This is a genomic window from Synechococcus sp. LA31 (assembly GCF_018502385.1).
Lineage (GTDB): Bacteria > Cyanobacteriota > Cyanobacteriia > PCC-6307 > Cyanobiaceae > Vulcanococcus.
Map to the genome: position 1 here is coordinate 2018446 of NZ_CP075523.1, position 223068 is coordinate 2241513.

General features: G+C 64.6%; 220 protein-coding genes, 2 tRNA genes, 3 pseudogenes and 1 riboswitch (2 of these 226 cut by a window edge). Of the genes and pseudogenes, 108 read left to right on the forward strand and 117 right to left on the reverse strand.

Annotation, left to right across the window (positions count from 1 at the left end):
- Window positions 1-143 carry the 3' end of a transketolase gene (gene tkt / locus KJJ24_RS11030; protein ID WP_214338717.1) on the forward strand. It extends 1873 nt beyond the left edge of the window, so 143 of the gene's 2016 nt are visible here — the last part of the coding sequence; its start codon lies off the left edge, out of view; its stop codon occupies window positions 141-143.
- Window positions 144-204: 61 nt separating this feature from the next.
- Window positions 205-702: an ureidoglycolate lyase gene (locus KJJ24_RS11035; RefSeq protein WP_214338719.1), complete on the forward strand. Its 498-nt coding sequence runs from the start codon at window positions 205-207 to the stop codon at window positions 700-702.
- Here the strand turns inward: KJJ24_RS11035 and thiC are convergent.
- From thiC to ruvB, 6 genes are all read right to left on the reverse strand, one after another.
- Complete coding sequence (gene thiC / locus KJJ24_RS11040; protein WP_214338721.1) at window positions 692-2074, reverse strand: phosphomethylpyrimidine synthase ThiC; 1383 nt, start codon at window positions 2072-2074, stop codon at window positions 692-694. The genes KJJ24_RS11035 and thiC overlap by 11 nt on opposite strands.
- Before the next feature lie 58 nt (window positions 2075-2132).
- A riboswitch (TPP riboswitch) is annotated at window positions 2133-2227 on the reverse strand.
- A gap of 38 nt (window positions 2228-2265) precedes the next feature.
- Window positions 2266-2856 carry a HEAT repeat domain-containing protein gene (locus KJJ24_RS11045; RefSeq protein WP_214338723.1) on the reverse strand — a complete coding sequence of 197 codons (591 nt, stop codon included), beginning with the start codon at window positions 2854-2856 and terminating at the stop codon, window positions 2266-2268.
- A 28-nt stretch (window positions 2857-2884) separates the two neighbouring features.
- Entirely contained in the window at window positions 2885-3109 is a 225-nt protein-coding gene (locus KJJ24_RS11050; RefSeq protein WP_214338724.1) for a DUF3188 domain-containing protein, read from the reverse strand.
- Window positions 3109-4302 carry an amidohydrolase gene (locus KJJ24_RS11055; RefSeq protein ID WP_214338726.1) on the reverse strand — a complete coding sequence of 398 codons (1194 nt, stop codon included), beginning with the start codon at window positions 4300-4302 and terminating at the stop codon, window positions 3109-3111. Before KJJ24_RS11055 ends, KJJ24_RS11050 begins: the two co-directional genes overlap by 1 nt.
- On the reverse strand, window positions 4299-5069 hold the full coding sequence (locus KJJ24_RS11060; protein WP_214338728.1) for a tetratricopeptide repeat protein: 771 nt from the start codon (window positions 5067-5069) through the stop codon (window positions 4299-4301). Before KJJ24_RS11060 ends, KJJ24_RS11055 begins: the two co-directional genes overlap by 4 nt.
- The gene (ruvB, locus tag KJJ24_RS11065; protein WP_214338731.1) at window positions 5066-6166 is read right to left on the reverse strand and encodes a Holliday junction branch migration DNA helicase RuvB; all 1101 of its coding nucleotides are present in this window, start codon (window positions 6164-6166) and stop codon (window positions 5066-5068) included. Before ruvB ends, KJJ24_RS11060 begins: the two co-directional genes overlap by 4 nt.
- Window positions 6167-6234: 68 nt before the next feature.
- On the opposite strand from ruvB, the gene smpB reads away from it, so the two are divergent.
- Window positions 6235-6732 carry an SsrA-binding protein SmpB gene (smpB, locus tag KJJ24_RS11070; RefSeq protein WP_214338733.1) on the forward strand — a complete coding sequence of 166 codons (498 nt, stop codon included), beginning with the start codon at window positions 6235-6237 and terminating at the stop codon, window positions 6730-6732.
- Here the strand turns inward: smpB and KJJ24_RS11075 are convergent.
- Both KJJ24_RS11075 and KJJ24_RS11080 read right to left on the reverse strand, forming a co-directional pair.
- Window positions 6726-8594 carry a phosphotransferase gene (locus tag KJJ24_RS11075; protein ID WP_214338735.1) on the reverse strand — a complete coding sequence of 623 codons (1869 nt, stop codon included), beginning with the start codon at window positions 8592-8594 and terminating at the stop codon, window positions 6726-6728. The two genes, smpB and KJJ24_RS11075, sit on opposite strands and share 7 nt — an antisense overlap.
- Window positions 8595-8606: 12 nt before the next feature.
- Window positions 8607-9608, reverse strand: a complete 1002-nt coding sequence (locus KJJ24_RS11080) for a cysteine synthase A (protein WP_214338736.1) — start codon at window positions 9606-9608, stop codon at window positions 8607-8609.
- Window positions 9609-9692: 84 nt separating this feature from the next.
- Between KJJ24_RS11080 and egtB the strand changes: the two genes are divergently transcribed.
- From egtB to KJJ24_RS11105, 5 genes are read left to right on the forward strand one after another with little or no spacing between them, the layout of a single operon-like run.
- A complete protein-coding gene (gene egtB, locus KJJ24_RS11085; RefSeq protein WP_214338737.1) occupies window positions 9693-10916 on the forward strand; it encodes an ergothioneine biosynthesis protein EgtB in 1224 nt (407 codons plus the stop codon).
- Window positions 10913-11899 (forward strand): L-histidine N(alpha)-methyltransferase, encoded by a 987-nt coding sequence (gene egtD, locus KJJ24_RS11090; RefSeq protein ID WP_214338738.1) that lies wholly within the window; start codon window positions 10913-10915, stop codon window positions 11897-11899. The genes egtB and egtD overlap by 4 nt, the downstream gene beginning before the upstream one ends.
- 18 nt (window positions 11900-11917) lie before the next feature.
- Window positions 11918-12157, forward strand: coding sequence for a hercynine metabolism small protein (locus tag KJJ24_RS11095; RefSeq protein WP_214338739.1), 240 nt, complete (start codon window positions 11918-11920; stop codon window positions 12155-12157).
- Window positions 12154-12615 (forward strand): hercynine metabolism protein, encoded by a 462-nt coding sequence (locus KJJ24_RS11100; protein ID WP_214338740.1) that lies wholly within the window; start codon window positions 12154-12156, stop codon window positions 12613-12615. The genes KJJ24_RS11095 and KJJ24_RS11100 overlap by 4 nt, the downstream gene beginning before the upstream one ends.
- Before the next feature lie 46 nt (window positions 12616-12661).
- Window positions 12662-12835: a hypothetical protein gene (locus tag KJJ24_RS11105; RefSeq protein WP_250544654.1), complete on the forward strand. Its 174-nt coding sequence runs from the start codon at window positions 12662-12664 to the stop codon at window positions 12833-12835.
- Window positions 12836-12845: 10 nt separating this feature from the next.
- Here the strand turns inward: KJJ24_RS11105 and KJJ24_RS11110 are convergent, their stop codons facing one another.
- From KJJ24_RS11110 to KJJ24_RS11140, 7 genes are all read right to left on the reverse strand, one after another.
- Complete coding sequence (locus tag KJJ24_RS11110; RefSeq protein WP_010312387.1) at window positions 12846-13109, reverse strand: hypothetical protein; 264 nt, start codon at window positions 13107-13109, stop codon at window positions 12846-12848.
- A 45-nt stretch (window positions 13110-13154) separates the two neighbouring features.
- Complete coding sequence (lysS, locus tag KJJ24_RS11115) at window positions 13155-14675, reverse strand: lysine--tRNA ligase (RefSeq protein WP_214338741.1); 1521 nt, start codon at window positions 14673-14675, stop codon at window positions 13155-13157.
- Between the two features lie 38 nt (window positions 14676-14713).
- Window positions 14714-15520, reverse strand: a complete 807-nt coding sequence (rpaB, locus tag KJJ24_RS11120; protein ID WP_256437217.1) for a response regulator transcription factor RpaB — start codon at window positions 15518-15520, stop codon at window positions 14714-14716.
- Between the two features lie 119 nt (window positions 15521-15639).
- Window positions 15640-17022, reverse strand: coding sequence for a sugar ABC transporter substrate-binding protein (locus KJJ24_RS11125; RefSeq protein WP_214338743.1), 1383 nt, complete (start codon window positions 17020-17022; stop codon window positions 15640-15642).
- 4 nt (window positions 17023-17026) lie between these two features.
- Complete coding sequence (locus KJJ24_RS11130; RefSeq protein ID WP_214338745.1) at window positions 17027-17530, reverse strand: rod shape-determining protein MreD; 504 nt, start codon at window positions 17528-17530, stop codon at window positions 17027-17029.
- A gap of 2 nt (window positions 17531-17532) precedes the next feature.
- Window positions 17533-18270: a rod shape-determining protein MreC gene (gene mreC / locus KJJ24_RS11135; RefSeq protein ID WP_214338747.1), complete on the reverse strand. Its 738-nt coding sequence runs from the start codon at window positions 18268-18270 to the stop codon at window positions 17533-17535.
- Between the two features lie 5 nt (window positions 18271-18275).
- Window positions 18276-19322 carry a rod shape-determining protein gene (locus tag KJJ24_RS11140; RefSeq protein WP_214338749.1) on the reverse strand — a complete coding sequence of 349 codons (1047 nt, stop codon included), beginning with the start codon at window positions 19320-19322 and terminating at the stop codon, window positions 18276-18278.
- Between the two features lie 136 nt (window positions 19323-19458).
- On the opposite strand from KJJ24_RS11140, the gene KJJ24_RS11145 reads away from it, so the two are divergent.
- Window positions 19459-19851 carry a single-stranded DNA-binding protein gene (locus KJJ24_RS11145; protein ID WP_214338751.1) on the forward strand — a complete coding sequence of 131 codons (393 nt, stop codon included), beginning with the start codon at window positions 19459-19461 and terminating at the stop codon, window positions 19849-19851.
- A gap of 88 nt (window positions 19852-19939) precedes the next feature.
- On the opposite strand, the gene KJJ24_RS11150 is transcribed toward KJJ24_RS11145, so the two are convergent.
- Window positions 19940-20599, reverse strand: a complete 660-nt coding sequence (locus KJJ24_RS11150; protein ID WP_214338753.1) for a DedA family protein — start codon at window positions 20597-20599, stop codon at window positions 19940-19942.
- A 72-nt stretch (window positions 20600-20671) separates the two neighbouring features.
- A complete protein-coding gene (gene ahcY / locus KJJ24_RS11155) occupies window positions 20672-22099 on the reverse strand; it encodes an adenosylhomocysteinase (protein WP_214338755.1) in 1428 nt (475 codons plus the stop codon).
- A gap of 155 nt (window positions 22100-22254) precedes the next feature.
- Between ahcY and tsaE the strand changes: the two genes are divergently transcribed.
- Window positions 22255-22707, forward strand: a complete 453-nt coding sequence (tsaE, locus tag KJJ24_RS11160) for a tRNA (adenosine(37)-N6)-threonylcarbamoyltransferase complex ATPase subunit type 1 TsaE (RefSeq protein WP_214338757.1) — start codon at window positions 22255-22257, stop codon at window positions 22705-22707.
- A gap of 77 nt (window positions 22708-22784) precedes the next feature.
- Here tsaE and KJJ24_RS11165 read toward each other — a convergent pair whose 3' ends face one another.
- Window positions 22785-23789: a carbohydrate kinase gene (locus KJJ24_RS11165; RefSeq protein ID WP_214338759.1), complete on the reverse strand. Its 1005-nt coding sequence runs from the start codon at window positions 23787-23789 to the stop codon at window positions 22785-22787.
- A 13-nt stretch (window positions 23790-23802) separates the two neighbouring features.
- Window positions 23803-24969 carry an A/G-specific adenine glycosylase gene (mutY, locus tag KJJ24_RS11170; protein ID WP_371811726.1) on the reverse strand — a complete coding sequence of 389 codons (1167 nt, stop codon included), beginning with the start codon at window positions 24967-24969 and terminating at the stop codon, window positions 23803-23805.
- A gap of 92 nt (window positions 24970-25061) precedes the next feature.
- Here mutY and KJJ24_RS11175 point away from each other — a divergent pair, with 92 nt between their 5' ends.
- Together KJJ24_RS11175 and KJJ24_RS11180 are read left to right on the forward strand one after the other, a co-directional pair.
- Window positions 25062-26033: a substrate-binding domain-containing protein gene (locus tag KJJ24_RS11175; protein ID WP_214338761.1), complete on the forward strand. Its 972-nt coding sequence runs from the start codon at window positions 25062-25064 to the stop codon at window positions 26031-26033.
- A gap of 16 nt (window positions 26034-26049) precedes the next feature.
- Window positions 26050-28257 (forward strand): cation:dicarboxylate symporter family transporter, encoded by a 2208-nt coding sequence (locus tag KJJ24_RS11180; protein WP_214338763.1) that lies wholly within the window; start codon window positions 26050-26052, stop codon window positions 28255-28257.
- Window positions 28258-28276: 19 nt separating this feature from the next.
- Here KJJ24_RS11180 and KJJ24_RS11185 read toward each other — a convergent pair whose 3' ends face one another.
- Both KJJ24_RS11185 and mgtE read right to left on the reverse strand, forming a co-directional pair.
- Window positions 28277-29266 (reverse strand): RpoD/SigA family RNA polymerase sigma factor, encoded by a 990-nt coding sequence (locus tag KJJ24_RS11185; protein ID WP_214338765.1) that lies wholly within the window; start codon window positions 29264-29266, stop codon window positions 28277-28279.
- Between the two features lie 98 nt (window positions 29267-29364).
- Window positions 29365-30774 carry a magnesium transporter gene (gene mgtE / locus KJJ24_RS11190; protein WP_214338766.1) on the reverse strand — a complete coding sequence of 470 codons (1410 nt, stop codon included), beginning with the start codon at window positions 30772-30774 and terminating at the stop codon, window positions 29365-29367.
- Between the two features lie 71 nt (window positions 30775-30845).
- On the opposite strand from mgtE, the gene KJJ24_RS11195 reads away from it, so the two are divergent.
- Window positions 30846-31316, forward strand: coding sequence for a glutathione peroxidase (locus KJJ24_RS11195; protein ID WP_214338767.1), 471 nt, complete (start codon window positions 30846-30848; stop codon window positions 31314-31316).
- Here KJJ24_RS11195 and KJJ24_RS11200 read toward each other — a convergent pair whose 3' ends face one another.
- From KJJ24_RS11200 to gyrB, 5 genes are read right to left on the reverse strand one after another with little or no spacing between them, the layout of a single operon-like run.
- Window positions 31317-31733 carry a CrcB family protein gene (locus tag KJJ24_RS11200; RefSeq protein ID WP_214338768.1) on the reverse strand — a complete coding sequence of 139 codons (417 nt, stop codon included), beginning with the start codon at window positions 31731-31733 and terminating at the stop codon, window positions 31317-31319.
- The gene (locus KJJ24_RS11205; protein ID WP_250545022.1) at window positions 31726-32088 is read right to left on the reverse strand and encodes a CrcB family protein; all 363 of its coding nucleotides are present in this window, start codon (window positions 32086-32088) and stop codon (window positions 31726-31728) included. Before KJJ24_RS11205 ends, KJJ24_RS11200 begins: the two co-directional genes overlap by 8 nt.
- Window positions 32089-32116: 28 nt before the next feature.
- Window positions 32117-33799, reverse strand: a complete 1683-nt coding sequence (locus KJJ24_RS11210) for a glycosyltransferase family 4 protein (protein WP_214338770.1) — start codon at window positions 33797-33799, stop codon at window positions 32117-32119.
- On the reverse strand, window positions 33799-34137 hold the full coding sequence (locus tag KJJ24_RS11215; protein ID WP_214338771.1) for an SH3 domain-containing protein: 339 nt from the start codon (window positions 34135-34137) through the stop codon (window positions 33799-33801). The genes KJJ24_RS11210 and KJJ24_RS11215 overlap by 1 nt, the downstream gene beginning before the upstream one ends.
- A complete protein-coding gene (gene gyrB, locus KJJ24_RS11220) occupies window positions 34137-36098 on the reverse strand; it encodes a DNA topoisomerase (ATP-hydrolyzing) subunit B (protein ID WP_214338772.1) in 1962 nt (653 codons plus the stop codon). Before gyrB ends, KJJ24_RS11215 begins: the two co-directional genes overlap by 1 nt.
- A 186-nt stretch (window positions 36099-36284) precedes the next feature.
- Here gyrB and miaA point away from each other — a divergent pair, with 186 nt between their 5' ends.
- From miaA to KJJ24_RS11240, 4 genes are all read left to right on the forward strand, one after another.
- Complete coding sequence (gene miaA, locus KJJ24_RS11225) at window positions 36285-37208, forward strand: tRNA (adenosine(37)-N6)-dimethylallyltransferase MiaA (RefSeq protein WP_214338774.1); 924 nt, start codon at window positions 36285-36287, stop codon at window positions 37206-37208.
- Window positions 37209-37253: 45 nt separating this feature from the next.
- Window positions 37254-37904: a translation initiation factor IF-3 gene (gene infC / locus KJJ24_RS11230; protein WP_214338776.1), complete on the forward strand. Its 651-nt coding sequence runs from the start codon at window positions 37254-37256 to the stop codon at window positions 37902-37904.
- A 65-nt stretch (window positions 37905-37969) separates the two neighbouring features.
- Window positions 37970-38218 (forward strand): type II toxin-antitoxin system Phd/YefM family antitoxin, encoded by a 249-nt coding sequence (locus tag KJJ24_RS11235; protein WP_214338778.1) that lies wholly within the window; start codon window positions 37970-37972, stop codon window positions 38216-38218.
- The gene (locus tag KJJ24_RS11240) at window positions 38215-38631 is read left to right on the forward strand and encodes a type II toxin-antitoxin system VapC family toxin (RefSeq protein ID WP_214338780.1); all 417 of its coding nucleotides are present in this window, start codon (window positions 38215-38217) and stop codon (window positions 38629-38631) included. Before KJJ24_RS11235 ends, KJJ24_RS11240 begins: the two co-directional genes overlap by 4 nt.
- A gap of 5 nt (window positions 38632-38636) precedes the next feature.
- On the opposite strand, the gene KJJ24_RS11245 is transcribed toward KJJ24_RS11240, so the two are convergent.
- Window positions 38637-39374, reverse strand: coding sequence for a dienelactone hydrolase family protein (locus KJJ24_RS11245; RefSeq protein ID WP_214338782.1), 738 nt, complete (start codon window positions 39372-39374; stop codon window positions 38637-38639).
- Window positions 39375-39459: 85 nt separating this feature from the next.
- Here KJJ24_RS11245 and KJJ24_RS11250 point away from each other — a divergent pair, with 85 nt between their 5' ends.
- Entirely contained in the window at window positions 39460-40449 is a 990-nt protein-coding gene (locus tag KJJ24_RS11250) for a GntR family transcriptional regulator (RefSeq protein WP_214338784.1), read from the forward strand.
- Between the two features lie 16 nt (window positions 40450-40465).
- Here the strand turns inward: KJJ24_RS11250 and KJJ24_RS11255 are convergent, their stop codons facing one another.
- Entirely contained in the window at window positions 40466-40867 is a 402-nt protein-coding gene (locus tag KJJ24_RS11255) for a type II toxin-antitoxin system VapC family toxin (protein WP_214338786.1), read from the reverse strand.
- Window positions 40864-41127 carry an antitoxin gene (locus tag KJJ24_RS11260; RefSeq protein ID WP_250544664.1) on the reverse strand — a complete coding sequence of 88 codons (264 nt, stop codon included), beginning with the start codon at window positions 41125-41127 and terminating at the stop codon, window positions 40864-40866. The genes KJJ24_RS11255 and KJJ24_RS11260 overlap by 4 nt, the downstream gene beginning before the upstream one ends.
- 55 nt (window positions 41128-41182) lie before the next feature.
- Between KJJ24_RS11260 and cysE the strand changes: the two genes are divergently transcribed.
- The 3 genes from cysE to KJJ24_RS11275 are packed head-to-tail and all read left to right on the forward strand — an operon-like array spanning window position 41183 to window position 44083.
- Window positions 41183-41935 (forward strand): serine O-acetyltransferase, encoded by a 753-nt coding sequence (gene cysE / locus KJJ24_RS11265; protein ID WP_214338788.1) that lies wholly within the window; start codon window positions 41183-41185, stop codon window positions 41933-41935.
- Window positions 41932-42750, forward strand: a complete 819-nt coding sequence (locus tag KJJ24_RS11270; RefSeq protein ID WP_214338790.1) for an ABC transporter permease — start codon at window positions 41932-41934, stop codon at window positions 42748-42750. Before cysE ends, KJJ24_RS11270 begins: the two co-directional genes overlap by 4 nt.
- A gap of 7 nt (window positions 42751-42757) precedes the next feature.
- Entirely contained in the window at window positions 42758-44083 is a 1326-nt protein-coding gene (locus tag KJJ24_RS11275) for an ABC transporter ATP-binding protein (RefSeq protein ID WP_214338792.1), read from the forward strand.
- Here KJJ24_RS11275 and secA read toward each other — a convergent pair.
- From secA to KJJ24_RS11290, 3 genes are read right to left on the reverse strand one after another with little or no spacing between them, the layout of a single operon-like run.
- Entirely contained in the window at window positions 44046-46916 is a 2871-nt protein-coding gene (gene secA / locus KJJ24_RS11280) for a preprotein translocase subunit SecA (protein WP_214338794.1), read from the reverse strand. The two genes, KJJ24_RS11275 and secA, sit on opposite strands and share 38 nt — an antisense overlap.
- 30 nt (window positions 46917-46946) lie before the next feature.
- Complete coding sequence (locus KJJ24_RS11285) at window positions 46947-48092, reverse strand: ATP-binding protein (RefSeq protein ID WP_214338795.1); 1146 nt, start codon at window positions 48090-48092, stop codon at window positions 46947-46949.
- Between the two features lie 39 nt (window positions 48093-48131).
- Window positions 48132-48275: a hypothetical protein gene (locus KJJ24_RS11290; protein WP_214338796.1), complete on the reverse strand. Its 144-nt coding sequence runs from the start codon at window positions 48273-48275 to the stop codon at window positions 48132-48134.
- A gap of 49 nt (window positions 48276-48324) precedes the next feature.
- On the opposite strand from KJJ24_RS11290, the gene KJJ24_RS11295 reads away from it, so the two are divergent.
- The 3 genes from KJJ24_RS11295 to KJJ24_RS11305 are packed head-to-tail and all read left to right on the forward strand — an operon-like array spanning window position 48325 to window position 49399.
- Window positions 48325-48573: a type II toxin-antitoxin system VapB family antitoxin gene (locus tag KJJ24_RS11295; protein ID WP_250544666.1), complete on the forward strand. Its 249-nt coding sequence runs from the start codon at window positions 48325-48327 to the stop codon at window positions 48571-48573.
- On the forward strand, window positions 48573-48962 hold the full coding sequence (locus tag KJJ24_RS11300; RefSeq protein ID WP_214338798.1) for a type II toxin-antitoxin system VapC family toxin: 390 nt from the start codon (window positions 48573-48575) through the stop codon (window positions 48960-48962). Before KJJ24_RS11295 ends, KJJ24_RS11300 begins: the two co-directional genes overlap by 1 nt.
- Window positions 48959-49399 (forward strand): GNAT family N-acetyltransferase, encoded by a 441-nt coding sequence (locus KJJ24_RS11305; protein ID WP_214338799.1) that lies wholly within the window; start codon window positions 48959-48961, stop codon window positions 49397-49399. The genes KJJ24_RS11300 and KJJ24_RS11305 overlap by 4 nt, the downstream gene beginning before the upstream one ends.
- 134 nt (window positions 49400-49533) lie before the next feature.
- Here the strand turns inward: KJJ24_RS11305 and KJJ24_RS11310 are convergent, their stop codons facing one another.
- Both KJJ24_RS11310 and KJJ24_RS11315 read right to left on the reverse strand, forming a co-directional pair.
- The gene (locus tag KJJ24_RS11310) at window positions 49534-50070 is read right to left on the reverse strand and encodes a DUF3368 domain-containing protein (RefSeq protein WP_214338800.1); all 537 of its coding nucleotides are present in this window, start codon (window positions 50068-50070) and stop codon (window positions 49534-49536) included.
- Window positions 50071-50082: 12 nt separating this feature from the next.
- Window positions 50083-50433 carry a UPF0175 family protein gene (locus KJJ24_RS11315; RefSeq protein WP_214338801.1) on the reverse strand — a complete coding sequence of 117 codons (351 nt, stop codon included), beginning with the start codon at window positions 50431-50433 and terminating at the stop codon, window positions 50083-50085.
- 75 nt (window positions 50434-50508) lie between these two features.
- On the opposite strand from KJJ24_RS11315, the gene KJJ24_RS11320 reads away from it, so the two are divergent.
- A complete protein-coding gene (locus KJJ24_RS11320; RefSeq protein WP_214338803.1) occupies window positions 50509-50730 on the forward strand; it encodes a hypothetical protein in 222 nt (73 codons plus the stop codon).
- Window positions 50731-50895: 165 nt separating this feature from the next.
- A complete protein-coding gene (locus KJJ24_RS11325; RefSeq protein WP_250544668.1) occupies window positions 50896-52029 on the forward strand; it encodes an ATP-binding protein in 1134 nt (377 codons plus the stop codon).
- Between the two features lie 5 nt (window positions 52030-52034).
- On the opposite strand, the gene KJJ24_RS11330 is transcribed toward KJJ24_RS11325, so the two are convergent.
- Window positions 52035-52289, reverse strand: a complete 255-nt coding sequence (locus KJJ24_RS11330) for a type II toxin-antitoxin system RelE/ParE family toxin (protein ID WP_214338807.1) — start codon at window positions 52287-52289, stop codon at window positions 52035-52037.
- Entirely contained in the window at window positions 52267-52524 is a 258-nt protein-coding gene (locus tag KJJ24_RS11335) for a ribbon-helix-helix protein, CopG family (RefSeq protein ID WP_250544686.1), read from the reverse strand. Before KJJ24_RS11335 ends, KJJ24_RS11330 begins: the two co-directional genes overlap by 23 nt.
- A gap of 63 nt (window positions 52525-52587) precedes the next feature.
- On the opposite strand from KJJ24_RS11335, the gene KJJ24_RS11340 reads away from it, so the two are divergent.
- Window positions 52588-53808 (forward strand): glycosyltransferase, encoded by a 1221-nt coding sequence (locus KJJ24_RS11340; protein ID WP_214338809.1) that lies wholly within the window; start codon window positions 52588-52590, stop codon window positions 53806-53808.
- Here KJJ24_RS11340 and KJJ24_RS11345 read toward each other — a convergent pair.
- A tRNA-Gly gene (locus KJJ24_RS11345) sits at window positions 53800-53871 on the reverse strand. The genes KJJ24_RS11340 and KJJ24_RS11345 overlap by 9 nt on opposite strands.
- Window positions 53872-53965: 94 nt before the next feature.
- Between KJJ24_RS11345 and KJJ24_RS11350 the strand changes: the two genes are divergently transcribed.
- The 4 genes from KJJ24_RS11350 (at window position 53966) to KJJ24_RS15090 (ending at window position 60086) form a co-directional block, all read left to right on the forward strand.
- On the forward strand, window positions 53966-54706 hold the full coding sequence (locus KJJ24_RS11350) for a peptidylprolyl isomerase (RefSeq protein WP_214338811.1): 741 nt from the start codon (window positions 53966-53968) through the stop codon (window positions 54704-54706).
- Window positions 54703-57657, forward strand: a complete 2955-nt coding sequence (locus KJJ24_RS11355; RefSeq protein WP_214338813.1) for an ABC transporter transmembrane domain-containing protein — start codon at window positions 54703-54705, stop codon at window positions 57655-57657. The genes KJJ24_RS11350 and KJJ24_RS11355 overlap by 4 nt, the downstream gene beginning before the upstream one ends.
- 25 nt (window positions 57658-57682) lie before the next feature.
- Window positions 57683-58822: an HlyD family secretion protein gene (locus KJJ24_RS11360; RefSeq protein WP_371811727.1), complete on the forward strand. Its 1140-nt coding sequence runs from the start codon at window positions 57683-57685 to the stop codon at window positions 58820-58822.
- Between the two features lie 133 nt (window positions 58823-58955).
- A complete protein-coding gene (locus tag KJJ24_RS15090; protein ID WP_305803595.1) occupies window positions 58956-60086 on the forward strand; it encodes a calcium-binding protein in 1131 nt (376 codons plus the stop codon).
- Window positions 60087-60496: 410 nt separating this feature from the next.
- On the opposite strand, the gene KJJ24_RS11370 is transcribed toward KJJ24_RS15090, so the two are convergent.
- The 4 genes and pseudogenes from KJJ24_RS11370 to KJJ24_RS11385 all read right to left on the reverse strand — a co-directional run bounded on the left by KJJ24_RS11370 (window position 60497) and on the right by KJJ24_RS11385 (window position 63534).
- Window positions 60497-62053 (reverse strand): transposase, encoded by a 1557-nt coding sequence (locus KJJ24_RS11370; RefSeq protein WP_250544688.1) that lies wholly within the window; start codon window positions 62051-62053, stop codon window positions 60497-60499.
- Window positions 62054-62245: 192 nt separating this feature from the next.
- Window positions 62246-62634: pseudogene (locus tag KJJ24_RS11375) on the reverse strand (transposase); the annotation flags it as partial.
- Window positions 62635-62806: 172 nt separating this feature from the next.
- Window positions 62807-63178 (reverse strand): XRE family transcriptional regulator, encoded by a 372-nt coding sequence (locus KJJ24_RS11380; protein ID WP_214338816.1) that lies wholly within the window; start codon window positions 63176-63178, stop codon window positions 62807-62809.
- Window positions 63175-63534 (reverse strand): type II toxin-antitoxin system RelE/ParE family toxin, encoded by a 360-nt coding sequence (locus KJJ24_RS11385; protein ID WP_214338817.1) that lies wholly within the window; start codon window positions 63532-63534, stop codon window positions 63175-63177. The genes KJJ24_RS11380 and KJJ24_RS11385 overlap by 4 nt, the downstream gene beginning before the upstream one ends.
- A gap of 178 nt (window positions 63535-63712) precedes the next feature.
- On the opposite strand from KJJ24_RS11385, the gene KJJ24_RS11390 reads away from it, so the two are divergent.
- From KJJ24_RS11390 to KJJ24_RS11450, 13 genes and pseudogenes are all read left to right on the forward strand, one after another.
- Window positions 63713-64315 carry a hypothetical protein gene (locus KJJ24_RS11390; protein ID WP_214338818.1) on the forward strand — a complete coding sequence of 201 codons (603 nt, stop codon included), beginning with the start codon at window positions 63713-63715 and terminating at the stop codon, window positions 64313-64315.
- A 244-nt stretch (window positions 64316-64559) separates the two neighbouring features.
- Complete coding sequence (locus tag KJJ24_RS11395; RefSeq protein ID WP_214338819.1) at window positions 64560-64757, forward strand: hypothetical protein; 198 nt, start codon at window positions 64560-64562, stop codon at window positions 64755-64757.
- Window positions 64754-65506 (forward strand): sulfotransferase domain-containing protein, encoded by a 753-nt coding sequence (locus KJJ24_RS11400; RefSeq protein ID WP_214338821.1) that lies wholly within the window; start codon window positions 64754-64756, stop codon window positions 65504-65506. The genes KJJ24_RS11395 and KJJ24_RS11400 overlap by 4 nt, the downstream gene beginning before the upstream one ends.
- A 93-nt stretch (window positions 65507-65599) precedes the next feature.
- A pseudogene (locus tag KJJ24_RS15155) lies at window positions 65600-65877 on the forward strand (type II toxin-antitoxin system Phd/YefM family antitoxin).
- A pseudogene (locus KJJ24_RS11410) lies at window positions 65864-66132 on the forward strand (Txe/YoeB family addiction module toxin). The pseudogenes KJJ24_RS15155 and KJJ24_RS11410 overlap by 14 nt, the downstream one beginning before the upstream one ends.
- 101 nt (window positions 66133-66233) lie before the next feature.
- Window positions 66234-66467, forward strand: a complete 234-nt coding sequence (locus KJJ24_RS11415) for a type II toxin-antitoxin system Phd/YefM family antitoxin (RefSeq protein WP_214338823.1) — start codon at window positions 66234-66236, stop codon at window positions 66465-66467.
- A 70-nt stretch (window positions 66468-66537) separates the two neighbouring features.
- A complete protein-coding gene (locus tag KJJ24_RS11420) occupies window positions 66538-66756 on the forward strand; it encodes a hypothetical protein (protein WP_214338825.1) in 219 nt (72 codons plus the stop codon).
- Entirely contained in the window at window positions 66756-67121 is a 366-nt protein-coding gene (locus KJJ24_RS11425) for a type II toxin-antitoxin system PemK/MazF family toxin (protein WP_214338827.1), read from the forward strand. Before KJJ24_RS11420 ends, KJJ24_RS11425 begins: the two co-directional genes overlap by 1 nt.
- 34 nt (window positions 67122-67155) lie before the next feature.
- On the forward strand, window positions 67156-67326 hold the full coding sequence (locus tag KJJ24_RS11430; RefSeq protein WP_214338829.1) for a type II toxin-antitoxin system VapB family antitoxin: 171 nt from the start codon (window positions 67156-67158) through the stop codon (window positions 67324-67326).
- 36 nt (window positions 67327-67362) lie between these two features.
- Window positions 67363-69984 carry a glycosyltransferase gene (locus tag KJJ24_RS11435; protein ID WP_214338831.1) on the forward strand — a complete coding sequence of 874 codons (2622 nt, stop codon included), beginning with the start codon at window positions 67363-67365 and terminating at the stop codon, window positions 69982-69984.
- A 26-nt stretch (window positions 69985-70010) separates the two neighbouring features.
- Entirely contained in the window at window positions 70011-70250 is a 240-nt protein-coding gene (locus KJJ24_RS11440) for a hypothetical protein (RefSeq protein WP_214338833.1), read from the forward strand.
- Window positions 70247-70681 (forward strand): TA system VapC family ribonuclease toxin, encoded by a 435-nt coding sequence (locus KJJ24_RS11445; RefSeq protein ID WP_214338835.1) that lies wholly within the window; start codon window positions 70247-70249, stop codon window positions 70679-70681. The genes KJJ24_RS11440 and KJJ24_RS11445 overlap by 4 nt, the downstream gene beginning before the upstream one ends.
- 93 nt (window positions 70682-70774) lie before the next feature.
- The gene (locus KJJ24_RS11450; RefSeq protein WP_214338837.1) at window positions 70775-71935 is read left to right on the forward strand and encodes a DUF4172 domain-containing protein; all 1161 of its coding nucleotides are present in this window, start codon (window positions 70775-70777) and stop codon (window positions 71933-71935) included.
- 25 nt (window positions 71936-71960) lie between these two features.
- Here the strand turns inward: KJJ24_RS11450 and KJJ24_RS11455 are convergent, their stop codons facing one another.
- The 4 genes from KJJ24_RS11455 to rfbB form a co-directional block, all read right to left on the reverse strand.
- A complete protein-coding gene (locus KJJ24_RS11455; protein WP_250544694.1) occupies window positions 71961-73661 on the reverse strand; it encodes a glycosyltransferase in 1701 nt (566 codons plus the stop codon).
- A 185-nt stretch (window positions 73662-73846) separates the two neighbouring features.
- Entirely contained in the window at window positions 73847-74809 is a 963-nt protein-coding gene (locus KJJ24_RS11460) for a glycosyltransferase family 2 protein (protein ID WP_214338841.1), read from the reverse strand.
- Window positions 74788-76050 (reverse strand): glycosyltransferase family 2 protein, encoded by a 1263-nt coding sequence (locus tag KJJ24_RS15000; RefSeq protein WP_250544696.1) that lies wholly within the window; start codon window positions 76048-76050, stop codon window positions 74788-74790. The genes KJJ24_RS11460 and KJJ24_RS15000 overlap by 22 nt, the downstream gene beginning before the upstream one ends.
- Window positions 76047-77135, reverse strand: coding sequence for a dTDP-glucose 4,6-dehydratase (rfbB, locus tag KJJ24_RS11470; protein WP_214338843.1), 1089 nt, complete (start codon window positions 77133-77135; stop codon window positions 76047-76049). Before rfbB ends, KJJ24_RS15000 begins: the two co-directional genes overlap by 4 nt.
- A gap of 93 nt (window positions 77136-77228) precedes the next feature.
- On the opposite strand from rfbB, the gene KJJ24_RS11475 reads away from it, so the two are divergent.
- Genes KJJ24_RS11475 through KJJ24_RS11515 form a run of 9 tightly spaced genes read left to right on the forward strand, consistent with a single transcriptional unit; the run spans window position 77229 to window position 87405 of the window.
- A complete protein-coding gene (locus tag KJJ24_RS11475; RefSeq protein WP_214338845.1) occupies window positions 77229-78476 on the forward strand; it encodes a glycosyltransferase in 1248 nt (415 codons plus the stop codon).
- A 4-nt stretch (window positions 78477-78480) separates the two neighbouring features.
- Window positions 78481-80130, forward strand: a complete 1650-nt coding sequence (locus KJJ24_RS11480; protein WP_214338847.1) for a hypothetical protein — start codon at window positions 78481-78483, stop codon at window positions 80128-80130.
- Window positions 80123-81058 (forward strand): decaprenyl-phosphate phosphoribosyltransferase, encoded by a 936-nt coding sequence (locus KJJ24_RS11485; RefSeq protein WP_214338849.1) that lies wholly within the window; start codon window positions 80123-80125, stop codon window positions 81056-81058. Before KJJ24_RS11480 ends, KJJ24_RS11485 begins: the two co-directional genes overlap by 8 nt.
- Window positions 81055-81780, forward strand: a complete 726-nt coding sequence (locus KJJ24_RS11490) for an SDR family NAD(P)-dependent oxidoreductase (RefSeq protein ID WP_214338851.1) — start codon at window positions 81055-81057, stop codon at window positions 81778-81780. The genes KJJ24_RS11485 and KJJ24_RS11490 overlap by 4 nt, the downstream gene beginning before the upstream one ends.
- 4 nt (window positions 81781-81784) lie before the next feature.
- Window positions 81785-83152, forward strand: coding sequence for an FAD-binding oxidoreductase (locus KJJ24_RS11495; RefSeq protein ID WP_214338853.1), 1368 nt, complete (start codon window positions 81785-81787; stop codon window positions 83150-83152).
- Window positions 83152-84090, forward strand: a complete 939-nt coding sequence (locus tag KJJ24_RS11500) for an NAD(P)-dependent oxidoreductase (RefSeq protein ID WP_214338855.1) — start codon at window positions 83152-83154, stop codon at window positions 84088-84090. The genes KJJ24_RS11495 and KJJ24_RS11500 overlap by 1 nt, the downstream gene beginning before the upstream one ends.
- A complete protein-coding gene (locus KJJ24_RS11505; protein WP_214338857.1) occupies window positions 84090-85400 on the forward strand; it encodes an NAD(P)/FAD-dependent oxidoreductase in 1311 nt (436 codons plus the stop codon). Before KJJ24_RS11500 ends, KJJ24_RS11505 begins: the two co-directional genes overlap by 1 nt.
- Entirely contained in the window at window positions 85397-85831 is a 435-nt protein-coding gene (locus KJJ24_RS11510) for a GtrA family protein (RefSeq protein WP_214338858.1), read from the forward strand. Before KJJ24_RS11505 ends, KJJ24_RS11510 begins: the two co-directional genes overlap by 4 nt.
- Complete coding sequence (locus KJJ24_RS11515; protein ID WP_214338861.1) at window positions 85831-87405, forward strand: HAD-IB family hydrolase; 1575 nt, start codon at window positions 85831-85833, stop codon at window positions 87403-87405. Before KJJ24_RS11510 ends, KJJ24_RS11515 begins: the two co-directional genes overlap by 1 nt.
- Here KJJ24_RS11515 and KJJ24_RS11520 read toward each other — a convergent pair.
- Genes KJJ24_RS11520 through rfbA form a run of 4 tightly spaced genes read right to left on the reverse strand, consistent with a single transcriptional unit; the run spans window position 87386 to window position 91086 of the window.
- Window positions 87386-88711 carry a sugar transferase gene (locus KJJ24_RS11520; protein WP_214338862.1) on the reverse strand — a complete coding sequence of 442 codons (1326 nt, stop codon included), beginning with the start codon at window positions 88709-88711 and terminating at the stop codon, window positions 87386-87388. The two genes, KJJ24_RS11515 and KJJ24_RS11520, sit on opposite strands and share 20 nt — an antisense overlap.
- Window positions 88698-89597, reverse strand: coding sequence for a dTDP-4-dehydrorhamnose reductase (rfbD, locus tag KJJ24_RS11525; RefSeq protein ID WP_214343609.1), 900 nt, complete (start codon window positions 89595-89597; stop codon window positions 88698-88700). The genes KJJ24_RS11520 and rfbD overlap by 14 nt, the downstream gene beginning before the upstream one ends.
- A 14-nt stretch (window positions 89598-89611) precedes the next feature.
- Window positions 89612-90217, reverse strand: coding sequence for a dTDP-4-dehydrorhamnose 3,5-epimerase (rfbC, locus tag KJJ24_RS11530; RefSeq protein ID WP_214338864.1), 606 nt, complete (start codon window positions 90215-90217; stop codon window positions 89612-89614).
- Window positions 90217-91086 (reverse strand): glucose-1-phosphate thymidylyltransferase RfbA, encoded by an 870-nt coding sequence (rfbA, locus tag KJJ24_RS11535; protein WP_214338866.1) that lies wholly within the window; start codon window positions 91084-91086, stop codon window positions 90217-90219. Before rfbA ends, rfbC begins: the two co-directional genes overlap by 1 nt.
- A gap of 29 nt (window positions 91087-91115) precedes the next feature.
- Between rfbA and KJJ24_RS11540 the strand changes: the two genes are divergently transcribed.
- Complete coding sequence (locus tag KJJ24_RS11540; RefSeq protein WP_250544705.1) at window positions 91116-91577, forward strand: clan AA aspartic protease; 462 nt, start codon at window positions 91116-91118, stop codon at window positions 91575-91577.
- 1 nt (window position 91578) lies between these two features.
- Here KJJ24_RS11540 and ribH read toward each other — a convergent pair whose 3' ends face one another.
- Window positions 91579-92058: a 6,7-dimethyl-8-ribityllumazine synthase gene (gene ribH / locus KJJ24_RS11545; protein ID WP_214338868.1), complete on the reverse strand. Its 480-nt coding sequence runs from the start codon at window positions 92056-92058 to the stop codon at window positions 91579-91581.
- A gap of 50 nt (window positions 92059-92108) precedes the next feature.
- Window positions 92109-92297: a photosystem II reaction center protein PsbZ gene (gene psbZ, locus KJJ24_RS11550; protein WP_214343613.1), complete on the reverse strand. Its 189-nt coding sequence runs from the start codon at window positions 92295-92297 to the stop codon at window positions 92109-92111.
- Window positions 92298-92422: 125 nt separating this feature from the next.
- On the opposite strand from psbZ, the gene mutS reads away from it, so the two are divergent.
- On the forward strand, window positions 92423-95164 hold the full coding sequence (mutS, locus tag KJJ24_RS11555; protein ID WP_214338870.1) for a DNA mismatch repair protein MutS: 2742 nt from the start codon (window positions 92423-92425) through the stop codon (window positions 95162-95164).
- On the opposite strand, the gene KJJ24_RS11560 is transcribed toward mutS, so the two are convergent.
- The 3 genes from KJJ24_RS11560 to KJJ24_RS11570 are packed head-to-tail and all read right to left on the reverse strand — an operon-like array spanning window position 95165 to window position 98220.
- Window positions 95165-95557, reverse strand: coding sequence for a DUF6165 family protein (locus KJJ24_RS11560; protein WP_214338872.1), 393 nt, complete (start codon window positions 95555-95557; stop codon window positions 95165-95167).
- On the reverse strand, window positions 95557-97545 hold the full coding sequence (locus KJJ24_RS11565) for a tetratricopeptide repeat protein (RefSeq protein ID WP_214338874.1): 1989 nt from the start codon (window positions 97543-97545) through the stop codon (window positions 95557-95559). The genes KJJ24_RS11560 and KJJ24_RS11565 overlap by 1 nt, the downstream gene beginning before the upstream one ends.
- Before the next feature lie 27 nt (window positions 97546-97572).
- On the reverse strand, window positions 97573-98220 hold the full coding sequence (locus KJJ24_RS11570) for a precorrin-8X methylmutase (protein WP_250544708.1): 648 nt from the start codon (window positions 98218-98220) through the stop codon (window positions 97573-97575).
- A 122-nt stretch (window positions 98221-98342) separates the two neighbouring features.
- Between KJJ24_RS11570 and KJJ24_RS11575 the strand changes: the two genes are divergently transcribed.
- Genes KJJ24_RS11575 through KJJ24_RS11590 form a run of 4 tightly spaced genes read left to right on the forward strand, consistent with a single transcriptional unit; the run spans window position 98343 to window position 102894 of the window.
- Entirely contained in the window at window positions 98343-99086 is a 744-nt protein-coding gene (locus KJJ24_RS11575) for a type II toxin-antitoxin system Phd/YefM family antitoxin (protein WP_214338875.1), read from the forward strand.
- 20 nt (window positions 99087-99106) lie between these two features.
- Window positions 99107-100108: a DNA polymerase III subunit delta gene (holA, locus tag KJJ24_RS11580; protein ID WP_214338877.1), complete on the forward strand. Its 1002-nt coding sequence runs from the start codon at window positions 99107-99109 to the stop codon at window positions 100106-100108.
- A gap of 48 nt (window positions 100109-100156) precedes the next feature.
- Window positions 100157-102010: an aspartate kinase gene (locus KJJ24_RS11585; RefSeq protein WP_214338879.1), complete on the forward strand. Its 1854-nt coding sequence runs from the start codon at window positions 100157-100159 to the stop codon at window positions 102008-102010.
- Complete coding sequence (locus KJJ24_RS11590) at window positions 102010-102894, forward strand: hypothetical protein (protein ID WP_214338881.1); 885 nt, start codon at window positions 102010-102012, stop codon at window positions 102892-102894. The genes KJJ24_RS11585 and KJJ24_RS11590 overlap by 1 nt, the downstream gene beginning before the upstream one ends.
- Window positions 102895-102928: 34 nt before the next feature.
- Here KJJ24_RS11590 and purF read toward each other — a convergent pair whose 3' ends face one another.
- The 8 genes from purF to KJJ24_RS11630 all read right to left on the reverse strand — a co-directional run bounded on the left by purF (window position 102929) and on the right by KJJ24_RS11630 (window position 114278).
- Window positions 102929-104491 carry an amidophosphoribosyltransferase gene (purF, locus tag KJJ24_RS11595; protein WP_250545023.1) on the reverse strand — a complete coding sequence of 521 codons (1563 nt, stop codon included), beginning with the start codon at window positions 104489-104491 and terminating at the stop codon, window positions 102929-102931.
- Between the two features lie 46 nt (window positions 104492-104537).
- Window positions 104538-106907, reverse strand: a complete 2370-nt coding sequence (purL, locus tag KJJ24_RS11600) for a phosphoribosylformylglycinamidine synthase subunit PurL (protein ID WP_214338883.1) — start codon at window positions 106905-106907, stop codon at window positions 104538-104540.
- A 38-nt stretch (window positions 106908-106945) separates the two neighbouring features.
- Complete coding sequence (locus KJJ24_RS11605) at window positions 106946-108157, reverse strand: hypothetical protein (RefSeq protein ID WP_250544710.1); 1212 nt, start codon at window positions 108155-108157, stop codon at window positions 106946-106948.
- A 45-nt stretch (window positions 108158-108202) separates the two neighbouring features.
- Complete coding sequence (locus tag KJJ24_RS11610; RefSeq protein WP_214338885.1) at window positions 108203-108958, reverse strand: RNA methyltransferase; 756 nt, start codon at window positions 108956-108958, stop codon at window positions 108203-108205.
- The gene (gene dnaN, locus KJJ24_RS11615) at window positions 108955-110085 is read right to left on the reverse strand and encodes a DNA polymerase III subunit beta (protein WP_214338887.1); all 1131 of its coding nucleotides are present in this window, start codon (window positions 110083-110085) and stop codon (window positions 108955-108957) included. Before dnaN ends, KJJ24_RS11610 begins: the two co-directional genes overlap by 4 nt.
- A gap of 452 nt (window positions 110086-110537) precedes the next feature.
- On the reverse strand, window positions 110538-111596 hold the full coding sequence (gene thrC, locus KJJ24_RS11620) for a threonine synthase (RefSeq protein WP_214343621.1): 1059 nt from the start codon (window positions 111594-111596) through the stop codon (window positions 110538-110540).
- Window positions 111597-111659: 63 nt separating this feature from the next.
- Window positions 111660-112250: an alpha/beta hydrolase gene (locus KJJ24_RS11625; protein ID WP_214338889.1), complete on the reverse strand. Its 591-nt coding sequence runs from the start codon at window positions 112248-112250 to the stop codon at window positions 111660-111662.
- 27 nt (window positions 112251-112277) lie between these two features.
- Window positions 112278-114278 (reverse strand): AarF/ABC1/UbiB kinase family protein, encoded by a 2001-nt coding sequence (locus KJJ24_RS11630; protein WP_250544712.1) that lies wholly within the window; start codon window positions 114276-114278, stop codon window positions 112278-112280.
- A gap of 107 nt (window positions 114279-114385) precedes the next feature.
- Here KJJ24_RS11630 and recN point away from each other — a divergent pair, with 107 nt between their 5' ends.
- Window positions 114386-116059 carry a DNA repair protein RecN gene (recN, locus tag KJJ24_RS11635; protein WP_214338891.1) on the forward strand — a complete coding sequence of 558 codons (1674 nt, stop codon included), beginning with the start codon at window positions 114386-114388 and terminating at the stop codon, window positions 116057-116059.
- Between the two features lie 46 nt (window positions 116060-116105).
- On the forward strand, window positions 116106-119072 hold the full coding sequence (gene uvrA, locus KJJ24_RS11640; RefSeq protein WP_214338893.1) for an excinuclease ABC subunit UvrA: 2967 nt from the start codon (window positions 116106-116108) through the stop codon (window positions 119070-119072).
- A gap of 74 nt (window positions 119073-119146) precedes the next feature.
- Here uvrA and KJJ24_RS11645 read toward each other — a convergent pair whose 3' ends face one another.
- Genes KJJ24_RS11645 through queG form a run of 3 tightly spaced genes read right to left on the reverse strand, consistent with a single transcriptional unit; the run spans window position 119147 to window position 123557 of the window.
- Window positions 119147-121651 carry a DNA topoisomerase (ATP-hydrolyzing) subunit A gene (locus tag KJJ24_RS11645; protein WP_214338895.1) on the reverse strand — a complete coding sequence of 835 codons (2505 nt, stop codon included), beginning with the start codon at window positions 121649-121651 and terminating at the stop codon, window positions 119147-119149.
- A 53-nt stretch (window positions 121652-121704) separates the two neighbouring features.
- Entirely contained in the window at window positions 121705-122592 is an 888-nt protein-coding gene (locus tag KJJ24_RS11650) for a tetratricopeptide repeat protein (protein WP_214338897.1), read from the reverse strand.
- 26 nt (window positions 122593-122618) lie between these two features.
- Window positions 122619-123557, reverse strand: coding sequence for a tRNA epoxyqueuosine(34) reductase QueG (gene queG, locus KJJ24_RS11655; RefSeq protein WP_250544719.1), 939 nt, complete (start codon window positions 123555-123557; stop codon window positions 122619-122621).
- 35 nt (window positions 123558-123592) lie between these two features.
- On the opposite strand from queG, the gene KJJ24_RS11660 reads away from it, so the two are divergent.
- The 7 genes from KJJ24_RS11660 (at window position 123593) to KJJ24_RS11690 (ending at window position 130645) form a co-directional block, all read left to right on the forward strand.
- Entirely contained in the window at window positions 123593-124243 is a 651-nt protein-coding gene (locus tag KJJ24_RS11660; protein ID WP_250544721.1) for an HpsJ family protein, read from the forward strand.
- Between the two features lie 56 nt (window positions 124244-124299).
- Window positions 124300-125049: a DUF502 domain-containing protein gene (locus tag KJJ24_RS11665; protein WP_214338900.1), complete on the forward strand. Its 750-nt coding sequence runs from the start codon at window positions 124300-124302 to the stop codon at window positions 125047-125049.
- Complete coding sequence (nusB, locus tag KJJ24_RS11670; RefSeq protein WP_214338902.1) at window positions 125049-125675, forward strand: transcription antitermination factor NusB; 627 nt, start codon at window positions 125049-125051, stop codon at window positions 125673-125675. The genes KJJ24_RS11665 and nusB overlap by 1 nt, the downstream gene beginning before the upstream one ends.
- Before the next feature lie 14 nt (window positions 125676-125689).
- Window positions 125690-127189: a signal recognition particle-docking protein FtsY gene (gene ftsY, locus KJJ24_RS11675; protein WP_214338903.1), complete on the forward strand. Its 1500-nt coding sequence runs from the start codon at window positions 125690-125692 to the stop codon at window positions 127187-127189.
- Between the two features lie 35 nt (window positions 127190-127224).
- Window positions 127225-128640, forward strand: a complete 1416-nt coding sequence (locus KJJ24_RS11680; protein WP_371811728.1) for a PP2C family protein-serine/threonine phosphatase — start codon at window positions 127225-127227, stop codon at window positions 128638-128640.
- A gap of 27 nt (window positions 128641-128667) precedes the next feature.
- The gene (gene argH / locus KJJ24_RS11685) at window positions 128668-130068 is read left to right on the forward strand and encodes an argininosuccinate lyase (RefSeq protein ID WP_214338905.1); all 1401 of its coding nucleotides are present in this window, start codon (window positions 128668-128670) and stop codon (window positions 130066-130068) included.
- 82 nt (window positions 130069-130150) lie between these two features.
- Entirely contained in the window at window positions 130151-130645 is a 495-nt protein-coding gene (locus tag KJJ24_RS11690) for an RNA-binding protein (protein ID WP_214338907.1), read from the forward strand.
- Between the two features lie 40 nt (window positions 130646-130685).
- On the opposite strand, the gene dusA is transcribed toward KJJ24_RS11690, so the two are convergent.
- Entirely contained in the window at window positions 130686-131684 is a 999-nt protein-coding gene (gene dusA / locus KJJ24_RS11695) for a tRNA dihydrouridine(20/20a) synthase DusA (protein WP_214338909.1), read from the reverse strand.
- A 25-nt stretch (window positions 131685-131709) separates the two neighbouring features.
- Here dusA and KJJ24_RS11700 point away from each other — a divergent pair, with 25 nt between their 5' ends.
- A complete protein-coding gene (locus KJJ24_RS11700) occupies window positions 131710-133020 on the forward strand; it encodes an NAD(P)/FAD-dependent oxidoreductase (protein ID WP_214338910.1) in 1311 nt (436 codons plus the stop codon).
- Window positions 133021-133031: 11 nt separating this feature from the next.
- On the opposite strand, the gene KJJ24_RS11705 is transcribed toward KJJ24_RS11700, so the two are convergent.
- From KJJ24_RS11705 to KJJ24_RS11715, 3 genes are all read right to left on the reverse strand, one after another.
- Complete coding sequence (locus KJJ24_RS11705; protein WP_214338912.1) at window positions 133032-134279, reverse strand: type II secretion system F family protein; 1248 nt, start codon at window positions 134277-134279, stop codon at window positions 133032-133034.
- Window positions 134280-134293: 14 nt separating this feature from the next.
- A complete protein-coding gene (locus tag KJJ24_RS11710; RefSeq protein ID WP_214338914.1) occupies window positions 134294-135376 on the reverse strand; it encodes a type IV pilus twitching motility protein PilT in 1083 nt (360 codons plus the stop codon).
- Between the two features lie 82 nt (window positions 135377-135458).
- Window positions 135459-137306, reverse strand: coding sequence for a GspE/PulE family protein (locus KJJ24_RS11715; RefSeq protein ID WP_214338916.1), 1848 nt, complete (start codon window positions 137304-137306; stop codon window positions 135459-135461).
- An 80-nt stretch (window positions 137307-137386) separates the two neighbouring features.
- On the opposite strand from KJJ24_RS11715, the gene grpE reads away from it, so the two are divergent.
- From grpE to rsgA, 4 genes are read left to right on the forward strand one after another with little or no spacing between them, the layout of a single operon-like run.
- A complete protein-coding gene (grpE, locus tag KJJ24_RS11720) occupies window positions 137387-138067 on the forward strand; it encodes a nucleotide exchange factor GrpE (RefSeq protein WP_214338918.1) in 681 nt (226 codons plus the stop codon).
- 3 nt (window positions 138068-138070) lie between these two features.
- The gene (dnaJ, locus tag KJJ24_RS11725; RefSeq protein ID WP_214338920.1) at window positions 138071-139198 is read left to right on the forward strand and encodes a molecular chaperone DnaJ; all 1128 of its coding nucleotides are present in this window, start codon (window positions 138071-138073) and stop codon (window positions 139196-139198) included.
- A 7-nt stretch (window positions 139199-139205) separates the two neighbouring features.
- A complete protein-coding gene (locus KJJ24_RS11730; protein ID WP_214338922.1) occupies window positions 139206-139451 on the forward strand; it encodes a sulfurtransferase TusA family protein in 246 nt (81 codons plus the stop codon).
- A complete protein-coding gene (gene rsgA / locus KJJ24_RS11735; protein ID WP_250544737.1) occupies window positions 139444-140454 on the forward strand; it encodes a ribosome small subunit-dependent GTPase A in 1011 nt (336 codons plus the stop codon). The genes KJJ24_RS11730 and rsgA overlap by 8 nt, the downstream gene beginning before the upstream one ends.
- Window positions 140455-140468: 14 nt before the next feature.
- Here the strand turns inward: rsgA and KJJ24_RS11740 are convergent, their stop codons facing one another.
- Genes KJJ24_RS11740 through murC form a run of 3 tightly spaced genes read right to left on the reverse strand, consistent with a single transcriptional unit; the run spans window position 140469 to window position 143134 of the window.
- Complete coding sequence (locus KJJ24_RS11740) at window positions 140469-140807, reverse strand: YbaB/EbfC family nucleoid-associated protein (protein WP_214338924.1); 339 nt, start codon at window positions 140805-140807, stop codon at window positions 140469-140471.
- Window positions 140808-140837: 30 nt separating this feature from the next.
- Window positions 140838-141755, reverse strand: a complete 918-nt coding sequence (gene murB / locus KJJ24_RS11745) for a UDP-N-acetylmuramate dehydrogenase (RefSeq protein WP_214338926.1) — start codon at window positions 141753-141755, stop codon at window positions 140838-140840.
- Window positions 141752-143134, reverse strand: a complete 1383-nt coding sequence (gene murC, locus KJJ24_RS11750; RefSeq protein ID WP_371811806.1) for a UDP-N-acetylmuramate--L-alanine ligase — start codon at window positions 143132-143134, stop codon at window positions 141752-141754. Before murC ends, murB begins: the two co-directional genes overlap by 4 nt.
- 240 nt (window positions 143135-143374) lie before the next feature.
- Between murC and gap the strand changes: the two genes are divergently transcribed.
- Entirely contained in the window at window positions 143375-144397 is a 1023-nt protein-coding gene (gene gap / locus KJJ24_RS11755) for a type I glyceraldehyde-3-phosphate dehydrogenase (protein ID WP_214338928.1), read from the forward strand.
- 43 nt (window positions 144398-144440) lie between these two features.
- On the opposite strand, the gene thiL is transcribed toward gap, so the two are convergent.
- Both thiL and KJJ24_RS11765 read right to left on the reverse strand, forming a co-directional pair.
- Window positions 144441-145436 carry a thiamine-phosphate kinase gene (gene thiL, locus KJJ24_RS11760; RefSeq protein ID WP_214338930.1) on the reverse strand — a complete coding sequence of 332 codons (996 nt, stop codon included), beginning with the start codon at window positions 145434-145436 and terminating at the stop codon, window positions 144441-144443.
- A gap of 4 nt (window positions 145437-145440) precedes the next feature.
- Complete coding sequence (locus tag KJJ24_RS11765; RefSeq protein WP_214338932.1) at window positions 145441-146514, reverse strand: peptidylprolyl isomerase; 1074 nt, start codon at window positions 146512-146514, stop codon at window positions 145441-145443.
- A gap of 67 nt (window positions 146515-146581) precedes the next feature.
- Here KJJ24_RS11765 and efp point away from each other — a divergent pair, with 67 nt between their 5' ends.
- Window positions 146582-147142: an elongation factor P gene (gene efp, locus KJJ24_RS11770; protein WP_214338933.1), complete on the forward strand. Its 561-nt coding sequence runs from the start codon at window positions 146582-146584 to the stop codon at window positions 147140-147142.
- 5 nt (window positions 147143-147147) lie between these two features.
- Window positions 147148-147621 carry an acetyl-CoA carboxylase biotin carboxyl carrier protein gene (gene accB, locus KJJ24_RS11775; protein WP_214338935.1) on the forward strand — a complete coding sequence of 158 codons (474 nt, stop codon included), beginning with the start codon at window positions 147148-147150 and terminating at the stop codon, window positions 147619-147621.
- Here the strand turns inward: accB and pdxA are convergent.
- Window positions 147618-148646 (reverse strand): 4-hydroxythreonine-4-phosphate dehydrogenase PdxA, encoded by a 1029-nt coding sequence (gene pdxA / locus KJJ24_RS11780; protein ID WP_214338937.1) that lies wholly within the window; start codon window positions 148644-148646, stop codon window positions 147618-147620. The two genes, accB and pdxA, sit on opposite strands and share 4 nt — an antisense overlap.
- Between pdxA and KJJ24_RS11785 the strand changes: the two genes are divergently transcribed.
- Window positions 148645-148806: a hypothetical protein gene (locus KJJ24_RS11785; protein ID WP_214338939.1), complete on the forward strand. Its 162-nt coding sequence runs from the start codon at window positions 148645-148647 to the stop codon at window positions 148804-148806. The genes pdxA and KJJ24_RS11785 overlap by 2 nt on opposite strands.
- On the opposite strand, the gene KJJ24_RS11790 is transcribed toward KJJ24_RS11785, so the two are convergent.
- Entirely contained in the window at window positions 148803-149711 is a 909-nt protein-coding gene (locus KJJ24_RS11790; protein ID WP_214338940.1) for an SDR family oxidoreductase, read from the reverse strand. The genes KJJ24_RS11785 and KJJ24_RS11790 overlap by 4 nt on opposite strands.
- Before the next feature lie 32 nt (window positions 149712-149743).
- Between KJJ24_RS11790 and KJJ24_RS11795 the strand changes: the two genes are divergently transcribed.
- Window positions 149744-149953, forward strand: coding sequence for a hypothetical protein (locus KJJ24_RS11795; protein WP_214343791.1), 210 nt, complete (start codon window positions 149744-149746; stop codon window positions 149951-149953).
- Between the two features lie 10 nt (window positions 149954-149963).
- On the opposite strand, the gene KJJ24_RS11800 is transcribed toward KJJ24_RS11795, so the two are convergent.
- The gene (locus KJJ24_RS11800; RefSeq protein WP_214338942.1) at window positions 149964-150338 is read right to left on the reverse strand and encodes an HNH endonuclease; all 375 of its coding nucleotides are present in this window, start codon (window positions 150336-150338) and stop codon (window positions 149964-149966) included.
- Window positions 150339-150546: 208 nt separating this feature from the next.
- On the opposite strand from KJJ24_RS11800, the gene KJJ24_RS11805 reads away from it, so the two are divergent.
- Window positions 150547-152100: a DEAD/DEAH box helicase gene (locus KJJ24_RS11805; RefSeq protein ID WP_214338944.1), complete on the forward strand. Its 1554-nt coding sequence runs from the start codon at window positions 150547-150549 to the stop codon at window positions 152098-152100.
- On the opposite strand, the gene KJJ24_RS11810 is transcribed toward KJJ24_RS11805, so the two are convergent.
- The 3 genes from KJJ24_RS11810 to KJJ24_RS11820 form a co-directional block, all read right to left on the reverse strand.
- Entirely contained in the window at window positions 152048-152422 is a 375-nt protein-coding gene (locus KJJ24_RS11810) for a hypothetical protein (RefSeq protein WP_214338946.1), read from the reverse strand. The two genes, KJJ24_RS11805 and KJJ24_RS11810, sit on opposite strands and share 53 nt — an antisense overlap.
- A 34-nt stretch (window positions 152423-152456) precedes the next feature.
- On the reverse strand, window positions 152457-152873 hold the full coding sequence (locus KJJ24_RS11815; RefSeq protein ID WP_250544739.1) for a DUF6554 family protein: 417 nt from the start codon (window positions 152871-152873) through the stop codon (window positions 152457-152459).
- Window positions 152874-152940: 67 nt separating this feature from the next.
- Window positions 152941-153465, reverse strand: a complete 525-nt coding sequence (locus KJJ24_RS11820; RefSeq protein WP_214338947.1) for an AbrB family transcriptional regulator — start codon at window positions 153463-153465, stop codon at window positions 152941-152943.
- A 57-nt stretch (window positions 153466-153522) separates the two neighbouring features.
- Here KJJ24_RS11820 and KJJ24_RS11825 point away from each other — a divergent pair, with 57 nt between their 5' ends.
- On the forward strand, window positions 153523-153807 hold the full coding sequence (locus KJJ24_RS11825; protein ID WP_371811729.1) for a hypothetical protein: 285 nt from the start codon (window positions 153523-153525) through the stop codon (window positions 153805-153807).
- A 43-nt stretch (window positions 153808-153850) separates the two neighbouring features.
- Window positions 153851-154075: a hypothetical protein gene (locus KJJ24_RS11830; protein WP_214338949.1), complete on the forward strand. Its 225-nt coding sequence runs from the start codon at window positions 153851-153853 to the stop codon at window positions 154073-154075.
- Window positions 154076-154410: 335 nt separating this feature from the next.
- On the opposite strand, the gene KJJ24_RS11835 is transcribed toward KJJ24_RS11830, so the two are convergent.
- The 3 genes from KJJ24_RS11835 to KJJ24_RS11845 form a co-directional block, all read right to left on the reverse strand.
- Window positions 154411-154482: transfer RNA gene (locus KJJ24_RS11835), tRNA-Gly, on the reverse strand.
- An 87-nt stretch (window positions 154483-154569) separates the two neighbouring features.
- The gene (locus KJJ24_RS11840) at window positions 154570-155031 is read right to left on the reverse strand and encodes a hypothetical protein (RefSeq protein ID WP_214338951.1); all 462 of its coding nucleotides are present in this window, start codon (window positions 155029-155031) and stop codon (window positions 154570-154572) included.
- Window positions 155032-155102: 71 nt separating this feature from the next.
- Window positions 155103-156254: an alanine--glyoxylate aminotransferase family protein gene (locus KJJ24_RS11845; RefSeq protein ID WP_214338952.1), complete on the reverse strand. Its 1152-nt coding sequence runs from the start codon at window positions 156252-156254 to the stop codon at window positions 155103-155105.
- 101 nt (window positions 156255-156355) lie between these two features.
- Between KJJ24_RS11845 and cbiD the strand changes: the two genes are divergently transcribed.
- The 5 genes from cbiD to mrdA all read left to right on the forward strand — a co-directional run bounded on the left by cbiD (window position 156356) and on the right by mrdA (window position 162017).
- A complete protein-coding gene (gene cbiD, locus KJJ24_RS11850; protein ID WP_214338954.1) occupies window positions 156356-157486 on the forward strand; it encodes a cobalt-precorrin-5B (C(1))-methyltransferase CbiD in 1131 nt (376 codons plus the stop codon).
- A gap of 34 nt (window positions 157487-157520) precedes the next feature.
- The gene (gene guaA, locus KJJ24_RS11855; protein WP_214338956.1) at window positions 157521-159116 is read left to right on the forward strand and encodes a glutamine-hydrolyzing GMP synthase; all 1596 of its coding nucleotides are present in this window, start codon (window positions 157521-157523) and stop codon (window positions 159114-159116) included.
- 61 nt (window positions 159117-159177) lie between these two features.
- On the forward strand, window positions 159178-159789 hold the full coding sequence (locus KJJ24_RS11860; RefSeq protein ID WP_214338958.1) for a hypothetical protein: 612 nt from the start codon (window positions 159178-159180) through the stop codon (window positions 159787-159789).
- A gap of 57 nt (window positions 159790-159846) precedes the next feature.
- On the forward strand, window positions 159847-160221 hold the full coding sequence (locus KJJ24_RS11865) for a hypothetical protein (protein WP_214338960.1): 375 nt from the start codon (window positions 159847-159849) through the stop codon (window positions 160219-160221).
- Between the two features lie 5 nt (window positions 160222-160226).
- Window positions 160227-162017 carry a penicillin-binding protein 2 gene (mrdA, locus tag KJJ24_RS11870; RefSeq protein WP_214338961.1) on the forward strand — a complete coding sequence of 597 codons (1791 nt, stop codon included), beginning with the start codon at window positions 160227-160229 and terminating at the stop codon, window positions 162015-162017.
- On the opposite strand, the gene KJJ24_RS11875 is transcribed toward mrdA, so the two are convergent.
- The 4 genes from KJJ24_RS11875 to KJJ24_RS11890 form a co-directional block, all read right to left on the reverse strand.
- On the reverse strand, window positions 161999-163147 hold the full coding sequence (locus KJJ24_RS11875; protein ID WP_214338963.1) for a glycosyltransferase family 1 protein: 1149 nt from the start codon (window positions 163145-163147) through the stop codon (window positions 161999-162001). The two genes, mrdA and KJJ24_RS11875, sit on opposite strands and share 19 nt — an antisense overlap.
- A gap of 20 nt (window positions 163148-163167) precedes the next feature.
- The gene (locus KJJ24_RS11880; RefSeq protein WP_214338965.1) at window positions 163168-164361 is read right to left on the reverse strand and encodes an NAD-dependent epimerase/dehydratase family protein; all 1194 of its coding nucleotides are present in this window, start codon (window positions 164359-164361) and stop codon (window positions 163168-163170) included.
- A gap of 68 nt (window positions 164362-164429) precedes the next feature.
- Window positions 164430-164597, reverse strand: coding sequence for a photosystem II assembly protein Psb34 (gene psb34 / locus KJJ24_RS11885; protein WP_214338967.1), 168 nt, complete (start codon window positions 164595-164597; stop codon window positions 164430-164432).
- A gap of 70 nt (window positions 164598-164667) precedes the next feature.
- A complete protein-coding gene (locus KJJ24_RS11890) occupies window positions 164668-165501 on the reverse strand; it encodes a thiazole synthase (RefSeq protein ID WP_214338969.1) in 834 nt (277 codons plus the stop codon).
- Between the two features lie 74 nt (window positions 165502-165575).
- Here KJJ24_RS11890 and KJJ24_RS11895 point away from each other — a divergent pair, with 74 nt between their 5' ends.
- Window positions 165576-166100, forward strand: coding sequence for a hypothetical protein (locus KJJ24_RS11895; protein WP_371811731.1), 525 nt, complete (start codon window positions 165576-165578; stop codon window positions 166098-166100).
- A 12-nt stretch (window positions 166101-166112) separates the two neighbouring features.
- Here KJJ24_RS11895 and KJJ24_RS11900 read toward each other — a convergent pair whose 3' ends face one another.
- The 3 genes from KJJ24_RS11900 to rpmI are packed head-to-tail and all read right to left on the reverse strand — an operon-like array spanning window position 166113 to window position 167260.
- Window positions 166113-166634, reverse strand: a complete 522-nt coding sequence (locus KJJ24_RS11900) for a tetratricopeptide repeat protein (protein WP_214338971.1) — start codon at window positions 166632-166634, stop codon at window positions 166113-166115.
- 35 nt (window positions 166635-166669) lie between these two features.
- Complete coding sequence (rplT, locus tag KJJ24_RS11905; protein ID WP_214338972.1) at window positions 166670-167017, reverse strand: 50S ribosomal protein L20; 348 nt, start codon at window positions 167015-167017, stop codon at window positions 166670-166672.
- 45 nt (window positions 167018-167062) lie between these two features.
- Window positions 167063-167260, reverse strand: a complete 198-nt coding sequence (rpmI, locus tag KJJ24_RS11910; RefSeq protein ID WP_010312717.1) for a 50S ribosomal protein L35 — start codon at window positions 167258-167260, stop codon at window positions 167063-167065.
- A gap of 93 nt (window positions 167261-167353) precedes the next feature.
- Here rpmI and KJJ24_RS11915 point away from each other — a divergent pair, with 93 nt between their 5' ends.
- Window positions 167354-168871 carry a SpoIID/LytB domain-containing protein gene (locus tag KJJ24_RS11915; protein ID WP_214338974.1) on the forward strand — a complete coding sequence of 506 codons (1518 nt, stop codon included), beginning with the start codon at window positions 167354-167356 and terminating at the stop codon, window positions 168869-168871.
- Window positions 168872-168895: 24 nt separating this feature from the next.
- A complete protein-coding gene (locus tag KJJ24_RS11920; RefSeq protein WP_214338975.1) occupies window positions 168896-170245 on the forward strand; it encodes a glycosyltransferase family 2 protein in 1350 nt (449 codons plus the stop codon).
- 22 nt (window positions 170246-170267) lie between these two features.
- Here the strand turns inward: KJJ24_RS11920 and KJJ24_RS11925 are convergent, their stop codons facing one another.
- From KJJ24_RS11925 to tig, 5 genes are all read right to left on the reverse strand, one after another.
- Complete coding sequence (locus KJJ24_RS11925) at window positions 170268-172055, reverse strand: DNA polymerase III subunit gamma/tau (protein WP_214338976.1); 1788 nt, start codon at window positions 172053-172055, stop codon at window positions 170268-170270.
- Between the two features lie 9 nt (window positions 172056-172064).
- Window positions 172065-172736 carry a lecithin retinol acyltransferase family protein gene (locus tag KJJ24_RS11930; protein ID WP_214338977.1) on the reverse strand — a complete coding sequence of 224 codons (672 nt, stop codon included), beginning with the start codon at window positions 172734-172736 and terminating at the stop codon, window positions 172065-172067.
- Between the two features lie 35 nt (window positions 172737-172771).
- Entirely contained in the window at window positions 172772-174124 is a 1353-nt protein-coding gene (clpX, locus tag KJJ24_RS11935; RefSeq protein WP_214338978.1) for an ATP-dependent protease ATP-binding subunit ClpX, read from the reverse strand.
- 103 nt (window positions 174125-174227) lie between these two features.
- Window positions 174228-174908, reverse strand: a complete 681-nt coding sequence (gene clpP, locus KJJ24_RS11940) for an ATP-dependent Clp endopeptidase proteolytic subunit ClpP (RefSeq protein WP_214338979.1) — start codon at window positions 174906-174908, stop codon at window positions 174228-174230.
- Window positions 174909-174946: 38 nt separating this feature from the next.
- Window positions 174947-176365, reverse strand: a complete 1419-nt coding sequence (gene tig, locus KJJ24_RS11945; protein WP_214338980.1) for a trigger factor — start codon at window positions 176363-176365, stop codon at window positions 174947-174949.
- 232 nt (window positions 176366-176597) lie between these two features.
- On the opposite strand from tig, the gene KJJ24_RS11950 reads away from it, so the two are divergent.
- The 3 genes from KJJ24_RS11950 to KJJ24_RS11960 all read left to right on the forward strand — a co-directional run bounded on the left by KJJ24_RS11950 (window position 176598) and on the right by KJJ24_RS11960 (window position 180671).
- A complete protein-coding gene (locus KJJ24_RS11950; RefSeq protein ID WP_214338982.1) occupies window positions 176598-177674 on the forward strand; it encodes an aspartate-semialdehyde dehydrogenase in 1077 nt (358 codons plus the stop codon).
- A 17-nt stretch (window positions 177675-177691) separates the two neighbouring features.
- Window positions 177692-178597, forward strand: coding sequence for a 4-hydroxy-tetrahydrodipicolinate synthase (gene dapA / locus KJJ24_RS11955; protein WP_371811808.1), 906 nt, complete (start codon window positions 177692-177694; stop codon window positions 178595-178597).
- 85 nt (window positions 178598-178682) lie between these two features.
- Window positions 178683-180671 (forward strand): ribonuclease J, encoded by a 1989-nt coding sequence (locus tag KJJ24_RS11960; RefSeq protein WP_214338986.1) that lies wholly within the window; start codon window positions 178683-178685, stop codon window positions 180669-180671.
- 21 nt (window positions 180672-180692) lie between these two features.
- Here the strand turns inward: KJJ24_RS11960 and KJJ24_RS11965 are convergent, their stop codons facing one another.
- Together KJJ24_RS11965 and tilS are read right to left on the reverse strand one after the other, a co-directional pair.
- Window positions 180693-182120, reverse strand: coding sequence for a hypothetical protein (locus KJJ24_RS11965; protein ID WP_214338988.1), 1428 nt, complete (start codon window positions 182118-182120; stop codon window positions 180693-180695).
- 23 nt (window positions 182121-182143) lie between these two features.
- Entirely contained in the window at window positions 182144-183139 is a 996-nt protein-coding gene (gene tilS / locus KJJ24_RS11970; protein ID WP_250544745.1) for a tRNA lysidine(34) synthetase TilS, read from the reverse strand.
- A 40-nt stretch (window positions 183140-183179) separates the two neighbouring features.
- On the opposite strand from tilS, the gene KJJ24_RS11975 reads away from it, so the two are divergent.
- From KJJ24_RS11975 to KJJ24_RS11985, 3 genes are all read left to right on the forward strand, one after another.
- Window positions 183180-183935 (forward strand): DUF561 domain-containing protein, encoded by a 756-nt coding sequence (locus tag KJJ24_RS11975; RefSeq protein WP_214338990.1) that lies wholly within the window; start codon window positions 183180-183182, stop codon window positions 183933-183935.
- A 179-nt stretch (window positions 183936-184114) separates the two neighbouring features.
- Window positions 184115-186124, forward strand: a complete 2010-nt coding sequence (gene uvrB / locus KJJ24_RS11980) for an excinuclease ABC subunit UvrB (RefSeq protein WP_214338992.1) — start codon at window positions 184115-184117, stop codon at window positions 186122-186124.
- 113 nt (window positions 186125-186237) lie between these two features.
- The gene (locus tag KJJ24_RS11985; protein WP_214338994.1) at window positions 186238-188358 is read left to right on the forward strand and encodes an HAD family hydrolase; all 2121 of its coding nucleotides are present in this window, start codon (window positions 186238-186240) and stop codon (window positions 188356-188358) included.
- A 12-nt stretch (window positions 188359-188370) separates the two neighbouring features.
- Here KJJ24_RS11985 and KJJ24_RS11990 read toward each other — a convergent pair whose 3' ends face one another.
- Together KJJ24_RS11990 and purT are read right to left on the reverse strand one after the other, a co-directional pair.
- The gene (locus KJJ24_RS11990) at window positions 188371-189396 is read right to left on the reverse strand and encodes an LCP family protein (protein WP_214338996.1); all 1026 of its coding nucleotides are present in this window, start codon (window positions 189394-189396) and stop codon (window positions 188371-188373) included.
- 77 nt (window positions 189397-189473) lie between these two features.
- Window positions 189474-190664: a formate-dependent phosphoribosylglycinamide formyltransferase gene (gene purT / locus KJJ24_RS11995; protein WP_214338997.1), complete on the reverse strand. Its 1191-nt coding sequence runs from the start codon at window positions 190662-190664 to the stop codon at window positions 189474-189476.
- A gap of 50 nt (window positions 190665-190714) precedes the next feature.
- Here purT and KJJ24_RS12000 point away from each other — a divergent pair, with 50 nt between their 5' ends.
- A complete protein-coding gene (locus tag KJJ24_RS12000) occupies window positions 190715-190885 on the forward strand; it encodes a cytochrome B6 (protein ID WP_214338999.1) in 171 nt (56 codons plus the stop codon).
- 12 nt (window positions 190886-190897) lie between these two features.
- Here the strand turns inward: KJJ24_RS12000 and KJJ24_RS12005 are convergent, their stop codons facing one another.
- The 3 genes from KJJ24_RS12005 to KJJ24_RS12015 are packed head-to-tail and all read right to left on the reverse strand — an operon-like array spanning window position 190898 to window position 192523.
- Window positions 190898-191140, reverse strand: coding sequence for a hypothetical protein (locus KJJ24_RS12005; RefSeq protein WP_214339001.1), 243 nt, complete (start codon window positions 191138-191140; stop codon window positions 190898-190900).
- The gene (mraY, locus tag KJJ24_RS12010; protein WP_214339003.1) at window positions 191140-192204 is read right to left on the reverse strand and encodes a phospho-N-acetylmuramoyl-pentapeptide-transferase; all 1065 of its coding nucleotides are present in this window, start codon (window positions 192202-192204) and stop codon (window positions 191140-191142) included. The genes KJJ24_RS12005 and mraY overlap by 1 nt, the downstream gene beginning before the upstream one ends.
- A gap of 43 nt (window positions 192205-192247) precedes the next feature.
- The gene (locus KJJ24_RS12015; protein ID WP_214339005.1) at window positions 192248-192523 is read right to left on the reverse strand and encodes a DUF3134 domain-containing protein; all 276 of its coding nucleotides are present in this window, start codon (window positions 192521-192523) and stop codon (window positions 192248-192250) included.
- A gap of 154 nt (window positions 192524-192677) precedes the next feature.
- Here KJJ24_RS12015 and KJJ24_RS12020 point away from each other — a divergent pair, with 154 nt between their 5' ends.
- Together KJJ24_RS12020 and KJJ24_RS12025 are read left to right on the forward strand one after the other, a co-directional pair.
- On the forward strand, window positions 192678-192899 hold the full coding sequence (locus KJJ24_RS12020) for a hypothetical protein (protein WP_250544747.1): 222 nt from the start codon (window positions 192678-192680) through the stop codon (window positions 192897-192899).
- Window positions 192899-194098 carry an argininosuccinate synthase gene (locus KJJ24_RS12025; protein ID WP_214339007.1) on the forward strand — a complete coding sequence of 400 codons (1200 nt, stop codon included), beginning with the start codon at window positions 192899-192901 and terminating at the stop codon, window positions 194096-194098. Before KJJ24_RS12020 ends, KJJ24_RS12025 begins: the two co-directional genes overlap by 1 nt.
- 18 nt (window positions 194099-194116) lie before the next feature.
- Here the strand turns inward: KJJ24_RS12025 and KJJ24_RS12030 are convergent, their stop codons facing one another.
- The 4 genes from KJJ24_RS12030 to KJJ24_RS12045 all read right to left on the reverse strand — a co-directional run bounded on the left by KJJ24_RS12030 (window position 194117) and on the right by KJJ24_RS12045 (window position 196492).
- Entirely contained in the window at window positions 194117-194497 is a 381-nt protein-coding gene (locus tag KJJ24_RS12030) for a hypothetical protein (RefSeq protein WP_214339010.1), read from the reverse strand.
- Window positions 194498-194617: 120 nt separating this feature from the next.
- Complete coding sequence (gene rpsF / locus KJJ24_RS12035) at window positions 194618-194986, reverse strand: 30S ribosomal protein S6 (protein ID WP_214339012.1); 369 nt, start codon at window positions 194984-194986, stop codon at window positions 194618-194620.
- An 89-nt stretch (window positions 194987-195075) separates the two neighbouring features.
- Complete coding sequence (locus KJJ24_RS12040; RefSeq protein WP_214339013.1) at window positions 195076-195537, reverse strand: Tic20 family protein; 462 nt, start codon at window positions 195535-195537, stop codon at window positions 195076-195078.
- 25 nt (window positions 195538-195562) lie between these two features.
- Window positions 195563-196492 (reverse strand): shikimate dehydrogenase, encoded by a 930-nt coding sequence (locus KJJ24_RS12045; RefSeq protein ID WP_214339014.1) that lies wholly within the window; start codon window positions 196490-196492, stop codon window positions 195563-195565.
- A 53-nt stretch (window positions 196493-196545) separates the two neighbouring features.
- Between KJJ24_RS12045 and dnaK the strand changes: the two genes are divergently transcribed.
- Both dnaK and KJJ24_RS12055 read left to right on the forward strand, forming a co-directional pair.
- Window positions 196546-198447, forward strand: coding sequence for a molecular chaperone DnaK (gene dnaK, locus KJJ24_RS12050; protein ID WP_214339015.1), 1902 nt, complete (start codon window positions 196546-196548; stop codon window positions 198445-198447).
- 158 nt (window positions 198448-198605) lie between these two features.
- Entirely contained in the window at window positions 198606-200252 is a 1647-nt protein-coding gene (locus KJJ24_RS12055) for an iron uptake porin (RefSeq protein ID WP_250544757.1), read from the forward strand.
- A gap of 86 nt (window positions 200253-200338) precedes the next feature.
- Here the strand turns inward: KJJ24_RS12055 and pstS are convergent, their stop codons facing one another.
- The 3 genes from pstS to psbQ form a co-directional block, all read right to left on the reverse strand.
- Complete coding sequence (gene pstS / locus KJJ24_RS12060; RefSeq protein ID WP_214339016.1) at window positions 200339-201337, reverse strand: phosphate ABC transporter substrate-binding protein PstS; 999 nt, start codon at window positions 201335-201337, stop codon at window positions 200339-200341.
- A gap of 75 nt (window positions 201338-201412) precedes the next feature.
- Window positions 201413-202474 carry an FAD-binding oxidoreductase gene (locus KJJ24_RS12065; protein WP_214339018.1) on the reverse strand — a complete coding sequence of 354 codons (1062 nt, stop codon included), beginning with the start codon at window positions 202472-202474 and terminating at the stop codon, window positions 201413-201415.
- An 80-nt stretch (window positions 202475-202554) separates the two neighbouring features.
- Window positions 202555-203046, reverse strand: a complete 492-nt coding sequence (gene psbQ, locus KJJ24_RS12070) for a photosystem II protein PsbQ (protein ID WP_250544769.1) — start codon at window positions 203044-203046, stop codon at window positions 202555-202557.
- 145 nt (window positions 203047-203191) lie between these two features.
- Between psbQ and purU the strand changes: the two genes are divergently transcribed.
- Entirely contained in the window at window positions 203192-204064 is an 873-nt protein-coding gene (gene purU, locus KJJ24_RS12075; protein ID WP_214339023.1) for a formyltetrahydrofolate deformylase, read from the forward strand.
- Entirely contained in the window at window positions 204061-205386 is a 1326-nt protein-coding gene (locus KJJ24_RS12080; protein WP_250544771.1) for an O-antigen ligase, read from the forward strand. The genes purU and KJJ24_RS12080 overlap by 4 nt, the downstream gene beginning before the upstream one ends.
- On the opposite strand, the gene KJJ24_RS12085 is transcribed toward KJJ24_RS12080, so the two are convergent.
- Window positions 205358-206908 (reverse strand): radical SAM protein, encoded by a 1551-nt coding sequence (locus tag KJJ24_RS12085; RefSeq protein ID WP_214343645.1) that lies wholly within the window; start codon window positions 206906-206908, stop codon window positions 205358-205360. The two genes, KJJ24_RS12080 and KJJ24_RS12085, sit on opposite strands and share 29 nt — an antisense overlap.
- Before the next feature lie 104 nt (window positions 206909-207012).
- Window positions 207013-208734 carry a hypothetical protein gene (locus KJJ24_RS12090; RefSeq protein WP_214339026.1) on the reverse strand — a complete coding sequence of 574 codons (1722 nt, stop codon included), beginning with the start codon at window positions 208732-208734 and terminating at the stop codon, window positions 207013-207015.
- A gap of 379 nt (window positions 208735-209113) precedes the next feature.
- On the opposite strand from KJJ24_RS12090, the gene KJJ24_RS12095 reads away from it, so the two are divergent.
- The gene (locus KJJ24_RS12095; protein WP_214339030.1) at window positions 209114-210067 is read left to right on the forward strand and encodes a hypothetical protein; all 954 of its coding nucleotides are present in this window, start codon (window positions 209114-209116) and stop codon (window positions 210065-210067) included.
- A 15-nt stretch (window positions 210068-210082) separates the two neighbouring features.
- On the opposite strand, the gene KJJ24_RS12100 is transcribed toward KJJ24_RS12095, so the two are convergent.
- Both KJJ24_RS12100 and acnB read right to left on the reverse strand, forming a co-directional pair.
- Window positions 210083-211456 (reverse strand): ClC family H(+)/Cl(-) exchange transporter, encoded by a 1374-nt coding sequence (locus KJJ24_RS12100; protein ID WP_214339033.1) that lies wholly within the window; start codon window positions 211454-211456, stop codon window positions 210083-210085.
- A 7-nt stretch (window positions 211457-211463) separates the two neighbouring features.
- Window positions 211464-214079 carry a bifunctional aconitate hydratase 2/2-methylisocitrate dehydratase gene (gene acnB / locus KJJ24_RS12105; protein WP_214339035.1) on the reverse strand — a complete coding sequence of 872 codons (2616 nt, stop codon included), beginning with the start codon at window positions 214077-214079 and terminating at the stop codon, window positions 211464-211466.
- A gap of 140 nt (window positions 214080-214219) precedes the next feature.
- Here acnB and KJJ24_RS12110 point away from each other — a divergent pair, with 140 nt between their 5' ends.
- On the forward strand, window positions 214220-215287 hold the full coding sequence (locus KJJ24_RS12110) for a 3-deoxy-7-phosphoheptulonate synthase (protein ID WP_214339037.1): 1068 nt from the start codon (window positions 214220-214222) through the stop codon (window positions 215285-215287).
- A 140-nt stretch (window positions 215288-215427) separates the two neighbouring features.
- Window positions 215428-215760: a hypothetical protein gene (locus KJJ24_RS12115; RefSeq protein WP_214339039.1), complete on the forward strand. Its 333-nt coding sequence runs from the start codon at window positions 215428-215430 to the stop codon at window positions 215758-215760.
- A gap of 9 nt (window positions 215761-215769) precedes the next feature.
- Here KJJ24_RS12115 and KJJ24_RS12120 read toward each other — a convergent pair whose 3' ends face one another.
- From KJJ24_RS12120 to KJJ24_RS12135, 4 genes are all read right to left on the reverse strand, one after another.
- Window positions 215770-216447 (reverse strand): diacylglycerol/polyprenol kinase family protein, encoded by a 678-nt coding sequence (locus KJJ24_RS12120; protein ID WP_214339041.1) that lies wholly within the window; start codon window positions 216445-216447, stop codon window positions 215770-215772.
- Between the two features lie 11 nt (window positions 216448-216458).
- Entirely contained in the window at window positions 216459-217391 is a 933-nt protein-coding gene (locus KJJ24_RS12125; protein WP_250545027.1) for an RpoD/SigA family RNA polymerase sigma factor, read from the reverse strand.
- A 233-nt stretch (window positions 217392-217624) separates the two neighbouring features.
- The gene (gene ppk1 / locus KJJ24_RS12130) at window positions 217625-219763 is read right to left on the reverse strand and encodes a polyphosphate kinase 1 (RefSeq protein WP_214339044.1); all 2139 of its coding nucleotides are present in this window, start codon (window positions 219761-219763) and stop codon (window positions 217625-217627) included.
- A 35-nt stretch (window positions 219764-219798) separates the two neighbouring features.
- Complete coding sequence (locus KJJ24_RS12135) at window positions 219799-221055, reverse strand: MFS transporter (RefSeq protein ID WP_214339046.1); 1257 nt, start codon at window positions 221053-221055, stop codon at window positions 219799-219801.
- Between the two features lie 69 nt (window positions 221056-221124).
- On the opposite strand from KJJ24_RS12135, the gene KJJ24_RS12140 reads away from it, so the two are divergent.
- The 3 genes in view from KJJ24_RS12140 to KJJ24_RS12150 are tightly spaced (at most 14 nt apart) and all read left to right on the forward strand, a layout consistent with a single transcriptional unit that may run on beyond the window.
- A complete protein-coding gene (locus KJJ24_RS12140) occupies window positions 221125-221364 on the forward strand; it encodes a hypothetical protein (RefSeq protein WP_214339049.1) in 240 nt (79 codons plus the stop codon).
- 14 nt (window positions 221365-221378) lie between these two features.
- Window positions 221379-221876, forward strand: coding sequence for a cyclic pyranopterin monophosphate synthase MoaC (moaC, locus tag KJJ24_RS12145; RefSeq protein ID WP_214343656.1), 498 nt, complete (start codon window positions 221379-221381; stop codon window positions 221874-221876).
- A protein-coding gene (locus tag KJJ24_RS12150; RefSeq protein WP_214339052.1) for a molybdopterin molybdotransferase MoeA crosses the window boundary here: on the forward strand, window positions 221851-223068 show its 5' portion. Its footprint extends 36 nt past the window's final position; only the first 1218 of its 1254 coding nucleotides appear in the window; the start codon lies at window positions 221851-221853; the stop codon falls past the right edge of the window. Before moaC ends, KJJ24_RS12150 begins: the two co-directional genes overlap by 26 nt.

The following is a 223068-nucleotide window of genomic DNA, read 5'->3' on the forward strand; positions in this document are numbered from 1 at the left end:
TCGGCTGGCACAAGTTCACCGGCTTCGACGGCGACAGCGTGTCGATCGACCGCTTCGGCGCCTCCGCCCCCGGCCCGCTGCTGCTTGAGAAGTTCGGCTTCACCGTGGACAACGTGGTGGCCAAGGCCAAGGCCCTGGGCTGATCACCCGGCGCGCAGCATCCTGTGGCCCCGACTGAGTCGGGGCTTTTTTCTTGCCAATGCGTTGGAGTCCAGGGCCGTGATTCAGTTAGCAGCCACCCCACTGAGCAGCGAGGCGTTTGCACCTTTCGGACAGGTGATCTGGCCCGAGCCCGACGCACTCGACTGGCAACTTGGCGATGCCGAACTGGATTTAAACCAAGGCCTGCCTCGGCTCTATCTGATGCGGCTAGCGGCAAAGCCACTGCGGGTGCAGGAGCTTGCCGCCCACCGTCAGGTGACCCAGTGCCTGGGCGTGATGGAGCCCTACCCATGGCAGATCGCCGTGGCGCCGGCCAGTCATTCAGCCGAGCAGCCAATCGATGCCACAACAGAGGTGCGAGCCTTCACGGTGCCGCCGCGCTGCATCCTCAAACTGCACCGTGGCACCTGGCATGCAGGCCCCCTGTTTGAAAGCCCAGCAGAGCTGGTGTTTTGCAATTTGGAACTGCGCAACACCAACTCCACAGACCGATTCACCCTGCCGTTGCTCCCTGGGCAGGAAGCTGAGATCAGCCCGTAACCACAGCCGCCTTCTGCTGCTCGGCCAGCACCTGCTCGAGGCCTTCCAGATCTTTGTCAGTGATCTTGGTCTGCATCGGGCAGTGCTTGGGGCCACACATCGAGCAAAACTCAGCCTGCTTGTAGATGTCAGCTGGCAGCGTTTCGTCGTGATACTCGCGGGCCCGCTCTGGATCTAAGGACAGCTCAAACTGCTTGTTCCAGTCGAAGGCGTAGCGGGCGCGGCTCAGCTCGTCGTCGCGGTCGCGGGCGCCGGGACGATGACGGGCAATATCAGCGGCGTGGGCTGCGATCTTGTAGGCAATGAGGCCCTCGCGCACGTCTTCGGCATTGGGCAAGCCGAGGTGCTCCTTCGGGGTGACGTAGCACAGCATCGCGGTGCCATGCCAACCGGCCATCGCCGCACCGATGGCAGAGGTGATGTGGTCGTAGCCAGGGGCGATGTCGGTCACGAGGGGGCCGAGCACATAGAAGGGAGCCTCGTTGCACTCCTCCATCTGCTTCTTCACGTTGAACTCGATCTGGTCCAACGGCACATGTCCAGGGCCTTCCACCATCACCTGCACGTCGTGCTTCCAGGCACGGCGAGTGAGTTCACCCAGGGTCTTGAGCTCGGCCAACTGCGCCGCATCAGAGGCGTCGTGCTGGCAACCAGGCCGCAGCGAGTCACCCAGGGAGAAGGTGCAGTCGTAGCGCTTGAAGATCTCGCAGATGTCGTCGAAGCGCGTGAACAGAGGGTTCTGCTTGTGGTGGTACAGCATCCACTGCGCCAGGATGCCGCCGCCACGGCTCACGATGCCGGTGAGGCGGCCCTTCACCTTGGGCAGGTGCTCAATCAGCAAGCCAGCGTGGATGGTTTGGTAATCAACCCCCTGCTGGCAATGCTTTTCGATGATGTGCAGGAAGTCGTCTTCTGAGAGGCGCTCGATTGAGCCGTGCACGCTCTCGAGGGCCTGATAGACAGGCACCGTGCCGATGGGCACTGGCGACGCATTGATGATCGCCGTGCGCACCTCATCGAGGTTCACACCACCGGTGGAGAGATCCATCACGGTGTCGGCGCCGTACTTCACCGCCAACTGCAGCTTCTTCACCTCCTCGGAGGCATCAGAGGCGTTGGGAGATGCGCCGATGTTGGCGTTCACCTTGCACTTGGAGGCGATACCGATCGCCATCGGCTCCAGGTTGGGGTGGTTGATATTGGCCGGGATGATCATGCGACCCCGCGCCACCTCCTCCATCACCAGTGATTCAGGCAGGTTCTCCCGCTTGGCCACAAAGGCCATCTCCTCAGTGACCACGCCTTGGCGGGCGTAGTGCATCTGAGACACATTGGCTTGGCCTTTGCGCTTCTCGATCCAGGCGCTACGCATAACGGGCTACGGCGAAAGTGAAGAAGCCGGCAAAACCGGCAACAACGGGGCGCAGCCTGAGGTTCTCTTCTCACTTCCCTGCGCCGGCATGACCCGGATCAGGTTCGGAGGGTGTGATCTCAGCCCCAAGCAGGGGCACCCCTAGTGACACTCGAAACCTAGCAAGGCCGTCATCCAGCCGGCCGCAGCGCCTAGGCCTGCAGACCATTCAGGGCGGCACCCACCACCCGGTGATCGCTGTCGTGTTGGAGCTGAGCCAGCAAGGCCCGCGCCTCCGCCACCTCAGACGCCTCGGGCGCACCCTCCCGAGCGAGGCGGCCCAGGACCTCCGTACCGCCCACCCGCACCGTGCCATCGGCATCGGCCACCGCCAGCCGGCCAATCTCCAGCAACTGATCGGCCGCCATCTCAGGGTGCTCCGCCACGGCGGAGAGCACGCTGCAGCGCAGCAACCATTCGTGTTCCCGCTGAAAAGCCTCCAGCAACAGGGGCCAGGCGCGCTGCAGGCCGTGGCTCACCAGGGCGTTGGCGGCTTCCGCCCGCACAGCCACCTCAGGGTCGTGGCGAAGGGTGTGAACCAAGGGCTCCCAGCCGGCGGGGGTGGGCTTATGGCCGAGGCCAGAGCAGCTGAGCTGGCGCAGCAGCATGTCGCTCTGCTGCAGCCCAAGCAGCAGCAGCGGTTCCGCCTGCTCTGGAGTGGCCTCCACCAGGCTGGCCAGGGCGGGACGAGCGCGGCCTGGGTTGTCGGAGGCAATGGCCTCCCGCAGTGCATCGAAGTTCATGCCGTCTCGCTGTGGGGCTCAGTCTGGGTCAGCACTCACCGCGGTTGTCTCGAAGGGCTTCGAGCAGCGCCCGCCGCCGCCGCCGCCAACTCCAGGCGCTCTGCAGCAGCAAGGCCACGCCAATCACCAAAGCAGGCACCGCCTGCAGCCGATCCGACCCCTGCCGTAGCGCCACCCCCGCCAGGCCAAGCAGGATCAAGAGCGGCGTGGCTAGCGCCAGCAAGTCACGGCTGAAGCGCGAACGGTTCGCCATCAGGCCTGGGTTTCGATCCAGCGCAACAGGCTGGCGCTGAGCACTTCCACGCCCACGGCCAGACAGGCTTCATCCGGGCGGAAACTGCTGCTGTGGAGCGGCGTGCAGCCCTCAGGGCCCGCCACCCCCAGGCGAAACATGGTGCCCCGGGTGCCCTGCTGCAGCTCGGCGAAATCTTCTGCACCGAGGGAGGGCTGCTCCAGCCACTGCACCTGGTTGCGCCCCAGCAGATCGCTGGCAGCGTCGGCCACCAGCTGGGTGAGCTCGGGATCGTTGTGAACCGGTGGGGAGATACAGCGGTAGCGCACCCGGGCCTCGCCGCCGTAACCGGTGCAGATCGCCTGCACGGTTTCCTCGATCCAACCGGGCAGCTGGGCATGCAGCTCCAGATCCAGGCAGCGCACCGTGCCCAGCAGGCGCACGTGGTCGGCGATCACATTGAACGCTTTGCCCCCCTCGATCCGCCCAAAGCTCACCACCACCGGATGCAGGGCATCGAGGCGGCGGCTGATCGCCTCCTGCAGGCCGCTCACCACCCGGGCCGCGATCCAGATCGCATCGGTGCTTTGGTGGGGCCGGGCGCCGTGCCCGCCCTCGCCGAGCACCTCCACCTCGAGCTCCCCGGCCGCCGCCGTGAGGCTGCCGCTGCGCACGCCAATGCTGCCCGCCGCCAGGCTCGGGAACACGTGCACACCGAAGAGGGCGTCGACGCCCTCCATGGCCCCATCGGCCAGCATCCAGGCCGCCCCCTGGGCGGTTTCCTCTGCCGGCTGGAACAACAGCCGCACCTGGGCGCTCAGCTGCTCGGCCAGCGGTGCCAGCATCCGCGCCACACCAAGCCCCACCGTGGTGTGGATGTCGTGGCCGCAGGCATGCATCAGACCCTGATGCACCGAAGCGAAGGGCACACCGCTGCGCTCCTCCACGGGAAGGGCGTCCATATCCACCCGCAACGCAACCCGTGGCGTGGGTTGGCCCGCGGGGGTATGGGACGGGCCCAGCTCGGCCACAACGCCGGTGCGACCCACCCCTTCCTGCACCCGCCAACCGAGGCTGCGCAGTTCACCCGCCACCAGAGCGGCGGTTTGATGTTCGTTGCCACTCAGTTCGGGATGGGCATGCAGATGGCGGCGAATCGCCACCAACTCCGGCAGCTGCTCCGCCACAGCGGCCTTGAGCTGCGCTGCCTTCATCCGTTATCCAGAGCCAAGAAATCGCTGAGAGCCTGCACTGGCTCCGGAGGCCAGCGTCGTATCTCCAGCAACCATTCTGGCTGGCGGTAGCGCGGATCGAGCCCCGAAGCCGAAGCCCAGTGGCTTTCCGCTTCACCCCGAGCCCCTTGCCGCCAAAGCAGTGCTGTAAGGCCAGCACGCGCATCGGCAAACAACGGGTAGCGGCGGATCACGCGGCGCAGCTCTGTTTCGGCCTGGTCCAGCTCCCCGAGCTGAAACGCCGCAAGAGCTGCACTGGAGCGGGCCATGGCAAACCCCGGGCGGGCATCGGCGGCCTCCACGAAGCTGAGCCGGGCCGCGGGCCAGTCGCCCCGGGAGCCCTGCACATTGCCCAGGTTGTAAAGAGCGGAGGCATCGGGAGGATCACCGGCGGCCGCATCGGCCTCCAGGATCCAGCGGTAATCGGCTTCAGCCGCATCCCAGCGCTTGAGGGCCTCTTCGGCGGTGCCGCGATTGAGATGGGGATCGGGGCTGACGGGATCCAGCTCCATGGCCTGGGTTTGATCGGCGATCGCCGCTTCGGCATCACCCAGGGCCAGCCGCACGTTGCCGCGATTGCTCCACGCCGCCGCATCAGCTGGTGCCAGCTCGATCACCTGATCCCACAGGGGCAGGGCCCGGGCGAAATCACCCGCACGGCTGGCGCTGAGCGCCTGATCAAACAGTTGCGGCAACGCGGCCGAGACAGCCAGCTGCAGGCTGAGGATCAAGCCAAGGAGAGTGCTCATGCAGCCGCTGGTTCGGGATGGGCCTGCAGGTGGGCCAGGCCGGCTTCGGTGATCACGCGACCGCGGGGGGTGCGCTGCAGCAGGCCCTGCTGCAACAGAAAGGGCTCCACCACGGCCTCGAGGGTGGCGGGATCTTCGCCAAGGCCTGCGGCAAGGGTGTCGAGCCCCACCGGACCGCCGCCATAGCCGTGCTGGAGCAGATGCAACAGGCGGCGATCACTGGCATCCAGGCCACGGCCATCCACCCGGTGCAGGCTCAGCGCTTCCTCCACCAGGTCAGCCCCCACGCTGCCGTGGCCGCCGACGGCCGCCACATCCCGCACCCGCCGCAGCAAGCGATTGGCGATGCGGGGGGTGCCGCGGCAGCGGCGCGCCACTTCCAAAGCTGCAGCGCTGTCGAGATCGATCTGGAGCAAACCGGCGGCCCGCGACACGATCGCCTGCAGGTCGTCGATCCCGTAGAACTCCAGCCGCTGGATCAAGCCGAAGCGATCCCGCAAGGGCGAGCTGAGCGAGCCGGCGCGGGTGGTGGCACCCACCAAGGTGAACGGCGCAACCGGCAGGCTGCGGGTGCGGGCCGTGGTGCCTTTGCCCACGGTGAGATCGAGCCGGAAATCTTCCATCGCTGGATAGAGGATTTCCTCGGCCACGCGGTTGAGCCGGTGGATCTCATCGATGAACAGCAGCTCGCGCGGCTCCAAATTCACCAGCAGGCCCACGATGTCGCGCGGACGCTCCAGGGCGGGTGCGCTGGTGATGCGACAGCGCACACCCAGCTCTTCGGCCAACACCAGAGCCATGGTGGTTTTGCCCAGGCCTGGCGGGCCATAAAGCAGCACGTGATCGAGCGCTTCCTCGCGTGCGCGGGTGGCTTCCACCGCAATGCCCAACACTTGCTTGAGCTCCCGCTGGCCGATGTAATCGGCCAGCCGCCGCGGCCGCAGTGAGTCTTCCCGCTGGATCGGAGCCTCTGGTGCGTGGGCCGGAGCCACGGCTGCCCGCTCCTCGCCAGCCGCGGCCGCGGGATCCACCAGGCGCCGGGGCTGCCGCGGCCCGCGAGCGGCGGCGGAGCCTGATCCGGAAGACACGATCGCCATCGCTCGAGGGTACCGGCGCTGGCGACGGCGCGGGAGATCCCTAGGGTCGGGGCAGTGATGGATCCGTTATGGCCAAGGGCGGGGGCAAAAAGAATGCCAAGGCCCTGCGGGATGCCGCCAACAAGCTGCTGGCCGACAACCGCTTCGCGCGCCATCAATACGAGATTCTCGAAACCTTGGAGTGCGGCATCGAGCTTGTGGGCACGGAGGTGAAATCGATCCGATCGGGCCAGGTGAATCTGCGCGATGGCTTCTGCCTGATCCGCAACGGCCAGATGCAGCTGCACAACGTGCACATCTCACCCCACAGCCACGCCGGCGCCTACTTCAACCACGAGCCGCTGCGGGTGCGTCAGCTGCTGGCCCACCGCCGCGAGATCGACAAGCTGCGCGTGGCCCTCGATCAGAAAGGCCTCACCTTGATTCCGCTCAACCTGCACCTCAAGGGTTCCTGGATCAAGGCCACCATCGGCCTGGGCAAAGGCCGCAAGCTGCACGACAAACGCCAGGAAGAGCGCCGTAAGCAAGACATCAAAGACGCCAAAGCCGCCATCGCCCGCTACTGAGGGGCAGCAGGAGCGGAACTCTCACCCGCTGACGGCAGCGCTGGCAGAGGTGCCAGCTGCGGTGGGTCCGCGCGCAGCGACAGGGTGATCAAGGCCGACGCCAAACCCTCGTTGGTGACCAGGAGCTGCACCGGGGAACGCTTGACCGCGCCGATGGTTGCCACCCGCAGGGGCCCGCGGGGTTCCAGCACTGCGCCATCAGCGCTGAACAGGCTCATCTGCATCAGGGGCGAACCATTCACCCCCAGCACCAGGCGGCTCTCCGCCGGCAAGCGAATCGGAAACAGGCGCGCGCCACCCGCCGGCACCGCGGCCGACACCACGCGGGTTTCACCCAGCTGGGCCTGGATCGCCTCGATGCGCACGTTGGCCAGGCCCTGCTCTGCGGCGGCATACCAGAGCTGACGGAAGGGTTCGGGTGGGATTTCACCGCTGGAGCGGCCTGGCAGCAGGTTTTGAGCACTGCCCGACACCAGCTGCTCCACCACCGAGCCACTCAGGCCCTGGGCCACCAGATCTCCCTGGCGGCGGCGCCAATCGCCAGCGGTGAAGCGGCCCAGGCGGGTGCGCAGCTCCAGCGGCAGCTGCTCCACCCGGCTCAGCCAATCCTGCGCCAGCTCATTCCACACCTTGCGCAGGGGAGCGTCATCAAGGCTGTCGCTGGGCAGGCGGCCGCCCCGCTCCGGGTATTGGGCCAAGAGGCTGGCATCCACCAGCTTGAGAAACCAGCCGCGATCGATCTGCAGGGCCCGCAGACGATTGAGCAACTGCTGGCGCTGATTCACCTCCGCCGGCGGCAGGCTGCTGGGCAGCTGCACGGTTGGCCCTGCGGTGGGGCTGCTCACCCGGCCGCGGCTCAACAACACCCAACCCAGCCCGGTGCCCAGCACCGCTGACACCACCAGGGCGATCACCACCGGCCACAGCCGGCCTTCGGCAGCTTCCTCCTTCAACGCCTGGCGGGAGCGCGGCAAGGGCGGCTGAGCAGGGGCAGCCACCAGCGGCAAGGCCGGGCTTGGCTGGGGGGGCGGCACCAGCACCACGGTGCGATCAGCCCGGGCCACCGGACCGGTGCTCTCGGGCATGGGCAACTGCTGCAAAGCCTGGAGGGCAGCCGATGCCGAAGGGAAGCGCGCGTCGGCATCGACAGTGAGCAGGCGTTCGAACACCGCCTTGAGGTCTGGCTCCTGATCGAGAGCGACGGGCCAGCGCCACTTCAGGCTGGCTGGATCGAGCAGCTGGGCCGGCTCATCACCGCTGAGCAGCACCAACGCCACCACCGCCAGGCTGTAGAGATCCATCCAGGTGGCGGGCGCCTCGCCGCGGCCTCGCTCCGGCGGTGCATAGCCGGGGGTCACGCCTGCGGGGCCGAAATCGAGCAGCACCGGCAGGCCGTCGCGGTCGCGGCGGAGCAGGTTGGCGGGGCTCAGATCGCCATGGCAAAGCCCCTGGCTATGCAGCACCGCCAAAGCCGGCAACAACTGGCGCAGCAACAGCAACACCTCGCCGGCACCAAACACCAGCTGGCGCTCGCGCCTCCCCTGCAGCAGCTCCGCGTAACTGCTGCCCTCCTGCCACTCGCGAGGCAGCCACAGGTCGCCGTCTTGAGCGATCAGCTCGCCGAAGCGGGGCACCTGGGGATGCAACACCCCCTGCAAGCGCGGCCAGAGGGCGCGGAACTCAGCCAGCAACGCCTCTTGATCCGCCGAAATGCGCCGCAGCGCCACCGGCCCATCACCGGCCAGCTGATCACTGGCGCGCCAGAGTTCGCTCTGCTCAGCCCTGGAGAGCTGCCGCTCCAAGCGGTAGCGGCCGGCAATCAGCTGGGCATGTGGTTGATCCGTGGCGGCAGGCAGGTCCAACGCCGAAGCAACTCAGGCTGAGCGCACAGGTTGCTGCAATCCCTTGCTGCTCAGCCACGCAGCGTCATAGAGCCGTGACCGGTAGCGATCGCCGCTGTCGCACAGCACCGTCACGATCGTGTGCCCAGGACCCAGGCGACGGGCGGTTTCCACAGCGGCGGCCACATTGATGCCCACCGAGCCACCCAGAAACAGCCCCTCCTGCCAAAGCAGGTTGTAGATCGTGGCGAGAGCGTCTTGGTCGTGGATGCGCACCGCATCGTCGATGGGGGCACCCTCGAGATTGGCGGTCACGCGGCTATTGCCGATGCCCTCGGTGATCGAGTTGCCCTCACTGGCCAGCTGGCCACTGGTGGCCCAGCTGTAGAGGGCGCTGCCGTTGGGATCGGCCAGCACGCAGCGCACTCCAGGGTTCTGCTCTTTGAGGTAGAGCGCCACGCCGGCATAGGTGCCGCCGGTGCCGGTGGCCGCCACCCAGGCATCCACCCGGCCGCCGGTTTGTTGCCAGATCTCGGGGCCGGTGCTGTTGAAGTGGGCGCGGCGGTTGGCCAGGTTGTCGAACTGATTGGCCCACACGGCGCCAGGGGTTTCCTCAGCGATGCGGCCAGAGAGGCGCACGTAGTTGTTGGGGTCGCGGTAGGGAACCGCCGGCACGGTGCGCACGTCAGCCCCGAGGCTGCGCAACAGGCCGATCTTCTCGGCCGACTGGGTTTCGGGGATCACGATCAAGGCCCGGTAACCGCGGGCATTGCACAGGTGGGTAAGACCGATGCCGGTGTTGCCAGCGGTGCCCTCCACCACCGTGCCGCCGGGCTTGAGCAGGCCTTGCTCTTCCGCTTCCTGAAGGATTCCAAGGGCAGCGCGGTCTTTCACCGAGCCACCGGGATTCATGAATTCGGCCTTGCCGAGAATCTCGCAGCCGGTGGCCTCACTGAGGGCATGGAGCCGGATCAGCGGCGTGTTGCCAACGGCCCCCACAAAGCCGGAGGTGATTCCCGGAGCTCTGGCCGCCATGCGCTCGCCACCACGCGTTTTGCAGTGGCGCGATCGTAGGGGGCTTGCTGCCACCCCTAGGGTCTCGAGAGACGCCCCCAGCTCATGGCGCCCTGCGCAGCCCCAGCCCTGCTCACCCGGCTGCGCCAGATCCGCCAGGCCAGTGAAGCGCTGATTGAGGGTCTCGAGCCGGAAGACCTCTGCCTGCAGGGCATGGCCGATGCCAGCCCCGCCAAATGGCACCTGGGGCACACCAGCTGGTTTTTCGAGGAGTTTCTGCTGGGCCAGCGGCCCGGCTACGAGCCGGCCGAGAGCCGCTGGCGTTATTTGTTCAACAGCTATTACGAAGCCGTGGGGGAGCGGCACCCACGGCCGCAACGGGGTCTGCTGACGCGCCCCCCGATCGCCGAAGTGCTCGCCTGGCGTCAGCGGGTCACCGCTGCCCTTGAGCAAGAGCTGGAGCACCTCGATCCCACCCTGGTGGAGCTGGGCCTCCAGCACGAGCAACAGCACCAGGAGCTGTTGCTGATGGACCTACTCGATGGCTTCAGCCGCAATCCGCTCGAGCCGGCGGCCTACCCGGCCGGTGCTGGAGCCGTGCAGCCGGAGGCGACCTACGAGCGCAGCGCCGCAGCGGCCCCGGCCAGCCCGAGCTGGATGGAGGTTGCGGGAGGGCTGGTGGAGATCGGCCATCCGGGTGGCACAGGCGGCCCCGACGGGTTGCAGGGCTCCTTTCATTTCGATAACGAGGCGCCACGCCATCGGATCTGGCTTGAGCCCTACGCCATCGCCAACCAACTGGTGAGCAACGCAGAGTTTGCCGATTTCATCGCCGATGGCGGCTACAGCCGCCCGGAGCTGTGGATGAGCGAAGGCTGGGCCGTGGTGCAGCAGCGGGGCTGGCAGGCTCCGCGTTACTGGCGGGGCGCGTGGGAGTTCACGCTGGCGGGGCGGCGGCCGCGCCAACCGCAAGCGCCGGTGCGCCATCTGAGCTGGTTTGAAGCCGATGCCTATGCCCGCTGGGCCGGGGCGCGGCTACCCAGCGAAGCGGAATGGGAGCTGGCGGCCGCCGGCGGTGCGCTGCCCCAGGCCAACGGCTGCCTGTGGCAGTGGACCGGCAGCCCATACCGCCCCTACCCGGGCTTTGCACCGGCGGCGGGAGCGGTGGGGGAATACAACGGCAAGTTCATGACCTCGCAATTCGTGCTCCGCGGCAGCTGCTTCCTCACGCCAACCGGCCACGAGCGGCTCACCTATCGCAACTTCTATCCACCGGCGAGCCGCTGGATGGCCAGTGGCGTGAGGCTGGTGCGCGAGGTGCAGCGATGAGGGGTGGCGCCGCAACCGGGGTGGCACGGGCGGTGGAGCTGCTCGATCTGCATCCCGCCCCGGCGGACATGCGCCAGCTGGTGATCGAGGGCCTCAGCCGCACCCCCAAGCAATTGCCGGCTTGGTTTCTCTACGACGCCGAAGGTTCCCGCCTGTTTGACCTGATCTGCCAGCAGCCGGAATACACACTCACCGCCACCGAAACCAGCCTGCTTGAGCGGGAGGCCACCGCCATCGCCGCGGCCCTCGGCAGCGGCACGCTGGTGGAATTCGGCGCCGGCAGTGCCCGCAAGGTGGCACCGCTGCTGCAAGCCCTTAGCCAGCCGGCCTACGTGGCGCTGGATATCAGCGCTGACCATCTCGAGCCGGCCTGCGCGCGGCTGCAGCAGCAGTTTCCGAAGGTGCCGATCCTGGGTGTGTGCTGCGACTACAGCCAGCTGGAGCAGCTGCCGGAGCATCCCCTGCTGAGCGGCAAGGCCCATCTGGGCTTCTTCCCTGGCAGCTCCCTGGGCAACTTCAACCCGGAGGCCGCCAGGGCGCTGCTGCGCCAATTCCACAAACTCCTCGGGCCCGGCAGCACACTGCTCATCGGCATCGACCAGCCCAAGACCCGCGAGCGCCTGGAGGCGGCTTACAACGATGCCGCTGGGGTGTCGGCAGCCTTTGCGCTCAACCTGCTCACGCGGCTCAACCGCGATCTAGCCGGCAGCTTTGAGGAAACCGCGTTCCGCTACCAAGCCGTGTGGAAGCCGGAGCACAGCCATATCGAGATGGCGCTGGTGAGCCAGAAGCAGCAGCAGGTGAAGCTGGCCGGCCAGGTGTGGACCTTTGCCGAGGGGGAAACGCTGATCACCGAAACCAGCGCGAAATACAGCCCTGAGGCCTTCCTGGAACTGGCGGCATCCGCCGGTTGGCGGGGTAAACGGCGCTGGAGCGATCCGGCCGGTGATCTATCGCTGCATCTGCTGGTGCAGGCAGACTGAACGCAGCGGGGAGCGAGCATGTCGAGGGAAGAGCAGCGCCGGGCCGTGCGCGAGCTGCGCGAGACCCTGATCGCCCAGCTGGAGGAGCTCTATGGCGCCGCCTTCGAGAACCTGGCCAGCCAGAACCTGGGCGAAGGCGGCATCGCCCGGCTCACCCAGCTGCTGCTGCGCTCCCGCGAAGCCGCGATCACCCCACTGCAGGAGGAGATCGAAGCGCCGCTGATCACCAAGGCCCCCGAGCAACCCGAGGCCCGATGAGCTCAGCGGCCGACTGGCTGGAGCAACTGGAGGCCCGGCTGGAGCAACAGCTGGATGCTTTCCTGCAAGCGAATCCTGCCCAAGAAGCGCTCTTGCAGGAACAAGAACGCCGGGAGCGCCGCCAACGCCAGCGCCAGCTCCTGCAGCAAGCCGAAGCACTTCGGAGCACCCTGCTGCGGCTTGCTGCAGACATTCGCCAGTGGCGCGACCGCGCCCAGCGAGCGCGCGCCGCCGGCGCCCTCGATCTGGCCGGGCGGGCCGATCAGCAGGTGAATCAACTGATGGAGCGCGGCCGCCAGCAGTGGCAGGCCCTAGAGCAACTGGGCCAACAGGTGCAGAGCAACACAAACGCCCGGCCGAGCAGCACAGCCAACGAGCCCCTTGATCAGGCCTGGGCCCGCTTTGAACTCGACCAGGAACTGGAACAGCTGCGCCGCCAACAAAACCAGCGCCACTGATCGGTGCGATCCATGGGATTTCTGCTCTCCAAGCTGCGGGGGCCTGGTGATTCCGGTGGCGTGCGACTACCAGCTCCCCAACCGCAGCCGCTACGGCCGGCCCACCGCAGGATCGGTGCTGTTGGGCTTGGCCCCCAACGCCCAAGCGCTGCATCTGAGCAGCCTTGCGCTGAAAGAGCACCTGGGGCTGGCGCTTTACCGGCTCAAGGGCTGGTCGTAAACGCTTGGGCTTACTGCTTGGGGGCGGGGGGCACCAAGCTCACACCCTCGGGCGGCGGGGTGGGATCGGGATCGGCGATCAGCATGTGCTGAAGCACGATCTCGGGGCGCTCGCTATCGCGCCAGCGGATGCGGTAGGCGGGCATTTTGGTGCCACGACTGGTGGTTTGCTCCACCGGCTCCATCACCCAACCGCGGCGGGAGCGGCCCTGGGGGTTGCGCTTCACCACCGCATCAGCGTGCTTGAAGCGGAAACCGACGCGCTCGCCACTCATGGGATCCCGTGCCCCCCTGCGGGGGAGATTGCCTATCAGGGTTGATTATCCCATTGCGGGTGTCGCGGGGCCGCTGCGGGCTTCCGGCCGCAGCAGCGGAAAGGCGATCACATCGCGGATCGAGGCGCTGTCGGTGAGCAGCATCACCAGCCGGTCGATGCCGATTCCCAGGCCACCGGTGGGGGGCATACCCACCTCAAGGGCCTGGATGAAATCCTCATCCACCTGCTGGGCTTCGTCGTCGCCGGCGGCCTTGCGGGCCATCTGAGCCTCCAGGCGCTGGCGCTGATCCACCGGATCGATCAGCTCGCTGAAGGCATTGGCGGTTTCGCGGCCCACGATGAACAGCTCAAAACGCTCCACCAGGCCGGGCTTGCTGCGGTGGGCCCGGGCCAGGGGCGAATTCTCCACCGGGTAATCGATCACAAAGGTGGGCTGGATCAGATCGGTTTCCACCGTTTGCTCGAAGGCCTCCACCAACAAACGGCCCACGGAATCGGCCAAGGCTGGCGTCGCCAATCCCTTGGCTTCCATCGCCGCAGCCGCCTCGGCGCGGGAGCTGAAGCCGCTGAAATCGAGCCCGGTGGCCTCTTGCACCAGTTCGTGCATGGTCACCCGCCGCCAGGGGGGCGTGAGATCGATCTCGGTGCCCTGATAGCTGATCACCGTGCTGCCGCACACCTGCTGGCACACGTGAGCAATCAGCTGCTCCGTGAGATCCATCATGTCGTTGTAGTCGGCATAGGCCTGGTACACCTCAATCGAGGTGAACTCCGGGTTGTGGCGGGTGCTGATGCCCTCGTTGCGGAAGATCCGGCCCAGCTCATACACCCGCTCGAACCCACCCACCACCAGCCGCTTGAGGTGCAGCTCGGTGGCGATGCGCAGGGTGAGCGGCAGATCGAGTGCGTTGTGGTGGGTTTCAAACGGCCGGGCATCGGCACCACCAGGCACGCTCTGCAGCACCGGCGTTTCGATCTCCAGGAAGCCCCGCTCATCCAGCCAGCGGCGGATTGCACTCACCGCCAGCGCCCGGCGCCGGAAGGTTTCGCGGGTGTCGGGCGACACGATCAGATCGAGGTAGCGCTGCCGGTAACGCTTCTCCACATCGGCCAGGCCATGCCACTTATCGGGCAGCGGCTGCAGGCTCTTGCTGAGCATCTGCCAACCCTGCACCTTCACGGAGAGCTCACCGCGATCGGTGCGGCGCAGCGTGCCCTGCACGCCGATCAGATCGCCTGCATCCACCAAGGAGGTGATGTGAGCGAAGGCCTCGGGGTCTTCCGGCATCGAGGCCGCGAGCGTGGCCTTTTCGATAAAGAGCTGGATCGGGCCAGTTTCATCGGCGAGGGTGAAGAAGGCAAGCTTGCCCATCACGCGGCGGGTCATCACCCGGCCGGCCACGGCGACAGCAACGTCGCGCTCCTGGCCGTTGGCCAGATCGGCGTGGGCTTCCTGCAGGTCTGCGGTGCGGTGGCTGGGCTCAAACCGCAGCGCATAGGGCCCCTGGCCCAGCTCAGCTAGGGCCTTGCCTTTCTCGAGGCGGGTCTCGCGCAGCTCAGACAAGGGACCGGATCAGCTCAGTTGCCGGCCATCCTGCAGGATCAGCCGGCCGCAGCCATGCCGGCCTCGCCCACACGCTGGGAGGCGTAGCCGGTGCCGCGCACCGTGAGGATCAACTCAGGGTTACGGGGATCGGGCTCAAGCTTGCCCCGCAGACGGGCCACGTACACATCCACAACCCGCAGATCGGCAGCGCGCCGCGGCGGATAGCCCCAGAGCTGCTCAAGGATCTCTGCGCGGGGAACCACCCGGCCTGGCTCGCGGAACAGCAGCTCAAGCAGGCTGAATTCGGTGTAGGTGAGGCCGATGCGCTCACCGTCGCGGGTGACCTGGCGGCGGTTGGTGTCGACCACCAGATCGCCCAGGCGCAGCACGCCCTGACCAGGAACAACATCACGGGGCTCGGCGCTGGCGGAGCCGCGGCCCACACGGCGCAGGATCGTGGCGATGCGGGCTTCGAGCTCTTTAGGGCTGAAGGGTTTGGGCAGGTAGTCGTCGGCGCCGAGATCGAGGCCGGCTACGCGCTCAGCGATGGCGTCGAGGGCCGACAGGAAAATGATCGGCACGCAGGATTCAGCCCGCAGCCGGCGGCACACCGCAAAACCATCGAGCTTGGGCAGCATCACGTCGAGCACGACGAGATCGGGCTGCTCCTGATGAAAAAGGGTAAGAGCTTCTTCGCCGTCTTCGGCGCACACCACTCGATAGCCGGCTAGCTGCAGACGCATCACCAGCACGCGGCGCACCGCCGGCTCGTCGTCTACCACCAACAAGGTGGCCCTGTGCTCACCGTTGCCTGACGCGGCCCCGGACGCATCACCGTGCTGGTGCTGGTCGCCGAGGGCCATACGCACAACAGGTGATGAAGAAGCGCAACGATACAGCTCAGGATGAACCGAACGCGCCCCAAACCCTCTGGGAACAGGGCCAATAGCCCAAGTCTTAAGGATTTCTTCCGGCGGAGGAATTAACGGCTGGCCTGCCCAGCAAAGCGCCCCACGGCATAGGCATTCCACTGCCGCTCCGCCTCCGCCAGGGCTGCATCGCTACTGATCTGGCCGAGCATGGCCCGCTGCAGCTGGGTGTAGATGATGGCCTGCAGGCGCTTCACGCCAGGGCTGGCGGGCACCAGCACGCGGGCCTGAGCCAGGGTGTCGGCCGAAAGCAAGCGCGCCTGCTGCACCAGCGCTTCAGGCTGAGTGGCTGGCTGCTCCGCCTCCAGATTGCGGCGCAGCTGCTGCAGGGCACCGCTGGAGGAGGGCAGCACCCGCGCCTGCTCGGCGAAGCGTTGCTGATTGGCGGCGTTGGTGAGAAACAGGGCGAAGTTGGCCGCCTGCTCAGCCACCTGGCTCTGGCGGGGGATCGCCAAGGTCATCACCGCCACGTTGGCGTCGCCACCGGCACCGGTGATCGGCGGATAGGGGCGGGTAGCCGCCGCGATCTGGGGGGCGTTGGTTTGGATGCTGCGCAGGAATTCGGCACCGCTGCCCACCTGGGCCAGCTCACCGCTTTGATACAGCTCGATAGCGCGGCGGTAACCCTGGCTCACCACCTCCCGGGGCAGCAGGCCGCGGCGGTACAGGTCGGTCCAAAACGCAAAGGCACGGCGGCCGGCAGGGCTGTTGAAAGCGGCGCGCTGCTGGGGGCCAAGCAGGGTCACCCCCATCTGCACCAGGCTTTCGAGCAGCTCGGCCGAGTCGTCGGGCACCACCGTGACGAACAGGGCATAGCGGCCGGTGCGGCGCCGCACCGCCTCGGCGTAGGCGGGCACCTCGGCCCAGGTGCGCGGCGGAGCGCTGTAGCCGGCCTGCTGCAGCAGGCCCGTGTTGGCCAGGGTGATGCGGGCGGTGAGATACCAGGGAATGGCGAACTGCTCGGGCTGTCCATCAGGCCCGGCACTGCGACCCGCCTGCCAGATCAGCGGCAGATAGCCCTGGGGCGCCCCGGCAGGCAATACCCCGTCCAACGGCAAGAGGCCGCCTTTGCTGGCCAGGTTGGCCGCGAACAGCGGATTGAGGTTCACCACATCGGGCGCGGTGCGGGCGAACACCGCCGCCAGCAGCTTGCGCTCCACCGAGCCCCAAGGGATATCGGTCCACACCACCCGATAGCCGGGGTTTTGCTGCTCCCAGGCGGCGATCACACCCTGGATGTTGGTGTTGAACTTGGGCGCCAGATCCAGGGTCCAGAACTGAATCGTGCGGGCAGCACCCGGCTGCGGGCCAGGGTGACGGCAAGCGCCGATGCCCACGGCTGCGATGACGCCAGCGGCGGTGGCAGCCAGGCGGCGCAGCAACAAACGGCGACGCAGGGGTTTTGGGGTTGGTGAGGCATTGATCGGATCAGCCATGGCCTCAACTCCTCAGATCCGCAATCCGGCGCCAGCGCAGCAGCAGCAGCGAGCAGAGCACCGGTGCCAGCAGCCCGGTGATCAGGCTCTGGGCCACCAAGGTGTGCAAGCCCGCCGCCGCCAGCGGCAGCTGGCCGCTCCAGAACAACTGCAGCAGCACACTCGCACCCAGCAACAGCGAACCGATCAGCGCCAGCAAGCCCAGGTTGTAGCTGCGCTCGATCGGCACACCGCGGCGGCCGATGCGCCCCCACCACCAGCCGAGCAACATCAACACCGGCGCCTCACTGGCCTGACCCAGGTGCAAGCCATCGAGCACCAAACCCAAGGCCAGGCCGGCTATCGCACCGGAGGCGGGGCCATCCACCAAGGCCCATGGCAGCAGCCAGAGCACGGCCCAACTGGGGGGCACACCGGTGAGCTTCAACAATGCCGGGGAGGCCAGGGTGAGCAGCGGCACCACCAGGCCTGTAGCCCCGCACCAGCGCTGGCGGTGCAATACGCCCATGGTTAACGGGTCACCACCTGCACCCAATCCACCGCATCCACCGGCGCACTGAGTTGCACCGCCGCATCCGGCGCTGGTGCCAGCTGCTCATTCACGCTCTGCAGCACCCCCACCAGCAGATTGGGCGGCACCAGGGTGCTGGCCGGGGAGGTGGTGATCACATCGCCGGGGCGCACACCGGTGTCTTTCTCCAGAAATTGCAGCCGCGGCCGTGCTGTGCCCTGCCCCACCAACAGGCCATGGCGCTGCACCCGAGCCACCCACACCCCAAGGCGGCTGCCGCTATCGGTGAGCAGCTGCACGCGAGCGGTGCTGGGGGTCACGCTGCTCACGCGCCCGATCAGACCGCCGGGTGCGAGCACCGGATCGCCGGCCTTGATGCCATCGAGGCTGCCCTTCCCCAGCTCCAGCTGCTGCCACCAGCCACCGGGTTCCCGCGAGATCACTGGCGCCGACACCAGGGCACCGCCGCCGCGGTCGAGCTCGAGCATGCCGCGCAGGCGCTGGTTATCGCGCTGCAACTGCTGCAGGCCAGCCTGATTCTGGAGCTGCTGAGCCGATCGCAACCATTCCGATTGGGCTGAACCCGGCCAGAAGGGGCGAGTGAGCAGCGCATAGGCATCCACAAAACCGGCCCCCTTGCTCAGACGCACGCCCACCAGGGCCAGCAACAGCAGCAACCAGGGCCAGGCCTCGGCCACCTTGCGCAAACCGGGGACGCGCAGGATGCGGCCGGGCATAGGAATCAGGCGGTGACGCGGCTGAAGTCGGGCGTATCAAGCACGCGCTCGAGCCGTTTGTAGTCCTCCAGCACCATGCCGCAACCGTTGACCACGCAGAGCAGCGGATCTTCAGCCACATGCACCAGGATCCCGGTCTCGTGGCTGATCAGATCACTGATCCCGCGCACCAAGGCGCCACCACCGGCGAGCATGATGCCGCGATCCACGATGTCGGCGGCCAGCTCGGGCGGAGTGCGCTCGAGGGTGCGCTTCACCGCCTCCACGATCACGTTGAGCGGTTCGGCCATCGCCTCACGCACGTCGCCGGCGCGCACGTTGATGGTGCGCGGCAGCCCGGAGAGCAGGTGCAGGCCGCGCACATCCATCGAGGTTTCATCGTGCACCTCATCGGGGAAGGCGGAGCCGATGCGGATCTTGATCTCCTCAGCCGTGCGCTCACCCACCACCAGGTTGTGCACCTTTTTCAGATACACGCTGATGGCATCGCTGAGTTCATCGCCGGCGACGCGCACGGACTCGCTCAGCACGGTGCCGCCCAACGACAGCACGGCCACCTCAGTGGTGCCGCCGCCGATATCCACGATCATCGTGCCCACCGGCTCGGTGACGGGAAGGCCAGCGCCGATGGCGGCCGCCACGGGCTCATCGATCAGGTGCACGGTGCGGGCACCAGCGAGACCAGCCTCACGCACGGCGCGGCGCTCCACGCCGGTCACACCGCTGGGAATGCCGATCACCAACCGTGGCGCCACGATGCCGCGGCCTTCGTTGCCCTTCTGGATGAAGGTTTTGATCATCTGCTCGGCGGCGTCGAAGTCGGCGATCACGCCATCGCGCAGAGGACGAACGGCGCGGATGTTGCCGGGGGTGCGGCCGAGCATCAGCTTGGCTTCATCACCCACAGCCAGGGGCACGCCACGCTCCAGATCGATGGCCACCACTGAGGGCTCCTGCAGCACGATGCCTTTACCCGACATGTACATCAGGGTGTTGGCGGTTCCCAGATCGATGCCGATGTCGCGGGAGAGCTGGAAACGTTTGAAGAACACTGAGGGGCCGCCTAGCGGCGCGAATCATAGGTGGAGTGGGCCGATGGAACATCCGGGCCAAAGGGTGGAACTCTCCCTATGAAGCAGGCCCTCAGCGGACTGCATCATTAACCCAACGCATCACCAGGAGAACGCCATGGGCGTCAACTCGATCACCCTCGTCGGCCGGGCCGGTCGCGACCCCGAAGTTCGCTACTTCGAATCGGGAAGCATGGTGGCCAACCTCACCATGGCCGTGAACCGCCGCTCCAATAACGACGAACCCGACTGGTTCAACCTCGAGATCTGGGGCAAACAAGCCCAGGTGGCTGCCGACTATGTACGCAAGGGCTCTCTGCTCGGCATCATCGGCAGCTTCAAACTCGACCGCTGGACCGACCGCACCAGCGGCGAAGAGCGCAGCAAGCCGGTGATCCGCGTCGACCGCCTCGAGCTCCTCGGCTCCAAGCGCGACGCAGAGGCAGGTGGCGGTTACGGCGGCGGCGGTGGTTTCGGCGGTGAACCCACGGAAGAGGAAGTGCCCTTCTGAAGTCGTGGTCGGGAGATGGGGATCAGGCTGATGTTCCGAAGGGGAGGATCCTGATCCCCATCTCCTGGGCAAGTTGAACGGAGTGGACTTAGTGGCTGGTGTTGCGCTTGTTCCAGATGCGCAGGCCAAGCCAGATGGCGGCGGAGGCGACGGCGATCACCAGGAGAACCTTGATCACCTTGGCGACGGGGTCGATCCAGAGTTCAACGTTGGTGTAGCCCTCACCGAGGGCCATGCCGGCCAGGGTGAGCAGCAGGGTCCAGATCAAGCTGCCGGCAGTAGTCCAGATCAGGAAGGGAGTGAGCGGCATCAGTTCGATGCCGGCGGGCACCGAGATCAGGGTGCGAATGCCCGGCACGAGGCGGCCCCAGAACACCAGGGCCGTGCCGTAGCGGTTGAACCAGGTGCGGCTGCGATGAAATTCCTGCGCGCTGATGCCGATCCAGCGGCCATGGCGCTCCAGCCACTGCTCGATCCGCTCCTCGTTGATCAAGCGGCCGATGCCGTACCAGGGCAGGGCTCCGAGCACCGTGCCCAGCAAACCGGCGATCACCACTGGGATCAGCGCCAACTGCCCCTGGTGCACATAAAAACCCCCCAGAGGCATGATCAGCTCTGAGGGGATCGGCGGGAACAGGTTCTCGAGGAACATCGCCGCAAAGATGGCGCCGTAGCCCATCCAGGGATTGGCTTCCACCGCCGCACCGATCAATTGCGGCAGCTGCTGCACCAACTCAGCGAGTCCCATCCGGCCTGTTCGTGTTGTGGGTGATTGTGCGGCATCCCGGATCCGGTGATCCGGGATGCCGTGGCCGCTGGATCAGTAGCGGTAGTGGTCGAGCTTGTAGGGGCCTTCCACGGGAACGTTGATGTAGGCAGCCTGCTCGGCGGTGAGCTCGGTGAGTTTGGCGCCGATCTTCTCGAGGTGGAGGCGAGCCACCATCTCATCGAGGTGCTTGGGCAGCACGTACACCTCTTTGGCGTACTGATCACCTTTGGTGAACAGCTCGATCTGCGCCAGCACCTGGTTGGTGAAGGAGTTGCTCATCACGAAGCTGGGGTGGCCGGTGGCACAGCCCAGATTCACCAGACGGCCTTCAGCCAGCAGGATGATCTTGTTGCCCGAGGGCAGCACGATGTGATCCACCTGGGGCTTGATGTTGTCCCAGCTGTACTGCTTCAGCGACGCCACATCGATCTCATTGTCGAAGTGGCCGATGTTGCACACGATCGCCTGATCCTTCATTTGGATCAGGTGCTCATGGCGGATCACCTGGAAGTTGCCGGTGGCGGTCACGAAGATGTCCACATCGCGCACAACGTCTTCCAGACGCACCACGCGGTAGCCCTCCATCGCCGCCTGCAGGGCGCAGATCGGGTCGACCTCAGCGATCATCACCGTGGCGCCGAGGCCGCGCAGCGACTGGGCCGAACCCTTGCCCACATCGCCGTAGCCAAGCACCAGGGCAACCTTGCCGGCCACCATCACATCGGTGGCGCGCTTGATGCTGTCGACCAGCGATTCGCGGCAGCCGTAGAGGTTGTCGAACTTGCTCTTCGTGACCGAATCGTTGACGTTGATCGCCGGGAAGGGCAGCTCACCGCTCTTCTGCAGCTGATACAGACGGGCCACGCCGGTGGTGGTTTCTTCCGTGACGCCCTGGATCTGGGCCTTGATACGGGAGTAGAAGCCAGGCTGCGCCGCCAGCTTCTGGCGGATGCTGTTGAAGAGCGCGGTTTCCTCTTCATTGGAGGGGTTATCGAGCACCGAGAGATCGCTCTCGGCCTTGGTGCCCAACATCACCAGGCCGGTGGCATCGCCGCCGTCGTCGAGGATCATGTTTGGGCTGCCACCATCGCCCCACTCGAGAATGCGGTGGGTGAAGGCCCAGTACTCATCGAGAGTTTCGCCCTTGTAGGCGAACACGGGAATGCCGGCGGCAGCAATGGCCGCAGCAGCGTGATCCTGGGTGGAGAAGATGTTGCAGCTGGCCCAGCGCACTTCAGCGCCGAGGGCCACCAGGGTTTCGATCAGAACGGCGGTCTGAATCGTCATGTGCAGGGAACCCGCGATGCGAGCACCCTTGAGGGGCTGTTCAGCGCCGAACTTCTCGCGCAGGGCCATCAGGCCAGGCATCTCGGTTTCAGCGATCGCCATCTCCTTGCGGCCGAAGTCGGCCAGGCCGAGATCGGCGATCACGTAGGTGCTGGTGCTCTGCAGCACAGGCGCAGTGGGGGTTGCCACCATGAAAGGGAATGCGAGTTGTGTGGAACGAAAAAAGCGGTTGATCGAAGCGCAAACCACGCAGCTCAGCGAGCTCGGGCCAGGCCAGGAGATCAATCGCGTTGGAATATCTGCGGAGACGCCGAGGCTTCGGGCTCGCTTCAAGCCAATCTACCGGGATGGAATCGCGCAACGTGCTGCTGGCTGATGCCGCCGCCACCCAGGCCCTGGGCAGGGAGCTGGCGCAGCAATGGCTGTCTCTACCGCCCGGCCCGCGGCCAATCCTGCTGCTGCAGGGAGATCTCGGGGCGGGCAAAACCTGTTTAACGCAAGGCCTCGCCGCCGGACTGGGCATCGATGAGCCGATCACCAGCCCCACCTTCGCCCTCGCCCAGCACTACACAGGCAGCGCAGCGGCGCTGGTGCATCTCGATCTCTACCGGCTTGAGCACCCTGCCGCCGCCGATGAACTGTTTGCCCAGGAGGAGGAAGAGGCCCTGGCCCTCCAAGCCCTGATGGCGGTGGAGTGGGCCGAGCGGCTCAGCTTCGTGCCGAGCGGTGCCTGGCAGATTGCCCTTGAGCTGCTGCAGCCGGATAAACCGGAGGCGGGCCGGCGGGCTTGGCTTGGCTGAGCTGTCCAACTCGAGATATCCATGGATATCCGTTGTTGGACAGCTCAGCCAAGCACCCCTCAAGCCAACACAACCCCTCAGACGCTCGCAGCCAAAAACGCCTCCACCTGCGCATCGGTGGGTTGGGGGTCAATCGCGCCCGCCCCGCCGCACACCAGGGCGCCGCAAGCGCTGGCAAAACGCACGGCTTCGGCGCTACCCGCCTCCAGCAACTGCGGGTGAGAGCAGAGCTGATGCAGCAAACCAGCCAGGAAGGCATCGCCGGCGCCGGTGCTGTCCACCACGGGCACGGAGTAGGCGGGCATCACGCCGCTGCTGGCTCCAAAACACCAAGCCACCTGCGCGCCACCATCGGTAACCACCACCGCCGGTTGCTGCGGCAGTGACGCCCGGATCACAGCCGGATCGCTGCTGCCAAACAGCCACTGGGCCTCTTCCGCCGCCAGCTTGATCAGGGCAGCCCGCTGCAGCAGGGGACGCATCAGCGCCACCGCTGCATCCGGCGGGCCAGCGGCAGCGGCCGCAGCAGGGTCCCAGAAGGTGGGCCGCCAGTTCACATCCAGGGCTATCGGCACCTCCGCAGCAGCCACCAGCCGCACAGCCGCCTCAAGCGCTGATGCCGATGCCGGCGAGGCGAGGGGGATGGTTCCCACCTGCAGCCAACGGGCCTCCGCCAGAAGGGGCTGCAGAGCAGCGTCGACTGCGGTGGCATCGAGGGCCTGATCGGCAAATCTTTCGCCGCGATCACCGGCAAAACCGCCGAAGCTGCGGTCGCCGGTGGCATCGCGGCGCACCAGCACGATGCGGGTTGGCCGGCTGGCGTCGCGCTGGAGCCCGCTGAGGTGAACGCCGCGCTCGGCCAGCAGCCGGCTGAAGGCATCACCGATGGGATCGCAGCCAAGGCGGCCCACAAAAGCTGCTGGCGTGCCAAGCCGGGCCAGGGCGCAGGCCACGTTGGCGGGGGCGCCACCCAGGCGGTCATCGCACTGATCAGGGGGAGCTGTGGTGGGGTCACCGCCGAGGGGTCCAAGCCGATCCACCAGGGCTTCCCCAAGACAGATCACCTGCGGCGCAGCAGCCATGGCTCAGGCGGCCTCAGGCCGCAGCGGCACTGCTTTCAGCTTGCAAACGCTCGAGCAAGGCGGCAATGATCCGCGCATTTGCTGCAGGAAAGGGGTAATCGCCAAGCTCAGTGGGCTCCACCCAGCGCACCTGCTGGCTGGCCAGCGGCTGGGGCTCACCGCTGATCCAGCGGCAGAGGTGCACCACAAAGCGCAGGCGCTTGTGGCTGTAGGCGTGCTCCAGGGTGATCAGCTCCTCACCCACTTGGGCCTCAATCGCCAGCTCCTCCTGCAGTTCACGGGTGATGGTGGCTTCAATCGGCTCGCCGGGCTCCTGCTTACCGCCGGGGAATTCCCACAGTCCGCCCAGCAGCCCCTCGTTGAGGCGCTGATCGATCAGCACCTGGCCGGCGTCGTTGCGCACCACCCCCACACCAATCACCTGAAAAGGCAGCTCGCGGGGGGCATCCGTCACGGGATAGGCAGCGGGGTCGCCGGCAGCGTAGGCAGCGCAGTGGACCTGCCAAGGGCACTGCTCGCAGCGGGGATGGCGCGGGGTACAAACAGTCGCCCCCAGGTCCATGAGGGCCTGGTTGAAATCGCGCGGGCGTTCAGGATCCAGCAACGCTTCACTGAGGGCCCAGAAGAGCTTGAGCTCCCGTGCCGGAGGCCGCTCGCAAGCCATCAGCCGTGCCAGCACCCGTTTCACGTTGCCATCGAGGATGGCGAAGGGCTGATTGAAGGCTGAAGACAGGATGCTGCCGGCGGTGCTCCGGCCGATTCCCGGCAATGCCAGCCAGCTCGCTTGATCCTGGGGCCAAGCTGCTTCGATCTGCGTTTGCATCTGCCGAGCACCGGCCAACAAACGCCGGGCGCGTGCGTAGTAGCCCAGGCCCTGCCAGAGCAGAAGAACGTCGTGCTCTTCAGCAGCGGCCAACGCCGCCAGCTTGGGAAAAGCCTCCATCCAGCGCAGCCAGTAAGGGAGCACCACCTGCAACTGGGTTTGCTGGAGCATCACCTCGGCCACCCAGATGGGGTAGGGATCGAGCTGCTCCCGGGGCTCCGGCCGGCGGTGATCTGAGAGCAGCTTCCAGGGAATGGAATGGCGGCCATGGGTCTGCCACCAACGCAGTAGCAGTTGGCGCAGCTCGGGGGCGCGAGCGCTGAGTTTGCTCAGGTCTGCCAGCAGCAACCTCGCCACCTGTCAGAAGGTCACGAAGGGATGCAAGCCCGATCCCTCATCTCCAAGGTGAGGGGCCAGCTCAAGCGGCTGCGGTGTTGCCGCCAGGATCCATGCGCCTGTTGCCTGCCAGCCTTCATGCCCTGATCATCAGCGGCTCCATCCTCATCGGTGCAGGGAAGGGTGAGGCAGCAACGCCGGGGCTGCGGTTTGTGGTGATTCCCAAAGTCACCCATCCCTGGTTTGAGGCCGTGCATGGTGGCGCCAAGGCGGCTGCCCAGATGATCCAGGGGCAAACCAACACCCCTGTGGTGATCGATTACCGGCCGCCGGCCAAAGCAGAGGCCGAGCTGCAGGCGGCCATGCTCCAAGCAGCCATCCGCTCGAAACCCACCGGGATCACGATCGACCTACTGGATGCAACCAGGCTCAAACCTCTGCTGGAGCAGGCCGAGCGCGAGGGCATCCCCATCACCGTGTTCGACTCAGAACCGCCAGCAGATCTCCCGATCACCAGCATCGGCGCCAACTTCTGCCAACAGGCCCAGATCACAGCGCAACGCCTGGCCAACTTGCTGGGCGGCCAGGGCGAGGTGGCGATCATGCGGGGCGTGCCGACGGCTCCCAACCACGCCATCCGGGCGGAGTGTCACCGCAAGCTGTTCGCGAACTATCCCGGCATCAAGGTGGTGGCCAGCCCTGCGGACAACGACAACGTTGAAACCGCCCAACAACTGGCCTTGGCAACGATGCAACAGCACCCGCAACTGAAGGGATGGGTGGTGAGCGACGCAGGCGGCGGGATCGGCGTGGGTCGCGCAATCCAGGCCCTAGGCAAACAAGGCAGTGTTCAGGTGGTGGCCCTCGATGACCTGCCTGAACTGCTGAACCTGATCCAAGGTGGTGTTGTGGATTCCACGGCAGCCAGCAGGCCCATCTCTCAGGGGTATTGGTCGGTGCTGACGCTCTGGCAGCAGAGCCTTGGAGCACCACCGATCCAACGGATCGATACGGGAATCTCTGTGCTCGGAGTGACACCGGAGAGTGCTGGCAATCCAAACCGCACGCAGCATCCTGAGGGCTGAACCTGACCAGGAGCGGATGCGAAGGCTGTTGCGCATGCTGCTGGCACCCCTGCGCCTGTTCCTGCGGCAATCGCTGGCGGTGCAGGTGCTGGAGGGCCTGGTGGCGGGGCTGGTGCTGGGCTTCTGGCTGCCCGCCGCGGTGGTGCAGAGCCTGAGGCCTGTGGGCGACGGCTTTCTGCGGCTGTTTCAGATGCCGGTGCTGCCCTTTCTGAGCTTGTCGTTGATCGCCGGTGTGGGTCGGCTGGAACTCCACCAGGCGGGACGCCTGCTCAGCCGATCGGCACTGGTGCTGTTGTTGCTGTGGGGCCTGGCCCTGGTGGCGGTGCTGCTGCTGCCCCTGGGCTTCCCGGCCTGGCAGGACGCCAGCCTGTTCCGGCCCAGCCTGCTGGAGCCGCCCAAGCCGCTGAATCTGCTCGAGCTGTTCATCCCCGTGAACCCCTTCGAGGCCTTCGCCACCGCCCAGATCCCAGCGGTGGTGCTGTTCTCGCTCTGCCTGGGCATGGCACTGATCAGCGTGCCGGCCCGCGAGGGGTTGATCGCGGGGCTCGATCGGCTCAGCGCGGCTCTGCTGAAGATCTCGGCTGTGGTGGCGCAGTTCACGCCACTGGGGGTGTTTGCGATCCTGGCCGGAGCGGCCTCCTCCCTCTCGCCGGCGGAGGTGCCGAGGCTGGGGATCTACCTGGTGCTGCAGGGCGGTTTGGTGCTGCTCCTGGCGCTGGTGGTGCTGCCGCTGCTGATCAGCGCGATCACGCCGATCTCGATACGCCAGCTGCTGCGATGCTTCCGCACGCCACTGATCATTGCCTTCGCCACAGCCAATTTATTTGTGGTGCTGCCACTGCTGGTGGAGCGCGGCAAGGAACTGATCGTGCAGGCCCGCGCCGAACGCCAGGGCGTGCGCTGCGATCAGGAGCAGGCCATGGCAGCCATCCGGCGGGATGTGGAGCTGCCGGTGGAGGTGCTAACGCCGCTGGCCCTGGTTTTCCCGGACATGGGGCGGCTGCTATCGCTCGGCTTCGTGCCCTTCGCCGGCTGGCTGAGCGGCAACCCGCTGCCACCCTCAGGCCTACCTGAATTCCTGATCACCGGACTGGCCAGCACCTTCCTGGAAGGCGTAATGGCCATGACCTTCCTGCTCAACCGCCTGGGGATGCCGGCCGACCTGGTGCAGCTGTACGTGGCGATGGATCAACTGGCGGTGGCACGGCTGGGCACGCTGCTGGCCTGCATGAGCGTGATCAGCCTGGTGTTGCTGTCCACCTGGCTGAGCCTGGAATCGCCGCGCACCTGCCTGCGGCGCCTGCTCAGGCCCGGGCTGGCTCTACTCAGCCTGCCCCTGTTCGTGGGAGGGGCACGGCTGAGCTTTGATCGCCTGCCAACCCCTGGCAACCCCCTGCGGCAGCAGCTGGAATCCCAGCGCTTCGCCCGGGCCAAGGGCGCGGCCACCCTGCTGGATGCAGCGGCCCCAGCACTGCCCCAGGCCGGTCGCTGGGCCGCCATCCGCCAACGGGGAACCATCCGCTACTGCACCCAGCTTCACGACTACCCAATGGCGTTTGTGAACCAGCGCAGAGCGCTGGTGGGCGCTGATGTGGAGCTGGGTTTGCTGTTCGCAGAACAGATGGGCCTCGAGGCGCGATTTCTGCCGGTGACCAACAGCCAGGACCCGGAATACGGCGTCTCCAGCGCTGATCGAGCCCTGATGGAGCAGCGCTGCGACATGACCATCGCTCTGCGCGCCCCAGCTCCGGAGCGAGGCGCAGATCTGCAGTTCAGCGATCTGCAGGAGGTGTTCGGCGTATCGCTGCTGCTGCACAGCGAACGACTGCGCGATCAACGCAGCTGGCAGGACCTGCGGCAGCAGGAAGGCCTGCGCCTGGGCCTGCCCACCACGTCTCCCTTCCTGCTGCAGTGGGCCCGGCAGCTGTTGCCCAGAGCCACGCTGTATCCACAGCAGCCTCTCGAGGCCCTGGTTCAGAGCCTGCGGCGGGGTGAGGTGGATGCGGTGCTGCTCTCGGCCCAGAAGGGTTCAGCTTGGACGGTGCTGGAGCCGGATCTGAGCCTGCTGGTGCCCCAACCGGCCCTCAGCCTGCCGGCTGCACGCGCTTTCCCACAGAAGGGCGAAAGCCTGCGGCACGTGTGGGAACTGTGGATGCAGTACGCCCGGGCCGACGGCCTGCGGGATCAGGTGTTCCGCCACTGGGTGGAGGGGCTGGCCAACTGAGGTGGCTGGCCGGAACCCGCTACACCGCCACGTAAGCCTGCACGTTCTCGCTGAGGCGGCGCAGGCCGGCAAGGCCGTCGCGCTCGAGGTTGCGCACGCGGTCGCGACTCATGCCGAGGATGCGGCCGATGCCGGTAAGGCTCATCGGTTCATCAGGTTCGGGCACATCAGCGCAGGGAATGCCATAGCGCATCTTGAGCACGCGGCACTGCAGGTCTGGGAGCTGCTCGAGCAGATCGCGCATATCGCTGCGCAGGCACTCGCCATCCACCAGCTCCTCGGGCTGGGTGCCATTGGCCGCCAGCAGATCGAGCAGTTCGGTGTCGTCGCCATCGCCCACCTTGGTTTCCAGGCTCACCGGTTGGCGGGCGCGGCAAAGCAGATCCTTCACCTCCTCCTCCGGCAACTCCACAAATTCCGCCAGCTCGGTGACGGTGGGGGTGCGGCCCAGCTCCTGGCTCAGCTCACGCTGGCCCTTCTTGAGCTTGTTCAGCGTTTCGGTGATGTGGATCGGCAGGCGGATCGTGCGGCTCTTCTCCGCGATCGCACGGGTGATGCCCTGGCGGATCCACCAGTAGGCATAGGTGGAGAACTTGTAGCCGCGGGTGGGGTCGAACTTCTCCACGCCCCGCACCAATCCAATGGTGCCCTCCTGGATCAAATCCAGGAGTTCCATATTCCGCTTGGTGTATTTTTTCGCCACGCTCACCACCAGGCGCAGGTTGGCCGCCACCATTCGCTCCTTGGCCCGCTGGCCGCTGCGCAGGCGTTTCTTCAGCTGCTGGGGGGTGAGCTGGGCAGCTTTGGCGAGCTGGGTGTGATCGGGCTTGGCGCCGCCGGCGCGCATCTCGAGCTCCTGCTCGAGCTCTTCTAAGGCCACCAGCTCCTGCACCTGGCGGCCAAGGGTGATCTCCTGCTCATGGGAGAGCAGCGGTACGCGACCGATATCGCGCAGGTAGGAGCGCACCAGATCGGTGCTCAGCCCCGAGGCATCAACAGCAACGACCACGGCAAGGCCTGTGAACTGATGTAAAGCCTACCTGAAGAAGTGTGAAGCGTCTCTCAGAAAGCTCGCGAATCTCGCGGGAGCACCCCAGGGCAGCAGCGTCAGCCCCCTGAGCGGCTCAGCAACCAGCTGGCGGTTTGCAGGTAGATGAACACGCCGGCCACATCGGTGGCGGTGGCAATGAACGGGGCCGACATCAAGGCCGGATCCAGCCCCAGGCGGTTAAACAGCAGCGGCAGTGCCGCACCGGCGGTGGCCGCCAGGGTGGTGATCGCCACCAGGCTGATGCCAGCCGCGGTGGCCACCAGCCAGTTGCCGCCGCTCACATAGCCCGACCAGGGCACCACCACCAGCATCATCAACAGCCCCAGCAACGCCCCGGCAATGGCCTCACGGCCGATTGCTTTCACCGGCCCCAGGCTCTGGATGCGCTGGGTGCTGAGGCCGCGGATCACCACCGTGGAGCTCTGGGCACCCACGTTGCCGCCGGTGCCAATCAACAGCGGAATGAAGGCCGCGAGCACCACCACCTGTTTGAGCACCCCATCCATCGAGGCGATTACCGCGGCGGTGCCGCTGTTGGCCAGGAGCAGCACCAACAGCCACACCACCCGCCGGCGGGCCACGCTGAACAGATTGCTCTGGAAGTAGTCGTCTTCATCGCCGGCCTGCACGGCGCCAGCGGCGTAGAGATCGCGGGTGGCCTCCTGCTGGATCACGTCGATCACGTCGTCCACGGTCACGATCCCCACCAGCCGCTGCTCGCGGTCCACCACCGGCACGGCCAGAAAGTCGTAGCGCTGGATCACGCGGGCCACTTCTTCTTGGTCGGTATCGGTGCCCACGCTCACCACCTCGCGGGTCATCACATCGCCCACCCGCTCCTCCGGATCAGCCACCACCAGATCCCGCAGCGAAAGGATGCCGGTGAGGTGGCGCGAAGCGTCGGTGACGTAAAGGGCGTAGATCGTTTCGGTGTCGCGGGCGCGGCGGCGCACGATCGCCAGCGCCTGGGCCACGCTGTGGAATTCCTTGAGGTCGATGAACTCGGTGGTCATCAACCGGCCGGCGGTTTCAGGCTCGTAGCCGAGCAGCTGAGCGGTCACACGCCGCTCCGCCGGGCTCAGCTCTGCCAACAGGCGCCGCACCACCTTGGCCGGCAGTTCATCAAACAGATCCACCCGGTCATCGGGCGACATCTCCTCCACCAGCTCGAGCACCTCACTGGAGCGCAACCGCTCCAGCAGCGACTGCTGCACGCTGGCCTCGAGATATTCGTAAACCTCAATCGCTTCGTTTTTGGGCAGCAGGCGAAAGGCCAGGGCCTGCAGGGTGCGGGGCAGCCCGCCGATCGCCTCGGCGATATCCACTTCTTGCACGGGCTGCAGGAGCAGCTTCACGCCGTCGTAATTGCCGGCCTCCAGCAGGCCCTTGAGCTGCTGGGTGAGCAGCTCAGCCAGAGCGGCCCCGTTGGCAGCTGAACCTGCGGCTGCTGCAGACGCCTCGCTCATCGCCCCAGGGCTGCTGCACACCGAGTGTATGGGCTGAAGTGGCTAAGGTCCGGCCTTCTCCTAGAAGTGCGATGGCCATCAACGTGAACGAAGTGGTGGTGAGCACCGCCGCCGGCGAGCAGCAAAAGCTGAGCGCGCTGGATGGCCAGGTGCGCCTGATCGTGAACGTGGCCAGCCGCTGCGGCTTCACCCGCCAATACGCCGGTCTGCAGGCTCTGCAGGAGGCCTACGGCGCCCAGGGCTTCTCGGTGCTGGCCTTCCCCTGCAACGACTTCGGCGCCCAGGAGCCCGGCTCGGTGGAGGAGATCAAGCAGTTCTGCTCCACCACCTACGGCGTGAACTTCCCGATCTACGGCAAGGTGGCCATCAGCGCCGCTCCGTTCGACACGCTGGTGCAAAGCGAGCCCGCCGGCCCGGTGGCCTGGAACTTCGAGAAATTTCTCGTGGGCAAAGACGGCACGGTGGTGGCTCGTTTCAAGAGCGGCGTGGAGCCTGACTCGGCTGAGCTGAAAGGCGCCATCGAAGCCGCACTGGCGGCCTGATCAGCCGGTTTCGCGGCCAAACACCAGCCGGCTGAGGCCAAGGCCGGCGGCGGCGCAGAGCACACCAAGCACCAGGCTGGCGGCAATCAGCGCCAGCCCCCAAACGGGGCGGCCAGCCTGGATCAATGCAGCCACATCAAGCATCCAACTGCTGAAGGTGGTGAGGCAGCCGCAAAAGCCAATGCCCAGAAGCAGCAGCAGGCTGGTGCGGCGGGGAATCGGGCCCAGCAGAAAGCCCAGCAGAAACGAACCCACCAGATTCACCAGCAGGTTGGCGCCAGCGCTGCCGCCCAGGTAAGGGCCCAGCTGCACGCCGCTCTGCCAGCGCAGCAAAGCCCCGGGCACCGCGCCGATGCCCACCAAGGCAAGCTCGCGCAGCTCAAAGCGCAGGCGCCGCTCTGGAAGCCGATCAGCCACCGATCACCATCCCGGCCGCCACCGCCAGCAACCCCGCCGCCACCGATCCCCCCATCAACAAGAGGGTCTGGCGGCGCAAGCCACCCATCCAGGCCTGCAGCAGCTCCACGCTGAAGGTGGAGAAGGTGCTGAGGCTGCCCAGAAAGCCTGTGGCCAGAAGCAGGGCGATCCGATCATGCGGGCCGCAGCGGCTAGCCAAGGCAGCGATCAAGCCCAAGGCAAAGCAGGCGCTGATATTCACGCCAAACGTGGCCCAGTGCTTGCGAGGCACGAGCGGCTCGAAATGGTTCACCAAGCGAAAGCGAAGCCAGGCGCCAGGGATGGCGCCAATCGCCACCAGCAACACATCGCGCAACCCGTAGAAGCCTGGTTCCACGAAAGAATCAACCAGGGGGAGTGAACTTGGCGAGCACTGCCAGCAAACGCAAGGCCTGGTTCCTGCTGCAACCCTGAGAGCAGAGACGCTCAAGAGAAATGGGCTCGCCTGCATCAACCAAGCGCCTCAAGGTCGATAGCTGGCCTGCAGACAAACGCTCAAGCAACCACTGATTCATCGTGCTGGAGAGATGAGCAGCAAGCTCTTCCGTTGGCTGGATCGATTGATCGGCAAACGCACTGAAGCCAGACGTGGCGTAGTGATCAAACAACGAGCCATAGCCAGGCAAACCAGACGGCAACGGCTGCCAAGCCGAAGCCTGCTTGAGGGCGGCCTCAGCCCGCCGCTGCTCCAAGCGCAACCACAAGTGGCGGTAAGCAGCGGAAACAGCACTTGCTGAATAGCGATCCTTTAGGCGCTCCAGCGAAGCATGTGCCATGGAGCGGCATCGATTCTGATCATGGAAGAGAGCCGAAAAGGCACGAACATAAGCGCTGTGATCAACAACAACACCCATGCTGCGCACCCCAATCATCGCATCGTAATCAAGGGTTCCCAAGGAGAATTGAGCATCGATATCATCAGCACCATCAACATCACACAACACATCCTGCGTTGGGATCAGAAAACCATTCTCGCCATCCGCCACAAGATCACGGTAGCCATTCCAATCGCTCACCACCAAGGGAAGCTCCGCAGCCATCGCCTCAAGCAGCGAAAGGCCAAATGTTTCCTGAAGATTGTCAGCCGGCGAGGTGAAAACATCAGCCGCAGCGAGAACCTGCCACTTCTGTTCATCGGTAGCAGGTTCGAGGCCACCCACCAGCCTGAAACAAAGATGCGGGAATCGCACACGTAGCTCGTCGTAAGCAGCGGCGATCCACTGATTAAAAATATGCCCACACTCGATCAGCACAATGTCTCGATCAGGGTGATCCAGAGCAAGCTGCTCAAGCGCGCGATAAAGACTAATTGGATGGCACTTGCTGTGAAAGCTCAGCCGACCCACAAAGGCAACCACAAAAGCATCAGGGCTGATTTGCAGAGCAGCTCTGGCGTGACGGCGTCGTTGATCTCGCGGTAGACCTGGCTGATAGGGCTGATCGGCACTGACCACCAAAGGAATAATGGGCAGCTCCGGCAACTGCAACACATCATCACTCGGCCGTGAAGCTCCGAGCCGGCGAGCCATGGTTTCCAAACGATGCTCAAGGGCTTTAGCCACCACATCACGGCCCGCTCGCGACGTGCACACAACGGCATCCCATGGATAAAGGGGTGCCAGCGGAATGTTGGCGATGCCACCAAGAGCACCCTCGGAGCAAACGGTATGGATCACACCCGTGAGCGAAAAAGCCCAAGGTGCAACGTCATTGCGAAGAGGCGTCCATCGACTGATGATCGGATCGGGCACATACAACGCTCCGACCTCTGAAAGCAGGTCTGGGGTGGCCTGATCACACACCCGAACCATCGCCCCTGGCGGGGTCACACCCGCCAGTAGCTGGCTTACAGACTCCACTGCCTTGTCGCCTGGGGAAACAACCGTGAGCATTTCCTCCTTCAGGAGCGCTCCCGCGAAGGACTGTGCAAGCTGAGCACCGGCAACACGTCGACCCAGAACCTGCTGACTCGACACGTCGTAGGCGTCTTTTGGCAAGAAGAGAGCCGCGGGGAAATGCGATGCCATCAGGAATGCCGCACCCAACCCTTCAGCGGCTTCAGCATCAACAGATCGGACGCCACCCTCACCTGCAACCAGCGTTCACCCATGGCATCAGCCCAGCTGCGCAACACCTCCACGGGCTCACCCACCGGCAACGACCGCAACAACGGCGCCTCAGACGCTGGCGCGCCACTCATCGCCAGAGCGAGGGGAAGGATCAGCGGCTCCCCAGCGGAACGCTTACGCACTTCCGGCACACGACGCTCTGCGCCTCCAGCCGGAAGTGCGACAGGTGCAAAGAGAGCAAATGCCAGAACAGCCCCCCAGCTCCAGGCCGGGGTGGCAACACCACGCTGATCCATCAGATATCCAGCTGCGCCAGATCGAGCTCGGCGCTATGGGTTTCGATGAATTCGCGGCGGGGGGCCACCTTGTCGCCCATCAGGATCGTGAAGATGCGATCGGCTTCGGCAGCGTCTGCGATCTCAACCCGCTTCATCATGCGGGTGGAGGGATCCATGGTGGTTTCCCACAGCTGCTTGGGCATCATTTCGCCCAAACCCTTGAAGCGCTGGATCGTGTAATTCGCCTTCTCGCCGAAGCCTTCGATCGTGGTTTTGAGATCGGCTTCGTTGTAGCAATACGTGTGATTCTTGCCGCGCTCCACCTTGTAGAGCGGCGGACAGGCGATATAGATGTAGCCGCCTTCCACCAGCGACTTCTGGTAGCGGTAGAAGAAGGTGAGCAGCAGGGTGCGGATGTGGGCGCCATCCACATCGGCATCGGTCATGATCACGATGCGGTGGTAGCGAAGGTTTTTTTCATCGAACTCTTCACCCTTGATGCCCAAGCCCAAGGCCGTGATCAACGCCTGGATCTCGGTATTTTTGTAGATCTTGGCGTCGTCAGTTTTCTCGATGTTGAGAATCTTGCCGCGCAGGGGCAGGATTGCCTGGAAGCGCCGGTCGCGGCCCTGCTTGGCCGAGCCACCTGCAGAATCGCCCTCCACGATATAGATCTCGGATTCACCCGGATCACGGGTTGAGCAGTCGGCGAGCTTGCCGGGCAGGGTGGAGCTCTCCAGCACGCTCTTGCGGCGCACCAGTTCGCGAGCGCGGCGGGCAGCCTCGGCGGCATTAAAGGCCTGGATGGCCTTCTCGAGGATCAGATCGATCACCGAGGGATTGAATTCCAGATATTCACCGAGGGCCTCGCCCACCAGCGAATCCACGATGCCGCGCACCTCGGTGTTGCCGAGCTTGGTTTTGGTTTGGCCCTCAAATTCCGGCTCCGGCACCTTCACCGAAAGCACGGCCGTGAGGCCTTCGCGGATGTTTTCACCGGCGAGGTTGCCATCGGCTTCCTTGCGCTTGCCACGCTTCTTGGCAAAGGCGTTGAGGGTGCGGGTGAGAACGGTCTTCAAACCCTCGATGTGCGTGCCACCATCCACGGTGCGGATGTTGTTGGCGAAGCCGAAGATGTTGTCGGAGTAGGCATCCACGCACCACTGCAGCGCAGCCTCCACCTGAACACCATCTTTTTCGGAGTTCACATAGATGATGTCGGGATGAAGGGCATCCTTCTCCGCATTCATGTAGGCAACGTATTCCTTGATGCCGCCTTCGTAGAGGTAAATTTCCTCATGAGCGGCCCCATCGGCATCGCGAGCCGCCGGGCGTTCATCGCGGAACACGATCTTCACGCCACCGTTGAGGTAGGCGAGTTCGCGTAGACGAGCCGAGAGGGTGTGGTAATCGAAGTCGATCCCACCGGTGAAGATCTGAATATCGGGCTTGAAGCACACTGAAGTGCCGGTGCGGCTGGGATCGGCCGACGCTGTTGAGGCCAAGGTGCCGATCGGAGCACCGCGCTCAAAGCGCTGCTTGTGCTCCTGGCCCTGGCGGTGAACGGTGACTTCCACCCATTCAGACAGGGCGTTCACCACCGACACGCCCACGCCGTGCAGGCCGCCCGACACCTTGTATCCACCGGCGCCGAACTTGCCGCCGGCGTGCAGCACGGTGAGCACCGTTTCCAGGGCGCTCTTGCCGGTGCGGGGGTGCACGTCGGTGGGGATGCCGCGGCCGTTATCGGACACGGCGCAGCTGCCGTCCTCATTGAGGACGACCAAAATCGAGTTGCAATGGCCGGCGAGGGCTTCGTCGACCGAGTTATCCACCACCTCGTACACCAGGTGGTGCAAACCGCGCGGCCCGGTGGTGCCGATGTACATGCCCGGGCGCTTACGCACCGGCTCCAGGCCTTCCAGCACCTGGATTTGCTCGGCGCCGTAGGCGGCCTGAACTTTGGTGGCTTCGCTCATGGGTTCCGGCGGGGGCACGCTCTGCTGCCGCAGAAGCCCGTTGGCAAGCGCGGCAAGGGCGATAAAGGCGCGCAAAGGCCGTGCCTGAAGGCCCAATCTACCACCGATGCAATAGAGAAGCTCCTGGCGGCCCCTCAGCGCGCTTTTCAGCAAGGGGTGCATGGGGGCGCCCGGCAGAGTGCCCCGATGAACCATCCACCAAGCCCTGGCCCCAAGGGCGAGCAGCCCCTGGTGATCGCGTTACTGGGGCCCACCGCCAGTGGCAAAACAGCCCTTGGCATCGCGCTGGCCCAGGCGCTGGATCTGGCGGTGCTGTCGGTGGATTCGCGCCAGCTCTACCAAGAGATGAACATCGGCACCGCCAAGCCCACACCCGCCCAGCGGGCAGCGGTGCGCCATGAACTGCTGGATCTGCGCAGGCCCGATCAACCGATCAACCTGCAGGAATTCCGCGCGGACGCGGAGCGGGCGATCGCGGCGGAACACGCGCGGCGGGGCATCGCCCTGCTGGTGGGCGGCAGTGGCCTCTACCTCAAAGCAATCACCCAGGGGATGAGCCCTCCAGCGGTGCCGCCGCAGCCCCAGCTGCGGGCACAGCTCGAGGCCCTGGGCCAACCGCTCTGTCACCAGCTGCTGCTGAGCGCCGACCCCACGGCCGGCGCCCGGATCATGACGAACGACGCCGTGCGCACCCAGCGAGCCCTGGAGGTGATCTACGCCACAGGACTGCCGTTAAGCAGCCAGCAGGGTGCTGCCCCACCGCCCTGGCGGGTGCTGGAACTGGGCCTCAATCCACCCGATCTCAAACAACGCATCAGCCAGCGCAGCGCCCAGCTGTTTGCCGATGGTCTGGTGGAGGAAACCCGCGGCCTGGTCGAGCGCTACGGCGCCGAATGCCCCCTGCTCAACACGATCGGCTACGGCGAAGCCAAGGCAGTGCTGCGGGGCGAGCTGCAAGAGGGGGAGGCCATCGCCCTCACCACCAAGCGCACGCAGCAGTTCGCCAAGCGCCAGCGCACCTGGTTCCGCCGCCAACATGAACCCTTGTGGCTGGATGGGGGCGATCCGCTGCAGCAAGCGTTGCAAGCGATCGAGCGCGTCCTAGGGTGAAGGGTGAACAGACACTGTTTTCTCTTCGTCCTCTCGCCCGCCTGAATGCCACCCCGTCCTCGTTTTGACCGCCGAGCTCCCGTACGGGAGCTCCCCAACATCAACGACCGCATCAGTTACCCCCAGCTCCGGGTGGTGGATGCCGACGGCGGTCAGCTGGGGGTGATCACGCGGGAGGCGGCCCTCGAGGTGGCCAAAGACCGCGAGCTCGACCTGGTGCTGGTGAGCGAGAAGGCTGATCCGCCGGTGTGCCGGATCATGGACTACGGCAAGTTCAAGTTTGAGCAGGAAAAGAAGGCCAAGGAGGCCAAGAAGAAGTCTCACCAAACCGAAGTGAAGGAGGTGAAGATGCGCTACAAGATCGATCAGCACGATTACGACGTGCGGATCGGTCAGGCCTCTCGCTTCCTTAAAGCCGGCGACAAGGTGAAGTGCACCGTGATCTTCCGCGGCCGCGAGATCCAGCACACCGCCTTGGCTGAGCAACTGCTCAGGCGCATGGCCAAGGATCTCGAAGAAAAGGCTGAGATCCAGCAAGACCCCAAGCGCGAGGGCCGCAACATGATCATGTTCCTCACGCCGCGCAAAACCCCGCTGTCCAAGGAAAAGGAAGCGGAAGCCGCCGCCAGCAAAGCCGTGCGCACCATCGAAACCCCGCGCCAGCAGGCCGCTGCAGCCGCTGCCAGCGAGGGCTGAGCCCAAACTCACAGCCTTAGTCCAATAGCGGACTAAGATTGTTGGGCTGCTGCTGCTGCTCAATCATGCGCACGGTGAATGTGCACGAGGCGAAGACGCACTTCTCTCGCCTGATTGATGCAGCCCATGCCGGCGAAACCATCGTGGTGGCGAAAGGCGGCAAACCCTGGGCTCGCCTTGTTCCGCTGGCCACCCCGACGCCGCTGAGGCAGCCAGGTGTTTTAGCTGGTGTTTTGCAGCTGCCCGCGCCAGAAATGCTGCTGGAACCGCTGCCTGACGCAGAGCTGGCTGCCTTCGACAACCCGTTGCCGTGAGGGCAGGGACTTCAACGGATAGGCCCCTCCGGCTGCTCCTTGATACCCATGCGCTGCTCTGGTGGCTGGCTGAGCCAGCTCGACTGTCAGCCAAAGCGCATGCAGCCATTGGGGAGCCCAACAACCAGGTGTTCGTGAGTGCAGCATCAGCCTGGGAACTCGCCACCAAGGTGCGCCTGGGAAAGCTCGCGATCGCCGCGACACTGCTTTCAGATCTGACGGAGGTTCTGGCGCACCAGGGATTTGAACTGCTGCCGGTTCAGTTCAAGCATGGCCTGATTGCAGGCGGATACGAACAGCCCCATCGCGACCCCTTTGATCGCTTGCTGGCTGCGCAGGCTCAATTGGAAGGCCTCACCCTCGTGAGCCTTGACCCTGCCTTGAACGATTTTCCCTGCCAGCTGCTTTGGTGATGCAATCAGAGCGCTTCGTCAAACAGCTGCAACATGGCCCCCCAGCCTGCGGCTGATGCTTGGGGATGGAAATCGCTCCGGGCTTCGCACATGTAGCCGTGGCCGGCACCCGGGGCCATCACGAAACGATGGCGGCGGCCAGGCACAGCAGCGAGGGCCTGCTGGATAGCGCTGAGCTCCTCGGGAGGCATCAGGGGATCCTGATCACCGCAAAAGCACCACAACCTGCCAGGGATCTGCGGCACATCCGCCAGGGTGGGGGCACCACCGCCGGGCCGATCGGTCGACACGCGGGCCCCATAAAAATCGCAACTGGCGGCGATCACCGGCAGGGTGGCAGCCAGCATTGCCAGGTGGCCGCCAAAGCAGAAACCCACGCAGCCCAGGGGCTTGTGGGCTAATCCGTCGGCGCTGTGGTGCTGCTGCATCCAAGCAGCAGCGGCAGCCACATCGGCGCGGAGCTGCTCGGCCTTCACCTGATCGCGATGCTCGCGGCCCAGGGCGAGACCGGCTTCGTTGTAGCCGGCCTCCAGCTGCGGGGCGGTGCGCCAGAAGGTGCTGATGGCGAGGGCCGCATACCCCTGCTCCGCCAGACGATCCGCCACGCTGCGCACCCAGCCGTTCACGCCGAACACCTCTGGCAGCACCAGCACCGCCGCCCGCGGCGCTTCCGGCCGGGCCCACCACGCCGGCATGGCGCCCTCGGGGGTGATCACCTCAGTCCAGGTCGCCTGAATCGTCATCTCGGGCAGGGGGTATGCCGGGATTGCAATTGTCACCGGCGCCAAAGCTCCGTAAGGTGTCCCCGCAGCGTTGTGCCAATCCGGTTTGCGGTTCCACATTCAGCAGGACAGCGACATCCCGGCATCGAGCCAGCTGTACAACCAGATCTGCTTCGCAATCGCCGCGCGCCACTTTCCGCCGGGGCATCGATTACCGAGCACGCGCCAGCTGGCGATGCAAACCGGCCTGCACCGCAACACGATCAGCAAGGTGTATCGGCAGCTGGAGAACGATGGCGTTGTCGAAGCCATGGCGGGCTCCGGCATCTATGTGCGCGACCAGCAGAATCCGCGCGACATCAAGCCGGCTCCCGGCCCCCGCAGCCGCCACCTGCCGGACATCGACCGCGAGGTACGCCAAAGCGTGGACGGGCTGCTCAACGCTGGCTGCACCCTGCAGCAGGCGCGCGATTTGTTCACCCGCGAGATCGACTGGCGGCTGCGCTGCGGCGCCCGAGTGCTGGTGAGCACCCCCCGCGAAGACATCGGCGCCTCGATGCTGATCGCCGAAGAGCTCACGCCCCATCTGGATGTGCCGGTTGAGGTGGTGCCGATGGAGGAGCTGGAATGCATCCTCGAGAGCTCCAGCAACGGCACGGTGGTCACCAGCCGCTACTTCCTGCAGCCGGTGGAAGAGATCGCCCGCCGCCACAGCGTGCGCGCCGTGCCGGTCGACCTCAACGATTTCCGCCACGAGCTCGATCTGCTGAAAGACCTCAAGGCCGGCAGCTGCGTGGGCCTGGTGAGCATCAGCCCCGGCATCCTGCGCGCCGCCGAGGTGATCCTGCACAGCATGCGCGGCAATGAACTGCTGTTGATGACCGCCACCCCCGATGTGAGCAGCCGCCTGCTGGCACTACTGCGGGCATCAAGCCACGTGCTTTGCGATCGCCCCAGCCTGCCGCTGGTGGAGCAAAACCTGCGCCAGAACCGCGCCCAGCTGATGCGCCTGCCTCAGGTGCACTGCGCCCAGAGCTACCTGGGCAGCGCCACCATCGATCTGCTGCGCAAGGAAATCGGCCTGCTGGCGGCCTAAAGCCGAACACCCCGCTTCATTCGAGCTGCCATTCCTCCACCGCAACACCCGGGATGCGGTGGAACTCCCGAGCGTGATTGGTGATCACCACGCTGTCTTCCGCGAGGGCGTGGGCCGCGATCATCAGATCCAGATTGCCAACAGGAGTGCCCGCAGCTTCCAGCTGAGCCCGAGTGCGGGCGTAGTGGTGCGTAGCCGCCATGGGCCAATCGAGGAGTTCAAAGCCCGAAAGCCAAGCTTCCACAGCCGCTTGAAACCGGGTGGAGCCCAATTTCTCAGCTCCGAAGCGCAGCTCAGCAGCCACGATGGCTGATAGCCAGAGCTGCCCACGATCCAGCTGGCGGAAGCGCTCCACCATCTGCAGCGGGCGCCGACGAAGCACATAGCTGCAGATGGTGGTATCGAGGGTGCGCCTCACGACCAGTCGCGCTCCTGAGGCAACTGATCGCCGCGATCCTCGAGAAACTGATCAGGCAGAGCAGGATGTTCGGCATAGAAGCGCTGGAGCCAGTCGGCCAGCCCCTCGGCGGGGTCGACACAGGGCTGCACCCACAAGCCATCGCCCATGGGCTCAATCTCCACATCAGACCCACGCAGCCGCAACCTGGCCGGCAACCGCAGGGCCTGACTGCGGCCGCTCATGAACAATCGGGCACGCACCACACGCAGCAACGTCATATCGCATTGTCATACTACTTTTGCCTGCGGCCGCGCCACACGCCAGACTCTGCCGATGCTCAACGCCCTGCGCGCCGACCTGGCGATCATCAAGGAGCGCGACCCGGCGGCTCGTGGGGTGCTGGAGATCCTGTGCTGCTACCCCGGCCTGCACGCCCTCACCTTGCATCGCTTCAGCCATCGCCTCTGGCGGTTGCGCTGGCCGCTCACCCCGCTGGTGGCACGCCTGCTCAGCCAAGTGGGCCGCTGGCTCACGGGCATCGAAATTCATCCGGGCGCCCAGATCGGCCGGGGCGTGTTCATCGACCACGGCATGGGCGTAGTGATCGGTGAAACGGCCGTGATCGGCAATCAATGCCTGCTGTATCAAGGGGTGACCCTCGGGGGCACCGGCAAGGCCCACGGCAAGCGCCACCCCACCCTGGAGCCCAACGTGGTGGTGGGCGCCGGCGCCAAGGTGCTGGGCGCCATCCAGGTGGGCGCCAACACACGCATCGGCGCCGGCTCGGTGGTGCTGCGCGATGTGGCACCCGACAGCACCGTGGTGGGCATCCCCGGCCGCGTGGTGCACCAGAGCGGCGTGCGCATCGACCCCCTGGCCCACTCGGCGCTGCCGGATACCGAAGCACGGGTGATCCGCAACCTGATGGAGCGCATCGATCAGCTGGAGGGGGAGCTGGCCCGCACCCAGGCCTGCCTGCGGGAGCTGGCGGCAGGGCGGCCGCTTCGCGAAGCCTGCCGCGGGGAAGCTCAGAACCTCAAGGATCGTGAGATTCTTGAATTCCTGGGAGATGAGCAGCGCCAATGAAGACCTTGGGTCTGGCGCCGTCGTTTTTAAGAACCCTTCAGCAGCAGCGCACGCTGCTATGGCGGCTCACGCAACGAGAAGTGGCCGGGCGATACCGCGGCTCCGTGCTGGGTTGGGGCTGGAGCCTGCTCAACCCCCTGATGATGTTGGGGGTGTACACGTTTGTGTTCTCCACGGTCTTCAAAGCCCGCTGGCCGGATCTGCAGCAGGCCGGCTCGCTGGGGTTTGCGATCAACCTGTTTGCCGGGCTGATCGTGTTCAACCTGTTTGCCGAATGCGTGGGCAAGGCTCCCACCCTGGTGCTCAGCCAGCCGAGCTACGTCACCAAGGTGGTGTTTCCGCTGGAGGTGCTCAGTGCCGTGGCCGTGGGAGCAGCCGCTTTTCATGCGTGTACCAGCCTGGTGGTGTTAGCGGGATTCCAACTGATCGCCACGGGAGGGATTCCGCCCACGGCCCTGTGGCTGCCGGTGGTGTGGCTGCCACTGGGATTGGGCTGCCTGGCCCTGTGCTGGGTGTTATCGGCGCTGGGGGTGTACCTACGCGATCTGCCGCAACTGGTGAGCGTGGGGCTGAGTGTGCTGATGTTTTTAAGTGCTGTGTTTTATCCGATCTCAGCCCTGCCGGAGCGTTGGCAACCCGTGCTGCTCACGAATCCACTGGTGTTGGTGATCGAGCAGACGCGCCGCGTGCTGGTGCGAGGCGAGCACCCGGCGGCGGCGTATGTGCTGCTGGGCATTCCCGCGGCTGTGCTGGGCTGCGAGCTGGGGTTCCGTCTGTTTCAGAAAGCCCGGCGGGGCTTTGCCGATGTGATCTGAGTACAACATGACCACCGCAATCGCCATCCACGCCAGCAATCTGGGTAAGTGCTACCGGATCTTTGAGTCGCCCAGAGCGCGCCTGGCCCAGGGGATCTGGGGCGAGCGGCGGCAGCTCTTTCAGGAAAAGTGGGCCCTACGCGGGGTGAGCTTTGAGCTGCCCGCAGGCCAAACCCTCGGTGTCGTAGGGCGCAACGGCTCGGGCAAAAGCACCCTGCTGCAATTGCTCTGCGGCACGCTCACGCCCACGGAAGGGGCAGTGCATTGCCAGGGCCGCGTGGCCGGCCTGCTGGAGCTTGGCAGCGGCTTCAATCCGGAATTCAGCGGTATCGAAAATGTGTTTCTCAACGCCTCACTGCTGGGCCTCAATCAACGGCAAACGGAATCAAAGCTCGATGCAATCTTGGCCTTTGCCGACATCGGCGAGTATGTGCACCAGCCGGTGAAAACCTATTCCAGTGGCATGGCTCTACGGCTGGCCTTTGCTGTGCAAGCCAACATCGACCCCGACATCCTGATTGTGGATGAAGCACTGGCAGTGGGTGATGAACTGTTCCAGAAAAAGTGCTACGCCCGCCTGAGCCAACTGAAGGCCTCCGGCACCTCGATCCTGCTGGTGACCCACAGCTGCGCCCAGATCATTCAGCACTGCGATCAGGCGCTGCTGCTGCACAAAGGAAGGCCGCAATTAATGGGCAAACCATCCCTGGTAACCACCACCTATCAGCAGCTGGCCAATGCTCCGGATGCGGAATGGGCTGCGGTGATCGAACGCAAACGGGCGCTGCAACACACCGAGGTCACAGCCGAACCACAAACCCAAGCGATCGACACCAGCCTGGTGCCGAAAAGCCGTGAGATCTACGCCAGCCAGGGCGTGGAGATCAAGAGCATCAGCATCGAATCGCCCGACGGCCAGCCGCTCAACCAGATCCCCTTTCGAGCTGCCTTCCAGCTGCGCTTCCGCTATGAGGCCGCTGCAGATTTAACCGCCAGGGCTCTGCGCTGCGGCTGCCACATCGCCAGCACCCAGGGGCTGCGGGTCACCGGGCAGGCATTTCCCCTCGAAGGCGATCGCTTCATGGCTGAACCGAGCCAAAGCTGGGAGCTGTTGTTCAGCTTTGGGCCCGGACTGCTACCGGGGGTGTATTTCGTAGGCGGCGGCGTGTGGCCGGCGGAGCAGCCGGGCCAATTCCTGCACCGGGTGGTGGATTACACCGCTTTTCGCGTGCTGGCCAGCCCAGAGAGCACTCCGGCTGGCTTGTGCGATTTGAGTGCCGGCCCAGCAGAGCTGATCAGGCCGCCTGAGGCGCCGCAGCCGGCTGGAACATGAACATCGAATAGATCACGTTGCGGCGCATCTGGGTCATCATCTCGAGGAACATGTCATAGCCCTCATTCTTGTATTCAATCAAAGGATCTTTCTGGCCATAGCCGCGTAGACCCACCGATTCACGCAAGGCATCCATCGCCTGCAGGTGTTCACGCCAGAGGGTATCGATCTGCTGGAGGATGAAGAAGCGCTCGGCTTCGCGCATCAGGCCCGGGCGTTGCTGCTCGATCTGGCCTTCTTTGATGTCGTAAGCATTGCGCAGCTGCTCCTGCAGGAAGGCCTTGAGCTCTTCCACCGAGAGGCCGAGCAGCTGATCAGGCTTGAGATCTTCCAGCAGATACACAAATTCCTGCACCTTGCTCACCAGGCGATCGAGATCCCACTCCTCGGGGGGAAGGTCGGGGTTCACGTAGGCCTCCACGATGTCGGTCATGGTGCGCTCGCCGTAGCCCACCACCTGTTGCTTGAGCTCGCGGCCCTCCAGCACGCGCCGGCGCTCGGCATACACGGCTTTGCGCTGGTTGCTCATCACCTCGTCGTACTCGAACACCTGCTTGCGGATGTCGTAGTAATACGTTTCCACCTTCTTCTGAGCACCCTCGAGCGAGCGGGTGAGCATGCCGGATTCGATCGGCATGTCTTCCTCCACCCGGAAGGCATTCATCAGACCGGCCACGCGGTCGCCGCCGAAGATGCGCAGCAGGTTGTCTTCCAGCGACAGGAAAAAGCGGGTGGAGCCGGGGTCGCCCTGGCGGCCGGCGCGGCCACGCAGCTGGTTATCTACGCGGCGGGATTCATGGCGCTCGGTGCCGATCACGTGCAGGCCGCCGGCCTCGCGCACCTGCTCGTCTTCGGTGCCGGTGACCGCTTCGTATTCGCCCTTTACACGGCTGATCAAGGAGCGCAGGGCCTGAACCTGTGGGTCATCGGTGGGGGCTTTCTCGGCCGCCTGAGCGATGCGGTCTTCCAGCTCGAGCACGGTGAGTTGGCGATCACCCCAGGCCTTCACCAGATCGTGGGCCAGCTCCGAGAGCGAGTGCTCGGTGGCATCGCTGAGGGCGCAGGGGTAAAGGGCTCCAATGGCGCGGGCCTCGGAAGGCGCCTTAGCGGCAGCAGCCCCGGCTTCGGCTCCGAAACCAGGTGCGGCCTCGGGGGCGCGCTGCAGGGGCACCGGCGGCTTGTGACCCTCTTCAGGGCGCACCAAACGGGGCAGCAGCACCTCACGCAGCTTGAGGCGAGCCATGTAGTCGGCGTTGCCGCCCAGGATGATGTCGGTGCCGCGGCCGGCCATGTTGGTGGCGATCGTGACGGCACCAGCACGGCCGGCCTGGGCCACGATCTCGGCCTCACGCTCCACGTTTTCCGGCTTGGCGTTGAGCAGGTTGTGGGGGATCTCTTGTTCCGCCAAAAGAGCGCTCAGCAACTCCGATTTCTCCACGCTGGTGGTGCCCACCAGCACTGGGCGCCCGGTTTTGTGCACCTCGGCGGTTTCCAGGGCCACGGCGCGCCACTTGGCCGTTTCGTTTTTGTACACCTGATCGGTCCAATCCGCCCGGGAGCGAATCCGGTTGGTGGGCACGATGGTCACTTCGAGCTTGTAGGTCTTCTCGAATTCCACCTCTTCGGTTTTGGCGGTGCCGGTCATGCCGGCCAGGCGCGGGTAGAGCAGGAAGAAGTTTTGGTAGGTGATCGAGGCGAGGGTTTGCGTTTCGGGCTGGATCGGCAGGCCCTCTTTGGCCTCGATCGCCTGGTGCTGGCCATCACTCCAGCGGCGACCAGGCATCACGCGGCCGGTGAACTCATCCACGATCACGGCATCGGCGCCGCGCACGATGTAGTTCACGTCTTTGACGAAGAGCTCCTTCGCCTTGAGTGCGTTGTTGATGTAATGGGCCCAGGGATCGGCGGGATCGAAGAGATCGCTCACGCCCAGCAGCTGCTCCGCCTTGGCGTAGCCCTCGTCGGTGAGGGTGCAGTTGCGCTGCTTCTCATCCACTTCGTAATCGCCTTCAGGATCGATGCCGTCTTTACCCAGTTCGGCAGCGCGAACGAGGGCGGCGGCCACCTCAGCGGCTTTTTGGTATTTCTCCTGGGGGCGCTCCACCTGGCCGGAGATGATCAGCGGCGTGCGGGCTTCATCGATCAGGATTGAGTCGACTTCGTCGATCACGCAGTAGTGGAAGTCGCGCTGCACCACCTCGGCGATGTCGGACGCCATGTTGTCGCGCAGATAATCGAACCCGAGCTCTGAGTTGGTGGCGTAGGTGATGTCGCAGCCGTAGTTGAGGCGGCGGGTGGCGGGATCCATGTCTTGCTGGATCAGACCCACCGAGAGGCCGAGGAAGCGGTGCACCTGGCCCATCCACTCCGCGTCGCGGCGGGCGAGGTAGTCGTTCACGGTGACCACGTGCACACCGCGGCCGGTGAGGGCGTTGAGGTAGGCGGGCAGGGTGGCCACGAGGGTTTTGCCCTCACCGGTTTTCATCTCGGCGATCTGGCCGTCGTGCAGCACCATGCCGCCCATCAGCTGCACATCGAAGTGGCGCATGCCCAGCACGCGCTTACCCGCTTCGCGCACCACGGCGAAGGCCTGAGGCAGCAGCTCATCGAGCAGTTTTCGCTCACGCTCGAGCGTGGCCTCGATGCTCAGGCCACGGTTTTGGCATTCGAGCTGCAGGGCGGCGAGCTTGCCGCGAAATTCGGTGGTGAGATCGCGCAGCTCCTCATCGGAGAGAGGCGCCACCTCCTCCTCCAGCAGATTGATATCAGACACGATCGGCTGATAGCGCTTCAGCTTGCGGGCATTGGGATCACCCAGCAGCAGCTTGAGCATGGAATCGGGCCGATATGCGCTGGGGGCAGCCTACTGAGAGCAGGCGGGGAGGCCCTGGGCGGGATTCACGCCTGCAGCAACCATTCGAGCGCCGAGCTCCAGATCACAGTGTCCGGCCATTCGCCGGCGGGTGGCGGCATCACGGAGATCGGCACACACCTGAATCAGCTCGCGCCGGCCATCGGCAAAGCGAGCGTGGAAATCCACCTCGAAGCCATCGGCCGTGCGCAAATACCCCACCTCAGCGCCCCGTCGCAACAACTCCAGCAGCACCACCGTTTCGAGCGCATGAGCGAGATTGCTGCGCCCATCCAGCTCATAGAGGGGCAAGAGGCCCGGATCAATCGGGACAACCTTGCGGGGCAGGGTCATGCGGCGGCGTAGGGAGCCGCCCACCACCGAGAGGGTGCGAATCAGGAAGGCACTCTCAAGATGATCCACCAGCTCGGCCAGGTGTTCGCGGCTGATCGCCACACCCTGGTTTTTGAGAGCGCCGTGCAGGCGGTTGAGGCTGAAGCCACCGCCGCCGTGGCTGAGCAGCTGCCGCACCAGCCATTGCAACGCCAGGGGCTGGCGCACGGCATGGCGCTCGATCACATCGCGCAGCACGGTGCTGTCCACATAACTACTCAGCAACAGCCGCCGGCTGCGCTCATCGAGCTGCTGCAGCTCCGGAAAACCACCACGCTGCAGGTAGAGCTCCAGCTGATGGGACAACTGAGAGCGCTCGGCACTGCTCCAGCGATCACTGGGCTGCTCGGGCTCCAGGCCCATGTGGCGCAGACTCTCGCGAAAACTGAAGGGGAACACCACCGCCTCCACGGCACGGCCGCGCAGGCTGCTGGCGATCTCGCTGGAGAGCATCTCGGCTGAGGAACCGCTCACCACCACGTCGATGGGTTCACTGTCCATCACACGGCGCACGAAGCCCTCCCATCCGGGAATGCGCTGGATCTCATCGAGAAAGAGGCAGCCCCGCTGAGTGCCGCTGCGCAGCTCGGGCTGGAGCTGAAACAAGGTTTCCAGCAGCTGGTCCAACAGCTCCACCCCTGGGGAATGGGCCAGCAGGCGTTCATCCTCGAGCGACACCAGCGGCAGCCAGGCCCGCTCCGCGGCGGCCGCCACGCGCTCACCCAGCTCCTGCCAGAGCAGCGACGTTTTACCGCTGCGGCGCATACCGATCACCGCAAGGGTTTTGCCGGGGATCCTGGGGATCTAGATGTCGCGGCGCGTGAGCCGGGGCAGTGGCTGCTGCACGCCATCCAACAGCTTCTGGCGCAGCAACTGCTGGAGAGCGACCGGAATCTTGTCGCCACTGCCGACAAGTTGACCAACCCCTGAACGCCTGGCCGCTTTCATCAGCGAGGGTAGATTAATAACAATCTTCTACCCAGGCAGTGCCATGGGCATGAACATCAAGGACCCGCAGGTGCACGCCATGGCCAAGGAGCTGGCGGCCCGCCGTGGCACAAGCGTCACCGACGCAGTGCGCCAAGCGCTCAGGGTGGAACTGGAGCGGAGCCACACAGCTGACGCCGCCAGGCAGGAGGAACTTCAGGCCCTGTTGGTTCGCTTCCGCCAACTCCACTGGCCGGAAGGCGTGAGCAGCAAGGAAGCACAGGACGCTCTCTATGACGACCAGGGGCTGCCGGCGTGATGGTGGTGGACACCTCCGCTCTGGTGGCCATCCTCAAAGTGGAACCGGATGCGAGCACGCTCCTGAGCTGCCTGGGCAACAGCGGTGCCAATCGCATCGCCACCGCAACGCTGCTGGAAGCGCAGATGGTGGTGATCAGCCAGCTGGGAGAGGCGGGAGTCCCGGAACTGGAGCTCCTGCTGAACCGGGCGCCAATCCAGGTGGTGCCGTTCAACGCCGACCACATGCGCTGGGCGCTGCACGGTTGGCGCCACTACGGCAAGGGACGGCACCAGGCGGCGCTCAACATGGGGGACTGCATCAGCTACGGGCTAGCCAAGGCGATGGATGCGCCGCTGCTGTTCAAGGGCGAGGATTTCCAACACACCGATGTGAAGGTGCCCGCTTGAGCGCCGCGCCCATTCAGCTGATCCGCCACCGCCGCGGCGCCTGGCGCCTGCGCCGCGCCCCGGGCCAGCTGCGCCAGCTCCAGCACCTTCTTGATGCGCATAGCTTTTGGGCCAACGGCCGCTCGCGGCGCGAACTGAGCCGGATGCTGGCCGGTAGCCAGGCGGTGGTGAGCGCCTGGCAGGCCTCACACCTCGTGGGGTTTGGCCGCGCCACAAGCGATGGCGTGTTCCGCGCCGTGCTCTGGGATGTGGTGGTGGCTGGCGAGCACCAAGGTCGCGGCCTTGGCCGGCGAATCGTGGAGGCGCTGCTGCAGGAGCCGGCCCTTCAGGGGGTGGAACGGGTGTATCTGATGACCACTAACAGCTCCGGCTTCTACGAACAGCTGGGCTTCACGGCCGTGGACAGCCAGCGGCTGATGCTGCGCCAGGGCCGCTAGAGCAGTTGCCGTGGCTGGCCCAGCCAGCCACGGCGGCCTCATGGATGTCTTCAAGGCTTGCCTTGCGTTCCGAACGACCTGCCAGCACACCAAAAACAGCCTTGATGCTTTCAGTGGCCGGCTCGAGATCGAGCTCAAGGCGTCCCATGTGTCTCGCCAACCTGCCGCAACACCGCTGCAATTAATCCATCTCCAAGGTAGTAACCCTGCTCACGCAAAGCCAGCAAAAGCGGCCCACAGGCACGAACGAGACCTTGCTCCTTGGCCAGCACGAGCACGGCAGCCGTTCCGATCACAGCCAACCCTTGGCACCGGGCCTCCGCCCGACCGCAGCGGTCATCGATCACGAGCAGAACCTCATCTCCAGAGGCGCGCCGCTGAAGGGCCGTGCCGATAGCACTGGCCTCTCCAGCATCAACACCAGGATTGAGCGGAGCCCAGGGAAGGGTGCAAGGCCCGGCTACGCGCAGCCAGCCCTGATCACAGGCCTCCTGCAGCAGCACCGTGCCAGGAAGAGATGGCACAGTACCGCTCACTACTTCAGTGAGACCCAGCTCAGCAGCAATCACCTCGGTGATCCACACAGTGGTGAAGAGATCACGCAGCAGCTGCAACCTCTCAATGCGGGCCAGGCCGATCAATGGGCCGGCATCCGCCAGTACAACGCGCATCGCCGGGCTGGATCAGGCTCCCTGCCCGAGCCAGCGGCGGGCCTGAGCGAGTTCATCATCCAGGTCGGCATCGCTGGCATCCGCCACAGGGATCCGGAGCGAGGCCAGTATCTCCAGGAACCGCGGTAGCGGCATCCCGGCGATGCGCGCCGCTGAACCCACGGATAGGGAGCCGGCCTGAAACAGCGACAACGCCAGACCCGATCGCACCGCGGCTGTATCCGGCAAGCCCAGGCGATCCAAAGCCACCACGAGCGCAGTGGGCTCCTGATGACTGGTGACCACAGCCATCGCATCCGCCTCAGCGGCTCGGAGCACCGTGGATGGATTGCTCTTGAGCTGGCGAACCGAAAAGGCCTGCATACTGTTCCTACGCCCTGTGGCCATCATGCCCCAGAGAACCAGTTCCGGCTGAACGGACGCACGCAGAAGGAAGCCGTGCGAAGGCTGTACATCCACCACATCCCTGACGCAGTGGCCGAGCAGCTGGAACACCTAGCTCAACGCGCAGGAGTGTCGCTGAGCACATTCGCGTTGCGGGAACTCACCGAGGCAGCAAAGCGAGCCGATCACGCCAGCCTCCTATCCAGCCTGGCTCCACAGCCCATCCAACGCAGCACGATCCTCGAAGCACTGGACGCCTGTCGCGGCGAGCGTTAGGCGTCGCGACAGCGGGCTTGGTGGCCTGCAAACGCAACAAACAACTCCATCCATAGCTTCCGCACAGTCCGTACAGAAGCCCGAACAGCGCCGCACCAATCACCGCAACCACGCCGACGCGAGCAAAATGGCGATTGAAACTCCATTTCGGCAGCAAAAATGGCGGTGGTTGGGCGATTTCTGCAGCCGCCGGCCGGCAGTTTCTTTCTGTTCGGCCCACGCGGCACGGGCAAATCCACATGGCTGCAGGAGCGGTTTCCCAATGCACTAAGGCTGGATCTACTGGCTCCGGAGGTGCTGCGGGCCTATCAGGCCAGGCCGGAACGCTTGCGGGAACGAATCGCCGCGGAGGAGCCCGGCCTCACCACCGTGGTGATCGACGAGGTGCAGAAGGCGCCCCAGCTGCTGGATGTGGTTCACAGCCTGGTGGAGGAGCGGCCCGAGCTTCGCTTCGTGCTCACGGGCTCGAGCGCCCGCAAGCTGCGGCATGGAGCCGCGAATCTGCTGGGCGGGCGGCTGGTGGCCGCCCACATGCCGCCCTTTATGGCCGCGGAATTGGGCGACGGCTTCAGCCTGGAGCGGGCGCTGCAGATCGGCCTGGTGCCATTGGTGTGGGAAGCGCCTGATCCCCAAGCCACGCTGGCGGCCTACGCCGCGCTCTATCTCCAGGAGGAGGTGCAGGCGGAAGCCCTGGTGCGCCAGATCGGCGATTTCAGCCGCTTCCTAGAGGTGATCAGCTTCTCGCAGGGCAGCCTGCTGAACCTGGCCAGCCTGGCCCGAGAGGCTGAGATCCCGCGCAAACGGGCCGAGAGCTATCTGGGAATCCTGGAGGATCTGCTGCTGGGCTTCCGCCTGCCCGTGTTTCAGCGCCGAGCTCAGCGGCAACTGGTGCAGCACCAAAAGTTCTTCTTCTTTGATGCGGGGGTGTTCCGTTCATTGCGGCCGCGGGGCCCCTTGGATGCGCCAGAAGAGATCGAGGGGCTTGCGCTGGAAAGCCTGGTGGCGCAGCACCTACGGGCGCTCTGTCAGTTGCGCGCCAATGGCACACAACTCAGCTTCTGGCGCACCCGCGCAGGCCTGGAGGTGGACTTTGTGGTGTACGGCCCAAACCTCTTCCAGGCGATTGAGGTGAAGCGCTCAGCCCGGGTGACCTCAGCAGACCTGAAGGGCCTCAAAGCCTTCCAGGCGGACTATCCGGAAGCGCAGTGCCTGCTGCTTTCTTTCTGCCCGGAGCCGCTGCTGATCGATGGCATCCGCTGCGAACCGCTGGAGGGCTGGCTGCGTCAGCTACGCCCTTGATCCATTCAGCGGTAAACCTCCTTGCGGTGCCCAACACGCACCACAAGAACCACCAGCTCCTGCTGCTGCCACTCGTACACGATCCGATAGCGACCTACGCGCAGGCGACGCAGTCCCTCGAATTCGCCCTTGAGCGCTGAACCAGCGGCCGGAACCTCGCAAAGCTTGTCGATCGCGGCCACGAGGCGGAGGCGGTCGGCCCTGGGCAGCGCTGCCAGCGCCTTAGCGGCACTGCGTTTAATCCGCAGCGAGCAGCGCATCGCGCACCTCAGCCCAATCAAGAACAGGATCAGCGGGATCCCTCAGGGCAGCGGCGCCCGCCCGGAGATCTTCGATGTCATCGAGGTAGTACTCGATGGCCTGGCGAATCACGTCGGCTCGGCATCGATTCAGCTGCTGCGCGGCAGCATCAAGTTCAGCCGTGAGGTCATCGGGCAATCGGGCCGTTACCTGAGCCATCAACACCTCCCGACATTCGAGCGAAGTCAACGCCATCAGTGTAGCGGCCAAAGGCTCCGCTCAACCTCTGCCAACCTGCCCCCCAGCAGGCAGGCACGCGTGAACATCCTGTTCATCCACGGCAACTATCCGGCGCAGTTTCAGAGCCTGGCGCGGCTCACCGGGGCGGATGCGCGGCATCGGGTGGTGTTTCTCACGGCGCGGGCCGATGCGGCCAGTGATCCGATTCCGGGGGTGGAGCTGCGCACCTATCAGCGGGCCCGGGATCCGCGGCCGGAAACCCATCACTACCTGCACGCCACCGAAGAAACGGTGCTCAACGGCCAGGCGGTGCTGCGGGGTGTGGATGCGCTGCTGCAGGAGGGCTTCCGGCCTGATCTGGTGATCCTGCATGCCGGCAACGGCCTGGGCCTATTCATCAAGGATCTGCTGCCCGACGCGAAGCTGATCGGGCTGTTCGAGTGGTGGTTCACGCCGGCCACCAGCCGCTGGCTGTTTGCCGAGTTCCCGCTCGACACGCAGCTCAAGAGCCAACTGCGCAACCTGGTGATCCAACAGGAGCTGCTGCTCTGCGATGCGGCGGTGGTGCCCACGGCCTGGCAGGCCGCCCAGTTTCCAGCTGTGTGGCAGCCGAAGCTGCGGGTGGTGTTCGACGGCATCAACACCGCGTTCTTCCAGCCACCGCCGCCGGATCTGAGCCGCAGCCTGGAGCTAGACCGCGAAGAAGGCGGCCCCCCTGTGCGGATCGAGCCTGAGCACAGGTTGCTCAGCTACGCCACCCGCGGCATGGAGCCGGTGAGGGGATTCCCCCAGTTCATGGCGGCTCTGCCAAAGCTGCTGGCATCAGATCCGCAGCTCCAGGTGGTGATCGCCGGCCGCGATCGCTGCGCCTACAGCTACCCGGCGCCGCGCCCCGATGGCAGCTGGAAACAGCACTGCCTGGAGCAGCTGGGTACGTTCCCTGGCCGCGAACGAATCCACTTCACCGGCCTGCTCACCTACGCCCAATACCGCCAGCTGCTCTGGCGCACCGATGCTCACTGCTCCTTCAGCCGGCCCTACGTGTTGAGCTGGAGCCTGTTTGAAGCCCTGGCCTGCACCACGCCACTGGTGGTTAGTGACACGCCTGCGATCCGCACTGCCGTGGCCAAAGCACAGGCTATTTGGGTGGATCTGGATGATCCAGCCTCGATTCAGGCAGGGATCAAAACCCGCCTGAACAACACCGAACGGCACCAAGAACAGCAGCTCAACCAAGACTTCTCACTGGATGCAGCCGTGAAAGGCTGGAATCAAGTGATCAATGAACTAAGCGGATGAAGAGATTCGAACTCTCGACCCTCTCCTTGGCAAGGAGATGCTCTACCACTGAGCTACATCCGCAGGGCCGCCTTGGGCGACCCCGGAATCATGCACTACGGCGGGTCCCCCGGTCAACGCGCGGAGAAAACCCAAACGACTCCATACATTGGGCTACATGCAAACGCCTTCTGCCGAAACGCTGCAGCCCGAAGCACTGGCCCTGCTGCGCCGCCACAACCTGCTTGCGCCCCTGATTCGCGCTGAGGTGGTGGCCGGGGCCGTGGGCGCCATCCAGCTGGAGCCGCAGCAAACCGAAGAGCTGCTGCAAAACCACTGCGAGCGCCAGGGACTGGAAAACGAGGCTGAGCTGTCTGCCTATCTGCAGCAGCTCCAACTGAGCCAGGCCGATCTGCTTTGGCAGCTGGAGCTGCCGCTGCGGGTGCAACACCATTGCCAACACCACTTCCACCACAAGGCCGAGGCCCGCTTCCTGGCACGCAAAGAGCAGCTGGATCGGGTGGTGTACAGCCTGCTGCGGGTGAAAGATCCCTTCCTGGCCCGCGAGCTTTACCTGCAGATCGCCGGCGGCGAAGCGAATTTCGCCGATTTGGCCGCCGAATTTGCCGAAGGGCCCGAACGGGGCACCAAAGGGATCGTGGGGCCCGTGCCGCTCACCCAAGCCCACCCGGCCCTGGCAGAGCGGCTGCGCACCACCACCGCCGGCCAGCTGATGGAACCCTTCCAGATCGCCGATTGGTGGCTGGTGACACGGCTGGAGCGCTACGAGCCGGCCCGTTTCAACGAGGCCATTGCCGAACAAATGGCCCAGGAACTGTTTCAGGAGTGGGTGCAAGAACAAGTGACCGCTAAGTTGGCCCGACTGCCGCACCACCTGAGCGACACCTCACCTGCATGACCGCTGCTCCCCAGATCAACCTGCTGCGGCATCCGGCCTTTGAACAGCTCTCTGAGCAGGGCCAGCGCCGTTTAGCGGAAACGGCTGAGCCAGTGAGCTTTGGGGTGGGGCAAACCCTCTGCCTGGGCAATCTGATTCCCCACCGCGTGCTGGTGGTTGAGGCGGGCAAGGCTCGCCTGCTCGGCCGGCACCACGGGCAGCTCTCCACCCTGGCGGCCTTCGGCCCGGGCTCTGTGGTGGGCCTGGCCTCACTGCTGCGGGCAGCGCCCTGCGAGGACGTGAGCGCCTCCTCGCAGGTGCAGGCCACAGCCATCCCCGATCACGTGATCGTGGAGCTCTATGAGAAGGAGCAAAGCTTCCGCGCTTGGTGCCAAAGCACGCTTTTCCCGGCTGAGCTGGCGGCATTGATCGAGCTGCTGCTGGATCGCACCGAGCGAGCCCCCTATGGCCTGCTGGATGTGCTGCGCCATGCGGCCTCTCAAGCCACCCTGGTGACCCCCAGCCAAGAAGCCCTGGGCAAGCTTGCCCCTGGCATTGAGCTGTTCGTAGCCAGCGCTAATGGCGAAGGCGCGGCCCTGGGGGATCAACTCGGCGATGAAAGCGCCCTACCCGCTGCCAACGGCCCTTTCCCGCTGCGGCTAATCGCCCTGCCCGCAGCCCTGATGGCCGAGCTGCGCCAGGGCCGCCGCCCACAGGAGGAATCTGAAGACGGCACTAACGAAGCCAGTGAACAGATGGCGAGCCCATCTGCCTTGGCCGAACTGCAGCCCACCAGTCTGCTGTTAGGCAAAACCAGCCTGCGCGAGCAGCTGAAACTCCAGAGCGGCCAAGGCCCACTGGAAGAAACCATGGCCTGCTTCCAGATGCTGGCCCAGGTGATGGAGCTTCCGTTCCGCCGCGACGCAATCGAGAAAACGATCCGCGATGCGCTGCGGCGGGGGCAACAACCCAGCCTGCCGCTGCTTGGCCAGCTGGCAGCGGGCATGGGCCTGCATGTGGTGGGCGCCCGCACAGAACCCGCGAATTGCACCCGCCTGGCCACGCCCTGCCTGATGCCCTGGGCGGATGGCTTCGGTGTGGTGGTGAGCAGCAACGCTGCTGGCCTGGTGATGGCCCACCCACGCCTAGGCTGGCTGGAGCTCAAGCCCGCAGAGGTGGCAGAAGCCTGCGGCGAGGAAGCCTTGGAGCTGATCCTGGTGGATCGCACCAATGCCACGCCTGAGCAGAAGTTCAACTTCACCTGGTTTTGGCCTGCGCTGAAGCGCTACCGCTCCACGCTGCTGCAGGTGCTGCTGGCCTCCTTTGTGGTGCAGCTGTTCACCCTGGCCAACCCACTCCTGATCCAGGTGATCATCGACAAGGTGATCTCCCAACGCAGCCTCGACACCCTGCAGGTGCTGGGCATCGGCCTCGTGGTGGTGACCCTGTTTGAAGGGGTGCTCGGCAGCCTACGCACCTTCCTGTTTGCTGACACCACCAACCGGATCGACCTGCGCCTGGGCGCCGAGGTGATCGATCACCTGCTGCGGCTGCCGGTGGGTTATTTCGATCGCCGCCCAGTGGGCGAACTGGGCACGCGGATCGCGGAGCTGGAGAAGATCCGCAACTTCCTCACGGGCCAAGCGCTCACCACGATCCTTGATGCCGCCTTCTCGGTGATCTACATCGTGGTGATGGCGCTCTACAGCTGGGTGCTCACGATCGTGGCCCTGATCGTGGTGCCGATCCAAGTGGGGCTCACCCTGGTGGGTGCACCGCTGTTCCGCCGCCAGTTCCGCCAGGCGGCGGAAGAAAACGCCAGCACCCAGGCCCACCTAGTGGAAGTGCTCACCGGCATCCAAACGGTGAAGGCCCAGAACGTGGAGATGGTGAGCCGCTGGAAGTGGCAGGAGCGCTACTCGCGCTACATCGCCCGCACCTTCGAGAAAACAGTCACGGGCACGGCCCTGAACGAAACCGGCCAGGTGCTGCAGAAGCTCTCACAGCTGATGGTGCTCTGGGTGGGGGCCACGTTGGTGCTGAAGGGCGAACTCACCCTGGGCCAGCTGATCGCGTTCCGCATCATCTCGGGCTACGTGACCCAGCCGTTGCTGCGCCTCTCCAATATCTGGCAAAACATCCAGGAGCTACGTGTGAGCTTCGAGCGCCTGGCTGATGTGGTGGATACACCCGAGGAGTCCAGCGCTGCAGACAAGGCCAAGATCCCTCTACCGCCGCTCAAGGGCGAAGTGCAATTCGACGACCTGCAGTTCCGCTTTCAGGCAGGATCTCCTCAGGTGCTGAAAAACATCAACCTCACCATTCCTGCTGGCACTTTTGTTGGCGTGGTGGGGCAAAGCGGCAGCGGCAAGAGCACGCTGATGAAACTGCTCCCCCGTCTCTATTCACCCGAGCAGGGCCGCATCCTGATCGACGGGTATGACATCGACAAAGTGGAGCTGTATTCACTGCGGCGCCAGATCGGCATTGTTCCCCAGGAGCCGCTGCTGTTTTCAGGAAGCGTGAGCGACAACATTGCCCTCACCGATCCCAATGCCACCAGCGAAGCGATCGTGCGAGCCGCAACGATCTCCTGCGCCCATGAATTCATCATGGGCTTACCCTCGGGCTACAGCTCCCAGCTCGGAGAAAGAGGAGCCAGCCTTTCAGGCGGCCAACGCCAACGCCTGGCTATCGCTCGCACCCTGCTAGCCAACCCACAACTGCTGGTGATGGACGAAGCCACCAGTGCTCTCGACTACGACACAGAGCGCCGTGTTTGCCAGAACCTGCGCGAATCGCTCACCGGCTGCACCGTATTCTTCGTGACCCACCGGCTCTCCACCGTGCGCAACGCCGATCTGATCGTGATGCTGCACCAGGGGGCAATCGTGGAAACAGGCACCCACAGCCAACTGATGGATCGGCAGGGTCGCTACTTCGCCCTATACCGCCAGCAGGAGGCCGTTTGAAATGGGGCTAAAAACTCCAGGGCAGTTGTTCCGCCAAGCTCAGCATTCGCTCGAACAACGGGTGAAAGCCGGTGCCGAAGAAGGCGAGGTGTTGCAGCAATCCCCCGTGTGGATGCGAGCCACCACCTGGGGCTTGATGGGCACCGCCGCCTTTGGCATCGGCTGGCTGGCAATCGCGCAGACAGAGGAGATCGTGGTGGCGCCGGGGAAGCTGGAACCCCTGGGCGGCGTGCGCGAGATCCAGATCCCGATCAATGGCGTCGTGAAAACCCTCGATGTGAAAGAAGGCGAACAGGTGAAGAAAGGCCAGATATTGCTCACCTTGGATCCTGAAGCCAGCAGCCAGCGGCAAAAAAGCGTGAGTCAGTCACTCCAACTCACCCAGGAACAATTACGGCTCAAGCAGGAGGAACTGAAGCAGTATCTGCAGCTGAACACCACAGAACAGGCCAAACTGCAACGCAACCTGCAACTCAACGAAGAAATTCTCGAGCGCTATGCACGCCTCGAAGCTCAGGGCGCGAGCGCCGAACTACAATTACTGGAGCAGCGCAACCGCGTTGAAGAGATCCGCGGGCAGCTCGAACAAACACAGGTAGATCGGCTACGCCAAGTGGCCGTGCTTGATCAGGCAACCCAGCAGTTGCGCAGCCAGCTTGCCCAGCTACGTGGAGACCTGAGCGAACAAAACATGAACATCCGCTATCAGACGGTGACCTCCCCGGTGGATGGCGTGGTGTTCGAACTCAAACCCCAGGGCGCAGGCTTCGTGAACCGTGACAGCATGCCGGTGTTGAAGGTGGTGCCATTCGACAAGCTGGAGGCTCGCGTGGAAATCCAGAGCTCTGATATCGGCTTTGTGCACGTGGGCCAGGCCGCCGATCTCTCGATCGACTCATTTCCAGCCACTGATTTCGGCGTGCTTGAGGGCACGGTGCGCCGCGTGGGCTCCGACGCCCTGCCCCCCGACCAGCAAAAGCAGACGTACCGCTACCCGGCGGATATCCGCCTGACCAACCAGCAGCTCAAACTCAGGGATGGGAACCTCCTCCCACTGCAGGTGGGCATGAGCCTGACCGCCAACATCAAGCTAAGGAAAGTGAGCTATCTTCAGCTGCTGCTAGGCAGCTTCAAAGACAAAGCCGACTCGCTACGCCAGATCTGAAGCATGTCAGCCAATGCCGACACAGCCAAAAGCCTGTGACTGCAAAGGCTCTGGCACAACAGAAAGGCCCGAGTGATTGACCTATCCCTCTGCTAAACGATAAGATAGGTAGGAGTCTTCACAAACCGAGACCTTGGCTTTCACGACCACCACCGGTGCAGGCGGCACCTCTCTGATCGGCACCTCTGGTGTCGATGCAGTATCCCTTGATGGAAATGCTTTTCCCCTCTTCATCGGGGCTCAAGCATCCAATGATGTGATTACTCTCACGGGTAATAGCTCCAATATCACGGCCGAACTCGGAAAGGGAGCTGACACCTTCAACTCGGCAGCTTTTTCTACTGGCACCGTTCAAGGCGGTTACGGAAACGACTTCGTCACCTTCACCGGCTCAATCTCCGGCGGCCTTTACCAAGGGAATGAAGGCGATGATTCGATTACCCTTCTAGCGGTAAGCAATAACGCGAAGATCAACGCCAATGCAGGAAACGATACAGTCAATGTCAATGGGAATTTGACCTCTTCCCAAGTATTGGGAGGTCAAGGCAATGACACTCTTGACATTGGCGACGTAGCCATTACCGGAGGCGCCAAAATCAATGGCAACAAAGGCAATGACACCATTGATCTCGCCGACCTCACGACAGCAACCAAAGATATGGCTTCTTCCACCATTTTTGGTGGAGCAGGCAACGATAACTTCATCGCTCCTGGCGGCGGAGCTGATGTAATTCTCAGTGGCGACAACGGCAACGACACTGTGCGAGGTGCCGCTGGTTCCGATACTCTTTACGGTGGCGAAGGCAATGACTTGATCATCGGTGGTGATGGTGGAAACGTCCTCTCAGGTGGATCAGGGTCTGACATCTTCAATAACAGCTTCGACACCGCCACAGGCCTTTCTGGAACGGCAGCCACCATCACCGTTGCAACTGGTGAACTCGGCTATGTGACCGACTTCTCATCTTCTGATGACAAAGTCTCCTTCACAGGCTCTACATGGGGCAACAACACCACCGTTTACACCACCGCAGGTGCCGGTGCTTGGTCTGCAGCATTTGTTGTTGGTCGGGTCTATGCCATCACAGGAACACTGAGCAGCGACAACGCAACCTTTACTGTTGGTTCCACAGTCAATGCCGGCGCAGACACTCTTCTGGCCAAGGCAGTTAGCACTACCAGCCTTCAAGGTGTTGAAGAAGGTGTTGTCCTTCGAGGAGTTAATTCAAGCGTAATCGGTTCCGGCAGCCTTGCAGTTGCTTGATCTACTCAACTGACACTCTTTGACCTTATGCCCCTCTCCGAGGGGCTTTTTTATTATGTTTTGATCACTCTCAAGATGAGTTGACTTTGAAAGGCACTGACACAGTTGGCATAGCTCACCTTGATGGCCCAGATCAACCGAGACACGGCAGATAGCCACTGATTTTCCGGACTCTATAATCTCGTTTAGATCTTGTCTGATCTGGTGGATGGAGTGAGAGATGCTGGAGAAATATATATCGGCTTTCTTGTTGGTGATTGCCTGCTCATCCGAGGGACTTAGTTCAACTAGACCGCAAATAACCTCTCCATCATAGGAGTGGTGAATATCGATGATCTTTCCGGCCGTTTTCAGCATTCTTGCGTGTCCGACGACAATCAGGTTGAGGGGCGCTTTGCATCAATCAATTGTTACCGTCTTTGATTGACGCCTGGTAACACACCTTCTTCTGTCCAGGGTTTGGTTTCTGCTCTGTCTGCCGCACGCTCCAGGCACTGCTGCACCCTGGCTACGCGCCAATCCCTGATTCGCCGCTGCAGCGTGCGTTTGTGTTGGGGGCCATAGCGCTCAGGGGCCAAGGCGATCAGCCTCTCCAGTAGCTCCTGGCTGCCCACATCCGGCTCTGCCTCCAACCACTGGGGGATGAGGGCTGCATGAACCTCAAAGGGATCCACACGGCTGCGCCGGCCTTGGCGCGGTTTGGGCTTTTTCTGCAGTGGTCTGCTCTGGCGCCACAGCGCCTGTAAACCCTGCAGAAAGCACTCCAGCTCTCGCTTTTCTTCGTCTGGGCTTTGCCAGGCGAGCGGATCACCCGCCATGGCGTTGGCGTGCTGGCCGCTGATCAACAGCGCCAACCGGCTCTGGCAGCTGCGCATCGTGGCTAGTAGCGCCACAGGGTCACACCGTTGTCTCAACTCCCTGAGGTCAGCGGCTTCCTGCTCGCCCATCACACCGGTACGCAGTAGCTGCTGCAGCGGTGTCCGCGGCGGGTGGTGCAGCCGCTTGATTCGGCCACCCTCCCGCACGCTGCTCTTGAGCTTGAACGACGGCTGAAACAGGTTCGTGAACAGCCGCAGTGCCGCGTACAGCTCAGCTAGCACCTGAGCGGCCTCCAGGCCCACCAGGCGCTCGTAGCCCACCACACGGCGGATCAGCACCCCGTTCTTCTGCTCCACCCAGGCCTGATCGTTGCTCTGGTAGGCGCGTGAGCGGGTGAGCTCGATTCCCTGCTCCGGGGCATCACACCACTGCTCCATCAGCGCATTCATGAACGCGGGATCGTTGTCGGCATCGATCCCACGCAACGGGAAGGGAAGTTGCTGCCGCAGCCGCTGGATGGCGGCCAACACCGAGGCCCCATCGCGCGTGATCACCGGCAGGCTCTCGCTCCAGCCCGTGGCGATATCGGTGGCTACCAGAGTCCAGATGAAGCGTCCTTCCAGGCGCCCACCGCAGTGGGCCACCAGATCGATCTCCAGCCAGCCGGGCTGCTTGTGGTCATCCCAGCCCTTGAACGTTCGTACCTGCACGCGGCGGCGGACGCCGCTATGGGCCCGGGGAGGGCGTCTCCATCCATTACCTCCGCTGCTCTGGCGCATTGGTGCCAGCAGACGGTCAATCGTGGCGCTGCTCATCGTCAACACCCGTGCCCTCACGTCCTGCTCCAGCTGCAGGTGGCCGTGGTGCTCCAGCGATTCCACCAGTTGCGGTAGCAGCGCATGCAGGCGCTTGCCGCACAGCCGATCGCTGGCTTCCCACAGCGGTACCAGCGCCTCAACAACCTCCGGGCCGTACCGGCGGCGGTGTTGGCCCCGCCGGCTGCTCTGCTGCTGATCGGTTCGCTGGTTCAACCGGCGCAACAGCGATTTGCGGTGATAGCCGGTGAGCGCCTGTAACTCATCCAACAGCAGCTGCTTCCCCCCGCGGCTCAGGCTCCGGTAACGCTCTGAGGCCGCGTTGATCGCCACGGCAATCCGCTCACGATCCCTCAAAGACCCGGGCCGGCTTGGCTGATCGCCTTGCGTGTCGACCCGTGGCCGGACCATGGGCGGTTACTACAAGTGATGCAACAACCCTAATGGAGTAGCAGCTTTAATGATGCAATGCGCACATCAACCTGATTGACACGGGACAGCCTCCTCAAGATCAACGACCTTTCCCTGATGGCGATGGGTACTGCAATGTTGGCCAACTACCTTGCAGGCGAAGCGTTCTGAAACCAGGAACATGGCGCGCAGGGCCTCAACAGCCCTACGACGTCGTTCCGGGCTCAGAAGTTTCCCTCAGCCAACTCCTTGAGCATCGCCTTCTCAAGCTCGGCCTCGGCCAAGAGCTTCTTGAGACGGGCGTTCTCCCTTTCCAGCTGAGTCAGCCGTTTGGCTTCCTCAGCCTGCATCCCGCCGTACTGCTGCTTCCAGCGGTGGTAGGCCGGCTGGGTGACCTCAATGGCGCGGCAGACGTCGGCGGCAGTCTTGCCCTGAGCGATCAGCTGCTCAGCGGTTTTGAGCTTGCGGATGATCTGCTCAGCTGTGTGGCGGATTCGCTTCATGGTGGAGTCCTCCGCCCAGTCTGGCCGGATGAGGTATCTCATTCACCGTGGACTTATTTCCAGGGGCCACGTCAGCCTCATCTGCCTGGATGAACAGGCCTGGCTCGAGCGGTTTTTGGAAGACAGCAAACCTGATGCCCCGATGCCGAAGAACGAAATGCTGAATCAGGCTCTACGCCCTTACCAATGGATATTTCTTCCTGCCAGTGCGTGGCTTGCCGGGCTTTGGCTTACCGGCGAGTGACGAAAACGTGCTGATCTCAATGGCGCAGTCGGGAAACACAGCCCTGACCTGGAGGTCACCACCCATGGCCTGGACGAAGTTGCGCAGGGTGCTCATCAGCATGTCGGCCCGATTCTCGATCTTGGAGATCTCGGCCTGCTTGACGTTGAGGTTCTTGGCCAGTGTGGCCTGAGTGAGGGAAAAAGCCTTGCGAAGTTCTGCCAGGGTCATTTCCTGCCGCAGCTGCTCTTTGCGCTGCTCGATGCGCTCCCGGCGCTCAGGGCTGAAGTCCTTGGTGAGTTCAGAGAAAGAGCGGGTCATGGCTTGGATTGGGTGTTCAGGCTGTTGAGGTGTTCGTCGTAAAGCGCGTCTGCTTTAGGGATCATCGTTTTGTAGAAGCGTTTGTCCTTGCCGGTCTTGTTGCCACCGATCAACAGGAGGGCGCTGCGGTTTGGATCAAAGGCATAGAACACACGCAGGGGGTCGCCATGGGACTGAATGCGTAGCTCGCGCATATGGCTGTGCCTGGAACCCTCCACACCTGAGCAGTAGGGGAAGGGCAGCTGAGGCTCCATCTCCTCCAGTAGCTCCACGATGGCTGTCACATCGTCCTGCTCCTGCTCGCTGAGCTCGCACCACCAGTCTTCGAAGACAGCGGTCTGACAGACATCCCACATCGAGCATTCCCTCCATGGAATATTTTAGGGCTGCAATGGCGCAAGGGTCACCCCCGCAGAGCGCAAGGGCGTTTGGCAGTGCCTGGCAGCGGCCCCATTTGATCGCCTGCAGCTGGCTCATCTGGCCAACGCTGAGGCTTTGATCCCGCCCGCCATAGCCTGGATACCACCGTCTGCCGTGCTCCGAGCCTTGATCGTTGGCGACTCCTTTCTCTGGCTGCACCTACCCAAAACCGGCGGCACCTCAATGAACCGCCTGGTTCGCGAACGCGCCCTACCGGGAGTCGCCGTGGATCCCGACGAAACACCCCAGAAACACGACTCCGTGCCCCTGCGCGAAAGCCGCGGCAACTGGCGGGCCGGGGATCGGCACCGGTTCATCACAGCGCGCCGCCTCGAGCACTGGTTGATCAGCGACTGGCAGCACAAACGCCGCCAGATGAATCTGCCCGATCTCGACTTCGAACCGGTGCGCAGCGGCCTCTACTACTCCCTGCGCCTCGGCGGCACCTGGGTGGCCGCCGATTGGTGGCTGCAGTATTTCGAGGTGGATGAACGCGTCACCGCCCTGCGGCTCGAGCACCTACAGGACGATCTCAATCGCCACCTCCTGCCCCTGCTTTCCCAAGGCACGGCTCCCTTTCACACACCGCCCCGCGAAAACCGCAAGCCAACGGCAATGGCCGCGGATGAACCCAGCTTCAGCGCAGAGGATCTGCAACGGATCAAAGCGGTGAACCCCCGCTGGAGTGCATGGCAGGAGCGGGTGTACGGCGGGTGATGCAGTGTTTTCGTGGTGGCTACGCTGATGCCACAACCACTCTTCCTGGATCGCCCAGCCAGTGCAGCGCTGCTAGCAGGCAGCCTGCTCATCTCAATCTCCTTGTTCACCAACTACGGCCATGGAGCTTTCGTCCACGTCCTCCAACTCACGCTGGATGAGCAGATCGTAGTATGTCTCCACGCTGCCGCTCTGGCGGCGCTGTTTGGCGATGTTGAACTGGCGACCCGTTTACGAGACCGAGATGCGCGAACTCGAGAGCAAGAAACGATCGCAAAGGCTCGAGACCGAGATCGAGCGGCGCACGCTTGCATTGCTCCTCAATGCCAATTCCTCCTTGCAGAAACACCAAGAAGCAGACTCCAGCTCAAACAATCAATGGCAGCGCTTCTCGAGCAAATCAAAGTATCCATCAGCAATTGATTACTTGATTCATCAGTGAGTCGAAACCTCAGCTTCGTTACATTTCTGATTGCCGGAGTCCAAAAGGGTGGCACCACGGCACTAGCTGATTACCTCCGCCAGCACCCAGCTCTCTTCATCCCTGCGCTTAAGGAGCTGCATTTCTTCGACAACGAAGACCTCAACTGGCAGCACCCCGAGCAAACCATCAGCACTTACCACGCCTACTTCAAGGACGCCCCCACCGGCAGCCTCTGGGGCGAGGCCACACCCATCTACAGCTACTGGTGGCCGGCGATGGCACGGATCTGGACCTACAACTCCGCCATGCGCGTGATCCTCTGCCTACGCAACCCCGTGGAGCGGGCCTACTCCCACTGGGCGATGGAAACGGGTCGCGCCTGGGATGCTGTGTCCTTCGCGGAGGCCATCGCCTCTGAACAAGAGCGTTGCCGCAGCGCTCTACCCGAACAACACCGGGTGTTCTCCTACATCAGCCGGGGCTTCTACAGCGAGCAGCTGCGCCGCCTCTGGAGCTTCTTCCCGCGGGAGCAAACCCTGATCCTGCGCCAGGAGCAGCTGCTGGAGGATCCCATCAGCACCCTGGCTGCGGTGCATCAGTTCCTGGGGGTGGACCCGCTGCCGGCAGCTCAGCCCCTGCGGGCCAACAAAGGCAGCTACAGCAGCCCGATGGGACCCTCCATTCGCGCGCAGCTACATGAGCTCTTCAACCCTGAGATCAGCCAGCTGGAACAGATGCTGGGCTGGGATCTCAGCGCGTGGCGGTGAGCAACCTGACCAAACCGACTCGGGGAGGCAGTGAATGGAACCTTGCGGCACAAGCCGCGGCCATGCTGTTGTACGGAGAGTTGGACAGTTGCCGTGCAGATTGTCAGTTTCTCTGAGGCCCGTGAACGGTTCAAGGCGATCCTTGATCGCGTGGAAGCCGACGCTGATATGACCCTCATCACCCGACGCCATGCTCAGGGTGCCGCGTGGTGATGTCGCTTGACACCTACAACAGCCTGATGGAGACGGTGCATCTGCTTCGCTCTCCGGCGAACGCCGCCCACCTGCAACGATCCCTGGACGAGGCCGAACGCGGGGAACTGCTCGAGCAGCCCCTGATTGATGTCGCTCAGCTCCATGCCAGCAGCTGAGCGGCTGACATGGACTCCCGCCGCTTGGGAGGACACCATCTACTGGCAGGGCCAAGACCGCAAACAGCTGCGTCGAATCAACCAACTGATCCAGGCCTGCCTGCGCGACGCCTTTGTGGGAATCGGCAAGCCGGAACCGCTGCGGGCAAACCTGTCGGGCTGCTGGTCACGCCGGATCGATGACGAGCAACGCTTGTTGTCCGCCTTGAGGGCGTCACCCTTGTGATCCTGGCCTGCCGCTACCACTACCGCTGACGAGGCCCTGCAGCCGCACGCAACTGGGCTACAAAAACCACAAGCAATTTCGTCGACTGGCACTCAAACAACTCTCAGATGCCCATATGCGACGGGTAACGATGCAAGAGGCCAAAACCCACCTTGATCACCTGGTGGAAGAGGCTGCAGCCGGTGATGCATTTCTGATCTGCAAAGCGGGCAAGCCGATGGCGTGTGTCACCCCCATCGACCAAGACACATCACCAAAGCCTCTCCCGCGGCGTCTCGGGCTGCTGGAGGGCCAATGCTCCGTGCCAGACGATTTCGATCGTTTGGGCAGTGAGGCCAGCTCCGATCTCTTCGAGGGAGCGTGAGCCGGCGATGCATCTCCTGCTGGGCACGCACCTTGCGACAGGACCAATCAAGGCTGCTTAGCCTGAGTGCATGACCAATCCTCAGCTTGCCGAGAACCTGCTTGCCGTGATCCGCAGCCTGCCCGCAGCGGACCGCCAATGGCTGCTTCTGCAGCTGGAGCAAGACAACGGCGACATGAGCGCCAACGCCCTGGCTCAGATGGCCATGGCGGGCGGCGCCTTTGACGACTTAGCCGCAGAGCCCGATCTTTACAGCTTCTCCGATGGAGCAGCTGTCAGCGCAGGCTGATGTTGCAGCGTTACGAGATTGTGCTGGTTGCTTTCCCTTTTACGGACGGCCCAGCTGCAAAACCCAGGCCGGCCTTGGTGATCACCACCAGCGAGCGCTACGGCGATGTGCTGCTGGCCTTCATCAGCTCCAACGTCAGCGGACCACCTGATGGTGATGAACTCGACCTCTCAACAGAGCATCCAGACTTCGCCTCAACAGGCCTGAAGGTCACCTCGAGGCTGCGGCTCAGCCGAATGACCACCCTGGCAGCGCCCTTGGTCAAACGGCGCATTGGAGTGCTGCCCCACGCCTGGCAGGTGGAGTGCCAAGAAGTTCTGCAGAGGGTGATCGGCGGCAGTGATTCAGGGTATGGCTCTCTTTGAATGAGGTTGAGCCGGCACGATGCACCCGTAAGCCATGCGCACCACCGTGACCCTCGACGATGCACTGCTGGCTCAAGCCCAGCAGCTCTGCGATGAGAACGAGCGCTCCGCACTGGGCGAGCGAGAAAGCGCCTGTGGACTGGCAGCCCTGGGCGGCAGTCAACCGCATCTCGAGCCGATTCCACGGCGCCGCAGCGCCGCATGAAGCTCAAACCCTGGCACAGCAGTTGGGTCAGGCCTGATGCGTAGCCCGCTCCTGCTGATCGTGGGCATGCACCGCAGCGGTACCTCGCTACTGGGTTCCCTGCTGCCGGCCTGCGACATCGCCATGCCCGGCCCCTTGATCCCCGGCGATACCCACAACCCGGAGGGCTACTTCGAGCGGGCCGACGTGACGGCCCTGCAGGAGCAGTTGCTGATCGATCTGGAGCGCTGGTGGCCCGCGCCCCGGGGCATGCAGCCCCTGCCCGAGGGCTGGCTGGAAAGCCCCCTGGGCCAAACGGCCCTGGCCGACCTGATCGATTTGCTGCTACCCGAAGCCGAGCACCAGCCGGGCCCCTGGGCGATCAAAGATCCCCGCAGCAGCCTGTTGTTGCCTCTCTGGAAAGCGGCCTGTCAACAGCTGGGCATTCCCCTGACGCTGCTGCTGGCTGTGCGTGATCCTGCGGAAGTGATGGTGTCGCTGGTGCGGCGCGATCAGGCCGCCACGGGCATGGACGGTTGGCGGGCCCAACAGCTCTGGTGGCATCACAACGCCCAGGTGCTGCGAGATGGCGGAGATCTACCACTGCAAGTGGTCAGCTACAGCCACTGGTTTGAACCGCGATCCGCGCTGGCGCAGCTCCAGCAACTGGCCCCCAGCATCAGCACGGAGCAGCGGCATCAGGCGTTGCAGGCGATCAAACCGCAACACCGCCGCAGCCGCCGGCAGCCGTTGCCTGCTCGTTTAGCCCCACCCGTGCAGGAGCTGTATCAACACTTGGAGCGCTTGGCACTCAGGCCTTCCCAACGGACGGCCATTGAGCAGTGGCTGGATCGGCAAAACCCCCTCTCGCCCCTGGCGCCACTGCCAAAGCGCCGGAGCCAACTCAAACGTTCTATCCAGATGCGGCGCGGCCATGCTCCCAGCAACCAGGTGGCCACACACCCCTGGGGCTACCTGGCCGAGATCACCTGCGGCAGCCAGGGGCCAGTCGCTGAGCATCAGCTCGCCTTCTGGCTGGAGCATGGCTTTCGAGATTTTGAGCTGAGCCAGTGGGCAGCCCTGGCGGGAGCCTGTCCGGCCGCCATGCCTTGGCCAGCGCAAGGCAACGCCGTCACCCTCCAGGTGCGTGGGGGTGATCTGAACGCCTGGCCGACCCATGCCTGGCTGCAGCATTGCCCGATCCAAGGCGCCGCTTCCATCCACGCCACACCGCTAGGAGCCGCGGAGGCCAACGCCATCGCGCTCAACCTCGCAGATCTCAGCCCCGGGCCGGCCTGCGCCGCTGAGCTGCTGGCCATGGCAGCGCTGGAGCGGGTGTGGGATCCCAACCCAGAGCGCGTGCGCCTGCTGCGGCAGTTCGGGGTGAACGCCTCCTGGTTGCAGCCAGCCGCCGTAGGCAATGGAGCGCTTCGCGGCAGCCCCGCAGACTGGGCCGCCTGCAGCGCGGCCCTCGGCCTGGCAGCACCTGATTCCTTGCGCCGGTTAGGCACCACGATTTGCCTCGGCAGCGGCGGAGAGGCCTGTGATCAGGGGCTCCAACCTCCCCTGCTGGGGGTGCCTGGGTTCGATGGCCTGAGCATCGCTGGCCCAGAGCAAGCCAGGCTGCAGGCCCTGTGGCTGCAGGGTTGTCTGGATGGGGGCCTGGAGCTGGTGCGTTTCCAACCCACACCCGCTGAACAAGAGCTGGAGGGATGGAGGCTGCTGATCCAGCCTCAACAGGCCGGCCGCGCCCCGATCGTGCTGCCCAGCGATCCGATGGGTGCCAACGAACTGCTGGAGGAGCTGCACTGGTATCGCCAGGGCTGTCCGCCCCCTGAACCCTGCTGCACCCCAGAGCCCAAGCACAGGGTGTTGTTGGAGCGCAGCCAAGGCCGCTGCCACACCGCCGTGTGCATCAGCCTCTACAACTACGGCCCTCGCATTCATCAGGCACTGGAGAGCGTGCTCCATCAGGAGCAGGCCAGCGGCCTGGAGCTGATCGTGGTCGACGACGCCTCCACCGACAACGGCGCCGCCGTTGTGCAGGCCTGGATGGCCGAGCACCACAGCCGCTTTGCGCGTTGCCTGCTGCTGCAACACACCGCCAATGGCGGCCTCGCCTCAGCCCGCAACACCGCCTTTGCCGCCGCCGAAAGCCCTTGGTGCTTCGTGCTCGATGCCGACAACCAACTGGATCCCTTGGCCGTGGCCCACTGCGGCCTGCTTGCCGAGGCAGCAGATCCAAGCTGTGCGGTGATCCACAGCCTGATCCGCGTACAGCCAGAGCCCGGCTGCCACGATCCGCGCCACCTGGTGAGCGATCTGCCCTGGCAGCAAGAGATCTTCAAACGCGGCAACTACATCGATGCCATGGCCCTGGTGCGCCGCGAGGCCTGGCAGGCCGTGGGCGGCTACACCCACATCCCCGGCGGCTGGGAAGACTTCGACTTTTGGTGCTCCCTCATCGACGCCGGCTGCCACGGCAGCCTCTGCCCCCAGGTGCTCGCCACCTACACCAGCCACAGCAGCTCGATGCGCAACAGCAACACCAACCAGCGCACCTATCGCCTCAGCCGCCTGCTCCAGGCACGCCACCCCTGGCTCGAGCTACCCCAGGCACGCGATCAGGCGGTGTGGCCCGGGAGGACAACCCGGCCACTCGGAATTGATGCGCACTAAAATGCGCATCAGGAACCTCGCGATCCATGCGGACCACACTGGAGCTGCCCGACCCGCTCTTTGCACGTTTGAAAGCGAGGGCAGCCAGTGAACAGGTCACGTTGAAGCAGCTGTTGCAGAACTACGTGGAAAAGGGTCTCGAGGCTCCTACGCATCCGACACCATCGCGTCGGTCAGCAGGCCAGCTGCCAAAGCTTGAAGGCCGCCTGGCCATCGATTCCAGCCACGTGAGCAATGCAGATCTGTTTGAGCTACTGGAGCCATGAGCAGCAGCGCAGACCTCCCAGACTTGAACGTGTGGCTGGCACTGGCAACACCCGATCACATCCATCACCAACAAGCAGTGGCCTACTGGGAAGAGCAAGCCGCTGAGCAGGTGCTGTTTTGCACGGCGACTGCCCTTGGCCTCGTGCGACTGGTGTGCCAACCCAAGGTGATGGGCTCAGCCGTGAAAAGTGCCCAGGGCGCTTCGGCGTTACTGCAAGCGTTTTGCCAGCAACCAGGTGTTCGCATGGCAACTCCAGCCAGCGATGGATGGGATGTGTTCCACCAGCTGATGGGGAAGGAGAACCTGCCGGCCCGCCTCTGCACCGATGCCTACCTCGCAGCGCTAGCGATCAGCAACGGCTGGCGCCTGGTGAGCCTTGATCGCGACTTCGAGCGCTTCGCCGCTCTGGAACGACTCACGCTCATCTGAACCGCAACGCCGCACTTGACTGGTGAAGACATCCCCGTGAAGCGATTCGAAAGCGCTAATCGCTTCATGAGATGAAGCGATTAGGTTGGCTCCATGGTGAACCGCTGGATCTGGCAAGAGCCCAACTGGCCACGGTTCCACTGGGATGCCCCTCGGCTTGCCCCGGTTATCCACCGCGCTCACACCAAACGGCTCGAGCTCCAGCAGCTGCTGAACCAACTGGACACGAGCCTCAGCCAGGAGGCATCAGCCGCGCTGATCAGCCGCGAAAGCCTCAGCACGGCCGGCATTGAGGGTGAGCAGCTCGATCCCGCAGACGTGCGCTCCTCCGTGGCGCGCCGCTTGCAGCTGCCGCTGGAATCTCGCCAGCCGCGCACCAACATCAAGGTTGACGGCCTGGTGAACCTGCTGCACACCGCCAGCAGCCACCCGGAAACACCGTTGAGCCTGGCAACCCTGCATGCCTGGCACAGCTCGCTGTTCGCCGCAGGCCCTGATGGCTTGCGTGCGATCCGCATCGGCAGCCTGCGGGGCAACGACCTCATGCAGGTGGTGTCTGGCCCGATCGGCCATGAAACCGTGCACTGTGAGGCACCGCCGCGTGAGGGACTGGACATAGAACTGCAGCAGCTGATCCACTGGTTCAATCACCCTCCCAACGGCCTGGATGGGCTGATCCGAGCCGGAATCGCCCACCTCTGGTTCGTAACCCTCCATCCCTACGACGACGGCAACGGCCGCCTAGCCAGAGCCCTCACTGATCGCGCCCTGGCGCAGGTGGACGCACACGAAGTCCGCATCCACCACGCCTTGACCCTCTCGGCGCGGATCCAGCAACAACGCGACGGCTACTACCTCCAGCTCGAGCGCTGCCAGAAGGGCACGCTCGAGATCACCGAATGGCTGCTGTGGTTCCTTGAGCAGCTGAGCGCTGCTGCGCAGCAGAACGGCCGGGTGGCGAATGCCGTGCGCGCCAAGGCTCTCTTCTGGTGGAGCCACCGCCACACCAGCTTCAATCCGCGCCAGCGCAAGCTGCTCAATCACCTCCTGGATGCGGAACCGGAAGGGTTTGAGGGCGGCCTCACCCTGCGCAAGGCCATCGGCCTCACCCGCACCAGCCGCGCCACTGCCTGGCGCGACCTGCGCGAGCTCGTGGATCAACAGGCCCTTGAGCCGATCGGCGCCGGCCGCAGCAGCGCCTACCGGATCCGCTGGCCGCAAAACATCCTTGCAAATCCGGACCATGACTCCTGATTTGCAAGGAAGAACGAAAGCACCACTAAGACACCCAGCGCTTCAAACGGGGAGGTCGCGCAATGCGAAACGGTTCCCCATCCAGGGTCAGGTTGGGGTTGTAAGCGGGATCGGCTGTCAGGCGATGCTGCCAACGCTCTTGCATCCAGGCCACCTCCTTGGCAAAGCGGGCCTGCTTAGCCGGCGTGTCTTCATAACCACGACTCACCGATTCATGGTGCAACAGAACAGCCGTTGGCGCATAGATGTTACGAAGGCCCATCTCACCAAGCTTCAGACAGAAATCCACATCATTGAAAGCCACACTGAGATGTGCTGCATCCAAACCACCCACAGCCTGATAGTGCTGCTTGCTCACCAACAAACAAGCAGCCGTCACCGCTGAAATTTCCTGCGCCAGTTGAGCTCGGCAGTAATAGCCCAGATCATTATGTGCCAAGCCATGGTGGGCATGTCCAGCCACACCGCCGATCCCTAAGAGCACTCCACCGTGCTGAATGCGCCGGTCTGGATAAAGCAACCTGGCCCCAACAGCACCCACACCCGGCCTACGCCCATAGGCCAACATCTGGACGAGCCAGCCTGGCTGAAACACCTCGATATCGTTATTCATCAGGCAAATCCATTCCCCCCTCGCCTGATTTACAGCGTTGTTATTCAGCGATGAGTAATTGAACGGGCTCGGATCAAGCAGCACCCGAATTCGCCCGTCTGATTCCAGATCAGCCAGAAAAGCCAGCGTTGCAGGATCATCTGAACCGTTATCCACCACCAACACCTCAAGGTTGGGGTAGTCGGTTTTGCTCAGCAAACTGAGCAAGCAAGCCCTCAGCACATCAAGGCCATTCCGCGTGGGAATGATAACGCTCACACTTGGAGCCGGAACAGGAGCAGCGAACCGAGGCTGCAACCCTGCCTCCGAACACTCCACTTGCGTGGCAGACACCTGCAAGCACTGCAAATGTTCAGCAACAGCTCGTTGAGCGGCAGTGTTGCTATAGGGCTTCGCATCAAGACCTGAAGCCGTGCTCTCCGCATGCAAACGCCAGTGATAAAGGATACGAGGAATATGAACAATCTGATCGCGGTGAAGCTGACGCGAGCACCGCAACGTGAGGTCGTGATCCTGCGCCCCTTCAAAGCCTTCGCGAAATCCACCAACCGCTCGAACAAGCTCAGTGCTGTAAACACCTAAATGGCATACCGCATTTTGACCCTCCATCAACACCGGATTCCAATCCGTCTTAAAGAAAGGGTCACGCGCCAAACCATCAGCCCCTAATTTATCTTCATCGCTGTAAAGCATCCGAACAGATGGCTGCTCCAGGATTGAGCGTGCCACCCAAGTTAATGCATCCTCCGTGAGTAGATCATCGTGATCTAAAAGAGCCATCCATGGAGCATCAACTAACTCCAAGGCCGAATTAGATGATGCCGAAATATGACCATTCCGCTCACGAAACACCACATGGATGCGCTCGTCGCTTTGCGCAGCAATCTCGAGGAGTTCGCGAATGTCGGGGTTCGTGGAGCAGTCGTCAGCAATGCAGAGCTGCCAGTGTGGATACAGCTGCCCGCGAACGGATTCGATCGCCTCTTGTAACCAATCCGGCCGGGGATCGAACACCGGCATCACCACCGCAATCCGGGGAGGATCGGCGAGTTGAGCAGCCCAAGCCTGCATCGCCTCCCGTTCTTGGGGAGTCGGTGCCTGAAACTCCGACAACCAACTGCGGTAGGCATCCGGCGTGAAACGGGATGGATCGCTTAAGGCACGCAACCGCGCCAGGCTGACCTGAGGCCCCTCCCGTAACGCACGCCACACAAACCTTGGTGCACGCGCCAGCGCTGCCGGATCTGCCAACACCACCTGGGCCGAAGTGCGCAGCCGGCGCAACAGGGTGCGGAGTTTCATCGGGGCAACCAAGCCAGCAGACCGTAAAGCCCCAGCGTGCGCAGGGGTCCGTGTTTCCAGGGGTGCTGCTCTACCGGAAGCCGCAGCAGCGCCCACCAGCGCTGACGCCGCCGCAGGTGCAGCAGAGCCGGCAGCGCCGAGATTGATTGGCCGTAGCGCTGCTCAAACAGCTCTGCCTGCTGCAACGCCGCTCGGGTGTGGCCGCCCGCAGCTGGATCCGCCAGCAGCGCCTGAAGCCGCTGCCGCCAATAGGCCAGCCCCAGCCCCTGCGCTCCGAGCACATTGCTGCCGTGTTGGCGATAGAGCACCCCGGGCTCGTCCACCAGCGCGATCTCTCCAAAGGCACTGGCCACCAAGGCCAGCCACCAGTCGTGCATCAGCGCTTCCGGAGGAATCGGCAGGGCCTTCTGGAGCAGAGCCCGGTTCAGGAGAGCGGTGCAACCGGTCACCACGTTGGTGAGCGCCAGATCCACCGGAGCACAACGCCGCGGATCCAAGCGCTGGCGCTGCAAGTAGCGGCAGCCCAGCCGCTCCCCATGGGCATCGATGAGCTCCAGATCACCATGCACGAGCAGTGGTGTAGTGCTACCGCGGCTGGCCTCCAGCTCCTGCATCTCCGCCAGGGAGCGCTCCAGCTTGTGGGGCAGCCAAAGATCGTCCTGATCCGCCAAGGCCACATAAGGAGCCATGGTGGCTTGCAGCAGCCGATTCACGTTGGATGTGCAGCCGAGATTGCCATCAGCGGGCAACACCTGCAGCCAGGCCCCGTACCGCTCTTGCAGTTGGCAAATCAGGGCTTCGGTGCCATCGCTGGAGCCGTCGTCGCGCAGCAGCACCCGCTCGGGGCGGAGGGTTTGTGCGCTGATCGAAGCCAACTGTGCCTCCAAGTAAGGCGCGCCGTTGTAAGTCGGCAGCACCACCTCGATGGCGGCGGCACTCACCACAGCGCCCAGCCCCATTTGCGGAAGTAGTGCCAGGCACTGGCCAGGTTCACCGCCATCAGTCCCAGGTTGCGGTAGTTGCCGCGGCCCCAGCCATGCACCACACCCGCCACCGGCAGATGCACGCAGCGGCCCTCACGGGCGAGGCTGCGGGTGAGATCGGCATCCTCCAGATAGAGGAAATAGCGCTCATCGAAGCCGCCGGCCCGGCGGTAGGCATCGCTGCGCATCAGCATGCAGCAGCCGCTCAGATAGGGCGCGTCGAACACCTCCTGGTAGTTCTGATCCGCCATCACATACCAGCGGTCGTAGCGCTTCAGCCAGGCAGGCTTGAGCACATCCGGCAGGAAGCGGCGGCTGAACAGCCCCAGCACCGTGGGGTGATGTTTGCAGAGCTTTTGCGGCGTGCCGGCCTCATCGAGGATCTGGGGCACCGCCAAGCTCACCTGTGGGTGTTGCTGCAACCAGCCCAGCAACTGTTCAAACGTGCCACTGGGCCAGGACAGATCAGTGTTCAGCACCCCGATGTAAGGCGGCAGCTGGCCCAGCCGCACCACCAACCGGTTCACGGCACGGCCGTAGCCGGGGTTATCGCGGTTGGTGAGGAAGCAATCGGCCCCAGCTGCCAATTGCTCCACCGGCTCACCGGGCTGGTGATCGTTCACCACCACCGCATAGCCCACCTCTGCCGGCAGCTCCGCCAGGCAGGCCTGCAGCTGCTGCACCTCCAGCGGCGAGGGGTGATACGCCACCAGCAACAGCAGCATCTCGCGCTGGGTGGGCTTTGGCTTTAAGGAAGTCGGCTGCCCAGCACGCTGCCTGCCCTCGGCCACCGGAGAGGCCGCTAGCCGTTGGCTGGCTTGCATCCGCGCCAGCGGATGCAAGCAACGCCGCAGCAACAACCCCCACAGGGCCAACACCGCCCCCAGGATCACCAGCGTGCTGCGGTGGAACCACACCGCCGTGGCCGCTGCGTTCAGCAGCCAACCCGCCAGCACCGCCAAGCCCAGGGCACTGCCCACCACCAGCAACCAGCGCTGGACCAGCTGCCGGTAGGGCATCCAGGGCCATCGCAAAAACGAATACCCCCCCAGGAACCAAGCCAGCAGAAGAAACACCAGGCCAAAGGCCAGGCCATCGGCCTGCAGCACCAGGGCTGGGTTGTGATGGCGCAGCTGAGCGGCTAGCAGAGCTCCCGCCAGCACCCCCAACAGATCGAGCCCCACGCTGAGCCAGAGCAGCGGCCAGCGCCGACTCATACCTGGGTGCCGATGCGCTCGCCGCTATAACCGGCGCGGTTGCGCACCGCTTGGCACCAATCCAGGTGCTCGAGATACCAGCGCAGCGTGGCCTCTAGCCCCTGCTCAAAGCTGTGGCGCGGGGTCCAGCCCAGCTCCGTACTGATCTTCGCCGCGTCGATGGCGTAGCGCCGGTCGTGGCCGGGGCGGTCGCTCACCCGGGTGATCAGGCGGGCATGGGGTGCACCCTCAGGCTTCAATTGATCCATCAAGGTGCAGATGGTCTCCACCACATCGCGGTTGGTGCGCTCGCTGGGGGAGCCGTGATCCCCGGCACCGCCCACGCAGTAGCTCTCACCCAGGCGCCCACAAGTGGCCGCCAACAGCAGCGCCTCCACATGGTCTTCCACGTACAGCCAATCGCGCACGTTGGCGCCATCGCCGTAGAGCGGAATCGGCTCGCCAGCCACAGCCTTGAGGATCACCACCGGGATCAGCTTCTCGGGGAACTGCCAGGGGCCGTAGTTGTTGGAGCAGTTCGTAAGCACCACCGGCAGGCCATAGGTGTGGTGCCAGGCACTCACCAGGTGATCGCTGGCGGCCTTGCTGGCGGAATAGGGGCTGCGAGGGTCATACGGCGTGGTTTCGGAGAAACGGCCCGTGGGCCCCAGCGACCCAAACACCTCATCAGTGCTGATGTGATGAAAGCGGAAGCGCTCACGCCGTTCGGCGGGCAACTGCTCCCAGTGAGCCCGCACCGCCTGCAGCAGGTTGAACGTGCCGCTCACATTGCTCTCGATGAAGGCACCCGGCCCATCGATCGAGCGATCTACATGGCTTTCAGCCGCTAGGTGCATCACCAGATCGGGATCCGCCGAGCGAACGGCCTCGGCGGTGGCCGCTGGATCGGCAAGATCCACCCTTAAAAAGTGGTGGCGGGGGTGATCGCCAATGCTGGTGAGATCGCTGGCATAGCCAAGCTTGTCGAGATTGAACACCTCCGCCGAACTTGCGGCCAGCAGGCGCCGCACCACGGCACCTCCGATAAAGCCGGCACCTCCGGTGACCAGCACCCGGGCGGTGCCCTGCGGTAAGAGATCCTGCACCGATCGAGCCCTTGAGCTCGAGGGAGCGTAGGAGAGGGTCTTGAAGTCGCCCTGTTCGTCGCCCGTAAAGTGCCGGCACGGCGCGCAAGCAGTGTGAACGTTCTTTTTGTTCACCAAGGATTTCCAGGCCAATACCTGCACATCTGCCGCGCTCTTGCCCAGCAAGGCAACCACCGATTGGTGGCGATGGGGATGCAACAGCCCCGCACACCGCTACCCAAAGGTGTGCAGCACGTGATCTATGGCGCCTCAAGGGGCAATGGCCAAGACGTGCACCCGCTGGCCCTCGAAACCGAAACGAAGGTGATCCGCGCAGAAGCCTGCGCCGCTGCCGCCGAACAACTCAAACATCAGGGCTTCCAGCCCAACATCATCTGCGGCCATCCCGGCTGGGGAGAACTCTTATTTCTTCCCTACGTGTGGCCCGATGTGCCGATCCTGATGTATCAGGAGTTTTACTACCAGATTCGCGGCTTCGATTACGACTTCGACCCCGAATTCCAAGCCGAGCTCAACTGGCAAAAGTGCGCCAAGGCGCACATGAAAAACGCCAACACCCTGCTCAATCTCGAGGCCGCCAGCTGGAACGTGGCCCCCACCGGCTTCCAGCGCAGCAGCTTTCCCGAGCGCTTCCAGCAGCGCATCTCTGTGATTCACGACGGCATCGATGCCGGCGCCGCCCCCGCCAAAGCCAATGCCGGCCTCACGCTCACCCTGCGCGACGGCCAAGAGCTGCGCCAGGGCGAACCGATCATCACCTTCGTGAACCGCACGATCGAGCCATACCGGGGCTGCCATTCCTTCATGCGCTCCATCCCTCTGATCCAGGAGCTCCAGCCCAACGCCCGCATCGTGATCGTGGGGGCTGAGCAGGGCGTGAGCTATGGCTCCGCGTGCCCGCAAGGGGAATGGAAGGATCGCTTTATGGCCGAAATTGAGGGCTCCTACGACCCCTCACGCCTACATTTCGCCGGCAGCCTCGGCTATGCCGACTTCCTCAACCTGCTGAAGCTGAGCCAGGCGCATGTGTATCTCACCTATCCCTTCGTGCTCAGCTGGAGCCTGCTGGAGGCGATGAGCACTGCCTGCGCCATCGTGGGCTCCGCCACCGCCCCGGTGATGGAAGTGATCCGCGATGGCCACAACGGCCTGCTGGTGGATTTCTTCAGCCCCAAGGCCATCGCGGAAGCCGTGGATCAGCTGCTGCGCGATCGCAAGTTGGCCAAACAGCTTGGATCTCAGGCCCGCAACGATGCCCTGGCTCGCTACAGCCTCGAGCGCTGCCTGCCCCGCCAGCTAGAGCTGATTGATCTTGTAGCAAGTGGCGCCCTGGGGCGTTAACTCGATGCAACCTCTGCGCCAACAACCTGCCGCCCTCCTGATCCTGGGGCTCCTGCTAGCCGGCATCGCCCATGGCCTGTTTGAGATCGCGGCGCTCGCTCTGGCCCACTGGGCGCAACCAAATCTGTTTGGTGACAGCTTCAGCTTCGTGCTGAGAAACGGAGGGAGCGAACTGGGGCAATGGCTCACTGACCAACACAACGAGCACCGGATCGTGTGGGCCAAGGCAGCAAGCGTGGTGGAAACAGAGCTGCTCAAAATTCCACCAGGGCAAAGCGCCCTGTTTCAAAACCTGGCTCTGATCCTGGGCTGCGCCGGGCTATGGAGCTGGCTGTGCCAGCGGATGCTCCACCGCAACGACCTCCGCCTGATCACAGCTCTGGCCGGCTCTTTGCTGCTGTTGAACCCTTGGCAGTACGAAAACCTTGGCTGGGAATTCCAAACGCCCTGGTTTCTGATCAATGCGCTGGTGCTGCTGGGAGCCTTGGTGCTGAGTATCCCCACAGCGGGACGCTTCCCTCAGAGCGTGGTGTCGGCTTTGTTGCCTTGGGTCGCCCTCACCAGCACGGGGCAGGGCTTAGCCCTGGCCGTGGGATTCGCCGGCTGTGCCTGGCTGCACAGCCGCAAGCTCGGAGCCTTAGTGAGTGCATCCACAGCCTTGGCAGGGCTCAGCTTTTATCTGCTGCTTCCGTACAACAAACCAGCGGGGCACCCAGAGCTCAGCTTCCAGATCGATTACTTCTTGCGCGCCTGGCTTGGGGGGCCCTGGCAGGGGCTGGCGCTGCTGTGTGTGGTGATCGCAGCGGTGCTGCTTGGGCGTCGCCACCCGATCCCCAGGGCCAGCTGGCCAACCCTTCTCTTACCAGGGCTGTTCAGCCTGCTCTTTGCCGGAATGATCACGCTTTCGCGGGCAGGATTTGGCGTTGAGCAGGCGAACTCATCCCGCTACATCACCCATAGCTTGATGTTGGGCCTCACCGCTCTCATGGCCCTCGCGTTATCAGACGACCACAGCCGCCGACCAACAACGCCACTGCTTGGCGGGTTTCTGGTGCTGCTCACCACGATCGGCTCCTTTCCCCAGGGCCTTCAGTCCGGTGCACTCAGCTATGCAGGCGCCTGGAACGAAGGGCGGCGCTGGGCCGAGCAAAAACGAAAGCGATTCATTTGTCATGCAGAGCAAGCAGAGCTAGCGGCAAACAACATTCGCCTCCTGGATCCGTGCAATGAAATCTTTCCTAATCAGCAGGTGATCGATCAGTATTTCCAGAGTGGATGGCCCGTGGAGCCACTGGGTTGGCACCGCGAACTTCTCGTTAATCACCAGATCTCAGCGAGCAGCCCCATTCGCTATCAAGTTGATCATCAAACCCTCAGCTCATCCTCTGTGCAGCTGCAAGGTTGGGCCTTCATGAAAACACCGAATCACCCACAGCTTTATCTGATCGCCGATTACGGCAACCAAGGCCGGTTAGCCGTGCCTATCGATCAACCGCGGCGTGATGTCAAGCGAACCTTGGGTTTATCCACTGCGCGAGTGGGCTTTAACGCCACCTTCTCCCGCAGCCAAAACGGCCAAGTCCTGCGAGCCGTGCGCGTTGGCACGCCTACCCAGGCTGTGCAGATCTGGGAGAATCCCAACGCCGATGGCTGAGCAACCCGGTGTGATCCAAGCCCTCATCGCCGCCTGCCGGCCCCGCCAATGGACCAAGAATCTGCTGGTGTATGCCTCGGCCCTGTTCTCCTTCCAGCTGAATCCCCAAATCTGGTGGGCATCCAGCGAAGCGCTGGTGACCTTTTGCCTGATCTCCAGCGCGGTGTATCTGCTCAACGATGTAATCGATCGCGAGGCTGATCGCGCCCACCCGAGCAAGTGCCGCCGCCCGATCGCCTCCGGTGCCCTGCCGGTGCCCATCGCCCTGAGCGCCGCGGCGCTGATCACAGCCCTCAGCCTGGCCATGGCGGCGTTCGTGAGCCCTGGCCTGGCCGCAGTGATCGCCGGCTACGCCGTGATCCAGACGGCGTACTGCCTGGGCCTCAAGCGCCAGCCCCTGCTGGATCTGTTTTGCATCGCCTCGGGTTTTCTGCTGCGTGCCCTGGCGGGGCTCGTGGCCACAGGCCTGGGGGCATCGCCCTGGTTTCTGCTCACCATCGGCCTGCTGGCGTTGTTTTTAGCGGTGGAGAAGCGCAAAGCGGAGCTGCGCATCTCCCTCGATCGCGGCGTAGTGACCCGCCAGGTGCTGCTGCGCTACTCGCTGCCCCTGCTGCAGCGGCTGGAATCGCTGGTGGCCAGCAGTGCCTTCATGGCCTATGCCCTCTGGAGTGCTGGCCCCACCCTGCGCGGTGCCTCCACCAGCTGGATGCTGCTCACGGTGCCCTTTGTGATTGTGGGGATCTTTCGCTACCAGCTGCTCAGCGACCCAGAAGAAACCGAGCGCCGCTGTGCCCGCTACCCCGACCGCAACAGCGAAAAACCCGAGGAAATCCTGCTGGGTGATCGCGGCATTCAGCTCACCCTGCTGGGCTGGTTGGCCACAGCGATCGTGGTAGGCATGGGCCACCGCATGGGCTGGTTGGCATGACAGCAGTGCTTCGCTCCGCCTGGGTGCTCGGCAGCACCAGCACCGTGGCCATCGCCATCTGCCGCAGCCTGGCCGAACGCGGCTGCCGCCGTTTCCACCTCTTGGCCCGCAACCCCGAGCGCAACCAGGCCCTGGCCAGCGAGCTGCGCGATCGCTTCGGCGCAGAGGTGAGCTGCGAAGCCATCGATCTCCTGGCGCCGCAGCCCTTGCAGCCTCAGCTCAATGAACCGTTCGACCTCTACCTAGTAGCCGCCGGCAGCCTCGGGGATGCCGAACGGGCCCGCAATGATGCCGCCGAAGCCCAAGCGATCACCCAAGCCAACTTCACCGGCTTGATCCCATGGCTGACGGCAATCGTGTCGCCCGAACGGATCCAGCAACCCGGTGCACTCTGGGTGTTCTCCTCGGTGGCCGCCGATCGCGGCCGCCCCTCCAACTACCACTACGGCGCCGCCAAAGCCGGCCTACTGCGCTTCTGCGAAGGCCTGCTGCTGCGCTGCCACGGCACACCCTTCTCGGTGCGCATCCTCAAAGCCGGCTTCATCGCCAGCCCGATGACCGACGGTAAAGCCCCAACGATCCTCTGCGCACGCCCCGAGCAGATCGCCCGCGACCTCCTGCGCCATCCCCGCCGCCGCGGCATCGAAACCATTCCTTGGTGGTGGACGCCACTGATGGCCCTGGTGCGCCGCCTGCCCGCCCGCCTTGCCGCCAAGCTGTAACGCCATGACCAGCACCCTCAGCGGCCACAGCGAATCCCTCACCGGCTGGGGACGCACCGATCCCTCCACGGCCGTGCTCTACACCCCCACTGCCGTGGAGCAGATCCAGAGCGCTGTGGCGGCAGCCGGCCCCGCCAGCCTGATTGCCCGCGGCCTCGGCCGCGCCTACGGCAACCCCGCCCAGTGCGATGGCGGCAGCGTGCTGGAGCTCACTGAGCTCAATCACATCGAGCTCGATCCCGCCACCGGCTGCGTGACCTGCGGTGCCGGCGCCAGCCTGGACGCTGTGCTGCGGGTGATCGTGCCGGCGGGCTTCTTCCTGCCCGTGACACCCGGCACCCGCAACGTGACCGTGGGCGGCGCCATCGCCGCCGATGTGCACGGCAAAAACCACCACGGCGAAGGCAGCTTTGCCAACCATGTGCACTGGCTGAAGCTGGTGGATGGCAACGGCCAGCTGCGCCAGCTCAGCCCCAGCGATCCCGCCACCGCTGAAGCGTTTTGGGCAACCGCCGGCGGCATGGGCCTCACCGGCGTGATCGTGGAGGCCTGCTTCCACCTGATCCCCATCAGCAGCTCGCTGATCAGCGTGGACACCACCCGCTACCGCGACCTCGATGCCCTGATGGCCGCGATGGTGGAGGCCGATGCCCGCTACCGCTACAGCGTGGCCTGGGTGGACAGCCTCAACCCCGACGGCCGCGGTGTGCTCACCTGCGGTGATCACGCCAGCCGTGAACAGGTGGAGGCCCAGCAGGGCAACACCGCCGACCCGCTCCAGTACGACCCCAAAGCACTGGCCGGTGCCCCTTCCCTGCTGCCGGGCGGCCTGCTCAACACCTGGACGGTACGGGCCTTCAACGAAGCCTGGTATCGCAAGGCCCCCAAACAACGTGAAGGCGAGCTGCAGGCGATCAGCCCCTATTTCCACCCCCTCGATGGGGTGAGCAATTGGAACCGCATCTACGGCCCAGCCGGCTTCCTGCAATACCAGTTCGCTGTTCCGGATGCCGCGGCCCATCTGGTGCGCACCACCCTCGAAGCTCTGCGCCGCATCGGTGCCCCCAGCTTCCTCACGGTGCTCAAGCGCTTCGGGCCAGGAAACCCCGGTCCCCTCTCCTTCCCGATGCCGGGCTGGACGCTGGCCGCCGATGTGTCGGCCGCGGTGCCCGGCCTGTTTGCGCTGCTCGATCAGCTCGATGAGCAAGTAGCGGAGGCTGGCGGACGGCTCTACCTAGCAAAAGACTCGCGCCAATCTGCAACCATGCTCGAGCGCAGCTATCCACGCCTGCATGAGTGGCGCCAGCAGCGATCTCTGCTGGATCCTCGCGGTGTGTTCAGCTCCGATCTGGCCCGTCGCGTGAAGCTCTGATGAAGGTGTTTCTTCCCGGCGGGGCCGGCCTAGTGGGACTCAACCTGATTGCCCTGCTCCAGCAGCAGCACCCCGATTGGCAGCTGCTGGTGGTAGACAAGAAACGCGAAGCTGTGGAAGCCGGCCGCAAGCTCTTCCCCGCGGTGGAGTTTCTCTGCGAAGACCTCACCAGCACCAGCGGCGTGAGCTGGCCGCAGCGCCTGGCTGGCTGCGACGCCTGCGTGATGCTTCAGGCCGAAATCGGCAACACCGATCCCAGCCAATTCGAGCGCAACAACATCCGCACCACCGAGGTGGTGCTCGAGCAGCTCAAGCGCCAGGCCATCCCGCGGCTGGTTCACATCAGCAGCTCGGTGGTGAACTCGGTGGCCACCGACCTCTACACCACCACCAAGCGCGCCCAGGAGCAGCTGGTGCAACGCAGCTGGCCCGGTGTGGTGATCCTGCGCCCCACCCTGATGTTCGGCTGGTTTGATCGCAAGCATCTGGGCTGGCTGGCCCGCTTCATGCAGAAGCTGCCCGTGTTCCCGATCCCCGGCAGCGGCCGCTTCATCCGCCAACCCTTGTATGTGGGGGATTTCTGCCAGGTGATCCAGAGCTGCCTTGAGCAGCCGGGCCTGAGTGGCAGCTACGACATCACTGGCCTGGAGCAGGTGAGCTACATCAGCCTGATGCGCCAATTGCGCCAGGCCGTGCATGCCCGCCCCTGGATCGTCCATTTGCCGATCCCACTGTTTGGCTGGTTGCTGCAGCTCTGGGCCCTGATCAGCCGCCAGCCGGCCTTCACCCGCTCCCAGCTCACCGCCCTCACCGCTGGCGATGAATTCGACGTGATCGATTGGCCCGGCATCTTCTCGGTGCAGCCCACAACGCTGGCTGATGCCCTGCGGATCACCTATCAGGATCCGCACTATTCCCAGGTGGTGATTCCCTTCTGATGGCGCCAACGATTGCGGTGGTGGGCGGCGGCCCCATGGGCCTCGCTGTGGCCTATCAACTAGCCCTGGAAGGCGCCAAGCCGGTGTTGCTGGAGGCCGACGATCGCCTTGGCGGCATGGCCGCCAGCTTCCAGTTCGCCGGGCAGACCCTCGAGCGCTATTACCACTTCCATTGCCTCAGCGATCAGGCCTTCTTTGAGCTGCTGGAAGAGTTGGGCCTGGCGGATCAGCTGCGCTGGAAGCAAACCTGCATGGGCTTCTTTGTAGATGGGCGCCTCTACCGCTGGGGCAGTGCCGGCTCAGTGCTCAGCTTCCGCCGGCTACCCCTGCTTACCCGCCTCCGCTATCTGCTGCACGCGGCCCGCTGCCTCAGCCTGCGCCGCTGGCAGCACCTCGATGACATCCGCGCCACCGACTGGCTCAAGCGCTGGTTGGGCCCCCAGGGCTATGCGCTGCTTTGGCAAAAGCTGTTTGCTTACAAGTTTTACGAGCACAGCGACACGCTCTCCGCCGCCTGGATCTGGAGCCGCATCCGCCGCCTGGGGCAATCACGCCGCTGGCTGAAAGAAACCCTCGGCTACCTGGAAGGCGGCTCCCAGCGCTGGATCGATGCCCTCGAGCAGCGCCTGCGGGAGCTGGGCTGTGAGATTCAGCTCGCCAGCCCGGTGCTGGCGATGCGCTCCCAGGGCCCTGGCCAAGGAGCTGTGCTGCGCACCCCAGCTGGCGAGCGCCACTTCGATGCGGTGATCTCCACCGTGCCGCTGCCCCTAGTGGCGCCGATGCTGCAAGCCGGCGGCGCCGATCCGGCCCTGGTGGCTCGCTACAGCGATCAGCTGTCGGTGGCATGCGCCTGCGTGGTGCTGCAAACCCGCCAGCCGATCACCGGCAACTTCTGGACCAACATCAACGACGAGCGCTTTGCCATCCCCGGCATCATCGAGTTCTCGAATCTGCGGCCGCTGCAAGGGCACATCACCTATGTGCCTTATTACATGCCCGCCAGCCACCCGGATTACCAACGCCCGGATGAGGCCTTCATCGCCGATTCAATCGCTTGTTTACAAGCAATCAACCCCGATCTAGCCCGCGCCGATGTGCTGGCGGCCCACTGCAGCCGCTACCGCTACGCCCAGCCCGTGTGCGGCACCCACTTCCACCAGAGCCTGCCGCCGCTGCAGCCCCTACCTGGCATCACCACTGTGGACACCACTGTGTACTACCCGGAAGATCGCGGCATCGCCGAAAGCGTGGGCTACGGGCGCGAGCTGGCCCGGCAAGTGGTTCGGGCATTGCAGGCCGACAGGCGATGACCTCCACCACCCGGCCCCAGGCCCCTGCCGCCCATTCACCCCGGCGGGAATTTCTGCTGTTTCTGATCACCGGCGGTGTAGCCGCCCTGGTGAATGTGGTGAGCCGCGTGGGCTTCTCGCAGCTGCTGCGCTTTGAGCTGGCGGTGCTGCTGGCCTACGGCGTGGGCATGCTCACGGCCTATGTGCTGGCGCGGAAGTTTGTGTTTCTGCAGAGCCGCACCAGCGTGCGCCGTTCCTTCGCTGCCTTCGCCCTGGTGAATTTGTTTGCGGTGCTGCAAACCTGGCTGGTGAGCGTGGGCCTGCGCAACTGGCTGTTGCCCCTGCTCGGCATCGTGGTGCTGCGCGATCTGATCGCCCATGGCATCGGCGTGGCAGTACCGGTGCTAAGCAGCTATTTCGGCCACAAACACATCTCGTTCCGCCAGCGCTGATGAGCGGAGCCAGCCCCAGGGCCACCGCATCTCCACCTGTGGCGGCCTTCGATTTCGACGGCACCCTGCTCGCGGGCGACACGCTGCTGATCCTGCACCACCTGGTGCGCTCCCCCCTGGGGCAGCTGATCGATGGCCTGCTGCTGCTGCCAGCCCTGCTGCTCTGGAAGAGCGGCCAGCGCAGCACTGCCTGGTTCAAGCAAGTGGTGCTGCAGCGGCTGCTCACCCCAGCGATGCAACAACGCACCCCTGAGGAGCGCACCGCCTTGCTTGAGCGCAGCCTGGCCAACGCGCTCTGGCGGCAGCTGCGGCCCGCAGCCTTGGCCCGCCTGGAGTGGCACCGCCAGCAGGGGCACCGGCTGGTGATCGTGTCGGCCTCACCGCGCTGCCTGCTCCAACCGATCGCCCAGCGATTGGGGGTGGAGCTGATCGCCACCGAAACCAGCGATCCCTGCAGCAACGCACCGATCCAGCTCCACTCCGCCAACTGCAAGGGCCCCGAAAAGATCCACCGGCTGCAGGCCTGGCTCAACCACGAGCCCCTCAGCCACACCGAGCTGCATGCCTACGGCGACAGCCGCGGCGACCGTGAATTGCTGCAGAGTGCAGCACATCCCCACTGGCGTAGTTTCAGCGCCGGCAGCCGCCCCTACCCACCAGCACCAGGCCTACAGCGCTGGCTGGCACCACTGGCCTTCCTGCTGCTGCTCTCGGCCCTGGCCGGCCTGCTGCAGCTGGATCCCGCAACCCAAAGCAGCCTGATCCATGGGCTCAGGCAGCTTCCCGCCTGGATGCCCGCGATCCTGGCGGTGCTGGCGCTCAGCTACGCCGGCCGCTATCTGCGCTTCCGGCTGCTGCTGAGCGCCGAAAGGATCGGCCGCCCCAGCCGCCGCGAAGCCTGGATGTGGTTTGAAGGCTTTGCCCTCACCGCCACCCCCGGCAAGCTGGGAGAACTCTCGCGCGTGCAACAACTGCGCCAGCAGCTGGGCTACCCGCGCCAGCCCCTGCTGCACGCCTTCCTGGCGGAGCGCCTCTGCGATGCGGCCGCCGTGGTGGTGTGGCTGGCACTACTGGTGCCAGGCCAGTTGCTGCAACGCCTGGGGCCACCAGCGCCAATCGCGCTCGGCATCAGCGGGCTTGCTGTGGTGCTCACCCTGGCGCTGGGCCGCTGGTTCTGGCGCCAACGCTCCCGCTGGCAACACCACCTGCCCAGCGGCCGCCTAGCGCGGGCTTGCCTCCCCGCCAGTGGCCTGAGCCTGGGGATCTGGGGCCTAGAGGCGATGATCCTGTGGCTGCTGGTGCAGGCGATCAGCCCCAACGCAGCCTTCACCGCCGGCCAAGCCATCAGCACCTATCTGCTCTCGGGCACCGCCGGTATGGCCTCACTGCTGCCAGGGGGCCTGGGGGTGAATGAAGCCGCCACCACGCTGCTGCTCCAGCAAGCGGGCATCCCCGTCTCCCTGGGGCTGAGCATCGCCATCCTGCGCCGCCTCTGCAGCGTGTGGCTGATCACCGCCTTAGCCGCCCTTGCAAGCTGGCTACGGGTAGCACCGATCAGCGCCCCCCCGCCTTGAGCACCGTTTTGATCGTGCGAAACAGAATGATCAGATCCAGCCAGGTGCTGAAGTGCTTGAGGTAGTAGAGGTCGTAGGAGAGTTTCAGCTCTGAATCCTCCACGCTGGCGGCATAGGGCGCGCACACCTGAGCCCAGCCGCTTAGGCCAGGGCGCATCCAGTGGCGCTTGCGGTAGTGAGGAATGCGGGCCTCCAGCTCCTGCTCCAGTTCCGGCCGCTCTGGCCGAGGGCCGATCAGGCTCATATCACCGCTGAGCACATTGATCAGCTGAGGCAGTTCATCGAGGCGCAGGCGCCGCAGCCACAGGCCCACCCGGGTGATGCGGCGATCGCCTGGCACGGTCCAGGCTGGAGGCGCATCAGCGGGAGCCACCTGCATCGTGCGCAGCTTGAGCACCTGAAACGAGCGTCCCAGCCAGCCGCTGCGCTGTTGCACGTAAAACACCGGCCCGCGATCCTCCAGCCAGATCAGCAGCGCCGCCACGAGGAGCAATGGGCTGGTGAGGGTGAGCAAGCCAGCCGCCACCAGCAGATCGGCCACCCGCTTTAGCTGACGCTCCAGGCTGAACACCCGGTTCCAGGGCAGCTCCTGATAGTTGAGCCAGGGCTCCGGCACCAGAGCGGGAGGCAACCGCTCCAGTTGACGCTCCAACAAATTGAGCGGGGTGGTGAGGCTGGTGTCGCGCGGGTCGCGCTCTTCGAGCTGCTCCAGCAAGCGGCGCTGCTGGAGATTCTGCTCCAGCGATGGCGCCAGCGCCAGCACCACCGGTGGCGCCAGCTCAAGCGCCTGCTCCAAGCTGAGGCAGCGCAGCGGTTGGCGCACCGGTGTTGGCGTGCGCCGCCAGGCAGTCAGCACGGGCTCAAGCTCGCCCGGAGGACCCACCAGCGCCACCTGGGCCTCAGGCGGCAGCAACACCCCCCGGCGCAACAGGCCCCGCATCAACAGCGACCAGAGCATCAACGGCAGCAACCAAGCGGCCTGGGTGCTGCGATGCACCAGCCACACCGCATCCGGTGGGTTCAGAAACAACCGCGCCAAGGCCACCACCACCAAGGTGACCACACCGGTGATCAACACCCGCTGCAGCACCGCCGCCAGGGGCAACCGCCGCCAGCGCAACACCGTGTAGCTGCCAAACAACCAGCCGAGCCCGAGATAGGCCAGGGCGGTGAACGCCAACCATCCCAACTGCGGGAACACCGGCAGCGGCTTGAACAAGCTGATCAGAGCCAACAGCCCGAGCAGCCCGGCCAGATCCAGCCCGGCACACGCCAACAAAATGCGGCGCGGATTACGCCACGACATCGCTGATCACCTGCCGCAAAGCAGCCCGCCAATGCAGGGGCGGCAGCTGCAAGGCCCGGCGTGTCGCCGTGCAATCCAGCAGTGAATAGCTGGGACGCTGCGCAGGCGTGGGGTAGTCAGCCGTGGTGATCGGATCGATCCGCGCCGGGTTGGTGAGCAAGCCCGCCTCCTGGCCCAGATCAGCGATGGCCACAGCGAAGTCGTACCAGCTGGCTGCACCGGCATCACTCCAGTGATGGATGCCGCTGATGCCCTGCTCCAGCGCAGCCCAGCAGGCACCAGCCAATCCCGCCGTGGCGGTAGGACAGCCCACCTGATCCGCCACCACCCCGAGCTGCTCTCGCTCGGCCATCAAGCGCAGCATGGTGAGCAGAAAGTTTTGACCCACGGGGCCGTACACCCAGCTGGTGCGCAGGATGCAGAGCCGCTCGGCCGCCAGGGCAGCGCTCGCGGCGGCTTCGCCAGCAGCTTTGGAGGCGCCGTAGACACCCAGCGGATCCACCGGCTGATCAGGGCGATAGGGCGACCCCTGCGCTCCGTTGAACACAAAATCAGTGCTCACCTGCAGCAACCGCCCGCCTGTGGTGGCCAACGCCTCAGCCAAAGCTGCGGGAGCGGCGGCATTCACGGCCTGGGTCAACGCCGGTTCACGTTCCGCCTTATCCACAGCGGTGTAAGCGCCGGCATTGATCAGCCAATCGGGCTGCTGCTGCGCCACCAGGGCCCTGCAGGCAGCCGCATCCGCCAAATCCAACGCAATCGCGCCCTCTCCACCGGTGCGGGTGGTGGTGATCAGCTGCACAGCACGGCCCCCGATCGCGGCAGGCACGCTGCGGCGCAGCGCTTGGCCCAGCTGGCCGGCTCCACCGGTGAGGATCACCTTCATGGTTGCTGCACCCATCAGCGGAACAAATCCTGATCCGTGAGATCAGCCAGCAGCGGCGCCACAGCATCCTTATCGGAGAGCAGCGGTGTCGCAGGGGCTGGTGCGCCCTGGCCTTGCGGCCAAGCGATCGCCACCTGGGGATCGTCCCAGCGGATGGCACGCTCGCAGTCGCGGCTCCAGAAATCGGTGGTTTTGTAAAGCACCTCAGCGTGCTCACTGAGGGTGAGAAAACCGTGGGCGAAACCCGCCGGCACCCAGAGCTGTTGATGGTTGGCTGCGCTCAGGCGAACACCCACCCACTGGCCAAAGCTGGCCGAACCACGGCGGATATCCACAGCCACATCGAAGATCTCGCCCAGCACGCAGCGCACGAGCTTGCCCTGGGGATGGGGCGGTAGCTGATAGTGCAGCCCGCGCAACACACCGCAGCTGGAGCGAGAGTGGTTGTCTTGCACAAAGTCAGCCACCGGCTGGCCATCGGCCTCGAGAGCCGCCGCAAAAGCCCGCTGGTTCCAGCTCTCGAAAAAGAAGCCGCGATCGTCGCCGAACACGCGCGGGGTGATCAGCAGGGGGCCCGCCATCGAGGCGCCAGCGGCCGTGTGGAGGCGTTCAGCGTTCATCAGGCCTCCAGCAGCTGCAGCAGATAGTTGCCATAGCCACTCTTGCGTAGCGGCTGAGCCAGCTCACTTAGCTGCTCAGCGCTAATCCAGCCCATGCGCCAGGCCACCTCCTCAGGGCAGCCCACCTTGAGGCTCTGGCGGTGCTCGAGCGTGCGGATGTAACTGGAGGCCTCGTGCAGGGAGTCGCAGGTGCCGGTGTCGAGCCAGGCCATGCCGCGACCCATCAGCTCCACCTGGAGCAAACCCTCATCAAGGTATTGGCGATTGAGATCGGTGATCTCCAACTCACCACGCGCGGAGGGCAGCACCCGGCGAGCACGCTCCACCACCGAGTCGTCATAGAAATAGAGGCCGGTTACGGCATAGCGCGACCTGGGCTGGGCTGGTTTCTCTTCGATGCTGAGCACCCGGCCGGTGGTGTCGAACTCCACCACGCCATAACGCTCCGGATCACGCACCGGATAGGCAAACACCGTGGCCCCTGAAGCCGCACCGATCGCACTGCCCAACTGGGTGTCGCCATGGAAGAGGTTGTCGCCCAGCACAAGCGCGGCAGGAGCTCCCGCCAAAAAATCAGCACCGATCAGAAAGGCCTGGGCCAAACCATCCGGGCTGGGCTGCACGGCGTAGTGGATCTGCATCCCCCAAGCAGCTCCATCTCCCAGCAGCCGCTGAAAGGCGGTTTGATCGTGGGGAGTGGTGATGATCAACACCTCGCGAATTCCCGCCAGCATCAAGGTGCTGAGCGGGTAGTAGATCATCGGCTTGTCGTACACCGGCAGCAGCTGTTTGCTCACTGCCTGCGTGATCGGATGGAGGCGCGTGCCGCTGCCACCCGCCAGGATGATGCCCTTACGTGCCTGGGTCATCGAAGCGAGACTGCTGCGTGGATGCTCGCATGCAGCAGCTCCCAGAGAGGCTGAAACAGCGGTGGCATTCAACCCTTGAAAGCCAGCTACGTTTTCAGGAGCGCACACTGATGGGCTTGATCTACGCCAGCCTGCGGCTGCTGAACCCCACACATCCGGAGCAGCAGGGTCTCCATGTGAGGGCTCTGGCCGACTCGGGAGCTGTGCACCTCTGCCTTCCCGAACATGTCGCCCTGCAACTGCAGCTCAGGGAACTGGAGCGCCGGGAGGTGGTGCTGGCTGACGGCCGCCGACGCAGCGTTCCTTATATGGGACCTGTCGAAGTGCGCTTTGCCAATCGCCGCTGTTTCACCGGCGCGATGGTGCTCGGCGATGAGGTGCTGCTGGGAGCCATCCCCATGGAAGACATGGACCTGGTGCTGCAACCGCAGCTTCAGCGGCTGAGCGTGAATCCGGAGAATCCAAACCTGCCGCTGAGCGTGGCCAAGTGAATCAGCCCGGCAGCGCCGCCATCAGGCTGCCCATCTCGATCGCCTGAAGGCCGTAGCTCCAGCCCAGGTTGCTCTTGATGCCAGCGCGCTCGAGGGCCTGCTGCATCGTGTCGGTGGTGAGCACACCAAAGATCACCGGCACACCGGTGTCACGGCTCACGGCGGCCACGCCTTTGCTCACCTCTGCCACCACCACATCAAAGTGGGGGGTATCGCCGCGAATCACCGCACCGAGGGTGATCACCACCTGGTAGCGGCCGCTGGCAGCCAAACGCTGCGCCACCAGCGGGATTTCAAAACTGCCGGGCACCCAAGCGGTGTCGAGCTGGGTGCTGGATGCCGAGATATCGATGCCATGGCGCGACAGGCAATCGAGGCAACCGCTCAGCAGCTTGGCGGTCACCAGATCGTTGAAGCGGGCCACCACTACGGCGATCCGCAACGACTGCGCTCCGACGAACTGGCCTTCAAAAACGGTCACGCGAGCTGGCCTTGCACTGGCGCCAGCCTACGAATCTGAGGGTCGGCGCCTCAGGCGACGAAGTAGCTCATGCCCCAGTTCACCAGCACCAAGGCCACCCAAGCCAAGCCGCCGAGCAGGATCAGGCGGTTAGAGCGACCGCTGGTGTCTTCACTGGCGTACAGCACGGGCACAGCCACGATCAGGGCGAACGACATCACCACCAGTGCCAGAACGGTGAGGGTGTTGAGGATCGTCATGGAACAGCGGCGGCGCCGGCCGAGCAGTTGGTGGATTCTCCCACGCAGGTTCCGGCCGAGCATGCCGCGCCAGCGGGTTCCTTCACAAGTTGTGGCGCCTACGATCAAGCACCCGCCTGAGCGCCTTGGCCGCGTCGTCCTCGCAGCAGCCGGAGCTGGCCCTGCAGGGGATGCTGTTTGGCCTGGAATCGGCGGCGCCCCAACCAGCCAGCGGCCCTGGTGGCGATCCAGCAAGCTGCGATCCACTCGATGAAGCCGCCCTCGCGGCGGATGCCACCCGCCGGCCACGCCAGCGCCAAGCGCAACAAAGCTCGGCCCTAGCCAGCACTGCCGCAGGCGGAGGCGATCCAGCCGAAGCCGAAGCCGACGACCTTCCCCCCTGGCACCACCACAGCCTGGTGGAGGCGCAGCAGCTCACCCCGATGCTGCGCCACTACGTGGAGCTCAAAGCGGCCCATCCCGAACGGGTGCTGCTTTACCGCCTGGGCGACTTCTTCGAATGCTTCTTTGAAGACGCCATCCAGCTGTCGCGTTTGCTGGAGCTCACCCTCACCGGCAAGGAAGGGGGCAAGGCGGTGGGGCGCGTACCGATGGCGGGCATCCCTCACCACGCCGCCGAGCGCTACTGCGCCGAACTGGTGGGCCGCGGCCTGAGCGTGGCCTTGTGCGATCAGGTGGAGAGCACCCCAGCCAAAGGCGCCCTGCTCAAGCGCGAAATCACACGCGTGCTCACCCCCGGCACGGTGCTCGAGGAGGGGCTACTCAGCGCCCGCCGTAACAACTGGCTGTGCGCGGTGGTGTGTGAGCAATCGCGCTGGGGGCTGGCGGTGGCCGATGTGAGCACCGGTGAATTCCGCGTCACCGAACGCGATGGCAGCGATCTGCTGCATCAGGAGCTGTTGCAGGTGGAGGCCGCGGAGGTGCTCTGGCCTGGCGATGGTGAACCGGCCTGGTGCCCAGACGCCCTGCGGCTCACGCCCCTGCCGCGCACCCCCTTCACGGCACCGGAAGCCCGGGCCGCGCTGCTGAAACGCTTCCGGCTAGCCAGCCTCGATGGTCTGGGGCTGGGCGAAATGCCGCTGGGCCTTCGCGCCGCAGGTGGGCTGCTGCGCTATCTCGACGACACCCAGCCCGGCACCAGCGTGCCCCTGGAACTGCCTACCACCTGGCAGGCGGGCGATCAGCTGGTGCTTGATGCCGCCACCCGCCGCAACCTGGAGCTCACCCGCACCCAGCTGGGCGGCGGGCTGCACGGCTCGCTGCTCTGGGCTCTCGATCGCACCCACACCGCCATGGGCGGGCGCTGCCTGCGCCGCTGGATTGAAGGGCCCCTGGTGGAGCGGGCCGCGATCCTGGCCCGTCAAAACGGCGTGAGTGAGCTGGTGGCCAGCCGGCGGCTGCGGGTGGGTGTGCGCCGGCTGCTGCGCCCCATGGGCGATCTCGAACGGCTGGCGGGCCGCGCCGGTGCCGGCACCGCCTCAGCCCGTGATCTGGTGGCCCTGGCCGATGGCCTCGAGCGCTTGCCGCAGCTGGCGGCGTTGATCAACAGCGGCGAGGTGTCCAGCCCGCCCCTGCTGGCCCTGGCGCGCCCTTGGCCTGAACTCGAAGCCCTGGCGAGCGAACTGCGCCACCACCTGCTCGACACCCCTCCTCTGAGCCTCAGCGAAGGCGGCCTGATCCACGACGGGGTGGATGCCCAGCTCGATGGCTTGCGCAACCAGCTCGATGATCAGGAGGCCTGGTTGGCCGAACAGGAAGCGGCCGAGCGCAGCGCCAGCGGCATCAGCACCCTCAAGCTGCAATACCACCGCACCTTTGGCTATTTCCTGGCGGTCAGCAAGGCCAAAGCGCGGGGCGTGCCGGAGCACTGGATCCGCCGGCAAACCCTGGCCAACGAAGAGCGCTTCGTCACCCCCGAGCTCAAGGCCCGCGAGGGGCGCATCCTGCAACTCAAGGCGCGAGCGGCCCAACGGGAATATGAGCTCTTCTGCCAACTGCGCAACCGCGTGGGCGACCAGGCCGCCCCAATCCGCGCCGCCGCGCGGCTGGTGGCCGAGCTCGATGCGATCGCATCCCTGGCCGACGTGGCCGCCACCAGCGGCTACTGCAAACCCGAGCTCACCGATCCCGAAGGACCGGAAGCGCGGCTCTTGCAGATCGAGGCCGGCCGTCACCCGGTGGTGGAGCAACTGCTGGTGGAGGAGCCCTTCACCCCGAACACCATCCAGCTCGGCTCCACCGCTGCTGAATCACCCAACCGCAGCCATCCGGATCTGCTCGTGCTCACCGGGCCCAACGCCAGCGGCAAGAGCTGCTACCTGCGCCAAACGGGTCTGCTGCAGCTGATGGCCCAGATCGGGAGCTGGATTCCAGCCAGCAGCGCCCGGCTCGGGATCACCGATCGGATCTTCACGCGGGTGGGTGCCGGCGACGATCTGGCCGCCGGCCAATCCACCTTCATGGTGGAAATGGCCGAAACCGCCAACATCCTTCACCACGCCAGCGAGCGCTCCCTGGTGCTGCTGGATGAGATCGGCCGCGGCACCGCCACCTTCGATGGCCTCTCGATTGCCTGGGCCGTGGCCGAATACCTGGCGGGTGAGATCGGTGCCCGCAGCGTGTTCGCCACCCACTACCACGAGCTCAATGAATTGGCCGATCAGCTCAGCAACGTGGCCAACGCCCAGGTGCTGGTGGAAGACACCGGTGAAGACCTGCGCTTCCTCCACCGCGTGGTGAGCGGCGGCGCCAACCGCAGCTATGGCATCGAAGCCGCCCGCCTGGCCGGCGTGCCCCCGGCCGTGGTGCTGCGGGCCCGGCAGGTGCTGGGCCGAATCGAGGCCAACAGTCACATTGCGGCGGCCTGATCAATAGGCCGCGTACGACTTCTCCTCCACCAGCTCCGATCCACACAGAGCATTGATCTGGCGCTTGAGCGCTGCCCGTTCATCGTTGCGGTAATACACCGCCCGGGCCAGCTCGATGAAGCTGGCTCCAAAGTCGTTCTGGCGCTCACACTCGCGGATGTCGTCTTCGATCGTCCAAAGCTGTGCATTCACAGCAGCCAGCTGCCCACCGAGCTCCGCCAAGGCACCACTGGGGTAGCCCAGGTGTTGCTGCTCCACCACACCCATCAACGCCACCAGTTCGCGTTCGATGTTCTGCTGCTTGGCATGATCGGCGATGCGTTCACGTTTGATCTCCAGGATCGTGATCTTGTCGATCAGCTCGCCCACCGATGCGGGAATCAGCAAAGCCATCAGCGGGCGCCGGAGATATCCGTCATTATCTCGTGCTCTAAAGCACGCCGCATCTGCTCCACCGGTGCCGACCAATCGCCGTCAACCTTCTGGCGAAATAATGTGGCACTTGGATACCAAGGTGTAGTGGAACCCTCTGCTCCCCAGCGCCATTCCGGAACACGCTTGAGGGGGATCCACAAACGAGCCCCGATTGCCCCCGCAAGGTGAGCAGCAGATGTATCAGAACTGATCACCACGGAGGCGCAATCCATCAGGGCCGCAGCATCTTCAAAATCCCAGGCCGCATCAATCTCAGCTTGGCAGCCCACAAAGCGATCCCGGAAACTGCAAGAAGCAAGCTGCTCGCTGCCATAACCCTTCTGAAGCGAAAGGAAACGAACCCCGGGTAGTGCGGCCAGCGGTGCCAATGCCTCAAGCGGAATCGATCGACCTCTGGATGTTGTTTTTTCATGCTCAGGATTACCCTGCCAATTGAGAGCAATCAAGAGATCAGAACCAGCGGAAAGCTTGTCTTGCCAAAACAAGCGCCTCTGAGGATCAACTGGGAGAAATGGAATGCGCTCAGCAAATTTACCCTCAGGCACATCCAACAAGCCAGGCACACTCATCAACGGAAGCCAAGCAGCCTGCTCTGAAAACTGATCCGGATCCGCATCCAAGGGCACAACTCGATCCACAAGGCCCGACGCCGCAAAAAGCGACATCTGCGGCTTGGGGCAAGTCATCACAATGCTCTGTGCAAACTCACGCAGTAACGGCGCAAAGCGAATGAACTGGAAACTATCACCAAGGCCTTGCTCATGCAGCAACACAAGCTCCTGCAGTTTCGGTTGCTCTAACGGCCCCAGCCAAAGCGCATGACCAGGCAGCTCACGCACAATTGGATGACGCGCATTATGGGTAAAACGCCACTCATATTCTTTCCAACCTTGCTCATACAAACCCTGCTGAAGCAGAACCGCCGACAAACTGAAGTGAGATTCTGCGTGGTGCGGTGCAAGCTCTAAGGCACGCCGCAGCGACGCTTCCGCTAAACACCAGGCACCGCGCTCATGCTGGATCACACCAAGATTGCTATGAATATCAGCATTGAGTGGAGATTTTTCAAGCGCTAGCTGACAAGTTTGCAGAGCCTCATCCAACTGGCCCAGCGCTCGTTGCGTGATTGCAAGATTGGAATAAGCCTGGAAATAGTCAGAATCGAGATTAATAGCCCGGCGGAAAGCCTCTTCCGCCTCAACAAGACGATCAGCCGCACGCAACGCATTGCCAAGGCTGGACAGAGCTGGTGGAAACTGGGGTCGCAAGCGAATGGCTTCTTGGTGGGCAGCTATCGCGTCTTGCCATTGCTCCTGTGCATGCAAAGCGTTGCCAAGGTTGAGATGCGCCTCAGGCAGCAAAGGATCAAGTTCTACAGCTAAACGTGCTGATTGTTCAGCCGCCAAGAAATGCCCCAAAGCCAATTGGATCATCGAAGCATTGGCATGTGCAGCCGCAGAACGAGGATCCAGCGTTAAGGCGCGCTCACAGGCACTCAAGGCATCCTGATAGCTGGTTTGGTCATGCAACACCACCGAAAGAGTGAGCCAAGCAGCAAAAAGATCCGCATCCAACTCAAGGGCACGGCGCAGACAATCAATCGAAGCCTGAAGATCGCCACGCCGGCGTTTCACCGTTCCCTGCAACGCCCAAGCGGCGGCCAAATCAGCCTGCATCTGCAAAGTTTGATCCAGCAGGTGTTCGGCACGATCCAATGCACCTGAGGCGAGCTCAAGCTGAGCCAAATTCAGGCTGAGAACCGGATGCTGAAGACCACGGTCATACAACTGGCGATAGGCCGATAAGGGATGATTGAGCCGGCCGGCAACGTGATCTTCAACCAATCGTTGGAGTTCAGATAAACCAACCTCAGGTTTTGCTACACCCTCGGCTGAGCGAGCGTTCTTCCGCAACGAGAAGCGGCTGGGTTGAAATCCGCGACTCACCAGCACATGATCAGCTTTCGATCATTATCAACGAACGTTCTGCTGATCCAGCCAAGCCCGGCGCAACAGGGCGTTCACGGCGGCCCCCACCAATCCGGCCCCGCCACGGCTGCCCTCCAGGCGGATCTGAGGTAGGCCACTCTCAGCCAGATGGCGCTTGCTCTCCGCCACCCCCACAAAGCCCACAGGCATGCCGACCACCAGCGCCGGCGGCCTGCAGCGTCCGGCCGTCACCTGCTCCAGCAACAGCTCGAGAGCCGTGGGTGCACTGCCAATCAGCACCACAGCCCGGTGGTGCTCGTGCAAAGCCCGCTCCATCCCCACCGCTGCCCTGGTGCTGCCAGCAGGGGCCTGGGCAGGGGCCCAATCCAGCACGCTGCGCACACTGTTGCCAAACGTGCGCCGCGCCATCGGTGCCACCGCCGCGGCCGCCATGGCGGTATCGGTGAGGATCGCAGCACCCGCTGCCAGAGCCTGGAGCCCCGCCTGGCAGGCGCCTTCCGACCAACACACATCCGCCACCAGGCTCAGATCACCGCTGCTGTGGATCAACCGCAACAGCACCTCCTGCTCCAAAAGGGGTAACGAGGCAAGCTCAAAGCCGTTTGCAGCCTGCGGATCGGCCAAGGCAGCACGGATCAAGCGAATGCTCTCCGTGAAGATCGGATGATCCAAAGCGGCATGCAGGCTGACGCCTTCCTACAGCGTGATCAGCTGTGGCGCGGGGCTCGATCGATGAAACGCCAAGCGCAATCACCCAGTACTCCGTACAGTCTGTACAGCAATTGGCATCACACATGGCCACCCCAAGCGTCGCGGCGTCTCCGCTTGGGGTGGAAGAAGCCCGGCGGCGGCTCCCCGAGCTGCTCGAGCGGGCGGCAGGCGGTGAGCAGTTCGTGATCCAACGCCACAAAAAGCCGATGGCGGCCCTGATGCCCTTGGGGGGCCAGTCGCCCACGGATCCCCTGCAACGGCAACGGCAGATCCAAAGCCTGATGAGCCTGCAGGGCAGCGGGCGCAACACCTGGGATCCCAACCAACGCCATCCGGCCACGCCAGACCCTCGAGCTCCAGCGATCAGCGCGCAGCCCAGCGACCATTTCCGCCCCAACCAGCTGGTGCAGGGCAGCCGCATCGCCCTGGATGGCTCTGCCCTGGTGGCCTTCCTCGCAGATGCCAAAGGCACCGGCACCTATTTGCAGCCCCTGATGCAGGGCATCGCCCAGGGCACCTGGCAAGGCGTGATCAGCAGCGTGAGCCTGGCGCGGGTGATGGAGGGGCCCCTGGCGCAGGGGGATGAGCTGCTGGCGCAGCGGTATGCCACCGCATTCACCAACCCGCAGCAATGGCTGCAGCTGCCTGCCGATGGGACCTTGGTGGTCGCCGCAGCGCGGCTTCAGCGCCAGGAACCCCAACTCGATGAGATCCGAGCCATCGAACTGGCCACGGCGATTGCCGCCGAAGCCACCGTGCTGATCACCGATCACCCTGCCCTCGCCCAAACTGGGCAACACCCCGTGCTCAGCGCCCGACGGATCTGAGCGCCCGCTGCAGTACTGCCGTGCCGATCCATCTGCTCTGGGGCGACGACGAAGCGGCCCGCACGCGGGCGGTGGAGACGTTGATCAGCCACCACACCGATCCGGCCTGGCAGAGCATCAACCTGGCCCGGCTCGATGGCAACGAAGCGGGCCAGGCCGCTCAGGCCCTGGGGGAGGCCCGCACGCCGCCCTTCGGGGGAGGGGATCGGGTGGTGGTGTTGCAGCGCAGCCCCTTCTGCAACCAGTGCCCGGCGGAGCTGGCGGAGCAACTGGAGGCAGCCCTGCCCCTGATCCCCGCCAGCTGCCACCTGCTGCTGGTGAACAGCGGCAAGCCCGATGCTCGCCTGCGCACCACCAAAGCCCTGCAGAAGCTGGTGAAGGCGGGCGAAGCGCGCGAGCAGAGCTTCCAGCTGCCGGCGGTGTGGGATGGCGCCGGCCAGATCGACCTGGTGCAGCGCACGGCCCGGGAGCTGGGGCTGCAGCTGGAACCCGCCGCCGCCGAAGCCCTCAGCGACGCCATCGGCAGCGACAGTGCCCGACTGGCCAGCGAACTGGAGAAGCTGGCCCTCTACGTGGGGGCAGAGACAGGCAGCCAGGCCCTCCAACCACCGATCACCGCTGCGGCCGTGGCTGCCCTCGTGGGCAGCCAGGCCACCAATGCCCTGCAGGTGGGTGACGCCCTGCTCGCGGGCAACCCCGCCGAAGCCGTGGCGCTGGTGGATGCCCTGCTGGCCGCCAACGAACCGGCACTGCGCATCGTGGCCACCCTCTGCGGGCAGATCCGCGGCTGGTTGTGGGTGAGCCTGCTGGATCAGCAAGGCGATAACGATGTCAACGCCATCGCCAAAGCCGCCGGCATCGGCAACCCCAAACGCATCTATGTGATGCGCAAACAGATCCGCGGCCGCAAACCCGCGCGCTTTCTGGCGCTGCTGCGCCAGCTGCTGGAGGTAGAAGCCGCCCTTAAGCGCGGCGGCAATCCAGGCGATGCCTTCCGCGATGGTTTCCTGCTCACGAGCTGAAACAGCGCCACGTAGGACAATCAGCCGTTAACGCTCTATCGGCGCGTCATGGCCCTGCTGGTCCAGAAGTTCGGCGGCACCTCCGTGGCCGATGTGGAACGGATCCAGGCCGTGGCTCAGCGCATCGCCGCCAGCCGCCAGGCCGGCCACGATCTGGTGATCGTGGTGTCGGCCATGGGCCACACCACCGATGAGCTCACGGGCCTGGCTCGGGCGATCAGCAGCGCGCCTCCCCAGCGGGAGATGGACATGCTGCTGGCCACCGGCGAGCAGGTGTCGATCGCGCTGCTGGCGATGGCGCTGCATGCCCTGGGGGTGCCAGCCGTGTCGATGACCGGTCCGCAGGTGGGCATCCTCACCGAATCAGCCCACGGCCGTGCCCGCATCCTCGAGGTGCGCACCGACCGGCTGCAGCGCCTACTGGGTGACGGCAACGTGGTGGTGGTGGCTGGTTTCCAGGGCACCAGCAGCGGCCTCAGCGGTCTGCCCGAGATCACCACGCTGGGCCGCGGCGGTTCCGACACGTCGGCGGTAGCCCTGGCAGCGGCCCTCGGCGCCGATGCCTGTGAGATCTACACCGATGTGCCCGGGGTGCTCACCACCGATCCGCGCAAGGTGGCTGATGCCCAACTGATGGACACGATTACCTGCAACGAGATGCTCGAGCTGGCCAGCCTGGGCGCGGCCGTGCTGCATCCGCGCGCTGTGGAGATCGCCCGCAACTACGGCGTGCCACTGGTGGTGCGCTCCAGCTGGAGCGATCAGCCCGGCACCCTGCTCACCAGCGATGCCGCGAGCCGCCGCGGCAGCGGGGAGGGTCTGGAGCTGGGGAAGCCCGTGGATGGCGCCGAGCTCGACACCGACCAGGCCGTGCTGGCCCTGGCCCATGTGCCCGATCGCCCCGGCGTGGCCGCCCAGCTGTTTGAAGCGCTCTCCGCCGCAGGGCTGAACGTGGATCTGATCGTGCAATCCACCCACGAAGCCGACGCCGCCTGCAGCGGCGACCACTGCGGCTTCACCAACGACATCGCCTTCACCGTCGCCGAGGCACAGCTGGATCGGGCACAGCTGGTGTGCCGCGAAGTGCTGGCGGCCATGGGCCCCGGCGCCGAGAGCGCCACGATCAGCGCTGAGGGCGGCATGGCCAAGCTGAGCATCGCCGGCGCCGGAATCATGGGGCGCCCCGGCGTGGCGGCCCGCCTGTTCGACACCCTGGCCAAGGGGGGGATCAACCTGCGCCTGATCGCCACCAGCGAAGTGAAAGTGAGCTGCCTGGTGGCCGGTCACCAAGGCAGCAAAGCCCTGCAGGCCGCAGCCCAATGCTTTGAGCTGGGCGAGCGGCAGTTGCATCTCAACCCACCCCCATCCGGCGCCGGCGCACCCGAGGTGCGCGGTGTGGCGCTCGACCGGGATCAAGCCCAGGTGGCCGTGCGCCGCATCCCCGATAAACCCGGCACCGCCGCGGCCGTGTGCCGTGTGCTTGCCGATGCCGGCATCAGCCTCGATGCGATCGTGCAATCGGAGCGCAGCCACGGCGATGGCGATCAGCAAAGCCGCGACATGGGCTTCTGCCTCAAACGCGACGATCTCGAACGCGCCCGCAACGTGCTGCAGCCGCTGCTCAACCAATGGCCTGGAGCCAGCTTCGACGAAGGCATCGCCATCGCCCGGGTGAGCGCCGTGGGTGCCGGGATGCCCTGCACTGCTGGCACAGCAGCGCGCATGTTCCGCTCCCTAGCGGAAGCGGGCGTGAACATTGAGATGATCGCCACCAGCGAAATCCGCACCAGCTGCGTGGTGCCGGAGGTCGAGGGCGTGAAAGCCTTGCAGGTGGTGCACGCCGCCTTTGGGCTTGGCGGCGCCGTGCAGCATCAGGCAGAGGGCACGGAGGCATCAATCTGATGCGAGTTCAAGTCTGCATCCCTCACTACTTCCGCGAACACACGGATCCAGGGGATAACCCCAATGGCTACGGATCGCTACGAAGCGGAGCAAAACTACAACGAAGCATTGCTCTTGCGCGTTGTATCACGGCACTGCTCGATCTGCAGCGGAAGCAAGAAACCTGCCTACTCAATATTAATCAAAAAAGCATTGAGCATTGGCAAAACAAAGAGGAACAACTAGAAATATCTATACACGTCTTCACCGACGGCATCAACAGGTTGCAGGATACTCTCGATATTTATAAAAACAATATAACCATTTCAGATAAACAATTAAAAAATCCTCGTGAACTACCATTAGAATGCAGAGATTATCTTATAAAGAATGAAACAGATGCCGATCTTCTATTCTACATGGAAGATGATATCATTATAAATGATAGATTATTCTTCGATAAGCAGAAATGGTTTATACATAATACAAGTCATAATTGCTCCCTAATGCCACACCGATATGAACGCATTGATCAGGGTTCACTAGAAACACTCATTGTCGACGGATCATTAAGACCAGACTTCATTAATAGGTTTACAAATCCACAGAAAAATGCTGCTAATGGTCAATTTAGAGGTTCAGATTTTGTTTGCTTTGATATAGCAGATAATCCACATTCTGGTACATTCTGCGTTAGCCGAGATCAAGCTGAAAAACTCAGAGATTTATCATTGCCACGCGAAGGATTCGTTGGACCACTTGAAACAGCTGCAACACTAACAGTACTTAAATTTTTTCCAGTCATGAAACCCAGTATCCAATATTGGAAGTTTCTCAGTGTTGAACATGGTCATCCTTCTTTTCTGCCATTGATCAAGACACTTCCACACCAGGCAGCCAGCTAAGACTGGAACTGAATCCGATTTCAAAGCAAGACTCTCAGACCGTGGCGGCGATCCCTTTGGGTTCGAGCATCAGCTTGCTGCCGCTCACGCTCTCATCCATTTCGATCGGATAGGCGCCATCGAAACAGGCGGTGCAGAAGTGGCCGGCATTGGCCTGGGCCGCTTCCACCATGCCCTCCTTGCTCAGGTAGGCCAGGGAATCCACCCCCAGATGAGCAGCGATCTCCTCGAGGGTGAGGCGGGCCGCAATCAACTGGTCTTGGGTGTCGGTGTCGATGCCGTAGAAGCAGGGGTGCGTCACCGGCGGTGAGCTGATGCGCATGTGCACCTCTGTGGCGCCCGCATCACGGATGGCGGCCACGAGCTTGCGGCTAGTGGTGCCGCGCACGATCGAGTCGTCGATCACCACCACACGCTTACCGGCAAGCACATCCGGCAGGGGGTTGAGCTTCACGCGGATGCCGGCCTCGCGCATGGCCTGGGTGGGCTGAATGAAGGTGCGGCCCACGTAGCGGTTTTTGATCAGACCATCACCGAAGGGAATGCCACTGTGCTGCGAGTAGCCGATCGCAGCCGGGATCCCGGAATCGGGCACACCAATCACGATGTCGGCCGCCACAGGCGTTTCACGCGCCAGCACTTCACCGATGCGCACCCGGTAGCTGTAGAGCGATTCGCCGAAAAAGCGGCTATCGGGCCGGGCGAAATAGATCATCTCGAACACGCAGAGCTTCGCGGGCTCGGTGATCCAGCGGCTGCGGCTGGGCTCGGGATCCCCGAGGCGGAAATGCATGATCTCGCCGGGCTCCACATCGCCATCGAAGCTGGCGCCGATGATGTCGAGCCCGCAGCTTTCGCTGCTCACCACCCATTGGGCCTCGCTCTGCTCGCCCATGTGGCCAAACACCAGCGGCCGGATGCCATGGCCGTCGCGCAGCGCATAGAGCCCCTCGGGGGTGCCGATCACCAGGCTGAAGGCGCCGCGGCAGCGGCTGGCGGCCTCGCGGATGGCCGCCTCCCAGCCCAGCCCCTGGTTCACCGCGTGCTGGATCGCAAAGGCAATCAGCTCAGAATCGGTGGTGGAGGTGAACTCCGCCTCAGGAATATCGGCCGCAATGGCCTCGCGCAGTTCGCCGGCATTCACCAAATTGCCGTTGTGGGCAAAGGCGAGCGGGCCGAGGCGGGTGTTGAGCAGCACCGGCTGGGCATTGCAGGCCTTGCTGCTGCCGGTGGTGGAGTAGCGGTTGTGGCCGATGGCGAGCTGTCCGGGCAGGCGCTCCAGCACGCTCTGATCGAACACCTGGCTCACCAAGCCCATGTCTTTGTGCATGCGCACCTGGGGCCTGGCCGCTTCACCGGGCTCGGCATCAAACACGGCGATCCCGGCCGACTCCTGGCCCCGATGCTGCAGGGCGTAAAGACCGAAGTAGGTGAGGTTGGCCACCGGCTGATCAGCCGCCAGCACGGCAAACACGCCGCAGGCTTCTTCCGGCTTGTCAGGGCGCTCGGCGCTGATCTGATCGGGGGTGGGAAGCGAGACGGAGTGCACGTCGGTCACCGCAGTTCCCACCTTTTGGTTTGTTTCAGCATTGTGCATCAGCGCTGCTCTCATGCTGGAGCGTTCAGGGTTGGGCTAGCCACGGTCAACTCGTTGGCGGCAGATCCACGCCCATGCGGCGCGGAATGGCCTGCTCAAACTGGGCCTCGAGCTGGGCGACGGGCAGCTTGAGCAAGGGTTGACCGGCCTGCTGGATCTGCAGCTCAGCCTCAGCGGCCACCACACCCAGGCACTGGGCGGGGACGCCTGCGGCATCGAGCGCCTGCTGCCAGGCAGCGCCCTGAGCCGGAGCCACACTCACCAGGATGCGGGCACCGCCCTCAGCGAAAAGCAAGCGATCCACCCGAGCGGTGCTGGCAGGGATCTCCAGATGGGCACCCAATCCACTGGCGATACAGGCTTCCGCGGCGGCCACAGCCAAACCGCCATCACTGAGGTCGTGGGCGGAGCACACCAGGCCGGCGGCGATCGCCTGGCGCAGGAAGCCCTGCACTGAGCGCTCCAGCGGCAGATCAATCTCGGGCGGGCGCCCCGTAACGGCTCCATGCACCTGCTCCAGATAGCTGCTGCCGGCCAGGCTCAGGCGGGGATCGGCGGGAGCCTCCCCCGCCTCCAGCCCAGCCCCAAGCAACCAGATCGCATCGCCGCCATCGCGCCAGGCCTGGCCGCGCACGTGGGCCAGATCGTGCACCAACCCCACCATGCCCACCACCGGCGTGGGGTGGATCGGCTGCATGCGCCCATCGGGCAGGCGGGTTTCGTTGTAGAGCGACACGTTGCCGCCGGTGACGGGCGTATCAAGCACTGAGCAGGCCGCCGAGAGGCCGCGGCAGGCCAGGGCCAGCTGCCAGTAGCCGGTGGGAGTTTCGGGGGAGGGGAAGTTGAGGTTGTCGGTGACGGCCAGGGGCTCGGCACCCACGCAGCTGAGGTTGCGGGCGGCCTCAGCCACGGCCGCCATGCCGCCGCGCTCGGGATCGAGCGCCACCCAACGGTTGGGGCAATCCACCACCGCCGCCACACCGCGCCTGGCCGCTTGGGTGTCTGCCTGGGGCCGCAGGCGCACCACCGCCGCATCAGCGCCGCCAGGGGGCACCACGGTGTTGGCCTGCACCTGGTGGTCGTATTGGCGGTACACCCAACGTTTGGAGGCGATGGTGGGGTCATCGAGCAGCTGCAGCAGCACCGCGTTCCAACTGAGGGCGGTGCCACCCGCGGGGGTGATGCCGGCGGGGCCCGCTGCAGGGAGTTCAGACTCGCTCCAGCGCCAGTGGGCCTGGATCTCAGCCGGGGGCTCACTGATCAGCTCGTGCCGGTTGATCGGGGTGTCGTCGGCCAGGGCGCTGGCGGGCACCTCGGCGGCTACGGCACCGTTCTGGAGCACACGCACGATGTTGTCCTCCAGCACGCGGCCCACCACGGCCGCCTGTAAACCCCAACGGCTGAAGCGCTCCATCAGCGCCTGCTCGCGGCCGGGCTTCACCACAAACAGCATCCGCTCCTGCGATTCAGAGAGCAAAAACTCGTAGGGGGTCATGCCCGCCTCACGGGCGGGCACCCGATCAAGATCCAGCTCGATGCCCAGGCCACCCTTCGCGGCCATCTCCGAGCAGCTGCAGGTGAGGCCGGCGGCGCCCATGTCTTGCGCGGCCACCACATCGCCGGTTTGGAAGGCCTCGAGGCAGGCCTCGATCAGGCCCTTCTCCAGGAAGGGATCACCCACCTGCACAGCGGGGCGATCGTCGAGGGAGGCTTCGGTGAGCTCAGCACTGGCAAAGCTGGCGCCGCCCATGCCGTCGCGGCCGGTGGTGCTGCCCACATACACCACCGGATAGCCCACGCCTTCGGCGCCGGAGCACACAATCTCATCGGTTTCCATCAGCCCCAGGGCCATGGCGTTCACGAGGGGATTGCCGGAATAGCTGGCGTCGAACGCCACCTCGCCGCCCACGGTGGGCACACCCACGCAGTTGCCGTAGTGGGCGATGCCAGCCACCACGCCCTCCATCAGGCCCACGTTGCGCTCGTCTTCCAGCGGGCCGAAACGCAGAGCGTTGAGCAGGGCGATCGGGCGGGCGCCCATGGTGAAGATGTCGCGCAGGATGCCGCCCACGCCTGTGGCAGCCCCCTGGAACGGCTCCACGGCCGAGGGATGGTTGTGGCTTTCGATCTTGAAGGCCAGGCGCTGGCCCTCGCCCAAATCCACCACGCCGGCGTTCTCGCCGGGACCCACCAGGATGCGCGGGCCGGTGGTGGGGAAGCCCTGCAGCAGGGGCCGGGAGTTGCGGTAACAGCAGTGCTCCGACCACATCACACCGAACATGCCCAGCTCAGCGCGGTTGGGGGCGCGGCCGAGGCGGCGGCAGATCTCGTCGTAATCGGCCTGGCTGAGGTTCTCCTTCTTGAGGGCGTCGGGAACGGAGTAAGTGAGGGAGGCGTACTCGGGAGCGGCGACCACAACCAACGGAGCAGATCAATCCACTCTCGCTGAGCGACTCACCCGAGCTCGCCGGTGTAGCTGGCGGACAGGCCAACGCTGAGATCACGCAACGCCGAGCGGCTCAGTTCATCACCGGTGTAGATGGCCTCCAGGCGCTGGCCCACATAGATGCCAGTGCCGTCCAGCCGGCCATAGGCCTTGCTTTTGAACGTGGTGCTCTCGAAGCGCAACCGGCCGGTTTTCGTGCCAAGGATGCCCACAACGTCTTCCGAGCCGAGCTCAGCGATCTCATCCACGCTGCGGCGGTTGCGGCGGGTTTTGCGGGAGCCATCGCGGCTGATCAGGAGCCAATCCTGCTCGCCATCACTGCCGCTGAAGAACTGATTGCTGCCTTTGCCGCCCCAAAGCTCATCGCGGCCGCCGCCACCGGTGAGCACATCGTTGCCCTGCTCGCCGCGCAGCAGATCGGGACCGCTGCCGCCGGTGAGCACATCGTTCAACACGGTGCCAATCAGCCGATCACCGCTGGGGCTGGTGGCTGTGGGGCTCATCACCTTCGTGGTTTCAACGCCCCAGATGGCCTTCAGAGCAGCCAAATCATTGGCTGTAAACCATGTGGGCCAGCTCTCGCCAAGTGGAGAGCGGTAGGCCAGCAGGGTTTCTTCTGGATAGGCGCTGCGGGATGAATTACTGCTCTCAAACACATCTCCATCGGTTTGATCGAAGGGATGTTCACCGCCCAGGGTATGGAGCAGCTCATGCAGAGCGGCGTAATAGAGATAGTCGATCTCGCCATTGAAGGCGGGCGTATTGAGCATGATCTCCCAGAAATCACGCTGGGGGGTGTCATTTGAGAGAGCGATGCCGAGAGTCACACCATTACCACTGCCCTCCAGAGCGATTTCGCTATCGAAGTAGAAGCGAACATCAGCAAAGTCGGGCGAGTCAACAAAGCGAAAATCGAGATCGATCTCGGCATCCAGCTTCTGCACAGCGTCCTGGAAGAAGGCCACAAAGGCTTCATCCATCGCAACGGTCTGGATCGTTTGAGCGCCATAGCCGCCCCCATTCACCGCCACCGGGCCAGCCGGCCGATGCAGATAGAGATCCAGCACGCCATCGGTCAGCACCTGCTGCTTGGTGAAGCTCTCGAAATCCGGAGCAATCAGCTGCTCAACCGGAATTGTGCGCAGGGTTTGTTCACCCAGGGCATGGGATTCACCCAGAGCCACGCTGTTGCCGCTGGCCAGAAAACACCGATAACACATGGCAGCTCTGCCTCAAGGGCTGCCTGCAAGCTAGACCCAACAGACCTACAACCAAGGGTCGGCATCCCGATGGTTGGGGTCGGGCTTGCTCTCCTCATCCCAGTCATCCCAGGCTTCATCCCTGGCGGTGACTGCGCGGCGAGGTTCGTCGTCGTCAGGCTCCGGCTCCTCCTCCAACCAACCTTCCAAGCGGTCATCGAAGCGATCGCCCACCTGCTGGAACTGCTCACGCAGGCGGGAGGTTTCTTCCGCAAACTGATCGCGCCAACGGCGGCCGCGCCGCAGAAACTCCTGGCGCACGCTGGCCCGCGCCAAGGGCAAATCATCCAGCCCATTGAGGGCGGTGAGCACCTGGCCCGGCTGTTGATCGCGAATGCGCTCGGGGCTGAGGCGCCAGCGGCTGCTGCCGGGTAAACGCGGATCGCTGCGCGACACCAGGTAGTGGAGGATCTGGCCGGTGCTGAGCTCCACAGCTGCATCCGCCACCATGCCCATGAGCTCGCCGTGGCGATCGAGCAGGGCCGCCTCCATCAAGGTGGGTAATCGATCAGTGGTGGGCAGATCCGTATCAGCGCCGGGGCCCTGCACCAAGGCTTCCAGCTCTACCAGTCCGCGCAGTTGATCGAGCCGCCAGGCCTCGCGCCGATCCCCGAACGACGAAGGCTTGCTGATCCAGCCGAGCAACCGGTGCACAGGGGGGTGCATCCAAGCCAGCACCCCTGCGCCGTGATCGAGCCCCTGCTCGCAGCGCACCCGACGGCGCAGCAGATCACTCAACAGCAACTGCTCCGGCAGGCTCACTGGCGGATCTGCACCGGCATCACCAAGTAGGTGAAGGCCGAATCATCGTCAGGAGCCAGCACCACCGGCGTGGTGGGGGCATTGCAGCGCAGCTCCACGCGCTCGGCGCTCATCGCCTTGAGGCCATCGAGCACATAGCGCACGTTGAAGGCGATCTGGATGGCATCACCGCTCACGTCAGCGGCGATGGCTTCTGAACCACTGCCCACGTCTTGCGCATCGGTACTGATACTCAGCTGACCGGCCGCGGGATCACTGCTGATCTTCACCACGTTGTTGTGCTGATCAGCCAGCACAGCCACCCGCTCCAAAGCGCCCAGCAGACCCTTGCGGTCGAGCTTGAGACTGCGGGTAAAGCTCTCAGGGATCAGCTGGCGGTAGTTGGGGTAGGTGCCATCGAGGCTGCGGCTGGTGAGCACCTGATCGGCGAACTGGAACACCACCTGGCCGTGATCACAGAACAGGCTCACCAGGTCGCTGCCGCCGCGGCTGGAGAGCAGCCGCTCCAGTTCGCGCAGCGAGCGAGCGGGCACGGTGACATCGAGATCCGCCCCACCCTCGGCGCTGTTTTGCAGGCGCAGCACAGCTAGGCGGTGGCCGTCGGTGGCAGCGCACTCCAGCCCATCGGCATTCAGGCCTAGATGCACGCCGGTAAGCAGCTGCTTGGCTTCATCGCCGCTGCTGGCAAACAGGGTGGCGCGCAGGCCTTTCACCAGCACCTCAGGGTCGAGCTTGATCGGTGTAGCGGCCTGGGCGAGGGGCAATTCGGGAAAGTCGTCGGCGGGCATGCCGCGCATCTGATAGCTGCCGGAGGCGCTGGTGAGTTCCACCTGCTCGCCGCCTTCCTCACAGCTGAGGCTGATCGGGCTGTCAGCCGGCATGCGGGCCACGATTTCACCGAACAACCGGGCCGGCAGGGTGATGGCGCCGCTGGTGTGCACCGAGGCGCTGAGGCTGGTTTGGATGCCGAGGCTCAAATCAAAGCCGGTGAGGCTGAGCCGGCCTGTGCCGGCGTCAGCGGTGAGCAGCACGTTGGCCAACACCGGATGGGTGGGCCGGCCTGCCACAGCGCGACTGACCAGCTGAAGGCTGGCGTTGAGTTCGGCCTGGGAGCAGACCAGCTTCATGGCAGGGGCAAAGCGATCCCCACGCTTCCACAACGGGGCGGGAAGTGCAACGGGCCTGGCGAGCGGTTTCCCCGCGTTTCCCCATCCCTCCGTCTAACGGATCAAAAGGTTTTAAAACCAAAATCCCAATCCGTAGCCGTAGAGGGTGGGGAAACACCGCAAAAGCCACCAAACCCTTTGCACCGCAGTGGTTTTTGTTTCCACAAGCCTGGTGAATGATTCGGCGGGTTTGGCGCGAAGTAGGCGTTTTCCGCGAAATCCCGCTGCTGTGGAAATCTGCGCCTGGATCAGGGGGTTGGTCGGCCTCTGTTTTCCCGTGGGGCAACCCATGGTTTTCCCCAGGTTGTGGGCAGACGCTTTGTGGGTTGGCTCGCTGCATGAGCAACCAGCAAAAAGCCCCGCCGGGATCAACCGGCGGGGCTATGGAGGCTGCGCTCGTTTCGGTTGTGGCCTCAGAAGCCCATCACCCGGGCCACGGTGGCGGTCTCCGGTTCAAGGCCGGTGTGGAACTTCGAGTCGTTGTGCTCGATCGCCGTGGTGGGGTCCTTGAGGCCGTTGCCGGTGAGCACGCACACCACCGTGGCCCCCGCTGGCACCTCGTGACGACGTTTGATCAGGCCGGCCACGGAGGCGGCACTGGCGGGCTCGCAGAACACGCCCTCACCACTGCCCAGCAGCTTGTAGGCCTCGATGATCTCGGCGTCGGTCACAGCCATGAAATCACCGTTGCTCTCGCTTCTCGCCTTGAGCGCCCGCTCCTTATTCACCGGGTTACCGATGCGGATGGCGGTGGCGATTGTGTCGGGCTGCTCCACCGTGTGGCCCAGCACCAGGGGGGCTGATCCAGCGGCCTGGAAGCCCATCATGCGGGGAAGGCGGCGGCTGTGGCCGGCGGCCTTGTATTCGTTGAAGCCCATCCAGTAGGCGCTGATGTTGCCGGCGTTGCCCACGGGGATGCACAGCCAATCGGGGGCCTCGCCCAGGGCATCCACCACCTCGAAGGCGGCGGTTTTCTGGCCCTGCAGGCGGAAGGGGTTCACCGAGTTCACCAGGGTGATCGGGTATTGGTTCGCCACCTCCTGCACAATCGCCAGGGCCCGGTCGAAGTTGCCCTTCACGGCCAGCACTTCAGCGCCGTAGAGCAGGGCCTGGGCGAGCTTGCCCTGGGCCACATAGCCATCGGGGATCAGCACGAAGGCGCGCATGCCACCACGGCGCGCATAGGCCGCAGCTGCGGCTGAGGTGTTGCCCGTGCTGGCGCAGATCACCGCCTCGGAGCCCGCTTCCTTGGCCTTGGAGATGGCCATGGTCATGCCCCGGTCTTTGAAGGAGCCGGTGGGGTTAAGGCCGTCGTATTTGAGGAACACCTTCACGCCCTTGCCGATCCGCTCGGCGATCACCGGGGCGGGGATCAGGGGGGTGGCGCCTTCGCGCAGGGTGATCACCGGCGTTTTGTTGCTCACCGGCAGCCACTTGCGGTAGCCCTCGATCAGACCGGGCCAGTCCTGCATGGCCGGGCGGCGTCTGAAGGGCAGCAGGGGCACGGGTGGCTGGGGCGCGGTCTAGAGCCGAATCTACGGGGCGGGTTTCGCCTCGGTGGCGTCGCTGTTGCCCCTCAGCCCATCCAGCGGCGACTCCATAAAGAACTGCACCAGCTCGCTGATGGATTTGGCCTTCTGCATCACGGCTAGCAGAGCCGGGATGCTCACCTCCATTTCGTCGACGGGGTAGGCCTCGAGGAAGCTGATGGCGCTGAGCTTGCCATCGGTGGCTACCAGGGCATTGATCACCCCCGCTCGCAGGGCCGGCACCCCGGCCGGCTTCGCATACAACGGGTAGATGATCTGCGCGATCCGCGCCAGCAGGGCCTCACCCAGGCGGGTGCTGAGCAGGCGGCTGGTGAGCAGCAACGGGATCGAGAGCTCTGCCTTGAGCAGCTTGCTCACTTCAGCGGGGTCCACCCGGGCAAGCATCAGCACGTCAGACATCAGCCCGCGGGCCCGGCCGGTGTCGGCTAGGTACACCAGGTCCGACACCGGAATCGAGCGGCGAAAGGCCCCTGTCACGAACACCACGTTTTCGGCGGCGATCGCCCCAGGGCTGCCCATCAGGCCGAGGCTCAGCACAGCGGCGGTAAGGCGCTGTCGCTTGCTGAGCCTGGGCATGGTTGATGGCGCTGGATTGGCCAGACCCTAGGCCGGCTTCCGCTGCAGATCAGCGCCCACCAACACATCGCGCACCAGGTGCACCACGCCCCGTTCGGCCAGGCCGCGGGCCAGCTCGGCCCCCATGCGCCGCAGCTCCGTTTCCTGCAGCAGCCTCGGCAGTCGCTTGAGCAGCAGCTGAGGTTCGAAGCCCGGCAGCTGGCGCAGGATCGCCACCAGCCGCTGGATCGGCTCCAGTGAGAGCAGCTCGGCGTCGTTGGCGCTCATCGGCAGCCGGTTGCGCAGGCCCGGGGGGCGCAGTGGCCGCGGCAGCCGCTGGGCGATGCGCAGCGTGGTTTGCCAGCCGAGGGCATCCATTTGATTCACCGCCGCTTCCACCAGCTGGCCCCGCAGCATCCCGGCGTTGGGGGAGAACAGAAAATCGAGCACTTGATCCAGCAGCCCATCGAGATCGAGCTGGCTACCGCTGGCGGCGCTGCTGATCAGGTTGTCGAGCCGCTGCCAGCGGAAGATCTCGCCATCAAACAGCATCTCTTTAAGGCTGTTGCGCAGCTGCGGATCGGGATCCTCCATCAGCCGCCGCGCGAAGTAGGGATAGGCGGCACCGAGGATCTTGAAGTCGGGATCCACGCTCAAGGCGATGCCTTCCAGGGTGACCAGCGAGCGGATGATCAGCGCGTAGTAGGGCGGCACCTGGAAGGGGAAGCGATACATCACACCGCTGAGGTCGTCGGTGACGGCCTTGAAGTCCATGCGGCTGACGCCCATTTCCAGCGCCTGCCCGAACACGCCTTCGAAGGCCGGCACGATTGGTGAGAGGTCCACGTCTTCCGCCAGGAAGCCGAGGCTCACGAAGTCTTTGGAGAGCTTGCCGAAATTGCGGTTCACCAGGTGCACCACCGCCTGAATCAGGCCGGTGCGGCTCTCACGACTCACCTCGCTCATCATCCCGAAATCGAGGTAGGCGAGGCGGCCGTCGGGGAGGGCCAGCAGGTTGCCGGGGTGGGGATCGGCATGGAAGAAGCCATGCTCGAGCAGCTGCTGCAGCGAGCAGTTCACGCCCACCGTCACCATGTCGTCGGGGTCGATGCCCAGCTGGCGCACCGCCTCGAGGTTGGTGAGTTTCACCCCATCGATCCATTCCATCGTGAGCACCCGCCGGGCCGTGGCCTGCCGGTAGATGCGGGGAACGGCGATGCGAGGGTTGTGGCTGTGGAGCGCTGCAAACTTCTCGGCATTGCTGGCCTCATTGCAGTAATCCATCTCCTCGAACACCCGCTTGCCCAGCTCATCGATCAGGGCCACCAGATCGGAGCGGATTAGGCCGATGTTGCGGTTGAGCCAGGCAGCGATGTTGCGCACGATGTAGAGATCGAGCGTGATCTGCTCGCGCAGGCCTGGGCGCTGCACCTTCACGGCCACCTTGTCGCCATTGAGCAGCACGCCTCGGTGCACTTGGCCCAGCGAGGCGGCTGAGATCGGTTCGCGTTCGAGTTCGGCGTAGATCGAGGGGATCGGGGCGCCCAGGTCTTCCTCGATGCAGGCCATCGCCAGGGCTGAATCAAAGCCTGGTAGTTGGTCCTGCAGGCCCGCCAGCTCTTCGAGCAGCAGCGGCGGGATGATGTCGGGCCGGGTGGAAAGGGCCTGGCCGGCCTTGATGAAGGCGGGCCCGAGCGAGGCCACCAGATCGGCGGCTTCCTTGGCCCGGGCCTGAGCGTGCTCAGGGTTCTTGAGGCGGCGGGTGAGCCAGTCGATCGCCACGCTGAGCATGTAGAGCCCAATGGGCACCAGCGTTTGCCAGACGCGGCGGATCAGGCGTTGGGGGGCGCCGGCATAAATGCGGCTGATGGCTGCCGGGTCGTATTCCAGTAAGCCGGAGGCCTCGATGAAGTCGCTGAGGTCGGCGGGCTGTGGGTCAACGGCAGCAATGGTCAGGGGTTTTGTCTCCAGGTCTTCGCCCAGCACGTTGTGCCGCATCGCGGCGCTGGCGGCTTCCAGGGGCGTAAGCGAACGGTTGGTGGTTGGCATACCGCGGGTTGGGGCCCCGGGTGCCCTTTCAGTGTTGTCCCTCTTCTAAACGAAAGACACAGCCGCTACGGTCGGGCCGACTACCCGGCTGTAGCCGCGTCGCCCCCTTGCTCACTGGACTGCGCCTTCAGAACATCGCGCTGATTGAGCAGTTGCAGCTCGATTTCAGCGACGGATTCACGGTGCTCACCGGTGAAACCGGCGCTGGTAAATCCATCTTGTTGGATGCTCTCGACGCTCTGCTTGGCGGCACCGGCCCACGCTTGCTGCGCCAGGGGAGCGAGCGCGGTGTGATCGAAGCCAGCTTCAGCCTTACCCCCCCTCTGCAGAGCTGGTTGGCGCAGCAGGAGTTGGAGGCTGATGACGCCGAAATCCTGCTCAGCCGCGAATGGCGCCTCAGTGATGAGCGCCTGAGTAGCCGCCATCGGCTGAATGGGGTGGCGGTGAATCGGGCGCAGATCCAGGAGCTGCGGCCACTGCTGCTCGATCTCACCGTGCAGGGCCAAACCCAACAACTGGCGCGCCCGGGCCAACAGCGCCGCTGGTTGGATCGTTTCGCCGGGGAGGGGCTCCAGGCCCTGCTCATACCGGCGGCCGAGGCTTACCGCAGCTGGCGCTGCGCTGCTCAGCAGTTGGAGCAGGCCCGCAGCAATTGGCAGCAGCTGCAGCAGGAGCGCGAGCGCCAGGAGCAGGTCTTGGCAGACCTTGAGGCGGCCCAGCTGGAGGATCCCGCCGAACGCGAGCAGTTGCAGGCTGAAGAGAACCGCCTCGCCCATGGGGTGCGCTTGCAGGAAGGGGTGATGACGCTCCTCGGCCGCCTGGTGGATGGTGCTGACGACGCTCCCTCCGCTCTCGACCATCTGGCCGCTTGTGAGGGGGAGTTAGCGGCGATGCAGCAGCTGGATCCGTCGATCGCTGAACTGGCGGGCTGCGCCAGCGATGCTTTGGCCCAGCTGCAAGATCTGGCTCGCGATCTCGATCGCTACGGCGCCTCGCTGGAGAGCGATCCAGACAGCCTTGGGCAGTTGCAGGAGCGCATCGCCCAGCTCAAAGCACTGGAGCGGCGCCATGGCAAAACCTTGGCCGAGCTGATCGAGTGGCGCGATCAGTTGCGGGGGCAGCTGGCGCCCGGCGGCGCTGAGGCCAGCCTGGAGGCCCTCGAAGCGGCTGAGTTGGCAGTGCGTCGCCAGCGCGACCGCTCCAATGCGGAGCTCACCACCGCCCGCCAGGCTGCCGCGGCACACCTGCAAGAGCAATTGATGCAGGCCCTGCGGCCCATGGGCTTGGCCAACGTGCGCTTCAGCGTGGCGATCGAGCCGGCGGCCCCGGGCGAGGAGGGCGCTGACGCCGTGCAATTTCTCTTCTCCGCCAACCCCGGTCAGCCCCTGGCACCGCTGGCGGAGGTGGCCTCCGGCGGCGAGATGAGCCGCTTCCTGCTGGCTCTCAAAACCTGCCTGGCCGCGGCGGACCAGCACGTGACGCTGTTGTTCGATGAGATCGATACCGGTGTGAGTGGCCGCGTCAGCGGCGCCATGGCTGAGCTGCTGCAGCGGTTGGCCCAGCAACGCCAGGTGTTCTGCGTCACCCACCAGCCCCTGGTGGCCGCGGCGGCCGACCACCACTTCCGCGTGGCCAAGGAGGTGCGCGGCGGCACCACCCACACCCAGGTGTCCCAACTGCGGGACACCCAGGCCCGCCAAGCGGAACTGGCGGAACTGGCCGGGGGCGACTCCGGCGAAACGCGCAGCTACGCCGCCAGCCTGCTGAAGCGGGCGGGCTAAGCATCCGACCAATCCCCGTAGACTCCCCTATTCCCGAGCCGCCCGGATGCCCCGCGCCCTCGCCAAGAGCGTGAACGAGAAAGCGGCCCTGCAGGCGCTGAATGGCGGCTCGCTGGAGGACGTGATTCGGGTGCGCGGCGCCCGGCAACACAACCTCAAAAACGTCGACGTCACCATCCCGCGCAACCAGCTGGTGGTGTTCACCGGCGTGAGCGGCAGCGGCAAGAGCTCGCTGGCGTTCGACACGATCTTTGCGGAAGGTCAGCGCCGCTACGTGGAGAGTTTGTCGGCGTATGCGCGGCAATTCCTCGGCCAGGTCGATAAGCCGGATGTGGATGCGATCGAGGGGCTCTCCCCGGCCATTTCGATCGATCAAAAATCCACCAGCCATAACCCGCGCTCCACGGTTGGCACGGTCACCGAGATTCAGGACTACCTGCGGCTGCTGTTTGGCCGGGCCGGTGAGCCCCACTGCCCGGAGTGCGACCGCTCGATTCGGCCTCAGTCGATCGACGAGATGGTTGATCAGATCCTGAAGCTGCCGGAGGGCACGCGCTACCAGTTGTTGGCCCCAGTGGTGCGCGGCAAAAAGGGCACGCACGTGAAGCTGCTCTCAGGCCTGGTGGCCGAGGGCTTCGCGCGGGTGCGTATCAACGGCGAAGTGCGCGAGCTGGCCGACAACATCGAGCTCGACAAGAACCACGCCCACAACATCGAAGTGGTCGTTGATCGCCTCGTCTCCCGCGAGGGCATTCAAGAACGACTCACCGATTCCTTGCGCACGGCCCTCAAGCGCGGCGACGGCCTGGCACTGGTGGAGGTGGTGCCCAAAGCGGATGAGGAGCTGCCAGAGGGGGTGGAGAAGGAGCGCCTCTACTCCGAAAACTTCGCCTGTCCGGTGCATGGCGCTGTGATGGAGGAACTGTCGCCGCGGTTGTTCTCGTTTAACAGCCCCTACGGCGCTTGCGCTGATTGCCATGGCATCGGCCATCTGCGCCAGTTCACGATGGAGCGGGTGATCCCGGATCCTTCGCTGCCGGTGTATGCGGCGGTGGCTCCTTGGGCGGAGAAAGACAACGCCTATTACTTCTCCCTGCTCTATTCCGTAGGTGAGGCCTTCGGCTTCGAGATCAAGACCCCCTGGAATGAGCTTTCTCCTGAGCAGCACGAGGTGTTGCTCCACGGTTCCAAGGAGCCGATCTCGATTCAGGCCGATAGTCGCTACCGCAAATCGCAGACGTATGAGCGGCCGTTTGAAGGCATCCTGCCGATCCTCGAGCGCCAACTGCGCGATGCCAGTGGTGAATCAATCCGCCAGAAGCTGGAGAAATATCTAGAGCTGGTGCCCTGCGCCAGTTGTCATGGCCTGCGCCTCAAACCGGAAGCTTTGGCGGTGCGGGTAGGGCCCTATCGCATCCATGAGCTCACCAGCAGCAGCGTGGGTGAAAGCCTGCGGCGCATCGAAGAGCTGATGGGCGTTGGTGCTCACGAAGGGGATGAGCCATTGCTGAATGCTCGCCAGATCCAGATCGGCGATCTGGTGCTGCGCGAGATCCGCATGCGGCTCAAGTTTCTGCTCGATGTGGGGCTCGACTACCTCAGTCTTGATCGCCCGGCGATGACACTCTCTGGCGGTGAAGCCCAGCGCATCCGTTTGGCCACCCAGATCGGCGCTGGTCTCACCGGCGTGCTTTACGTGCTCGATGAGCCGAGCATCGGCCTGCACCAGCGTGATAACGACCGGCTGCTCAACACGTTGATCAAGCTGCGCGATCTGGGCAACACCCTGATCGTGGTGGAGCACGACGAAGACACGATCCGCGCCGCTGATCACATCGTGGATATCGGCCCTGGAGCTGGCGTGCACGGCGGTCACATCGTGGCCGAAGGCGATTTCAATACCCTGATTAGCGCGGAAGACTCGCTCACCGGTGCCTACCTGAGCGGTCGCCGTTCGATCCCCACCCCGGCAGAACGGCGCGACACCGGATCCCGCAAGATCACCTTGGTGGGCTGCGAGCGCAACAATCTCGCCGGCTTCGATGTGGAGTTTCCGCTGGGCCGGCTGGTGTGTGTGACCGGTGTGAGCGGCAGCGGCAAGAGCACGATGGTGAATGAGCTGCTGCACCCGGCCCTGGAGCACAAGCTCGGCATGAAGGTGCCTTTCCCCTCCGGCGTGCAGGAGCTGAAGGGGATCAAGGCGATCGACAAGGTGATCGTGATCGATCAATCACCGATCGGCCGCACGCCTCGCTCCAACCCCGCCACCTACACCGGCGCGTTTGATCCGATCCGCCAGGTGTTCGCCGCCACGGTGGAGGCCAAGGCCCGCGGTTATCAGGTGGGTCAGTTCAGCTTCAACGTGAAAGGTGGCCGCTGTGAGGCCTGCAGCGGCCAGGGTGTGAACGTGATCGAGATGAACTTCCTGCCTGATGTCTACGTGCAATGCGATGTATGCAAAGGCGCCCGCTACAACCGCGAGACGTTGCAGGTGAAATACAAGGGCTACACCATCGCCGATGTGCTGGAGATGACGGTGGAGCAGGCCTCAGAGGTGTTCTCCGCCATCCCTCAGGCGGCAGATCGCCTGCGCACCCTGGTGGATGTGGGCCTCGGTTACGTGAAGTTGGGCCAGCCGGCGCCCACCCTCTCAGGTGGTGAAGCCCAGCGGGTGAAGCTTGCCACCGAACTCTCCAAACGCGCCACGGGTAAGACGCTCTATCTGATCGACGAACCCACCACCGGCCTCAGCTTCTACGACGTGCATAAGCTGATGGATGTGATTCAGCGTTTGGTCGACAAGGGCAATTCAGTGCTGGTGATTGAGCACAACCTCGACGTAATCCGCTGCTCTGACTGGATTATTGATCTCGGCCCCGATGGTGGTGATAAGGGCGGCGAGATCGTGGTGACGGGCACTCCAGAAGAGGTAGCGGAACATCCCACCTCTCATACGGGGCGCTATCTCAAGCAGGTGTTGGAGCAGCATCCGCCACAGCCCGTGGCGGCTTGATCAGTCCTGCCTGATCCTCAGCTGGGTCTCTGGCAGGCGTTTGCGTCTCCTCAAGGGGTCGCTGATGCTGCTATTCAGTTCAGCAGCGGCACCAGTTCGGTCATCGTTTCGTTGCTGCCGAGCCCAAGGTGCTGACCGCTGCCAGTGTCGTCTTCGGCTTGAAGTTCCGCTGTATTGAGTCGCAGGCTGCGTCCGTCGCTGAGCACAGCGGCCAGCACGGTGCTGCGGTCTTCGCGTAGATCGATCAGCTGATCACTGCGTTCCTGGAAGCGCACCCCGATCTGGCCGATGTCGCCCCGTTGGCAGCGACGCAAGCTAGACACCTCCAGGCGCTTGAGTTGGCCTGAGCGGCTGGCCAGCAGCACGCAGCCTTCAGGCTTCACACCGGCCGCGCCCACCACCGTTTCACCAGGAAGCAGCCGCAGCAGAATTGGGCCCTGGGCGTTGCGGCCCATTACCGGCAGGTTGGCCTCATTCACGGCCAGACGCAGCAGGCGGCCGGTGGAACTGCCCACCACCAGCTCTTCTGCGTCGCGGCACAGCACCACCCGCTGGAGGGTGACGCCGTCTTTCAGTTTGAGCACCGAAGCTGCCCGGCCGGAGAGCTCCTGAAAATCCTCGATCGGCAGCCGTTTGAAGCGGCCATCGCTGCTGAGCAGCCCAATGCTCGCGCCAGCGGCGGCCTCGCGAGCGGGCAGGGGTAGCAGCTGCACCACCTGCTCGCCGTTCATTCCCTCCGGCAGGAATTTCTCCAATGTTCCCGGCTGCTGGCCGGCAAACTCCCAGCGCAGCAGGGCCACCCGGCCCGCATCGGTGAAGGCCAGCAGGGCTGGCTTGTCGCTGATCGGCAGGATCAATCGTGCCGGTGAGGGGTTGTCGCCCAGCGGTGCCGGCTCATCCAGGTGCAGGCGACCCAGCAGCTGCGGACCCACCACCTTCACCTGGCCATCGGCTTGGATCACCAGACGGCCGTCGCTCGCCAAGCCCTCGAATGCGCGCTGACGCAGCACTTCGGTGTTGGGGCGTTGGGCAGCCGTGCGTTGGGCCACCAGTTCATCGCCGCCTTCCACCAGGCGCGTGCGGCGTGGCGTAGCAAAGCGCTTTTTCAGCGCTTTGAACTCAGCCACCATCGCGTCCAGCAGGGCCGGGCGTTCATCCAGCAGATGACGTAGCCGCGCCCGCTCGACCAGCAGGTCTTCCGCTTCCTTGCGCAGACTTTCCTGCTCCAGGCCTGTGAGCCGCCTCAAGGGCATCGCCAGCACCGCATCGGCCTGACGCTCGTTCAGATCCAGATGCACCTGCAGGCTGGCCCGGGCGCTGGCGGCATCGGGAGCGGCGGTGATCATCTCGATCACCTTGGGTAGGGCGTTGAGGGCGGTGATCAGGCCTTCCACCACCTCGAGCCGGTCTTCGGCGCGCTTGAGGGCGTGCCGGGTGCGGCGGATCAGGGTGAGTTCGCGGTAGTCGAGGAATTCCTGCAGCAGCTGGCGCAGGGTGAGCTGGATCGGCTTGCCGTGCACCAGGGCCAGCAGGATCGCGCCGTAATTGCTCTGCAGGGCGGTGCGGCGTTGCAGTTCAGCCAGCACCGATTCGGGGTTGCTGTCGCGGCGCAGTTCCACCACCACCCGCATGCCTTCGCGGTCGGATTCGTCGCGGATATCGGCAATGCCGTTGATCTTGCCGTCGTTCACCTGCTCCGCCAGCTTCTCGATCCAGCCAGCCTTGCTCAGCTGATAGGGCAGCTCGGTGATCACCACGGCGCCGCGCTTGTGGCGCCCTTTGCCGGGTTGGATTTCCTCGATGTGGGCCACCCCCCGCATCGGGATGCTGCCGCGGCCATACAGGTAGGTGTCGCGCACGCCGCTACCGATCAGCACCTCGCCGCCGGTGGGGAAATCTGGGCCGGGCACCAGCTCCAGCAGCTTCTCGTCGCTCAGGTCGGGCTTGCGCACCAGGGCGATCAGCGCATCCACCACTTCGCCGAGGTTGTGGGGGGGAATGTTGGTGGCCATGCCCACGGCGATGCCGGTGCAGCCGTTGAGGATCAGGAAGGGCAGCTGGGCGGGAAGCACCGTGGGCTCCTGCTGGGAGCCATCGAAGTTGGGGGCGAAATCAACGGTGTCGTCGCCGATCTCATCCAGCATCGCCTCGTTGGCGATCGGTGCCAGGCGCGTTTCCGTGTAACGCATGGCGGCCGGCGGGTCGTCGTCCACCGAGCCGAAGTTGCCGTGGCCATCCAGCAGCGGGTTGCGGCTGGCGAAGGTCTGCACCAGCCGCACCAGGGCGTCGTACACCGCCTGGTCGCCGTGGGGGTGATATTTGCCGAGCACGTCACCCACCACGCGGGCGCACTTGCGGTAGGGGCGATCGGGGGTGAGCCCCAGCTCGTGCATCGCGTAGAGGATGCGGCGCTGCACCGGCTTGAGACCGTCGCGGGCATCGGGCAGGGCCCGGCCCACGATCACGCTCATCGCGTATTCCAGATACGACCGCTGCATCTCCTGATGCAGCTCGATCGGCTGGATGCGCCGGTCGTCGGATGGATCCGGCAGCGGCTGATCGGGGCGCGCCTTGGGCATCCGTTGCTCAGGCCGGGGGGCTGAAAGTGGCGCTCAGCCTACCGATGCTGTGCTTAACCGTCGCCCAGGTCGTCGGACGCGCCCGCATTGGCCTGGGCGCGCTCCACGTCGGCCTTGAGGGCTGGTTCAGCAAGCAGTTGCGCTGCAGCGCTGCGCAGTCTGGGCCCCCAGAGTTGCTCCTTCTGCCAGCTCTCGAGCACGTAGTTCGGATCCTCGGCCAGGGCCTTGGCCGCTAGCTGCAAGCTTTCGGTGTTGCCGGGTTGGGCTGCGTTTAGCGCTGCAGCCAGGGCCAGGTTGGGTTCCGCTGCATCCTTGATGCCCACCACTCGCCGCCAGCGTTTGATCGCTTCGCCGGCCTTGTTTTGCTCGTAGAGCACCAGCGCCTGGTTGTTGATCGCTTCCCAGAAATCGCTGCGCAGTTTTGAGGCCCGTTCGAACGCTCCCAGGGCATCGCCCGACTTGCCCATCAGGATGTAAGCGTTGCCCAGATCGAAGTAGGCGCCAGCATTTTTGCCGTCGAGCTTCAGGCCTTCGCGGATCAGGTCAGCCGCTTCTGAAGGCCGGCTGTCCTTGAGGGCCAGGGAGCCCTGGGCAAACAGGATGCCGGCGTTCTTCGGATCGAGCTCCCGTGCTTTGGCGAGCGACACGGCAGCTTCCTCATTCTGATTGCTGCGCAGTTGCGCCTCCGCCAGCAGCACCCAGCCCCGCGGATCATCCGGGATCAGTTGCACCGTGAGGGCTGCCAGCCGGGCTGCATCGTCCGCCTGGCCGATGCGCAGCAGCCGGGCCGCCGCCTGGGCAATGCCGAGGCCCGCCCCTTCGAGATTGCGTTCCGCCGGCACAGCCACATACGGCACCAAGGCGTGGGCTGGCTGCGCGGTCGTCAGGGCCGAGAGCATCAGGGGTGCCGCCGCCAGAACCTTTAACCAGCGCGCAGCCATCGATGCAAAACGATCACAGTCGCAGGTTAGGCAGGGGCGCCAGGGCTGGCTGCGGCAGCACGGATGTTGCGCCGCCACATCGCTGGTTTGATCCGCCGCAGGGCGGAGGCGCGCAGCTTCTCGTCCCATTCGGCATCGCTCCAGGCCAGTGCTTCTTCGGCGTGTAGATCCAGCCACCAGGGCCGCGGTTGCATGTCGGGATCACTGCTGCCTTTCAAGGCTCTGTGATTCCACGGGCAGACGTCCTGGCAGATGTCGCAGCCAGCTACCCAGCCCTCCAGCGCGCCGGCGATCGCGGCGGGTAGCTCGGGATTGCGGTTTTCGATGGTGTGGAACGCGATGCAGCGGCGGGCATCCACCACAAATGGTTCTGTGATCGCGTTGGTGGGGCAGGCATCGAGGCAGGCGCTGCAGGCGCCGCAGGCCGGCACCGCCGGCGGGTCGGCCGGCAGCACGGCGGTGGTGAGCAGATGCCCGATCAGGAGCCAGGAGCCGTGCTCGCGGCTGATCAGGTTGCTGTGTTTGCCGATCCAGCCCAGGCCTGCTTCTTCCGCCCAGGCCTTGTCCAGCAGTGGCGAGCTGTCCACGCAGGCCCGCCAGCCCACCCCCGGCAGCTGCACGTCTAGCCAGCGCCCGAGGGCCCGCAGCCGCCCATCGATCACCCGGTGGTAATCGCGCCCCCAGCCGTAGCGGGCCACCTTCAGGCTTCCCGCTGCCCGCTCCGCCTCCACCCAATAGGGCAATCCCACCGCCACCACGCTGCGCACCCCTGGCAGCAGGGCTTCCACAGCGCGGCGGCGCGGGTCGGCCATCCAGGCCATGTCGGCTTGGTGGCCTGCGGCCAGCCAGCGCTCGAGGGCTGCGGTGCGTAGGTGCAGTCGTTCGCTGCCGGCGGCTGAGGCGATGCCTACCGCCACAAAGCCCAGCTGCCTGGCTTGTTGCTTAAGGGTGTCAGCTAGATCCACCGCCCCTACGATTGCGCGATTGCGTCAACACCACTGTGAGTTCAGCAGCGTCCGGCCGTTTCGGCAGCTTGTTCCGTTGGCTGGGCATCACCCTGGTGGCGCTGCTGGTGCTGCAGCTCCTCGCGGTGCTGAGCGTGAACGGCTGGGGTGAGGAGAGCTTCCGTCAGCTCCTCTCCACCACGGTGGTCACCCAGTCGCCCATGGCCTTCGTGGGCATGTTGCTGATGTTGATCGGCCAGCGCCTGGATGAGCCCGTTCCCGGCCGCACGCCCCTGCGCTGGTTCGTGGCGGTGGTGAGCGGCCTGTTGGCCCTGGCTGTGCTGATCACCATCCCGGTGAGCATCAGCGGTGATCGCGCCGTGAGTGATCAGGCCAACCAGTCTCTGCTGGCTCAGCGCGGTCAGCTCGAGATGGCGAAGGCTCAGCTCGAGAACCCCCAAGTGCTCGATCAGGTGATCGCCCAGGGCGAGCAGGCCGGCCAGATCCCCGCCACCGCCAGCGATGCCGAGAAGAAGAAGGCGGCTCAAGCCTTCATGACTCGCCAGCTCGATCAGGCTGAGGAGCAGCTCAAGCAAGCCGAAAACCGCCGCGACCTGGCGGCCAACCAGCGCCGCATCGGCGGCACGGGCACAGCTGTGGTGCTGCTGGTGGCCTTCACCCTGCTGGCTGTGGTGGCCGTTTTGTGAGGGCGGCTGGCTAAGTTGCCAATTGGACTTTTTTCACCGGACGCCCCGGCCTGTCATTGGTGCAATCCAGTCCCAGACCTGAGCAGCCCCTGGGCGATCGCCTCCAGCAGGACCTCAAGAACGACCTGATCGCCGGCCTGTTGGTGGTGATCCCGTTGGCCACCACCATCTGGCTGGCCACCACGGTGACGCGCTTCGTGCTGGCGTTTCTCACCTCGATCCCCAAGCAGCTCAATCCCTTCAACACCCTCGATCCGATCCTCCAGGAGTTGATCAACCTGGGCTTGGGCCTGTTGGTGCCCCTCCTCGGGATCCTGTTGATCGGCCTGATGGCACGCAACATCGTGGGCCGCTGGTTGCTCGAATTCGGCGAGGGCACGCTCCAGCGCATTCCCGTGGCGGGCAGCGTGTACAAAACCCTCAAGCAGCTGCTGGAAACCTTCCTGCGGGATAACTCCAGCCGTTTCCGCCGGGTGGTGTTGGTGGAATACCCCCGCGAGGGCCTTTACTCCCTCGGGTTTGTTACGGGCGTGCTCGGCGCCACTCTCTCCGCCGGCTTTGATCAGCCGATGCTGAGCGTGTTCATCCCCACGGCCCCGAATCCCACCACCGGCTGGTATGCCGTGGTGCCCGAAGCCTCGGTGAAAGACCTCGACCTTTCGGTGGAGGATGCCTTCCGCACGATCATCTCGGCCGGCATCGTTAACCCCGACGAGCGCGAAACCCCCGCCAGCCGCAGCTTCTCCAGCCTGCTGGCTCAGCTGCGGGCCCCGGCCTATTCCCCCATTCCTTCCAACAAGGCCTGATGCAGAGCCGCACTGTTGCCCGTGAACTGGCCCTGTTGATGCTCGGCCAGATCAGTGATCGTCAGCCGGCGGCTGATCTACCCCTTGATGCGCTGTTGCAGCAGGCGCAGGCCTCGCTAAGCCAGCACGTGCGCGAAGCCCTTGATCAGGCCGCCACCGATCTCCAAGCCGCCCAGCAGCAGCTGCTCGATAGCGAACTGCAGGATCAAGGGGGCGCTGATCAACTTCCTCGGATCCGCCAGCACCTGCAGGAGGGCCTAGCCCACGCTGAGCAGGGCCTCAATCGCCTGTCCGCCAGTCTCGAGCTGCCCCGATTGCTGATGCTCTCGGATCAAGACGAGATCCGCCGTGGCGCCGTGGAGCGTGCACGGGCCGTGCTGCGCGGCCGCGAGGATCTCGATCAGCGCCTCGATGCTGTGATGGAGGGCTGGCGCCTCACCCGTCTGCCGCGCATCGATCGCGACATCCTGCGCTTGGCCGCCGTTGACATTGAGCAGTTCAAGACGCCCGCCGCTGTGGCCTGCAACGAAGCGGTGGAATTGGCCAACCGCTACAGCGACGAACAAGGTCGCCGGATGATCAACGGCGTGCTTCGCCGTTTCACCAGCGCTCCCGCTAAGGGCTGATTCAGGAGGCGCCCATGGTTTACGACTGGTTCAATCGCGGCACAGCCCCCCAAAACCCCGAGGAGCCCCAGCCGGAACAAGCCTCGCAGGCGCCTGCGGCTGAAGAGCAACCTGCCGCGGCCGCTCCTGCCGTGGGCGCTGTTGATCAGGACGCCCTCGATTGGGCCCGCCAGGCCTACGCGCGCCTGAAGGCCCAACAGGAAGCTGACAAAGAGGCCGCCGCGCCCCCGCCCCCTGCTCCGGCTCGTGCAGAGCCCCTGCAAAGCATCGAACCGGTTCAGCAGGCGCAGCAAGACCCCGTTGCTGAGCCGGCCGTTGAGCCATCTGCATCGCCTGAGCCCGAGCTCCCTTCAGCAGGTTTATCGCTGCTTGAGCAGGCTGCAGCCCAGCGGGCGCAGCGCCAGCAGGAGCTGCTTGAGCGTGCGATCGACACGCCGGCTCCGGCTCCCACCGCTGCGCCTGCAACGCCCGCCGCGCCCGCTGATGAAGCCGCTCCGCAGCTCGGCGCGTTTGACGACGACTTCACCTGGTCGGCAGAAGTGCTCGCGGCCCAGGGCCGCAACCTCAGCGACATCTCCTTGGAGGAGATCGACTGGCTGGGCCGCCTGCGCCGCGGCATGGAGAAGACCCGCCGGGGCTTCGTCACCCAGCTGCTCGACAACCTCGGCGACGATCCCCTCACCCCCGAGGTGCTGGACGATCTGGAGAGCCTTTTGCTCCGCGCCGACGTGGGGGTGAAGGCCACAGATCAAGTGCTCGATGCCCTGCGCAAGCGCCTGAATGAAGAGGTGGTGGAGCCGGCCGAGGGCATCCGCTTCCTCAAAGAGCAGCTCAAGGGGTTGCTTGATGCGCCGATCCAGGCCAGTGGCGCACAGCTGCTGGCGCCGGAGCGCGGCCGCCTCAACGTGTGGCTGATGGTGGGTGTGAACGGCGTGGGCAAAACCACCACCCTCGGCAAGCTCGCCAATCTCGCCGTGCGCAGTGGCTACAGCTGCCTGATCGCCGCGGCTGACACCTTCCGCGCCGCGGCGGTGCAACAGGTGGCGGTGTGGGGTGAGCGCAGTGGCGTCACCGTGGTGTCGAACCCCTCCGCCAATGCCGATCCCGCGGCGGTGGTGTTTGACGCCATCGGCGCGGCCCAGGCCAAGGGCACTGATCTGGTGCTGGTGGACACGGCCGGTCGCCTGCAGACCAAGCACAACCTGATGGAGGAGCTCTCCAAGGTGCGCCGCATCGTCGACAAGTTGGCGCCTGACGCACAGGTGCAGTCGCTGTTGGTGCTGGATGCCAGCCAGGGGCAGAACGGCCTCAAGCAGGCCATGGCCTTTGCCCAGGCGGCCGGTCTCACCGGTGTGGTGATCACCAAGCTCGATGGCAGCTCCCGCGGCGGCGTGGCCCTGGCGGTGGCCTCAGAAGCGGGCCTGCCGATCCGGTTCATCGGCGCTGGCGAGGGCATTCGCGACCTGCGGCCCTTCAACAGCTTCGAATTCGTGGAAGCGCTGCTGGCCAAATAAACGCGGCTATCTTGCGGGCACTTCGCGGCCGCTCGGTGAGCAGCAAGCCGCCCCCACGGCGGTCTGACCCTCCGCTTCAGATCCACGCCGACCGCGCCACCACCCCGCGGCCGCCATCGGCGCTGGCTTCGGTGCGCCAGCTGCTCGACAGCCTCAACCGCGAGCAGCGCCGTAATCACGAGCTGCTCGCTTCCCTGGGCTTTGCCCTGCGCAGCTTTACCAACCTCAGCCGCTTCCTTGAGCTCGTGCCCTTGGTAGCAGCGCGCCTGGTGGAGGGTGACGGTGCTCTGCTGGTGGTGTTTCACCCCGATGGCCGCCTCTGGCGCGAGCAGCTGCATGGCAGTGCGCCTGAGGTACTGCGGCAGCTGGCAGCCCTCCCCGACGACGAGCTGCTGCAGGCTTCCGGTGATGCGGCCGTCGCGGCGCTGCTGGATCGCCTGGTGCGCCGCCAGCTCACCGATCGCCCCTTGTTTGCCACCTCCGTGGTGGCCCGCAGCCGCTGCCGTGGCCGGCTTTATGTGTATGGCCCTCGCACGGGCCTGAGTTGGAGCGAAAGCCACCGCGGACACGCCCAACTGGTGGCGGATCTCACCGGTGTGGCGATTGAAAACGAGCAGCTGTTGCAGGAGGCGCGGCGCCATGAGCGTGTCGACCGGCAGCTCTCCACCGGCGCGGAGCTCCAGGCCCAGCTGCTGCCGGACCACTGCCCAGTGATCGAAGGGGTGGAACTGGCGGCCCGCTGCCGGCCCGCCTTCCAGGTGGGCGGCGACTACTACGACTTCATTCCCACCCGCCCGCAACTGCTGGGTCGCCGCCGCGAGCAGGGCCGCTGGGCGCTGGTGGTGGGTGATGTGATGGGGAAGGGGGTGCCCGCCAGCCTGTTGATGACGCTGCTGCGGGGCATGCTGCGGGCGGAGGTGCTCAGCGGTCTGCCACCGGATCGAATCCTGCACGACCTCAATCAGCTAGCCCAGGAAGACCTGGCCCAGTCACACCGCTTCGTCACCCTCTTCTATTCCGATTACGACCCCCGCACCCGCCTGCTTCGCTACGCCAACGCTGCCCACAACCCGCCGTTGATCTGGCGCCGCATGCGCAACGCCGTGGATCGCCTCGATGCGCCGGGATTGTTGATCGGCCTGCAACCTGAAGCCAACTATGGCTGCGAGCAGATCGTGCTCGACCCAGGCGATGTGCTGCTCTGCTACACCGACGGCGTCACCGAAGCCAGTGGCCTCAACGGCGAGCGTTACGACGAGGAGCGGCTGATCACCGCCTTTCAAGCGGCCTGCCGCTCCGGGGTTGGCGCCCAGGGGATCCTCGATCAGCTCTTCACCCGTTTGGATCGCTTCGTGGGTGCTGATCGCCAGCTGGACGACGATGCCTCGATGGTGGTGCTCAAGGTGCGCGAGGAGGTGATGCTGCCCTCGCTGAGCCGCCTGCCAAGCTGAGATTCAGTGTGATCGAGCCGGGCCCCGATGGCGGTTGAGTCGTCTTCCTCCACCTGGAGTCAGCGTTTTGAGGAGGGGCTGCATCCGGCGATCGAGCGCTTCAACGCGTCGATCGGCTTCGACATCACCCTGCTGCAACACGACCTCGACGGCTCCATCGCCCACGCCCGCATGCTTGCCAGCACCGGCGTGATCACGGCCGAGGAAGCCGAGCAACTGGTGGTGGGCTTGGAGCAAGTGCGTAGCGAAGCCGCTGCCGGCCAGTTCAACCCCGGCCTCGACGATGAAGACGTGCACTTCGCGGTGGAGCGCCGCCTGATCGCGATCCTCGGCCCCCTGGGCAAAAAGCTGCACACCGGCCGCTCACGCAACGATCAGGTGGGCACCGATCTGCGCCTGTGGCTGCGCGGCCAGATCGATGCGATCGACAGCGCCTTGGTGCGCTTCGAGCGGGCGTTGCTGGATCAGGCTGAGGCCCACGCCGAGGTGATGATCCCGGGCTACACCCACCTGCAGCGGGCCCAGCCCATCTGCCTGGCCCACCACCTGCTGGCCTATGTGGAGATGGCCGAGCGTGACCGGGCCAGGCTGCGCGATCTGCGCAAACGCGTGAACATCTGCCCGCTGGGGGCTGCGGCCCTGGCCGGCACGCCGGTGCCGATCGATCGCCGCCACACCGCTGCGGCCCTGGGCTTCGACGACGTGTACGCCAACAGCCTCGATGCGGTGAGCGACCGCGACTTCGCCGTGGAGTTCAGCGCCGCCGCCAGCCTGGTGATGGTGCACCTCAGCCGGTTGAGCGAGGAGGTGATCCTCTGGGCCAGCGAGGAGTTCAGCTTCGTGAAGCTCACCGATCGCTGCGCCACCGGCAGCAGCCTGATGCCCCAGAAGAAAAACCCGGATGTGCCCGAGCTGGTGCGCGGCAAGTGCGGCCGCGTGTTCGGCCATCTGCAGGGGCTTCTGGTGATGATCAAGGGCCTGCCCCTCGCCTACAACAAAGACTTCCAGGAAGACAAGGAAGCCCTCTTCGACGCCGTGGCCACCACCCTGGCCTGCCTGGAGGCGATGGCGATCTTGTTTGAGGAGGGCCTGCAGTTCCGCCCGGAGCGGCTGGAGGCTGCTGTGGGCTCGGATTTCTCCAATGCCACTGATGTGGCCGACTATCTGGTGGCCAAAGGGGTGCCGTTCCGCGAGGCCTACCAGCTGGTGGGCGGACTGGTGAAGGGTTGTTTGCAGGAGGGAATCCTGCTGCGGGATCTGCCGCTGGAGCGCTGGCAGCAGCTGCACCCTGGCTTTGAGGCCGACATCTACGAGGCCATTCACCCTCGCCAGGTGGTGGCAGCGCGCCGCAGCGAAGGCGGCACGGCGTTTGATCAGGTGCGGCTTCAGCTGGGGCGAGCCAGGGCGCGGCTTGAAGGGGTGGCCTAACGCCGGGCCGGTACCTGCCGAATCGTCTCGGCCGCCTTAGGCTTTTTGAGCTGAATTTCTGCCTGATCGGCCCCCTCGGCCTGTGAGCATTTTTGTTGGCAACCTCCCCTTCCGCGCGGAACAGGAGGACGTGGCCGAGCTGTTTACCCCTTTCGGTGAAATCACCAACTGTTTCCTGCCCCTGGAGCGGGATACAGGCCGAAAGCGGGGCTTTGCGTTTGTGGAACTGGCCGACGAGGACAGCGAATCACGCGCCATCGACGCCCTCCAGGGCGCAGAGCTGATGGGTCGCCCCCTGCGCATCAACAAAGCCGAACCCCGCAGTAGCGGCGGCGGCGGCGGCGGCAGTGGTGGCGGCTACGGAGGTGGTGACCGTGGCCCCCGGCGCGGCGGTGATGGCGCTGGCGGCGGAGGCAGCTATGGCGGCGGCGATCGCGCTGCTTACGGAGCTGGCGAGCGTTCGTCCGGTGCACGCGGTTGGGAAGACCGCAGCTACGGCGGCGGCGGCGATCGCGCTGGTGATTCCTTTGGAGCGGGCCGCACCCGCCGGCGGCGCAGCAGCGGTGGTGGCGACTGAAGCCTGACGGGGCCGCTCGATTGCTGGGGTTGAGGCTCGTTTAGAGCCCCCGCTCCTCCAGCTGGGCAGCCGCGCGCTCGAACACCTCGGGGCCTGCATCGCGGGCTCCAGCGGCCAGGCCGAGATCGCGGCGCCAATGGCGCGCCCCGCTCACGCCTTCCACCACCTGCACCAGATGCCGGGCAATGGCCCAGAGGCGGCCGCCGCCGTTGCACCAGCCCTCGGCATAGGGGATCAAACCCCGCACCACCGTTGAGGCACTGGCCATCGGTTGGCTGCTGTCGCTGAACAGGTCGCGGTCCACCGTGGCCCAGCGCAGGGGGTGATCGTAGGCGGCCCGGCCCACCATCACGCCATCCACCTGTTGCAGCTGCTCAGAGCAGCTGGCCAGATCGAGCAGGCCGCCATTCAGTTCGATCGTGAGAGCGGGCCGCTCTCGTTTGAGCTGATGCACCAGCTCGTAGCGCAGGGGCGGGATCGTGCGGTTTTGTTTGGGATCGAGGCCCTCCAGCCAGGCCTTGCGGGCGTGCACGCTGAACCGCTGCGCCCCAGCTGCAGCCACCGCATCCACGAAGGCCAGCAGCTCCGCGTAGGAATCCCGCTCATCGATGCCGATGCGGTGCTTCACCGTGACCGGCAGCGGTGAGGCCGCGGCCATGGCACTGATGCAGCGGGCCACGTGATCCGGTTCAGCCATCAAGCAGGCCCCGAAGCGCCCCTTCTGCACCTTCTCGCTGGGGCAACCCACGTTGAGGTTGATCTCGTCGTAGCCGCGATCGGCGGCGATCCGGGCGGCCTCCGCCAAGAGTTGCGGATCGTCGCCGCCCACCTGCAGGGCGATCGGATGCTCGATCGGGTCGAAATCGATCAGGCGCTCGCGCCGCTCGCTGTAGTGCAGCGCCTGGGCCACCACCATCTCGGTGTAAAGCAGGCTGCGCCGAGTGATCTGCCGCATCAGCACCCGGAAGTGCCGATCGGTGTAGTCCATCATCGGGGCCACACTGAAGCGGTAGGCCCCGTTCAGCAGCGAATCGGGCATCGCTCCATGCTCGCCTTTCACGCCGATGCCCTCCTCTTCTGAGCACTGGTCGCTGGTGGTGGCTGGTGGTGGACCGGCCGGCTTCATGGCGGCGATTGCCGCGGCGGAGGCCGGGCTGCAGCGGGTGTTGGTGCTTGAAAGCACCCCGGAGCCCCTGGGCAAGGTGCTGATCAGCGGGGGCGGCCGTTGCAATGTGACCCACGCCTGCTGGGATCCCAGGGAGCTGGTGGGGTCCTATCCCCGCGGTGGCAAGGCCCTGCGCGGCCCCTTCAGCCGCTTTGCTGCCGGCGATGCGGTGGCTTGGTTCGACGAGCACGGCCTGGAGCTGGTGGAGGAGGCGGATGGCCGCATGTTTCCGCGGGCTAATCGCTCCACGGCGGTGATTCAGTGCCTGCGCCGTGCGGCGGCCGCGGCCGGTGTGGAGCTGCGCACCCACTGCGCGCTCCAGGCAGCACGGCAGCGGCCCCAGGGGGGCTTTGCGCTGGATGTGCGACGCGGTTCCCAGGCTGGAGCTGAGGCCGCAGCGGTGTCGCTCACCGCCGATCGTCTGCTCCTGGCCACCGGCAGCCATCCCAGCGGGCGGCGCCTGGCCCAGAGCCTTGGCCATGGCCTGGTGGCGCCGGTGCCCTCCCTGTTCACGCTGGCCTTCAAGCCCAATCCGCTGGTGGCGTTAGCCGGGGTGGTGATGGATCCGGTCGACCTCGAGCTGGAGATCGACCTGGATCAGATCGCCGCTCCAGCGCCGCCGGGTATGGCCCATCGCTTTCGCCAGTCGGGTCCGCTGTTGATCACCCACTGGGGCTTAAGCGGGCCTGCCGCTCTGCGGCTCACGGCCTTTGCGGCGCGAGCGCTGCACCATGGCGGCTACCGGGGCACTTTGCGGGTCGACTGGAGCGGTGGCCGTAGCCAGCCCCAGCTGGAGCAGCTGTTTGCCGAGTGCCGCCGCGATCAGGCCCGGCGCCAGCTCAGCAACGCCCGCCCTTGGCCGGCGCTGAGCCGCCGCCTCTGGCAGCACCTTCTCGATCAGCAGGGGGTGGAGCCGGAGCGTCGTTGGGCTGATCTGGGCAAACGCCAGCAGCAGGGCTTGATCGAAAGCCTGCGGCGCAGCAGCTACCCGGTGGCCGGCCGCGGCCCTTTTGGTGAAGAGTTCGTCACCGCCGGCGGCGTGCCCCTGGGGGAGGTGAACCTGGCCACCATGGAAAGCCGACTCACCACTGGGCTCTACCTGGCCGGTGAGCTGTTGGATGTGGATGGCATCACCGGCGGCTTCAACTTCCAGCACTGCTGGAGCTCTGGCTGGCTCGCGGGGCAGGCGATCGCGGCTGTGGGTTCCTGATGCGGCCGTGGCTATTTGATCTGATCAAAGATCGAGAACATCGGCAGATACATCGCCAGCAGGATTGAGCCCACGATGCCGCCCACGATCACGATCATGGCGGGTTCGAGCATCGAGGTGAGTGCCTTCACGGCGGCTTCCACTTCGTCTTCGTAGAAGTCGGCCACCTTGGAGAGCATCGTGTCCATCTGGCCGGTTTCCTCGCCGATGGCGAGCATGCTCAGGGCCAGTTCGGGGAAGACCTGTTTGCGTCCGAGGGCCACGCTCAGGGGAATGCCCTCTTGCACGTCTTGGCGGGAGGCCACGATCGCGTCGGCGATCACGGCGTTGCCTGCCGTTTCTTGCACGATCTCGAGCGAGAGCAGGATCGGCACCCCAGCTCGTGTGAGGGAGCTGAAGGTGCGGCAAAACTTGGCTGTGGCTGTTTTCTGGATCAGGTCGCCGAACAGGGGCAGTTGCAGCAGCAGGCCATCCACCCGGCGGCGGCCATCGGCGGTGGCGTAGTAGCGGCTGAACAGCCAGCCCCCCACCACGAGGACCAACACCAGCAGCAGCGAGAAGGAGGAGCGCAGCAGCTTGCTCAGATCCACCATCAGCTGGGTGAACACGGGCAGCTCGGCGCCCAGGTCTTCAAAGATCCCCGCGAAGGTGGGGATCAGGAAGATCGTCATCCCCAGGAACACCAGCACCGCGATCACCAGCACTGCCACCGGGTAGCCCATCGCCCCCTTGATTTGGTTTTGGAGCTTGGCGTTGCCCTCCAGCAACTTGGCCAGGCGCCGCAGGCTCTCATCGAGCACACCGCCGGCCTCTCCCGCTTCCACCATGGCGATGGTGAGCTTGTCGAACACCTTCGGCCAGCGCCGCAGCGCCGCCCCGAGGCTGCCGCCCTGGTTCACATCGGTGCTCACCGCCGTGAGCGCCCGCTTGAACAGGGGCATGCGCTGTTGCCGCGCCATCAGATCGAGGCTGCGCACGATCGGCACCCCGGCATCCACCAGCGCCGCCAGCTTGTTGGCGAACAGCGCTTTCTCGCGGATGCCAGGCCGGGCCTCCAGCAGGCCGGAGAGATCCAGGCCAAACACGGTGGTGGCCGGCACGGCGGCGCCGCGGCCTGTTCCCTCCACTAGCTCCAGGGCGCTGGGCACGATGCCGCGGCGGCGTAGGTCGCGGCGGGCGCTGGCGACATCGGCGGCCTGCAGGCGCAGTTGGCGGGTTTGGCCGGCGCGGGTGGTGTAGGTAGCGCTGAAGTTGGGCATGGGGGCGGCTCCGCTCAGCCGCTCTGGCCGTCGAGCAGGCGGCCCAGTTCCTCCGGTTTGCTGGCCTTGGCCATCGCCTCCTCGCGGCTCACAGCCCCTTGCACCACCAGGTTGGCCAGGGCCCGTTCCAGGGTCTGCATGCCCTGCTGGCCGCCGGTTTGGATCTGGGAATAGAGCTGCGCCGTTTTGCCCTCGCGGATCAGGTTGGCGATGGCTGGCGTGTTGATCAGGATCTCCTGGGCCATCACGCGCCCGAACTGGCCCGGCATGGGGTTCAGCCGTTTGCACAGGGTCTGCGAGAACACCCCCACCAGCGAACTGCTCAGCTGCACGCGGATCTGGGTCTGCTGCTCAGCCGGGAACACATCCACCATGCGATCCACCGTCTGGGCGGCGGAGCTGGTGTGCAATGTGCCAAACACCAGGTGACCTGTTTCCGCTGCGGTGATCGCCAGCTGGATCGTTTCCAGGTCGCGCATCTCCCCCACCAGGATCACGTCGGGGTCCTCGCGCAGGGCCGCCCGCAGGGCCGCGGCGAAGCTGCGGGTGTCTTCCCCCAGCTGGCGCTGGTGGATCACGCTTTGCTCATTGCGGTAGGTGAATTCGATCGGGTCCTCGATCGTGAGGATGTGCTCGGCGCGGCTGCGGTTGATGTGATCCAGCAGGGCCGCCAGGGTGGTGGTTTTGCCGGAGCCGGTGGGCCCGGTCACCAGGATCAGCCCCCGCGGCCGCCGGCTCGTTTCTTCCACCACCGGCGGCAGATTCAGGCTGGAGAGGCTGGGGATCGAGCTGCCCAGGGCCCGCAGGCAGGCGGCGTAGCTGCCCCGCTGCCGGTACACATTCACGCGGAAGCGCGACACCCCCCGCAAGCCGTAAGCACAGTCGAGTTCCCAGGTTTGCTCCAGCTGCTTGCGCTGGGCGTTGTTGATCATCGAGAAGATCAGGCGGTTGCACTGGTCTTCGCTGAGCTTCTCCTCGCGCATGGGTCGCAGCGCTCCGCTGAAGCGTCCGTAGGGGGGCTGTCCCGCTGCCAGGTGCAGATCGCTACCGCCGCTCTCCACCAGCTCCTCCATCAGCTGCTCGATCTGGAGCTCCATGGCCGGGCGGGATGCGTTCTGCCGTCAGTGTGGGTGGGGCGGATCGAGGCGGCAACGGCGCTGCCGTGGTGCTGGGCCCCGCTTAGGTGATCGCCCGTGGCGTGAGGCAGTAGGGGCACTCCAGCCATTCATCGCGCATGCCGGCGCCGCAGCCGCCGCAGGTGATCGTGTGCAGCGCCTTGGCCCGGCGCTCTGATTCCAGGCTGGAATCGGTGAGGATCATGCGCTCGATCTCCTCGAGGGTGGTGTGGCCCTGGCGCACCAGATCGAGGCCGTAGCCCAGCAGCGTTTTCATGCCGGCCTCGATCGCCAGCTTGCGGATCCGATCGGTGCTCGCTTGCTGGGCGATGGCACTGGCCAGGGTTTCGTTGATGCGCAGCACCTCGTACACCCCCACGCGGCCGCGGTAGCCCAGGCCCTGGCAGGTGGGGCACACCGCCGTGCTGTCGCCCTGGTGACGGCTGGCCTTGAAGAAGGTGATGGCTTGCTCGTTGCTGGCAAACAAGCCGAAGCGGCCCAGCTCCTGCTCGCTGGGGTGATACGCCTGCCGGCAATCGGGGCAGACCCGCCGCACCAGCCGCTGCGACACGATCCCCATCAGTGAGGCGCTCACCATGAACGGCTCCACCCCCATCTCCGCTAAGCGGGCGATGGCACTGGGCGCGTCGTTGCAATGCAGGGTGGTAAGCACCAGGTGGCCGGTGAGGGCCGCTTCGATGGCGGTTTTGGCGGTTTCCTGGTCGCGGGTTTCACCCACCAGCAGCACGTCCGGGTCTTGGCGCATGAAGGCCCGCAGGGCCAGGGCAAAGTCGTAGCCCTTCTCCCGGTTCACCTGGGTCTGGGCGATGCCCCTGAGGGTGTATTCGATCGGGTCTTCAACGGTGGAGATGTTCACCCCCGGGTCGTTGCGCTCCGCCAGCAGTGAGTAGAGGGTGGTGCTCTTGCCCGAGCCGGTGGGCCCCGTCACCAGCAGCATCCCGAAGGGTTTGCCGCCCATCTCGCGCACGCTGGCCAGGGCTACCGGATCGGTGATCAGCTTGTTGAGTCCCAGGTGGGTCGTGCCGCTGTCGAGCAGGCGCATGCACACCTTTTCGCCGTAGCGGGTGGGCAAGGTGCTGACCCGCAGATCAAACAACTTGCCTCGGTAGCGGCGGCGGATGCGGCCGTCCTGGGGCAGGCGCCGCTCGGCGATGTCCAGGTCCGCCATGATCTTGAGGCGGGAGGTCACCGCAGGGGTGAGGTTCTTTGGCAGCTTGTCGAGCTGCTCAAGCACGCCGTCCTGGCGCAGGCGAATCAGCAGCCCATCGTCTTGGGGTTCGATGTGGATGTCGCTGGCGTTGCGCTGCAGGGCCTGCACCAGGATCCGGTCCACCAGGCTCACCACCGGTGAAGCATTGGAGGCCGAGAGGCTGGCCTCTACATCCATCTCGTCGACGCCGTTGCTGGGCGCTTCCTCGAGGGTCTCCTCCAGCTGCAGGTCGTGCACCAGGGAGGCGCCAGGTGCTGGCCGCGGCGGTGCTGGGCTGATCGGGGTGGCGCTGGCGGTTGCTGGTTGGTGCTTCTCCGCTGCGGTGGCCGTGTCGTTGAGAGCAGCCTGAAGCGCGGCGGTCAGCTCATCGGGCAGGGCCAGGCGCAGGCTGATGGGCAGAGCGGCGGCCGCGGCGATCTGCTGCAGGCTGTCGCGCTGCTCCGGTCCCCAATGGCTGGGGATAGCCAGCACCAGGGTGCCGTTTCGCCGCTCCACCGGCAGGCAGCCCAGCTCTTGGCAGCGTTGCTTTGAGAAGGTCTGTTCCCAGCCCCAGCGCTCCGTGCCGGCGGCCCGTAGGGCCTGGCTGTTGAGCACCGCTTCCCCCAAGAGCAGCTCAACCTCCAGCCGCTGCTGATCAGCGCTGGCCGCGGCGGGCACGGGCCGAGTGGGCGTGCGGGTCATGGAGGTGCGGGCTTCCGCCGCTTGTGGGGGGGTGCCCCTTCACACCAACATGTCTAGATCAGATTTCCGGTTCGGTCAGCATGAGCGGCGAAGCGACCCCCCTCTCCCAGGAATCCGCCGAGACCCTCAACACAGCGGTTGAGGTTGAGCAGTCCGCCACTGCGGATGCTGTGCCTGAGGTTGAGGCCCCTGCCACCGAAGCGGCAGCCAGCGCCGATCCGGAGCAGCGGGTGCGCGAGCTTGAGGCGGAGCTGGAGGCTCTCAAGGCCGAGCACGAAACGGTGCGTAGCCAATACATGCGCATCGCCGCTGATTTCGACAACTTCCGCAAGCGCCAAAGCCGCGACCAAGACGATCTGCGCGTGCAGATTGCCTGCACCACCCTGAGCGAGATCCTGCCGGTGGTGGACAACTTCGAGCGGGCGCGCCAGCAGCTTGAACCCCAGGCGGAGGAAGCGCAGACCATCCACCGCAGTTATCAGGGGCTCTACAAACAGCTGGTGGATGTGTTCAAGCAGCTGGGCGTGTCGCCGATGCGGGTGGAGGGCGAGCCCTTTGATCCCAACCTGCACGAAGCGGTGCTGCGCGAGCCCAGCGATGAGCACCATGAAGATGTCGTGATCGCCGAGCTCCAGCGCGGTTATCACCTCAACGGCCGGGTGCTGCGCCACGCCTTGGTGAAAGTGTCGATGGGCCCTGGCCCCAGCGGCGGTGAAACGGCCGCTCCGGCCGAGAGTGCACAGGCCGAGAACGAGGCCTGATCGATGGCCGACTACTACGACTTGCTGGGGGTCGCCCGCGACTCAGATGCCGACACCCTCAAGCGGGCCTATCGGCGTTTGGCGCGCCAGTACCACCCCGATATCAACAAAGAGCCCGGCGCGGAGGACAAGTTCAAGGAGATCGGACGCGCCTATGAGGTGCTGAGCGATCCCCAGACCCGCGCCCGCTACGACCAGTTCGGCGAAGCCGGCCTGGGTGGTGGTGGCGGCATGCCCGATATGGGCGATATGGGCGGATTTGCCGACCTGTTTGAAACCTTCTTCAGCGGCTTCGGTGGTGGCGTGGGCGGCCCGGGTGGTGGCGGTGCCCGCCGCCGCGGTCCGCGCCAAGGCGACGACCTGCGCTTCGACCTCACCGTGAGCTTCAGCGAAGCGGTGTTTGGCAAGGAGAAGGAGATCCAGATTCGCCATCTGGAAACCTGCAGCACCTGCAGCGGCTCCGGGGCGAAGAGCGGCAGTGGCCCCACCACCTGCGGCACCTGCGGTGGTGCCGGCCAGGTGCGCCGCGCCACCCGCACCCCCTTCGGCAGTTTCACCCAGGTGGCTCCCTGCCCCACCTGCGAGGGCAGCGGCCAGGTGATTGCCGATCCTTGCAATGCCTGCGGCGGTCAGGGCGTGCAGCAGGTGCGCAAGAAGCTGCGCATCAATATTCCCGCCGGTGTCGACAGCGGCACGCGCTTGCGGGTGGCCAATGAAGGCAATGCCGGCCAGCGCGGCGGCCCCGCTGGTGATCTGTATGTGTTTCTCACGGTGCAATCGCATCCGCAGCTGCGGCGCGATGGCATCAACATCCACTCCGAGGTGGTGGTGAATTACCTCCAGGCGATCCTCGGCGACACGATTGAAGTGGAAACCGTGGATGGCGCCGAGCAGCTGGAGATCCCCGCTGGCACCCAGCCCGGGGCTGTGCTCACCCTCACCGGCAAGGGCGTGCCCAAGCTGGGGAATCCGGTGGCCCGCGGCAACCACATGATTGCGATCAAGGTGCAGCTGCCCACCAAGCTCAACCGCGAGGAGCGCGAGCTGCTGGAGCAATTGGCCGGCCACCACACCGCCAAGGGCCATAAGCATCCGCATAAGAGCGGCCTGTTCGGCGGCCTGTTCGGGTGAACCACCCGTGAGCACCGCCGCCCCTGATTCCTCTGCTCAGCTCAACCTGCGCGGCACCCCCTGCCCGCTCAACTTCATCCGCAGCAAGCTGGCGCTGGAGAAGCTCGCGCTCGGTGCCTGGCTTCAGGTGGATCTCGATGCCGGCGAGCCCGAGCAGATGGTGGCCTCGGGTTTGCGCGAAGCAGGCCAGTATGTGGAGGTGGAAGCCCTCGAGCCCGGAGCGGTGCGGTTGCTGATTCAACGCCTTGGCTGAACGGGCGCGGGTGATGGCCCTGGAGGCCAACTTCTGCCGTGTGGAGCTCGAGCAACCTGGCCCCGGCGGCATCGAGCATTTGCTCTGCGTGCGCCGCACCCGTCTCGGCAAAACCGGCCAGCAGATCTGCGTCGGCGATCGCGTGCAGATCGATGGCATCGACTGGCCGGAAGGCCGCGGCGCCGTTGCGGCTCTGGAACCCCGCAACAGCTTGCTGGAGCGCCCCGCCGTCGCCAACTGCAGCCGGGTGGTGGTGGCGGTGGCGCTGGAGCAACCTCAGCTCGACCCTCTGCAACTCACCCGTTTTCTGATCACCGCTGAGCGCACTGGCGTGGCGGTGGAATTGGTGCTCACCAAGGCAGATCTGCTGCGTGCCGCGGAGCGGGCGGCTTGGTGCGAGCGTTTGCAGGGCTGGGGCTACGGGCCGTTGCTGGTGTCAGCCCAGCAGGGCGCGGGGATTGCGGAGTTGCGGCAGCGTTTGGCCCAGCCCGGCATCGCTGTGCTCTGCGGCCCCTCTGGCGTGGGGAAAAGCAGCTTGATCAATGCCCTGGTGCCGGAGCTTGCCTTGCGGGTGAGTGCCGTATCAGGCCGTCTCCAGCGCGGCCGCCACACCACCCGCCACGTGGAGCTGTTTCCCCTGGTCCCCGGGGCCCTGCTGGCCGATACGCCGGGGTTCAACCGCCCCGATTTGCCTCTGGAACCAGGGGATCTCGGGCCGCTGTTTCCCGAGATCCGTCAGCGGCTGGTCGCTGGCGTCTGCCGGTTCAAGAATTGCCTGCACCAGGGCGATCCCGGCTGCGCCGTGGGCAGCGACTGGGATCGTTTTCCCATCTACACCACCTGCCTTGAGGCAGTGCAGGCACAGGCGGCGCGCGAGCAGGGCCGCAGCATTGGTTCCGCCGGGCTTAAGCAGCGGGGCAGCCGCCGAGAGCCGCTGTTGGATCAGCGCTTGCGTCAGGTGTCGCGCCGGCGCCAGCGCCAGAGCGATGTTGACGACGACTGAGCTCCGCTGACCCCTCAGCCCATGCCTGGCAGGTTGAGGTTGAGGCCGCCGGTGAGCTCTTCCATCCGTTGCTTCATCGTGCCGGTGGAGAGCTCATAGGCCGCTTTCAGGGCATCGAGGGTGGCACCTTCGGTGGCGCTCTGCCCCTCCGCCAGCAGAGCCGGATCGAGGCGCACCTTCAGCGGCTGCTGGTTGCCGGAGAGCCACACGCTGGCGCGGCCGCAGCTGCTCGTGCCCTCCAGTTCCATGGCATCCAGTTCCTCTTGGAGCTTGGCGGCGTCCTGCTGGATCTGTTGCGCCTTTTTGAAGGCTTCGGTGAGTTGGCCGAAGTTGGGGAGTCCGAAACCGGCCATGGGGGCAGGGAAGTTGAGCTGCTCGGCAGGCTACGTGGTGCTGCTCAGGCCCAGCCGCTTCACCTCGGTGTGCAGGCTGATGCCGTGAGCGCCACGCACCTGCTGCTGCACCTGGGCGATCAAATGATCGATCTCGCTGGCGGTGGCCCCGCCGGTGTTCACGATGAAATTGGCGTGAATCGGTGACACCTGTGCGCCGCCGATGTTCAGGCCCTTCAGGCCGAGCCCCTCGATCAGCTGGCCGGCCTTGTGGGGTTCGGGATTGCGGAACACGCTGCCGCAACTTGGCTGCTGGTAGGGCTGGGTGCTGGTGCGGCTGTGCAGGTTGGCGCTGGTGCGGCGGCTGAGTTCGGCCGGATCGTGACCGGCCTCCAGGCGGAAGCGAGCCGTGAGCACCACCAGCTCTTCGTGCTGCAGACGGCTGTGGCGGTAGGCGAAGTTCAGCTCCTGGTTGCTGATCTGGAACGGTTGATCCGGCCGCTGCGGGTCGATCACCGTGACGCTCTCCAGCACCTCGGCGGTGCACCCCCCCTGGGCGCCGGCATTCATCACGGCAGCCCCACCCACGGTGCCAGGGATGCCCACGGCCCACTCCAACCCGGAGAGCCCAGCCCGGGCAGCGCGGCGCGCCAGGCTCGGGATCGGTTCACCGGCGTGCGCTTCGATCAGCCCAGAGCTGCCATCGAGCGCCGCACCTTGTAGGTGCCGGTTGCAGATCGTGAGACCCTCCAGGCCGGCATCGCTCACCAGCAGGTTGGAGCCCGCGCCGATCACCCTCGCGGCCAGCCCTTCGGCGCGGGCCCATTGCAACAGGGCCTGCAGCTGCGCGCTGCAATCGGGTTCGGCAAACCACTGGGCCGGCCCCCCAACCCGCCAGGTGGTGTAGTCCGCCAGGGCCACGCCGCGGCGCAGGCCGAGCGGTGCAGGGGGCGGCGCGGCGCTGCTCACGCGGCTAGGGGAAACGTGGCGAGGGGGTCTTCGCGGAGTTGCAGGCGCCCCCAGAGCCCATTCACATCGCCGGCTCCCATGGCCAGCACCAGATCCCCCGGCAGGCTGCGGGCCGCCACCGCATCAGCGAGCTCCTCAAGGCTGTCGGCCACTGTGACGGCTAGCTCGGGACGCAACCGCTGGATGGCGGTTGCCAGGGTTTGGCTGGAGATGCCGGCAATCGGTGCTTCGCCGGCGGCATAGAGATGGGCGAGCACCACCTCATCGGCTTGGCAGAGGGCCTCGGCGAAGGGCTCGAGGAATTCGGCGGTGCGGCTGTAGCGATGCGGTTGGAACACCGCCAGGAGCCGTTGGGGTGCCTGCGGCAGCGGGCTGCGGCCGCTGCGCACCATCAGCTGGGCCGTGGCCAGGGTGGCGCCCACTTCGCTGGGGTGATGGGCATAGTCATCCACCACCTGGCGCTCGCTCCAGGTGCCGCGGTAGTCGAAGCGACGGCCTGGAGCTTGCAGCCCTTCCACGGCTTGGCGCAGCTCCGCAAACGACACGCCGTGCAGCCGGCAGGCCGCCATAGCAGCGGTGGCATTGCTGAGGTTGTGCAGGCCGGGCAGCGGCAGGTTGAAGCTGCCGATCCGAACGCCCTGCTCGTAGAAGTCAGCCACGGTGCGCTCGCCGTTCAGCTCCAGCGGAATCGCGGCGAACTCCACTCCCGCGGCCGTGGTGGTTGACCACCAGTGACTGGCCTGGAAGTGCTCGTGGAGGATCGGGCAATCACGGTTGGCCAGCAGCTGCTGGCAGCCCCGCCCGAAGCGCTGCAGCGTGGCGATCAGTGCCGCCAGATCGGCGTAGTGATCGGTGTGATCGAGCTCCAGGTTGGTGATCAGCCCCAGCCAGGCCTGGAATTTCACCAGGGTGCCGTCGGATTCATCGGCCTCAGCCACCAGCAGGGCTCCATCACCGTTGCGGCCATTGCTGCCAAATGCCGGCACCACGCCGCCGATTACGGCGGTGGGGTCGTGGTGGGTGGCGTGCAGGAGGCTGGCGATCAGGGTGCTGGTGGTGGTCTTGCCGTGGCTGCCGGCCACCGCCACTGAGTTTTGGCCGGCGATCAGCGCTGCGAGCACATCGGAGCGGTGCGCAATCTCCAGCCCAGCTCGGCGCGCTTCTTGCAGTTCGGGATTGGTGGCGGGCACCGCTGAGCTCACCACCACCAGCGGTTGGGTGGAGGTGCCGCTGCGGATGGCGGCGATGGTGGTGGCGCTTTGTTCACGGAACACGCGCACGCCGCGGCTGCGCAGGTCTTGCAGCACGGCGTTGTCGCGCGGGTCCGACCCGCTCACCTGATAGCCCCGATCCGCCAGGATTCCGGCGATGGCCGACATGCCGATGCCGCCCACTCCAATGAAATGGAGGGGTTGACGGCGATCGAGCTGCTGGGCCAAGGGCGTGTCCAAGCCTCCGGAGACGGTAAGCCGGGAAGTGCCCCTTGTCTCCCTGGATCGTTGTGTTTGAGAGGGTTTTGCCGGGCTTGAGATCCATGTCCCCAGATGGGGACATCACGTAGATCTCTGTATGATCGGCGGCCAAATCCCCCTTGCTAGCGGGTTTCCCCGCTCGATGCCATGACCATCAAGGTTGCGATCAATGGATTCGGCCGTATCGGTCGCAACTTCATGCGTTGCTGGCTCAGCCGTGGAGCCAATACCGGCATTGAGCTGGTGGGCATCAACGGTTCAGGTGACACGTACACCAATGCTCACCTGCTCAAGTACGACTCGATGCTCGGCCCCCTGCGCAACGCAGAGGTGACCACCACCGACGACACGATCGTTGTCAACGGCAAGACGATCAAAACCTTCTACGACCGCAATCCCGCCAACCTCCCCTGGAAGGAGTGGGGCGTCGATCTGGTGATCGAGTCCACCGGCGTGTTTAACGACGACGTGGGTGCCAGCAAGCACTTTGAAGCCGGTGCCAAGAAGGTGATCCTCACCGCCCCCGGTAAGGGCGACAAAGTGGGAACGTTCGTGGTGGGCGTGAACGCCGATCAGTACCGCCACGAAGACTGGGACATCCTTTCCAACGCCAGCTGCACCACCAACTGCATGGCGCCCATCGTCAAGGTGTTGGACCAGGCTTTCGGCATCGTGAAGGGCACGATGACCACCACCCACAGCTATACGGGCGACCAGCGCATCCTCGATGCTTCCCACCGCGACCTGCGCCGCGCTCGCGCTGCCGCCGTGAACATCGTTCCCACCAGCACCGGTGCCGCTAAGGCCGTGGCTCTCGTCTACCCGCCGATGAAGGGCAAGCTCAGTGGCATTGCCCTGCGGGTGCCCACCCCCAACGTGTCGGTGGTTGACATGGTGCTTGAGATGAGCCGCGACACCACCAAGGAGGAGGTGAACGCCGTCCTCAAGGCTGCCTCCGAGAACGGCATGAAGGGGATCATCAAGTACTGCGATCTACCCCTGGTGTCGAGCGATCACGCCGGCACAGACGAGAGCACCATCGTGGATTCCGATCTCACCCTGGTGATGGGCGGCAACATGGTGAAGGTGATCTGCTGGTACGACAACGAGTGGGGCTACAGCCAGCGCGTGGTCGACCTAGCCGAGATTGTGGCCAAGAACTGGAAGTGATGGTCTGAGACCACCACGAAGCCGCCCCTTCGGGGGCGGTTTTTTATTGGAAATGGGTGAAGCCTTCAGCCGCGTTGGCCAGGGGTTCTCCGCTGTTCTGCCAACGCACCAGCCCCGCTTCCCCTGCCATCAGTGTTCCGATGCGGCTGGCGCCGGGCCAGGCGGCGATCAGGGCTGCAGCCCAGGTGGGCTCGAGGGCAAGCACCAGCTCAAAATCCTCGCCGCCCCCCAGGCACCAGCCCTCCCCTTGGGGCAGCTGGGCCAGCTCAGGATCAAGCGGCAGCTGCTCGTGCTCCAGCGCCGCAGCGCACCGGCTGGCGGCGGCGATGCTGCGCACGGCTGCGGCCAGCCCATCGCTGCTGTCGGTGCCACCCACCCGCCATGGCTGATCAGAGGGTTGGCATCGGTGCAGGATGTCTGACGCATCCAGGCGTGGCTGCGGGCGGCGGTGCGCCTGGATCGATCGCTCCTGTAGCCCTGGGCTGAGCTGTGCGGCGGCGGAGGGCTCCAGCTGATGCAGAAGCAGCGCCAGGCCCAGGCGGCTCAGCCCATGGGGGCCGCTGCTCACCAACCAGTCGCCGGCTCGGCCATCGCCGCGCCGGATGGCCTCGCCTGCCGGGTCAAGGTGTCCCAGGGCCGTGATCGAGAGCAGCCGCTCGCTGCCGCTGCTGCAGTCGCCCCCCAGCACCACACCGCCGTAGTGGTTTAACGCTGCGCTCAGCCCCTGATAGACCCCTTCCACCCAGGCCCAGGTGGTGTCAGGTGGGGCCACCAGGGCCACGGTGAGGCCCACCACGCTGCTGCAGCCCATGGCCGCCAGGTCAGAGAGGTTGGCCGCGGCAGCCCGCCAGCCCAGGTCCACGGCACCCATGGTGGCGTCGCTGAAGTGCACCCCTTCCACCAGCACATCGGTGTTCACCACCAGCTGGCGGCCGCTCTGCTCGCTCAGTAGGGCGGCGTCATCCTCGAACTGGCCGGGGGGCGCGAACGCGGCTAGGCGCTGCAGCAGCTCCCACTCGCCCAGGTCGCGCAGGCGCACGGGATCAGGCGTGGGGCTTGAGGTTGTCGGCTCCCTCGATCACCTTCGCCTTCACGATGCCGTCTTCGATGCCCAGCTCCTCCAGCACATCAAAGCCATCCACCACATAGCCGAACGCGCCGTAGCGGCCATCCACCAGATTGAGTCCGGCCGGGGTGAGCTCAGCTTCGTAGAGGAAGAAAAAGAACTGCGACGATCCGTCGTTGAGGGCCTCGTCGGAGTGGGCCCAGCCCAGGGTGCCCAGGGTGGCGAAGGGCAGCACCGGTTGAGCGGTGAACAGGCCGAGATCCTCAAAAGTGGCGTTGTAGAAGGGCTCGGCTTCGCCCGGCACCATGATTTCGAGCGGCACCGTGCGCTCGGTTTTGGTTGTCGGGTCGAGGTAGCCGGTTTCTGGGCCCTTGGGATCGCCGGTTTGGAGCACGTAGAAGTCTTCGGCGCGGGTGAAGGGCAGGCCGTCGTAGAAGCCTTTCTGCACCAGATCCACGAAGGCACCGGCGGTGATGGGGGCGTTGTAGCCATCCACCACGGCGATCACCGTGCCTTGGGTGGTTTCAATCTCCACGGTGGCCCGGCCCAGCAGCCGCGGTAGATCCGCAAATTCAGCCGGGATCGCGAAGGGGAAATCCCCCACCAGCAGCGCTTCCACCTCGCCGATGCTGCTGAGGGCTGCACGGCGCGCGTCGAGGAAGCTGTCGCGATCGTTCACTTCGGTGGCGGCGGCCACCTGCTGCAGTTGGGTGTCCAGCTGATCCAGCAGGGCGCTGCCTTGGGCCTGATCGCCGCTGGGAAGGCTCTTGAGAATGGTTTCGCGCTTGCTGCTCAGGAGTGTCTGGCTGCGGCGCACCGTGGCGGTGAGCGCGCTCCAGCGTTTGGCCCGCAGCTCGTCGCTCGTGCTCTCCAGCCGGTGTTGCAGCTCCTGCAGCTCGGGCTGATCGATCGGCAGGGCGTTGCGCAGGATCGCTGTGGGGTCTTTCACGGCGTTGCCGGGAGGCAGCGCGGCATTGGCCGGTAAGGCACCGATCGGGCAGCTGAGGCCCAGCACCACCAGAAGGGCCAGGAGCCAGCGCTTGAGATCCATGCTGCAGCCTTGTCTCTGCCCGGACTCTGGCACAGCCGTACAATCCCGCCTGAACCGTTCTGCCGGAATGATCTCGAGCAACGACTTTCGCACCGGCACAACGATTGAGATCGATGGCCAGGTCTGGCGTGTCGTTGAGTTCCTGCACGTGAAGCCCGGCAAGGGCTCAGCGTTTGTGCGCACCAAGCTGAAGGCGGTGCAGAGCGGCAACGTGGTGGAGAAAACGTTCCGCGCCGGCGAAACTGTGCCCCAAGCGCAGCTGGAAAAGGCTGTGCTGCAGCACACCTACATGGAGGCTGACGACTACGTCTTCATGGATATGTCGTCCTACGAGGAGACCCGCCTCACCGCCAAGCAGATCGGTGATCAGCGCAAATACCTCAAAGAGGGTATGGAGGTGAACGTTGTCTATTGGAACGGCAAGCCCCTCGAGGTGGAACTCCCCAACTCCGTGGTGCTCGAGATCACCCAGACCGATCCTGGCGTGAAGGGTGATACCGCCACCGGCGGTACCAAACCCGCCATCGTGGAAACCGGTGCTCAAGTGATGGTGCCGCTGTTTTTGTCGGTGGGCGAGAAGATCAAGATTGATACCCGCACGGATAGCTACCTCGGCCGCGAGAACTGATCGCCATGCAACTTGATCACAACCAACTGCGCGATCTGATCGCTCTGCTCGGCGAGAGCGACATTCAGGAGCTCAAGCTCGAAGGCGACGACTTCCGCCTCGAGTTGCGTCGCAACCTGCCGAGCACACAGCCTCAGGTGTTGATGCAAACGGCCCCGGCGGCCATTCCGGCTCCTGTGGCTGCAGCACCTGCCGCTCCGTCTGCTGCTCCCCCAGCGGCCCCGGCTGTGCGCGGCGATCTGGTGGAGATCACGGCGCCGATGGTGGCCACCTTCTACCGCGCCCCTTCCCCTGGTGATCCTCCGTTTGTGGAGCTGGGCACCCGCATCAATACGGGGCAGACCGTCTGCATCCTGGAGGCGATGAAGCTGATGAATGAGCTGGAGTGCGAGGTGAGCGGGGAAGTGGTAGAGATCCTGGTGGAAAACGGCACCCCCGTGGAGTTCGGCCAGGTGTTGATGCGGGTGAAGCCCGCCTAACCGAGCTCCAGCGCTGTTTCCAGGGCGGCACGCATGCTGGCTGCCCGAGCGACGCCTTGGCCTGCAATGGCGAACCCGGTGCCGTGGTCGGGTGACGTGCGCAGAAAGGGCAGGCCAAGGCTGGTGTTCACGGCTTGGTCGAAGGCCAGCAGCTTCACCGGGATCAGACCCTGGTCGTGGTACAGAGCAAGGAAGCCATCGGCTGCGCGGGGCTCGGGTTCCCCTTGGCTATGCCAGGCGTGGCCGGCTTCCAGCCAGCAGGTGTCAGGCGGTAAGGGGCCGCGCAGCTGCACCTGCGGGTGTTGTTGTTGCCACTGCTCGAGAGCAGGGATCAGCCAGTCGAGCTCCTCGCGCCCGAGTTGGCCCCCTTCGCCGGCGTGGGGGTTGAGGCCTGCCACCACGAGTTGCGGTTGGGCGCTGAAGCGCTGGCAGAAGTGCAGCAAGGTATCGAGCTTGGCGGCGATACGCCCACTGTTCAGCTGCTGCGGCACGGCGGCCAGGGGAATGTGGGTGGTGGCCAGCAGCGTGTTCAGCCGCCAGCCACCGCTGGGAGAGCGAGCTGTGAACAGCATCGAAGCCTCAGCCACGCCGGCGAGCTCGGCCAAGCGCTCTGTTTGTCCGGGATAGGTGTGGCCGGCGGCGTGCCAGGCGTGTTTGGCAATGGGCGCTGTTACCAGGGCTTGGCAATGGCCGCTCTGAACCTGCTCGACGGCCGCGCTGAGCCAATGAAAGCTGGCATCGCCGCTGGCGGCGCCAGCCTGGCCCGGTTGCAATGGCTGCTCCAGGGGGCGATCCAGCACCTCGAAATCGGCCGGGTCTGCCAGGGCGGATGCGCTGCAGCTGCGCAAGTGCTGGTAGCTCTGCTCGAGCCAACGGCGGCAGCCCACCAGCAGGGGTTTGGTGTGCTCCGCCGGCCAGTGGGCCAGCGCCTTGAGGGTGACTTCCGCGCCGATTCCGGCTGGGTCGCCGAGGGAAACGGCCAGGCGAGCCCGCTTAGCGTGCTGAAGGCTGGCTTGATGGACCATGCTGCGCTGGGTGTTGTTGCTGCTGATCGGCTTTGGCCTGGTGAAAGGCGTGGAGAGCGGTTGGGTGGAGCTGCATTGGCAGCGGCTTCTGCACGATGTGGGTGTGCCTTTTGTTCCGCATCCTGAGAATCCTGCATCCCAGGGGCAACAGCAGACTTAGGCGCCTGGGTTGTTCCCCCGCTGCTCTTCCGCCAGGCTGGCGCTGAACCCTTCGCGGTAGCTGGGGTAGCGCAGTTGATAGCCGAGTTCGTGGCAGAGCAGCGCGTTGCTCACCCTGCGGTTATCGGCCCAGAAGCTCAGCGCCATGGGGCTCATCTCCGGTGCAATGGCTTCAAACCGTTGCACGGCCGGGAGCTTGCAGCCCAGTAGGTGCGCGGCATAGGCGAGCGTTTCGCTCGATGGGCATGGGGCGTTGTCGCTCACATTGATCACGGCGGGCTGCTTGCCTGCGGGTTGATCGGTGGCGTGCAGCAGGGTTCCCACGATGTCGTCCACATGGATGCGGCAGAACACCTGGCCCGGTTTGTGCACCAGGCGGGCCTTGCCGCTGCGCAGCTGCTCGAACGGGCAGCGGCCGGGCCCGTAGATGGCCGGCAGCCGGAAGCTCTGCACCGGCAGACCGCTGCTCAGCCACTGCTGTTCGCACTGCAACCGTGCCTGGCTGCGGGGCAGGCTGGGATGTGTGGGAGAGGTTTCGTCCACCCAGCCCCCTTGGCTGTCGCCGTAGACGCCGGTGGTGGAGAGATAGCCGAGCCACAGCAGGGGTTGGTGGCGTAGGGGCTCCAACAGATGCAGCAGGGCCGCATCGGTGCCGGCAGCGCTAGGTGGCAGCGTGATCAGGGCATGGGTGAGGCCTTCGGGCAGCTCTGGGATCGCACCGACCTCAGCGTCAAAGCGCAGCCAGGAGAAGGCCTCAGTTGCCCCTTGGGCTTCAAGCGATTCCCGGCGGTGGGTGAGCCACACCTGGGCGCCGCGTGCGGCGGCGGCGCCGGCGAAACGCAGGCCGCTGTAGCCACCACCCACGACCAGCACCCTCGCCCCCGGGTTGACAGCACGGCTAGTCACCAGTACACCTGTATCACTAATTGATTCGGTCCATGACGGCGACCTGTTTCTCTACTCCTCTGTCTGTGGCATCCGGGCAGGCGCGCCCCATGGTGCGTCCACGGGTGCGTCCGCGCCAGTTGCTGATACCGGCTGTGGTGGCCTTTGTGTTTGCAGCGGTTCTGGTCGCTCCTGAGCAGCCTCGGGCCCAGGCGGAGATCTGCGAGCGCTACAACGGCCCGGCAGCTTGCCGGGTTTGGTGAGGGCACGCCCTCAGGCCGCTTGCAGGCCCATCGATGCGCTCTGGGGGCTCGCCCACTGAAGTAGGCGCATGGCCAGCCGTAGATCGCCATCGGTCCAGGCCCGGATCGCCATGGCGCGGCGGGGGTCGTAGAAGCGCTGGCGCCTGTACCACTCGAAGGCGTCGGCGTCGCTCTTGCGGCCGTTGCAGGCCAGGCAGGCGGGTACGCAGTTTTCGGTGGTGCTCAAGCCGCCGCGGCTTTGGGGAAGCACGTGGTCGATCGATTCAGATGGCTTCCCGCAGTAAATGCAGGTTTTGTGAGTAAAGGAGTGGAGATTTTGTCTCCAGCGTCGAACGCGAAGTTTGGGGCACAGATCCTCAAGGAACACGGCATCCCTGGCGTGCATCCGCTTGGTTCGATTGTGGAGAGTTTGCCTGCAGTGGCTGGGATGTCAATGTGTCGAGCGATGCTGTTTTCACGCTTCATCGCAACGCTTGCCTCCTGTTGAGGTGTCGTTAGAATCACATTCGCTGCGCGAGAGTCGTTGCAGCAGTGGTGTTTCCATTCCCCGCGCGATCTCGCCTCCTCGATCTCCAGCCCCTGTGCGCTGCCTGATGCGGTTGGGGGAGTCGGGTTGCATTGAGCTGCAGCTTCCGTTTGATGCGGTCACCCAAGCCCAGCTGCGGGCTGTGCGGCCACGGGGGCAGTGGTCTGGCCGGCGAGGTTGTTGGCAGTTTCCCCTCGAGGCGGCTGCGGTGCTACGCCATCAGTTCGGCAGCCGTTTTGCGGTGGAGCCGGAGCTGCAGCGCTGGTTTGGCTGGCTGGAGCAACCCCTGCCTCCCCTGCCTGCCCACCGCAACCTGGTGCAGTTGGCTGAGCTGGGGCAACCTCTGCCGGATGGCCGCCAGCTGTTCGCCCATCAGCGCGCTGCTGCTCGCTGGTTGTTGGCGCGTCGTGGTGCAGTGCTGGCTGACGCCATGGGCTTGGGCAAAACGCTCACGGCGCTGGCCGCAGCCCGGGCGATGGTGCGCGCGGCCGACTGCCGCATCGTGGTGGTGGCCCCGGCGGGTCTGCATCGCCATTGGCGTCAGGAAGCTTCCGCTTTGCAGTTGCAACTGGAGTTGCTCAGCTGGGCGCGGCTTCCCGCTGAGTTGCCTCCGGCTGGCACGGTGTTGATCGCCGATGAAGCGCACTACGCCCAGAACCTGCACACCAGCCGCACGCAGGCCTTTCTGCGCTTGAGCCGCCATCCACGTCTGCGGGCGGTGTGGCTGCTGAGCGGCACGCCGATGAAGAACGGCCGGCCGGTGCAGCTCTTCCCCTTGCTGGCGGCCATCGGCCATCCCCTCGCTGCTGATCAACGGACCTATGAAGAGCGTTACTGCCAGGGCCATTGGCTGGAGCGTGACGGCAAGCGTCAGTGGCAGGCCATGGGTGCCACCAACCTTGAGGAGCTGCAACGGCTCACGCGGCCGTTAGTGCTGCATCGCCGCAAGCAGGATTGCCTCGAGCTGCCGCCCAAGCAGCGGCAGCTCTTGCCGGTGCGGTTGAGCGAGGCCGAGGGCCAGGGCTTCCAGCACCGCCTGCAGCTCAAGGTGGACGATTACCGCCGGCGGGCGGCGGCCGGACTGGTGCGGCGGGATGCGGAGGTGTTGGCTGTGTTCACGGCCCTGCGCCAGATCAGTGCTGAATACAAACTGCCGGCGGCCAGTGCTCTGGTTAACCGGCTGCAGGGTGAGGGAGATGCGGTGGTGGTGTTCACGGCCTTCGTGGCCTCTGCCCAGCTGCTGCACCAACGCCTCGGCGGTGCTTTGCTCACCGGGCGCCAACCGCCCGCTGAACGGCAGCAGATCGTGGATGCCTTCCAGGCCGGGGCGCATCAGCTTTTGATCAGCACGTTTGGTGTGGGCGGGCTGGGTTTCACCCTTCACCGGGCCCGTCACGTGGTGTTGTTGGAGCGCCCTTGGACGCCTGGTGATGCAGAGCAGGCTGAGGATCGCTGTCATCGCATCGGTATGCAGGGCCCCCTGCAGTGCCACTGGCTGCAGTTGGGTGTGGCCGATCAGATGGTCGATGATCTGATCGCCAGCAAGGCAGCCCGCATCGATCAGTTGCTCAGCCGCCGGAGCCTGCCGGGGATGGTGCGTCAGCTGTTGGAGCGTTGGTAATCAGCCGGCAGCTCTTGGCGCGTAGCTCAATTTCTTCCACCAGCAGGGGGTCGGCGGGAGGCTGGGCCGGGAGCAGTTTGAGCAGCTTGGCTGCTGCGAGGCTGTCGCGGCAGGCCGTTTTGTTGTCTCCCGCCAGGCTGTGCAGCAAGGCACGTTCGTTGCGCGGTTGCGGGTGGTTGGGATGGGCCTCCACCACGCTGTCGCAGCGCTCGATGGCCCGTTGCAAACGCTTGATCTCCACCTGGCGTAGGCAATCTCCCAGGCCTGGAAGGGTGGTGGTGGGATCGGCAGGACCGCTGACGCATCCCCCCAGCAGGGCCACCAGCAGGGCTGCTGCCGATCCGAAGGAAGCGGCCCTAGTAGGCGTAACGCTCGCTGCGGGTCTGGCTGCCGCTGCTGCTGCCCGTGTCGGCTTCGCGTTGTTGCTTCTGCTCCTGTTGGTCCGGCACTGCGCTGGCATAGAGATCACCGAGATATTTGCCGCAATCGGGGAAGGTGCCCGGGTTCTGCACCACAGCTTCGGTGATCATCACCGCCGCATGCTCTGGCGATGTTTTGAACAAGCTGGCGCTTTGGCGCTTGATCAGGGCATAGGCAGCCAGCCAGCTCACCTCGTGGTTGTTGCCGGAATTGCGCATGAAGCAGTACACCTGCGCACCCTTGGCGGCCGGGCTCGACGGGTTGTCCGCGCCGCGGGCTGCAGGAGCGCTGTGGATGGCGGCTGCTGTCAGCAGGAAGGCGGTCAGCACTCTGGCAACAGTGGAACGCTGCATCAACTCTTTGGGGCAGTGGGGCCCAAGGTATCGGGCGCGTCGCCAGGCATCCAGTGCGTGGTGGGTTTCAGGCTGAGGGAGGTGGCGTGAGGCCGCTTGCTAGCAGCAGGCGCACGGCTAGGGGGAGCACCAGCAGCACAGTGATCAACCGCACGGCGTGCAGCACGGCCACAGCTGCCCCCACGCCGAATTCGGCCCCCACCAAGCTCATGCCGCTGATGCCGCCAGGCGCGGCCCCGAGTAGAGCCACGACAGGATCCATACCCAACAGCCGGCCGCACCAGAGCCCCACCACCAAGCCCGTCATCACCAGGGTGATCGTGATCAACAGTGCCGGCTTCCAAAGCAGCCTCAGTTCCTCCAGGGCCGAGGCCGTCAGGCTGGTGCCGATCACCGTGCCAATGGCGATCTCCAGGGCGGTCCGGGTTCCAGGAGGCCAGCTGGCCACGTCCAGGCGGCCACTCAAACTCACGAGCCCGGCACCAAGCAGCGCGCCGGCCAGGGGCGCCGCGGGAATGCCTGTGCGCAGCGCAAGCAGTCCACCAGCTGCTCCAGCCACCACATAGGCGAGCAGCTGCAGAGGTGTGCTCATCGCAGCGAAGCCCTGAGAACCCCGCCAGTCTGCTGGCTGCCGGCGGGCTTGTGTGCTGTGATCGGGCTACCTGGTATTCACTACATGGCCGGCGAATCGGTGTCGTTCAGGATTACGCGATCCACGGAGGATCTGGCGCAGACCGTGGCCGCTCTCTCCCAGCGTTTGGTGAAGCTCGAGCAGCGGCTTGGCTCCCTGGAACTGCAGCTCGAGCGGATCGCTGCAGAACCGGATGCGGATCCTGAAGATCTGCACCGCCTTGATCGCGTTGCCACCTTGTTGGCCGATTGCCGCAACCTGCTCGGAGAAGACGAAGCTGACGAGCAGCCAATGGCTGCTTGAGCATTCCCTTGGCAGCGGTGCCACAATGGAAAGAAAGCGAACCATGGCCTTTTCCAACAGCCATCGCACCGCTCCGGTTTCGCCCGTCGGCAAGCCATCAGCTTCACCGGCTTGTCAGATCCGGGGCTATGCCGAAGGCGGTCACCAACTCGAAAAGCTCGAATTCGCCCTTGCTGTGGCGATGACCCGCGGTGATCAGCAACGTGTCGATCAACTGCGTGGTCAGATCGATGCACTCGGAGGTAATCGCGAAGAGCCTGGTACCTGACCTGGTTGTCTGTGGTGATTCGGTGATCGCTCTGCTGCGCAGGGCTTCGCTTGCATCAAGACCGTTAATATTGATGCAAGCCAATGTTGATGCATGCAAGCGACCCGTCAGGCCCCGGCACCTGCCGCTCGCCGCGAAGACCTGCTGAAGGAAGCATCAACGCATGCTCTCGCTGCTGAAACGGCAGCCTCGGCTGGGGAGATTGAAGCAGCTGCTCGCTTGATCTTGCGTTCCCTGGATTGCGAGCGGCGTGCAGGCAGTGTTGGCCCTCAAGTGCTCCAGTTAATCAAGCCGCGCAGCTGATTCCTGCCTTGATTCGGCTTGTTCGTTGAATAAGCGGGTGACCGGACTCGAACCGGCGACGTTCAGCTTGGGAAGCTGACATTCTACCACTGAATTACACCCGCAAATCTGAGACTTGAGACTCAGACCGGTTGGTTGAATCAATGGGATGTAGCCATTGATTCAACCAACCTTAGCAACAGCGCTGCTGATCAGTTGGCAGCAGGAGGGGTCTTGCCGTCGCATTGAACGGCGGCCTTCAGTTCCTTGTGGGCTGCCACAACGCTGTCGGCCTGTGGTTTGAGGGTCTTGGCAGCTTCCTCAAGGGTGAGCTGCTTCTCCTTGGAAACCTTCTTCAATTCCTTGTTGAAGGCCTGTGCTTGTTTTTGGAAGGCTTCAAGGCGTGCTTCTTCCAGGGTTGTTTCAGCCTGCTTCAGGCCCTTCAGGGCGGTGCGCAGTTGTTGGCCAGCAGCTTCGGCTTCACCCACGGTGGAGGTGGGCGTGAGTGCGGCGCTGGCTTCCAGGGCAGTGCCTACTTTCACCAGCTGATCGCAGACATCAACGGTGGCCTGTTGTTCGGTCACTTCTTTGTTTTTCTTCTTCTGTTCCACAGGGGAGCAAGCCACCAGAGCCAGGCTCAGGCAGGCGGCTGCGGCGGCGAAGGAGCGGCGCATTGGGAGGCAAAGCATGCTCTCCGACCCTAGACAGATCGGCACGCTTTGCCCCAACAAGATGAGCCCGTGTTTCAGCTGGCCAGAGCGGCAGCGCAGGCGGCCACGCCGGCTCCTGCCGTGCCCTTATGCAGGCCAAGCTCCTGCAGGGTGGCTTCGATGGCCGCCACGGCGGTGAGCACGTCGCGATCGCAGACAAAGCCCAGGTGGCCGATGCGGAACACATGGCCCTTGAGGTGGTCCTGGCCGCCGGCCAGCAGGATGTCGAAGCGCTCCTTCACCTTCTTGCGCAGGCTCTCGGCATCGATGCCATCGGGAGCCACGGCGGTGATGGCGGGGCTGCCGCAACCCTCAGCCGCATAGAGGGGCAGACCGATGGCGTTCATCCCGGCCTGGGCGGCAGCGCGGTGGCGGGCATGGCGGGCGAAGATCGCCTCCAAGCCCTCGGCTTGCATCATCCCCAGGGCAGCCTCCAGGGCGAAATAGAGGTTGATGGCGGGGGTGAAAGGGTTGCTATCGGCGTGGGCCGATTTGCGGTATTTCGCCAGATCCAGATAGAACTTCGGCAGATCAGAGCGCTCGGCCGCGGCCCAGGCGCGATCGCTCATGGCCACGAAGGCCAGCCCCGGCGGCATCATGTAGCCCTTCTGGGAACCGGAGCCGATCACATCGATGCCCCAGGCATCCATCGGCACGCTGCAGGCCCCCAGGCTGGTGACGCAGTCGGCGATGGTGAGGGCGGTGCCGTGGGCGCGCACGTGCTTGGCGATCGTTTCCAGATCGTTGATCACCCCGGTGGACGTTTCCGAATGGGTGAGGATCACGGCCTTGATCGCCTTGCCGCTATCGGCCTCGAGGGCGCTGCGGAAGGCGTCAGGATCGAGGGGCTGGCCCCACTCGGCCTTGATCACCTCCACCTCCAGGCCATAGGCCTTGGCCACCTTCACCCAGCGCTCACCAAATTTGCCGTTGTCGCCGCAGAGCACCTTGTCGCCCTTGCTCAGCACGTTGATGATTCCGGCCTCCATGGCGGCTGTGCCGCTACCGGTGATCACCAGAACGTCGTTCTTGGTCTGATGCAGCCATTGCAGCTGCTCGGTCGTGCGCCGCACGATCTTCTGAAAGTCGGCGCTGCGGTGTCCGATGGGGTGCTTCCCCATGGCCTGCAGGACGGTTTCCGGCACCGGGGTGGGGCCGGGGATCATCAGGGTGAGCTTGTCCTGCATGGAAGAGGCTGGAGGGGCGAATCTGGAGGCGGCTGCGCAGCCCGATGCGGCGCAATCCAACAGCTTAAAAAACAGCCTTCCCCTCGCTCTTCTCAGATCCCATGAGCCGCAGCGGCTACACCTTGCCGGTTTGGGTGGCCGCTGCTGCTGTGGCGGCCCTGCTGCCGTTGCGAGGCCAATCTGCGGCAGCCGAGGTGAACCTGCAGCTCCAGCCGGACGACCCTGCAGCTCCCCTGCAGCCCGTGCCGGTGGAAGCGGCAGCGCGGCTCTCGTCGGAGCGTGCCCTGGGGATGGCCCGCTGTGACCCCGGTGACGGTCTGGATCTCACCCGTGGGCTGCCGGTGTGGGTGGAGGCCAGCTGGTGTGAGGCGCCAGTGGCCGAGCTTTGGTTGCAGCTAGAGGCTGGCGAGGGGGTGGGTGTGCACTCCGGCACAGCGCAGCTCTGCCTTTCGGCTTTTGCCCGGCAGCTCCTGGAGTGCAACCTGCGGCCTCTGGTGCCGCAGGGGCAGGGATTGCGGCTGCGTATCACCCTCCCCGGTGGACAGCAGCTGGCCCAGCGCACCAGCAACGCTGCCTTCGGTGTGGTCGATGGGCTGGCTTTGATCGGCACCCAGGCGGCTGTGCAGCGCAGCGCCGACCCCGATCAGCTGGGCCGGGCCCGCGCTGAGCTGGCCAGGCGTGCCTTGGATCCAGCGCTAGCGCGCGATCTGGTGTTGGTGATCGGCGAAAATGGGCTGGATCTGGCACCGAACCTCGGCCTGCCGCAGCCCTTGCTGCTCAAGAGCGGTAACTGGATCGGTCCCTTGGTGGTGGCTGCTGCTGAGCAGGGCGTGGAGCGTCTGCTGCTGTTTGGCTACCAGGGCAAGTTGATCAAGCTGGCTGGCGGCATTTTTCACACCCACCATCATCTGGCCGATGGACGGCTGGAGGTGCTCACCACCCAGGCGGCCTTGCTGGGTTTGCCGTTGGAGCAGTTGCAACAGCTGGCGCGCGCCGGAAGCGTTGATGAGGCCCTGCGGGGTCTGGCGGCCCTGGATGCCGCAGCGGCGGCGGTGTTGCAGGAGCAGGTGGCGGCGGCGGTGGAGCAGCGCAGCCTCAGCTATCTGGCGCGCCACGGCCAGAGCGGCCTGCGGATCGGTGCGGTGTTGTTTGATCGGCAGCGCCAGATCTGCGGGCGCGGGCCGGTGGGCGCAGAGCTGTGGGAGGTCTTCAGGGCCCGACATCTAGGGTGAAGGGATTGCCCGGGCCGCAGCAGCTGGCCGCCCTATGTCAAACGTGAACCCCACCGCCATCGGCGAAACCGATCGTCACCCGGCGATTGTGATTCTCGATTTCGGATCGCAGTATTCCGAATTGATTGCCCGGCGTGTGCGGGAAACCGAGGTGTATTCCCTGGTGATGGGTTACGCCACCACGGCGGAGGAATTGAAGGCCATCAATCCCAGGGGAATCATCCTCAGTGGAGGCCCCAGTTCGGTCTATGCCGAGCATGCGCCGCTGTGTGACCCCGAAATCTGGAAGTTGGGCATTCCTGTGCTCGGGGTTTGCTACGGCATGCAGCTGATGGTGCAGCAGCTGGGCGGCTCCGTGGTGGCAGCTGGCCGCGCTGAATATGGCAAAGCACCGCTGTTTGTTGACGACCCTACGGATCTGCTCACCAACGTGGATGAGGGATCCACGATGTGGATGAGCCATGGTGATTCGGTAGAGCGTTTGCCGGATGGCTTTGTGCGTTTGGCCCATACCGACAACACGCCTGAAGCCGCCGTGGCGGATCACGCGCGCAGGCTCTACGGCGTCCAGTTCCACCCGGAGGTGGTGCATTCGCAGTGCGGCATGGCCCTGCTGCGCAATTTCGTTTATCACATCTGTGGGTGTGCGCCCGATTGGACCACAGACGCTTTCATTGATGAGGCGGTGGCTGATGTGCGCCGCCAGGTGGGTGACAAGCGTGTGCTCCTGGCTCTTTCCGGTGGCGTGGATTCCTCCACACTTGCCTTTCTGCTGCACAAAGCGATCGGTGATCAGCTCACGTGCATGTTTATCGACCAGGGCTTCATGCGTAAAGGTGAGCCCGAATTCTTGGTGGAGTTTTTTGATCGGCGCTTCCACATCAATGTGGAATACATCAATGCTCGCGAACGCTTTATCAACAAGCTTGCTGGTGTCACCGATCCTGAGGAGAAGCGCAAGCTGATCGGCACTGAATTCATCCGTGTGTTTGAAGAGGAGAGCAAGCGGCTTGGTCCCTTCGATTACCTCGCTCAGGGCACCCTTTATCCCGATGTGATCGAGAGCGCTGGCACCAACGTGGATCCCAAAACGGGTGAGCGGGTGGCGGTGAAGATCAAGAGCCACCACAACGTGGGTGGCTTGCCCAAGGATCTGCAGTTCAAGTTGGTGGAGCCGCTGCGCAAGTTGTTCAAAGACGAGGTGCGCAAGGTGGGCCGCAGCCTTGGCCTGCCGGAGGAGATCGTGGGGCGCCATCCTTTCCCCGGTCCAGGCCTGGCGATTCGCATCCTCGGCGAGGTCACCAGCGACAAACTCAATATCCTTCGCGATGCCGACTTGATCGTGCGCGAAGAAATCAAGATTGCTGGCCTCTATCACGACATCTGGCAGGCCTTTGCCGTGCTGCTGCCCGTGCGCAGCGTTGGTGTGATGGGTGATAAGCGCACCTATGCCTTCCCGGTGGTGCTGCGCTGCGTCTCCAGCGAAGACGGCATGACCGCCGATTGGTCGCGCCTCCCCTACGACCTGCTGGAAACGATTTCCAATCGGATCGTGAACGAGGTGAAGGGTGTGAACCGGGTGGTGCTCGACATCACCAGCAAGCCCCCCGGCACGATTGAGTGGGAGTGAGCCGCATCGGCTAGCCGCATCCGGAAGGCTCCGTTACCCTCAGGGCCCCGGCCCAGGAGCCTTGACCGCCGCCCCCCAGCAGGACCTCCAGCTGCAGCGCCGCCTCCAGCAGGACAGCATCCAGCTGGCCGGCAAGGTGATTTACCTCAATCCGTTCCTCTATTGGCGTCGCTTTGACGCCAACACCGATCGCTGGCTGCGCGAGCCCGGCCAACTGGATGAGGAGCAAGTGCAGACCAACCGGCTGCGGTTTTACCCGGAGCTGGAGTGGGAGCTGCTCAGCGAGGAGGACCGTGTCATCAAAGATGGCGCGGTGGAGATGTTTCTCAAGAGCCTCGATCTGATCGGCACCTTTAACCCCGAGCTCACGCCCGGCCAGCTGCTCGAGGTAGAGCGCAAGATGGCCGTCACCAAGAAGCGGGCCTTCGAGCGCTGGGTGGCCAAGGCCCTGAAACGGCGGCTGCAACAGGAAGTGAGCGAGCGGCGCCGCTTCGATCGCGAACGACTCTTGCGCGACTGGAGCGAATGGATGCTGTTGCCGGTGACCCGCCAAGCGCTACTGCCCTTTTCGGCCCTGTTGGTGCTGGCTGTGGGCGGTGGCTGGTGGTGGGGATCGCAGCAGTTCTGCCGTCAGCAGATCGTGCAACCCCCGGTGCAAACCAGCAGCCGTTGAGCATCTGGCTTCGCACGCCAAACTGGGAGCAGTTGAACCGCCGTTTGCACGGCTCCGATGGCTGCTGATCCGCTCGATTCCCTGCGCCTCACCCTGATGCAGGATGTGCTGCCCGTGGGGCTGGCAGTGGCGGAGCGGGCGCGTCGCGGCGGCCCGCGCGACGTGTTTGAGGCCTTCAGTAGCAGCGGCGATGCCCTCGCCCAGCTCAAGGATGAAGGTGAATCGGCAGCCCGTCAGGTGCGCGACAACCTCGACCGGCTGCAACCGGGCCTGGGCAATCCGGTGATGAAGGTGGATGTACGAGATGTTCCCACTGAGGCTCCCGTCGCTGAGACCTCCGCTCCGAACGACCGCCAGGAGCTGCAGCAGGCCTTGGCCCGGATCAGTGGGCGTCTCACTCAGCTGGAGCAGCGGCTGCAGCCAGGGGTCTGAGGACCATGGCACTGGCCTCCGGCGGACACCGGCACTCGGGCATGCAGCAACAGCCGGCCATCCTGCTGGGGCTGGTGGTGCTGTTCGCTGCGGCGATGGTGGGCCGGCTGGGCTGGTTGCAGCTGCTGCACGGGCAGGAGAACAGGGCCCGTGCCGATGAAAACCGCATTCGCTTGCTGGCTCGCAGCCCGGTGCGCGGCCGGATCCTGGATCGCCATGGTCAGGTGCTGGTCTCGAGCCGGCTGACCTACAGCCTCTACCTCCAGCCGAAGCTGGTGAACGACCAGAGCTGGCCTGCTCTGCGGGTACGGCTCAGTCAGCTGATGGGTTTACCGGAAGCCCAGTTGGATCAGAAGCGGCGCGAGGGGCCTGGCACCCAGCGCTTTCGCATCGAGCTCGCTAGCGAACTCACCCCCCAGCAGGTGCTGCGCTTCCGCGAGCAGAGCAACAGCCTGATCGGGGCTGAGGTGGATCTGGATGTGCTGCGCAGCTATCCGCACGGCTCTTTGGGAGCCCATGCCCTGGGCTACACCCAGCCGATCACCGAGCAGGAATACAAAACCCTGGCGAAGAAGGGCTATCAGATCCGCGATCGCATCGGCCGCATTGGCCTGGAAGCGGCTTTTGAATCCCACCTGCGCGGGGCCTGGGGCGGCCAGATGGTGGAGGTGAACGCCATGGGTGAGATCCAGCGGATCCTGGGCGACCGGCCTTCCAAGGCCGGCAAGGATCTGCTCACCACCCTCGACCTCGACCTGCAGCGCGCCGCAGAGCAGGTGCTGAAAGACAAACCCGGTGGCGCGATCGTGGCCCTTAACCCGGCCAATGGCGCGATTCTGGCCCTGGCTAGCCGGCCTACCTTCGATCCCAACTTCTTCTCCAAGAGCGTCACCACGCAGAAGGAGTACGACGCTCTGTTCAATTCACCGGTGAAGCCGCTGCTCAGCCGAGCGATGAGCGCCTACGACCCGGGCAGCACCTGGAAGGCCGTCACGGCCATGGCGGGCATGGAGAGCGGCAAGTTTCCCCCCAGCACCAAGCTGGTGACGCGGGGATGCATCACCTACGGCGGACATTGCTTCCCGGATCACAACGGAACTGGCTTCGGAACGATCGGCTACGAGGACGCCCTCAGCTTTTCGAGCAACACCTTCTTTTATCAAATCGGTGTGGGCGTGGGTTCGATCGCGCTGCACAACGCGGCCCTCAGCCTTGGGTTCACCAAACCCACTGGGATTGAGATCGGCTACGAGGAAAGTCGAGGTCTGGTGGGCAACGAGCGCTGGGCGGCCCAGGGCCGTGGTTGGGCCCAGCCCGGCAGCACGCCCTGGATTCCCGAAGACATGGCCAGCATGTCGATCGGGCAGTCAGTGGTGCAGATCACGCCGCTGCAGCTGGCCCGGGCCTATGCGGTGTTCGCCAATGGCGGCTATCTGATTACGCCCCATCTGGTGGATCAGGGGTTGGATTGGACGGACCCTCCCCGCCGCACCAAGGTGGCCATCAAGCCCAGCACGCTGGCCACCGTGGCCCGCGGCCTGCGCAAGGTGGTGTCCAATGGCACAGGTGCTGGCATGAATGTGCCCAACCTGCCACCGGTGGCCGGTAAGACCGGCACCGCCGAAGACAGCACCGGCGGGCCCGACCATGCCTGGTTTGCTTGCTTTGCCCCCTACCCCAATGGAGAGATTGTGGTGGTGGCCTTTGCACAAAACACACCGGGTGGTGGTTCGGTGCATGCCCTGCCGATGGCGCGGAAGGTGCTGGAGGTGTGGAATCAGCTGCGCAAGAGCTGAGGGGTGGGTTCGAGCACCTGGCGGTAGTAGCGGCGCAGCTGCTCGGTGGCCCCGGCCCAGCCCCAGCGCTCCGCTTCCTGGCGGGCGTTGCGGCGCAGTTGCTCGCGCTGGCTCGGATCACCCAGCAGGCGTAGGGCGGCGGCGGTGAGGCTGCCGGCCCCGCCATCCGTGCCGTCGGGTTCGTAGAGGCAGCCGTTCACACCATCGGTCACGATGTCGGGAATGCCACCACGGTTCGCACCCACGACCGGGCAACCGGCGGCCATCGCCTCCAACAACACCAAGCCGAGGGTTTCGGTGCTGCTGGGGAACAGGAAGGCATCGGCGCTGGCGTAGGCGCTGGCCAGCTCCTCCCCGGCCAGGTAGCCCACGAAGGTGGCAGCGCTTCCGGCAAACAGAGTTTCCAGTTGCTGGCGGAAGGGGCCATCGCCCACCAAGGCCAGGCGGGCATCAGGCAGGGCATCCAGCACGGGCCGGATCCGCTCGATCTGCTTTTCGGCCGATAGGCGGCCGATGTAGAGCAACAGCTGGCCGGTGTCGCTGCGGCCGCCCAGTAGGCGCTGGCGCATGGTGTCGCTGCGCAGCTCGGGCCGGAAGAGTTCAGTGTCGACACCGCGCTGCCATAGGGCGGTGTGTTGGATGCCCTTCTCGCTCAGCTCGGCCACCATCGCGGTGGAGGTGCAGAGGTTGAGTTGGGCTTGGTTGTGGGCGGCCTTGAGCAGTTCCCACAGCACCGGCTCGAACATGCCGAGGCCGTAGTGCTCGAGGTATTTGGGCAGATGGGTGTGATAGCTAGCTACCAGGGGGTAACCCTTGGTTTTGGCAATCCAGATGCCCCCGAGGCCGAGTACGGCTGGGTTCACCACATGCACCAGGTCAGGGTTAAACGCCTCGAGTGCATCCGACACCATCGGCCGCGGCAGGGCGAGCTTGAGCTCGGGATAGAGCGGCAGCGGCATCGCCGGTACTCCCAGCACCTGGGCACCCAGATAGGTGTCGGGCGCCCCTTCCGGGCACACGATCAGCACCTCATCACCGGCCGCCACGAGGTGCTGCACCGTTTTGGTGAGACGGGTGACGATCCCATCCACTTTGGGCAGGAAGGTTTCGGTGAAGAGAGCGATCTTCAAGGCAGAGGGGCCGGGTGGGATCAGGCCGCCTGAATGGCAGCTTCCTGGGTTTTGGTCCAGGCGGAGATGCAGGGGATGCGGCTGCGGTCGCAGCGATCGGCAAAGCGTCCGGCGATCTCCACCACTTCCTTGAGCAGCCCGTCGTCAAGGGTGGTGGGGGTGAGGCCCAGCTCAATGAAGCAGCGGTTGTCCACGATCAGATCGTTTTCCACCGCTTCATTGCGGGGGTTGGGCAGGTGGTTGATCTCGGCGCCGGTGAGGGCAGCCACTTTCTTCGCCAGTTCACCCACCTGATGGCTTTCGGTCATCTGGTTGAAGATCTTCACCCGTTCGGCCTTCTCTGGCGGGTTTTCCAGGGCGAGCTGCACGCACTTCACCGAGTCACGAATGTGGATGAAGGCGCGGGTCTGGCCACCAGTGCCGTGCACCGTGAGTGGATAGCCGATCGCTGCTTGCATCAGGAAGCGGTTGAGCACCGTGCCGTAATCGCCGTCGTAGTCGAAGCGGTTGGTGAGGCGCGGGTCGCGGTCGGTGGCTTCGGTGTTCGTGCCCCAAACGATGCCTTGGTGCAGATCTGTGATCCGCACTTTGTCGTTCTTGTTGTAATAGAGGAAGAGCAGCTGATCCAGCGTCTTCGTCATGTGATAGACGCTGCCCGGGCTAGCCGGGTGCAGGATCTCCTCCTCAAAGCGGGAGCCATCCGGTTGGGGCACTTCCACCTTGAGGTAACCCTCGGGGATGGTGGCGCCGCGGTGGGAGCCGTAGCCGTAGACACCCATGGTGCCGAGGTGCACCACGTGGATGTCGAGACCGCTCTCCACGATGGCGGCCAGGAGGTTGTGGGTGCCGTTGACGTTGTTATCGACGGTGTAGCGCTTGGTGGCGCTGCTCTTCATCGAATAGGGAGCAGCGCGCTGTTCGGCGAAGTGCACCACCGAATCCGGGCGCTCTGCCAGCAGCAGATCGACCAGGCGCTGATACTCATGGGCGATATCCATGTGCACGAAGCGCATGGGCTTGCCGCCGGTCTGCTCCCAAGCGGCAAGCCGATCGGGCATGGTGGCGATCGGGGTGAGCGATTCAACGGCCAGATCGATGTCGATCTTGCGGCGGCTGAGGTTGTCCACGATGACCACATCGTGGCCCTGATCGGCCAGGTTCACGGCGCAGGGCCAGCCGCAGAAGCCGTCACCGCCGAGAACGAAAACCTTCACCGCTGGACTCCTGTTAGGCGAGCGACTGACCGAGCACCCGCTCCGTCAGGGCAAGCTACTACAGGGATTCAGCTGATCCCCACCGCAACGCCCAGCAGAAGCAGCACCAGCACAGTGCCGCCGATGAGCATCATCCGGCTGTTGGCGCTGCTGGTTTCGCCTACCCCCATCACTTCCATGCGGGGTTCCTTCGCGAAGGCATTCAGCCTGCCGCCATCCTCTTGGGTGACCTGCATCGCAATGGTGAGTCGCTCAGGCGACAGTACGAACGGTTTTTAGACCGCGCCACGGTCCCGTTCGGAAGCGTTACGTGCCTACTCGACCGCCGGTGGGTGAGCTGGGGTTGGCCGCGCTGCGGATGGGCAGGCGGCCGGCATGGAAGGCGGTGCGGCCAGCTTCACAGGCCATGGCCATCGCCCTGGCCATTGCTGGCGGATCGCCTGCCATGGCAATGGCGCTGTTGATCAGCAGGGCATCGGCGCCCATCTCCATCGCTTGCGCTGCCTCGCTGGGGACGCCTAGGCCGGCATCGACCACCACCGGCACGCTGGCGTTTTCGATGATCAGGGCAATGTTGGCGGCGTTGCGGATGCCCTGCCCCGAGCCGATGGGCGAGCCCAGGGGCATCACGGTGGCGCAACCGGCTTCCTCGAGACGCTTGGCCAGCAGAGGGTCGGCATTGATGTAGGGCAGCACGGTGAAGCCTTCTTTCACCAGCTTCTCGGCGGCCTCAAGCGTGCCGATCGGATCCGGCAGCAGGTGTTTGCTGTCGGGGATCACCTCCAATTTCACAAAGGTGTTGTCTTCTTGGCCGGCGAGCTTGGCCAATTCGCGCCCCAGCCGTGCCACGCGGATCGCTTCATCGGCGGTGGCACAGCCTGCCGTGTTGGGCAGCATCCAGATGCGCTGCCAGTCGATCGCCTCCATCAGCCCCTCATGGCCTGCGGCCTGGCTCTGCACGCGCCGCACCGCCACCGTCACGATCTCGCAGTCGCTACTGGCCAGGCTGGCCTGCATCGCCTGGATGCTGGGGTATTTGCCGGTGCCGGTCATTAAGCGGCTGCGGAAGCTGCGTCCACCGATCACCAGGGCGTCGTTCGGCGTGCGGTTGAAGGCGGTCACGGCAGAGGTCTCAGCCATGCAGCGAACGTACCGCGCGGTCCTGACCGATCGCCTCTGGCCCCCTTACCCTTGGGCCACTTCTGTGCATTGCTGTGATCCCGCTGCTGCTGGCCGCCACGCCCCTGCCCGTGGGCAGCGCCGTTCCGTTCCAGGAACCGGCGGCTGTCGCCACGCCGCTGTCAGAGAACTTCGGCCAGCAGGCCACGGTGCGCACCTTTGATCCCATTGCGCGGGCGGCTGAACTGGTTGGCACCATGCCTCGCCAATGGAGCGGCACCTACCAGCCCTTTGCAGGTGGCACGCCGGTGAGTGTGCAGCTGGATGTCACGGCAGTGACAGCCATCGGCCAGATGCTCGACCTGCGCGGCCAGATGACCGTCGGCTCGGTGAGCCTGCCGGTGCAGGGCAACCTCAACGCCAGCTCTGATCAGCTCGATCTACTGCTGCTCGGGGATGTGCGTGAAGCGGGTCTCGAAGATGGAGGCCTGTTCCTAGGCCTGCAGGGCTTCACCCTGGCGGGATGGACGGCTCCGCGGCTCACCAACCCCGGCGGGCAACTGGTGCTTAACCCGGTGGGCGCTGGCGGTACGGCTCCCGCAGTTCGCGGCCTCTGGTGAGGTTGAGCAAGCTCAAGCGGCGGTTCGTTCCAGCCGCTTGAGCCGCTTTTTGGCCGTGCCGTTGCTGCTGTCGAGCTCGAGCACCTTCAGGTAATTCTCCTTGGCTTCCTCTGGCTTTTGTTGCTTTTCCAAAGCGAAGGCAAGGTTGTTCAGGGCCACTGGGTAGTCGGCTTTGGCCCGTAGAGCAGCGCGGTAGTGCTTGATTGCGGCTCCGTAGTTGCTTTTGGCAGCTAAGGCAAAGCCCAGCGCGTTTTCAATCAACGCCTGGGCTTCTGCTGGTTCAGCAGCCGAGAACTTGCTCGCCAGCTTCAGGTTGTCAATCGCTTGGTCGTAGAGCCGCTTGCGCAGCTGAACCGAAGCCAGTTCGTAGAGGTCGGCGGCGGATTGGTCACCTGATTTGCTGGATTGCTCCAAGCGGATCAGGGCCAGCTCATCGCGCCGAACTCGGAGGATTTGGCGGGCTACCAACACGGCAGCCCCTCCCAAAATCACCAAAAGCCCGATCAGGTAGGCCTGTGGAAGCGAAAAATCCATCAACCAACCTGATCAGGCAGCGCAGAGATTAGCGGTCAGCTCTTGGCTGCACCCACCACAGCGGTGAAGCTGCTGGGATCCATCACAGCCAGCTGGGCCAGCATCTTGCGGTTCAGTTGCACGTCAGCCTTCTTCAGGCCACCGATCAGCCGGCTGTAGCTCACGCCGTTCAGGCGAGCCGCTGCGTTGATGCGTGCAATCCACAGGCGACGGAAGTCGCGCTTGCGGCGGCGACGATCGCGATAGGCGTTGCAGAGGGCCTTCATCACCCGCTGGTTGGCGGTGCGGAACAGCGAGCCGTTGCCGCCGCGGAAGCCGCGGGCCAAACGCAGAATCTTGTTGCGGCGCTTACGGGCGACATTGCCCCTCTTAACGCGTGCCATCGATGGTTCTCAGAAAACGGTGAAACAGCGGGTCAGCCGGGCGATTCAGCTGTAGGGGAGCATGGCGCGCACGTTGTCCGCGTCGCGCTCGTCAACCACCGCCATGGTGCCGAGGAAACGCTTGCGCTTCGGGCTTTTGTGGTCGAGCAGGTGATTGCGGAAAGCGTGGCGGCGCATGAACTTTCCGCTGCCGGTGGCTTTGAACCGCTTGGCGGCTGCTTTGCGGGTCTTGAGCTTCGGCATTGTCTACGCGCTCGGGCACAAACGATGAGGGTACGACCTGGGAGTCCCTTCCGCCAACTCCCCCTAGGGTCGAACTGCGTCTTTGGTGATGCGATGGCCACGTTGCGTGTGCTTCCAGCCCTGTTGTCACTGTCACTGTTGGTGCTCAGCGCCGGCTGCCAGGGCGCCGGGGCTGAATCGCGCACCCGTTTGCCGGTGCCTGAACCTCCAGCGGTTGATGGTCAGCGGCCCGTGCTCTGGGTGTCGTTGGCGGCACGCCTTGGGGCCGAACCCCTGCGGCTCGAGGCCGCATCGGGGGCGCTGCAACTGGTGGATGGCCGCGGTGAGCGCTTCAGCAGCGCCCGCTTGCAGCTGCGTTGGCTCTCCCAGCCCCTGGCCGACCCGGTGGAGATCCGCCGCAGCGTGATGGGACCCTTTTCAAGCTTTGAGGGGGCGGAGCAGGCGGCCCTCGCCTGGAGCCGCGCGGGCGTGACTGCCGAGGTGGCCCACCCGCGCGACTGGGAAGTGTGGGCCGCACCCGGTGCTGCTCCCCCCGAGGGTTATGCGGTGCGCCAGGTGCAGCAGCGTCTCACCCAGCAACGGGTGTTGCAGGTGCAGACCCCGGCCGGCTGGCGCAACCTTGCCTCGCCCGTGCAGCTTCAGGCCCCAGGAGGGCTCCGCTTCAAAGGTGGGGTGTTCGCCGGACCGTTCCGGCTGCAAAGCGATGCCTATGGCAGCTGGACCCTGGTGGAGCAGGTGCCCCTGGAGCGGTATCTGCAGGGGGTGGTGCCCCATGAAATCGGCGCCGGCTCACCGGCCGCTGCCCTGGCAGCCCAGGCGGTGCTGGCCCGCACCTGGGCGCTGCGTAACCAACACCGATTTTTGGTGGATGGTTACCACCTCTGTTCCGACACCCAGTGCCAGGTGTACAGCGACCCCCGCCAGGCCGGGCCGGCTGTGCGCCAGGCCGTGAGTGGGACCGCCGGCCGGGTGCTGGCCGCTGAGGGGAAGCCGATTCACGCTGTGTATCACGCCAGCAACGGCGGTGTGAGTGCCGATGAAGATGAGGCCTGGCCCCTGCCAGAGCTCCGTTACCTGGAGCCCGCACTGGATCTACGCACTGCCCCGCCCCAGGGAGTGAGCCTGCCGCTCGATAGCGATCAGGAGGTGGCTCTGCTGCTGGCGCGCCGCAGTGGTGTAGTGGGCGCCTCCCATCCCCTGTTCCGCTGGCGTCGCCAGCTGGATCAGGCCAGCCTGCGCCAGGGCCTGGGCGCCAGCGGTGCTGGCCTTGGATCACCGCTGAAGCCTGTGGTGCTCGAGCGCGGCCCCAGCGGCAGGGTGGTGCGCCTGGCGATCCAGGGGCCTCAGGGTCAGGTGGTGCTCGAGCGTGATGCCATCCGTCGCACCTACCGCCAGCTGCCGAGCACGTTGTTTGTTTTGCGCCCTGCCGGCGGCGGGGCTTGGAGTGTGGTGGGTGGTGGCTTTGGCCATGGCGCCGGCCTCTCGCAGGCCGGCGCCATCGATTTGGCCCGCCGCGGCTGGACGGTGGATCAGATCCTGAGCCGCTATTACCCGGGTGCCCAGCTGGTGCCGATTCAGTCGCTGGCAGGGGCCAACGGGGGAGCCCTTTAAAGTTCCACAGACCTGGAACATGTCATGGCCGCCGGGGGCACAGCCACAGGAGCCCGCCGTCTGCAGGCCTCATTGTTTCTGCTGGGCTGCTGCGCGGCCGGGGGGCTCCCCCATGCCCTGCCGGCGAGCCGGAGCCTTTGGCCGTCGGTGGCGCTCACGCTCCTGCTTGGTGCCTACGCGGTGCGAACGGTGTTTCTGCCGTTGCTCGGCCGCCCGGAAGCCAGCGATGAATCACAGGCCCTCACGAGCTGGCCGGCGGTGGATCTGGTGGTGGCCGCCCGTGATGAGGAGGCGGTGATCGGCCGGCTGGTGGAGCGTCTGGCTGAGCTGAGCTACCCCACCGAGCAGCTGCGGCTCTGGGTGATTGACGACGGCAGTGAGGACCGCACGCCCCAGGTGCTGGAGAGTTATCAGGGTCGTTATCCCCAGCTGCAGGTGCTGCGGCGCAGCCGCGATGCGGGTGGTGGCAAGTCTGGGGCGCTGAATGCTCTGCTCCCCCAGTTGCAGGGCCGCTGGCTGCTGGTGCTGGATGCTGATGCCCAGTTGCAGCCCGATGGGCTTGAGCGGCTGGTGGCTTTTGCTGAGCGGGGCGGCTGGTCTGCGGTGCAGCTGCGCAAGGCGGTGGTGAACGCCGATCACAACTGGCTCACTCGCGCCCAGGCCATGGAGATGGCCCTTGATGCGGTGATTCAGCAGGGCCGCTTGCGCAGTGGTGGGGTGGTGGAGCTCCGAGGTAATGGCCAGCTGCTCCAGCGTGAGGTGGTGCTGGCCTGCGATGGTTTCAATGAGGCCACGGTGACTGACGACCTCGACCTCAGCTTCCGCCTCCTCGTGCAAGGCCAGCCGGTTGGCCTGCTCTGGAATCCACCGATCCAGGAGGAGGCTGTGACCAGCCTGGTGGGGTTATGGCGGCAACGGCAGCGCTGGGCCGAAGGAGGCCTGCAGCGCTTTTTTGATTACTGGCCCCAGCTCACCGGCGCCTCCACCAGCGGGGCACGCAAGCTGGATCTGAGCGGCTTTTTCCTGCTGCAGTACGCCTTGCCGGTGATGGCGGTGGCTGATCTGCTCACCAGCCTGTTGAGCCGCACGTCGCCGTTGATGTGGCCGCTGTCGTTTGTGGCGTTTGGCCTCTCTGGCGGCGCCATCTTGGTGGGGTGCTTGCGCCGCAGCGAAGGCCCTGCGCTACCCAGCATGCATGTGCTCAACCTGGCTCTGGGGATCGCCTATCTGGGCCATTGGTTTGTGGTGATTCCTTACACCACCCTGCGCATGGCCCTGCTGCCCAAGCGTCTGGTGTGGGCCAAGACTCTGCATGTCGGCGCCGGCGACGCTCTCGCAAGTGAAGAGGCCGATCTCACCACGCAGGTGTCCTGAGGCGGGTGATCGTCGAAGCTGTTTAGGCCGCCTGGCCGCTGTTGTTGCTCTGGATGTCTAGGTCGGGCAGAGGGCCATCGAGCTGCACCACTTCGCCATTGAAGAAGTCGGCTAGTCGCTTGGCCTGATCGTCGATCAGGGTGGTCTGCGCAGGGGGCTGCGCTGCGACCGGCTCCGGTTGTTGTGTAGGGGTTTGCGCAGGGGGTTGTGCCGCGGCGGGTTGTTGCTCTGGCTGTGGTTTCGGCAGTGGTGCGGGCGGCGCCACAGCTGCAGGTTGCCGTGGTGCCGGGGGCGGCGCGGGCAGCGGTGGTGGTGGTGGAGGTGGAGGTGCCCCGCCGGCTTCCAGCACCACTTGGCGCGGGCTGCCCAGGGTTGTGCTGACCGCTTTCTCCAGCAGGGGCATGCGGCTCTGCACCATGGCCATCCAATTGCCCGCCACTTGCACCACAGCCCGCTGCTGATCCAGCCGGGCCAACACGGCCTGCTGCGAGAGCAACATGCGCGTGGAGGGGAGCTCGAGGCCCGCCAGGATCTGCTGCCATAGCTCAGCGAGATCAGCACCGCCTGCCGGGCTGGCGACGTCCACCTTCGTGCTGGGAGGAGGAGGACGGTGCGGTTCGGTCGCTGGCGCGGGTGCAGCGGGCGGGACCACGGCTGCCGCAGGGGGGGCTGCCGCGATCGGTGTTGTGGCGGGCGCGGCTGCGGGGCTGGCTTGGGGTTCGGCCAGTAGGCCCAGCAGCAGCACTTCAAGCCAAAGGCGCGGTTGCACGCTTTGGCGCAGCTGCTGTTCGCTGCCCTTGAGCTGGGCTTGCCAGCGCAGCAGTGGAGCCTTGCCGATGCGCCGGGCTAGATCCGGCAGGCCGCCACGGAACTGCGGCGAGAAGCTGGTGAGCTCGAGCCGCTCGGGGGCCACACCGGCCAGCACCAGATCCCGCAGCAACCCAGCCAGGCCTTGCAGCACGGCGGAGGGTTCGCGGCCGCGCTCGAGCAGGGTGCGAATCGCTTCGATCAGGCCCAGCGGTTCTGCGGCGGCCAGGGATTCGGCCAGCTGCAGCAGCTCTTGCTCGGGCACAGCGCCCAGCAACTCCCATACCGCCTGCGGTTCCACCGGTGGCGGTAGCAGGCTCAGCTGATCGAGCAGGCTTTCGGCGTCACGGAGCCCGCCCTGGGCCCGCTGGGCCACTACATGCAGCGCCTCAGCGGTGATTTGGATCTGTTCCTGCGCGGCGATCCAGCCCAGATGCTGCTCCAGGGCATCGAGGGGAATGCGGCGGAAATCAAAGCGCTGGCAGCGGCTCAGGATGGTGGGCAGCACCCGCTGGGGGTCGGTGGTGGCCAGCACGAACACCACGCGCGGCGGCGGCTCCTCCAGCGTTTTGAGCAGGGCGTTGAAGGCGGCCGTGGAGAGCATGTGGCACTCGTCCACCACATACACCTTCCAGCGGGCCTGCACCGGCGCAAAGCGGGAGCGTTCGATCAGCTCGCGGATGTTGTCGACGCCGGTATTGGAAGCGGCATCGATCTCGATCACATCGAGGGCGTTGCCGGCTGCGATGGAGCGGCACAGCTCACAGGTGCCACAAGGCTCCGGCGTTGGCCCATCGGCGCCGATGCAGTTGAGGGAGCGCGCCAGGATGCGGGCGCTGGAGGTTTTGCCGGTGCCGCGTGGGCCGCTGAAGAGGTAAGCCGGTGCGATCCGGCCAGATCGCAAGGCGTTGCCGAGGGTGGCCGCAATCGCCTCCTGGCCCACCAGCTGATCGAAGCGCTGGGGCCTGTATTTGTGATGGAGGGGTTGATAGGCAGCCGGCATGGCTGGAGGCTACTGGCCGCTCTCGAGCATGTGCTCCAGCCTCGCCTCCAGCTCCTCCACCTCGCTGAGTTGATCGGCCAGCTTCTGGGCAGCCAGCCGCAAGGTGGCATAGCGAGGGCTGTCCTGATCGCCGGTGCTCCAGCGTTGTTCTGCTTTGGTGAGTTCCGCTTCTAGGCGGTTTTGCAGCTTGAGCCGCAGCCCATCGAGCTGTTCGAGGCTGCGCTGGGCCAGGGCTTTGCCCTGCTCCAACTGGGCGTCGTTGAGGCGCAGACCCTGGCGCAGCAGCATGCGGGCCCCGCTGAACACCGCGGCGGGCACGAACTGTCCCAAGGCCAGGGCGCCGAGGCTGCCGGTGTGCAGCCAGTTCTCCACTTGTTCACTGCGGTGCCGGCCGGTTTTGCACCAGTGGGCGAAGTGCTCGCAGTTGTTGAACAGCAGGTTGTAGTTGTGCTCCCCCAGCCGGCTCATCGCCCGCCGCAGGGTCACACCCGGCGCTGAGCAGGCGCCTGGGGTGTAGGGCACCAGGCTCAAGGGCTGGCCGCGGCTGAAGTCCTGCAATGGGCTGCGCAGGATCTCCCGCCCTTCCAGGTAGTGGGCCACCGTGCCGTCGCCCAGGTCGATGCCGTGGTGGTTAAACAGGCCGTGCTGACGCGGCACCTGTAGGTGATCAGCAGCGGCCATAGCGAGCGTTCTGCGCGATCAGCGCGGCGGGGCGATCAGGCGGTTTCCTGCTGCACCTGGTCGCTGCCGGGCAGGGGCAGCACCTTGGCCTTGGTGCGTTCTTCCACCAGCTCCCGGGTCACGGTGAAGGTTTTGGTGCTCTTGTCGGATGGCAGGTCGTACATCAGATCGAGCATCAGCTCTTCCACGATGCCGCGCAGGGCGCGGGCGCCGGTTTTGCGGCGGTGGGCTTCAGCGGCGATCGCTTCCACAGCGCCCGGTTCGAAATCGAGCCGCACCTCGTCCATGCTCAGCAGCGTCTGGAACTGCTTCACCAGGGCGTCGCGCGGTTCGGTGAGGATCGCCTCCAGAGCTCGGGTGTCGAGAGGCTCCAGCACGGCGCTCACTGGAAGGCGGCCGATGAATTCCGGGATCAACCCGTATTTCACCAGGTCATCGGGCTCGAGGTGGCGCAGCACGTGGGCGGCCTGTTGATCCTTGCCCTGGCGATTGCGGCTGCGGCCGCCTTCGGGGATGAAGCCGATGGCATTGCGGCCCATGCGGCGTTGCACCACATCCTCCAGACCCACAAAGGCGCCGCCGCAGATGAACAGGATCTGGCTGGTGTCGATCTGGATGCAGTCCTGGTAGGGATGCTTGCGGCCCCCCTGTGGCGGCACGTTGGCCACGGTGCCTTCCAGCAGCTTGAGCAGCGCCTGCTGCACCCCTTCGCCCGATACGTCGCGGGTGATTGAGGGGTTCTCGCTCTTGCGAGCGATCTTGTCGATCTCGTCGATATAAATGATGCCCCGCTGGGCTTGATCCACATCCAGATCTGCCTTCTGCAGCAGCCGCAACAGGATGTTCTCCACGTCTTCCCCCACGTAGCCGGCTTCGGTGAGGGTGGTGGCATCGGCCACGGCGAAGGGCACGTCGAGCAGTTCGGCCAGCGTCTGGGCAAGCAGCGTCTTGCCGCAGCCGGTGGGGCCGATGAGCATGATGTTGCTCTTGTGCAGGCGTGTGGCGGTTTCGCTGGCTTCGCCTTTGCCATCGCCCTGCCAGGCCAGGCGCTTGTAGTGGTTGTACACAGCCACCGACAGCACCTTTTTGGCTTCCTCCTGGCCCACGACCTGGGCATCGAGATGCGCCTTGATCTCCTGGGGTTTGGGGATCTCGGCGAGTGTGGGTGCGGGCTTGCTGCTCTTCTTGGCTGACGTCTTGCCTTTGGCCTCGGCGGGCTGACGGGCGCTGCCGCCATGGCCATCCACCAGCTCCTCATCAAGGATCTCGTTGCAGAGATCGATGCACTCGTCGCAGATGTAAACGCCGGGACCGGCGATCAGCTTGCGCACCTGGTCCTGCGACTTCCCGCAGAACGAACACTTCAGGTGGGCATCGAATTTGGGCATCGAGCAGAAGCGGCGGTGCTGCGGGAGCGTCCTGGTGGGAGCGGGCTATGGGCCCGAAACCAGGATCAACTGGATCCGGCGTTTCGTCAGCCGTCCTTAAGGATCAAACCGGGGAGTCGTCAGTGACGACGCGGTCGATCAGTCCGTATTGAACCGCCTCTGGCGGGGAAAGGAAGTAGTCGCGGTCGGTGTCTTCAGCGATCTTCTCCAGGGGCTGGCCGGTGTGCTCGGCCATCAGCCCGTTGAGGGTGTCTTTGAGGTAGAGGATTTCCTTGGCCTGAATCTCGATGTCCACCGCCTGGCCCTGGGCGCCGCCAAGGGGTTGGTGGATCATGATCCGCGCGCTGGGCAGGGCCAGGCGTTTGCCCTTGGTGCCGCCGGAGAGCAGGAAGGCGCCCATCGAGGCCGCTAGGCCGTAGCAGATGGTCACCACATCCGGCGCCACCTGCTGCATGGTGTCGTAGATGGCCAGGCCGGCCGTCACCGATCCGCCTGGCGAGTTGATGTAGATCTGAATGTCCTTTTCGGGGTCTTCAGCCTCGAGGAACAGCAGCTGGGCCACTAGCGCATCGGCTACCTGGTCGTCGATGCCGGTGCCCAGGAAGATGATTCGCTCGCGCAGCAGGCGCGAATAGATGTCGAAGGCCCGCTCGCCCCGGCCCGATTGCTCCACCACAGTGGGCAGCACCCCCGGAGCAGCCACCGGCATGGAGGCGATGGTGGCTTCCGGGCGGCTGCCCAGCCAGCGGTTCTGGATCGGGTGTGGGGTGCTGGCGTTGATCACGCGGCCGGACTGCAGTCAGTCCGGCCAATCTATGGGGATCAGGCCTCGGCAGCGGGCTCAGCCTTCTTGCTGCTGCCTTTCTTGGCGGCGGCTTTCTTGGGCTTCGCCTCGGCGTCGTCTGCAGCCTTCTCGGTGATGGTGGAGTTGCTCTCCAGCCAGCCCATCAGCTTTTCGCGCATCAGGTCTTCCTGAACGGCCTGGCGCAGGCGGGCGGGATCGATGCGGGAGCTGTCGCTGAAGCCTCGGCTCAATTCCTTCACCTTGGCCTCAATCTCATCGGCTGCCACTTCGATCTTTTCGGCGGTGGCCAGGGCCTTGAGGGCCAGGCTGCGCTTGAGCCGCTCCTCCGCTTCAGGGCGGGAGGTTTCGCGCAGGCTCTGGATCAGCTGCGGGGTAAACAGCTTCTTCACATCCATGCCCTGCTGGGCGAGCTGGCCGGCGGTCTGCTCCAGCAGCGAGATGATTTCCTCCTGCACCAGGGTTTCGGGCAGTTCCACCTCGAGCTGCTCGACAAGGGCCGCCAGCAGTGCGTCGTGCCGGTTGGATTCGTTGCGCCGCTGGGCGTCGTCCTTGAGGCGCTCCTCCAGATCGGCGCGCAGCTCAGCCAGGGTCTGCTTGTCGCTTGCCTGCTGGGCGAAGGCGTCGTCGAGCGCGGGAAGCTCACGGGTCTTCAGCTCGCTCAAGCTGATCTCGAAGCTGGCCTTACGGCCGGCGGAATCCTCCTGGGGGTAGTCCTCGGGGAACTGGCAGGCCACGGTTTTGCTGTCGCCGGGCTTCATGCCGATGATCCCTTCCACGAAGCCGGGGATCATGCGGCCGTCTTCCAGCTCCACTTCCATGGCCTCGGCGCTGCCGCCGCTGATGGCTTCACCGCTGTCGGCATAGGTGCCCGTGAAGCTGATGACGGCCACATCGCCGGCTTCGGCGGCACGCTTCTCCACGGGCACCAGAGTCGCCAGCTGACGGCGCGACTGCTCGATCAGCTCATCGACGCGCGCTGGATCGAAGCTCACGCTTTCGGCTTCGGTTTTGAGGCCTTTGGTGGCCTTGAGGCTTGGAGTGGGTTCCACGTCCATCTCAAGGGTGAGGCTCAGCTCCTTGCCGGGTTCAAAGCGCTCCAGCAGTGCTTCGAAGCCCCCATCCACGCTGGGTTGGCCAATAGCAGGAATCTCGGCCTGCTTCATGGCGTCGCGGAACACGCTGTCCACCAGGTCTTCGAGGGCGGTGGCGCGGATGCGCACGGCCCCGATCTGCTGCACCAGCACGGCGCGGGGCACCTTGCCTTTGCGGAATCCCGGCAGCTTGATGGTGCGGCTCAGCTTGTCCACCGCCTGCTCATGGCTGGTCTGGGTGAGGCCAGCGGGCACGGCGATCTCCACAGCCATCCTGCTGCCGGGGCGAGGGCTAGTGCTCACCTGGAGCTCGGATTGGCTGGCTGTGGAGGTGGCAGGACTCATGGATCGGCAGCAGGGCAGCCCGCAATCCTATGAACCGACCTGTAACGGGCTTCAGCTTCGGCGCGTCAGCCTTGCGCTGGCCGCGTATTGTTGGTCCTAAGAACAGCGACCTGAAGATCCGTGAAGCGAAAGCCCAGCATGGCTTTCGCACATCTCTTGGCAGATCCTTTCAGGCCATCGGGCAGCTGACGCGTGACCCGCAGCTCCCTTCCTTCATCAACACACGATCCCGTTGACCAGCTCCATTCGCCCCCTGCCCCAGCGCCCCCTGCATGTGGCCGTTCTTGGTGCCAGCGGTGCCGTGGGCCAGGAGCTGTTGCTGCTGCTGGCTGAGCGCGGCTTTCCAGTGGGACGCCTCACCTTGCTGGCCTCCCCGCGTTCCGCCGGACAGCAGGTGGAGTGGAACGGACAGACCCTCACGATCGAGCCGGTGAGCGCTGACGCTTTCAACGGTGTGGATGTGGTGCTGGCCTCCGCCGGCGGCTCGGTGTCGAAGCAGTGGGCGCCGGTGGCTGCCGCTGCTGGTGCCGTGGTGATTGACAACTCCAGTGCCTTCCGCATGGATGCAGAGGTGCCGTTGGTGGTGCCGGAGGTGAACCCCAATGCCGCCTTTCACCACAGCGGGGTGATCGCCAACCCCAATTGCACGACGATCTTGATGACCTTGGCGCTGGCGCCACTGGCCGCCCGCCGGCCTCTGCGTCGGGTGGTGGTGAGCACCTATCAATCCGCTAGTGGCGCCGGTGCGCGCGCGATGGAGGAGCTGGCCAGCCTCAGCCGCACCGTGCTCGATGGAGGCACACCCGAGAGCAGCGTGTTGCCCTACTCCTTGGCCTTCAACCTGTTTTTGCACAACTCACCGCTTCAAGACAACGGCTATTGCGAGGAGGAGCTGAAGATGCTCAACGAAACCCGCAAGATCATGAATCTGCCCGATCTGCGGGTGTCCGCCACCTGTGTGCGGGTGCCGGTGCTGCGGGCGCATTCCGAGGCGATCAACATTGAGTTTGAGGAGCCTTTCCCGGTGGGTGAGGCCCGGGCACTGTTGGCTGAAGCTCCCGGTGTGGAACTCATCGAAGACTTCAGCGCCAACCGCTTTCCGATGCCCACCGATGTGACCGGTCGCGATGCGGTGGCTGTGGGTCGGATTCGCCAGGACCTCAGCTCGCCCAATGCCCTGGAGATTTGGCTTTGCGGTGATCAGATCCGCAAGGGTGCAGCCCTCAATGCCATCCAGATTGCAGAGCTGCTTTTGGATCCCGCCGCAGCCGTGGCTGCCGGTGCTGCACCGGCGGGAGCTGTGGCTTGAGCACCATGGCATCACCCCTGCAGCCCGGCGCCGCCTCCCCAGCTCCCTTCGGACGGGTGATCACGGCGATGGTCACACCCTTCGCTGCTGATGGTTCGGTGGATCTGGACTTGGCAGCACGGCTGGCCAGTCATCTGGTGGACCATGGCTCCGATGGCCTGGTGCTCTGCGGAACCACCGGTGAATCCCCCACCCTGAGCTGGGATGAGCAGCATCAGTTGTTTTCAGCGGTGAAGGCCGCTGTAGGTCAGCGGGCCAGTCTGATCGCGGGCACCGGCAGCAACTGCACCGCTGAGGCTGTGGAGGCCGTTGCTGAAGCTGCTGCCCTTGGCGCCGATGGAGCCCTAGTGGTGGTTCCCTATTACAACAAGCCTCCTCAGGAGGGCCTCGAAGCCCATTTCCGTGCTGTGGCAGCCGCCGCACCCCAGCTGCCTTTGATGCTTTACAACATCCCCGGCCGCACCGGCTGCAGCATCAGCCCCGACACCACGGCGCGGCTGATGGATCTGCCCAATGTGGTGAGTTTCAAGGCGGCCAGCGGCACCACCGAAGAGGTCACTGCTCTGCGGTCGCTCTGCGGCGAGCGTTTGGCCATCTACAGCGGCGACGATGCTCTGCTTTTGCCGATGTTGGCCGTTGGCGCTGTGGGTGTGGTGAGTGTGGCCAGCCATGTGGCTGGCGATCAGCTTCAGCAGCTGGTGCAGGCCTTCCTCGCCGGCGATCACAGCACCGCCCTGGCTTTGCACGAACAGCTGCTACCGCTGTGTAAGGCGATGTTTTGCACCACCAATCCCATCCCCGTGAAAGCTGCCCTGGAGATCAGCGGCTGGCCGGTGGGTTCCCCAAGGCTTCCTCTCGTAACCGCTTCTAACGACGTGCGCGACCGACTCACTTCCGTTCTGGCAGCCCTGCGTCCTACCTGACGCCAAGGCCCACTGGAGCCCTCTTGTTGTGTGCTCCCTCGATGTTTCCGTTCTGCTTCCGGCTGCGCCGGACCCCCTTTTCTGAATGACGAACCAAGCCAAGAAACCCTGTCTGCGTGTCATCCCCCTGGGTGGTCTTCACGAGATCGGTAAGAACACCTGCGTTTTTGAATACGGCGACGACATCATGCTGGTGGATGCCGGCTTGGCCTTCCCCAGCGATGGCATGCACGGCGTCAACGTGGTGATGCCTGACACCAGCTATCTCAAGGAAAACCAGAAACGCATTCGCGGCATGATCGTGACCCACGGTCACGAAGATCACATCGGTGGTATTGCTCACCACCTCAAGAACTTCAATATCCCCGTGATTCACGGCCCGCGCCTGGCGCTGGCCATGCTCACCGGCAAGATGGAAGAGGCCGGTGTGATGGATCGCACCATTCTTCAAACCGTCGCACCTCGCGATGTGGTGAAGGTGGGGCAGCACTTCTCGGTGGAGTTCATCCGCAACACCCACTCGATGGCCGACAGCTTCTCGCTGGCCATCACCACTCCCGTGGGCACGGTGATCTTCACCGGCGATTTTAAGTTTGACCACACCCCTGTCGATGGTGAAACCTTCGACATGGCTCGCCTAGCCCATTACGGCGATCAAGGTGTTCTCTGTCTGTTTAGCGACTCCACCAACGCCGAGGTGCCGGGCTTCTGCCCGCCGGAGCGTTCCGTCTTCCCCTGCCTGGATCGCCACATTTCCCAGGCCGAAGGTCGGGTGATCATCACCACCTTCGCTAGCTCTATTCACCGGGTGTCGATGATCCTGGAGCTGGCTCTGAAGAACGGTCGCAAGGTGGGCCTGCTGGGTCGCTCGATGCTCAATGTGATCGCCAAAGCCCGCGAGCTGGGTTACATGCGTGCCCCGGACGACCTGTTTGTGCCGATCAAGCAGATCCGTGATCTGCCGGATCGTGAAACCCTGCTGTTGATGACCGGTAGTCAGGGTGAACCGCTGGCTGCCCTCAGTCGCATCTCCCGCGGCGAGCATCCGCAGGTGCAGGTGAAAACCTCCGACACCATTATTTTCTCCGCCAGCCCTATCCCCGGTAACACCATCTCCGTGGTGAACACCATCGATCGGCTGATGATGCTGGGCGCCAAGGTGGTGTATGGCAAGGGTGAGGGCATCCACGTTTCTGGCCACGGCTTCCAGGAAGACCAGAAGCTGATGCTGGCGCTCACAAAGCCCAAATACTTCGTGCCGGTGCACGGCGAACACCGCATGCTCGTGTGCCACAGCAAGACCGCTCAATCGATGGGCGTTCCAGCTGAAAACATCCTGATCATCGATAACGGCGATGTGGTGGAACTCACCGCTGATTCGATCGCCACGGGTGAACCGGTAAAAGCAGGCATCGAACTTCTCGATGCCTCCCGCAACGGCATCGTGGATGCCCGCGTGCTCAAAGAGCGTCAGCAACTGGCTGACGACGGTGTGATCACGATGCTGGCGGTGATCAGCACCGATGGCGTCATGGCAGCTCCACCCCGCGTGAACCTGCGCGGTGTGGTCACCGCTGCTGATCCCCGCAAGCTCAGCCTTTGGGCCGAGCGCGAGATCACCTGGGTGCTCGAGAACCGTTGGCAGCAGCTGTCGCGCAACAGCGGTGGCAAAGCTCCCGATGTGGACTGGATGGGCGTGCAGCGCGAGATCGAGATCGGCCTGCAGCGCCGCCTGCGCCGCGAGCTCCAGGTGGAGCCGCTGATTATCTGCCTGGTGCAGCCAGCCCCCGGTGGAACCCCCGCCTACAAGGGCCGCGCCGATGCCGAGCCCGACACCCGTCCCGCTCCCCGCGGTGGTCGCGGCGGTGTTCGCGAGATCCAACGTGGCGATCGTCCTGAGCGCGTCGAGCGTTCACAGCAACCCCGCCGTGAGCTGGCTGCCGTCGGCGCTGCTGCCCCGGCTCCTGCCGCTGCCGCTACCCCTGCTCCTGCAGCTGTGGCTACACCGGTCCGCAGCGAAGAGCCTGAAATCGCTGGCCGGACCCGCCGCCGCCGTTCCGCTGCGGCTGGCTGATCGCGTCGGTTCGGCCTGGGATTAGTCCCGGGTCGAACCCAGTCCGCTGTACGCCAGATAGTGCTGCACCAGGATCCCCCCCAGGGGGATGGTGATCAGGAGCGGAACGCCGCACAGCAGCACTGAGCCCAGCATCAACAGGCCTGCCACCAGCTCCCACTTGAGCAGTCCGGCTCCCACAGGGCTGCTGCCCACCTCTTTCACAGACGCGATCAGAGCAGGCATGGCCGCTTGCTGATGGCATGTGACCCGCCGGATCACCACCGGTGTGGCGATCGCCACCAACACGCCGGGCACGATCAGCAGCACCAGTCCGATCGCGGTGGCCAGTCCCACCACGACACCGGCTCTCACATACCGCCAGAAATCCCTGCGCAGCATCTGCAGCATCGCTCGGGCGCTGGGATGGCTGCCGCTATGGAAGGCGAGGGCAGGCAGCATCTGCAGGCTCACCCCCAGCAGGTTTGACCAGAGATTGAGGGTGATGGCGCCGATGGCCAGGGCGATGGCAGGCAGCAGCGCCGCCAGGGGGTTCAGTTCTGCCAATCCCTGCAGTCCATTTCCGATGTGCTGCAACAGGGCGCCCGCTAAGGCCGCCAGCAACACCAGGCCTTCCAGGATGAGATACGTGCGCCAGTGGCGTTTGAACAGGGTCCAGGCTGCACCCAGGCTCGGTGCGCTCACGTGAATGCTGGGCGTTGGCTCGGCTGATTGGTCGGTCGTGATTAGGGACGCGCTGCCTGGATTTTTCGGTGCAATGGCCTGATCTGGGCACTGCTGGGTGCGGTTGGCTGATTCGATTCGGTTGGAGAGCCGCACCAGCAGCAGGCCGCGTTCCAGCTCGCTGCGCTCGCTCTCGCTCAGCGGTTGATCTTGAGGATCAGTCGCCACGGCACGCACCGGCGGCGGGGGCGTTGTTTCCGCGGTGGGCTCGGGCTCCGGCGAGCGCTCCTTGGTGTCGTGGACGGGGGTTGGATTGGGCGTTGGTTCTGCGGTGGCCCATGGCGCCTGGATCTGAGCCAGGGCCTGTTGGGGTTCCTGCAGCTGGGTCAGCCAGGGTGTGGCCGGGAGATCAGAGGGCGTTGTGCTGGCGCTGATGGCCTCTGCTTCGGCCGGTGGCGGGCTCTCTGGCTTGGGTTGTGGCGTAGGTCGTTCGGCAGGATCAGCCTGCCGGCAGAGCCGCAGGCTCTGCTCAGCCAGCTGGCGGTAGTGGGGTGTCGAGCAGTGCTTCAGCACCGCTTGATAAGCCGCTTCCGCCTCTCTGGGCTTGGCCAGGCCATAGAGATAGATATGGCCGATTAGCAGCTGCAGACGCTGATCCAACAGGTCGAGGCGACCGACCGGCAGCTCTGGTTGCAGGGCCAGGGCCAGCTCGAGCGCCCGCGCGAAATCCCCCTGGCCATAGGCCCGTTCCACAGCGCTGTAGGTCTGCTCCTCCGGGCTGGGCATGCGGTTGGATGGCTGGCCCCTGTTTAGGGCCGGTTGGGGTGGATCAGCCAGAGGTGCTGACGATCCCAGTGCAGGTGGAGGCCGCCCGCTAAGGCGTGGCTGCCGGGGCCTTGCATGGGCTCTAAGCGGTGGAGCAGGCTTCGCAACTGCTCCGCCGGAAGGGGGCTGACGCCCTGCAGGCCCAGCCAGTGCTGGAGCAGCTGGCGTTGGTTGGCGGCTTGCAGGGCCAGCAGGGCCCGCCGCTGCAGGGCCTGCTCGGGTGCTTGGCGATTCGCCAGAAGCCCTGCCAGGGCTAGATCCATCAGCTCGTCCTGGCTCTGTTGTTCCTGGGCCAGTCGTTCGGCTACGCCGCTGATGCGCCGGCTGGCTCCGGGATGAAGCTCCTCCAGCACCGGCATAACCTGCTGGCGCAGGCGGTTGCGGCTGTAGCAGGGGTCCTCGTTGCTGGCATCAGGCCAGAGGGGGAGGTCGAGCTGCTCGCGGATCTTTGCCGTTTCCAGGCGGCTGAAGAGCCAAAGGGGCCGCACCAGGGTGAGGCCCGGGGTTAGGGCACGCTGCGGCCGCAGGCTGGCTAGCCCGCGGCGGTGGCTGCCGCGGGCTAGTTGCAGCAGCAGGGTTTCGGCTCGGTCGCTGGCGGTATGGCCGGTCACCACATGGCTGGCGCCGCAGGTGCGCGCGGCAGCTTCCAGGGCGTTGTAGCGCCAGGCGCGGGCGGCGGCCTCAGCGGGTTGCGGCTCTTGCCACACCTCGATCTGCACCGGCAGCCCCTGCTGCTCCGCCCACTGGCGTAGCTCGCTGGCCTGCTGGCTTGAATGAACCCGCAGCCGGTGGTCGCCGTGCCAGAGCTGCAGCTGCCAGTGATGCAGCCGCTTCAGGTCTTGGAGCAGTCCCACCAGCGCCATCGAATCCTGTCCGCCTGACACCGCCACCAGCAAGGTGGCTCCATCGGGCAGCAGCTCCGGTTGCTGCAGCAGCCAACGGTGCAGGCGCAGGTGGTAGCGGCTCCAGGCTTGCGCCAAATGCTGCGTGGGAGAATCGCTCCACTCTGTCTGCAGTGGTATGTCGCGTCTCGCCCAGCTGCCCGCTTCCCTCCGCACGGCCCTGCTGGAGCGGCGCGCCCTCAAGGTGATCGCTGGCCTTACCAATTTTGATGCCGCCAGCGTTGAGCGCATCAGCCGCGCAGCCGGTCTTGGTGGTGCTGATCTGATCGACGTGGCCTGCGATCCGGCTCTGGTTCAGCTGGCTGCTGAGGTGAGCGGCCTGCCGATCTGCGTGAGCGCGGTGGATCCCGAGTTGTTCCCTGCCGCCGTGGCCGCCGGCGCCGCGATGGTGGAGATCGGCAACTACGACGCCTTCTATCCCCTGGGCCGCATCTTTGATGCTGAGGAAGTGCTGGCGATCACCCGCCGCACCCGCGAGCTGCTGCCCGAGGTGGTGCTGAGCGTCACGGTGCCTCACGTGCTGCCCCTCGATCAGCAGGAGCAACTGGCCGCCGATTTGGTGGTTGCCGGTGCCGACATCATTCAGACCGAAGGTGGCACCAGCGCCAAGCCCTTTAGCGCCGGCAGCCTGGGCTTGATCGAGAAGGCCGCTCCCACCCTGGCCGCCGCCCACAGCATCAGCCGTGCGGTGAGCGTGCCGGTGCTCTGCGCCTCTGGCCTCTCGTCGGTCACCGTGTCCATGGCCATTGCCGCCGGTGCTGCTGGCGTGGGTGTGGGGTCGGCTGTGAACAAGCTCAACGACGCGCTGGCCATGGTGGCCGTGGTGCGCGGTCTGCGCGAAGCCCTCGGCAGCGCTGTCAGAGCCACCGTCTGACGCGGTCGACCTGGCACAGGCTGACGCAGGTTTGAACAGCTGCCTGCGGCAGCCTGCTTTAAAACCCATGGACACGTTGCGGGCCCCTTCGCGCGTGCCCGTGGGTTTTGTTCGTTGCTCTGATTGCTGCCGTGGTCTTGGGCACCACGGCGCTGGGCTGACGGCCCGAGAATGGCGTGATGGCTAATCCCTACCAACTGCACGCTCCCTACAGCCCCAAGGGAGATCAGCCCACGGCGATCAAAGGTCTCGTGGCTGGCGTGGAGGGCGGTGAGCGCTATCAGACCCTGCTGGGAGCCACCGGTACGGGAAAAACCTTCACCATCGCCAATGTGATCGCCCAGACGGGGCGGCCGGCGCTGGTGTTAGCGCATAACAAAACCTTGGCGGCGCAGCTGTGCAATGAGTTGCGGGAATTTTTCCCCAACAATGCCGTTGAATATTTCATCTCCTATTACGACTACTACCAGCCGGAGGCGTATGTGCCCGTCTCTGATACGTATATCGCCAAAACGGCGTCGATCAACGAAGAGATCGACATGCTCCGCCACTCCGCTACCCGGTCGCTATTTGAGCGGCGTGATGTGATCGTGGTGGCCTCGATCAGCTGCATCTATGGCCTTGGTATTCCTAGCGAATACCTTAAGGCCGCGGTGAAGTTTGAGGTTGGTGAAACCCTGAATTTGCGCGGTTCGCTGCGGGAGCTGGTGAACAACCAATACTCCCGAAATGATCTGGAGATTTCCCGCGGCCGGTTCCGTGTACGCGGAGATGTTCTGGAGATCGGTCCTGCCTACGAAGATCGCCTGGTGCGGATCGAGCTGTTTGGCGATGAGGTGGAGGCGATCCGCTACGTGGATCCCACCACCGGCGAGATCCTGCAGAGCCTGGAGAACATCAATATCTACCCGGCGAAGCACTTTGTGACGCCGAAGGAACGGTTGGCGGATGCGATCAAGGCGATCCGTTCTGAACTGCGTGAGCGGCTGGATGTGCTTAACGAACAGGGCCGGCTGTTAGAAGCTCAGCGCTTGGAGCAACGCACCGCCTACGACCTCGAGATGCTGGAGCAGGTGGGTTACTGCAATGGTGTGGAGAACTACGCCCGCCATCTGGCCGGCCGCCCTGCCGGCACGCCACCGGAGTGCCTGATCGATTATTTCCCCGACGACTGGCTGCTGGTGGTGGATGAGAGCCACGTCACGTGCAGTCAGCTGCAGGCGATGTACAACGGCGATCAATCCCGTAAACAGGTGCTGATCGAGCACGGCTTTCGGCTGCCTTCAGCTGCCGATAATCGGCCGCTCAAAGGAGTGGAGTTTTGGGAGAAGGCGCGGCAGACGATCTTCGTGAGTGCCACGCCGGGCGACTGGGAACTTCGCCAGAGCGATAGCCAGGTGGTGGAGCAGGTGATTCGCCCCACCGGAGTGCTCGATCCGGTGGTGGAGGTACGCCCCACCGACGGCCAGGTGGATGACCTGCTCGGCGAAATCCGCATCCGAGCCGATAAGCGGGAGCGGGTGCTCGTGACCACGCTCACCAAGCGCATGGCCGAAGATCTCACCGACTATCTGGCGGAGAACGGCGTGCGGGTGCGCTATCTCCACTCCGAAATCCATTCAATTGAACGGATCGAGATCATTCAGGACCTCCGCAACGGTGAGTACGACGTTCTGGTGGGGGTGAACCTGCTGCGGGAGGGACTTGACCTGCCGGAGGTGTCACTGGTGGCGATCCTCGACGCGGACAAGGAGGGCTTCCTCCGGGCCGAGCGTTCCTTGATCCAGACCATCGGCCGTGCAGCCCGCCACGTGGAAGGGTTGGCGCTCCTCTATGCCGACAACCTCACCGATTCCATGGCCAAGGCCATCTCGGAAACCGAGCGCCGCCGCGCCATCCAGCACGCCTACAACGAGCGGCACGGCATCACCCCTTCTCCGGCGGGCAAGCGAGCCGGCAACTCGATCCTGGCGTTCTTGGAGGTGTCGCGCCGTCTCAGCGACGACCAGTTGGAGCAGGCCACCGAGCAGGCTGAGCACAACGAAGTTCCCCTTGACGCCCTTCCGGAGCTGATCCAGCAATTGGAAGAGAAGATGAAGAGCGCAGCGAAAAATCTTCAGTTTGAGGAGGCCGCCAACCTGCGTGACCGCATCAAGGGCCTGCGCCAGAAGCTGGTGGGCAAGCCTTGAATCTTTAATTTATTTACGTCAGCGTTTGTGCGCCAATTTGGGATCTTTTCAGTATTTCTTGCAGTAAAGCCTTGAAAGTTCGGCTAAAGGTGAGCTAACCGCCGGAGATCCGGATGGGTTTCTATCTGCTTCATCTGCATCTACACGGCCTGTTTCGTGGCCACGAGCTCGAATTGGGGCGCGATGCCGATACCGGTGGGCAGACCACCTACGTGCTCGAGCTGATGCGCGCTCTGGCTGCCCGGCCTGAGGTGGATCGCGTTGAGGTGATCACCCGCCTGATCCACGACAAACGCGTTTCCTCGGATTACGCCCAGGCCCATGAGCCCATCGGTGATGGGGCCGCGATCGTGCGCTTGCCCTGTGGGCCGCGCCGTTATTTGCGCAAGGAGCTGCTCTGGCCCTATCTCGATGAGTTGGCCGATGGGGTGGTGGCTCACATTGCGGCCCAGGAGCGCCGGCCCGATTGGATTCACGCCCACTACGCCGATGCGGGCTACGTGGGGGCGCTGGTGTCGCAGCGCTTGGGCATTCCGCTGGTGTTCACCGGCCATTCCCTCGGTCGCGAGAAGCAGCGGCGCCTGCTGGCGGGCGGCATGGCCCACGATCAGATCGAGCAGAGCTATGCCATCAGCCGCCGCATCGACGCCGAGGAGCGCACCCTCGCTCAAGCGGGGTTGGTGATCACCAGCACCCAGCAGGAAGCTGAGCAGCAATACAGCCGATACGACCGGTTTGTGGCTGGCAACGCGGAGGTGGTGCCTCCCGGGGTGGATGCCCGCCGCTTCCATCCCCAGGAACTGAGCGGAGAGGAGCAGGCCGTTTCGGCCTTGATGCGCCCCTTCCTCCGGGAGCCCGCGAAGCCGCCGCTGCTCTGCATCTGTAGGGCGGTGCGCCGCAAAAATGTGCCGGCGCTGGTGGAGGCCTATGGCCGTTCTGCTCTGTTGCAGGAGCGCCACAACCTGGTGCTGGTGCTGGGGTGCCGGGAGGATTCCCGCGCCATGGAGAAACAGCAGCGCGATCAGTTCCAGCAGATCTTTGAGCTGGTGGATCGCTTTGATCTCTACGGCCGCATCGCTTATCCCAAGCAGCACCGCAACGACGACATCCCGGCCATCTACCGCTGGGCAGCCCGCCGTGGCGGGGTGTTTGTGAATCCTGCCCTCACCGAACCCTTTGGCCTCACCCTGCTTGAGGCGGCAGCCAGCGGTTTGCCATTGGTGGCCACCGATGACGGTGGTCCGCGCGACATCCTGCAGCGCTGCGCCAATGGCCAGCTGGTGGACGTCACTGATCTCGATGATCTGCAGCAGGCCCTGGAGAGTGCCGCTGGTGACCCCCAGCGCTGGTGCCGCTGGCGCAACAACGGCATCGAGGCGGTGAGTCGCAACTTCAGCTGGGATGCCCATGTCTGCGCTTATCTCGGCCTAGCCCAGCGCCGCTGTCAGGAGCTGTTGCAGCAGCGGCCGCAGCCGTTGCTGCCGGCATCCCCGTCGGCGCCGGTGAAGCGGCTGCTGCTGCTGGATCTCGATGTGTGCCTGGATGCCCCCGACCCGGCTGGCCTGCAGGAACTGCGCCGGCGTCTGGCGGCTGATACCAGCTGCGGTATCGGCATGCTCAGTGGCCGCAACTTCCCCTCAGCCAGCCTGCGCTATCACGAGCTGCATCTTCCGCAGCCGCAGGTGTGGATCCTGGAGGCAGGGGCAGACGTGCGCTACGGCGATGACGGTGTTGTCGATGCAGCCTGGCGCGATCACATTGCCCATGGTTGGCAGCGTGAGGCCGTGCAGCAGGCTCTGGCTGATCTGACGCCGCGGCTGTTGCCGCAACCGCAGGGGCAGCAGGGCCCTTTCAAGGTGAGCTACACCTTGCAACCGCCCCAAGCCGGGGTGCTCGAGATGGTGCGCCAGCGCTTGCGGCAGGGGCGCCTCGAGGCCCGCGCCCATCTCTTCCACCACTGGTTCCTCGATGTGTTGCCGCAGCGGGCCTCCAAGGCCGAAGCGATCCGTCACCTCAGCCTGCGTTGGGGCTTGCCGCTGGAGCAGGTGCTGGTGGTGGCCTCACAGCAGGGCGATGGGGAGCTGCTGAATGGCCGTGCCCTGGGGTTGGTGGTGGGCGATCACGACCGTTCGCTTGATGATCTGCGCCGCCGCTCCAAGGTGTTCTTCGCCTCCAGGCGTCAGGCTTGGGGTGTGCTGGAGGGGTTGGATCACTACCGCTTCCTGCGGCGTTGAACCCCACCCGCTTCAGAGGGGCGGCTGCTCCTGGCTCAGGATCAGATCGCGGTTGGGGTTCACGTTCGGCAGCCAATAGCTGATGTCTTCATGCCAGTAGGGCGTTCCCTCCAGGCGGCTTGAGCTGAGCTTGGTGGTGGCCATGGCGGTCACCAGGGCGCCCATATCGACCGGGGAGAGGTCGGTGAGCACGTCGTTGCCGGCGATGCTCATCAGCTCCGGCAGGCGGGTGGCCATGGCGGGGTTGGCCAATGTTTTGAAGACCTCCCTGAACACCAGCTTCTGGCGCTCCATGCGGCCGATGTCGCCGAGTTCATCGTTGCGGAAACGCAGGAAGCCCTCCAGCGCCTCTCCCTTGAGCAGTTGGCGGCCCGGGTACAGATCGATGTACAGGTTCTGGCTGTTGTCGACGTAGTACATCCGCTTCGGCACATCCACCTCAACGCCGCCGATGGCATCGGCCAGGCGCTGGACAGCATTGAGGTTGAGCACCAGATAGCGATCCACTCGCGCCGAGAGCAGCTTGCTCAGCTCCTGCTTCACCATCTCCGGCCCGCCACTGCTGTACAGCGAGTTGGCCTTCATCACGCCGTAGCGCTCGGATTCGATGAAGGTGTCACGCGGTACCTGGGTGAGCTCGGTGCGGCCGTCCTTGAGCTGCACCGTGAACATCACATCGGTGTTGGTGCTCACGTGATCGGTGCCCATGACCACGATGCGGCGATCCCCCATGCCAGCGGGGGCCACCAGGGCGCCGATCACGTTGTTGGGGTGATGGAGCCCCGCCAGCAGCGCTGTGGCTAGGTGGGGAATGGGGCCATTAAGGCCATAGCCCAGGCCGATGCCCGCCAGAAAGAGAGGCAGCCGCGGCAGACCTCGCCGAAGGTTGTTGGGCCGGCGCCGCTCATCCAGGGGCGTCACCGACGCCTTTTGGGCAGGTGCACCGCTGCGGCCGCGGCGCTGTTGCCGCTCCACAGGCTTCAGCCGGCCGCCGGAATTGCGGCGGCGCGGGGCGGGACTGGGCTGAGCCTGGGACATGAACGGTGTGCGTGGGCGCACCGTATCGCGCGTCTTCCCTTGTGGCCAGTGGCATCTGGGCCTCTCGGCCAGCTGGTTCAGGCCCCTGGCAGCACCGTGATGGCCGCCGCGGCCTGATCGGCGCGGCTGCGGGCTTCTTCCAGGCTGCCGCCGCTGGCCAGAACTACCCCCATGCGCCGATGCGGCCGTGCATCGGGCTTGCCAAACAGCAGCACTTGCACATCCACCTCGGCCAGGGCCTGCTCCAGACCGCTGAAGCACGCCGATGCGCTGGTTTGCTCCGCCAGGATCACGCGGCTGGCAGCCGGGCCGGTGGAACGGATCTCCGGGATCGGCAGGCCCAGCACCGCGCGCAGATGCAATTCGAATTCGCTCAGGTTCTGCCCCGCCAGCGTCACCAGCCCGGTGTCGTGGGGGCGCGGGGACAGCTCGGAGAACACCACCTCGCTGCCGCCATCGGCGCCCCTGCACACGAAGAACTCCACGCCGAAGATGCCGGCGCCGCCGAGGTTGTCGGTCACCGCGAGGGCCATGGTCTGGGCGGCGGCAAGCTGCTCCCACTCCAGGTGGGCCGGCTGCCAGCTGCATTGGTAGTCACCCCGTTCCTGGATGTGGCCGATTGGGGGGCAAAACAGTGTGGGGCCATCCCATTGCTTCACCGTAAGCAGGGTGATCTCTTGCTCGAAGTGCAGGAACTCTTCCACGATCACCCGGGCGCCGCTGCCGCGGGCGCCCGCCAGGGCTGCTTCCCAGGCAGCGGCGATTCCCTCAGGGCCATTCACCACGCTTTGGCCTTTGCCTGAGGAGCTCATCACCGGCTTCACCACCACCGGCCAGCCCAGCGGCGCGGCGGCGGCAGCCAGCTCCTCGGCGCTCTCGGCGTAGGCGAAACGGGCTGTGCGCAAGCCCAGTTCACTGGCCGCCAGATCGCGGATGCGATCGCGGTTCATGGTCACCGCGGTGGCCCGGGCTGTGGGGATCACGGTGATGCCCCCTCCCTCCAGCTCGGCCAGGGCATCCACCGCCAGAGCCTCGATTTCCGGGATCACCACATCGGGCTGGTGGCGCTGCACCACGGCCTTCAGCGCCTCGGGGTCGGTCATGGCCACCACCTCGGCCTGATCGGCCACCTGCATGGCGGGCGCACCGGCGTAGCGATCCACGGCGATCACCCGACAGCCGAGACGCTGAGCGGCGATCGCCACCTCTTTGCCCAGCTCGCCGCTCCCGAGCAGCATCAAGGTGCGCGGAAAGGTAGGGCTGGCCATGGCCGCGGCTGAGACGAGAGACTGCCCCGATCCTGCCCCGGCGCCTTCCTGTGCTGCTGTTCCTCCCGCTGGCCTATGCAACAGCCGGTGATGCTGCCAATGGCCTGCTCAACGGCCTGAGTATCGACACCCTGCAGCGTTGGACGCTTGTGTACCTGGGCCTCTCATCCCTGGCTTTCATCGTGGTGTGGCTGGTGGGCTATTTGCGCCGCCCTGGTTGATGGGCTGGAGGGTTAGGCCGGATCGATCAGGTCGAGCTGCCGCACCGGTGATTGTTCGTCAATGAAGCCATAGGCGGCAAACACGGAGGTTGCGTGATGTGTGATGTGCTGACCATCGCAATGACGCTCCAGCACAAAGCCTTCGGAAGCCATGCGTCGCATCAGCGCTGCAGCTTCTTCAAAGCGGGCCGCCATCGCCTCGAGGCTTGCGCAATCGGCCGTAAGACCGGCCTCCTTCCAGGTGAAATAAGCCATCAGGGGAGCAGCACCAGACCCGCTATCACCAGTATCAGGCTGATCAGCCAGAAGCCCACGACCACCTGCTGCTCGCTGGCGCCGCCCAGCTCGAAGTGGTGGTGCAGCGGTGCCATCCGGAACACGCGCCTGCCCTGACCGGTGGCGGGGTTTTTGGTGGCCTTGAACACCCACACCTGCACGATCACCGACAGGGATTCCGCCAGGAAGACCCCGCCCATCAGCAGCAGCGGCCAGAGGCTGTTGCTGAGCAAGGCCACCGCTGCCAGGGCCGAGCCCATCGCCAGGGAGCCCGTGTCGCCCATGAACACCCGCGCCGGGTGCCGGTTGAACAGCAGAAACCCCAGCCAGCAGCCGGCCATCGCTGCGCAAAAGCCCGCCATGGCGGGATCACCCTCATGGCCCCTCAGCATCAGCTGAATGCCCAGGCCGCTAAACACGATGGCGCCGCAGCCCGCCGCCAGGCCATCGAGGCCATCGGTGAGGTTGGTGGCGTTGCTTTCAGCCAGAAACACAAACAGCCCCAGCGGCAAGATCAGCAACCCCAGCGGCAGCACCCAGCCCAGGGGGAGGGCGATGAACGGTGCGATCTGCTCATCCCAATGGGCCCAGGCCAGAAAAGCGATCGCGCTGAGGGCTTGCAGCAGCAATTTGCCGCGGGGGCTGAGGCCCGTGTTGTGGCGTTTGGTGAGGCTGCGCCAATCGTCGATGGCGCCGATGGCCATCGACGTCAGGGTGATGGCTGCCACCGCCATTAGCCGATCGTCGGCCGGTGCCACCAGCCCGCCAGCGATCACGCCTACCGGCACCACCAGCAGGCCGCCCATGGTGGGGGTGCCTGCCTTGCTCTGGTGCGCTTGTGGCCCTTCCTCTCGGATCACTTGGCCGAGCTTTAGCCGTCGCAGCTGCGGCACCCCCCAGGCGCAGAGCAGGGCGCTCACGGCGGCACTGATCAACAGCGGTGGTGCCAGCTGCGGTGCCTGGCTGAACCAGTCGCAGAGGGCGCTCAGCCCCAGCAGCAACAAGCCCAGCAACAGCGCCAGGGAGCGGCTGTTGCTGGGCATGGAGGCGATCAGCCTGGTGGGGGAGATCAAGGGTGCTGAGGAGTCAGTCTTCCCAGTCTTCCTCGTTCTGTTCATCGGCGGCGTTGTACTCCTCTTTCTCGCCCATCAGCGCCGAGAGCTCTTCTTCTTCCACGGTGCTCACATCGCTGTTGGCGGTTTCCTCATCGGCCACCAGGCGGCCGCTGCTCTCCAGCCAGCTGAGCAGATCTGGTTCTTCGCGCAGGGGAAGCACTGGAGCCGGCTCGTTGCGGCCGTAGCGGGTGAGCGACGGGTTGATCCCATCCAGCTGGCTGAGGCTAGTGCTGAGGTTGCTGCTCATTGCTGACGGCTAGGGCTGCTATGGCACGAACGGCTGGCGGCCGGGTAGGCATCCCAGCGCGAGCCAATCCGTCATCCTATCGGAGTCCCCCTCCTGAGCCGCTCTGGCCTCTTCCGCTCTGCATACCCTGCGCTCCCTGCTGGGTCCTTGGCTGTTGGCGCTCTTGCTGAGCGCTCTGCTGGTGGCCGCGGGCTGGCGTTGGCCCACGCCCCTGCTGGAGCAGGCCTGGGCCCAGGCGGATCCAGGCCTGCCGGCGCTGTTGGCGCTGGTGTTGGTGCTGGTGCCGCCGGCCTTGATGGCGGCTCTATTGGTAGCGCGCATGCGGCGCCACGGCGACAAGGGAGAATCGGTCGATTGCGTGCATGGAGAGCGTTGATGGGCCGGGCCAAGAAGGCTGTGCTGGCGTATTCCGGCGGTGTGGACACCAGTGTCTGCATCCCCTACCTGAAGAACGAGTGGGGCGTGGAGGAGGTGATCACCTTCGCCGCTGATCTGGGCCAGGGCGATGAGCTGGAGCCGATCCGCCTAAAGGCGCTGGATTCCGGGGCCAGCCAGTCGATCGTTGGAGACCTGATCGAGCCGTTTATTCGGGATTTCGCCTTCCCGGCGATCCGCGCCAATGCGCTCTACGAAGGTCGTTATCCCCTCTCTACGGCCCTGGCCCGGCCCCTGATTGCGCGCCGTTTGGTGGAGATTGCCCGTGAAGTGGGTGCGGATGCCGTGGCCCATGGCTGCACCGGCAAGGGCAACGACCAGGTGCGTTTCGATGTGGCGATCGGTGCCCTGGCGCCCGACCTGAAGGTGCTCACCCCGGCCCGGGAGTGGGGCATGAGCCGTGAGGAAACCATCGCCTACGGCGAGCGCTGCGGCATCCCCTCGCCCGTGAGCAAGAAGTCGCCCTATTCGATCGACCTCAACCTGCTGGGTCGTTCCATCGAGGCAGGCCCGCTGGAAGATCCCAACGTGGAGCCGCCTGAGGAGATCTATGCCCTCACCGTGAGTGTGGATGCGGCGCCCGATCAGCCTCAGGTGGTGGAGATCGGCTTTGAGCAAGGCAACCCGGTGAGCATCGATGGCGTGCACCTTGATCCAGTGAGCCTGATTCGCCGCGCCAACGAGCTGGCCGGCAGCCACGGTTTCGGCCGGCTCGACATGATCGAAAACCGGGTGGTGGGCATCAAGAGCCGCGAGATCTATGAAACCCCGGGGCTGCTGCTGCTGATCAAGGCCCACCAGGAGCTGGAGAGCCTCACCCTCGCTGCCGATGTGCTGCGCAGCAAGCGCCAGCTCGAGCAGCAGTGGGCAGATCAGGTGTATCAGGGCCTCTGGTATGGCCCGCTCAAGGACGCCCTCGATGGTTTCATCGAGCGCACCCAGCGCACCGTGAACGGCACGGTGAAGGTGAGGCTGCATAAGGGCAACGCCACCGTGGTGGGCCGCAGCAGCGCCAACAGCCTCTATGTGCCTGACATGGCCACGTACGACGCCGGCGATCAGTTCGATCACCGCGCCGCCGAGGGCTTCATCTACGTGTGGGGGCTGCCGACCCGTCTCTGGGCCGCCAGCCAGCGCTGAGGCTGGTGTTGTCCCGACTCAGGCAGCGCGTGGCCCTGGCTGATCGGCTCGGCCCATGCGCCGAATCGCCGGCCGGCTGGGCAGCTGCGGTAACGACAGATCGGTGCTGGGCTGCCCGTCGCTGGGATTGAAGCGCAGCCGCACCTCACCAGGCCTCGGCGCCAGCAGTTGAATCTGTTGGCGCAGTTCAGTGTTGTCGTCGAGCAATCGCTCTTGCCGCTCCAGCACCGGTTGAAGGCGCTGTTCAAACTTGCGCTCAAAGATCGCTGGGATCTCGTCGAGCAGCGATTCCAACTCAGCGATCTGCAGCCTTGCTTCAGCCAGTTTGCGTTCGGCACTGGCGAGGGCGAGCTGCAATTGTTGCTCACTCAGGTTCAGCCCGGCTGGTTGCGCAGCCATGGCCTGGTTTTGTTCAGGCTGCCGATCGGTGATTGTGTCGTCCACCGCCCGCAGCCCAGCCATAAAAAACCGACCAAACCTTAACGAAGGCTTGGTCGGGATTCAATCTGTGAGAAGCGATCAGGCTTCGCTGGTCTGCAGCGCAGCAGCGTCGCTGCTGGCTTGGGCCACGGGGCCGCTGCGGGGGGTAGGGAGAGGGCCGTCTTGCTTCACGGTGAGATAGCGAATCACGTCTTCGCTGATGCGCATCGCCTTCTCGAGGGCGGCCACCTGCTGGCCGTCGCCGTTGTGGGCGAGCTGCACGTAAATGCCTTCTTTGTGCTTAGCGATCGGATAAGCCAGGCGGCGCTTGCCGCGCATCTGGCAATCGAGCACCTCAGCGCCGGCTTCCGTCACCAGATCGCGGTATTTGGTGACATGGGTTTCCACCTCTTCTTCCGGAATGTCCGGACGAAGGATGTACATCGTTTCGTAGTAGGGCTGCGACATGGCTTGCGCGATCCGACGTGGACGCCGAAGGGAACGGTGGCTGGTGGGCCGAGGCTGGGCCCCTGCTCTCCAGCGGCGGATCGTCCACCCTACAGCTGCATGCGCACGGCTTCCGAGAGGCTCGGCACATCGGCCTCCTTGCCCCGGATGCACTGCACCACGGCGAACAGGAGCAGCACGAACATCCCCAGAAACACCGTGTTGGCCAGGGTGCGGCCGGCAAAGCCAAGGCTGCCCAGGCGCAGCAGCTGGAAGGCAAGTGACAGCACCACCAGCACGATGTCGAGCAGGATCGCCTGCAGCACGTTGAAGCGCAGGAAGTAGGGGATACGCGGGTTGCGTACCACGGCCAGGAACAGCACTAGGAACAGCAGGAAACCACCGAAGGGCACGCTGTTCTCCAGCAGAAGCAGCGGGATCGCCGGCACGACCAGCCACTGCAGTGCGGGAAAGATGTTGTCGAGCGATTCGCCGAAGGGCAGGGCGTCGCTCCAAGGCAGCAGGTAGGCGAGCAGCGCCAGTAACCGTTGCCACCAAGGGATGTCGCCCATCACGCTCTCACCAATGCTGTTGAGGCTATGGCAGCTGCTCAAGCAGTGCTTGGCGCATCACCTCCACCGGCACATCGTTGCGGCCGCTCCAGAGGCGCAGGGCTGCCGCGCCCTGCTCCACCAGCATGTCCAGCCCATCGAGGCTGCGGCAGCCTCGGCTGGCGGCCCGCTGCAGTAGTTGGGTGGGGCGCGGTGTGTAGATGATGTCGTACACCCAGCAACTGGGCTGCAGAGCTGCGAGGTGGCGATCGCTCAGGGGGCAGGCTTCCGCGGCCTGGGGGTTGCTCGCCGAGGCCATGCCCACCGGCGTGGTGTTCACCACCAGGCTGGCTTGGTTGAGCGCATCCGCCAGCGCCAGCCCATCGCTGCTCCAGGGCAGGGCCTGGAGCTGGGGTGCCCAGGGCTGGCAGTCGGCGAGAAACGCGGCGAGGGCTTCCGGTCGCCGCCCCGCCAGCTGAATGTCGTTGAACCCCAGCTGCACCAGGCCCGCCACGACGGCGCGGGCACTACCGCCGCAACCCAGCACTACCGCCCGCTTGCCGCTCCAGTTCGAGGCGCTGCGTCGCAGCGGTGCGCAGAAGCCCTCCACATCGGTGTTGGTGCCATGCCAGCCGCCACCGGCGATGGGCACCAGGGTGTTCACGGCGCCCAGTCGCTGGGCCAGGGGGCTGAGCTCGCGGCAGAGCTTGGCCACGGCCTGCTTGTGGGGGATGGTGACGTTGAGGCCGCGGCAGTTCATGGCTTCGAGGCCTCGCACCACGGCGGCCAGCTCAGCGGCGGGGGCGGGTAGGGCCAGGAAGGCCCAGTCGAGCCCCATGGTCTGCAGCGCCGCGTTTTGCATCACCGGTGAGAGCGAGTGATGCACTGGCTCGCCCAGCACCCCCACGAGGGCAGTGGTGCCGCGGATGCTGGTGAAGCCGGTCACGCTGGGTCGGGCGCTGTTCGGCAACCACACCTAGCCCCAGCAGGGGCCCGCTGTTGAGGATGCCTCCAGTTCAGAGGACATCCATGGGCAAGGTTGTCGGTATCGACCTTGGCACCACCAACAGCTGCGTGTCGGTCATGGAGGGCGGCAAGCCCACCGTGATCGCCAATGCCGAGGGCTTCCGCACCACGCCCTCTGTGGTGGCCTACACCAAGAACCAGGATCAGCTGGTGGGTCAGATCGCCAAGCGCCAGGCGGTGATGAACCCGGAGAACACCTTCTATTCGGTGAAGCGCTTCATCGGCCGCCGTGTCGACGAGGTGAACGAAGAATCGAAGGAAGTGAGCTACGGCGTTGAAAAGGCTGGCTCCAACGTGAAGGTGAAGTGCCCGGTTCTGGGCAAGCAGTTCGCCCCTGAAGAGGTGAGCGCCCAGGTGCTGCGCAAGCTGGCTGAAGACGCCGGCAAGTATCTCGGTGAAACCGTCACCCAGGCGGTGATCACGGTTCCCGCCTACTTCAACGACTCCCAGCGCCAGGCCACCAAGGACGCCGGCAAGATCGCCGGTCTCGAGGTGCTGCGCATCATCAACGAGCCCACGGCGGCTGCACTGGCCTACGGCCTCGACAAAAAGAGCAACGAGCGCATCCTCGTGTTCGACCTGGGCGGCGGCACCTTCGACGTGTCCGTGCTCGAGGTGGGCGACGGCGTGTTCGAGGTGCTCTCCACCTCCGGTGACACCCACCTGGGCGGCGACGATTTCGACAAGGTGATCGTGGATCACCTGGCCGACACGTTCAAGGCCAACGAAGGCATTGATCTGCGTGCCGACAAGCAGGCCCTGCAGCGTCTGACTGAGGCCGCTGAGAAAGCCAAGATTGAACTCTCCAGCGCCACCCAGAGCGAGATCAACCTGCCGTTCATCACGGCCACCCCCGAGGGCCCCAAGCACCTCGATCTCACCCTCACCCGCGCCAAGTTCGAGGAGCTGGCCTCCAAGCTGATCGACCGCTGCCGCGTGCCGGTGGAGCAGGCCCTCAAAGACGCCAAGCTCTCCTCCTCCGAGCTCGACGAAGTGGTGATGGTGGGTGGTTCCACCCGGATCCCCGCGGTGCTTGAGCTGGTGAAGCGCGTCACCGGCAAAGACCCCAACCAGACCGTGAATCCCGACGAGGTGGTGGCCGTGGGCGCCGCCATTCAGGGCGGTGTGCTCGCCGGTGAGGTGAAGGACATCCTGCTGCTCGACGTCAGCCCCCTGTCCCTGGGCGTGGAAACCCTGGGCGGTGTGATGACGAAGATGATTCCCCGCAACACCACCATCCCCACCAAGAAGTCGGAGGTGTATTCCACGGCTGTCGACGGGCAGACCAACGTGGAAATCCACGTGCTGCAGGGCGAGCGCGAGATGGCCAGCGACAACAAGTCGCTTGGAACCTTCCGCCTCGATGGCATCCCCCCGGCCCCCCGTGGTGTGCCTCAGATCGAAGTGACTTTCGACATCGATGCCAACGGCATCCTGAGCGTGACCGCCAAGGACAAGGGCAGCGGCAAGGAGCAGAGCATCTCGATCACCGGTGCTTCCACCCTCAGCGACAACGAGGTGGAGAAGATGGTGAAGGACGCTGAAGCCAACGCCAGCGCCGACAAGGACAAGCGCGAGCGCATCGACCTGAAGAACCAGGCCGAAACCCTCGTGTACCAGGCCGAGAAGCAGTTGGGCGAACTGGGCGACAAGGTGGGCGCCGAGGACAAGAGCAAGGTGGAGGCCTCCTCCGCCAAGCTCAAGGAGGCGATCGAGAAGGAGGACTACGACACCATGAAGTCGGAGCTCGAAACCCTGCAGCAGGCCCTCTACGCCGCTGGTGCGGCTGTGTACCAGCAGGCCGCAGGTGCTGAAGGTGCCGCTGCTCCCGACGGCAACGGTGCAGGTAACGCTGACGCCGCCAGCGATGACGTGATCGACGCCGAATTCACTGAATCGAAGTGAGCCATTCCCGCTGACTCATCAACCCCGGCAGCTGCCGGGGTTTTTTCATGACAGCCCCACTTCCTGCGCTGGCCCCGGAGCTCTGTCATCCGCTGCGCGCCCTTCACCGTGGGCGCAATCATCCAAGCGGCATGCCGGAATCGAGAGTCTTCGTTGCGATGTCGGCTGCCCTGGGCCTGATGGCTCCTGTGGCTGCATCCGCTGCTGATCTTAATATCTCTGGCGTTAGCCAGTACAACCTCACTGCGTCACGCGACAGCCTGGAGCAGGTGACATCGATCACCCAGTTCTCTGACGTGCAGCCCACTGACTGGGCTTATCAGGCTCTGGGCAACCTGATCGAGCGCTACGGCTGTGTGGCCGGCTACCCCAACGGCACCTACCGCGGCAACCGTGCAATGACCCGCTTTGAAGCGGCCGCCTTGTTGAACGCTTGCCTCGACCGGATCACCGACGTGACCGACGAGCTGAAGCGTCTGATGAAGGAGTTCGAAAAGGAACTCGCTGTGCTGAAGGGCCGCGTGGATGGCCTCGAGGCCAAAGTGGGCGAACTGGAAGCCACCCAGTTCTCCACCACCACCAAGCTCTCAGGTGCGGCCACATTCGTGCTTGGTGCGATGAACTTCGGTGGCAGTAATCGCGCGGCTGTTGATCAGTACCGCACTGAGGAGGGTGCCACGACATTTAACTATGATGTTCGTCTCAATTTTGATACCAGCTTTACAGGAAGAGATCTGCTGCGCACCACCTTGAGGGCGGGGAACTTTGCAAGTTCTGGTTTTGGTGATGGTGATCATCAGCAGCAGCTGGAGGTTGCCTTTCAAGAGGATGCATGTGCCGCTGGCCTGAGCTGTGAGAACGTGCTGGCCGTTAATCGTCTTTTTTATCAGTTCCCAATCGGGGAGCATGTGACGGCCACCGTGGGTGGTCGGGTTCGCCAGGACGACATGTTGGCGCTTTGGCCAAGTGTGTACCCCGCTGACACGGTGCTTGATTTCTTTACGCGTGGTGGTGCCCCTGGTACCTACAGCCTCAATCTTGGAGCTGGTGCAGGCCTCTGGTATCAGAAGAATGGCTGGAGTCTGAGTGTGAACTATGTGGCGGCCACTGGGAACGCTGGCAATAGCAGCGGCTGGGGGAGTGATAAGGGGGGTATCGGCACTCGCTATTCCAATGAAACGGGAACCGTTCAGCTCGGTTATACCGCAGACCAGTGGGGTGCTGCTGTTGCTTACACCTACACATCTCCGTTTGATTATGGCCAGGTTTACGGTGGTGCGGGAACGCCAATGGCTTCTTACATTCCTGCTACAGCAGATAGCACAAGCTCATTGGGCCTGAGTGCCTATTGGCAGCCTGCTGAGAGTGGATGGATCCCTTCGATCAGCGTGGGGTGGGGTTTGAATGTGAGCCAAGGCAACTCATCGAGCGGCTATGCACCTCGTGAATTGGGTTCACCTGACTCACTGGGTAATCGTACGTTGGCGAATTACGATGATCATGCTGTGACGCAGTCATGGTCTATTGGCCTTCAGTGGCTTGATGCTTTTGTGAAGGGAAATGCTTTGGGAATGGGTGTAGGACAAACCACCTTTGTAACCAGCGGCGTTGACCTTCCTGCTACGGATGGCAATTATGCTTGGGAGTGGTGGTACAAGTTTCAGGTAACTGACAATATCTCTGTGACGCCGGCTGTGTTTTATCTCAGTCGACCTTATGGTGCCCTCAGTGGGCGTGGATCATCCAGTGTGGATAGCACGTTCAATAACTTCGCAGCCTTGATCAAAACCAGTTTTAAGTTCTGATGGTCTTGTGCTGATGCAATGAAAAGGGGGCGCAAGCCCCCTTGTTTTGAAGAGCTTGAGCTCCGCTGCCTCTGAGCTCCTGCTGATTATTCGCCGATCTGTGATACAGCAGCCTTGGCTTTCTCAATCACGGCGGGGGGCATGGTCACGTACCCGAGCTCGGGAGCCTGGGCCTGGGCCTGCTCGGAGAGCATGAAATTGAAGGCCTTACGTAGCAGTTCAGTGTTGGGGCCGTTGCCGTTTTTGTAGGCCAGGATCCAGGTGAAGGTCACGATCGGGTAGCCCTTTAGTGGGTTGGGGTTGCCGCCGATCAGCTCGGGGCCCAGATCGATTGACCCCAGTGCTTCGCTTTCGGTGGCACTGGTGGGCTTCACCACCTCGCCGGATGCATTCGTGAGGGCAGCAGCTTGAAGGTTGCCCTTCACATAGGCCGCTTCCACATAGCCCAGGCCACCTTCCACCTGGTTGAGCTGAGCGGCGACGCCCTCATTGCCCTTAGCCCCAACGCCGGTGGGCCAGGCCACGGTTTTAGCGCTGCCGGGACCGTTGTTCCAGGCATCTGAGATGGCGGCCAGATGCTTGGTGAAGTTGTAAGTAGTGCCTGAGCCATCCGAGCGGTGCACCACGGTGAGCTTCTGATCAGCGCAGCCCAGCTGGCTGTAGTTGGTGATCTTGCCCAGGAAAATCTCAGCGAGCTGCTGCTGGCTGAGCTTGAGATCACAGCTGGGGTTGTTGTAGGCCACAGCAATGGCGCCGGCGGTCATCGGGATCTGCAGCACACCGCGGCTCACCTTGGCGATGTCTTCAGCTTTCATCGGCGCATCGGATGCACCGAAATCCACGGTGCCGGCCGTGAACTGGCGCACGCCAGCTCCCGAGCCCACCGACTGGTAGTTCACTTTCACGCCCTGCTCGGCCAGCTCCTGGAACCAGCGCTGATAAATGGCTGCTGGGAACGAGGCGCCTGCACCAGAGAGGTTTCCGCTGGGGCCACCGCCCCCCCCGATCGAGCAGGACACGAGGCTCAAACTGGCGGCAACGCCGGCTAGGCCGGTGACGACACGTGCAGTGGTGGTGCGGCGCATATGCAGAGATGTAGTCGCGGGTGGTCGTGATGTAGCGACCCTGAACTGACCCTATGTGCAAGATCAGACTGTGACTTAAAGACGAGGTAAAGGTTCCGAGGATTGGATCTGCTCCAGCACCCAGGCCGCGCTGGCCGGTGCCAGCAGCACGCCATTGCGGTAGTGGCCGCTCGTGAGCAGTAGCCCTGGCTCCAGGGCTTCGAGCAGTGGGGCCGGGCGGTTGTCGGGGCGGGCGCGCAAACCCTGCCAGTGCCGCACCACATCGGCCTGCTGCAGCCAGGCCGGGGCATGGCCGCCTAACTGCAGCAGCTCCTCCAGCGCCTCGGGTGAGCCTGTGGTGTTGCCGGGTTCCACCGTCGCCCCCAGCCAGAGCCGGCCACTGGGCCTCGGCACCAGATTGATGCCACCCCAGCTGATGCTTCCAGGCCAGAGCTCTGCGTTGCAGTCGGCCGGTAATTGCAGCTCCAGGGCTTGACCGAGCACGGGGCTCTGGGGGCGCGCGTGGCCAAGGGGTGCCAATAGCGCCGGGCTGCCCAGGCCTGCCGCGATCACCAGCCAATGGCTGAGGCGCCTCTGGCCCGAGCTGGTGTGCACACACCAGCGCTCGGTTTCGCTGGCGCCGCTCCGCTCGATCCGCAGCACGGGCTTAGCCAGCGTGTCTAGGCCCTGTCGCCGGGCATCGCTCAAGAGTGCCTCCATCGCTGGCATCGGATCGATCTGACCGTCGTCTGGGGAGAGCAGGCCACCCATCGCGGCGGCGGGCAGTGCGGGCTTGAGGGTTTCCAGTTCCGGCTGCTGCACCAGGCGCAGAGGCAGGCCCTGCCGCTGGCGCTGCTGCACGAGCTCCTGTTGCGCCTGCCACTCCTGCGCGTTGGCGGCCAGCTGCAGCAGCCCCGGCCGCAGCGGAATGGAATGGCCGCGGCGCTCGAGTTGTTCACGCCAGCTGTGCCAGAGCGCCAGCGATTGCTGGCGCAGCCGCCAGCCCCGGCCACTGCTGCGCCTGAAGATCTGCGCCATCAACAAGCCCAAGGCGGCGCTGCTGCCTGCCTCGCTCGACTGCCCCTGGGCCAGGGCTGGATCGATCAGGGCCACGCGATGGCCATGTTCGCTGAGCCACCAGGCCACAGAAAGGCCCACCACGCCGGCACCGATCACAGAGATCGACGTGGGCCTGCGGGTGGGCGTTGCGATCGAACTGATGATGTGAGGAGGCTGAATCAGGCCTGCTTCAGATCAGCTTGCACCTGGGCGGGCAGAACCTGCGCATAGAGGCCAAAGCCGCTGGCCACCTTGATGTAGGCCTTGCTCAGGTTGTTGGCGTCCTGCAGGCGGGCGGCTTCATCGAGCTCGGCCAGAGCTTCCTTGAGGGCGTCAGCGCGCTTGTTGGCTTCGGGGCGCTCGGCGGGCAGCAGGCGCTGGTTGATGTAGAGCATCTCGCGGCCCACTTCCTGCATCGGGCCGTGGATCAGGTTGCGGGTGAAGGTCCAGTCGCGCTCATTCACCAGGGTGGCCAGCTCAGGCAGGCGGTTGCGGGCCGACAAAAAGCCTTCGGCTTGGCGTTCGATCACCGCGATGTCTTCAGCGCTGAGGGTGGGGGCCTTGGCCTTGCCGCCACTGCAGGCGGTGAGGCCGAAGCTCAGCACCAGAGCCAGGGCTACGAGGGCAAGGCTGCGCAGGGTGGATGACAAACGGGTGATCAGCGCGGACATCGACTGAGCAGCCATGGAATCGGAGCTTGATTGCGGGACTTTACCCAGGGGTTTTGGCCCAGGAGCGCTTGTGGCGCGACCTGCAACCGGCTGTGAGCAACCGGCCGGCAGAATCCATGGTTTCAGGGCAGCGCCCCGCCTCGCCATGACGGCTGCCACGGCCATCCTTCAGATGATCTGCCCGGACCAGCCCGGTCTGGTGCGGGAGCTCTCCGGGTGGGTGGCAGGCAACGGCGGCAACATCGTGCATGCCGATCACCACAGCGACCAAGGCGCCGGGTTGTTTCTGAGCCGCATCGAGTGGCAGCTGGAGGGCTTCGGCTTGCCCCGCGAGGCGATCGCACCTGCGGCGGTGGCTCTGGCTGAGCGGTTGCGCGGGGAGCAGAAGGTGACCTTCTCGGATGAGAAGCCCGCCGTGGCCATCTTCGTGAGCAAGCAGGATCATTGCCTGCTGGATCTGCTCTGGCGCGTACGCACCGGTGAGCTGCCGATGCGGGTGCCGCTGGTGATCGCGAACCACCCGGATCTGGCATCCATCGCCGCAGAGTTCGGCGCGCGTTTCGAGCATGTGCCGATCAGCAACGCCAACCGCGAGGAGGCGGAAGCCCGGCAGCTGGAGTTGCTGGCGGAGCACGGGATTGAGCTGGTGATCCTGGCCAAATACATGCAGGTGCTCACTCCGCGTTTCCTGGCGGCTTTTGATCCCCCGGATGCCTTTCACCGGGTGATCAACATCCACCACTCCTTCCTGCCGGCCTTTATGGGGGCTCAGCCCTATCACCGCGCTTGGGAGCGAGGTGTGAAGCTGATCGGTGCCACCGGTCACTACGTGACCGAGCACTTGGATGCGGGGCCGATCATTGCCCAGTCCACCGTGTCGGTGGGCCATCGCGATGAAGTGGATGATTTGATCCGCAAGGGGCGCGACACCGAGCGCCTCGCCCTGGCCAGGGCGGTGCGGCTGCATCTCAAACGCCAGGTGATGGTGTATCGCGGCCGCACGGCGGTGTTTGAGTGAAGGCTCTGCTTCAACGGCTCGACGGCCAGCGGCCGCTCCAGGCCGATCGCCTCGGCTGGCGATGTTTCCAGCTGGGTGTGTTCGTGCTGCCCTCCAGCGCCCTCTTTGCAGGCTTGTTGCTGTTGGTGGCCCTGATCCAGGGCAGTCGTCGCCGCAGCCCCTGGTGGCACGACCGGGTGAACGGTGTGCTGGCTCTGATCGCTGGCTTGATGGTGCTGGGAGCCGCCGCCGCCAGCCTGCGTGTTTCGGCTCTACCGGCGTATCCACCCTCGTTGGCCTGGTTGGGGCTGTTCAATTGGTTGCCTTTCTTCTGGGCCTTTTGGGGCTTCCAGCCCTATCTGGCGGATTCTCCAGGGCGTCGCCGCGCTGCCCTGGCCCTCGTGGCGGGCACGGTGCCGGTGCTGGTGACCGGTCTGGGCCAGCTGTGGTTGGGCTGGCATGGACCCTGGCAGATGCTTGGCGGGGCCGTGATCTGGCACCTCAAGCAGGGGGGGAACCCCCGCGGGAGGCTCTCGGGCCTGTTCGATTACGCCAACATCACGGCTGCCTGGTTGTCGCTGACCTGGCCGCTGCTGTTGGCGGCGCTGCTGGCTTGTTGGCGGCGCTGGCGCGACCGTGCCGCCGGAAGCAGCTGGCGCCTATGGGTGGTGCTGGCTTTGGCGGCGGTACAGGTGGGGGCCCTTTATCTCACCGATTCCCGCAATGCCTGGGGGGCGATGCTGCTGGCGGTGCCCCTGGTGGCTGGTCCTGCCAGTTGGTTGTGGTTGTTGCCCTTGCTGCTGCTGACCCTGCTACCGGTGGCCCTAGCCACCTTGCCCGGTATCCCTGCCCTCTTGCAGGATCCTGCGCGTGCCTTGGTGCCCCAATCGATCTGGGGCCGCCTCAACGACCTCAATCACCACAGCCAGCGCAAGTGGGCTTCGCTGCGGATCACCCAATGGAGCGTGGCGGCAGGCTTGATCGCTGAGCGCCCCTGGCTGGGCTGGGGCGCGGCGGCCTTCAGCGTGATCTATCCCCTGCGCACCGGCCGGTGGCATGGGCATCCCCACAACATCGCTTTCGACTTGGCCATCAGCCATGGCCTCCCGGCGGCGGTGCTGCTGGTGGGCTTGGTGCTCTGGCTGTTGATTCGCGGTGCCCGCCAGGGCATGGTGCAAGGCCCGGTGTTCGATCGGGCCTGGTGGGCGGCGGTGCTGGTGCTGGCGATGCTCCATGCCAGTGACATTCCGATCTACGACAGCCGCATCAACATCGCTGGCTGGATCCTGCTCGCGGGCCTGCGCTGTTGGTTCCCTAGTCCAGGGCCTCGTGCTGGTGTTTGAGCAGGGTGGCTTTGGGCAACGGTCCCTCTAGGTGTTCCCAGGGCAGCACCCGCCCCGGTTCCCAGTTGGCGTGGATCACCTCTTCCCACGGTGGCGGTAGTGGTGCCTCGGCTGAGGCCTCGCTTTCCCGCACGGCCCGATAAGCCTGCTTCCACCCCCCCAGGCTTTCGTGGCGGCCGCGGGCGGCAGCGATCACCGGAGCTAGGCGGCGGTCGCTGCGGGAGAGCAAGGCCTGGATCACGCTCCAGCCGTAGCTCTCGGGGCGCAATTCGATGCCCTTGGGCTTGAGCCGCTTGGCCAGCAGCTTGAGCCGCTTCTCGGCTTCAACGCGGACTCCTTGCCACTGAAAGGGCGTGTGGGCCTTGGGCACAAACGTGCTGACCCCGAGCGACAGCCGCAGCCCGGGAGTGGCTTTTTTTAGGGCCAGCAGCAGCTCGGCGGTGGCCTCCACATCGGCCTCTGCTTCGCTCGGCAGCCCCACCATTCCGTAAAGCTTCAGGCCGCTGAGGCCACCTTCTTTGGCGTAGCGGGCGGCTGCATAGATCTCCTCGGTGGCCAGCTTCTTGTTCACCACCTCACGCATGCGCTCGCTGCCGCTCTCGATCGCGATCGTGAGCGATTTGCTGCCCCGTTTGGCCAGGATCCGCCCCAGCTCGGGCGTCACCGTGGCGGCCCGCACCGAGCTCACGCTCACCCGCGTGCCCTCGAAGCGATCGCCATCCAGCCACTGCAAGAGATCGGCGAACTGAGGGTGCTGGGTCACCGATGCCCCCAGCAGCCCGAGGCGCTGTGTGGCGGTGAGACCCTTTTCCACCGCAGGGATTAGGCCGTCATCAAGGCTTGGGGTGCGAAAGGGCAGCGTGAGGTAGCTCGCGAGGCAGAAGCGGCAGAGCTCTGGGCAGCTGCGCACCACCTCCACCATGTGGATATCAGGCCATGCCGCCTCCGGTGTGATCACCGTGGAATGGCTGAGGGTGTTGCCGCGCCAGGTTTGCTTGGCCGCCGTAGCCGGGATGCCTGCTTCGGTGGGCTCAACCGCCAACAGCTCCCCATCTGCGCCGTAGCGGGGGGCATAGAGCGCCGGCACATACACACCCGGCACCTGGGCCAGCCGCCGCAGCCGTTCGGGTCGAGGGGCTTCGCGACATGCCTGCAGGGCGTCGATGAAGGCGGGCAGCAGCAGCTCCCCGTCACCGAGCAGCACCACGTCGAAAAACGGTGCCAGTGGTTCGGGGTTGGCGGTGAGCACCGGGCCGCCGCCGAACACGATTGGGTCCCGATCCCCCCGCTCGGCTGCCCAAAGAGGGATGCGCTGCTGCTCGAGCAGATCCAGCAGCACCGGTCCATCCAGCTCCCAGCTCAGCGACAGGCCGAACAGATCGCAGTAGCGGTGAGCTGGGTCGCCCTGGTCGGTGAACAGGCGCCGCACATCCACATCGGAGCGGCGGGCCAGGGTGGCCCACACCACCTGGTAGCCGAGGCTGGTGATCCCCACTGTGTAGGTGCTGGGGAAGGCCAGCACCGCCCGCAACGCACCCGCCTCCGGCTGGGCGGGTTCAAACAGCAGGGTTTCCTGGTTCAGGGTTGGCCTGGGCGCGATCGCACCAGGCTCTCACCCGGCCTCGCTCAGATGCTCCAGGCCACACCATCGATCGCGTAGCCGCGGGAGGTGAAAAATTGTTCGTCCCCGGCGGCGGCTGAGAAGCCATAGGCGCCGGTGCTGCTGTTGAAGTAGCGCACGAAATCAGTGGAGCCGGTGCTGGGGGCAAGAGCACGGAAGCCCAGATCCCCACCGCTGTAGTTGCCGCTGCTGATTAATTGATCGCGTTCGGCAGAGCTGGTGGTGTAGTAGTGCGTTTGCGTGGGTGTGTGGAACAGGCTGTACACATCAACGGCATTTTTGTTGTTCGCCTTCAGGCCCCGGAAAGAAGCGGCTAGGAAGATATAGCCCTGGTCATCCTTCAGGGTGTCGATGGCTTCAGCCGTGTCGGTTGTGTAGAAGGTGTCGTAGGTGGTGCCCGAATCAATTCGGGTCACAACCCGTTGGCCGGTGAGTGGGTCGGCCAGCGATGAGGCTTCGGCAGAGCGCTTCTTGGTCTGTTTGTTGTCTCCGGGGATGAAGCCCACACGGGCTCCTCCGTATTGATACATCGAACCCAATACCTGGCCATAGGGGTTGCTGGTTCCCGTGGCTGTGATCCAGAGCTGATATTCCTTGGCGTTGGCAATGCCGCCATGCACTTTGAAGTAGACCGGAACATTCTCTTTGTTTTCTGAATCTGGTGCCTGGATCGCTGCGGTCACCGTGTCGGTGTACTCCACGAGATTGCCGCCCTGGTCGTAGGTGAGCCAGGGTGATGGCGTGGCGGCGCCGCCCACATTGGTCACATTGGCTTTGCCGTTGCTGCTCGCATCGATTGAGGTGTCGGTCGGTGCCCAGAACACGCGGCTGTCGTAGTTGGCGTAGCCTTTTGAGTTGATCGTTGATTGCGACAGCTTTTTGTTGACAACCTCGCCCTTGTTGTTCACATTGACCCCGCTCGAGGGTTGACTGTTGCTGGAGGCCCAGTAGGCAGATGTCAGCGGTTCAGGAGCTTGATTGCTGCTGGTTGGATAGTAGTAGTAGGGCGTGCCATTGTTCGTTTTCGAGCTGGCATAATAAGCGGCTTTTGTCCATTCGTTTTCGCTGGGTAAAACGAAGCCGTTTGTGTTCTGCCGCTGGGCGTAGGCATAGTTGTAGTCGTTAAGGTTGTACGCGCCCGTCAGGATATCGTCTGAAAAGCGAACATATTTGGTAGAGAGTTTTACGTTAAATCCTTCTGGGCTTTTGGCTTTGTTGCCTTTTTCGGCGACCACCTTGCCGTTGCTGAGGGCGTTCACGAAATAGAGATATTGAAACATATTCGCCCACATCATTGGCTTGTCGGCCCAGTTCTCATCTGCTAGCGCATAGTGCTGGCCATCTTTGGCGTGCTTGAGCTGGATGATTTGCCCTTGGTAGGGATTTTCAATGGGTGAAAAGCGGTTGTTGTAGAGGGTGATGCCTGTCCAGGGGAGTTGTTCGTTGGAGCCGTCTGGATCAACGGCATTCAGGAAGGTCACATATTGCTTCGCTGTGATTTCGTATTGGCCGATCTCGAAGGCGTAGGGAACGGCGCCGAGCTGCTGGTAATTGCCCACTGTGCTTGGTTCATCGCTCGTGCTGCCGCTGCCCCCAGGATTGCTGGCTGGCACGGTGGCTTTGCTCGGATCCTCAAAGCCTTTGATGCCGATGGAGGGATTGCCAGGCTTGGCAACTCGGGAGAAATTGAGGGTGACGTCGTATTGCTGCTTTTGCGAGAGGCCCATGGCCCTGCCTTTGCGGTGATTCCTAAAGGCTAGCCACGCGATGTTGGGCTGTCATGGGCCGTTGCTTGTTGGTGCCATGGGGCCTATCAGTAGCGGTTTGAGGATCAACAGGTTTTTGGTGAGGGCGAATACCAAGGCCATCGCTGTGATTGCTGAATGTGCGCAGGCGGTGATGAAAGTGCTGGGGGCGTGGCCGGTGGTGACCTCTGCCCAGTCTGCGGCCACCGGCCTTGAGGTTGGATTGAGAAAAGATCTGATTGCATTAGGGCTGTAGAGCTTTTGCCGCGTTTTGTGTCTCTTTCTTCGCATGCAAGCGTTTGATATTGCTTGCTTCGCGAAGCATCTCTAGCCCTTTGAAAGGACTCTTGCTCCTGATCGCATGCCTGGTCGTCGCCTTCAGTACACCTCACCCTTTCAATACAATCCTGGCAATAGCTCTGAAGTGGTGACGTACCTTCAGGGGCTGAAAGGTGGCGATCTCCCGGGCACCTATCTCTTGGTGGGCGCCTACACCCGCAATCTCAACGGATCAAGCCCTACGCCTGAGGACCCCGCCATTGTTGGTTTTACCTATACCGGTGCCGTGGACGGTTCCAGTGCGGATGGATGGCGGAGTGTGCAGGGCATCACGCAGTTGGGCACGTCCGGCACTTACACCTTTGTGCACTCGGTGGATGGTGGGTTGGCGGTGGGTAATACCGACAACGCTGATGTGGATGATCTCACCGGTTACTTCAGCTTGAGTTCAACGGCCTTCATCGTGGATCTCGAGACCGGCCTGCAGACTCCAATCCGCTACCCGGGGCAACGTGATCCATTGGTGACCCACACTGCTTATGGCATCTGGGATAATGAAGATGGCACCTACACCATTGCTGGCGGCTCGGGTGAGCGGCTCAAGCGCGGCAACAGTCGTGTGGATTCGGGTGAGGCCTATCTGATTGATTACGACAGCGTTACGGGCCGCTTCAGTAACTACACCAGCTTTGCCTATCGCAACCGAGATCGCACTGATCTGATCAGCCATTTTGAGGGCATCTATCGCACGAAGAGGGGCGCCTACCGCTTGCCCGCCACCAGCGTGGCGTTGAACCGCAAGGGTGATGCAGCGATCGCTTCTGTCGTTACGGTGAAGCGCAACAAGCGTGATGATTTCAAACCCGAGGCCAATTGGCGCGATCTGAAGGTGACCCGCAGTAGCGATGGGGAGGCGAGTGTGATCAGCACGGCGAACTCACAGTTTCGCCAGGTCACCGTGGGCTTCGCGAACTATCCCGATGGCAACGGCGGCCTCACACCCTTGGATTTTGTTGCCCAACCACTGCTGATCTGACGGCCGGGGCTGCGTTCAGTGCGTTGGAAGCACGGGCTTGAGGGTGCCCATCAGCTTCAGCTGGCGTTTGTAGATCGATTGCTCGTGCAGGATGCTCGCCATCACGGTGCTGGCGACGGCGCAGACCAGTAGTGGCTTCAGGATCAAGAGGTTTTTGGTGAGGGCGAACACCAAGAACACCGCTGTGATCGGTGAACGTGCGCAGGCGGCGATGAAGGCGGCCATGCCGGCGAACACGAAGGTGCTGGGGGCGTGGCCGGTGGTGACCTCCGCCCAGCCTGCAGCCACCAGGCCGATGGAGCCTCCCAGGGTGAGCATCGGAGCGAACAGGCCGCCGGGGGCGCCGGTGGAGGCCGCCAGGCCGGTGCCGAAGAACAACAGCGCAAAGATGCCGACAGCTTTGCTCACCTCAACGTGACCATCGGCAATCACGTGTTGCAGGGCGGCGGTGTTGCGGAAATCGGCGGGTAGGGCGGCGTACACCAGGCCGATCAACAGGCCGCCGATCATCATGCGCAGCACCAGTTGGTCGGGCAGCCAGCGCACACCCAGCCGCTGCATCCCCACCACATAGCGGCTGTAGAGCTCAGCTAGCAGTGCCACTGCAGCCCCCAGCACCACCAGGTAAATCAGATCGCGGGGGGCGAAGCTCAGGTCGGGGCTGTATTCGCTGATCAGCTGGAAGCCGCCGTTCTCGATGCCCGCGGCTTTGCTGCCCATCCCCGCCAGACCCATCAGATCGGCCCAGAAGCTGCCGAGGAAGGCGGTGCTGAACACGAGTAGCAGCAGCACCGGGCCTGCTTGCCGTAGCAGTTCTTCGATGGCATAAAAAAAGCCACCGAGCGGTGCGTTGAACACAGCTGCGATGCCGGCGCCGCCGCCGGCGGCCACGATCACGCGCATCAGCGAGGGCGGCGCCTTGAACCAGCGGGCCATCTGCCAGCCCACCGAGCTGCCCATCTGCACCGAGGGGCCCTCTGGCCCAAGCGGGAAGCCGCTACCGATGGCCAGGATGCCCGCCACCAGTTTCACGACGGCCACCCGCAGCTGCATCGGCACGCGCTGACGGCTGAGGAAACGCATCACGTGCGGGATGCCGGACCCGGCTGCAGCGGGTGCCAGCTGTTGCACGAGCAGGCCCGAGAGCGCTCCGCCTATAGCCCCCAGCAGCGGCAACACGAGCCATGGGCTGGCGATCTCCAGCAGGCGCAGCCGCCAGCTGCCGAGCCAGCCCACGCCTGTTTTGAACAGAAGACCGGTCACAGCTGCCCCCAGGGAGGTGACCACCAACGTGATCACCACCGCGGGCCAGCGCTGCTCGATCAGACGCTCGAGATTGCGGCTCGCCCTCCAGCTCTGGGGGTGCAGCGAGACTCGTTCACCGATCAACGCAAACTCACACTTCTGCCAACACTTTGGCTTCTTGCTCGGCACTCACCACCCGGCCGCTGTCTTCAAATCCTTCGATCTGATCGAAGTTGAGGTAGCGGTAGAGCTCGGCGCCGCGCGGATCGATCTTGGCGGCGGCGATGGCCAGGTATTGATCCTTGCTGGGGATGCGGCCCAGCTGGGCGCACACCGCAGCCAGTTCAGCGCTGCCCAGATACACCTGGGCGCCGTTGCCGAGGCGGTTGTTGAAGTTGCGGGTGCTGGTGGAGAACACGGTTGTGTTGTCTTCCACCCGGGCCTGGTTGCCCATGCACAGCGAGCAGCCGGGCATCTCCATGCGGGAGCCGGCCTTCTCGAAGATGGCGTAATAGCCCTCTTGCTTGAGCATCTCCTCATCCATGCGGGTGGGCGGGCAGACCCAGAGGCGGGCGGTGTTCTCGCCCTGGCCTTCCAGCACCGTGGCTGCGGCCCGGTAGTGGCCGATGTTGGTCATGCAGGAGCCGATGAACACTTCATCGACCTGAGCACCCGCCACATCGGTAAGAGTTTTGACGTTGTCGGGGTCGTTGGGGCAGGCCAGGATTGGTTCGTTGATCTCGTCGAGGTTGATCTCGATCACGGCGGCGTATTCGGCGTCGGCGTCGGCTTCCATCAGCACCGGGTTCGCGAGCCATTCCTCCATGGCCTTGATGCGGCGGGCCAGGGTGCGCTCGTCGCTATAGCCCCGGGCAATCATGTTTTTGAGCAGCGCCACATTGCTGCGCAGGTATTCGCTCACGGTGTCCACTGAGAGCTTGATCGTGCTGCCGGCGCAGGAACGCTCGGCGGTGGCATCGGTGAGCTCGAAGGCCTGTTCGAGTTTGAGATCGGGCAGCCCTTCGATCTCCATGATCCGGCCGCTGAAAATGTTCTTTTTGCCGGCCTTTTCCACGGTGAGCAGTCCCTGTTGGATCGCCACATAGGGGATGGCGTTCACCACATCGCGCAGGGTCACGCCCGGCTGCAGCGAGCCGGAAAACTTCACCAGCACCGATTCGGGCATGTCGAGCGGCATGGCGCCGATCGCGGCGGCGAAGGCCACCAGGCCTGATCCGGCCGGGAAGGAGATGCCCAGGGGAAAGCGGGTGTGGCTGTCGCCGCCGGTGCCCACGGTGTCGGGCAGGAGCATGCGGTTGAGCCAGCTGTGGATGATGCCGTCGCCGGGGCGCAGGGCTACGCCGCCGCGGGAGCTGATGAAGTCGGGCAGCTCGGCGTGGGTCTTGAGGTCTACCGGCTTGGGATAGGCGGCGGTGTGGCAGAAGCTCTGCATCACCAGATCGGCGGAGAAGCCCAGGCAGGCCAGCTCCTTCATCTCATCGCGGGTCATCGGCCCGGTGGTGTCCTGGGAGCCCACGGTGGTCATCAGCGGTTCGCAGCTGGTGCCGGGACGCACGCCGCTCAGGCCGCAGGCCTTGCCCACCATCTTCTGGGCCAGGGTGAAGCCCTTGCCGCTGTCGGCGGGAGCTGCCGGGCGGATGAACAGATCGCTGGCGGGCAGCCCCAACTGGGCGCGCACCTTGTCGGTGAGAGCGCGGCCGATCATCAGCGGGATGCGGCCACCGGCGCGCACCTCATCGGTGATCGTGCTGGGCTTGAGCTCGAACCGGGCCACGATCTCGCCGGCATTCGGCTCACCGGCGGCGCGCTCGATCGTGCCGGCGTAGGGGCGGATCGTGATCACATCGCCAGAGTTGAGAGCGCTCACGTCGCACTCGATCGGCAGGGCGCCGGAATCTTCCGCGGTGTTGAAGAAGATTGGCGCAATCTTGCCGCCCAGCACCACACCGCCGCTGCGCTTGTTCGGCACATGGGGAATGTTGGTGCCGGTGTGCCAGAGCACCGAGTTGATCGCGGATTTGCGGGAGCTGCCGGTGCCCACCACATCGCCCACGTAGGCCACGGGGTGGCCCTTTCGCTTGAGCTCGCTGATCAGCTCCAGGCCGCCGGGCATGCGGGTTTCCAGCATCGCCGTGGCGTGCAAGGGGATGTCGGGGCGGGTGGTGGCGTGGGTGGCGGGGGAGAGGTCGTCGGTGTTGGTTTCGCCCTCCACCTTGAACACCGTCACGGTGATCTCCGCGGGCAGCTCTGGCTTGGCGGTGAACCACTCGGCACCCGCCCAGCTGTCGATCACCCGCTTGGCGTAGGGGTTGCTGGCGGCCAGCTCCAGCACATCGTTGTAAGCGTCGTAAACGAGCAGGGTGCGGCTTAAACCGGTGGTGGCGGTTTCGGCGATCGCGGCATCACTGCTGGACAGCAGCTCGATCAGGGCGCCCACGTTGTATCCACCGATCATGGTGGCCAGCAGCTGCACCGCTTCTGCAGGACTCACCAGAGGGCTGCTGGTGTTGCCTTGAGCCACGGCGCTGAGCCAGCTGGCCTTCACATAGGCCGCTTCATCCACGCCGGGGGGGATGCGCTCGGAAAGCAGATGCAGCAGGAAGGTTTCCTCGCCGGCGGGTGGTGCCTGCAGCAGTTCGGTGAGGGCCTGGGTCTGGGCAGCGGTGAGGGGCAGGGCCGGAATCCCCAGGGCTTCACGTTCCGCGGCTGCGGCGCGGTAGTCGGCAAGGAAGCTGCTGGCAACCATCGGCGTAGGGGGCCCTCACGGACCTGACGAACTGTGACGTAACTCCCATTGTTCTTTGCCGCCCTGCCCGGCTCTGGTGGCAACGGCTGCAAACGGGCTTTTAGGCTGCCCTATCCACCTGCCCCTGCGCGGTTGCCGGCATGAGTCCCACCTCTGATCTCCACGTGGTGGATACCCGGCCTTTGGTGGCTCCCGCTCTGCTCTACGGCGAGCTGCCCCTCTCCGAAGGCGCTGAGTCCACCGTGCGCAGGGCCCGTGAACGGATCAAAGCCATCCTGCGTGGGGATGATCAGCGTCTACTGGTGATCGTGGGCCCCTGCTCGGTTCACGACGTGGAGGCTGCCAAGGAGTACGCGGCGGCGATCGCTGAGCAGCATCACCGCCACCGCGATCAGCTGGAGGTGGTGATGCGGGTGTATTTCGAGAAACCCCGCACCACCGTGGGCTGGAAGGGGTTGATCAATGATCCCCACCTTGATGGCAGCTACGACATCAACACCGGCCTCAAGCTGGCGCGCGGCCTGCTGCTGCATCTGGCTGAGATGGGTTTACCGGCGGCCACAGAGCTGCTGGATCCGGTGGTGCCCCAATACATCGCTGATTTGATCAGCTGGACCGCCATCGGTGCTCGCACCACCGAGAGCCAGACCCACCGCGAGATGGCATCAGGCCTCTCGATGCCGATCGGGTTCAAGAACGGCACCGATGGCAGCGCCTCCACCGCCATCAATGCGATGGAGGCGGCTGCCCGCCCCCACCATTTCCTAGGCATCAACAAAGACGGCAGCGCCGCCATCGTGACCACCACCGGCAACCCGGATGGGCACTTGGTGCTGCGGGGTGGCAAACAGGGCACCAACTTCCACGCCGAGGCGATCGAGGCGGCGGCGACGGCGCTGGAGAAAGACGGTTTGCCTGCGCGGGTGATGGTGGATTGCAGCCATGGCAACTCCAACAAGGACTACCGCCGTCAGGGCGAGGTGGCCACGGCCGTGGCCGATCAGCTGCGCCAGGGATCGCGCCATGTGATGGGCGTGATGATCGAGAGCCATCTGGTGGCTGGCAACCAGAAGATCCCTGCGGATCTCAGCCAGCTCACGTATGGCCAAAGCATCACCGATGCTTGCATTGATCTCGGCACCACCCGTGAGCTACTGGCGGACCTTGCTGCTGCGGTGGCCGAGGCTAAAACCAAGACTGGGGCATAGGGCTGGGCCTCGGTAGAGATGAATGAGCACTCGCGTCTTTTGAGTGCTAATTCACTGCGAGGTTGCAAAATGTTTGCGCTGAACAGCGGGTTGATCGGTCTTGCGTAGTGTTTGATCAGATGCAATCAGGGGGTCTGCTGATGACCTATCTCCTGCAGTTTTGTGGGGTGTCTGATCCTTTGCAGCTGTTTTATCTGGAGCAGAGCAGCGTGAGCCAGGGGCCTGCGTTCGCTGGATTTCGGCCGTTTCGGCTCGATGCGTTGCTCGACTGGGCACTGGATACGGCTCAAGGTCGCGGCTGGGATCTCGACCTCACCCACAGCACCGTGATGGATGTGTGGCTCGAGCGTTCTGAAGCGATCCGGCAGTGGCAGCTGCGGCTGGTAGCGGAACCTGACGATCGGCGCTTGGTGGCTGCTCTGGGCACGAAGCACGACTGGGAGCAGCGTTGCGAGGCGATGCTCCTGGCCTAAGGGGGCTGGTTAGTGGGCCCAGGATTGCCAGAGCAACCCGGTAGTGAGGGGAACGCTGAGGTTGTCGAACCCGTAACCACTGAGTTGTTCCAGGGCTGTGGCCAGCAGGCCGATCCAGATCAGGTTGGGCAGGGCCGGTGCAGCTAGGCCCTGGCCTCGGCCTATCAGCTGCAACAGGATCAGAACCACCAGGGCACCGCCAGCCATGGCCAACGTTCCGGCCAGCGACTTCCCTTGGCCGAAGAGACGCCACCGGGGTGAGCGCACCTGCGGCCCCACCAGCCCCGCCAGCCCATCACCAATCGCCATCACCAGCACGCCTGCGGCCACGGCCAGCGGTTGAGCTGGCCAGAACAGGGCAAGCAGGATCGCGATCGAAGCGCCGTAGGCGATCGTGCCGTAGCTATGGCGCCCCACATCCTCCACGGCGGGCAGCAGCCTGAAGCGGTGGTTGAGGCTGGTGGCAATGGTGACGGCGATTGCAGCTGGAAGCGCTACCCAGCGCTCAATGCCCAGGGCCCAGGCCAAGAGCACCACTGGCCCGGTGCCGATGTGGACCACTTTTCGGCTCCACTCGCGCTGCTCGGGGAAGCGATGGCGAATCGCCAGAGCTGTTCCCACCACAACGGCGAGCCAGAGGAGCACAACGGCAATGCCGATGAGCTGTTGAATCGGAACCGAAGACAAGGGCAGCGGGCTCAGGCAGCCTGCTGATAATTAGTCATCATGCGCAGCTTGAGGATCGCCTTGGCTTCCAGCTGACGCACCCGCTCGCGGGACACATTGATCTGGCGGCCAATTTCGGCGAGGGTAAGCGGTTCATGGCCTTCAAGACCAAAGCGCAGCTCGATGATGCGCCTCTCGCGCTCGTTGAGCTGCGAGAGCCAGGTGCCGAGGTGCTCCTTCTGCAGGTTGCGATCCATGGAATCCATGGATTCGTTGCTGTTCGGATCGGCGATCAGCTCCCCAAGCGTGCTGCGGTCATCGTCGCCGCGGGCATGGGCATCGAGGGAGGCGCAGGGTGCGCTTTGGGAGATCAGATCCTCTAGCTCCTCCGGTTGCATGCCCATGGCATGGGCGAGTTCAAGCCGGTTGGGCTGACGACCGAAACGATGTGAGAGCTCTCGCGTGATCCGCCGCATCTTGGAGAGCTTTTCGCTCACATGGATCGGTAGGCGAATGGTGCGAGCGCTGTTGTCGATCGCCCGGGTCATGCCCTGTCGAATCCACCAGTAGGCATAAGTGGAGAATTTGTAGCCCATGGCGGGGTCGAACTTGTCGACAGCGCGTTCCAGGCCGATCGCCCCTTCCTGCACCAGATCAAGCAGCTCCAGACCCTGGTTCTGATACTTCTTGGCCACGCTCACCACGAGGCGTAAGTTGGCGGCCATCATCCGATCGCGGGCGCGGGTGCCCATGCGGATCTGATGCTTCTGCCGCGGGGTGAGTTGTTCGCTGGGCAGCTGCAGCAGCTGCTTCATCGCCTGCACATGATGGGCCAGTTCGATTTCTTCGGCGGGCGTGAGCAGCGGCACTCGACCGATGTTGCTCAGGTACCAGCCGATCGAATCGGCACTGAGGCGACCTCCCTGGCGAGACGCGCCGTTTCGGGCTGTTGATTTGTTCTTCATGGGCCCGGAAGCAGCGGCATTGTTGGTCTCCATGGCGTGGAATCCAGCGGCGTCGGGCTGGGAAGCGAAGTGGGATTGAGGATGAGCGGAGTGGTGAGACATGCTCGTGACCCCAGACTCAATTTGATTTGGCCGGAATGTAGCACTTTCAAGCACTGGTAAATGCAGCGAATCGGAAGACTTGCTGCAGCCTTTTTGTTGGATTTTCTTTGTGTTTGTAGCGCCGGTTACCGCTAGCTGTCAGCGGTGAGCAAGTTGCGATGCCAGCTCTCGATCAGGCCGGCCTGAACAGCCACATTCTCCTCCTCGGGGATGCGGCGCAGGAAGCTGCCATCTTGCTGCATCTCCCAGGCGGTGCAGTTGTCGGCAAGGTAAGCATCGATCAAGCGGAGCAGCTTTTGATGGAGGTTGGCGTCTTCGACCGGCACCACCGCTTCCACCCGCCGATCGAGATTGCGGCCCATCCAGTCGGCACTGCCGATATACATCTCACTGCTCCCGCCATTGGCGAACCAGAAGAGGCGTGAATGCTCGAGAAAGCGCCCAATCACGCTCGAGACGCGGATGTTGTTGCTGATGCCATCGATCCCCGGCCTCAGGCTGCACATGCCGCGCACCACGAGGTCGATGCTGACCCCTGCCTGGGAGGCTTCGTAGAGCAGGGCGATGATGGCTGGATCCACCAAGGCGTTCATCTTGGCTTTGATCGCGGCCGGTTTCCCGGCGCGGGCGTGCTCTGTTTCGCGTTGGATCAGCTCCTGCATCCGTCTCCTGAGCGACACGGGCGCGACCAGAAGCCGGCGGAAATCCTGCTGCTTTGAGAAGCCGGTGAGGTAGTTGAACAGTTCGGCGAGGTCTTGCCCCAGTTCCGGCCGGGCTGAAAGCAGACCCAGATCGGTGTACAGGGTGGAGGTGCGGGAGTTGTAGTTGCCTGTTGCGATGTGGCAGTAGCTGCGCAGCACCTCTTTTTCCTTGCGGACCACCAGGGTGATCTTGGTGTGGGTTTTCAGGCCGATCACGCCATACACCACATGCACGCCGGAGCGCTCCAGTTGGCGTGCCCATTGGATGTTGTTGTCTTCATCGAAGCGGGCCTTGAGCTCCACAAGCGCCATCACCTGCTTGCCGTTCTCAGCGGCGCGGATCAGGGCGGCAATGATTGGGGAGTCTTTAGACACCCGATAGAGAGTCATCTTGATGGCGAGCACGGAGGGATCGTGGGCCGCCTGATTGATGAACTCCTCCACAGAGGTGGAGAACAGATCAAAGGGGTGGTGCAACAGCACATCGCCGCGACGCAATACCGAGAAGATGCTCTCGAATTCTTCGGCCTTGATCGAGCCGTCTTCCAGCAGGCCTTTCTGGGCTCGGGCAAGCACTGCTGGGGTGCGGCCGCGATGGGGTTTGTCTTTGAGCTTGGGCAGGGGCACTGCCATCAGGCTCATCAGGTCATCGAGGCCGAGCGGACCGTTGACGCGGTAGAGATCCGCCGGTTCCACGCCGGTGCCCTCCAACAGGAGATCCACAACTTCCTGCGGCATTTCATCGGCCACCTCCAGGCGCACCACCTCCCCGCCCATGCGCCGTTTGCGCAGACCCTGCTGCAGGGCCTCCATTAGGTCGTCGGCTTCGAGGTCGCGTAGCTCAAGGTCCGCGTCACGGGTGACGCGGAAGAAGTAGTGGCCCTCCACGGTCATGCCGGGGAAGAGCAGCTGCAGGTTGAAGGCCACCACCTGCTCCAGCGGCACGGCGGTGTACACGGGTGTGGGCGTGTGCTCGCTGAGCTCCACGGGTAGTTGAACAAAGCGCGGCAGGTTTTTCTGCGGCACCTTCACCCGGGCGAACTGCTGCTGGCCCGATTCGGGGTCGCGAATCAGGGCAGCGATGTTGAGGCTGAGATTGCTGATGAAGGGGAATGGATGGGCCGGATCTACCGCCAGAGGGGTGAGAACCGGGAAGATGGCGTTCTGGAAGTAGGCGTTGACCCAGCTCTGTTGTTGTTGATTGAGCCTGGCGTAATCGATCAGATGCACGCCGGCTTCGGCCAGCTGATGCTTGAGGTAGTGGCGGTAATGGGCCTGCTGCTGGCTGAGCAGGGGTGCCAACGCTTCGCGCACCTTGCCCAGCTGTTGGCTGGGGGTGAGGCCGTCGTCGCTGAGGTTCTGAACACCTGCCTCAACTTGTGACTTCAAGGAAGCCACACGCACCATAAAAAATTCATCGAGGTTGTTGCTGAAAATGGCGCTGAATTTTGCCTGCTCCAGCAATGGTGTGTGCTCGCTTAGCGCCTGAGCAAGAACGCGCTGATTGAAGGCAACCCAGCTGAGCTCCCGGTTGATATAAAGCTCCGGGGCAACCGCGGGTTCAGCCATTCAGCACCAATCAACCTGTGATAGCAAATTAGCAATCAGCTGGTGCTGTTTTGCGTGTTCTGTCCGCTTGACGGTAGGCCACCTCCCACCAGGCTGGCGACCGCCACCAGCAGAGCAATGCCCAGCCAGAAGGGGCTTTGTTGGCCAAGGATGTCGTAACTAAAGCCCGCCACCGGTGGGCCGATGAAGCTTCCGAGGCTCTGCAGGCCTTGCAGGCTGCCCAGGGCAGCACCCTGGCCCCCTTCGCCCAGCCGGCGCGACACCAGGGCCCGCAGGCAGGGCGTGACCAAACCAGTGCCCAGGGCCAGGATCGCCACCGCGCTGAACACCACCGCCTTGGCGTTGCCGGGGTTGGCCATGGGGATCAGCAGGCAGCCGCAGATCACGAATCCCAAGCCCGCCAGGGTGAGCCGCCATTCGCCAAAGCGCGACACCAGTGGACCAATCAGCCCGCCCTGCACCACCGTGGCCACCACACCCACCACGAGGAAGGCGGTTGTGGCTGGACCGGGTCCCCAGTTGAACACCTGTTTGAAGTAGAGCACCAACACGGCGGTGAAGCCGTTGAAGGCCATAAAGAAGAGAAAAAATGCGGCGCAGAGGCGGCGCACCTGGGGGTTGGTGAAGACCCGCTTCAGCGCTGTGAAGGGGTTGAGATCACGCTTGCGTGGCATCGCGCGGCGGGCTTCAGCTGGATGGGTTTCCGGCAGCAGGCTGAGCACCAGCACCAGATTCATCAGCGCGAAGCTGGTGGCCACCCACACGGGCAGGGTCACGTTGAAGCCGGCCAAAACGCCGCCGAAGGCAGGGCCGAGGATGAAGCCCAGGCCGAAGGCCACGCCGATCAATCCGAAAGCCTTGGCGCGGTTTTCGGGCGTTGAGATATCGGCCAGCACCGCACCGGCGGTGGCGGCGGTGCCACCGCTCACGCCATCAATCAGCCTGCCGGCAAACAACAACCCCAGAGGGATGAGGCTGCCTGCAGCCCAGGGAATCGCCTGCCAGTTGACGCTGAGGGTGATGGCAAACAGCCCGAGCCCCAGCACTGAGCCCGCCACACACACGGCGATCACCGGCTTGCGGCCGTGACGATCGCTGAGGGCGCCGATCAGCGGTGTGAACGCGAATTGCGCCAGGGCATAGCTACCTGCCAGCAGCCCGAGGGTGCGGCCGTTGCTGGTGAAGCTCGCCAGCAGGAACGGCAGCAGTGGAAACACGATGCTCTCGCCCAGCCGATCGTTGAGCAGCGTGATGAAGGCGCAAAGGGAGGTGGAGGGGCGGCTCCAGCTCATGGTGGTGGGCCCGGGTGTGGGCTCACCTTCCCATGCGGAATGCTGCGCTCAGCTGAGGCGTTTCAGCAGTTGGCTAAACAGCTGTGCGATGCCGTTGGTTGGCGCTTGGCGCTGGCTGTGCTGCTGCGGGGCGCTCATCACAAATCCACCCGCGATCGAAAAGGATCCGTTTCCGCTTTTTACGAGCATGCATCGACCTCCAACGTGATCGAAAACCTAGGGCTGTCGCCGAGTTGGTTCCACGCTGTTCGAAAAGATTTTCGTTTTTCGGGCGCGTTGTTGATATCGATCAGGATGGAGGCCTCGTGAATGCCGCCTCAGCCATGCCGCCGGAGATGCCGCCGCCATCGCTCAGCCATCTCAACGCCAGTGGTGACGTTCATATGGTCGAGGTGGGCGAGAGGCCGGCCACGCGCCGGGAAGCGCGGGCTGAGGGCTACATCCAGATGCGCCCGCAGGTGTTGGCGTTGGTGATGGAGGGCCGAGCCCCCAAAGGCGACGTGCTGGCAGTGGCCCGGGTGGCGGCGATCCAGGCGGCCAAGCGCACCTGGGAGTTGATCCCCCTCTGCCATCCGATCGCGTTGAGCGGTGTGGAGGTGGCGATTGAGCCCAGCGCCGATGGCAGCGGCCTTCGCTTGGAGGCGAGCGCCCGCACCACCGGCAGCACTGGGGTGGAGATGGAGGCGCTCACGGCGGTGCAAGTAGGCCTGCTCACCTTTTACGACATGCTCAAATCCGCCGATCCGGCGATGATCATCAGTGGCGTGCGCTTGCTCAGCAAGAGCGGCGGCCGCCATGGCGACTGGCAGCGCGATGACTGAGCCCTACGGCCGTGAAGGCCTGCCGCTGGAGCAGGCCCGCGCTCAGATCCTGGAGGCGCTGCAGCCGCTGGGGCTCGCGGAGACCTTGCCGCTCACCCAAACCCTTGGCCGCACCACCGCGGAGCCTGTGCTGGCGCTGGCCGCGGTGCCCGGTTTCCGCGCCTCAATCATGGATGGCTACGCCATTGCCGGGGCGGTGCAGCCTGAGGCCGGCCAGCAATGGCGGTTGGTGGGAGTTGCGGCAGCTGGTGCTCCCTATGGCGCGGCGCTTGCCGCCGGCGAAGCGGTGCGGATCCTCACTGGCGCGGTGGTGCCAGAGGGCAGCGAGCGGGTGCTGCCCCAGGAGCTGATGACAGCCGACGGCGATCAGTTGGAGCTGGTGAAGGCCTGCGGGCCCAATCCATGGATTCGCCCGCCTGAGGAGGAGGCTGCTTCGGGCCAGGAGCTCGTGGCCGCTGGCCATCGCTTGGGGGTGGCAGAGCTGGGCCGCCTGGCGAGTTGCGGCGTGCAGGAGTTGGTGGTGATGCGCCGGCCGCGGATTGGTGTGTTGATCAGCGGTGATGAACTGCTGCCGCCCGGGCAGGAGCGGGGGCCGGGGCAGATCTGGGAGAGCAATTCGGCGCTGCTCAGCGCCCTGTTGCAACGGTTGGGGTTCGCGGTGGCGCAGCAGCGCGTGGTGGTGGATCAGCCGGAGCCGCTGCGGGCAGCTCTGCAGGAGTTGGCGGCTGGCTGTGATGTGGTGGTGAGCACTGGAGGTGTGTCTGCCGGCGACAGCGATTGGATTCGCCCGCTGGTGGAGGAGCTGGGGCAGGTGCGCTTCTGGAAGCTGTTTCTCAAGCCAGGCCGGCCGTTTGCCTGGGGGAAGGTGGCTGGGGTGCCCTTCTTTGGGCTGCCGGGTAATCCGGTGGCTGCGGCGATCACGGCCTTGCAGCTGCTCTGGCCGGCGTTGCAAAAGCTGGAGGGTGCTCAGCCCGAGCTGCTGCCGCGGCTAAAGGTGCGCCTGGAGGCAGCCTTGCGCCGTGGTGCCGGCCGACCTGAACTGGCGCGGGCCCAGCTGGTGGTGGCGCCCGACGGTGGGCTCTGGGCCCGGGTGGAGGGATCGCAGGCTTCCTCGCGCATTGGTTCGCTATCCGGCGCTGATCTGCTGTTGGAGATCCCGGCGGAGCTGGGGGCCCTGGAGGCGGGCACGGAG

Coding starts and splice junctions, on each gene's coding strand:
- KJJ24_RS11540 (WP_250544705.1), top strand. CDS start 91,116: ATGCAGCAGCTCCCAGAGAGGCTGAAACAGCGGTGGCATTCAACCCTT.
- uvrA (WP_214338893.1), top strand. CDS start 116,106: ATGCCCCGCGCCCTCGCCAAGAGCGTGAACGAGAAAGCGGCCCTGCAG.
- KJJ24_RS11440 (WP_214338833.1), top strand. CDS start 70,011: ATGCGGACCACACTGGAGCTGCCCGACCCGCTCTTTGCACGTTTGAAA.
- KJJ24_RS12135 (WP_214339046.1), bottom strand. CDS start 221,055: ATGAGCTGGAGCCGCCCCTCCACCTCCCTTTGCGCCTTCATCACGCTG.
- KJJ24_RS11485 (WP_214338849.1), top strand. CDS start 80,123: ATGGCTGAGCAACCCGGTGTGATCCAAGCCCTCATCGCCGCCTGCCGG.
- thiC (WP_214338721.1), bottom strand. CDS start 2,074: ATGCGTAGCGCCTGGATCGAGAAGCGCAAAGGCCAAGCCAATGTGTCT.
- KJJ24_RS11480 (WP_214338847.1), top strand. CDS start 78,481: ATGCAACCTCTGCGCCAACAACCTGCCGCCCTCCTGATCCTGGGGCTC.
- clpX (WP_214338978.1), bottom strand. CDS start 174,124: ATGCCCAAATTCGATGCCCACCTGAAGTGTTCGTTCTGCGGGAAGTCG.
- KJJ24_RS11865 (WP_214338960.1), top strand. CDS start 159,847: ATGGCTGCTGATCCGCTCGATTCCCTGCGCCTCACCCTGATGCAGGAT.
- gap (WP_214338928.1), top strand. CDS start 143,375: ATGACCATCAAGGTTGCGATCAATGGATTCGGCCGTATCGGTCGCAAC.
- pdxA (WP_214338937.1), bottom strand. CDS start 148,646: ATGGTCCATCAAGCCAGCCTTCAGCACGCTAAGCGGGCTCGCCTGGCC.
- KJJ24_RS12110 (WP_214339037.1), top strand. CDS start 214,220: ATGAGTCCCACCTCTGATCTCCACGTGGTGGATACCCGGCCTTTGGTG.
- KJJ24_RS11560 (WP_214338872.1), bottom strand. CDS start 95,557: ATGGCTTTGCTGATTCCCGCATCGGTGGGCGAGCTGATCGACAAGATC.
- cysE (WP_214338788.1), top strand. CDS start 41,183: ATGCTCAACGCCCTGCGCGCCGACCTGGCGATCATCAAGGAGCGCGAC.
- KJJ24_RS11165 (WP_214338759.1), bottom strand. CDS start 23,789: ATGGCTGCTGCGCCGCAGGTGATCTGTCTTGGGGAAGCCCTGGTGGAT.
- KJJ24_RS12015 (WP_214339005.1), bottom strand. CDS start 192,523: ATGAGCAGCAACCTCAGCACTAGCCTCAGCCAGCTGGATGGGATCAAC.
- guaA (WP_214338956.1), top strand. CDS start 157,521: ATGTCAAACGTGAACCCCACCGCCATCGGCGAAACCGATCGTCACCCG.
- KJJ24_RS11515 (WP_214338861.1), top strand. CDS start 85,831: ATGAGCGGAGCCAGCCCCAGGGCCACCGCATCTCCACCTGTGGCGGCC.
- rpaB (WP_256437217.1), bottom strand. CDS start 15,520: ATGGCCCTCGGCGACCAGCACCAGCACGGTGATGCGTCCGGGGCCGCG.
- KJJ24_RS11100 (WP_214338740.1), top strand. CDS start 12,154: ATGAGCTCAGCGGCCGACTGGCTGGAGCAACTGGAGGCCCGGCTGGAG.
- KJJ24_RS12055 (WP_250544757.1), top strand. CDS start 198,606: ATGTCGGCTGCCCTGGGCCTGATGGCTCCTGTGGCTGCATCCGCTGCT.
- ahcY (WP_214338755.1), bottom strand. CDS start 22,099: ATGGTGGCAACCCCCACTGCGCCTGTGCTGCAGAGCACCAGCACCTAC.
- KJJ24_RS11785 (WP_214338939.1), top strand. CDS start 148,645: ATGCTGCGCTGGGTGTTGTTGCTGCTGATCGGCTTTGGCCTGGTGAAA.
- murC (WP_371811806.1), bottom strand. CDS start 143,134: ATGTCGGCCATCGCCGGAATCCTGGCGGATCGGGGCTATCAGGTGAGC.
- KJJ24_RS12095 (WP_214339030.1), top strand. CDS start 209,114: ATGCCTGGTCGTCGCCTTCAGTACACCTCACCCTTTCAATACAATCCT.
- egtB (WP_214338737.1), top strand. CDS start 9,693: ATGGCGCCCTGCGCAGCCCCAGCCCTGCTCACCCGGCTGCGCCAGATC.
- KJJ24_RS11235 (WP_214338778.1), top strand. CDS start 37,970: ATGCGCACGGTGAATGTGCACGAGGCGAAGACGCACTTCTCTCGCCTG.
- KJJ24_RS11590 (WP_214338881.1), top strand. CDS start 102,010: ATGCGAGTTCAAGTCTGCATCCCTCACTACTTCCGCGAACACACGGAT.
- rfbC (WP_214338864.1), bottom strand. CDS start 90,217: ATGAACGCTGAACGCCTCCACACGGCCGCTGGCGCCTCGATGGCGGGC.
- mreC (WP_214338747.1), bottom strand. CDS start 18,270: ATGCCCGGCCGCATCCTGCGCGTCCCCGGTTTGCGCAAGGTGGCCGAG.
- KJJ24_RS11630 (WP_250544712.1), bottom strand. CDS start 114,278: ATGCCAACCACCAACCGTTCGCTTACGCCCCTGGAAGCCGCCAGCGCC.
- KJJ24_RS11705 (WP_214338912.1), bottom strand. CDS start 134,279: ATGCCCAACTTCAGCGCTACCTACACCACCCGCGCCGGCCAAACCCGC.
- mrdA (WP_214338961.1), top strand. CDS start 160,227: ATGGCACTGGCCTCCGGCGGACACCGGCACTCGGGCATGCAGCAACAG.
- KJJ24_RS11575 (WP_214338875.1), top strand. CDS start 98,343: ATGGCCACCCCAAGCGTCGCGGCGTCTCCGCTTGGGGTGGAAGAAGCC.
- KJJ24_RS11765 (WP_214338932.1), bottom strand. CDS start 146,514: ATGGATCTCAAGCGCTGGCTCCTGGCCCTTCTGGTGGTGCTGGGCCTC.
- KJJ24_RS11285 (WP_214338795.1), bottom strand. CDS start 48,092: ATGCGCCGCAGCGGTAAAACGTCGCTGCTCTGGCAGGAGCTGGGTGAG.
- KJJ24_RS11110 (WP_010312387.1), bottom strand. CDS start 13,109: ATGAGTGGCGAGCGCGTCGGTTTCCGCTTCAAGCACGCTGATGCGGTG.
- psbQ (WP_250544769.1), bottom strand. CDS start 203,046: ATGTCCGCGCTGATCACCCGTTTGTCATCCACCCTGCGCAGCCTTGCC.
- KJJ24_RS11145 (WP_214338751.1), top strand. CDS start 19,459: ATGGGCGTCAACTCGATCACCCTCGTCGGCCGGGCCGGTCGCGACCCC.
- purF (WP_250545023.1), bottom strand. CDS start 104,491: ATGCACAATGCTGAAACAAACCAAAAGGTGGGAACTGCGGTGACCGAC.
- KJJ24_RS11795 (WP_214343791.1), top strand. CDS start 149,744: ATGACGGCGACCTGTTTCTCTACTCCTCTGTCTGTGGCATCCGGGCAG.
- KJJ24_RS15000 (WP_250544696.1), bottom strand. CDS start 76,050: ATGAGTCGGCGCTGGCCGCTGCTCTGGCTCAGCGTGGGGCTCGATCTG.
- KJJ24_RS11180 (WP_214338763.1), top strand. CDS start 26,050: ATGCGAAGGCTGTTGCGCATGCTGCTGGCACCCCTGCGCCTGTTCCTG.
- rplT (WP_214338972.1), bottom strand. CDS start 167,017: ATGGCACGCGTTAAGAGGGGCAATGTCGCCCGTAAGCGCCGCAACAAG.
- KJJ24_RS11585 (WP_214338879.1), top strand. CDS start 100,157: ATGGCCCTGCTGGTCCAGAAGTTCGGCGGCACCTCCGTGGCCGATGTG.
- infC (WP_214338776.1), top strand. CDS start 37,254: ATGCCACCCCGTCCTCGTTTTGACCGCCGAGCTCCCGTACGGGAGCTC.
- KJJ24_RS11845 (WP_214338952.1), bottom strand. CDS start 156,254: ATGCAGGACAAGCTCACCCTGATGATCCCCGGCCCCACCCCGGTGCCG.
- KJJ24_RS11605 (WP_250544710.1), bottom strand. CDS start 108,157: ATGTGTTATCGGTGTTTTCTGGCCAGCGGCAACAGCGTGGCTCTGGGT.
- KJJ24_RS11270 (WP_214338790.1), top strand. CDS start 41,932: ATGAAGACCTTGGGTCTGGCGCCGTCGTTTTTAAGAACCCTTCAGCAG.
- KJJ24_RS11350 (WP_214338811.1), top strand. CDS start 53,966: ATGCAAACGCCTTCTGCCGAAACGCTGCAGCCCGAAGCACTGGCCCTG.
- ppk1 (WP_214339044.1), bottom strand. CDS start 219,763: ATGGCTGAACCCGCGGTTGCCCCGGAGCTTTATATCAACCGGGAGCTC.
- KJJ24_RS11445 (WP_214338835.1), top strand. CDS start 70,247: ATGAGCAGCAGCGCAGACCTCCCAGACTTGAACGTGTGGCTGGCACTG.
- KJJ24_RS11295 (WP_250544666.1), top strand. CDS start 48,325: ATGAACATCAAGGACCCGCAGGTGCACGCCATGGCCAAGGAGCTGGCG.
- ruvB (WP_214338731.1), bottom strand. CDS start 6,166: ATGGCGATCGTGTCTTCCGGATCAGGCTCCGCCGCCGCTCGCGGGCCG.
- KJJ24_RS11965 (WP_214338988.1), bottom strand. CDS start 182,120: ATGCCCAGCCCGGAGGAGCAGACCTACAGCGCTGTGGAACGGGCCTAT.
- KJJ24_RS11710 (WP_214338914.1), bottom strand. CDS start 135,376: ATGGAGCTCCAGATCGAGCAGCTGATGGAGGAGCTGGTGGAGAGCGGC.
- KJJ24_RS11355 (WP_214338813.1), top strand. CDS start 54,703: ATGACCGCTGCTCCCCAGATCAACCTGCTGCGGCATCCGGCCTTTGAA.
- KJJ24_RS11175 (WP_214338761.1), top strand. CDS start 25,062: ATGCGCCTGTTGCCTGCCAGCCTTCATGCCCTGATCATCAGCGGCTCC.
- KJJ24_RS11900 (WP_214338971.1), bottom strand. CDS start 166,634: ATGGATTTTTCGCTTCCACAGGCCTACCTGATCGGGCTTTTGGTGATT.
- argH (WP_214338905.1), top strand. CDS start 128,668: ATGGCGGTTGAGTCGTCTTCCTCCACCTGGAGTCAGCGTTTTGAGGAG.
- grpE (WP_214338918.1), top strand. CDS start 137,387: ATGAGCGGCGAAGCGACCCCCCTCTCCCAGGAATCCGCCGAGACCCTC.
- KJJ24_RS11260 (WP_250544664.1), bottom strand. CDS start 41,127: ATGACGTTGCTGCGTGTGGTGCGTGCCCGATTGTTCATGAGCGGCCGC.
- KJJ24_RS11915 (WP_214338974.1), top strand. CDS start 167,354: ATGGCCACGTTGCGTGTGCTTCCAGCCCTGTTGTCACTGTCACTGTTG.
- KJJ24_RS11330 (WP_214338807.1), bottom strand. CDS start 52,289: ATGCGCTGCTCGCTGCGGATTAAACGCAGTGCCGCTAAGGCGCTGGCA.
- KJJ24_RS11130 (WP_214338745.1), bottom strand. CDS start 17,530: ATGGGCGTATTGCACCGCCAGCGCTGGTGCGGGGCTACAGGCCTGGTG.
- KJJ24_RS11425 (WP_214338827.1), top strand. CDS start 66,756: ATGTTGCAGCGTTACGAGATTGTGCTGGTTGCTTTCCCTTTTACGGAC.
- KJJ24_RS11820 (WP_214338947.1), bottom strand. CDS start 153,465: ATGAGCACACCTCTGCAGCTGCTCGCCTATGTGGTGGCTGGAGCAGCT.
- cbiD (WP_214338954.1), top strand. CDS start 156,356: ATGAGCCGCAGCGGCTACACCTTGCCGGTTTGGGTGGCCGCTGCTGCT.
- KJJ24_RS12005 (WP_214339001.1), bottom strand. CDS start 191,140: ATGGCTTATTTCACCTGGAAGGAGGCCGGTCTTACGGCCGATTGCGCA.
- KJJ24_RS11050 (WP_214338724.1), bottom strand. CDS start 3,109: ATGGCGAACCGTTCGCGCTTCAGCCGTGACTTGCTGGCGCTAGCCACG.
- KJJ24_RS11310 (WP_214338800.1), bottom strand. CDS start 50,070: ATGCGCGTTGTACTGGCGGATGCCGGCCCATTGATCGGCCTGGCCCGC.
- miaA (WP_214338774.1), top strand. CDS start 36,285: ATGAACCATCCACCAAGCCCTGGCCCCAAGGGCGAGCAGCCCCTGGTG.
- rpmI (WP_010312717.1), bottom strand. CDS start 167,260: ATGCCGAAGCTCAAGACCCGCAAAGCAGCCGCCAAGCGGTTCAAAGCC.
- rfbA (WP_214338866.1), bottom strand. CDS start 91,086: ATGACCCAGGCACGTAAGGGCATCATCCTGGCGGGTGGCAGCGGCACG.
- KJJ24_RS11060 (WP_214338728.1), bottom strand. CDS start 5,069: ATGAGCACTCTCCTTGGCTTGATCCTCAGCCTGCAGCTGGCTGTCTCG.
- KJJ24_RS11715 (WP_214338916.1), bottom strand. CDS start 137,306: ATGACCCGCACGCCCACTCGGCCCGTGCCCGCCGCGGCCAGCGCTGAT.
- KJJ24_RS12090 (WP_214339026.1), bottom strand. CDS start 208,734: ATGGGCCTCTCGCAAAAGCAGCAATACGACGTCACCCTCAATTTCTCC.
- KJJ24_RS11840 (WP_214338951.1), bottom strand. CDS start 155,031: ATGCGCCGCTCCTTCGCCGCCGCAGCCGCCTGCCTGAGCCTGGCTCTG.
- KJJ24_RS12030 (WP_214339010.1), bottom strand. CDS start 194,497: ATGGCTGCGCAACCAGCCGGGCTGAACCTGAGTGAGCAACAATTGCAG.
- KJJ24_RS11290 (WP_214338796.1), bottom strand. CDS start 48,275: ATGAAAGCGGCCAGGCGTTCAGGGGTTGGTCAACTTGTCGGCAGTGGC.
- KJJ24_RS11125 (WP_214338743.1), bottom strand. CDS start 17,022: ATGGCTGATCCGATCAATGCCTCACCAACCCCAAAACCCCTGCGTCGC.
- KJJ24_RS11975 (WP_214338990.1), top strand. CDS start 183,180: ATGTCGCGTCTCGCCCAGCTGCCCGCTTCCCTCCGCACGGCCCTGCTG.
- KJJ24_RS12125 (WP_250545027.1), bottom strand. CDS start 217,391: ATGAAGAACAAATCAACAGCCCGAAACGGCGCGTCTCGCCAGGGAGGT.
- KJJ24_RS11335 (WP_250544686.1), bottom strand. CDS start 52,524: ATGGCGTTGACTTCGCTCGAATGTCGGGAGGTGTTGATGGCTCAGGTA.
- nusB (WP_214338902.1), top strand. CDS start 125,049: ATGCAGAGCCGCACTGTTGCCCGTGAACTGGCCCTGTTGATGCTCGGC.
- KJJ24_RS11990 (WP_214338996.1), bottom strand. CDS start 189,396: ATGTCCCAGGCTCAGCCCAGTCCCGCCCCGCGCCGCCGCAATTCCGGC.
- psbZ (WP_214343613.1), bottom strand. CDS start 92,297: ATGACGATCCTCAACACCCTCACCGTTCTGGCACTGGTGGTGATGTCG.
- KJJ24_RS12025 (WP_214339007.1), top strand. CDS start 192,899: ATGGGCCGGGCCAAGAAGGCTGTGCTGGCGTATTCCGGCGGTGTGGAC.
- KJJ24_RS12040 (WP_214339013.1), bottom strand. CDS start 195,537: ATGGGCGACATCCCTTGGTGGCAACGGTTACTGGCGCTGCTCGCCTAC.
- KJJ24_RS11420 (WP_214338825.1), top strand. CDS start 66,538: ATGACCAATCCTCAGCTTGCCGAGAACCTGCTTGCCGTGATCCGCAGC.
- rfbD (WP_214343609.1), bottom strand. CDS start 89,597: ATGAAGGTGATCCTCACCGGTGGAGCCGGCCAGCTGGGCCAAGCGCTG.
- KJJ24_RS11275 (WP_214338792.1), top strand. CDS start 42,758: ATGACCACCGCAATCGCCATCCACGCCAGCAATCTGGGTAAGTGCTAC.
- dnaJ (WP_214338920.1), top strand. CDS start 138,071: ATGGCCGACTACTACGACTTGCTGGGGGTCGCCCGCGACTCAGATGCC.
- KJJ24_RS11095 (WP_214338739.1), top strand. CDS start 11,918: ATGTCGAGGGAAGAGCAGCGCCGGGCCGTGCGCGAGCTGCGCGAGACC.
- KJJ24_RS11505 (WP_214338857.1), top strand. CDS start 84,090: ATGGCGCCAACGATTGCGGTGGTGGGCGGCGGCCCCATGGGCCTCGCT.
- pstS (WP_214339016.1), bottom strand. CDS start 201,337: ATGCGCCGCACCACCACTGCACGTGTCGTCACCGGCCTAGCCGGCGTT.
- KJJ24_RS11380 (WP_214338816.1), bottom strand. CDS start 63,178: ATGACCCGCTCTTTCTCTGAACTCACCAAGGACTTCAGCCCTGAGCGC.
- KJJ24_RS11645 (WP_214338895.1), bottom strand. CDS start 121,651: ATGCCCAAGGCGCGCCCCGATCAGCCGCTGCCGGATCCATCCGACGAC.
- KJJ24_RS11890 (WP_214338969.1), bottom strand. CDS start 165,501: ATGGCTGAGACCTCTGCCGTGACCGCCTTCAACCGCACGCCGAACGAC.
- KJJ24_RS11625 (WP_214338889.1), bottom strand. CDS start 112,250: ATGCCCAGGCTCAGCAAGCGACAGCGCCTTACCGCCGCTGTGCTGAGC.
- gyrB (WP_214338772.1), bottom strand. CDS start 36,098: ATGAGCGAAGCCACCAAAGTTCAGGCCGCCTACGGCGCCGAGCAAATC.
- purT (WP_214338997.1), bottom strand. CDS start 190,664: ATGGCCAGCCCTACCTTTCCGCGCACCTTGATGCTGCTCGGGAGCGGC.
- KJJ24_RS11385 (WP_214338817.1), bottom strand. CDS start 63,534: ATGTGGGATGTCTGTCAGACCGCTGTCTTCGAAGACTGGTGGTGCGAG.
- tsaE (WP_214338757.1), top strand. CDS start 22,255: ATGGAATCGCGCAACGTGCTGCTGGCTGATGCCGCCGCCACCCAGGCC.
- KJJ24_RS11800 (WP_214338942.1), bottom strand. CDS start 150,338: ATGCACGCCAGGGATGCCGTGTTCCTTGAGGATCTGTGCCCCAAACTT.
- KJJ24_RS11520 (WP_214338862.1), bottom strand. CDS start 88,711: ATGTCGTGGCGTAATCCGCGCCGCATTTTGTTGGCGTGTGCCGGGCTG.
- secA (WP_214338794.1), bottom strand. CDS start 46,916: ATGCTCAAGCTGCTGCTGGGTGATCCCAATGCCCGCAAGCTGAAGCGC.
- KJJ24_RS11985 (WP_214338994.1), top strand. CDS start 186,238: ATGGGTTTCTATCTGCTTCATCTGCATCTACACGGCCTGTTTCGTGGC.
- dnaK (WP_214339015.1), top strand. CDS start 196,546: ATGGGCAAGGTTGTCGGTATCGACCTTGGCACCACCAACAGCTGCGTG.
- purU (WP_214339023.1), top strand. CDS start 203,192: ATGACGGCTGCCACGGCCATCCTTCAGATGATCTGCCCGGACCAGCCC.
- smpB (WP_214338733.1), top strand. CDS start 6,235: ATGGCCAAGGGCGGGGGCAAAAAGAATGCCAAGGCCCTGCGGGATGCC.
- KJJ24_RS11830 (WP_214338949.1), top strand. CDS start 153,851: ATGGCCTTTTCCAACAGCCATCGCACCGCTCCGGTTTCGCCCGTCGGC.
- KJJ24_RS11395 (WP_214338819.1), top strand. CDS start 64,560: ATGCGCGAACTCGAGAGCAAGAAACGATCGCAAAGGCTCGAGACCGAG.
- KJJ24_RS11080 (WP_214338736.1), bottom strand. CDS start 9,608: ATGGCGGCCAGAGCTCCGGGAATCACCTCCGGCTTTGTGGGGGCCGTT.
- KJJ24_RS11500 (WP_214338855.1), top strand. CDS start 83,152: ATGAAGGTGTTTCTTCCCGGCGGGGCCGGCCTAGTGGGACTCAACCTG.
- KJJ24_RS11495 (WP_214338853.1), top strand. CDS start 81,785: ATGACCAGCACCCTCAGCGGCCACAGCGAATCCCTCACCGGCTGGGGA.
- KJJ24_RS11920 (WP_214338975.1), top strand. CDS start 168,896: ATGGCCGCCGGGGGCACAGCCACAGGAGCCCGCCGTCTGCAGGCCTCA.
- dusA (WP_214338909.1), bottom strand. CDS start 131,684: ATGCCCGATTCGCTGCTGAACGGGGCCTACCGCTTCAGTGTGGCCCCG.
- KJJ24_RS11805 (WP_214338944.1), top strand. CDS start 150,547: ATGCGGTTGGGGGAGTCGGGTTGCATTGAGCTGCAGCTTCCGTTTGAT.
- moaC (WP_214343656.1), top strand. CDS start 221,379: ATGCCGCCGGAGATGCCGCCGCCATCGCTCAGCCATCTCAACGCCAGT.
- mgtE (WP_214338766.1), bottom strand. CDS start 30,774: ATGAGCGAGGCGTCTGCAGCAGCCGCAGGTTCAGCTGCCAACGGGGCC.
- KJJ24_RS11490 (WP_214338851.1), top strand. CDS start 81,055: ATGACAGCAGTGCTTCGCTCCGCCTGGGTGCTCGGCAGCACCAGCACC.
- thrC (WP_214343621.1), bottom strand. CDS start 111,596: ATGCAGGACTGGCCCGGTCTGATCGAGGGCTACCGCAAGTGGCTGCCG.
- KJJ24_RS11740 (WP_214338924.1), bottom strand. CDS start 140,807: ATGGCCGGTTTCGGACTCCCCAACTTCGGCCAACTCACCGAAGCCTTC.
- KJJ24_RS11510 (WP_214338858.1), top strand. CDS start 85,397: ATGACCTCCACCACCCGGCCCCAGGCCCCTGCCGCCCATTCACCCCGG.
- tig (WP_214338980.1), bottom strand. CDS start 176,365: ATGAGTCCTGCCACCTCCACAGCCAGCCAATCCGAGCTCCAGGTGAGC.
- KJJ24_RS11430 (WP_214338829.1), top strand. CDS start 67,156: ATGCGCACCACCGTGACCCTCGACGATGCACTGCTGGCTCAAGCCCAG.
- mraY (WP_214339003.1), bottom strand. CDS start 192,204: ATGCCCAGCAACAGCCGCTCCCTGGCGCTGTTGCTGGGCTTGTTGCTG.
- ftsY (WP_214338903.1), top strand. CDS start 125,690: ATGGTTTACGACTGGTTCAATCGCGGCACAGCCCCCCAAAACCCCGAG.
- KJJ24_RS11435 (WP_214338831.1), top strand. CDS start 67,363: ATGCGTAGCCCGCTCCTGCTGATCGTGGGCATGCACCGCAGCGGTACC.
- KJJ24_RS11415 (WP_214338823.1), top strand. CDS start 66,234: ATGCAAGAGGCCAAAACCCACCTTGATCACCTGGTGGAAGAGGCTGCA.
- efp (WP_214338933.1), top strand. CDS start 146,582: ATGATCTCGAGCAACGACTTTCGCACCGGCACAACGATTGAGATCGAT.
- KJJ24_RS11245 (WP_214338782.1), bottom strand. CDS start 39,374: ATGACGATTCAGGCGACCTGGACTGAGGTGATCACCCCCGAGGGCGCC.
- egtD (WP_214338738.1), top strand. CDS start 10,913: ATGAGGGGTGGCGCCGCAACCGGGGTGGCACGGGCGGTGGAGCTGCTC.
- uvrB (WP_214338992.1), top strand. CDS start 184,115: ATGGCTAATCCCTACCAACTGCACGCTCCCTACAGCCCCAAGGGAGAT.
- KJJ24_RS11930 (WP_214338977.1), bottom strand. CDS start 172,736: ATGGCCGCTGCTGATCACCTACAGGTGCCGCGTCAGCACGGCCTGTTT.
- psb34 (WP_214338967.1), bottom strand. CDS start 164,597: ATGCAGGTCACCCAAGAGGATGGCGGCAGGCTGAATGCCTTCGCGAAG.
- KJJ24_RS11055 (WP_214338726.1), bottom strand. CDS start 4,302: ATGAAGGCAGCGCAGCTCAAGGCCGCTGTGGCGGAGCAGCTGCCGGAG.
- KJJ24_RS12115 (WP_214339039.1), top strand. CDS start 215,428: ATGACCTATCTCCTGCAGTTTTGTGGGGTGTCTGATCCTTTGCAGCTG.
- KJJ24_RS11700 (WP_214338910.1), top strand. CDS start 131,710: ATGCCCTCCTCTTCTGAGCACTGGTCGCTGGTGGTGGCTGGTGGTGGA.
- KJJ24_RS11215 (WP_214338771.1), bottom strand. CDS start 34,137: ATGGATCAGCGTGGTGTTGCCACCCCGGCCTGGAGCTGGGGGGCTGTT.
- KJJ24_RS11210 (WP_214338770.1), bottom strand. CDS start 33,799: ATGGCATCGCATTTCCCCGCGGCTCTCTTCTTGCCAAAAGACGCCTAC.
- KJJ24_RS11925 (WP_214338976.1), bottom strand. CDS start 172,055: ATGCCGGCTGCCTATCAACCCCTCCATCACAAATACAGGCCCCAGCGC.
- KJJ24_RS11315 (WP_214338801.1), bottom strand. CDS start 50,433: ATGCAGGCCTTTTCGGTTCGCCAGCTCAAGAGCAATCCATCCACGGTG.
- accB (WP_214338935.1), top strand. CDS start 147,148: ATGCAACTTGATCACAACCAACTGCGCGATCTGATCGCTCTGCTCGGC.
- KJJ24_RS11300 (WP_214338798.1), top strand. CDS start 48,573: ATGGTGGTGGACACCTCCGCTCTGGTGGCCATCCTCAAAGTGGAACCG.
- acnB (WP_214339035.1), bottom strand. CDS start 214,079: ATGGTTGCCAGCAGCTTCCTTGCCGACTACCGCGCCGCAGCCGCGGAA.
- KJJ24_RS11815 (WP_250544739.1), bottom strand. CDS start 152,873: ATGCAGCGTTCCACTGTTGCCAGAGTGCTGACCGCCTTCCTGCTGACA.
- KJJ24_RS11195 (WP_214338767.1), top strand. CDS start 30,846: ATGGCCATCAACGTGAACGAAGTGGTGGTGAGCACCGCCGCCGGCGAG.
- KJJ24_RS11960 (WP_214338986.1), top strand. CDS start 178,683: ATGACGAACCAAGCCAAGAAACCCTGTCTGCGTGTCATCCCCCTGGGT.
- KJJ24_RS11045 (WP_214338723.1), bottom strand. CDS start 2,856: ATGAACTTCGATGCACTGCGGGAGGCCATTGCCTCCGACAACCCAGGC.
- KJJ24_RS11650 (WP_214338897.1), bottom strand. CDS start 122,592: ATGGCTGCGCGCTGGTTAAAGGTTCTGGCGGCGGCACCCCTGATGCTC.
- dnaN (WP_214338887.1), bottom strand. CDS start 110,085: ATGAAGCTGGTCTGCTCCCAGGCCGAACTCAACGCCAGCCTTCAGCTG.
- KJJ24_RS11460 (WP_214338841.1), bottom strand. CDS start 74,809: ATGGGGCTGGGCGCTGTGGTGAGTGCCGCCGCCATCGAGGTGGTGCTG.
- KJJ24_RS11450 (WP_214338837.1), top strand. CDS start 70,775: ATGGTGAACCGCTGGATCTGGCAAGAGCCCAACTGGCCACGGTTCCAC.
- KJJ24_RS11150 (WP_214338753.1), bottom strand. CDS start 20,599: ATGGGACTCGCTGAGTTGGTGCAGCAGCTGCCGCAATTGATCGGTGCG.
- rpsF (WP_214339012.1), bottom strand. CDS start 194,986: ATGTCGCAGCCCTACTACGAAACGATGTACATCCTTCGTCCGGACATT.